General features: G+C 38.3%; 222 protein-coding genes, 2 tRNA genes, 3 pseudogenes and 1 riboswitch (2 of these 228 cut by a window edge). Of the genes and pseudogenes, 137 read left to right on the top strand and 90 right to left on the bottom strand.

The window, feature by feature from the left end; genetic code table 11:
- A protein-coding gene (locus RMB06_RS16920) for an OsmC domain/YcaO domain-containing protein (protein ID WP_311080457.1) crosses the window boundary here: on the top strand, positions 1–272 show its 3' end. Its footprint begins 1,927 nt before the window's first position; the window shows 272 of its 2,199 coding nt (coding positions 1,928–2,199); the start codon falls outside the window, past its left edge; the stop codon is at positions 270–272.
- A gap of 63 nt (positions 273–335) precedes the next feature.
- Here the strand turns inward: RMB06_RS16920 and RMB06_RS16915 are convergent, their stop codons facing one another.
- From RMB06_RS16915 to RMB06_RS16900, 4 genes are all read right to left on the bottom strand, one after another.
- Positions 336–2,006, bottom strand: a complete 1,671-nt coding sequence (locus tag RMB06_RS16915) for a GMC family oxidoreductase (protein WP_311080456.1) — start codon at positions 2,004–2,006, stop codon at positions 336–338.
- A 27-nt stretch (positions 2,007–2,033) separates the two neighbouring features.
- Positions 2,034–2,927 (bottom strand): alpha/beta hydrolase, encoded by an 894-nt coding sequence (locus RMB06_RS16910; protein WP_311080455.1) that lies wholly within the window; start codon positions 2,925–2,927, stop codon positions 2,034–2,036.
- Between the two features lie 72 nt (positions 2,928–2,999).
- The gene (locus RMB06_RS16905; protein WP_057074190.1) at positions 3,000–3,854 is read right to left on the bottom strand and encodes an SDR family oxidoreductase; all 855 of its coding nucleotides are present in this window, start codon (positions 3,852–3,854) and stop codon (positions 3,000–3,002) included.
- 44 nt (positions 3,855–3,898) lie between these two features.
- Positions 3,899–5,386 (bottom strand): NAD(P)/FAD-dependent oxidoreductase, encoded by a 1,488-nt coding sequence (locus RMB06_RS16900; protein ID WP_311080454.1) that lies wholly within the window; start codon positions 5,384–5,386, stop codon positions 3,899–3,901.
- 135 nt (positions 5,387–5,521) lie between these two features.
- Here RMB06_RS16900 and RMB06_RS16895 point away from each other — a divergent pair, with 135 nt between their 5' ends.
- A complete protein-coding gene (locus RMB06_RS16895) occupies positions 5,522–6,535 on the top strand; it encodes an AraC family transcriptional regulator (RefSeq protein ID WP_311080453.1) in 1,014 nt (337 codons plus the stop codon).
- Positions 6,536–6,578: 43 nt separating this feature from the next.
- Here the strand turns inward: RMB06_RS16895 and ttdB are convergent, their stop codons facing one another.
- From ttdB to RMB06_RS16880, 3 genes are read right to left on the bottom strand one after another with little or no spacing between them, the layout of a single operon-like run.
- Positions 6,579–7,187 carry a L(+)-tartrate dehydratase subunit beta gene (gene ttdB, locus RMB06_RS16890; RefSeq protein WP_000722967.1) on the bottom strand — a complete coding sequence of 203 codons (609 nt, stop codon included), beginning with the start codon at positions 7,185–7,187 and terminating at the stop codon, positions 6,579–6,581.
- Positions 7,184–8,083, bottom strand: coding sequence for a L(+)-tartrate dehydratase subunit alpha (ttdA, locus tag RMB06_RS16885; RefSeq protein ID WP_002163154.1), 900 nt, complete (start codon positions 8,081–8,083; stop codon positions 7,184–7,186). The genes ttdB and ttdA overlap by 4 nt, the downstream gene beginning before the upstream one ends.
- 49 nt (positions 8,084–8,132) lie before the next feature.
- Positions 8,133–9,431: an MFS transporter gene (locus tag RMB06_RS16880; protein ID WP_311080451.1), complete on the bottom strand. Its 1,299-nt coding sequence runs from the start codon at positions 9,429–9,431 to the stop codon at positions 8,133–8,135.
- Between the two features lie 237 nt (positions 9,432–9,668).
- Between RMB06_RS16880 and RMB06_RS16875 the strand changes: the two genes are divergently transcribed.
- Positions 9,669–10,589 (top strand): LysR family transcriptional regulator, encoded by a 921-nt coding sequence (locus tag RMB06_RS16875; RefSeq protein WP_000990661.1) that lies wholly within the window; start codon positions 9,669–9,671, stop codon positions 10,587–10,589.
- A gap of 57 nt (positions 10,590–10,646) precedes the next feature.
- On the opposite strand, the gene RMB06_RS16870 is transcribed toward RMB06_RS16875, so the two are convergent.
- The 4 genes from RMB06_RS16870 to RMB06_RS16855 all read right to left on the bottom strand — a co-directional run bounded on the left by RMB06_RS16870 (position 10,647) and on the right by RMB06_RS16855 (position 15,043).
- Entirely contained in the window at positions 10,647–11,525 is an 879-nt protein-coding gene (locus tag RMB06_RS16870; RefSeq protein ID WP_311080449.1) for a class I SAM-dependent methyltransferase, read from the bottom strand.
- A 113-nt stretch (positions 11,526–11,638) separates the two neighbouring features.
- The gene (locus RMB06_RS16865) at positions 11,639–13,162 is read right to left on the bottom strand and encodes an NAD(P)/FAD-dependent oxidoreductase (RefSeq protein WP_017403117.1); all 1,524 of its coding nucleotides are present in this window, start codon (positions 13,160–13,162) and stop codon (positions 11,639–11,641) included.
- A 22-nt stretch (positions 13,163–13,184) separates the two neighbouring features.
- Positions 13,185–14,018: an SDR family NAD(P)-dependent oxidoreductase gene (locus tag RMB06_RS16860; RefSeq protein WP_311080448.1), complete on the bottom strand. Its 834-nt coding sequence runs from the start codon at positions 14,016–14,018 to the stop codon at positions 13,185–13,187.
- A gap of 65 nt (positions 14,019–14,083) precedes the next feature.
- The gene (locus tag RMB06_RS16855) at positions 14,084–15,043 is read right to left on the bottom strand and encodes a metal-dependent hydrolase (RefSeq protein WP_005070390.1); all 960 of its coding nucleotides are present in this window, start codon (positions 15,041–15,043) and stop codon (positions 14,084–14,086) included.
- A 524-nt stretch (positions 15,044–15,567) separates the two neighbouring features.
- On the opposite strand from RMB06_RS16855, the gene RMB06_RS16850 reads away from it, so the two are divergent.
- Positions 15,568–16,188 carry a TetR/AcrR family transcriptional regulator gene (locus RMB06_RS16850; RefSeq protein WP_002163161.1) on the top strand — a complete coding sequence of 207 codons (621 nt, stop codon included), beginning with the start codon at positions 15,568–15,570 and terminating at the stop codon, positions 16,186–16,188.
- Between the two features lie 77 nt (positions 16,189–16,265).
- Here the strand turns inward: RMB06_RS16850 and RMB06_RS16845 are convergent, their stop codons facing one another.
- Positions 16,266–16,988 (bottom strand): pirin family protein, encoded by a 723-nt coding sequence (locus RMB06_RS16845; protein ID WP_311080447.1) that lies wholly within the window; start codon positions 16,986–16,988, stop codon positions 16,266–16,268.
- 606 nt (positions 16,989–17,594) lie between these two features.
- Here RMB06_RS16845 and RMB06_RS16840 point away from each other — a divergent pair.
- From RMB06_RS16840 to RMB06_RS16830, 3 genes are all read left to right on the top strand, one after another.
- A complete protein-coding gene (locus tag RMB06_RS16840) occupies positions 17,595–17,822 on the top strand; it encodes a hypothetical protein (RefSeq protein ID WP_002163179.1) in 228 nt (75 codons plus the stop codon).
- A 322-nt stretch (positions 17,823–18,144) separates the two neighbouring features.
- The gene (locus RMB06_RS16835) at positions 18,145–19,464 is read left to right on the top strand and encodes an NCS2 family permease (RefSeq protein WP_005070381.1); all 1,320 of its coding nucleotides are present in this window, start codon (positions 18,145–18,147) and stop codon (positions 19,462–19,464) included.
- 116 nt (positions 19,465–19,580) lie between these two features.
- Entirely contained in the window at positions 19,581–20,579 is a 999-nt protein-coding gene (locus RMB06_RS16830; RefSeq protein ID WP_311080446.1) for an adenosine deaminase, read from the top strand.
- A 43-nt stretch (positions 20,580–20,622) separates the two neighbouring features.
- On the opposite strand, the gene RMB06_RS16825 is transcribed toward RMB06_RS16830, so the two are convergent.
- Positions 20,623–21,180 (bottom strand): cytochrome b, encoded by a 558-nt coding sequence (locus RMB06_RS16825; RefSeq protein ID WP_005076999.1) that lies wholly within the window; start codon positions 21,178–21,180, stop codon positions 20,623–20,625.
- Between the two features lie 240 nt (positions 21,181–21,420).
- Between RMB06_RS16825 and RMB06_RS16820 the strand changes: the two genes are divergently transcribed.
- Together RMB06_RS16820 and rnhB are read left to right on the top strand one after the other, a co-directional pair.
- Positions 21,421–21,810, top strand: a complete 390-nt coding sequence (locus tag RMB06_RS16820) for a hypothetical protein (RefSeq protein WP_005076998.1) — start codon at positions 21,421–21,423, stop codon at positions 21,808–21,810.
- Positions 21,811–21,880: 70 nt separating this feature from the next.
- Positions 21,881–22,447, top strand: a complete 567-nt coding sequence (gene rnhB, locus RMB06_RS16815) for a ribonuclease HII (protein ID WP_002163155.1) — start codon at positions 21,881–21,883, stop codon at positions 22,445–22,447.
- Between the two features lie 67 nt (positions 22,448–22,514).
- Here the strand turns inward: rnhB and csrA are convergent, their stop codons facing one another.
- The 3 genes from csrA to alaS all read right to left on the bottom strand — a co-directional run bounded on the left by csrA (position 22,515) and on the right by alaS (position 26,998).
- Positions 22,515–22,769: a carbon storage regulator CsrA gene (gene csrA, locus RMB06_RS16810; RefSeq protein ID WP_004793773.1), complete on the bottom strand. Its 255-nt coding sequence runs from the start codon at positions 22,767–22,769 to the stop codon at positions 22,515–22,517.
- Positions 22,770–23,015: 246 nt separating this feature from the next.
- Positions 23,016–24,296, bottom strand: a complete 1,281-nt coding sequence (locus RMB06_RS16805) for an aspartate kinase (RefSeq protein WP_002115333.1) — start codon at positions 24,294–24,296, stop codon at positions 23,016–23,018.
- Positions 24,297–24,361: 65 nt separating this feature from the next.
- Positions 24,362–26,998, bottom strand: coding sequence for an alanine--tRNA ligase (alaS, locus tag RMB06_RS16800; protein ID WP_311080745.1), 2,637 nt, complete (start codon positions 26,996–26,998; stop codon positions 24,362–24,364).
- A gap of 269 nt (positions 26,999–27,267) precedes the next feature.
- Between alaS and RMB06_RS16795 the strand changes: the two genes are divergently transcribed.
- The 6 genes from RMB06_RS16795 (at position 27,268) to RMB06_RS16770 (ending at position 33,612) form a co-directional block, all read left to right on the top strand.
- Positions 27,268–28,287, top strand: a complete 1,020-nt coding sequence (locus RMB06_RS16795) for a type I glyceraldehyde-3-phosphate dehydrogenase (protein ID WP_311080443.1) — start codon at positions 27,268–27,270, stop codon at positions 28,285–28,287.
- A gap of 165 nt (positions 28,288–28,452) precedes the next feature.
- Positions 28,453–29,538, top strand: a complete 1,086-nt coding sequence (locus RMB06_RS16790; protein ID WP_311080441.1) for a hypothetical protein — start codon at positions 28,453–28,455, stop codon at positions 29,536–29,538.
- 189 nt (positions 29,539–29,727) lie between these two features.
- A complete protein-coding gene (locus RMB06_RS16785) occupies positions 29,728–30,894 on the top strand; it encodes an ATP phosphoribosyltransferase regulatory subunit (RefSeq protein WP_014206187.1) in 1,167 nt (388 codons plus the stop codon).
- Positions 30,895–30,957: 63 nt separating this feature from the next.
- Complete coding sequence (locus RMB06_RS16780; RefSeq protein ID WP_002121613.1) at positions 30,958–32,277, top strand: adenylosuccinate synthase; 1,320 nt, start codon at positions 30,958–30,960, stop codon at positions 32,275–32,277.
- 122 nt (positions 32,278–32,399) lie between these two features.
- Positions 32,400–32,717: a hypothetical protein gene (locus tag RMB06_RS16775; protein WP_057068665.1), complete on the top strand. Its 318-nt coding sequence runs from the start codon at positions 32,400–32,402 to the stop codon at positions 32,715–32,717.
- Positions 32,718–32,832: 115 nt separating this feature from the next.
- A complete protein-coding gene (locus RMB06_RS16770; protein ID WP_002121572.1) occupies positions 32,833–33,612 on the top strand; it encodes a M48 family metallopeptidase in 780 nt (259 codons plus the stop codon).
- A 54-nt stretch (positions 33,613–33,666) separates the two neighbouring features.
- Here RMB06_RS16770 and RMB06_RS16765 read toward each other — a convergent pair whose 3' ends face one another.
- Positions 33,667–34,716 carry an NADP(H)-dependent aldo-keto reductase gene (locus tag RMB06_RS16765; RefSeq protein ID WP_063098424.1) on the bottom strand — a complete coding sequence of 350 codons (1,050 nt, stop codon included), beginning with the start codon at positions 34,714–34,716 and terminating at the stop codon, positions 33,667–33,669.
- A gap of 159 nt (positions 34,717–34,875) precedes the next feature.
- The gene (gene crp / locus RMB06_RS16760) at positions 34,876–35,583 is read right to left on the bottom strand and encodes a cAMP-activated global transcriptional regulator CRP (protein ID WP_005070320.1); all 708 of its coding nucleotides are present in this window, start codon (positions 35,581–35,583) and stop codon (positions 34,876–34,878) included.
- Between the two features lie 240 nt (positions 35,584–35,823).
- Here crp and RMB06_RS16755 point away from each other — a divergent pair, with 240 nt between their 5' ends.
- From RMB06_RS16755 to RMB06_RS16745, 3 genes are all read left to right on the top strand, one after another.
- Positions 35,824–35,943 (top strand): hypothetical protein, encoded by a 120-nt coding sequence (locus tag RMB06_RS16755; protein WP_002121587.1) that lies wholly within the window; start codon positions 35,824–35,826, stop codon positions 35,941–35,943.
- Positions 35,944–36,021: 78 nt separating this feature from the next.
- Positions 36,022–36,444: an OsmC family protein gene (locus RMB06_RS16750; RefSeq protein ID WP_002121528.1), complete on the top strand. Its 423-nt coding sequence runs from the start codon at positions 36,022–36,024 to the stop codon at positions 36,442–36,444.
- Positions 36,445–36,541: 97 nt separating this feature from the next.
- The gene (locus RMB06_RS16745; RefSeq protein ID WP_311080432.1) at positions 36,542–36,967 is read left to right on the top strand and encodes a GNAT family N-acetyltransferase; all 426 of its coding nucleotides are present in this window, start codon (positions 36,542–36,544) and stop codon (positions 36,965–36,967) included.
- On the opposite strand, the gene RMB06_RS16740 is transcribed toward RMB06_RS16745, so the two are convergent.
- On the bottom strand, positions 36,964–37,773 hold the full coding sequence (locus RMB06_RS16740; RefSeq protein WP_151302680.1) for a M23 family metallopeptidase: 810 nt from the start codon (positions 37,771–37,773) through the stop codon (positions 36,964–36,966). The genes RMB06_RS16745 and RMB06_RS16740 overlap by 4 nt on opposite strands.
- Positions 37,774–38,072: 299 nt before the next feature.
- Between RMB06_RS16740 and clpB the strand changes: the two genes are divergently transcribed.
- Complete coding sequence (gene clpB / locus RMB06_RS16735; RefSeq protein ID WP_005070314.1) at positions 38,073–40,652, top strand: ATP-dependent chaperone ClpB; 2,580 nt, start codon at positions 38,073–38,075, stop codon at positions 40,650–40,652.
- A 50-nt stretch (positions 40,653–40,702) separates the two neighbouring features.
- Here the strand turns inward: clpB and RMB06_RS16730 are convergent, their stop codons facing one another.
- Positions 40,703–41,197, bottom strand: coding sequence for a CinA family protein (locus tag RMB06_RS16730; RefSeq protein ID WP_032004027.1), 495 nt, complete (start codon positions 41,195–41,197; stop codon positions 40,703–40,705).
- A gap of 268 nt (positions 41,198–41,465) precedes the next feature.
- Here RMB06_RS16730 and RMB06_RS16725 point away from each other — a divergent pair, with 268 nt between their 5' ends.
- Positions 41,466–41,882 carry a hypothetical protein gene (locus RMB06_RS16725; RefSeq protein WP_017386366.1) on the top strand — a complete coding sequence of 139 codons (417 nt, stop codon included), beginning with the start codon at positions 41,466–41,468 and terminating at the stop codon, positions 41,880–41,882.
- An 18-nt stretch (positions 41,883–41,900) separates the two neighbouring features.
- Here RMB06_RS16725 and rlmKL read toward each other — a convergent pair whose 3' ends face one another.
- On the bottom strand, positions 41,901–44,111 hold the full coding sequence (gene rlmKL / locus RMB06_RS16720) for a bifunctional 23S rRNA (guanine(2069)-N(7))-methyltransferase RlmK/23S rRNA (guanine(2445)-N(2))-methyltransferase RlmL (protein WP_017399354.1): 2,211 nt from the start codon (positions 44,109–44,111) through the stop codon (positions 41,901–41,903).
- Positions 44,112–44,351: 240 nt separating this feature from the next.
- On the opposite strand from rlmKL, the gene RMB06_RS16715 reads away from it, so the two are divergent.
- The 5 genes from RMB06_RS16715 (at position 44,352) to RMB06_RS16695 (ending at position 49,599) form a co-directional block, all read left to right on the top strand.
- On the top strand, positions 44,352–44,696 hold the full coding sequence (locus RMB06_RS16715) for a hypothetical protein (RefSeq protein WP_311080425.1): 345 nt from the start codon (positions 44,352–44,354) through the stop codon (positions 44,694–44,696).
- 124 nt (positions 44,697–44,820) lie between these two features.
- Complete coding sequence (locus RMB06_RS16710; protein WP_014206196.1) at positions 44,821–45,837, top strand: aspartate carbamoyltransferase catalytic subunit; 1,017 nt, start codon at positions 44,821–44,823, stop codon at positions 45,835–45,837.
- 12 nt (positions 45,838–45,849) lie between these two features.
- A complete protein-coding gene (locus RMB06_RS16705; protein ID WP_068562887.1) occupies positions 45,850–47,085 on the top strand; it encodes a dihydroorotase in 1,236 nt (411 codons plus the stop codon).
- A gap of 213 nt (positions 47,086–47,298) precedes the next feature.
- Positions 47,299–48,726, top strand: coding sequence for an OmpA family protein (locus tag RMB06_RS16700; protein WP_311080420.1), 1,428 nt, complete (start codon positions 47,299–47,301; stop codon positions 48,724–48,726).
- A 93-nt stretch (positions 48,727–48,819) separates the two neighbouring features.
- Positions 48,820–49,599 carry a F420-dependent NADP oxidoreductase gene (locus RMB06_RS16695; RefSeq protein ID WP_311080418.1) on the top strand — a complete coding sequence of 260 codons (780 nt, stop codon included), beginning with the start codon at positions 48,820–48,822 and terminating at the stop codon, positions 49,597–49,599.
- A gap of 14 nt (positions 49,600–49,613) precedes the next feature.
- Here the strand turns inward: RMB06_RS16695 and RMB06_RS16690 are convergent, their stop codons facing one another.
- Positions 49,614–50,240 (bottom strand): glutathione S-transferase family protein, encoded by a 627-nt coding sequence (locus tag RMB06_RS16690; RefSeq protein ID WP_014206200.1) that lies wholly within the window; start codon positions 50,238–50,240, stop codon positions 49,614–49,616.
- A 383-nt stretch (positions 50,241–50,623) separates the two neighbouring features.
- Between RMB06_RS16690 and RMB06_RS16685 the strand changes: the two genes are divergently transcribed.
- Positions 50,624–51,337: a hypothetical protein gene (locus RMB06_RS16685; protein ID WP_311080415.1), complete on the top strand. Its 714-nt coding sequence runs from the start codon at positions 50,624–50,626 to the stop codon at positions 51,335–51,337.
- A 5-nt stretch (positions 51,338–51,342) separates the two neighbouring features.
- Positions 51,343–52,188, top strand: coding sequence for an ADP-ribosylglycohydrolase family protein (locus RMB06_RS16680; protein ID WP_311080413.1), 846 nt, complete (start codon positions 51,343–51,345; stop codon positions 52,186–52,188).
- A gap of 59 nt (positions 52,189–52,247) precedes the next feature.
- Here the strand turns inward: RMB06_RS16680 and trmB are convergent, their stop codons facing one another.
- Positions 52,248–52,964, bottom strand: a complete 717-nt coding sequence (gene trmB, locus RMB06_RS16675; protein WP_032004018.1) for a tRNA (guanosine(46)-N7)-methyltransferase TrmB — start codon at positions 52,962–52,964, stop codon at positions 52,248–52,250.
- A gap of 145 nt (positions 52,965–53,109) precedes the next feature.
- Here trmB and RMB06_RS16670 point away from each other — a divergent pair, with 145 nt between their 5' ends.
- Together RMB06_RS16670 and RMB06_RS16665 are read left to right on the top strand one after the other, a co-directional pair.
- Positions 53,110–55,548 carry an ExeM/NucH family extracellular endonuclease gene (locus RMB06_RS16670; RefSeq protein ID WP_311080411.1) on the top strand — a complete coding sequence of 813 codons (2,439 nt, stop codon included), beginning with the start codon at positions 53,110–53,112 and terminating at the stop codon, positions 55,546–55,548.
- A 207-nt stretch (positions 55,549–55,755) separates the two neighbouring features.
- On the top strand, positions 55,756–56,367 hold the full coding sequence (locus tag RMB06_RS16665; RefSeq protein WP_311080409.1) for a glutathione binding-like protein: 612 nt from the start codon (positions 55,756–55,758) through the stop codon (positions 56,365–56,367).
- A gap of 60 nt (positions 56,368–56,427) precedes the next feature.
- Here the strand turns inward: RMB06_RS16665 and RMB06_RS16660 are convergent, their stop codons facing one another.
- The gene (locus RMB06_RS16660) at positions 56,428–56,772 is read right to left on the bottom strand and encodes a hypothetical protein (protein ID WP_311080407.1); all 345 of its coding nucleotides are present in this window, start codon (positions 56,770–56,772) and stop codon (positions 56,428–56,430) included.
- A gap of 172 nt (positions 56,773–56,944) precedes the next feature.
- The gene (gene ahpF, locus RMB06_RS16655) at positions 56,945–58,510 is read right to left on the bottom strand and encodes an alkyl hydroperoxide reductase subunit F (protein WP_311080405.1); all 1,566 of its coding nucleotides are present in this window, start codon (positions 58,508–58,510) and stop codon (positions 56,945–56,947) included.
- 256 nt (positions 58,511–58,766) lie between these two features.
- On the opposite strand from ahpF, the gene RMB06_RS16650 reads away from it, so the two are divergent.
- Both RMB06_RS16650 and RMB06_RS16645 read left to right on the top strand, forming a co-directional pair.
- A complete protein-coding gene (locus tag RMB06_RS16650) occupies positions 58,767–58,985 on the top strand; it encodes a DUF1653 domain-containing protein (RefSeq protein ID WP_014206204.1) in 219 nt (72 codons plus the stop codon).
- 45 nt (positions 58,986–59,030) lie between these two features.
- Positions 59,031–59,618: an O-methyltransferase gene (locus tag RMB06_RS16645; protein ID WP_014206205.1), complete on the top strand. Its 588-nt coding sequence runs from the start codon at positions 59,031–59,033 to the stop codon at positions 59,616–59,618.
- Between the two features lie 65 nt (positions 59,619–59,683).
- On the opposite strand, the gene RMB06_RS16640 is transcribed toward RMB06_RS16645, so the two are convergent.
- Both RMB06_RS16640 and ahpC read right to left on the bottom strand, forming a co-directional pair.
- Entirely contained in the window at positions 59,684–59,899 is a 216-nt protein-coding gene (locus tag RMB06_RS16640) for a KTSC domain-containing protein (protein ID WP_005070287.1), read from the bottom strand.
- 194 nt (positions 59,900–60,093) lie between these two features.
- Entirely contained in the window at positions 60,094–60,657 is a 564-nt protein-coding gene (ahpC, locus tag RMB06_RS16635) for an alkyl hydroperoxide reductase subunit C (protein ID WP_003652649.1), read from the bottom strand.
- A 352-nt stretch (positions 60,658–61,009) separates the two neighbouring features.
- On the opposite strand from ahpC, the gene hrpA reads away from it, so the two are divergent.
- Positions 61,010–64,867 carry an ATP-dependent RNA helicase HrpA gene (gene hrpA / locus RMB06_RS16630; protein WP_311080400.1) on the top strand — a complete coding sequence of 1,286 codons (3,858 nt, stop codon included), beginning with the start codon at positions 61,010–61,012 and terminating at the stop codon, positions 64,865–64,867.
- 95 nt (positions 64,868–64,962) lie between these two features.
- Positions 64,963–66,069: a beta-ketoacyl-ACP synthase III gene (locus tag RMB06_RS16625; RefSeq protein ID WP_031947810.1), complete on the top strand. Its 1,107-nt coding sequence runs from the start codon at positions 64,963–64,965 to the stop codon at positions 66,067–66,069.
- A 100-nt stretch (positions 66,070–66,169) separates the two neighbouring features.
- Here RMB06_RS16625 and RMB06_RS16620 read toward each other — a convergent pair whose 3' ends face one another.
- The 7 genes and pseudogenes from RMB06_RS16620 to benA all read right to left on the bottom strand — a co-directional run bounded on the left by RMB06_RS16620 (position 66,170) and on the right by benA (position 74,336).
- The gene (locus RMB06_RS16620; RefSeq protein WP_311080398.1) at positions 66,170–67,432 is read right to left on the bottom strand and encodes an OprD family outer membrane porin; all 1,263 of its coding nucleotides are present in this window, start codon (positions 67,430–67,432) and stop codon (positions 66,170–66,172) included.
- A 44-nt stretch (positions 67,433–67,476) separates the two neighbouring features.
- Positions 67,477–68,835 (bottom strand): aromatic acid/H+ symport family MFS transporter, encoded by a 1,359-nt coding sequence (locus RMB06_RS16615; protein ID WP_311080396.1) that lies wholly within the window; start codon positions 68,833–68,835, stop codon positions 67,477–67,479.
- Between the two features lie 478 nt (positions 68,836–69,313).
- Complete coding sequence (gene benE / locus RMB06_RS16610; protein ID WP_311080394.1) at positions 69,314–70,507, bottom strand: benzoate/H(+) symporter BenE; 1,194 nt, start codon at positions 70,505–70,507, stop codon at positions 69,314–69,316.
- A gap of 57 nt (positions 70,508–70,564) precedes the next feature.
- Entirely contained in the window at positions 70,565–71,350 is a 786-nt protein-coding gene (locus RMB06_RS16605; protein ID WP_311080392.1) for a 1,6-dihydroxycyclohexa-2,4-diene-1-carboxylate dehydrogenase, read from the bottom strand.
- A gap of 18 nt (positions 71,351–71,368) precedes the next feature.
- The gene (gene benC, locus RMB06_RS16600) at positions 71,369–72,385 is read right to left on the bottom strand and encodes a benzoate 1,2-dioxygenase electron transfer component BenC (RefSeq protein ID WP_311080390.1); all 1,017 of its coding nucleotides are present in this window, start codon (positions 72,383–72,385) and stop codon (positions 71,369–71,371) included.
- 52 nt (positions 72,386–72,437) lie between these two features.
- Positions 72,438–72,957: pseudogene (gene benB / locus RMB06_RS16595) on the bottom strand (benzoate 1,2-dioxygenase small subunit).
- Positions 72,954–74,336, bottom strand: a complete 1,383-nt coding sequence (benA, locus tag RMB06_RS16590) for a benzoate 1,2-dioxygenase large subunit (protein WP_068563719.1) — start codon at positions 74,334–74,336, stop codon at positions 72,954–72,956. Before benA ends, benB begins: the two are co-directional and overlap by 4 nt.
- Before the next feature lie 104 nt (positions 74,337–74,440).
- Here benA and RMB06_RS16585 point away from each other — a divergent pair.
- Both RMB06_RS16585 and RMB06_RS16580 read left to right on the top strand, forming a co-directional pair.
- A pseudogene (locus RMB06_RS16585) lies at positions 74,441–74,570 on the top strand (hypothetical protein).
- A gap of 44 nt (positions 74,571–74,614) precedes the next feature.
- The gene (locus RMB06_RS16580) at positions 74,615–75,574 is read left to right on the top strand and encodes a LysR family transcriptional regulator (protein WP_017386346.1); all 960 of its coding nucleotides are present in this window, start codon (positions 74,615–74,617) and stop codon (positions 75,572–75,574) included.
- Between the two features lie 49 nt (positions 75,575–75,623).
- Here RMB06_RS16580 and RMB06_RS16575 read toward each other — a convergent pair whose 3' ends face one another.
- The 7 genes from RMB06_RS16575 to RMB06_RS16545 all read right to left on the bottom strand — a co-directional run bounded on the left by RMB06_RS16575 (position 75,624) and on the right by RMB06_RS16545 (position 81,345).
- Positions 75,624–76,505 carry a transporter gene (locus tag RMB06_RS16575; protein WP_311080388.1) on the bottom strand — a complete coding sequence of 294 codons (882 nt, stop codon included), beginning with the start codon at positions 76,503–76,505 and terminating at the stop codon, positions 75,624–75,626.
- 184 nt (positions 76,506–76,689) lie between these two features.
- Positions 76,690–77,751, bottom strand: coding sequence for a phenol 2-monooxygenase domain-containing protein (locus RMB06_RS16570; protein WP_311080386.1), 1,062 nt, complete (start codon positions 77,749–77,751; stop codon positions 76,690–76,692).
- Between the two features lie 14 nt (positions 77,752–77,765).
- The gene (locus tag RMB06_RS16565; RefSeq protein WP_057062320.1) at positions 77,766–78,128 is read right to left on the bottom strand and encodes a phenol hydroxylase subunit P4; all 363 of its coding nucleotides are present in this window, start codon (positions 78,126–78,128) and stop codon (positions 77,766–77,768) included.
- A 59-nt stretch (positions 78,129–78,187) separates the two neighbouring features.
- Complete coding sequence (locus RMB06_RS16560) at positions 78,188–79,714, bottom strand: aromatic/alkene/methane monooxygenase hydroxylase/oxygenase subunit alpha (protein WP_311080383.1); 1,527 nt, start codon at positions 79,712–79,714, stop codon at positions 78,188–78,190.
- 45 nt (positions 79,715–79,759) lie between these two features.
- The gene (locus RMB06_RS16555) at positions 79,760–80,026 is read right to left on the bottom strand and encodes an MmoB/DmpM family protein (RefSeq protein WP_000049450.1); all 267 of its coding nucleotides are present in this window, start codon (positions 80,024–80,026) and stop codon (positions 79,760–79,762) included.
- An 11-nt stretch (positions 80,027–80,037) separates the two neighbouring features.
- Positions 80,038–81,036 carry an aromatic/alkene monooxygenase hydroxylase subunit beta gene (locus RMB06_RS16550; protein ID WP_311080382.1) on the bottom strand — a complete coding sequence of 333 codons (999 nt, stop codon included), beginning with the start codon at positions 81,034–81,036 and terminating at the stop codon, positions 80,038–80,040.
- A 21-nt stretch (positions 81,037–81,057) separates the two neighbouring features.
- Positions 81,058–81,345, bottom strand: a complete 288-nt coding sequence (locus RMB06_RS16545; protein ID WP_014206219.1) for a phenol 2-monooxygenase — start codon at positions 81,343–81,345, stop codon at positions 81,058–81,060.
- Between the two features lie 369 nt (positions 81,346–81,714).
- Between RMB06_RS16545 and mobR the strand changes: the two genes are divergently transcribed.
- Positions 81,715–83,385: a phenol degradation transcriptional regulator MobR gene (gene mobR, locus RMB06_RS16535; RefSeq protein WP_311080379.1), complete on the top strand. Its 1,671-nt coding sequence runs from the start codon at positions 81,715–81,717 to the stop codon at positions 83,383–83,385.
- A gap of 57 nt (positions 83,386–83,442) precedes the next feature.
- Here mobR and RMB06_RS16530 read toward each other — a convergent pair whose 3' ends face one another.
- Positions 83,443–83,643: a heavy-metal-associated domain-containing protein gene (locus RMB06_RS16530; RefSeq protein WP_079748319.1), complete on the bottom strand. Its 201-nt coding sequence runs from the start codon at positions 83,641–83,643 to the stop codon at positions 83,443–83,445.
- Between the two features lie 166 nt (positions 83,644–83,809).
- On the opposite strand from RMB06_RS16530, the gene RMB06_RS16525 reads away from it, so the two are divergent.
- The 3 genes from RMB06_RS16525 to RMB06_RS16515 all read left to right on the top strand — a co-directional run bounded on the left by RMB06_RS16525 (position 83,810) and on the right by RMB06_RS16515 (position 87,193).
- On the top strand, positions 83,810–86,281 hold the full coding sequence (locus RMB06_RS16525) for a heavy metal translocating P-type ATPase (protein ID WP_311080376.1): 2,472 nt from the start codon (positions 83,810–83,812) through the stop codon (positions 86,279–86,281).
- Positions 86,282–86,356: 75 nt separating this feature from the next.
- Positions 86,357–86,758, top strand: coding sequence for a Cu(I)-responsive transcriptional regulator (gene cueR, locus RMB06_RS16520; protein ID WP_017399425.1), 402 nt, complete (start codon positions 86,357–86,359; stop codon positions 86,756–86,758).
- 27 nt (positions 86,759–86,785) lie between these two features.
- A complete protein-coding gene (locus RMB06_RS16515) occupies positions 86,786–87,193 on the top strand; it encodes a GFA family protein (protein WP_005076906.1) in 408 nt (135 codons plus the stop codon).
- A gap of 644 nt (positions 87,194–87,837) precedes the next feature.
- Here RMB06_RS16515 and RMB06_RS16510 read toward each other — a convergent pair.
- Positions 87,838–88,194: a four-helix bundle copper-binding protein gene (locus RMB06_RS16510; protein WP_063098449.1), complete on the bottom strand. Its 357-nt coding sequence runs from the start codon at positions 88,192–88,194 to the stop codon at positions 87,838–87,840.
- 458 nt (positions 88,195–88,652) lie between these two features.
- Positions 88,653–88,982, bottom strand: coding sequence for a hypothetical protein (locus RMB06_RS16505; protein ID WP_002119931.1), 330 nt, complete (start codon positions 88,980–88,982; stop codon positions 88,653–88,655).
- A gap of 441 nt (positions 88,983–89,423) precedes the next feature.
- Between RMB06_RS16505 and RMB06_RS16500 the strand changes: the two genes are divergently transcribed.
- Positions 89,424–90,017, top strand: coding sequence for a LysE family translocator (locus RMB06_RS16500; RefSeq protein ID WP_005076893.1), 594 nt, complete (start codon positions 89,424–89,426; stop codon positions 90,015–90,017).
- A gap of 48 nt (positions 90,018–90,065) precedes the next feature.
- The gene (locus RMB06_RS16495; RefSeq protein WP_057062327.1) at positions 90,066–90,284 is read left to right on the top strand and encodes a hypothetical protein; all 219 of its coding nucleotides are present in this window, start codon (positions 90,066–90,068) and stop codon (positions 90,282–90,284) included.
- A 253-nt stretch (positions 90,285–90,537) separates the two neighbouring features.
- Here the strand turns inward: RMB06_RS16495 and xseB are convergent, their stop codons facing one another.
- Together xseB and xseA are read right to left on the bottom strand one after the other, a co-directional pair.
- Entirely contained in the window at positions 90,538–90,732 is a 195-nt protein-coding gene (gene xseB / locus RMB06_RS16490) for an exodeoxyribonuclease VII small subunit (protein WP_002119890.1), read from the bottom strand.
- Entirely contained in the window at positions 90,722–91,987 is a 1,266-nt protein-coding gene (xseA, locus tag RMB06_RS16485; RefSeq protein ID WP_311080371.1) for an exodeoxyribonuclease VII large subunit, read from the bottom strand. The genes xseB and xseA overlap by 11 nt, the downstream gene beginning before the upstream one ends.
- A gap of 255 nt (positions 91,988–92,242) precedes the next feature.
- Here xseA and RMB06_RS16480 point away from each other — a divergent pair.
- Positions 92,243–92,319 (top strand) — tRNA-Met (locus RMB06_RS16480).
- A 175-nt stretch (positions 92,320–92,494) separates the two neighbouring features.
- Positions 92,495–92,728, top strand: a complete 234-nt coding sequence (locus RMB06_RS16475) for a hypothetical protein (RefSeq protein ID WP_005070233.1) — start codon at positions 92,495–92,497, stop codon at positions 92,726–92,728.
- A 153-nt stretch (positions 92,729–92,881) separates the two neighbouring features.
- On the opposite strand, the gene RMB06_RS16470 is transcribed toward RMB06_RS16475, so the two are convergent.
- Positions 92,882–93,553, bottom strand: a complete 672-nt coding sequence (locus tag RMB06_RS16470) for a LexA family transcriptional regulator (RefSeq protein WP_002119885.1) — start codon at positions 93,551–93,553, stop codon at positions 92,882–92,884.
- Positions 93,554–94,226: 673 nt separating this feature from the next.
- Between RMB06_RS16470 and RMB06_RS16465 the strand changes: the two genes are divergently transcribed.
- The 3 genes from RMB06_RS16465 to RMB06_RS16455 all read left to right on the top strand — a co-directional run bounded on the left by RMB06_RS16465 (position 94,227) and on the right by RMB06_RS16455 (position 95,657).
- Positions 94,227–94,481 carry a hypothetical protein gene (locus RMB06_RS16465; RefSeq protein ID WP_039757565.1) on the top strand — a complete coding sequence of 85 codons (255 nt, stop codon included), beginning with the start codon at positions 94,227–94,229 and terminating at the stop codon, positions 94,479–94,481.
- 210 nt (positions 94,482–94,691) lie between these two features.
- Positions 94,692–95,081 (top strand): hypothetical protein, encoded by a 390-nt coding sequence (locus tag RMB06_RS16460; protein WP_002119864.1) that lies wholly within the window; start codon positions 94,692–94,694, stop codon positions 95,079–95,081.
- Positions 95,082–95,111: 30 nt separating this feature from the next.
- Positions 95,112–95,657, top strand: a complete 546-nt coding sequence (locus RMB06_RS16455) for a glycoside hydrolase family 108 protein (protein WP_068529566.1) — start codon at positions 95,112–95,114, stop codon at positions 95,655–95,657.
- A gap of 96 nt (positions 95,658–95,753) precedes the next feature.
- On the opposite strand, the gene RMB06_RS16450 is transcribed toward RMB06_RS16455, so the two are convergent.
- Positions 95,754–96,371: a LysE family translocator gene (locus RMB06_RS16450; RefSeq protein ID WP_063098453.1), complete on the bottom strand. Its 618-nt coding sequence runs from the start codon at positions 96,369–96,371 to the stop codon at positions 95,754–95,756.
- Between the two features lie 239 nt (positions 96,372–96,610).
- Between RMB06_RS16450 and RMB06_RS16445 the strand changes: the two genes are divergently transcribed.
- From RMB06_RS16445 to RMB06_RS16430, 4 genes are all read left to right on the top strand, one after another.
- The gene (locus RMB06_RS16445; RefSeq protein ID WP_032056596.1) at positions 96,611–97,543 is read left to right on the top strand and encodes a lauroyl acyltransferase; all 933 of its coding nucleotides are present in this window, start codon (positions 96,611–96,613) and stop codon (positions 97,541–97,543) included.
- Between the two features lie 343 nt (positions 97,544–97,886).
- Positions 97,887–98,102 carry a cold-shock protein gene (locus RMB06_RS16440; RefSeq protein ID WP_005070223.1) on the top strand — a complete coding sequence of 72 codons (216 nt, stop codon included), beginning with the start codon at positions 97,887–97,889 and terminating at the stop codon, positions 98,100–98,102.
- Positions 98,103–98,324: 222 nt separating this feature from the next.
- Positions 98,325–98,549 (top strand): hypothetical protein, encoded by a 225-nt coding sequence (locus RMB06_RS16435; RefSeq protein ID WP_002117453.1) that lies wholly within the window; start codon positions 98,325–98,327, stop codon positions 98,547–98,549.
- Positions 98,550–98,903: 354 nt separating this feature from the next.
- A complete protein-coding gene (locus RMB06_RS16430; protein ID WP_017403101.1) occupies positions 98,904–99,713 on the top strand; it encodes a pyrroline-5-carboxylate reductase in 810 nt (269 codons plus the stop codon).
- 15 nt (positions 99,714–99,728) lie between these two features.
- Here the strand turns inward: RMB06_RS16430 and RMB06_RS16425 are convergent, their stop codons facing one another.
- Together RMB06_RS16425 and RMB06_RS16420 are read right to left on the bottom strand one after the other, a co-directional pair.
- Positions 99,729–99,845 (bottom strand): hypothetical protein, encoded by a 117-nt coding sequence (locus RMB06_RS16425; RefSeq protein ID WP_002117441.1) that lies wholly within the window; start codon positions 99,843–99,845, stop codon positions 99,729–99,731.
- A 178-nt stretch (positions 99,846–100,023) separates the two neighbouring features.
- A complete protein-coding gene (locus RMB06_RS16420; protein WP_031944142.1) occupies positions 100,024–100,509 on the bottom strand; it encodes an Lrp/AsnC family transcriptional regulator in 486 nt (161 codons plus the stop codon).
- Between the two features lie 364 nt (positions 100,510–100,873).
- Between RMB06_RS16420 and RMB06_RS16415 the strand changes: the two genes are divergently transcribed.
- The 4 genes from RMB06_RS16415 (at position 100,874) to RMB06_RS16400 (ending at position 104,263) form a co-directional block, all read left to right on the top strand.
- A complete protein-coding gene (locus RMB06_RS16415) occupies positions 100,874–101,641 on the top strand; it encodes a class I SAM-dependent methyltransferase (RefSeq protein WP_199112134.1) in 768 nt (255 codons plus the stop codon).
- Between the two features lie 283 nt (positions 101,642–101,924).
- Positions 101,925–102,263: a hypothetical protein gene (locus RMB06_RS16410; protein ID WP_017481398.1), complete on the top strand. Its 339-nt coding sequence runs from the start codon at positions 101,925–101,927 to the stop codon at positions 102,261–102,263.
- Positions 102,264–102,458: 195 nt separating this feature from the next.
- Complete coding sequence (locus tag RMB06_RS16405) at positions 102,459–103,088, top strand: class I SAM-dependent methyltransferase (RefSeq protein ID WP_119685685.1); 630 nt, start codon at positions 102,459–102,461, stop codon at positions 103,086–103,088.
- A gap of 620 nt (positions 103,089–103,708) precedes the next feature.
- The gene (locus tag RMB06_RS16400; RefSeq protein WP_311080369.1) at positions 103,709–104,263 is read left to right on the top strand and encodes a helix-turn-helix domain-containing protein; all 555 of its coding nucleotides are present in this window, start codon (positions 103,709–103,711) and stop codon (positions 104,261–104,263) included.
- A gap of 69 nt (positions 104,264–104,332) precedes the next feature.
- Here the strand turns inward: RMB06_RS16400 and RMB06_RS16395 are convergent, their stop codons facing one another.
- Together RMB06_RS16395 and RMB06_RS16385 are read right to left on the bottom strand one after the other, a co-directional pair.
- Positions 104,333–105,277, bottom strand: a complete 945-nt coding sequence (locus RMB06_RS16395) for a metal-dependent hydrolase (protein ID WP_311080368.1) — start codon at positions 105,275–105,277, stop codon at positions 104,333–104,335.
- 300 nt (positions 105,278–105,577) lie between these two features.
- The gene (locus tag RMB06_RS16385; RefSeq protein ID WP_014206240.1) at positions 105,578–105,811 is read right to left on the bottom strand and encodes a DUF2171 domain-containing protein; all 234 of its coding nucleotides are present in this window, start codon (positions 105,809–105,811) and stop codon (positions 105,578–105,580) included.
- A gap of 249 nt (positions 105,812–106,060) precedes the next feature.
- Between RMB06_RS16385 and RMB06_RS16380 the strand changes: the two genes are divergently transcribed.
- The 4 genes from RMB06_RS16380 to RMB06_RS16365 are packed head-to-tail and all read left to right on the top strand — an operon-like array spanning position 106,061 to position 109,071.
- The gene (locus RMB06_RS16380; RefSeq protein ID WP_182917439.1) at positions 106,061–107,074 is read left to right on the top strand and encodes an acyl-CoA dehydrogenase family protein; all 1,014 of its coding nucleotides are present in this window, start codon (positions 106,061–106,063) and stop codon (positions 107,072–107,074) included.
- Positions 107,062–107,856, top strand: a complete 795-nt coding sequence (locus RMB06_RS16375; protein ID WP_311080367.1) for a PIG-L deacetylase family protein — start codon at positions 107,062–107,064, stop codon at positions 107,854–107,856. The genes RMB06_RS16380 and RMB06_RS16375 overlap by 13 nt, the downstream gene beginning before the upstream one ends.
- Positions 107,831–108,430 carry a bifunctional 2-polyprenyl-6-hydroxyphenol methylase/3-demethylubiquinol 3-O-methyltransferase UbiG gene (locus tag RMB06_RS16370; RefSeq protein WP_182917438.1) on the top strand — a complete coding sequence of 200 codons (600 nt, stop codon included), beginning with the start codon at positions 107,831–107,833 and terminating at the stop codon, positions 108,428–108,430. The genes RMB06_RS16375 and RMB06_RS16370 overlap by 26 nt, the downstream gene beginning before the upstream one ends.
- Positions 108,427–109,071 carry a glycosyltransferase family 2 protein gene (locus RMB06_RS16365; protein WP_196257546.1) on the top strand — a complete coding sequence of 215 codons (645 nt, stop codon included), beginning with the start codon at positions 108,427–108,429 and terminating at the stop codon, positions 109,069–109,071. Before RMB06_RS16370 ends, RMB06_RS16365 begins: the two co-directional genes overlap by 4 nt.
- Positions 109,072–109,075: 4 nt before the next feature.
- On the opposite strand, the gene RMB06_RS16360 is transcribed toward RMB06_RS16365, so the two are convergent.
- Entirely contained in the window at positions 109,076–109,438 is a 363-nt protein-coding gene (locus RMB06_RS16360) for a DUF3592 domain-containing protein (protein ID WP_086376902.1), read from the bottom strand.
- Between the two features lie 242 nt (positions 109,439–109,680).
- Between RMB06_RS16360 and RMB06_RS16355 the strand changes: the two genes are divergently transcribed.
- Positions 109,681–110,928: a mechanosensitive ion channel family protein gene (locus RMB06_RS16355; protein WP_005070199.1), complete on the top strand. Its 1,248-nt coding sequence runs from the start codon at positions 109,681–109,683 to the stop codon at positions 110,926–110,928.
- Between the two features lie 71 nt (positions 110,929–110,999).
- On the opposite strand, the gene RMB06_RS16350 is transcribed toward RMB06_RS16355, so the two are convergent.
- Both RMB06_RS16350 and RMB06_RS16345 read right to left on the bottom strand, forming a co-directional pair.
- A complete protein-coding gene (locus RMB06_RS16350; RefSeq protein WP_075382625.1) occupies positions 111,000–111,404 on the bottom strand; it encodes a hypothetical protein in 405 nt (134 codons plus the stop codon).
- Between the two features lie 144 nt (positions 111,405–111,548).
- On the bottom strand, positions 111,549–112,802 hold the full coding sequence (locus RMB06_RS16345) for an MFS transporter (protein WP_238517545.1): 1,254 nt from the start codon (positions 112,800–112,802) through the stop codon (positions 111,549–111,551).
- Between the two features lie 111 nt (positions 112,803–112,913).
- On the opposite strand from RMB06_RS16345, the gene RMB06_RS16340 reads away from it, so the two are divergent.
- Positions 112,914–113,360 (top strand): helix-turn-helix domain-containing protein, encoded by a 447-nt coding sequence (locus RMB06_RS16340; protein ID WP_238517546.1) that lies wholly within the window; start codon positions 112,914–112,916, stop codon positions 113,358–113,360.
- Between the two features lie 85 nt (positions 113,361–113,445).
- On the top strand, positions 113,446–113,775 hold the full coding sequence (locus tag RMB06_RS16335; protein ID WP_002118302.1) for a hypothetical protein: 330 nt from the start codon (positions 113,446–113,448) through the stop codon (positions 113,773–113,775).
- Positions 113,776–113,909: 134 nt separating this feature from the next.
- Here the strand turns inward: RMB06_RS16335 and RMB06_RS16330 are convergent, their stop codons facing one another.
- Complete coding sequence (locus RMB06_RS16330) at positions 113,910–114,425, bottom strand: hypothetical protein (protein WP_086354899.1); 516 nt, start codon at positions 114,423–114,425, stop codon at positions 113,910–113,912.
- 196 nt (positions 114,426–114,621) lie between these two features.
- On the opposite strand from RMB06_RS16330, the gene RMB06_RS16325 reads away from it, so the two are divergent.
- Both RMB06_RS16325 and RMB06_RS16320 read left to right on the top strand, forming a co-directional pair.
- Positions 114,622–115,584, top strand: a complete 963-nt coding sequence (locus RMB06_RS16325; RefSeq protein ID WP_311080364.1) for a DUF4041 domain-containing protein — start codon at positions 114,622–114,624, stop codon at positions 115,582–115,584.
- Positions 115,566–116,303 carry a GIY-YIG nuclease family protein gene (locus RMB06_RS16320; RefSeq protein ID WP_311080363.1) on the top strand — a complete coding sequence of 246 codons (738 nt, stop codon included), beginning with the start codon at positions 115,566–115,568 and terminating at the stop codon, positions 116,301–116,303. Before RMB06_RS16325 ends, RMB06_RS16320 begins: the two co-directional genes overlap by 19 nt.
- A gap of 61 nt (positions 116,304–116,364) precedes the next feature.
- Here RMB06_RS16320 and RMB06_RS16315 read toward each other — a convergent pair whose 3' ends face one another.
- From RMB06_RS16315 to cysS, 4 genes are all read right to left on the bottom strand, one after another.
- Entirely contained in the window at positions 116,365–117,279 is a 915-nt protein-coding gene (locus tag RMB06_RS16315; RefSeq protein ID WP_311080362.1) for a hypothetical protein, read from the bottom strand.
- On the bottom strand, positions 117,260–117,775 hold the full coding sequence (locus RMB06_RS16310) for a DUF6932 family protein (protein ID WP_086354896.1): 516 nt from the start codon (positions 117,773–117,775) through the stop codon (positions 117,260–117,262). The genes RMB06_RS16315 and RMB06_RS16310 overlap by 20 nt, the downstream gene beginning before the upstream one ends.
- Before the next feature lie 566 nt (positions 117,776–118,341).
- Positions 118,342–118,417: transfer RNA gene (locus RMB06_RS16305), tRNA-Gly, on the bottom strand.
- Positions 118,418–118,480: 63 nt separating this feature from the next.
- A complete protein-coding gene (cysS, locus tag RMB06_RS16300; protein WP_060465977.1) occupies positions 118,481–119,902 on the bottom strand; it encodes a cysteine--tRNA ligase in 1,422 nt (473 codons plus the stop codon).
- Positions 119,903–120,115: 213 nt separating this feature from the next.
- On the opposite strand from cysS, the gene RMB06_RS16295 reads away from it, so the two are divergent.
- The 11 genes from RMB06_RS16295 (at position 120,116) to RMB06_RS16240 (ending at position 130,863) form a co-directional block, all read left to right on the top strand.
- Positions 120,116–121,093 carry an SIS domain-containing protein gene (locus RMB06_RS16295; protein ID WP_002122342.1) on the top strand — a complete coding sequence of 326 codons (978 nt, stop codon included), beginning with the start codon at positions 120,116–120,118 and terminating at the stop codon, positions 121,091–121,093.
- A gap of 3 nt (positions 121,094–121,096) precedes the next feature.
- Positions 121,097–121,636, top strand: coding sequence for an HAD family hydrolase (locus RMB06_RS16290; protein ID WP_002122322.1), 540 nt, complete (start codon positions 121,097–121,099; stop codon positions 121,634–121,636).
- Positions 121,637–121,673: 37 nt separating this feature from the next.
- On the top strand, positions 121,674–122,222 hold the full coding sequence (lptC, locus tag RMB06_RS16285; protein ID WP_005070181.1) for an LPS export ABC transporter periplasmic protein LptC: 549 nt from the start codon (positions 121,674–121,676) through the stop codon (positions 122,220–122,222).
- A complete protein-coding gene (gene lptA / locus RMB06_RS16280; RefSeq protein ID WP_002122334.1) occupies positions 122,206–122,754 on the top strand; it encodes a lipopolysaccharide transport periplasmic protein LptA in 549 nt (182 codons plus the stop codon). The genes lptC and lptA overlap by 17 nt, the downstream gene beginning before the upstream one ends.
- Complete coding sequence (lptB, locus tag RMB06_RS16275) at positions 122,754–123,497, top strand: LPS export ABC transporter ATP-binding protein (protein ID WP_002122331.1); 744 nt, start codon at positions 122,754–122,756, stop codon at positions 123,495–123,497. Before lptA ends, lptB begins: the two co-directional genes overlap by 1 nt.
- Positions 123,498–123,771: 274 nt before the next feature.
- Positions 123,772–125,238: a TolC family protein gene (locus RMB06_RS18280; RefSeq protein WP_404976480.1), complete on the top strand. Its 1,467-nt coding sequence runs from the start codon at positions 123,772–123,774 to the stop codon at positions 125,236–125,238.
- Positions 125,235–127,376: a type I secretion system permease/ATPase gene (locus RMB06_RS16260; RefSeq protein ID WP_005802602.1), complete on the top strand. Its 2,142-nt coding sequence runs from the start codon at positions 125,235–125,237 to the stop codon at positions 127,374–127,376. The genes RMB06_RS18280 and RMB06_RS16260 overlap by 4 nt, the downstream gene beginning before the upstream one ends.
- Positions 127,373–128,569 carry an HlyD family efflux transporter periplasmic adaptor subunit gene (locus RMB06_RS16255; RefSeq protein WP_005076849.1) on the top strand — a complete coding sequence of 399 codons (1,197 nt, stop codon included), beginning with the start codon at positions 127,373–127,375 and terminating at the stop codon, positions 128,567–128,569. The genes RMB06_RS16260 and RMB06_RS16255 overlap by 4 nt, the downstream gene beginning before the upstream one ends.
- 92 nt (positions 128,570–128,661) lie before the next feature.
- On the top strand, positions 128,662–129,261 hold the full coding sequence (locus RMB06_RS16250; protein WP_032038417.1) for a YigZ family protein: 600 nt from the start codon (positions 128,662–128,664) through the stop codon (positions 129,259–129,261).
- The gene (locus RMB06_RS16245) at positions 129,254–129,865 is read left to right on the top strand and encodes a chloramphenicol acetyltransferase CAT (RefSeq protein ID WP_002115833.1); all 612 of its coding nucleotides are present in this window, start codon (positions 129,254–129,256) and stop codon (positions 129,863–129,865) included. The genes RMB06_RS16250 and RMB06_RS16245 overlap by 8 nt, the downstream gene beginning before the upstream one ends.
- Before the next feature lie 155 nt (positions 129,866–130,020).
- Positions 130,021–130,863, top strand: a complete 843-nt coding sequence (locus RMB06_RS16240; RefSeq protein WP_002115820.1) for a universal stress protein — start codon at positions 130,021–130,023, stop codon at positions 130,861–130,863.
- Positions 130,864–130,979: 116 nt separating this feature from the next.
- Here the strand turns inward: RMB06_RS16240 and RMB06_RS16235 are convergent, their stop codons facing one another.
- The 5 genes from RMB06_RS16235 to mutS form a co-directional block, all read right to left on the bottom strand.
- Complete coding sequence (locus RMB06_RS16235; RefSeq protein ID WP_262462439.1) at positions 130,980–131,648, bottom strand: O-methyltransferase; 669 nt, start codon at positions 131,646–131,648, stop codon at positions 130,980–130,982.
- A 140-nt stretch (positions 131,649–131,788) separates the two neighbouring features.
- Entirely contained in the window at positions 131,789–132,511 is a 723-nt protein-coding gene (locus tag RMB06_RS16230) for a D-Ala-D-Ala carboxypeptidase family metallohydrolase (protein WP_182924206.1), read from the bottom strand.
- A 131-nt stretch (positions 132,512–132,642) separates the two neighbouring features.
- Positions 132,643–132,966, bottom strand: a complete 324-nt coding sequence (gene fdxA, locus RMB06_RS16225; protein ID WP_002051033.1) for a ferredoxin FdxA — start codon at positions 132,964–132,966, stop codon at positions 132,643–132,645.
- A gap of 344 nt (positions 132,967–133,310) precedes the next feature.
- Positions 133,311–133,841, bottom strand: coding sequence for a GNAT family N-acetyltransferase (locus RMB06_RS16220; RefSeq protein ID WP_311080355.1), 531 nt, complete (start codon positions 133,839–133,841; stop codon positions 133,311–133,313).
- 61 nt (positions 133,842–133,902) lie between these two features.
- Complete coding sequence (mutS, locus tag RMB06_RS16215; protein WP_311080354.1) at positions 133,903–136,542, bottom strand: DNA mismatch repair protein MutS; 2,640 nt, start codon at positions 136,540–136,542, stop codon at positions 133,903–133,905.
- Between the two features lie 403 nt (positions 136,543–136,945).
- Here mutS and RMB06_RS16210 point away from each other — a divergent pair, with 403 nt between their 5' ends.
- Entirely contained in the window at positions 136,946–138,286 is a 1,341-nt protein-coding gene (locus RMB06_RS16210) for an aspartate aminotransferase family protein (RefSeq protein ID WP_311080353.1), read from the top strand.
- A gap of 148 nt (positions 138,287–138,434) precedes the next feature.
- On the opposite strand, the gene RMB06_RS16205 is transcribed toward RMB06_RS16210, so the two are convergent.
- From RMB06_RS16205 to RMB06_RS16195, 3 genes are all read right to left on the bottom strand, one after another.
- Positions 138,435–139,469 (bottom strand): AraC family transcriptional regulator, encoded by a 1,035-nt coding sequence (locus RMB06_RS16205; RefSeq protein ID WP_311080743.1) that lies wholly within the window; start codon positions 139,467–139,469, stop codon positions 138,435–138,437.
- Positions 139,470–139,777: 308 nt separating this feature from the next.
- Positions 139,778–141,103, bottom strand: coding sequence for a haloacid dehalogenase-like hydrolase (locus RMB06_RS16200; RefSeq protein WP_311080352.1), 1,326 nt, complete (start codon positions 141,101–141,103; stop codon positions 139,778–139,780).
- Positions 141,104–141,177: 74 nt separating this feature from the next.
- Positions 141,178–142,179, bottom strand: coding sequence for a phosphotransferase (locus RMB06_RS16195; protein WP_311080351.1), 1,002 nt, complete (start codon positions 142,177–142,179; stop codon positions 141,178–141,180).
- 181 nt (positions 142,180–142,360) lie between these two features.
- Between RMB06_RS16195 and eat the strand changes: the two genes are divergently transcribed.
- Positions 142,361–143,776 (top strand): ethanolamine permease, encoded by a 1,416-nt coding sequence (gene eat / locus RMB06_RS16190; protein ID WP_311080350.1) that lies wholly within the window; start codon positions 142,361–142,363, stop codon positions 143,774–143,776.
- A gap of 88 nt (positions 143,777–143,864) precedes the next feature.
- Here eat and RMB06_RS16185 read toward each other — a convergent pair whose 3' ends face one another.
- Positions 143,865–144,332, bottom strand: a complete 468-nt coding sequence (locus RMB06_RS16185) for an Lrp/AsnC family transcriptional regulator (RefSeq protein ID WP_017399965.1) — start codon at positions 144,330–144,332, stop codon at positions 143,865–143,867.
- Between the two features lie 118 nt (positions 144,333–144,450).
- Between RMB06_RS16185 and RMB06_RS16180 the strand changes: the two genes are divergently transcribed.
- A complete protein-coding gene (locus RMB06_RS16180) occupies positions 144,451–145,326 on the top strand; it encodes an EamA family transporter (RefSeq protein ID WP_311080349.1) in 876 nt (291 codons plus the stop codon).
- Between the two features lie 184 nt (positions 145,327–145,510).
- A complete protein-coding gene (locus RMB06_RS16175) occupies positions 145,511–146,137 on the top strand; it encodes a hypothetical protein (RefSeq protein WP_311080348.1) in 627 nt (208 codons plus the stop codon).
- A 158-nt stretch (positions 146,138–146,295) separates the two neighbouring features.
- Here RMB06_RS16175 and RMB06_RS16170 read toward each other — a convergent pair whose 3' ends face one another.
- From RMB06_RS16170 to RMB06_RS16160, 3 genes are all read right to left on the bottom strand, one after another.
- Complete coding sequence (locus RMB06_RS16170; RefSeq protein ID WP_024436173.1) at positions 146,296–146,529, bottom strand: hypothetical protein; 234 nt, start codon at positions 146,527–146,529, stop codon at positions 146,296–146,298.
- A gap of 340 nt (positions 146,530–146,869) precedes the next feature.
- Positions 146,870–146,986, bottom strand: coding sequence for a hypothetical protein (locus RMB06_RS16165; protein WP_130118600.1), 117 nt, complete (start codon positions 146,984–146,986; stop codon positions 146,870–146,872).
- A 172-nt stretch (positions 146,987–147,158) separates the two neighbouring features.
- Positions 147,159–147,311 carry a hypothetical protein gene (locus RMB06_RS16160; protein ID WP_081404189.1) on the bottom strand — a complete coding sequence of 51 codons (153 nt, stop codon included), beginning with the start codon at positions 147,309–147,311 and terminating at the stop codon, positions 147,159–147,161.
- 385 nt (positions 147,312–147,696) lie between these two features.
- Here RMB06_RS16160 and RMB06_RS16155 point away from each other — a divergent pair, with 385 nt between their 5' ends.
- From RMB06_RS16155 to RMB06_RS16115, 9 genes are all read left to right on the top strand, one after another.
- A complete protein-coding gene (locus RMB06_RS16155; RefSeq protein ID WP_068527031.1) occupies positions 147,697–148,017 on the top strand; it encodes a hypothetical protein in 321 nt (106 codons plus the stop codon).
- A gap of 226 nt (positions 148,018–148,243) precedes the next feature.
- Positions 148,244–148,453: a cold-shock protein gene (locus RMB06_RS16150; RefSeq protein WP_013198382.1), complete on the top strand. Its 210-nt coding sequence runs from the start codon at positions 148,244–148,246 to the stop codon at positions 148,451–148,453.
- A gap of 217 nt (positions 148,454–148,670) precedes the next feature.
- Positions 148,671–148,820: a hypothetical protein gene (locus tag RMB06_RS16145; RefSeq protein WP_013198381.1), complete on the top strand. Its 150-nt coding sequence runs from the start codon at positions 148,671–148,673 to the stop codon at positions 148,818–148,820.
- 96 nt (positions 148,821–148,916) lie between these two features.
- Positions 148,917–149,387 (top strand): hypothetical protein, encoded by a 471-nt coding sequence (locus tag RMB06_RS16140; protein WP_161281926.1) that lies wholly within the window; start codon positions 148,917–148,919, stop codon positions 149,385–149,387.
- A gap of 147 nt (positions 149,388–149,534) precedes the next feature.
- A complete protein-coding gene (locus RMB06_RS16135) occupies positions 149,535–149,723 on the top strand; it encodes a hypothetical protein (protein ID WP_081309099.1) in 189 nt (62 codons plus the stop codon).
- 628 nt (positions 149,724–150,351) lie between these two features.
- Positions 150,352–150,915, top strand: a complete 564-nt coding sequence (locus RMB06_RS16130; RefSeq protein ID WP_161281927.1) for a TetR/AcrR family transcriptional regulator — start codon at positions 150,352–150,354, stop codon at positions 150,913–150,915.
- Between the two features lie 316 nt (positions 150,916–151,231).
- Positions 151,232–152,296, top strand: coding sequence for a catalase family peroxidase (locus RMB06_RS16125; protein ID WP_005070134.1), 1,065 nt, complete (start codon positions 151,232–151,234; stop codon positions 152,294–152,296).
- 12 nt (positions 152,297–152,308) lie between these two features.
- Positions 152,309–152,905 (top strand): cytochrome b, encoded by a 597-nt coding sequence (locus RMB06_RS16120; RefSeq protein ID WP_161281928.1) that lies wholly within the window; start codon positions 152,309–152,311, stop codon positions 152,903–152,905.
- A gap of 339 nt (positions 152,906–153,244) precedes the next feature.
- A complete protein-coding gene (locus RMB06_RS16115; protein ID WP_161281929.1) occupies positions 153,245–154,549 on the top strand; it encodes an MFS transporter in 1,305 nt (434 codons plus the stop codon).
- A gap of 85 nt (positions 154,550–154,634) precedes the next feature.
- Here RMB06_RS16115 and RMB06_RS16110 read toward each other — a convergent pair whose 3' ends face one another.
- Positions 154,635–155,072: a DUF2147 domain-containing protein gene (locus tag RMB06_RS16110; RefSeq protein WP_005076813.1), complete on the bottom strand. Its 438-nt coding sequence runs from the start codon at positions 155,070–155,072 to the stop codon at positions 154,635–154,637.
- Positions 155,073–155,773: 701 nt separating this feature from the next.
- Here RMB06_RS16110 and RMB06_RS16105 point away from each other — a divergent pair.
- From RMB06_RS16105 to RMB06_RS16090, 4 genes are all read left to right on the top strand, one after another.
- Positions 155,774–156,985: a hypothetical protein gene (locus RMB06_RS16105; protein WP_161281930.1), complete on the top strand. Its 1,212-nt coding sequence runs from the start codon at positions 155,774–155,776 to the stop codon at positions 156,983–156,985.
- Positions 156,985–157,437 (top strand): three component ABC system middle component, encoded by a 453-nt coding sequence (locus RMB06_RS16100; protein WP_161281931.1) that lies wholly within the window; start codon positions 156,985–156,987, stop codon positions 157,435–157,437. The genes RMB06_RS16105 and RMB06_RS16100 overlap by 1 nt, the downstream gene beginning before the upstream one ends.
- Positions 157,434–159,287, top strand: coding sequence for a DUF3732 domain-containing protein (locus tag RMB06_RS16095; protein ID WP_161281932.1), 1,854 nt, complete (start codon positions 157,434–157,436; stop codon positions 159,285–159,287). Before RMB06_RS16100 ends, RMB06_RS16095 begins: the two co-directional genes overlap by 4 nt.
- A gap of 376 nt (positions 159,288–159,663) precedes the next feature.
- Positions 159,664–160,134 (top strand): spore coat U domain-containing protein, encoded by a 471-nt coding sequence (locus RMB06_RS16090; protein ID WP_161281933.1) that lies wholly within the window; start codon positions 159,664–159,666, stop codon positions 160,132–160,134.
- Positions 160,135–160,257: 123 nt separating this feature from the next.
- Here the strand turns inward: RMB06_RS16090 and RMB06_RS16085 are convergent, their stop codons facing one another.
- Together RMB06_RS16085 and RMB06_RS16080 are read right to left on the bottom strand one after the other, a co-directional pair.
- Positions 160,258–161,286 (bottom strand): MerR family transcriptional regulator, encoded by a 1,029-nt coding sequence (locus tag RMB06_RS16085; RefSeq protein ID WP_161281934.1) that lies wholly within the window; start codon positions 161,284–161,286, stop codon positions 160,258–160,260.
- A 188-nt stretch (positions 161,287–161,474) separates the two neighbouring features.
- A complete protein-coding gene (locus tag RMB06_RS16080) occupies positions 161,475–162,374 on the bottom strand; it encodes a LysR family transcriptional regulator (RefSeq protein ID WP_125739024.1) in 900 nt (299 codons plus the stop codon).
- A gap of 134 nt (positions 162,375–162,508) precedes the next feature.
- Between RMB06_RS16080 and RMB06_RS16075 the strand changes: the two genes are divergently transcribed.
- Both RMB06_RS16075 and RMB06_RS16070 read left to right on the top strand, forming a co-directional pair.
- The gene (locus RMB06_RS16075; protein WP_161281935.1) at positions 162,509–163,897 is read left to right on the top strand and encodes an amidohydrolase family protein; all 1,389 of its coding nucleotides are present in this window, start codon (positions 162,509–162,511) and stop codon (positions 163,895–163,897) included.
- A gap of 24 nt (positions 163,898–163,921) precedes the next feature.
- A complete protein-coding gene (locus RMB06_RS16070; protein WP_214285154.1) occupies positions 163,922–164,380 on the top strand; it encodes a DMT family transporter in 459 nt (152 codons plus the stop codon).
- A gap of 105 nt (positions 164,381–164,485) precedes the next feature.
- Here RMB06_RS16070 and RMB06_RS16065 read toward each other — a convergent pair whose 3' ends face one another.
- The 4 genes and pseudogenes from RMB06_RS16065 to RMB06_RS16050 form a co-directional block, all read right to left on the bottom strand.
- Positions 164,486–165,184 carry a DUF1826 domain-containing protein gene (locus tag RMB06_RS16065; protein WP_161281936.1) on the bottom strand — a complete coding sequence of 233 codons (699 nt, stop codon included), beginning with the start codon at positions 165,182–165,184 and terminating at the stop codon, positions 164,486–164,488.
- A 150-nt stretch (positions 165,185–165,334) separates the two neighbouring features.
- On the bottom strand, positions 165,335–167,866 hold the full coding sequence (locus RMB06_RS16060) for a TonB-dependent siderophore receptor (RefSeq protein WP_311080333.1): 2,532 nt from the start codon (positions 167,864–167,866) through the stop codon (positions 165,335–165,337).
- A gap of 58 nt (positions 167,867–167,924) precedes the next feature.
- A pseudogene (locus tag RMB06_RS16055) lies at positions 167,925–168,891 on the bottom strand (FecR domain-containing protein).
- A gap of 30 nt (positions 168,892–168,921) precedes the next feature.
- Positions 168,922–169,428 (bottom strand): sigma-70 family RNA polymerase sigma factor, encoded by a 507-nt coding sequence (locus RMB06_RS16050; protein ID WP_311080331.1) that lies wholly within the window; start codon positions 169,426–169,428, stop codon positions 168,922–168,924.
- Positions 169,429–169,791: 363 nt separating this feature from the next.
- Between RMB06_RS16050 and RMB06_RS16045 the strand changes: the two genes are divergently transcribed.
- Entirely contained in the window at positions 169,792–171,165 is a 1,374-nt protein-coding gene (locus RMB06_RS16045) for an EAL domain-containing protein (RefSeq protein WP_311080330.1), read from the top strand.
- Positions 171,166–171,294: 129 nt separating this feature from the next.
- On the opposite strand, the gene RMB06_RS16040 is transcribed toward RMB06_RS16045, so the two are convergent.
- A complete protein-coding gene (locus RMB06_RS16040; RefSeq protein WP_311080329.1) occupies positions 171,295–172,053 on the bottom strand; it encodes an HD domain-containing protein in 759 nt (252 codons plus the stop codon).
- 112 nt (positions 172,054–172,165) lie between these two features.
- On the bottom strand, positions 172,166–172,675 hold the full coding sequence (locus RMB06_RS16035) for a GNAT family N-acetyltransferase (protein WP_032003264.1): 510 nt from the start codon (positions 172,673–172,675) through the stop codon (positions 172,166–172,168).
- 219 nt (positions 172,676–172,894) lie between these two features.
- Here RMB06_RS16035 and RMB06_RS16030 point away from each other — a divergent pair, with 219 nt between their 5' ends.
- Both RMB06_RS16030 and RMB06_RS16025 read left to right on the top strand, forming a co-directional pair.
- On the top strand, positions 172,895–173,137 hold the full coding sequence (locus RMB06_RS16030; RefSeq protein ID WP_311080328.1) for a CPCC family cysteine-rich protein: 243 nt from the start codon (positions 172,895–172,897) through the stop codon (positions 173,135–173,137).
- 712 nt (positions 173,138–173,849) lie between these two features.
- On the top strand, positions 173,850–174,404 hold the full coding sequence (locus RMB06_RS16025) for a TetR/AcrR family transcriptional regulator (RefSeq protein WP_311080327.1): 555 nt from the start codon (positions 173,850–173,852) through the stop codon (positions 174,402–174,404).
- An 87-nt stretch (positions 174,405–174,491) separates the two neighbouring features.
- On the opposite strand, the gene RMB06_RS16020 is transcribed toward RMB06_RS16025, so the two are convergent.
- Positions 174,492–174,845, bottom strand: coding sequence for a helix-turn-helix domain-containing protein (locus tag RMB06_RS16020; RefSeq protein WP_017481458.1), 354 nt, complete (start codon positions 174,843–174,845; stop codon positions 174,492–174,494).
- Positions 174,846–174,972: 127 nt separating this feature from the next.
- Here RMB06_RS16020 and RMB06_RS16015 point away from each other — a divergent pair, with 127 nt between their 5' ends.
- The 9 genes from RMB06_RS16015 (at position 174,973) to RMB06_RS15975 (ending at position 181,541) form a co-directional block, all read left to right on the top strand.
- Positions 174,973–175,830 (top strand): SDR family oxidoreductase, encoded by an 858-nt coding sequence (locus RMB06_RS16015; RefSeq protein ID WP_311080741.1) that lies wholly within the window; start codon positions 174,973–174,975, stop codon positions 175,828–175,830.
- 286 nt (positions 175,831–176,116) lie between these two features.
- Positions 176,117–176,821, top strand: a complete 705-nt coding sequence (locus RMB06_RS16010) for a hypothetical protein (RefSeq protein WP_063098507.1) — start codon at positions 176,117–176,119, stop codon at positions 176,819–176,821.
- Between the two features lie 190 nt (positions 176,822–177,011).
- Positions 177,012–177,569 carry a hypothetical protein gene (locus RMB06_RS16005; RefSeq protein WP_032038331.1) on the top strand — a complete coding sequence of 186 codons (558 nt, stop codon included), beginning with the start codon at positions 177,012–177,014 and terminating at the stop codon, positions 177,567–177,569.
- A 2-nt stretch (positions 177,570–177,571) separates the two neighbouring features.
- Positions 177,572–178,264 (top strand): hypothetical protein, encoded by a 693-nt coding sequence (locus RMB06_RS16000; protein WP_032038330.1) that lies wholly within the window; start codon positions 177,572–177,574, stop codon positions 178,262–178,264.
- A 160-nt stretch (positions 178,265–178,424) separates the two neighbouring features.
- Complete coding sequence (locus RMB06_RS15995) at positions 178,425–178,742, top strand: hypothetical protein (RefSeq protein WP_005070099.1); 318 nt, start codon at positions 178,425–178,427, stop codon at positions 178,740–178,742.
- 174 nt (positions 178,743–178,916) lie between these two features.
- Positions 178,917–179,111, top strand: coding sequence for a hypothetical protein (locus RMB06_RS15990; RefSeq protein ID WP_017387212.1), 195 nt, complete (start codon positions 178,917–178,919; stop codon positions 179,109–179,111).
- A gap of 250 nt (positions 179,112–179,361) precedes the next feature.
- On the top strand, positions 179,362–179,820 hold the full coding sequence (locus tag RMB06_RS15985) for a hypothetical protein (RefSeq protein ID WP_017387211.1): 459 nt from the start codon (positions 179,362–179,364) through the stop codon (positions 179,818–179,820).
- Positions 179,821–180,131: 311 nt separating this feature from the next.
- The gene (locus RMB06_RS15980; protein ID WP_019767862.1) at positions 180,132–180,476 is read left to right on the top strand and encodes a hypothetical protein; all 345 of its coding nucleotides are present in this window, start codon (positions 180,132–180,134) and stop codon (positions 180,474–180,476) included.
- A 120-nt stretch (positions 180,477–180,596) separates the two neighbouring features.
- Positions 180,597–181,541 carry a DUF4424 family protein gene (locus RMB06_RS15975; RefSeq protein WP_311080320.1) on the top strand — a complete coding sequence of 315 codons (945 nt, stop codon included), beginning with the start codon at positions 180,597–180,599 and terminating at the stop codon, positions 181,539–181,541.
- 132 nt (positions 181,542–181,673) lie between these two features.
- Here the strand turns inward: RMB06_RS15975 and RMB06_RS15970 are convergent, their stop codons facing one another.
- Positions 181,674–182,276, bottom strand: a complete 603-nt coding sequence (locus RMB06_RS15970; protein WP_311080318.1) for a DoxX family protein — start codon at positions 182,274–182,276, stop codon at positions 181,674–181,676.
- A 164-nt stretch (positions 182,277–182,440) separates the two neighbouring features.
- Here RMB06_RS15970 and RMB06_RS15965 point away from each other — a divergent pair, with 164 nt between their 5' ends.
- From RMB06_RS15965 to RMB06_RS15890, 16 genes are all read left to right on the top strand, one after another.
- Entirely contained in the window at positions 182,441–182,749 is a 309-nt protein-coding gene (locus RMB06_RS15965) for a hypothetical protein (protein WP_311080316.1), read from the top strand.
- A 69-nt stretch (positions 182,750–182,818) separates the two neighbouring features.
- Positions 182,819–183,682, top strand: coding sequence for a DUF692 domain-containing protein (locus tag RMB06_RS15960; RefSeq protein ID WP_311080314.1), 864 nt, complete (start codon positions 182,819–182,821; stop codon positions 183,680–183,682).
- On the top strand, positions 183,633–184,388 hold the full coding sequence (locus tag RMB06_RS15955; RefSeq protein WP_311080312.1) for a putative DNA-binding domain-containing protein: 756 nt from the start codon (positions 183,633–183,635) through the stop codon (positions 184,386–184,388). Before RMB06_RS15960 ends, RMB06_RS15955 begins: the two co-directional genes overlap by 50 nt.
- Before the next feature lie 2 nt (positions 184,389–184,390).
- The gene (locus RMB06_RS15950) at positions 184,391–185,011 is read left to right on the top strand and encodes an RNA polymerase factor sigma-70 (protein ID WP_311080311.1); all 621 of its coding nucleotides are present in this window, start codon (positions 184,391–184,393) and stop codon (positions 185,009–185,011) included.
- The gene (locus tag RMB06_RS15945) at positions 185,005–185,184 is read left to right on the top strand and encodes a zf-HC2 domain-containing protein (protein WP_002163210.1); all 180 of its coding nucleotides are present in this window, start codon (positions 185,005–185,007) and stop codon (positions 185,182–185,184) included. The genes RMB06_RS15950 and RMB06_RS15945 overlap by 7 nt, the downstream gene beginning before the upstream one ends.
- Before the next feature lie 91 nt (positions 185,185–185,275).
- Positions 185,276–186,187, top strand: a complete 912-nt coding sequence (gene mumR / locus RMB06_RS15940; protein WP_199983865.1) for a LysR family transcriptional regulator — start codon at positions 185,276–185,278, stop codon at positions 186,185–186,187.
- Between the two features lie 344 nt (positions 186,188–186,531).
- Entirely contained in the window at positions 186,532–187,785 is a 1,254-nt protein-coding gene (locus RMB06_RS15935) for an NRAMP family divalent metal transporter (RefSeq protein ID WP_014206320.1), read from the top strand.
- A 34-nt stretch (positions 187,786–187,819) separates the two neighbouring features.
- Positions 187,820–188,584, top strand: a complete 765-nt coding sequence (locus RMB06_RS15930) for a 5-oxoprolinase subunit PxpA (protein ID WP_311080309.1) — start codon at positions 187,820–187,822, stop codon at positions 188,582–188,584.
- A 2-nt stretch (positions 188,585–188,586) separates the two neighbouring features.
- Positions 188,587–189,402 (top strand): putative hydro-lyase, encoded by an 816-nt coding sequence (locus tag RMB06_RS15925; RefSeq protein WP_101663720.1) that lies wholly within the window; start codon positions 188,587–188,589, stop codon positions 189,400–189,402.
- Positions 189,403–189,434: 32 nt separating this feature from the next.
- Positions 189,435–191,018 (top strand): urea amidolyase family protein, encoded by a 1,584-nt coding sequence (locus RMB06_RS15920; protein ID WP_311080305.1) that lies wholly within the window; start codon positions 189,435–189,437, stop codon positions 191,016–191,018.
- The gene (locus RMB06_RS15915) at positions 191,018–192,736 is read left to right on the top strand and encodes a biotin carboxylase N-terminal domain-containing protein (protein ID WP_311080303.1); all 1,719 of its coding nucleotides are present in this window, start codon (positions 191,018–191,020) and stop codon (positions 192,734–192,736) included. The genes RMB06_RS15920 and RMB06_RS15915 overlap by 1 nt, the downstream gene beginning before the upstream one ends.
- A 303-nt stretch (positions 192,737–193,039) precedes the next feature.
- Positions 193,040–194,260, top strand: coding sequence for a chloride channel protein (locus RMB06_RS15910; RefSeq protein WP_017400097.1), 1,221 nt, complete (start codon positions 193,040–193,042; stop codon positions 194,258–194,260).
- Positions 194,261–194,583: 323 nt separating this feature from the next.
- Positions 194,584–194,904 (top strand): hypothetical protein, encoded by a 321-nt coding sequence (locus RMB06_RS15905; protein WP_001226298.1) that lies wholly within the window; start codon positions 194,584–194,586, stop codon positions 194,902–194,904.
- A gap of 36 nt (positions 194,905–194,940) precedes the next feature.
- A complete protein-coding gene (locus RMB06_RS15900; protein WP_311080298.1) occupies positions 194,941–199,674 on the top strand; it encodes an RHS repeat-associated core domain-containing protein in 4,734 nt (1,577 codons plus the stop codon).
- Between the two features lies 1 nt (position 199,675).
- On the top strand, positions 199,676–199,984 hold the full coding sequence (locus RMB06_RS15895; protein ID WP_000889172.1) for a hypothetical protein: 309 nt from the start codon (positions 199,676–199,678) through the stop codon (positions 199,982–199,984).
- Positions 199,985–200,666: 682 nt separating this feature from the next.
- On the top strand, positions 200,667–201,221 hold the full coding sequence (locus RMB06_RS15890; RefSeq protein ID WP_069140227.1) for a TetR/AcrR family transcriptional regulator: 555 nt from the start codon (positions 200,667–200,669) through the stop codon (positions 201,219–201,221).
- A gap of 66 nt (positions 201,222–201,287) precedes the next feature.
- Here the strand turns inward: RMB06_RS15890 and RMB06_RS15885 are convergent, their stop codons facing one another.
- Entirely contained in the window at positions 201,288–201,719 is a 432-nt protein-coding gene (locus RMB06_RS15885) for an SRPBCC family protein (protein ID WP_069140228.1), read from the bottom strand.
- Positions 201,720–201,847: 128 nt separating this feature from the next.
- Positions 201,848–202,780 (bottom strand): aromatic amino acid DMT transporter YddG, encoded by a 933-nt coding sequence (yddG, locus tag RMB06_RS15880; protein ID WP_069140229.1) that lies wholly within the window; start codon positions 202,778–202,780, stop codon positions 201,848–201,850.
- A 203-nt stretch (positions 202,781–202,983) separates the two neighbouring features.
- Between yddG and RMB06_RS15875 the strand changes: the two genes are divergently transcribed.
- The 5 genes from RMB06_RS15875 (at position 202,984) to uca (ending at position 210,664) form a co-directional block, all read left to right on the top strand.
- Positions 202,984–203,934, top strand: a complete 951-nt coding sequence (locus RMB06_RS15875) for a 3-hydroxyacyl-CoA dehydrogenase NAD-binding domain-containing protein (protein WP_282462993.1) — start codon at positions 202,984–202,986, stop codon at positions 203,932–203,934.
- Between the two features lie 238 nt (positions 203,935–204,172).
- Complete coding sequence (locus tag RMB06_RS15870) at positions 204,173–205,336, top strand: zinc-dependent alcohol dehydrogenase (protein WP_017402877.1); 1,164 nt, start codon at positions 204,173–204,175, stop codon at positions 205,334–205,336.
- Between the two features lie 186 nt (positions 205,337–205,522).
- Positions 205,523–205,618, top strand: a riboswitch (guanidine-I (ykkC/yxkD leader).
- A gap of 28 nt (positions 205,619–205,646) precedes the next feature.
- On the top strand, positions 205,647–206,387 hold the full coding sequence (locus RMB06_RS15865) for an urea amidolyase associated protein UAAP1 (protein ID WP_069140231.1): 741 nt from the start codon (positions 205,647–205,649) through the stop codon (positions 206,385–206,387).
- A gap of 15 nt (positions 206,388–206,402) precedes the next feature.
- Positions 206,403–207,056 (top strand): urea amidolyase associated protein UAAP2, encoded by a 654-nt coding sequence (locus RMB06_RS15860; protein WP_000217380.1) that lies wholly within the window; start codon positions 206,403–206,405, stop codon positions 207,054–207,056.
- A 2-nt stretch (positions 207,057–207,058) separates the two neighbouring features.
- Positions 207,059–210,664: an urea carboxylase gene (gene uca / locus RMB06_RS15855; RefSeq protein ID WP_069140232.1), complete on the top strand. Its 3,606-nt coding sequence runs from the start codon at positions 207,059–207,061 to the stop codon at positions 210,662–210,664.
- 39 nt (positions 210,665–210,703) lie between these two features.
- Here the strand turns inward: uca and RMB06_RS15850 are convergent, their stop codons facing one another.
- Positions 210,704–211,240 carry an NAD(P)H-dependent oxidoreductase gene (locus RMB06_RS15850; RefSeq protein ID WP_001196261.1) on the bottom strand — a complete coding sequence of 179 codons (537 nt, stop codon included), beginning with the start codon at positions 211,238–211,240 and terminating at the stop codon, positions 210,704–210,706.
- A gap of 92 nt (positions 211,241–211,332) precedes the next feature.
- Between RMB06_RS15850 and RMB06_RS15845 the strand changes: the two genes are divergently transcribed.
- Positions 211,333–211,704 (top strand): helix-turn-helix domain-containing protein, encoded by a 372-nt coding sequence (locus RMB06_RS15845; protein ID WP_069140233.1) that lies wholly within the window; start codon positions 211,333–211,335, stop codon positions 211,702–211,704.
- An 11-nt stretch (positions 211,705–211,715) separates the two neighbouring features.
- Here RMB06_RS15845 and RMB06_RS15840 read toward each other — a convergent pair whose 3' ends face one another.
- Entirely contained in the window at positions 211,716–213,575 is a 1,860-nt protein-coding gene (locus tag RMB06_RS15840) for an AAA family ATPase (protein ID WP_069140234.1), read from the bottom strand.
- Positions 213,576–213,866: 291 nt separating this feature from the next.
- Between RMB06_RS15840 and RMB06_RS15835 the strand changes: the two genes are divergently transcribed.
- From RMB06_RS15835 to RMB06_RS15820, 4 genes are read left to right on the top strand one after another with little or no spacing between them, the layout of a single operon-like run.
- The gene (locus tag RMB06_RS15835) at positions 213,867–213,992 is read left to right on the top strand and encodes a hypothetical protein (protein WP_001000627.1); all 126 of its coding nucleotides are present in this window, start codon (positions 213,867–213,869) and stop codon (positions 213,990–213,992) included.
- A gap of 4 nt (positions 213,993–213,996) precedes the next feature.
- Entirely contained in the window at positions 213,997–214,431 is a 435-nt protein-coding gene (locus RMB06_RS15830) for a CopG family ribbon-helix-helix protein (protein ID WP_069140235.1), read from the top strand.
- Between the two features lie 10 nt (positions 214,432–214,441).
- The gene (gene atzF / locus RMB06_RS15825; RefSeq protein ID WP_069140908.1) at positions 214,442–216,253 is read left to right on the top strand and encodes an allophanate hydrolase; all 1,812 of its coding nucleotides are present in this window, start codon (positions 214,442–214,444) and stop codon (positions 216,251–216,253) included.
- Positions 216,250–217,272, top strand: a complete 1,023-nt coding sequence (locus RMB06_RS15820) for an ABC transporter substrate-binding protein (RefSeq protein ID WP_069140236.1) — start codon at positions 216,250–216,252, stop codon at positions 217,270–217,272. The genes atzF and RMB06_RS15820 overlap by 4 nt, the downstream gene beginning before the upstream one ends.
- A 50-nt stretch (positions 217,273–217,322) precedes the next feature.
- On the opposite strand, the gene RMB06_RS15815 is transcribed toward RMB06_RS15820, so the two are convergent.
- From RMB06_RS15815 to RMB06_RS15805, 3 genes are all read right to left on the bottom strand, one after another.
- Positions 217,323–218,204: an ABC transporter ATP-binding protein gene (locus tag RMB06_RS15815; protein WP_069140237.1), complete on the bottom strand. Its 882-nt coding sequence runs from the start codon at positions 218,202–218,204 to the stop codon at positions 217,323–217,325.
- Complete coding sequence (locus tag RMB06_RS15810) at positions 218,204–219,148, bottom strand: ABC transporter permease (RefSeq protein ID WP_069140238.1); 945 nt, start codon at positions 219,146–219,148, stop codon at positions 218,204–218,206. The genes RMB06_RS15815 and RMB06_RS15810 overlap by 1 nt, the downstream gene beginning before the upstream one ends.
- Positions 219,149–219,243: 95 nt before the next feature.
- A complete protein-coding gene (locus RMB06_RS15805) occupies positions 219,244–219,642 on the bottom strand; it encodes a hypothetical protein (RefSeq protein WP_069140239.1) in 399 nt (132 codons plus the stop codon).
- Between the two features lie 144 nt (positions 219,643–219,786).
- Here RMB06_RS15805 and RMB06_RS15800 point away from each other — a divergent pair, with 144 nt between their 5' ends.
- The 6 genes from RMB06_RS15800 to RMB06_RS15775 all read left to right on the top strand — a co-directional run.
- Positions 219,787–222,984: a type VI secretion system Vgr family protein gene (locus RMB06_RS15800; RefSeq protein WP_311080287.1), complete on the top strand. Its 3,198-nt coding sequence runs from the start codon at positions 219,787–219,789 to the stop codon at positions 222,982–222,984.
- 9 nt (positions 222,985–222,993) lie between these two features.
- The gene (locus RMB06_RS15795) at positions 222,994–227,784 is read left to right on the top strand and encodes an RHS repeat-associated core domain-containing protein (protein WP_311080285.1); all 4,791 of its coding nucleotides are present in this window, start codon (positions 222,994–222,996) and stop codon (positions 227,782–227,784) included.
- Positions 227,781–228,122, top strand: coding sequence for a hypothetical protein (locus RMB06_RS15790; protein ID WP_068614940.1), 342 nt, complete (start codon positions 227,781–227,783; stop codon positions 228,120–228,122). The genes RMB06_RS15795 and RMB06_RS15790 overlap by 4 nt, the downstream gene beginning before the upstream one ends.
- Before the next feature lie 101 nt (positions 228,123–228,223).
- Complete coding sequence (locus tag RMB06_RS15785) at positions 228,224–228,520, top strand: hypothetical protein (RefSeq protein ID WP_060465879.1); 297 nt, start codon at positions 228,224–228,226, stop codon at positions 228,518–228,520.
- A 169-nt stretch (positions 228,521–228,689) separates the two neighbouring features.
- Complete coding sequence (locus tag RMB06_RS15780) at positions 228,690–229,100, top strand: hypothetical protein (protein WP_214288313.1); 411 nt, start codon at positions 228,690–228,692, stop codon at positions 229,098–229,100.
- Positions 229,101–229,312: 212 nt separating this feature from the next.
- A protein-coding gene (locus RMB06_RS15775; protein WP_311080278.1) for a type VI secretion system Vgr family protein crosses the window boundary here: on the top strand, positions 229,313–230,686 show its 5' portion. The gene runs 1,254 nt beyond the window's last position; the window shows 1,374 of its 2,628 coding nt (coding positions 1–1,374); the start codon lies at positions 229,313–229,315; its stop codon lies beyond the right edge, outside the window.

The raw sequence follows: 230,686 nt of genomic DNA, 5'->3' as shown, positions 1-230,686 counted from the left end.
CCGTTGAGCGTGGCTTGTTCTATCAGTGCATGAACGTGGTGCTTGAAGTGATGTTAGATGAAGAACTAGAGCTTGAAGACTACCTGACTAATTTCTGCCGTATGTTTGGTGACACACGAATGGACGCAGTATTAGGTTCTGTCGATGGTAGCGTTCGTTTCTATGGTTTAACACCAACAAGCATGAAACTAGAAGGACTTGATCGCCATTTACGTCTGATCGAGAGCTATAAAAAATTGCATGCAGCTCGTGCTAAAGCCGTAGCGATGTAATTTAAAAAGCGAAGGAAAAAAGCCTATTTTTAAATAGGCTTTTTTTATAAAACAACTCGCAGTTTAAGCAGAAGCTTTGGTGATCTCTATGGTTTTTGCATCTGCTCTATAACCTTGTTGCTCATCCAAAGTATGTTTAGCGGGAATATACGACATTGCACGTTCCGCAAGAGCTGTAATAGTGAGACTTGGGTTAACCCCCAAATTTGCACCTAACATTGAACCATCCACAACATATAAGTTTTTATAGTTAAAGACACGGTTTTGTCCATCTACCACGCCACGCTCTGGGCTTGAAGCAATTGCGCAACCACCCATACAGTGGGCTGTAAAAGGTACATTAAACAAAATTTCGGTAATAGTCGTCATTGGATGACCATTAAACATTTTGGCGACTTTTTCGGTAAATGCATTGGCCTGTGGAATATACACAGGTAGCTTTTTACCTTCGCTCGATAATACTTTGCCAAAAGGCCAGAACCAATTACGTTTCAAGCGCATATTAATGGAGGCATCAGCTGTTTGCATCACCAAGAAGATTAAAGTTTGACGTGCAAAACTGACAGGATTACTCATGCGAAGGAAAATAAATGGATGGCAAATAAGTGCCCATAACCAAAAGAATATACGTGTCCAACCCGGTTTACCTTTAGCCATGTAAGTACACATGAGGCCCATGGCATCTGAACCAGTTTGGTAACGCGTCGCTTCAATGTGAGTGTCATGGTCAATGTAAATACTTGAACCAATGGCAACACCTTTACTCATGTCGACATCTTTACCAAAAAAGCGAACGCCTAAAATCGACTCGGCATTAGTACGAACCCGATTACCCAAATCATCAGAGATATTTGGCAGTGAACCAGACTGTTTTAAACGGAATAACATCTCTTGCGTACCCAAAGAAGATGCAGAGAAAATCACGTTACGAACACGCCATGTACGGCGTTGTTTGTTAAACCATGAGCTCGAACATTCAGTCGTAACTTCATAGCCATCGCTGCCATCGGCTTTACCATTGAGTGGTTTCACATCAACAACTTTGGTTTCTTCGTAAACCTTGGCGCCATTTTTTTCGGCAAAGTACAAATAGTTTTTATCTAAGGTATTTTTTGCGTTGTGTTTACAACCTGTCATACAACCGCCACATGCGGTACAGGTTCCGCGGTCTGGACCTTCGCCTTTAAAATATGGGTCAGGGTAGGTCTTGCCGCCTTGTTCACCTTCGGGTGGAAAGAAAGTGGCAACACGAGTGGGTTTAAATGTATGACCAACACCGACTGCTTCCCCCATTTTTTTGAGCATGTGGTCGGCAGGACCGAAAATTTTATTATCCGTCACCCCAAGCATACGTTCGGCTTCAGCATAGTGCTGTGGCATTTCATTTTTCCAGTCCGCTGCATCTGCCCACGTGCCTTCATCCCAAATATGTTCAGGTGGAACCAGTAGGGTATTGGCATAGGTAATTGAACCGCCACCTACGGCATTCCCGCAAATAATGGTGACATGGCGAAAAAAACGCATGTTGAAATAACCAAAAAGTTTCATACCTGGGCGCCAAATCCAGCGACGGGTATTCCAGTTATTTTTAGCAAAATCTTTAGCTTCCCAGCGTCGCCCCATTTCCATTACAGCAACAGAGTAGCCTTTTTCGGTTAGACGGCAAGCAGAAACACTACCACCAAAGCCTGAACCAATAATGAGGTAATCATAGTCATAATTGTTTGTTGTCATGCCGAGGACTCCTCTCTGGCGATATTTTTATATTGACTGTGTATGTTTATCAATGAATTGCCCAATGCGCTCAATCGAGTCATTAGATTCATTTAGTATACCCGCATGGAACTGAAAAACATGTCCGACTCGGTCATAAACCCTTAAGTTCGTCGGAATACCATACTTTTCGGTTTGTTTAGCGAGCCGTTTTGCATCATCTAATAAGACTTCTTCGGTACCGACATGAATTAAAACAGATGGTAATCCCGTTAAGTCGGCATAGAGTGGGGAGCAGGTTAGATCGGTTGCCGATTTTTGTCCGCAATAGTTTTTTGCACACCAAGCTAACCAGTCCTCTGATAGCATCGCATCTTGAGCAGCATGAGTTTTCATCGTGCTTCCAGAGAGGCTTAAGTCAACCCAAGGTGAAAGTAAAACTAATGCCGCTGGTAACGGTAACCCTGCATTTCGTATCGCAATTGCAGCACTTAAACTCAGTCCACCGCCCGCAGAATCGCCAGCAATCACGAGTTTTTTCGGGTCTTGTCCTTGAGCAAGTAAAGCTTTATAAACTGCAATGACATCTTCAATCGCAGCAGGGCTTGTGTGCTCTGGGGCTAGGCGATATTCAGGTAACCAGACTTGTGCTTGAGCTGCATGTCCGATTTGAGCAGCAAGCTTAGTGTGACTTTTTGAGCTACCCACCACATAGCCTCCGCCATGTAAATATAAGATGCCGAGTCCTGATTGAGTCGTTTTGGGCTGAATATGAACTGTCGGTACTTGAGCAATTGTTTGCTTTTTTGTTTTATAGCCACGTGGCCCAAGCACAATTGCACTGGCTGCATCGCTACAAAAACGTTGTAGCTTTAGTGGTGTTTTAGGGGATAAGGCTGGACGTAGTGTGGTACGAATAGTCCATGCAAGAAGCTGCTTCATAATAAGGACTCATACTAAGCATTTAATATCAGTCAGCATCTCTTAAAATGAAGAGTATGCTGACCACTGTTTTTATTTTGCTGATTTGTTGAGTAGACGGGTTTGCAAGGCAGTGGCAGTTGCAAAAATCTTTTGGTAGCCTTGTGGCAGAATACGTTGAATTACATCAACGGCTTTCGCATCGGCTCCAATAAGTAAACGGCGGCGGTCCTTACGAACAGCCTCTAAAATTTGTTGAGCTGCATCATCAGCAGGGGTGCGAAGTAATTTATCGAAAGCATCCTGACTTTTTAAAGGATCCATTCCTAAAGACTGGACGCTATTATTCATACGCGCAGCTTTGGCAATATTGGTACGGATACCACCCGGATGCACACAGGTCGCACTCACTCCAGCATTTTGTAGATCGAGTTCTTGGCGCAATGATTCAGTAAAGCCACGAACGGCAAATTTACTGGCGTTATAAGCACTTTGAGTTGGTTGAGCTGTTAAGCCAAACATACTAGAAATATTAATAATATGCCCATCACCACTTTGCTTTAAGTAAGGCAAAAATTCTTTGGTGCCATAAACCACGCCCCAAAAATTAATCCCAATGAGCCATTCAAGATCTTCATAGCTCACACCTTCAGCCGTACTACCAATTGCGACACCAGCGTTATTAAAAATCAGGTTAACTTGGCCATGTTCATCTACTACTGCCTTTGCCCAAGTTGCAACTTCATCACGCTTAGCCACATCGACTTTTTGTGTGGTTACTTTGACTGAATAAGGCGTTAACAGCTCGACTGTTTTAGCTAATCCCGCTTCACTAATATCGGAAAGTGCCAGATGGCAACCTTGTTTTGCCAATGCAATAGCAATTGCTTGTCCAATACCAGAACCCGCACCTGTCACAGCTGCGACTTTATTTTTAAAAGACTTCATAAAATTCTCCGTTTATTTTTCTCATTTCCTATGGTCAAGCTTGTTTAAGAAATAGCCGCAACCTGAGTGTAGTTTTCAACATCGAAGCGACGAGTACGTTGTCGATATTCAAGGGTAAAACCTGGCCAGTTATTGGTATTTTTGCCATCAGCAGTCTGATACCAACTGGTACAACCTTGTGCCCATACGGTTTTTTTCATTTTTTCTTGAATGCTTTGATTAAACTCATGTTGAACTTCTGCACGAACATTGGTGAACAGAAGTTTGTTTTGTAGGGTTGTTTGAATGGCATCTAAAATATAATTTACTTGGCTTTCAATCATATAAACAATTGAGTTGTGCCCAAGATTAGTGTTTGGACCATAGAGCATAAAGAAATTTGGAAAGCCGCTAACAGTTAAACCGAGATAAGCTTCTGCACCATCTTTCCATGTGTCTTTTAAGGTGCGACCATCAAGACCTGTAATCTGCATGGGCGCCATAAATTCCGTTGCGGCAAACCCTGTACCATAAATAATGGTATCGACTTCACGCAGATTTCCTTCAGTATCTAAAATGCCGTTTTCAGTAATTTCTTGAATGCCCGTATTAATCACATCGACATGAGGCTGGGTCAGTGCTTCATACCAATGATTTGAAATTAAAATACGTTTACAACCAATTGGGTAATCTGGCATTAAACGATGGCGTAACTTCCCATCTTTAACGACTTTACGGATGTGACGCTGGAATAAATATTCCACCAACGGCATTTCATTAAGTGAAGTTGTAAAAGCAAGTAGGCGAATTTCATGGTGACCATATTGCAAGGCACGGTCCAGACTTTGCAAAATAGGTAATTTACGGAAAGCCTTTTTCTCTAAAGGTTGGTAAACCCGATCTGGTTTTGGAATCACGTAAGGTGCTGAACGTTGATAAACGTCTAGATGTGCTACCTGTTTAGCAATTTCAGGTACAAATTGAATTGCGCTTGCACCTGTGCCAATGACTGCAACACGTTTGCCAGTTAAGTCATAGTCATGATCCCAACGTGCTGAGTGAAATGCCTTACCTTTGAAGTTTTCAATACCTTTAAGTTTTGGATAGGCTGGGCGGTTAAGTTGGCCTACCGCGCCCACTAAAAATTCAGCTTCAAATTGTTCGCCAGTCGTGCTTTGAATGTGCCATACACCTTGTAGGGCATCAAATTCGGCACTGGCTATTTCAGTGTTAAATTGAACATGTGGACGAATGTCATATTTATCGGCACAGTGGCGTAAATATTGATGAATCTCTTGAGATGTACCGTAGCGATTTTTCCAACCTAGCTCTTGCTCAAAAGAAAAGGAATACAGATGAGAAGGCACATCGCATGCAGCACCCGGATAAGTATTGTCACGCCAGACACCACCAACATCGCTAGCTTTTTCAAAGAGCGTAAATTGTTCAAAACCTGCTTGTTTGAGACGAATGGCAAGTCCTAGACCACCAAAACCAGTGCCAATAATGGCGATGCGTACATTTTTATTTGAATTAGACGACGAATTAAACATAGGCTGCTCTAAATCCTTAAAAACAGTGAGCGAAAAAATCGCAATTTCCTGTATGCAGAATAGACGTTTATTTGCTTGATTTAGAGGATGGATGAGGACAAAATATTGTGATTCGAGGACATTCTGAGCAATACAGTGAAGTATGCATGGGCTTTTGAACGCAGTGTACATAGTGTTCGGTTAATGGCTGATTTCGCAATGGAATCAGGCATCTCTTATCAGACAATTTTGCAAGGGGCAGGGCTTAGCCAGCAACAATTACTCGACCCTAATATGGTGGTGACCGGCCATCAGGAATTACAGCTCATTCATAACTTGGTTGAGCAACTAGGAGGCAGACCGACATTAGGCTTAGAAGTGGGCACACGCTATCATTTCACCACATTTGGGCCATTAGGTATGGCTCTGATGAGTAGTGCTAGCATTCGTGAAGCACTAGATTTGGCATTAACCTATTTTACATTAACCTTTGCTTTTACCCGCTTTGATGTATCTGATACACCGCAAGGAATCCGTATCGAAATTGATGAGCAAGATATTCCATCTTCAGTGCGTCAATTCATTATTGAACGCGATGCCGCTGCGCTTATTACGGTACAGCGAGATTTGGTACAGGATAACTTTTGCCAGTATTTGGCTTTTTCTTTCCAACTCAAAGGTGATGCCAAGCCTTATCAGGACTTATTTGGCGTGATGCCTGAATTTGGTGCTGCGAAAAGCTTTGTAATTCTTGATCCGCAAAAAGTAGACCAAAAGTTGCTTATGGCAAATGAATTGGTTTTACATACAGCTGAAGAACAGTGCCGACAAATATTAGAGAAACGCCAATCACAAAATAAATTTACAACTTTAGTGCAACAGCAATTGATGAACGTGCGAGGGGAAATGCCTTCTATGGAAATCGTGGCTGACCGACTGCATTTAAATGCACGAACCTTACGCCGTCATTTGGCATTAGAGGGGATGACTTTTATTCAGATACGTGAAGAAGTCAGGCAAGTTCTAGCTGAGCAATATTTGGCATTACCAAAAGCTTCGGTTGAGCAAATAGCCGAGTGGTTAGGTTATGCAGAACCTGCCAGCTTTATTCATGCTTATAAAAGATGGCATGGGAAAACACCTCATGCCATGCGTTTAGTACAAAAATAAAAAAATGAATGGTGCTTTTGCTTTCCCTTCATTAAAGAGCAGTTTATTTAATAAAGCTTAGTTGCTTACTGATTTTTTCTAAAATCGGTGCTTTCTTGGCTTGAAATTCAACTTTGTTTTGTTGAATCAGGTTGTTGCCTTTGGTGTCGATAGAAATAATGAGAGGACCAAATTCTCTCACACGGTTAATCCAAAGGGTTTCTGGCATACCTAGGTCTTGCCATTCAGCGCCTTCAATCTCTTCAACTAAGGTTGCTGCGAGAACTGCGCACCCACCTGGGAAAATGGCATGAACGGCAATATTTTCCTGACATCCAGCAGCTGTTTCTGGTCCCATGCCACCTTTACCCACAATAAGCTTTACGCCAGTTTGCTTGATAAATTCCCGTTCGAATTTTTCCATTCTCATACTGGTTGTTGGACCAATCGAAACCATTTCGAAGTCGTTTTCACCTTTCTTACGCACAATAGGGCCAGCGTGAAAAATCGCTCCGCCTTCAAGGTTAACTGGTAGTTCTCGACCTTGTTCGATCAGTCTGCGATGGGCAACATCGCGACAAGTCACTAAACGGCCAGTCAAATAAACCACATCACCGACTTTAAGGTCTAAAAGATCTTCATCTTTGATTGGCGTTGTCAGAATTTTTTTCATAGTACAACTCCTTCATGAGACAAGATTTCATACGACATATCTGGGTTAATCTTAATTTTGCCACGGCGATGTGCCCAGCAACCTGTATTTACGGCAACCCCAATGGTTGATGGGTGGCGCGCAGAAGATTCAATATTGACTCCCATCACACTGTTATTGCCTGTTAGTCCCTGAGGACCAATACCAATTTCATTAAGACCTTGTTCTAACAGTTGCTCCATCAAGGCAGCGCGTGGGTTATCACTTGTTGAGTCAACCGGACGCATAATCGCGAGCTTAGAAAGGCGAGCCGCTGTTTCAACTGAAGTCGATACGCCAACACCAACCAGTAAAGGTGGGCAGGCATTAACACCGCGTTCGGTAATAACATCCATCACAAATTCAGCAACGCCTTCGTAGCCTTGACCTGGCATTAAAACTTTTGCCGCACCCGGTAAGGTACAACCGCCACCAGCCATATAGACATCAATGGTACAAGTGTCGAGTTCAGGTACAATACGCCAATCTAACCATGGAATTTGAGTACCTGTATTTGTGCCCGTATTTTTTTCATCGAAGGTTTCCACAGCGTTGTGACGTAAAGGACCTATGCGAGTTGCCTCAGCAGTTGCTTCGCTCAAAATATCTTGAAGTTCACCAAGCAAAGGGAAGTTGGCACCTGCTTCAACAAAATATTGAATGACACCCGTGTCTTGGCAGCTTGGGCGGTTGAGTTTATCGGCAGCTTGCTGATTTTCTTCCATCGAGTCATAAACTGATTTAGCCAATGGATTGGTTTCTAAAGTACGCAGTTCAATTAACTTGCTTTTCACATCTTTCGGTAGGCGTTTTCCAATATAAGCCGTAAATTTGGCCATGGTGTCCGTAAGGGACTGGACTGCAATATCTTTGTCCATGTTGTGCTCCTTGAAGAAACTTGTTCAGATCTAATTGGTGTAAAAAGGGTTATTGTGTGGCTTTGGCAGTATTTACTTTCACTTTTTGGGAGAAGCTCAGCACTAGTGTTAGTAAGGTCGAGATAATCAGTAAGCCCGCAACAAAATAGAGCCCACCTGTGAAATCTCCAGTTTGATCTTTAATCCAGCCGATCATGGCAGGGCCTGCAAACCCACCTAAATTTCCGATTGAGTTAATCGTGGCAATGCCTGCCGCTGCGGCTGATCCTGACAAGAACATGGTTGGCATGCTCCATAGCGGTGGCTTGGCACAGCTAATACCGACATTCACAATGGTAAGTGCTGCAATTAATCCAATGACGTTGTGTGTGCCTGCTGCAATTACGAGACCAACTGCTGCGGTTAAACATGCAAGAGCAACATGCCATGTACGTTCATTGGTGCGGTCAGAGTGTCGAGACCATAAAACCATGGCAATGACAGAAACAATTGGTGGAATGGCATTTAAAAGCCCCACAGTCATAGACGTTACGCCAAGCTGTTTAATAATTTGTGGTGCCCAGATACCGAGGGTATAAAGCCCAGCCGATGTTCCGAAATAAATCAACGCAAGGGCAAGTACCCGTGGGTTAGCAAGACCGCGAAGAATGCTGTGATGCTGAGGTGCATTTTTCCCGACATCTTCTTCTTTCATCGTTTTTACAAGCCATTCGCGTTCATCCTGTTTTAACCAAGTGGCTTGTTCAGGACGGTCAGTCATATATTTAAAAACCACAACGCCTAAGATGATTGCTGGTATAGCTTCAATAATGAACATCCACTGCCAGCCAGCGAGACCCCAAATTCCATGCATTTCAAGTAACGCGGCAGAGATTGGTGAACCAACTGCTGTGGCAATTGGGGCGGCTGCCATAAATAAAGCAATCACACCAGCACGATGTCGTGCAGGAAACCAGTAAGTTAAGTACAGAATAATGCCGGGAAAGAAACCCGCTTCGGCAACACCGAGTAAAAATCGCATAACGTAAAAGCTGGTTGAGCTTTCTACAAACGCCATGCCCGCTGCAATCAGACCCCAAGTCACCATGACTCGAGCAATCCAGATACGGGCGCCGACTTTATGCAAAATAATGTTGGATGGGACTTCAAATAAGAAATAGCCCAAAAAGAAAATTCCGGCACCAAACCCGAGAACTGAGGCGGTAAAGCCTAGATCTTCTTTCATGGTGAGTGCGGCAAAACCAATATTGACGCGGTCGATATAGGCTATAAGGTATAACAACATAATAAACGGTACGATTCTCCAAGTAATTCGACGCAACGTTCGCTTTTCAATATCCATTTCCATGTCATGACTCCATATTCATGACTACCAATCCTGATTGGTAGTTTTCGCTTTCTTTACCGCTATTGATTCGGCTAGATGGCTTTTCCCGTTCATCCACAGCATTCCTTCTGCGGACATTGTTATGCTCTTAAACAAGAGATGGCTTATGTCGGGAAACATTGAAATGGATATTAAACCCTTTAAAAAACTGATGAATCGATATAAAGTTAAATCACTATTGCAAAAAACTTAATAATCATGAATGCAGATACGGAATTAGCTTTCTTTTGTTTATTGGTCAAACAAGGAAGTCTTGTCGCGACGGCACGAGAGTTAAACTTGACTCCACCTGCGGTTTCTAGACGTTTAACTCAACTTGAAGAGCGTTTAGGAGTAAGGCTTTTAAATAGAACAACACGGCGAATTAGTTTAACCAGTGAAGGTGAGGTCTACTTTGAAAATGCAGTTCGTATTTTAAAAGAGATTGATGAAATGGAGCGTTTGGTTTCAAGTAGTCGGGCAGCACCCAAAGGAGTATTGCGTGTGAATGCCCCTTTAGGCTTTGGTCGTTCTTATATTGCGCCAGCGATTTCTACATTTGCCAAAATTTATCCTGATGTCGATGTCCAACTGCATTTAACTGACCGCCCGATTAATCTGCCAGATGAAGCCATTGATGTCTCAATCCGCTTTGGCGAAATACCTGATTCACGTCTAATTGCAAAAAAATTGGCAGCCAACCGCCGTTTATTATGTGCATCACCTAGCTATTTAAAAAAGGCAGGGCAACCACTCACTCCCCATGATTTAACACAGCATCAGTGTATTGTGATTCGGCAAAATGATTCTGCTTATGGTAATTGGCGGTTAAGTCATGGCAAACAAGTTGAAACAGTTAAAGTTCATGGGCAACTGAGTACCAATGATGGTGCAGTCGCATTAAATTGGGCCTTAGAAGGCTATGGTATTTTGATGCGAGCAGAGTGGGACGTAGCAAAATATTTAAGAAGTGGTAGATTAGTTCAAGTGCTAGCGGACTATGAAACACCACCAGCAGATGTCTATGCGGTGTATTTAGAGAGACTGAATCTGTCGCCTAAAGTTGCGCACTTTTTAGATCATTTACGCCAATTTTTAAATCAGCATGTCGATGGGCCAGAGCCTCGTTCAAGTTGGTAACGATGGTATTAACCTCAATTAAAAAAGCCAACTTAAAGTCTAAGTTGGCTTTTAACATTAGTTTTTATTTAAACGCAAATGCAATAACCGTGTTGCTGAGGTGTGGCGAATTTCATCAATTCGTGCATTAAAATATCGTTCAGTAATGGCTTCACCTGATAAGTCTTCGACCACTTCAAATCCCATCTGCTCCACTGCATGATGTAAATCTATTGGTTTAAATTGACCTAGTAAAGGCTCTTTCAGCAAATGGGTAAATTGTGCAACGCCCATACTTCCAAGTCGCTCAATACCGTTTAATTCCTGAAAATCGGTCGAATAGTCGAGTACCACTTCACTACCGTTTACAGCAAATTCAGCAATGCTTTTTAAAGTTTGCAAGGTCGTTTGCGGGTTTAAATAGTGCGTTGTGCCTAACCATGAAAAAAATGCAGGAGCAGATTGATCATAGAGACTTCTGGTCAAGGCTTCCGAAATAGACTCTTTTTCAAAGTTAATCGAGACAAACTCAACGGTAGTAGGAATATTTCCTAACTTTTTTAGCTTGGCTTGTTTAGCCGCTTGAGTATCAGGATGATCAACTTCAAAAATTTTCAAAGTAGGGTAATGGTGTGATTCACGTAGTGCAAAAGAGTCTAGGCCAGCACCCACTAATACATATTGTTGAGTATTTTGTTGAACTGCCTGAGCAAGTAAATCTTCGGCATAACGAGAGCGTCCGACCACTTGTCCAGTAAGTAAACCTAAAGTGCGGTTTAAAACCGCAGAATTCATCACTTTAACAATCAGTGAATTAGAGAGAAGTTTTTTCCAGCCTTTACTGGTCAGCTCAAAAGCATAAGGATCTGAAAATACAGGGTTCTGTGTATTTTGAAAATGATTGGCTCGTAAGGCAGCAGCAGCTTCAGCAGTACGACTTGATTGTCCTTCTTTCATCTTTATCCTGTTTTTTTATTTCTTGAAGATATTCAACGAAGAAGGCAGTGTATTTCATGAAAACCTAAAATACACTGCCTATTTCTTACAACGGATTTGATCGAAAATACAAATTAGTGAGTTTTTGTCGTTTGATACGTCACTTCATAATCTTTCAAATCTACTTTTTTCAAACGTTGTTTAAGTTTTTTCAATGACCAAGGCCATGCAGCAAAGTTACGACCGTTGGCATCAAGATAATAACTCTTACATCCGCCGCTGTTAAATACCGTTGTTTGTAAGTGCTTTTGTACTAAATCATTATGCTTTTTAATCACATCAGATTTAACATTTAACTTGCTAATTCCTTTGTTTTTAATTTTCAATAAGCCATCTACGATATAGTCGAGCTGTGCCTCTGCTAAACCAATGAAAGAATCATAAACCAGTACGTTAGGTCCTAAAATTAAAAATGCATTTGGTACATTTTCAATGTTGGTTCCTAAGTAAGCCTCTGGTGAACTATCTTTCCATATATCTTGTAAACATTGACCTTTTTCATTGTGGACACGTTTACCAATTGGTGGGTGAGATACTTCAAAACCTGTACCCCAAATAATCACATCAACTTCGTGGCGTTCACCATTGGCAGCAACCACTGTGTTGCCTTCAACTTTCACTAAACCATGAGGAATGAGTGTGGTGTTCGGTGCTTGTAGTGCAGGGTAGTAGTTGTTAGCGAATAAAATACGTTTACAACCAATGTCAAAGTTCGGCGTTACGTTTTTACGTAGCACTGGGTCATTAATTTGTAATTTAAGTAATTGCTTACCTAATACATTTACTGGTTTTAGGGCAAGTGGATTACGTAAACCAAAGTTAATTGCATTCAGTGTTAACGCTACACTTTTACGCCAGCTCGCCTGAATCGCCGGATATTTAGCAATGACTGATTTACTAAACTCGCCCAAGTCTGTATCTGGTTTTGGTAATACCCAAGGTGCTGTACGTTGGAACACAAACAGTTCTTTTGCTTTTGGTTGAATTTGTGGCACAAACTGAATAGCAGATGCACCAGTACCAATCACGGCAATGCGTTTACCTGTCAAATCATAATCATGGTTCCATTTCGCTGAATGGAACATTTCGCCTTTAAATGTTTCTAAGCCTTCAAGACGTGGAATTTGAGCTTCGGTAATTGGACCTGTGGCAAAAATAACGGTTTTAGATAAATATTGACCAGTAGTGGTGTCAAGTACCCACACATGACGTGAGTCATCCCACGCGGCATTCAGCAACTCATTATTAAATTCGATTTTAGAGGTAACATTAAACTCGTTACTCACATCTTCCAGATAACTTAAGATTTCTGGTTGGCGTGCAAATAAATGGCTCCATTTTGCACTTGGTGCAAATGAGTAAGAATAAAGAGCAGAAGGTACATCGCAACCACAACCCGGATAGGTGTTCTCACGCCATGTTCCACCCACGCGGCTAGCTTTTTCAATAATTTTATAATTGGTATAACCAACTTGATCTAGGCGAATGGCAGCAGCGATCCCTGAAATGCCCGCACCCACAATAAAAGTATCGAAAATATGGCTTGGTGATTTGACAGCTTTTTTTGCTGATGCATTTGTTTTCATTTGCGCAGTCATATGTGTACTACCTATAAATTTCTTATTTAAATAATTTGTACGATGTACCAAGGAACTTGGTATACAAGCTTGGGGATGCGCGTTTCATTAGCCAGAATAACTTCGCATCAATTTGAGGAATGGTATACATCTCATCCTGATCAAGGCGATTAAGGGTTAATCTTGCAACATCATCACTTGTGGTCAGCGCATAGTTCATCAGTGCATGGTCTGCCAGCTTTGAATAGCGTCCGGGAATTCGACCATTTTTAATGATATTGGTAGGTACCAGCGTCGGGCAGAGCACGTTCACCTTAATGTTAAACTTACGCAGTTCGGCAGAAAGCGTTTCTGAAAGCGCACGCACACCCGCTTTAGTCACGTTATAAGCAGTCATTTCTGGTGCAGCCGTGTAAGATGCCGCAGATGCCACATTAATAATCGCGCCGTAACCTAACTTTTTAAACTTGGGAACAAATGCATGACAACCGTGAATAACACCCCAAAGGTTAATATTCATGACCCAGTTCCAGTCTTCTAGGCTGAGTTCGTCAAACTTGCCACCTAAACCTACTCCAGCATTATTAATGACAAGAGTCACAGGGTGCCCAAGTAAGATTTCAGCAGTTTCAGCGAGATGGTTAACCTGTTCAGTATTACCCACATCACAGCGCATAGCAAAAGCTTTTGCACCTTCTTGTTCAAGAAGTTTTACTGTTTCTTCAGCAGCTTCGAGATTAATATCTGCACACACTACGCTGCCACCACGTTTCGCAAGTTCAATTGCAAAACTTCGACCAATCCCACTGCCTGCACCCGTCACTACGGCATAAGCTTTTTGGCTTGGTTTAACTTTCTTTTTGCCAAATAAAATCATGATTCATCCATAAATAGCTTGAAGAGATACCAGCTACCTCTTTGATAGCTGGAAATGCAGGACGATTAAGACATGCGTACCGGTGGGGTAAATTCTTTAACAAAGTAAGGAGCAATTGCGCCGCCTTCGGTCAGCAATTTCTTTTTGTAATACTCAAGATATTCAGTTGTATCATGATCATTTGGATGAAAGTCTGGGCGTAAGTAGTCAAGAATTTGACCAATCGTACTGCCGAAAACTCCGTCTTTTGGACCAAAGATTAAGCCGACACCACGACGAGCATCTTTCCAGAATTTCAAAGTCAGCATCTCTTGTGGCTTTCTTAACACAGGCACAAATAATGTAGTTGCAGGAATTAAACCTAAAATGGTAAATAGCGCGAGGAAGAAACCAGACGCGCGTAGTGCATAGCTACCATTTAAAAGTTGATAGACATCGTAGGCAATATCTTTATGCTCAGATTCTTCAAGCATATGCCACATCCACAATGCACGGCTTTTTTCGTCATCTGAATAATAGAAGTTCTTTTCGTGCTTCATCATGTATTCAGCAAGTACCGCAGTAAAATGCTCAATACCTGCCATCATTGATAATTTGAGTGGCTGTGGAAACTTTAAGAAAACATACTTAAAGAAGTTTGAGCCAAGAAAACGATATAGCGCGACAGGATATTCAGCATCTTGAAGGGCATCGTTATATTCATTGTGCAATTTAGAATGAATTGCTTCTTGGCCAATCAACGACGTTACTCGCTGCTTTAATATTGGATCTTTGATAAATTCACGGTGATGGCGAGCGGTTTCAATCACCAGATCTTCGCCGTAAGTTAAAAACACCGAAAGTGTGGCAAAAAACAAAGTAGCAAATTGATTGTCCATATAGAATCTGACATCAATTTCTTTACCATCAAAACCAATATTTAAATGTCTGATTGGAATTGAACTTTTGCTAGCAAAATCTGGTAGCTCAATTTCACGCTGAAATTTAAGTTTGTTGAATGATTTTTTAACTGCGGTCGAGATCATGGCGACACCCTGAGGCAAAGTAGTGGTGCATTTTGATGAAAATCAATAAACTCAATGATCAACAAAGCACTGTAAAATTCCATTTTCAAAAACAGATGATTCTCTGCATTGACTACGGTGTTGTTGCTCCGTTATTTGTTTGATTATTTGGCTGAATAACGGAAGAAGAACCGAGGCAGACAAGAGCTGCTGAATGACTCTTCTTTAATTTTTTCATATTAATCTGACATTATGTTCGGATTCAATTCGGGTAAATTCTTAAATATATAAAAGTATTTTATAGACATTTCTTATAATAATTTTTCTAAATAAATTGATTTTATCTTTTTGAAAAATAATAAATTAAATTTATTTCTAATCTCTGGAAATAATGAATTAAAACATCAATTGATTGATAAATTGAGATCTATTTTTCTCAGTTTTTTCACTTAAGTTTGACAACTATTCGGATTTTGTTTTTTTATTTCTACCGAGTCAGATTACATGCTAATCTGACTTTATGTTCGGATTATTGATTAGATCGTATGACTACGCGTAAACCTCGTCAAACTCGAGCCAAAGTCACTGTCGACACGATTATTGAAGCGGGTTTTATTGCGGTGGCACTTCATGGGCCGAGTGGAACCACGACACGTCATATTGCAGAAATTGCAGGAGTGAGTGTCGGGTCTTTATACGAATATTTTAAAAATAAAGAAGAAATTTATGATGCAATGAATCACTTTTTTGTTCGCGAAATTCTGGACATGATTACAGAGCTTACACCGACAATTTTACAGTTGGAGTTAGAGCCTGTCATCGAAATGATTTTTTATACTTTTAGTGATTTATTAAAGAAAAATAATGACCGTTATTTGACTGTTTTACGTTATGCAGGAGAATTGCAGTACGACAAATACATTCCCAAAATTGAACAGGCTTTAATGGAAGTGATCATGAAATATATGATGCATAATCCAAAATACCTAAAAATCAATAATTTGCCTGTAATTACCTATATCTGTATTAATAGTGGAATTTTTAATGTCGCACGGCATCTTATTTTGCCAAACCCTTATATTAGTTTTGATGAAATGGTGCAGGGGCTAACTACTATGATCATGAGCTATATCAATACAGAGATGGCTCGTTCAGAAGAGCACTGAGCAGAGTTAGAATTTTTATAAGTCCAAGTAACGATAAAAAGCCCTCACATAAAGTTTATGTGAGGGCTTAATTGATCTTATGGCATGGTTGGAACTTCTTCAGGACGCATATCGAAAATCAAAATTTCGGCGTTATCACCATTGGTAAACGATAAGCTTCCACCTTCACGAATACGTGCAGCATCGCCGGTGTTAAAGGTTTTACCATTTACATCAACACGACCTTTAGCAACGTGTAGGTACACATAACGACCATCAGGAATCACAAAGTCAGCAGTTTCTTCACCATCAAAAAGACCTGAGTAAATATTAATGTCTTGTTTGATCGATAAAGTTTTCTCGCCACCTTTTGGTGAGATGATCAAATGCAATTTACCGCGTTTGTCTGCTTCATCAATATGAACTTGTTGATAGCCTGGCTCTGTATTCACTTTATTTGGAACAACCCAAATTTGCAAGAAATGAACGCCTTCTTGAGCTGAATGGTTAAATTCACTATGAGCAACGCCACGACCTGCACTCATCAGCTGAATGTCACCCGGCACAATCACAGAGCCTGTACCCATCGAGTCTTTATGCTCTAATGCACCTTCAAGTACATAGGAAATAATTTCCATATTACGGTGAGGGTGAGTACCAAAGCCTTTAGATGGAGCAACGTTATCATCGTTAATTACAAGCAGATCCGAAAAACCAACTTGTTTAGGATCCCAATAGTTAGCAAATGAAAAGCTATGTTTTGATTGTAACCAACCATGATGTGCTGCACCACGCTCGTGAGATAAACGCATATCAAACATGATGTATTCTCCTGATTTAATTTTTTATCTGAGTACAGTTTATCGTAGCGTTTATTGGAATGAAGCTATGAAAATGGAAAGCTTGGTACGATTTATAGAACGATAAAATTTGGATGTAATTTTGCTAGTCAACCAATAGAGTCAAAGGAGAAAAAATATTTTTTAAATAAGATGAAGATTTCTTTGAGATGAATTTTTACTTTCCATGCTAAACATGCAATATAGAAATTAGTCGCTAAAGAAACAATTTTAAAGAAAAGTACATTAACGAAAATAGCTCCTTTTTATCTCATTTAAAGCTTAGCAAATAAAAACAAATTTCAAGCCATATACACATTTGTCTATGCTCTATCTTTAAAATAACTTAAGAGTTAAAACCGATAAAAAGATAATATTAAAAATAACTAAAATAAGCTCTTATTAAATAAAGTTACTTTTCAATGGAAAAGTTTAGTATTTATTAGGTTTTTTCATGATATTTTTAAAATAACTTTTATTTTCAATAATTTGAATAAGAGTGTGTTATTGTAAATAAATGTGAAAATATTCACAAAGCTATAATTTTTTGTTAAGATCATTAACATTAAAAACATAGAGATAATAATAATGATCAATAAAGTATTAATAGTGTTGTGTGTGGGTATCGTCTTTGTATTAGGGTATTGGGCTTATTTAGATACTCAAAATAAAAGACATCAAGAGCTAATGCAGATCATACAAGAAGCTGAAAAAAACCTGCAAAGTATCGAACGAAATCCGAATCATGCTCATCACAGCAATTTAGCTTCTTTTCATATGCAACAATATATAGGCGAGAAAAAAATTATTTTCTAGCAATAACGAGCTATAAATTTCTAACTTTTTACAGTGTCATTGGTCATATCTTTTCATAAATTTTGATCATGTTTCTGTTGAATCTGTTAAACTTATTGAACGTATAGTAAAAAAGCTGCATAGGGGTTATGCAGCTTTTTTGTGTTTCAAGAGGGGCTGTGGTTGTTTGCTATGTATAAAGCTAGAAATCAAATAAGTGGCATATTTGTTGCTTCTTAAATTTGAGATTCTTGTTTATAGGACTGAACAGAAAAACAATATTGTTCAGCGACCTACATAGACGTAAATATTCCACAGTTCAGATTTTGCATAGAGGCTACTTATGGCGGCGCCCAATTCTTCGGCAGGCTGGTTAGAGCGTTTATTTAAGCTAAGCGACAATAAAACCACTTTCCGAACTGAAGTTCTTGCTGGTGTAACTACATTCTTAACGATGTGTTATATCATTATTGTCAATCCACTCATTTTATCTGAAACCGGCATGGATCATGGTGCCGTATTCGTTGCAACCTGTTTGGCAGCAGCAATCGGATGTTTAGTAATGGGGATCATTGCTAATTATCCGATCGCATTGGCCCCTGGTATGGGTTTAAACGCTTACTTTACCTACTCGGTTTGTATGGGAATGGGCGTGCCATGGCAAACAGCTTTAGCCGCTGTTTTTGTTTCAGGCCTTGTCTTTCTTGCAATTAGCTTCTTTAAAATTCGTGAAGCGATTGTTAATGCGATTCCAATGTCACTTAAGTTTGCAATCGGCGGTGGTATTGGTTTGTTCCTAGCGCTGATTGCATTAAAAAATGCTGGAATCATTGTTGATAACCAAGCGACATTAGTCGGTTTGGGCGATATCAAACAGCCTACAGTATTATTAGCGCTATTCGGATTTTTAATGATTGTGGTTTTACACCAATTAAAAGTTCGTGGCGCAATCATTATTAGTATTTTAGTTGTTACGGCCATCGCTACTGCTTTAGGTTTAAATGAATTTAAGGGTGTAGTGGGTCAAATTCCTTCAATTGCACCAACATTCATGCAAATGGACTTTGAAGGTCTATTTACTGCAAGTATGGTCGGCGTCATTTTCGTATTCTTTATCGTCGACTTGTTTGACAGTACAGGTACTTTGGTTGGTGTTTCACACCGTGCAGGTCTTTTACAAGACGGTAAATTACCTCGTTTGAAGAAAGCATTATTTGCAGACTCTACTGCAATCGTTGCAGGTGCCGCATTAGGTACATCTTCAACTACACCATATATCGAATCAGCTTCAGGTGTAGCAGCAGGCGGACGTACTGGTTTAACTGCTGTTGTGGTTGCAGTCTTATTTATCTGCTGTTTATTTTTAGCACCTCTTGCTCAATCTGTACCAGGTTTTGCAACGGCGCCAGCTTTATTGTTCATTGGTGTGTTGATGATCCAAGGGATCACTCACATTGATTGGGATGATATTACTGAAGCTGTTCCAGCATTTTTAACCATTGTATTTATGCCATTTACCTATTCAATTGCTGATGGTATTGCAATGGGCTTTATTAGCTATGCATTAGTTAAATTATTCACGGGTAAGGCAAAAACTGTACCATACATGGTATGGATTATTGCTGCGCTTTGGGTATTTAAATTTATCGCGTTTGGCGGTTAATATGATTTTTTATAATTTTCTTCTTGAGCTATCTTAGACATAGTTTTCAATAAGAAGAAAATTATAAAAGGGTGTGATTTTGACCACACCCTTTTTTCTTTAGACGTGGAGTTAATATGAATCAAGTCGAGCTGATTCGCGCCTTACCAAAAGCCGAATTGCATGTGCATATTGAAGGGACTTTCGAACCTGAATTAATGTTTGCAATTGCCCAGCGCAATCAGATTCAGATTCCTTACAAATCTGTTGAAGAAGTAAAGCAAGCTTATAACTTTCATAATCTTCAATCATTCTTAGATATTTACTATGCTGGCGCGAATGTTCTTGTACATGAACAAGACTTCTATGATTTAGCATGGGCTTATTTTGAGAAATGTACCGAAGATCATGTCGTTCACACAGAAATGTTCTTTGATCCGCAAACCCATACAGACCGTGGTGTTGCGTTCTCAACTGTGATTAATGGTTTAAAGCGTGCTTGTGCAGATGCCAAAGCTAAGTTTGGTATCAGCTCTCAACTGATTATGTGTTTCTTACGTCATTTAAGTGAAGAAGCTGCATTTGAAACACTTGAACAAGCTTTACCATTTAAACAAGACATTATTGCAGTCGGCCTCGATTCAAGTGAAGTAGGGCATCCGCCAGCTAAATTTGAACGTGTTTTTGCTAAGGCGCGTGAAGAAGGTTTCTTAATCGTTGCTCACGCTGGCGAAGAAGGCCCGCCTGAATATGTATGGGAAGCTTTAGATCTACTTAAAGTGAATCGTATCGATCATGGTGTGCGTTCTGAAGAAGATGAACAATTAATGGCGCGTTTAATTAATGAAAAAATGCCATTAACGGTTTGTCCTTTAAGTAATTTAAAGCTATGTGTTGTTACGGATATGAAAGATCATAATATCCGCCGTCTTTTACAAAAAGGCGTACATGTAACGGTTAACTCAGATGATCCTTCATATTTTGGTGGATATATGAATGATAATTTCTTTGCCATCCAGCAAGCTTTAGACTTAAACAATGATGAGTTGAAGCAACTCGCAATTAATTCTTTTGAAGCCTCTTTCATTTCAGATGAAGAGAAACAAAAGTGGATTGCAGAAATCCAAAAAATCTAAATAAAAAACCGCCTATCTCGGGCGGTTTTTTTATACATCAGCTTTATTTAGGCTGTTTGGTCATACTATTTAAAATATTGTCTTTATCAATAAAGTGATGTTTTAAAGCTGCTAGTACATGTCCAACAATGAGAAAACCAGCAAACCAAGAAATATAAATATGTAATGGTTTAACAACAGCTAAAAGCTCTGGGTTATCTTGCACTAAACGCGGAATTTCAAATAAATATAAAACGGGGGCAGGGTGACCAGCACTCCAACTAAACAAGCAACCAGTGACAGGTAAAGCCACTAAAATTACATAAAGGAATAGATGACCAACGTGTGCCAGAGTTTTCATCATCGGTGACATGGTGTCAGGTAGTTTTGGAGCTGGATGTGTATAGCGCCATAAAATCCGGATAATCACTAAAAAGATAATGGTAGTTGCAATGTTCTTGTGCAACGTAATCACATCACCTTTAAAGCTGCCATCAACGTCATAGCTTAAAAAATTTCCACTATAAAAGCCAATAACCCATGCGACGATGAAAATAATTGCCATCACCCAATGCAGAATTTGTGCGGTACGGGTGTAATACTGAGAGGAAGCAGCAGGCATAAAAGACCCTTTTTTTGTCGTTTTGATTCGTGATTTTAGGGGAAAGCACAGATTTTGAGAAATGTTTTAAATGTGACAGAGCGTGCTAAAAACAGAACGTTTTACTGCATAAAAAAGCATTTGATGAGCTGAATTTCGCTCGGCAAAATAGTTTGCATAAATGCATCAAATTATTTGTTTCTTCTAAAGTTGAGTTTAGGCACAATACGCGCTGCCAACGTTCAATCAAAGGAAAAAATGATGAAAAAATTGATGCTCGCTCTAGCACCAGTTGTTTTAGCTTTAACAGCATGTGCAACAACTACAGGCACTGGTACAGGTGCTGCTTCTGCACAAACCACAACTCAACAATTAGGCGTTGCTGCGTTAAAGGTTGCTGTAAATGCAAAATGTATTACAGAGATTAATAATGTTGCAGCTTGGAAAACAGCAACAAAATATATGACTGCTGAGCAACGTGATAGCATCCAAACGAATGTATGTGGTTGTGTGAGCGAAAAGGCTCCAAACAGTGTGACAGCAGTAGAATTAGCTGCAGCTGCACTTGATGTAAATACACGTGCTACAATCGTAAACCAAGTGGTTTCTAAAACTGTAAACGCTTGTGTGGCAGAAGCTTTACAAAAGTAATTAATAAATTATGTGTTAAAGAAGGCTGATTACTATTGATCAGCCTCTTTTGTTTAAAGGTAGTGAGTCGATGTTTATTGCTGGTGTAGATGAGGCAGGACGGGGGCCTTTAGTAGGTTCGGTTGTGGCAGCAGCTGTGATTTTAGATCCGAATAATCCAATTTTAGGATTAAATGATTCTAAAAAATTAACTGAAAAGAAACGTGAAAAGTTGTTTATTGAAATACAAGAAAAAGCTTTAGCTTGGTCAATTGCTGAAGCAACTCATGCTGAAATTGATGAACTAAATATTTTACAGGCAACTTTTTTGGCTATGCAGCGTGCTGTTGATGGTTTGAAAACCCAACCACAGAAAGTAATTGTAGATGGCAACCAAATTCCTAAAGGAATCATTATTCCTTGTGAAGCCATTGTTGGTGGAGATGCAAGCCATGCTGAAATTAGTGCAGCAAGTATTCTGGCAAAGGTTACACGTGACCGACAAATGGCAGAATTAGATCAGCAATATCCGTTATTTGGTTTTGCCAAACATAAAGGATATCCAACCAAAGCGCATTTTGAAGCGATTGCTGTGCATGGTGTGATTGATCAGCATCGTCGTAGTTACGCACCTGTTAAACGTGCTTTAGGTCTATAAATACAAAAACTTAAAAAATTTAAAGCGACTAGAAAGTCGCTTTAATTAGGGAGAGAATAACTTCATATTAACGATTGAAGTTTTTCTGTGCATAATTATCATCTTCAAAAGAAACTTGATAATCTTGATCAAGATGTTGAAGGTGTTCATGCATTGCACGTTCATGTTGAATACGTTGATAAATTTCTTCGCGATGAACAGAAACCTCTTTTGGTGCATTCACACCAATACGAACCTGGTTTCCTTTGACGCCAAGCACAGTAACACTGACTTGATCCCCAATCATTAATGTTTCCCCGACACGGCGGGTCAGAATCAGCATGTTTATCTCCTTGCTAAACGCTTAAAACTGCAATATTGGTACCCAAATAAAAAGCTCAACCTCAGTTTTCAGTCAGATTCTAACAGAAATATGAGAACAAAGTCATATTTTGATAATCTCTGCCAAAAAACTTTCCGTTTAATATAACAGAGCCGCTATAAAAAAAACTATAGCGGCTCTGTGTTTTCTTTGATTATTGTCGGACAAGTAAACATTTTTTAATGAATTCTTGACCGGTTGGTAAAATTAAGCGCGGGCGCTGCTTTCACCATGTTCACGATCCAAACCAAAAGCGGTATGTAAGCAGCGAACAGCAAGTTCAAGATATTTCTCGTCGATAATCACAGAAACTTTAATTTCAGAAGTTGAAATCATAAGAATGTTGATACCTTCATCAGCAAGGGCAGTGAACATTTTGCTCGCTACACCTGCGTGTGAACGCATACCTACACCAACGATAGACACTTTAACGATGTCATCACGTGTTGAAACTTCACGTGCGCCAATATTTTTAGCAGTTTCGTTTAAGATTTTTTCAGCTTTCGCTAAATCAACACGGTTTACTGTGAATGTGAAATCTGTAGTGCCATCTTCTTCAACATTTTGCACTATCATATCGACTTCGATATTGGCATCACTTACTGGTGATAAGATTTTAGAAGCAATGCCTGGTTCATCAGGTACACCTAAAATCGTTAATTTTGCTTCGTCACGGTTAAAAGCAATACCTGCAATAATTGGCTGTTCCATAGTATCTTCTGCCTCAGTAGTAATGAGTGTACCAACATTTTCTTTAAATTCGTCGTCAAAAACGCCGTCGTCGTCATTATCAAAGCTTGATAATACACGTAAAGGAACTTGATATTTCCCGGCAAACTCTACTGAGCGAATTTGTAAAACTTTAGAACCTAATGATGCCATTTCTAGCATTTCTTCAAAAGAAATACGGTCGATTTTTTTGGCTTTAGGAGCAACGCGAGGGTCAGTGGTGTAAACACCATCTACATCAGTGTAAATCTGGCATTCGTCAGCTTTTAAAGCAGCAGCAAGAGCAACACCAGAAGTATCTGAACCACCTCGACCTAGTGTGGTGGTATTTCCATTGGCATCAAAGCCTTGGAAACCAGCAACCACAATAACACGGCCTGCATCTAGGTCATTGGTCATGACATCTGTATCAATAGACTCGATACGCGCCTTGGTAAATGCACTGTCAGTTTTAATACCGACTTGACGTCCGGTATAGGATTTAGCTTCCACACCAATCGAATTAAGTGCCATAGCTAACATGGAAATCGTCACCTGTTCACCGGTTGAAACCATTTGGTCTAACTCACGTGGGTCAGGTGTTTCGGTAATGGCTTTAGCGAGAGCAAGTAAGCGGTTTGTTTCACCACTCATTGCAGATACGACCACAACAACCTTGTGACCATGATCATGCCAACGCTTCACACGACGAGCAACATTTAAAATGCGCTCGGGGGTACCCATAGAAGTACCGCCATATTTTTGAACGATTAATGCCATAGTTGTTCCATATAAGCCATGACCCTGAGAGGCTTTTCAGGGTCAGTTACACAAAAAGTGAAGTCTTATTTTTGTTCAAGCCATGCAGGCAATGCTGCGATAACTTGTCCAAACTTCTCGTTAAGTGGCGCGCCACCTTGTGCTAAGTCAGGTTTACCACCACCTTTACCACCTAACTCGGTTGCTAGATGTTTGATGATGTCACCTGCTTTTAGAGTTGCAGTGTATTGTGATGCAACTGAAGCAAGTAGGCTGACTTTGTCACCCTCTACACCAGCTAACACAATAATTGCATTCTCTAATTTCGATTTAACACTGTCATGTAAGTTGCGAAGTGATTTTGCATCTACACCTTGAACAGTGGTAATAAGCGTTTGACGACCAGCAATGGTTTGTACCTGGTCAATCAATTCTGACGCTTGGAAGTTTGCCAATTTCTGATTGAGCTGTTCAATCTGCTTTTGTAATGCAGAAACCAATTCAACATTGGCTTGTACACGCTCAACAGTTTGGTCTTTCTGTGCTTTTAATAAGCCATTAATGTGCTGGATATCAGCATCAGTTTTTTGTACTACATCTAGCGCTTTAGTACCTGTAACAGCTTCAATACGACGTACACCAGCAGCTACACCACCTTCAGAAGTGATTTTGAATAAACCAATATCACCTGTACGTTTAACGTGAATACCACCACAAAGTTCAATTGAGAAGTTTTTCTCATCAATAATTGAACCCATAGAAAGTACACGTACTTCATCACCATATTTTTCACCGAACAACATCATGGCACCTTTAGCTTTTGCAGCTTCGATATCAAGAAGTTCGGTTGTTACAGCACTGTTTGCAATAATTTCTGCATTCACTAAACGTTCAACTTGTTGTAACTGTTCAAAAGTTACAGGTTGGTCATTAGCAAAGTCGAAACGTAAGATATCGCTTGCAACTAGAGAACCTTTTTGTTGTACATGTGAACCTAAGATTTGACGAAGGGCAGCATGTAATAGGTGAGTTGCAGAGTGGTTACGTGCAGTTGCTTCACGAATGTCTGCTTTAACAATCGCTTCAACATTTTGATCTGCTTTAAGGCTACCAACGGTCACAATACCTTGATGAACAAAGGCACCACCTGACTTTTTAGTATCTTGAACTTCAAAAATACCAGTTTCATTTTTGAAGATACCAGTGTCGCCAATCTGACCACCACTTTCAGCATAGAAAGGAGTTTGGTTTAAAACGATAAGCGCTTCATCACCTTCAGAAACTTCGTCAACTTGTACGCCATCTTTATAGATCGCTACAATTTGACCTTGACCAGTGGTATTGATGTAACCATCAAACTGAGTTTCGCCTTCAACTTTTACAATGCTGTTGTAGTCAACTGCAAACTTACCAGCATCACGAGCACGTTGACGCTGTGCTGCCATTTCTACTTCAAAACCAGCTTCATCAATAATAAAGTCACGTTCACGTGCAATATCAGCAGTTAAGTCTGTCGGGAAGCCGTAAGTGTCGTAAAGTTTAAATACAGTCGCACCAGGAATTGTCTTATCTTTTAATTGAGCAAGCTCACCTTCGAGTAGTTTCAAGCCTTGCTCAAGTGTTTTTGCAAACTGTTCTTCTTCACGAATTAAAGTTGCTTCAATCACATCTTTACGAGCTGCAAGCTCTGGATATGCATCACCCATAACTTCAATTAAAGGTTGCAACATTTTGTAGAAGAACGTACCAGTTGCACCAAGTTTATTACCGTGACGCACAGCGCGACGGATAATACGGCGAAGTACATAACCACGACCTTCATTACTTGGGTTTACACCATCAGCAATGAGGAAACAGCATGAACGCGCATGGTCTGCAACAACACGTAAAGAAGGCTGACCTTGGTCTTCAATACCGATAATGTTGGCAGCAGCTTTTAATAAGTGTTGGAACAGGTCAATATCATAGTTTGAATTAACATGTTGCAATACAGCAGAGATACGCTCTAAGCCCATACCTGTATCAACAGACGGAGCAGGAAGAGGGTGAAGCACGCCATCAGCAGTACGGTTAAACTGCATGAAAACGTTGTTCCAGATTTCAATGAAACGGTCGCCATCTTCTTCAGGAGAACCAGGTAAGCCACCCCAAATGTGATCACCGTGGTCAAAGAAAATTTCAGAACATGGACCACATGGACCAGTATCACCCATTGCCCAGAAGTTATCAGATGCGTATTTTTCGCCCTTATTATCACCAATACGGATAATACGTTCTGGCGCTAAACCGATTTCTTTGTTCCAGATGTCGTAAGCTTCGTCATCGGTGTGGTAAACCGTGGCATAAAGTTTATCTTTTGGTAAAGCAAGCCATTGTTCGCTGGTTAAAAATTCCCAAGCGAATTTAAGTGCATCACGTTTGAAGTAATCACCGAATGAGAAATTACCTAACATTTCAAAGAATGTATGGTGACGTGCAGTGTAGCCAACGTTGTCTAAGTCATTATGTTTACCGCCAGCGCGTACACATTTTTGAGATGTAGTTGCACGTACATAGTCACGTTTCTCAAGACCTAAAAAGCAGTCTTTAAACTGGTTCATCCCAGCATTTGTAAATAATAAAGTTGGGTCGTTGGCAGGAACAAGAGAACTCGACGCGACACGTGTATGCCCTTGCGTTTCAAAGTAGCGCAAAAATGCTTCACGAATTTCAGCAGATGTCATTAAACGAGTACTCACAACCAAGTCACTCCATATTTTCGAATTTGGCTAAATGTATCAATGCCTGTTTGTTTTATGCCAAACCTTGCATGTGATACGGGGCTTATTTTTTAAAAACGCTAAATTGTAGCGGAAAAACCCCACCGAACCAACGATTTTAAAAGGAATATCTTACAAAACTGTGATTTGGCTAAAAATCTATATTCAATTGGCCTTGACGTGCTTTACTATATGCCTTCTTTAGTTTGTAGTTTTGTTGATAAGGATAGGTCATGCAACGTATCGCCATTAATGGGTTTGGTCGGATTGGACGTAATGTTTTACGCGCCTGGTTCGAAAGCCCAAAACAATTTCATTTTGAAATCGTGGCGATTAACGATATAGCAGATGTTCAGACATTAGTGCATTTATTTAAATATGATTCTACGCATGGCCGCTTCAATGGAAATGTAGATATATTGATTGAAAATGAAAAAGTTTTTTTGAATATTCAGTCAAATCAACGAGCGTTAAAAGTTGAGGTTTTAAAGCAGAAACAACCTGAACTTTTACCATGGTCTAGTTTAGATATTGATGTGGTACTTGAGTGTACAGGACTGTTCCGTTCTCATGCGGATGCGACACGTCATCTACAAGCAGGGGCGAAGCGGGTCATTATTGGGGCGGCACCTTTTGATCATGTTGACGCAGCCATTGTTTATGGTGTGAACCATAATGAAGTCAAAGTGACTGATCAGATCATATCAAGCGTTTCATGTACTACGCAGGCTTTAGTTCCATTAGTCAAAATCATTGATGATGCTTTCGGTATTGAAACTGCGCTTATGACAGAAATTCATGCAGTGACAGCAGATCAATCTGTTCTTGACCACGCACATCGTGATTTACGTCGTGCTAGAGCTTCAGGGCAAAATATTATCCCGACCACATCTAGTGCACTCGGCGCATTAAAGCGTGTTATGCCTAAAATGGAAGACCGTATTGATGGTTATTCAATTCGTGTACCAACTATTAATGTGGCGGCAATTGACTTAACTTTTATCGCGCAATCTCCAATTACTGTGCATCACATTAATGAAATACTAATTAAAGCATCTCAAACAGACTATGCAGAAATTATGGCGGTAACAGATGAGCCATTAGTTTCGAGTGATTTCAATCATTCACCTTATTCACTCATTGTTGATTTAACTCAAACTATGGTTGTAGGGCATCAAGCTAAAGTATTCGCTTGGTACGATAATGAATGGGGCTATGCAAATCGTTTATTGGATCTGTGTGATTCTTTCTAAATATGATTTTAAATCATTTAAGGGTGTTAAATTAACACCCTTTTTATGGTTGTTAATTTCTAATATGAAAAGTTCAAATAATTAAAATTCTAAATATTAGTGTTGTGTAAAATTATATCTATTTGTATGATTCACAAACATTAAAATTTTAATTATAGAGTTCATATGAAATTTAACTCAAAAAGAATAAGCGGTTTTTTAATTTTTACATCTACTATTATTTTAGCTGCTTGCGGTGGTGAAGGCTCAGATCAAAATACTCATGATCAAACCGAAAATAATTTAGAAAAAGAAGACAAAATTTACCAAGTCTATTATCAACCTTCTGATATTTCTTCAAGTATCTATAGTGATTTTTTTGAAATTACTCAATATTCAATTAAGAATAATGAAATCTTTTTTGCAAAGTCACATAACCAACCGCTAGAAACTGAACTTTTAACTGAACAGAAAGTTTTAAATAAAGGGACCTTACAAACACATACTCTGAAAAGGTTAACACCGAGCAGTTGGACGTATGAATTAACGCCTGATTTGAAAGAAAATTTAAAATTTGAAATTTTGAATTTAGAGGGTGAAAATATCTTTGATCGTGTATTACCAGGCTATAAAGAAAATAAAAATTTAGAAACGGGCCTTCACAATCAACTTGATAAAAATTTAATAGACTTCTACCAAAATTATAAGAATATTAGGTTTCCAAAAAATAGTTATTGTTATCGTTTAAAAGAGACTCAATGGAATCAATCTTATATTTCAGATATATCTAGTTTTAATTCAAATCCTTCGTTTAGTGAGAAAAAACAGTCAATTGTCAAAAGATATAATAACTTAGGCCAAGATAAAAAGTATTTTAGGCTTCTAAATTCGCAGTGGTATGGTTATAACTTAACTGTTTTAGAAAACTTAGAAACTGGTGATATTCAAAGCGCATTGGGAAATAATAATAACCAGTCTGCTTTTTTTATTAATTTTATATCAAGTAGTCGGTGGGATGCTGATAGAAATTTAGCGTATGAAAAGTCTCATTTGTATTCTATAGAAGATAACCCGCTTAATAATGTGCATTCATTAATTGCTTTCAGACAAAAGCTAAAAATCGCAAATCTTGAAAAAGGTTGCTTTGCTTTTAATACTCAAGCAGCTCAAGCTATTCAAAGATTAAATCTGATTAACTGGCAACAAGGAGATAGCTCAGATATTGGCCCATTCTTTGGTCGAAGAACTTTTGTCTATGATATGAGTGAATGAGAATAAGATATTGAATATTATTGTTAATTCATAAAATCTTCTTTTTGACTTTAGAGTTTATTAAGAAAGATTTATGCAAATTGTCAGGTGCATGGCACAAAGTATCATGCTACACTAAGAGAAATCGGGTGTGTTCCCGATTTTTTTATGTGGGGTCGTTCCACGTTGATCAGATTTTAGGCTTGAAATATGACCATTTCAGAGACATGGTTGCTGCCTGACGGGGTAGCAGATGTATTGCCGGAACAGGCGCAAGTCATTGAAAAACTTCGCCGTGAAGCTTTAGATTTCCTCGCGGTACGAGGTTATCAATTGGTATATACACCATTTATCGAATACATCGAATCGTTGTCTTCATTATCAGAATCAAATCAAGACTTAGATTTAGTAACTTTTAAGGTCATTGATCAGCTCTCAGGCCGTTTACTCGGTGTTCGTGCTGATATGACACCGCAAGTTGCACGTATCGATGCACATGTAAGACCAGTTGAAGGTGTTGCACGTTACTGTTATTCAGGGACTGTATTACATACTAAACCACAAAATTTCAATGCCACACGTGCACCTCTACAATTAGGTGCAGAGTTATACGGGCATGACAGTATCGAAGCTGATGTCGAAATGGTCGATGTTATGCTGGGGTTGATCGAGAATATCTACACTTTACAAGGCGCACATCTAGATTTGGGCCATGTAGGGTTGTTCCGCAGTTTAGTAAAATGTGCTGGACTGTCAAAAAATGAAGAGCATGAGCTTTCAGATCTTTATCAAAGAAAAGCGTTACCAGAGTTAGCTGAATTTACTCAAAACCTCAATATGGGTTCTGATTTCTATGCACTTGGCCGTTATTCTAGTGATCTAGAAGCATTACAGGCGAATTTAAGTGCAAACATCTTACAAGATGCTGAATTTAAGTCAGCATTAGATGCACTTAAAACTACACTTGCGCAAATTAAAGGCCGTTGGCCAAATCTCAATATCGGTATTGATGTTGTAGAGCTACGTAGTTATCACTATCACACTGGCTTAATGTATGCGGTTTATGCACCGAATCGAGCTGCGCCTTTAGCACAGGGTGGCCGTTATGATGGTATTGGTGAGCACTTTGGCCGCGCACGCCCTGCTACTGGTTTTAGTTGTGATTTATATGCCTTAGGTGCAAATCAGTTCGCGGAAATCGAAACTGTTGTTGCTCCAAAAGGCTCAGAACAGGATTTACTCTCAGCAATTTCGAATGCACGTGCTCAAGGTTTACGTGTGGTTCAATTGTTAGGTAATGATGATTTAAGTTCTATTCCATATGCGACCCATCAACTCGTGTCGCAAAATGGACAATGGAATATTGAAAAGATTTAATCGCCAACGGTAAATTTTTACTGGTGGTTTCCAATTTTAACAGCATGATGTAATGAGGCTATTATGGGCAAAAATGTTGTGGTACTTGGTACCCAATGGGGCGACGAAGGTAAAGGTAAAATCGTCGACCTGCTCACAGATCAGGCGGCTGCGGTAGTACGTTATCAAGGCGGACATAACGCAGGTCATACTCTTGTCGTAGGTGGTAAAAAGACTGTATTGCACCTCATTCCATCAGGCATTTTACGTGAAAACGTATTGTGCTTAATTGGTAATGGTGTAGTACTTTCACCAGCCGCGTTAATTGAAGAAATGGGAATTTTGGAAGCAGAAGGTGTTCCTGTTAAAGAACGTCTACGTATTTCTCCAAACTGTCCACTCATTTTGCCTAACCACATTGCACTTGATCAGGCACGTGAGAAAAAACGTGGTAATGCTAAAATCGGTACTACAGGTCGTGGTATTGGTCCTGCATACGAAGATAAAGTGGCTCGCCGTGCAGTGCGTGTTGCTGACCTTGTTCGTGGTGGTGCAGCGCTTGAAGAAAAACTCCAAGAAATGCTTGAGTTACATAACTTCCAGTTAACTCAGTTCTACGGTGTAGAAGCTGTTAAATTTGAAGATGTATTGGCTCTTTGCAACCAATGGCGTGAAGTGCTTGCTCCATTAGTGATTGATGTGACTAAAGTATTGCATGACTATCGCAAAGAAGGTAAGGCTGTAATGTTTGAAGGAGCTCAAGGCTCACTTCTAGACATCGACCACGGTACTTATCCGTATGTTACAAGTTCAAATACAACTGCTGGTGGCGTAAGCTCTGGTTCAGGTATGGGACCTTTACATCTTGATTATGTATTAGGTATTACTAAAGCTTATACAACACGTGTAGGTGCTGGTCCATTCCCAACTGAATTAGTTTACGACGCAGCGGCTGATTCTGGTGATCCGATTGGTAAACACCTAGGTACAGTTGGTCATGAATTTGGTGCTTCTACTGGCCGTCAACGTCGTTGTGGTTGGTTTGATGCTGAAATTCTTCGCCGTTCTGTAGATGTAAACTCACTTTCAGGTATTTGCTTAACTAAACTTGACGTTTTAGATGGTTTGGAAGAAGTAAAAATCTGTGTAGGTTATGAAAATACAGATTCAGGTTGTGTAGGTTCTTCAGATGCAGTTTCTTTTGAATGCTTGAAGCCAATCTATGAAACTATGCCTGGTTGGAGCGAGTCGACTGTTGGTTTAACTAGTATCGATCAATTACCAGCAAATGCTTTGGCTTATGTTAAGCGTATTGAACAATTAATCGAATGTCCGATTGATATCGTTTCAACTGGTCCAGATCGTGCAGAAACAATTGTTTTACGTCATCCATTCTCTGCTTAATTAGCAAAGATTAAAAAGGCCTCCTGAAAGGGGGCTTTTTTTATACCCGACTAAAGTGCAGTTTTCGTTTTATTAGATTCAGATTAAAACGTTATATATAGATAAGGAAGGATGGGCTCAGGATGAAGCTGCAACCAACTATTTCAAAAACAATTTTTTATTCTTTTTTATTTGCTATTGGTGGTTCACCCACGCTGGCGATGTTGGTTATTTATGGACAGGAATATCGTGAAGATTTCTTTATGACAGCTTTTATGAGCTTGTCGGTTTTGTTCGCATGTGTGTTAATTCCTGTTGTACTCATACAAAATAGTTATTTACTCTGGAAAAGGGAAAGTCCTAATCTTGAAGAGAAAGTTAAAACCTTAAGTCATTTTTATCTGGGTTTAAATGTAATCTGTTTAATTTTCTGGATTTATTTGATGACTTTATCTACTTGATCGTTACATAAATACTATGATCATGGAGAAATGAGACATTCAAAGCATGAGTGGTATTTCTTATAATAAGTGCAAAAGAATAAACAGCTTTTTATCGATTTAGGTGATCCGTGTTATGAATAAAAAACTCTTTTTAAGCTTGTGTGCTGCAAGTGTGATGACCATTTCTGGCTGTGCAACAGTGGCGGACATGGCTGGTGCAGATACTGCAACCTTAAATGCTCAATCTGCTCAAGGTTTTAATAAGATGGTGCAGGAAGCACGTGGTAAGGGTGCTCTCGATACAAGCTCTAGTACATATAACCGTATTAATGCTGTATTCAACCGTTTAAAACCATATGCCAACCAGATGAATCAGACTGGTCAACCATTTAGCTGGCAGTTAGCGGTGTTGAAATCAGATACGATTAATGCTTACGTTGCACCTGGTGGCAAGGTAGTGTTCTATACAGGTATTGTGAATAAATTGAACCTGACAGATGCTGAAATTGCAGCTGTTATGGGACATGAAATGACACATGCTTTAGAAGAGCATGCAAAAAGCAAAATCGGTGCACAAGCTTTAACTGATTTAGCTCTAGGCATCGGTTTAAGCTATGCGGGTAATAATGTAGGCCAGCTTGGTACTGCTGCTGCTCAGTTAGGTACACAAGTGGGTGTGGGCTTACCATATTCTCGTAGCTTGGAAAGTCGTGCTGACCAAGGTGGTTTAATGTTGATGGCGCGTGCAGGCTATAATCCAAATGCAGCGATTACGCTTTGGGAAAAAATGAATAAGCTTGAAGGTGGCGGTGGTTCATCATTCTTGTCTACTCACCCATCTAACTCACAACGTATTGGTGATATGCGTAAAAACTTACCTGCGGCAATGGCAGTTTATAATAGCCGTAAATAAGATGTAAATTTTATATAGATAAAGAAAACGGATGCTTAAGCATCCGTTTTTTATTTAAGGAGCAGGGTTGGGCTGTTGAGTATGGATGGCTTCAATACCTTTTAGAACTTCACTTGGTAATTCAATCTCAAATGCCTGAATATTTTCTTTGAGTTGATCTAAATTAGTGGCACCAATAATTGTGCTGGTCACAAAGAATTGTTGTTTAATAAAAGCTAAGGCCATTTGAGTTAAGCTTAGTCCATGCTTTTCTGCTAGCTGTGCATATTGTTCAGTCGCCCATTCGCTTTGAGGGTTGCTGTAACGGCTAAAGCGAGGGAATAGTGTTACACGAGCATTGGCGGGACGAGCACCGTTTCTAAACTTACCCGTTAAGTAACCAAAAGCCAGAGGAGAGTAGGCGAGCAAGCCGACATCTTCATATTTAGCAATTTCTGACATACCTATTTCATAAGTTCGGTTAAGCAGGCTATATGGGTTTTGAACACTTACAAATTTACTGACACCTAGCTTTTCGGCCAAATGTAAAAATTTCATGGTGCCCCACGGGGTTTCATTTGATAAACCAATATAGCGAATGCGCCCGCGATTAATCTCTTCTTGTAGAGCAAGTAATGTTTCTTCTAGAGGTGTTGTGTCGTAATCATTTTCAGCTTGCTGATTGCCATAAGCGAGCGTACCAAAAAAGTTGGTATGACGTTCAGGCCAATGCAATTGATAAAGATCGATATAGTCTGTTTGGAGGCGTTTAAGTGAACCATCTAGAGCTTTGGCAATATGGTCACTGTTAAAGCGTGTATTGCCTTCTCGAATGTGTGTTCCTCCAAAGCCCGGACCTGCAATTTTAGATGCGAGAAAGACTTTGTCACGTTGTCCATGCTGGGCAAACCAATTACCAATAATCGTTTCAGTTGCACCATAAGTTTCAGGTTTTGGCGGAACGGAATACATCTCTGCCGTATCCCAAAAATATAAACCATGGGCCAAGGCGTAATTGAGTTGTTCAAAAGCTTCTTGTTGGGAGTTTTGCTCACCAAATGTCATGGTGCCTAAACAAATTTCTGGAAGTTTAAGGCCTGTGCGACTAAGTGGGTTAAATTGCATACAGCGGAATCCTTGGAAATTTTGAGTTAGCCTAACGGAGAATATGTATTCAACTTAAATCATAAAATTAGAATAGTTTGTAAGTTTTGTGTATTAACTCATTGTTGCATATAAAAAAAGCAAACCGAAGTTTGCTTTTTATTAAAAATTTAATGAATATTATTCTTCATCGTCGTAGTCATCATCAGAAACAGTGTTTTCTTCTAATGATGCATCAAAAATAAGAATGGCTTTACCATCAGTTTGGATCATACCTTGATCTTCTAAGGTTTTGAGTACACGGCCAACCATCTCACGTGAACATCCAACAATACGGCCAATTTCTTGACGAGTAATACGAATTTGACGACCATTCGGCAAAATCATTGCTTCTGGTTGAGAAGATAGATCGATTAAGCAACGTGCAATACGACCAGACACATCAATGAACGCAAGATCTGTCATTTTACGGGTCGTATTTTTTAGACGGCGAACTAATTGTGCAAAAACAGCATAGCTTAAGTCTGGGTATTGTTTGCTAAGTTCGTGGAAGTTGTCATAAGAGATCTCTGCAATTTCACAGACATCACGAGTTCGAACTTCGGCTGTACGTTGAGGGTTCGGTTCGAAAAGCCCCATTTCCCCAAAGAAATCGCCCGGATTTAAATACGCAACAACAATTTCACGTTCGTCATCTTCACGCAAAATAATTGAAACTGAGCCTTTTAAAATTAAATATAAAGATTTTGACTCTGTTCCGGCATCAACAATTGTGGTTCGTTTTGGATATCTGTTGATGTGAGCACGTTTTAACAATGCTTTAACGGATTCAGGTAGTTGCCCCGGAGATAAAGCATCTGTGCTGAGTTGTGAAAAATTTGAAGTCATGCTTAATATGTTCCGAATAGGGTAAACAATTCACACAAGCTCGAGATGAGCTATTACACAGAAGAGATGAAATTCCTTATCAACTCATTTTATGTTAGTGTACAAAACAAGGGCCTGTTGACATTTCACAGATGGTTGCAACATAAGACAATTCTTTTAGACGTACCAAATAAGAACTATGAAATTTAGCCATTCTAAATAAATAGATCTTAACAATGGAACGTACAAAATAACTTGGTCTTGCGCTATGCCTGCGCTGCTTTAATTGCAACTCAGATTATGGCTGAAATTTCACAAACTTTATTACAAAACTGGACAAAGGATTGCCATTGTCTGGGTTTTGCGTCTTATTTGGATTAATTTTTAGCTATAACGCAATCCATAGATGAAATGTCAACAGACCCTGCTTAAATTTATAATTTTTTTTGGGTAGTTGCAATGCAAACAAGTGTACATTGGCTAGAGAATGTTGCTTTTGAAGCGAAATCGGATAGTGGGCATAGTGTCATCATGGACGGCTCACCTGAGTATGGTGGTGAAAACCGTGGTCCACGTCCTATGGAATTGATATTAATGGGACTTGGTGGGTGTGCTTCGTTTGATATTGTGACCATTTTAAAGAAATCTCGCCAAGATGTGACGAATGTTGTATGTAATTTAAAAGCTGAGCGCGCTGACGCAATTCCGGCTGTGTTTACTAAAATCCACTTACATTTTGTGGTAACTGGTAAAGCTGTGAAAGAAAAGCAGGTTGCAAAAGCAGTTGAATTGTCTGCCGAGAAATATTGTTCAGCAAGTAAAATGCTTTCCGATGGTGGTGTTGAAATTACACATGACTTCGAAATTATTGAAGCGGAATAAGGCATTTTTTTGATAACTAGAAATTAAAAAAAAGCTGACATGAGAGTTGGCTTTTTTTATTGTCAAAAATAACTAAAAAATAAAAGGAAGAATGAAAGTGAATATTCGTTCTGCTAAATCAGAAGATACTCAAGCCATATGTGACCTACTTAAACAGATGGGATACCCACAGCATTTTGCTCTTATTCAAGAAAAATTTGAGATACTCCATAATGACGCTAACTCACAAATTTTGATTGCTGAAGAGAGGGGTAAAATTTATGGTTTTTTATCTCTCTACTTTATTCCGCAAATTGCCTTACAAGGTGACTTTGCCAAAATATGCTATCTGTGTGTTGATGAGAAAATGCGTAGCAAAGGTGTAGGGCATTTACTCGTAAAGGAGGCTGAGCAACAAGCCAGACGCCGAGGGTGTGATCGAATGGAACTGCATTCTGGAGTGCAAAGACCTTTGGCACATCAATTTTACCTCAGGGAAGGTTATGTCGAGGCACCAAAGTATTTTCGTAAAGCTTTAAATTAACGAGCTGTATTTAGGAAAAGCTGAGGATCTACCCGAGCATTATTAAGGCTCATGCCCCAATGCAGATGAGGGCCTGTCACGCGTCCTGTTTTGCCTACTAAACCTAACGTTTCTCCCTGGCGGATATGTTGGCCTTTCTCTACTTTAATTGCGCTTAAATGGCAGAACATGCTGACTAAGCCTTGGCCATGATCAATCAACACGGTTTGTCCATTAAAAAAATAAGATCCAGTTTGGATAACCACACCATCTGCGGGAGCAACAACTTTTTGCCCTACTGGCGCAGGAATATCTAAACCTGAGTGGGGCGCGCGTTCCTCGCCATTGAAAAAGCGTTTTCTTCCAAAAGAGTTGCTAAATTTCCCTGAAGTCGGGCGTATAAATGTGGGTAGGGTTTGCCATGAGCTCTGTGTAAATGAGGTATACACATCATTTTGTTCTTTTGCTTCTTGAGCGTAGCGGTCTAATTGACTTTGGTTAGGGTTCACATAATCTTGGTTCGTGACTTTAATGCGTTGCTCAGCGTAAGGATAAGACTTAACTGCTATTTGAATTGGGGCTTTATTCGTATCGAGTTGAATATTTCCGATTGGAGTAGATAATGGAATACCAAGTACAGCATAGCGCTGCTGACCTTCTTGACTAATTAAAACAGGCTTTTGTTGAAAAGTGACCTGAGTAATATCAGTAGTTAGAGGAATAACTGCAATTCCACCAGGTCGTCTAGAGTCTTGCGGAAGCTGAGCGTTTGCCAGTGCCGAAGTAAAAAGACAAGTTGTTGTTAATATAATGTGTTTAAAGTGCATTTTCATTTCAAAACGAGTAGGAAACTAGCAAGATAAACTAAAGCTTAATTACTAAATTCTCAATGAAGACTTTGTGAAAAGCGTAGTAAGAATAAGCATGAATCTAAATATTCAAGCATTTTAATAAAATGTAGCTGAACTGTACTTGAAATATATACAAAACAATCCCATATTATAATGGAGTTTTACTCATTGTTATTTTTATAAAATTATGAAAAATATATAAAAATTTATTTGAAATCCGAAGAAGTGTTCCCATCTATTAGACAAGTACAAATTTGTTGTGAGGAATAACAAGAATGCGTTTTGAAAAATTTACAAACCGCTTGCAGCAAGCCCTCTCAGATGCTCAATCTTTAGCGATGGGTAAAGACCATACCGCTATCGCAGGTATTCATATTTTGTCTACCTTGTTAGAAGAGCCATCAAATATTAGTTTGTTGCAACAAGCAGGTGCACGGTTACCTGAACTTAAACAAAAACTTGAACAGGCTATAAAAGATGCGCCCACAATTGCCAATCCAACGGGTGATGTCAACTTAAACCCAGAAGCTGTGAAAGCACTTAATCTGGCAGACAGATATGCGCAAAAAGCAGGTGATGAATTTTTATCAACTGACTGGGTTTTATTAGGTTTGGCAGAGACAGGCGAAACTAAAAATATTTTAAGTGCGGTAGGTGTAACTCCAGACAGCTTACGCAAAGTAATTGAACATATTCGAGGTAATGACAAAGTCATGAGTAATAATCACGAAGACCAACGTGACTCACTTAATAAATATACGATTGATTTAACAGAGCGTGCTTTATCTGGAAAACTTGATCCTGTCATTGGGCGTGACGATGAAATTCGCCGTACTATTCAGGTTTTATCGCGTCGTACCAAAAACAACCCTGTTCTTATTGGTGAGCCGGGTGTAGGTAAAACCGCTATTGTTGAAGGTTTGGCACAGCGTATTGTGAATGGTGAAGTGCCAGAGGGATTAAAAAATAAACGTGTTTTATCCCTCGACTTAGGTTCATTACTGGCTGGTGCTAAATATCGTGGTGAGTTTGAAGAACGTTTAAAAGCTGTTTTAAAAGACTTGGCAAAACACGAAGGCGAAATCATCTTATTCATTGACGAGTTACATACACTCGTAGGTGCAGGTAAAGGCGATGGCGCAATGGATGCAGGTAATATGTTAAAACCTGCGTTGGCTCGTGGTGAATTGCGCTGTGTGGGGGCGACGACCTTAGATGAATATCGTCAATATATTGAAAAAGATGCAGCTTTAGAGCGTCGTTTCCAGAAAGTGCTAGTTGATGAGCCAAGTGTTGAAGATACGATTGCAATTTTACGTGGACTTAAAGAAAAATATGCCACTCACCATGGCGTGCAAATTTTAGACTCTGCGATTATTGCTGCGGCGAAAATGTCTCATCGCTATATCACCGACCGTCAATTACCAGACAAGGCAATTGATTTGATTGATGAGGCAGCTTCTCGTATTAAAATGGAGATTGACTCTAAACCTGAAGCACTTGATAAGCTCGATCGCCGTTTAATCCAGTTGAAAATGCAATTGGAAGCTGTGAAAAAAGATGAAGATGTCGGCAGTAAAGCTGAAGTCACTCATCTTGAAAAACAGATTGCTGAAGTCGAGAAAGAATACAACGATCTTGAAGAAATCTGGAAGTCTGAAAAAACTTTGGTAGAAGGTACTAAACAGGCTCAGGTGGAACTTGATAAAGCGCGTATTGCTTTTGAGAAAGCTCAGCGTGAAGGTGATTTGGCTGAGGCAGCACGTTTACAGTATGGCGTAATTCCAGAGTTGCAAAAACAACTGGAGCAAGATGAAGTTGCAGAGGAGAACGAAGAGCCAAAACTCATTCGTACTAAAGTGACTGAAAATGAAATTGCTGAAGTTGTGAGTGCTGCAACAGGTATTCCGGTTGCTAAAATGATGCAAGGCGAACGTGAAAAACTTCTTAATATGGAAGAGTTTTTACATGACCGTGTTGTAGGGCAAGATGAAGCAGTTGTTGCAGTGTCTAATGCCGTACGTCGTTCACGTGCAGGCTTGTCTGACCCGAATCGACCTAGTGGATCATTCTTGTTCTTGGGTCCAACAGGTGTTGGTAAAACTGAGTTGACTAAAGCACTTGCTAACTTCTTGTTTGACAGTGATGATGCCATGATTCGTATCGACATGAGTGAATTCATGGAGAAACATTCTGTTAGCCGTTTGGTTGGTGCACCTCCAGGATATGTGGGTTATGAAGAAGGCGGTGTTTTAACTGAAGCTGTTCGCCGTAAGCCATATAGTGTTGTGTTGTTTGATGAGGTTGAAAAAGCGCATCCTGATGTATTCAATATCTTGCTCCAGGTATTGGACGATGGCCGCTTAACCGATTCACAAGGTCGAGTAGTAGACTTTAAAAATACGGTAATTGTGATGACTTCGAACTTAGGTTCACAAGATGTACGTGAGCTAGGTGAGGGTGCAACAGACGATGAAGTGCGTACCATTGTAATGAATGCGGTAAGTCAGCATTTCCGTCCGGAATTTATTAACCGGATTGATGAGCTTGTGATTTTCCATTCACTCAAAAAAGCACAAATTCGTGGCATTGCCGATATTCAGTTGGATCGATTACGTTCGCGTCTTGTTGATCGTGACATGAGCCTAACTGTAGATGATACCGCTTTTGATTTATTGATTGATGCTGGTTTCGATCCTGTCTATGGCGCGCGTCCATTGAAACGTGCGATTCAACAACAGATTGAAAACACATTAGCACAAAAAATCTTGTCGGGTGATTTTGTCGCAGGTGATACTATTCTAGTTAAAGGCGAAAATGGGCATTTAGTCTTCGATAAAATGAAACTCAGCTAAGCTTTGTCTGCTAAAACCGAAAAGAGAATATGGAAACATATTCTCTTTTTTTATGGGGAATTAGTTTTTATGGTTGATGTGAGTAAAGCAATTATGGCATCGGAAACTTTCTGAGTTAATGTCTTTAACTTTTGTTCTGAGTGACCAGATAAAAAATAACGATAATGATAAATATGCTGTTGGTAAGAAATGCAAATAAAAAAGGTACCTACAGGTTTTTCTGGGGTTTCACTTCCGCCAGATTTTAATAGCCCAGTACAACTGACAATAATATTAGCTTGTTGAAATAAGCTTTGACCCAGCCTACACATTTCCTCTGTGACTTGAGGTGACTCTGCTGTGTAAGTCTCTATTAACTTTGGATCGATATTTAAAATACTAATTTTAATGCTTGGGTCGTAGCTAATTAAGCCACCCAGTAAAATATCTGCACCACTATTTTTGTGAATAGAAAACTGACTTGTTAAATAACCCGAACTCGCACTTTCAATAAAAGCAATTTTGAGCTGGCGATCTTCTAATAGTTGGCAGCACTGCTGAAGCATTATTTCACCTCGAATGGTGTTTATTTATAAATAAAATCAATTTACAGATAAATTTTAAAATTACAGTAAGTGATTTAGCAGTGTCGTACAAGTCTGAGATAAAAATCTATAAAACAACTTGAATATTCACTAAATGCTTGTGAAATATTTCAGGTTTTAAAATGATCAATGTTAATTGTCGGGAAGTCTATTTATAACATTGCGACATGTTTAAAAAATTGTTAATTTTGTTCGATATAACGAACAATAACAATTTAGGATAAATGCAATGAACAATAAACAAGGACCTGCGCTGTGTATTTTAGGTTTTATTTCGCTAATACCCATCAATGTATGGGCTGCGCAGCCTCTAAGTGAAGGGGCTTTGGCGACACAAACAGGGGCAGTAAATGCAGCTTTACCTGTGATTATTGCGAAAGCTCAAGACGATGCTAAGAAACCAATGATAGAACAACAACAAGCACGTCAGGTGTTAGGGGATAATTATTTACAACAAGTTCGATGGGATGCACTTAGAACAAGTGTACTTTCACCTTATCAAGAACAAAAACAAAATCATGTTATCGATAGTAAGGAAAAGAAGAAACTGGAAATGATGGCATTACCAGAAAGAGCAGATCGATTTACCAAATATGATTTTGAATCAAAAAATGTTCATGGCGAGGTTATTATTACCGTGAAGTAATAATAACCCCTAGTCTTATTAATATTGATCTAGGCCAGGATGTTGAATTTTCCATGCACGGTGGATTTTTTGATTACGTTTAAAATCAGGGCCAATGGTTTCAGAGGTGATTTCTTCAACCTGAAAAATAGCTTCGATTTCTTCGTCCATTTCAAAACCACGATAGTTGTTTGAGAAATAGAGCGTTCCTTCACTATTTAAACGGTTCATTGCACGTTTAATGAGTGAAACATGGTCACGTTGGACGTCGAAAGTACCATAGAACTTTTTAGAGTTTGAGAATGTCGGTGGATCGATAAAAATAAGGTCATATTGTTCGTGACCTTCTTTTAACCACTCAAAACAGTCGCTGGCAAAGAACATGTGCTGTTCATCTGCGTGATCTACAGTCAGGCCATTTAAAACGAAGTTTTCTTTTGACCAGCTTAAGTAAGTATTGGATAAGTCTACACTTGTCGTGCTTGCAGCACCGCCTAAAGCAGCATGTAAGCTTGCTGTAGAGGTATAGCTATATAAGTTCAAGAAGTGCTTACCACGAGCTTCTTGTGCGATACGTAAACGCATTTGACGGTGGTCAAGGAATAAACCTGTATCTAGGTAATCTGTCAGGTTAACTAAAATTTTAGCTTTACCTTCCTGAACGATAAAACGTTTTGAAGCTGTGCTTTGTTTTGTATATTGATTTGTACCAGTTTGGCGCGCACGTGTCTTAATAAAGATAGCATCGCGGTTTAAACCAGTAACTGCACGAATTGCAGCGAGTGCTAAATTAAAACGTTTTTTTGCTTTTTCAGGATCGATTGTTTTTGGTGGTGCATATTCCTGAACATGTAAGCGATCGCCATATAAATCTACAGCGACATTAAAGTCAGGTAAGTCTGCATCATACAAACGTAAGCAATAAACATTTTCTTTCGTTGCCCATTTTTTCAAGGCAGTCATATTTTTTTGCAAACGGTTAGCAAAATCTTGAGCTTCTTCCATTTCAATAGGTTGAGCTTGCCATGTTGCTAAGAATGGCTGAGTTACTTTTTCTGGCTTAATTGAACCAAAACGAATGTAAATTGGTAACTTACCATTCATTAAACGTAAGGTTTCAGGTGCTTCAAACGCTAAAACATCGGCTTGTTCAATTTGCGCTGCAATAATTGCTGCATATTGATTTGGGAAATGTTTTTGTAGAAGTGCAGATAAACCTAAGTAAAGAGAGCGGTTAGATGCTTTATCACCTAAACGTTCACCATATGGAGGGTTAGTCACAATAAATGCAGTTTTGCCTTCAGCTGAAAAATCAGGCCAGTCCGCTAAAGTACGTTCTTCAATTTGAATTTGACCTAATACTTTTTCAAAGCCTGCCGCAATAATATTTTCACGGGTGGCTTTTACAGCTTCCCAGTCTGCATCGTAGGCATAAAACTTAGGTAAAGGTAATTCAAGCGCCTTTTCATGACGTTCTGCTGCTTCAGCTTTGAGTGAAAGCCAAAGCTCGCGGTCATGACCATGCCAACCATTAAAACCAAAACGGCGAACAAGGCCTGGTGCACGGTCAGTCAAAATCATTAATGCTTCAATAATAAATGTACCTGAACCGCACATCGGGTCGAGCACAATCTCTGGCTTACGTTGTTGAAGCTGAGCTTTTTGTAAAATTGCCGCAGCAAGGTTTTCTTTAATTGGTGCATCCGTCATATAACGACGGTAACCACGTTTATGTAATGAATCACCTGATAAATCTAGGCAATATGTATGCTCAGTTTTACCTGCTAAAACATACAACGTAATTTCTGGTTGTTTAGTATCAATGCTCGGACGACGACCTACAGCTTCCATAAAGGAATCTACAACACCATCTTTTGCTCTAAGTGTTGCAAATTGAGTGTTAACCTTAATTTCACGTTCAGCATGTAAGCGAATAGCGAAGGTACTTTGTGGTGCAAAAATAAGTGACCAATCAAAGCTAATCGCACCTTCATAAAGCTCTTCTGCTACATCACGTGCATCGTGTGTATGTTCAAGTTCATAAGTATGAATCGGAAGTAAAACACGAGAAGCAAGACGCGACCACATACAGATGCGGTAAGCATGTTCAAGCGTCCCTTCAATGATTAAACGTCCTGCTTTACGTTCTGTCACTTTGGTGCCAAGCTGTTCTATTTCTTCTTGTAAGAGGGCTTCTAAACCATCAGCACAAGTAATCCAATAGTGGTTTAAACGTAAAGAGGTATTCATAAACTCGATTGACCAAAACATATAAATATTAACGATGCAAAGTTTAACTTATTTTGATGTGTAAAGGTTTTTAAATTATTGCAACCTATCATAATCCAACCAATAAACTGATTTTTAAAGATTAATACAGTAAAAGTGGTATGTATTTTGCTAAGTCAATCCTATCAATGGTTATTTATTTAACAAACACAGCTATTTTTTAACCATTTTTATTATTTTAGATTAATGGGGTAATTATAAATGAAAGACATGATGGGGAATGGTTTTATTTCTAATGCAGATGCTTTCTCAGTAGCTACACAAATATATGTACGCATGCGTAGGGTGACAGGGCGGGTAATAGATGCCCTGTATGTGGTTCAAAATAAAGATTATGCAAAATATGTTATTGGGCTTGCACTAGAGTCGGACGACGACGAATTAAAACGATGCGTTGAACGATTAAAATCGTTGGTTGACACAATACCGGAGCTTTCTCAAAAAGAAAAAATTACTGTTGTTAACGATGATGAAGATTCAGAAATCAGTGCCGAAGACATTTATCGAGCACAAGTTCCACACCATTATATTGGTGCCTTGAGATAATCCAGATCAAGGTCCTAAATTTTCTGGTTAATTTAGGGCCTTATTCTGTAAAGTTCTTCTGCGAAAAGAGCGGAATTCAGCTACACTATGCACGTTTTCGCGATTCGACCCATAGGAATCCATTATGCATATTGCAGCGTTGCATCAACCGAGCCAGGTTCAGCTCAATCAAGACGGAAATTTAAAACATTTTTTAACCATTGAGGGGCTTTCAAAAGAAAACCTCACTAAGATTTTAGATACCGCACAAAGCTTTTTAGATGATAATAATAATTTAATTAACCGTCCGCTCTTAGAGGGATTGACGGTTATGAATCTCTTCTTTGAAAACTCCACCCGTACCCGTACTACTTTTGAAGCAGCAGCAAAACGTTTGTCTGCCAATGTACTGAACATTGATATTGCACGTTCAAGCACTTCAAAAGGTGAAACTCTACGCGATACGCTCTGGAACCTTGAAGCAATGGCTGCAGACATTTTTGTTGTTCGCCATTCATCTTCGGGTGCTGCACATTTTATTGCTAAAGATGTATGTCCTAAGGTCGCGATTATTAATGCAGGGGATGGACGTCATGCACATCCAACGCAAGCGATGCTTGATATGCTGACCATTCGCCGTGAAACTAAAAAACCATTTGAAGATTTAAGCGTTGCCATTATCGGGGACATTAAACACTCTCGCGTTGCACGTTCGGATGTGGCTGCATTACAAACTCTAGGTTGTAAAGATATTCGTGTGATTGCACCGAATACATTATTGCCAGTGGGCTTTTCGGAATATGGCGAGCACGTTCGCTTATTCAACAAGATGGATGAAGGCATTACTGGTTGTGATGTGATTATTGCTTTACGTATTCAAAACGAGCGTATTGACTCTCCAGCATTATCTTCACAGTCTGAATTCTACAGAATGTATGGCTTAAACAAAGAACGTCTTGGTTTAGCTAAACCAGACTGCATTGTGATGCATCCGGGACCAATGAATCGTGGTGTAGAAATTGATTCAAGTGTTGCTGATGGAGATCAGTCGGTTATTTTGAAACAAGTAACCAATGGCATTGCAGTTCGTATGGCCGTATTGGCGTTATCTATGCAAGGCCAACTCCAAGAGCAAGGTTTAATTGAAGCGATTACGTTGTAAGGAATGGATCACATGAGTATTGTAAAAATTGAAAATGTACGTGTGTTAGACCCAATCCAAAAAACAGACAGCGTACAAACTGTATATATTGAAAATGGCAAGTTGGTTGCTCCAGTAGAGCAAGTGGAGCAAACCATTGACGGACAGGGCAAATGGTTAATGCCAACCATGGTTGATTTGTGCGCGCGTTTGCGTGAACCGGGTCAACAACAACATGGGACATTGAAATCAGAAGGTAAGGCAGCACGTGCCAATGGTATTTTGCATGTTATTACACCACCTGATTCAAAGCCGATTGTACAAGACAACGGTGCTCTCATTCATGGCTTGATTGAAAAGGCATGGCATGATGGGGGCATTCATATGCATATCATTGGTGCTCAGACCCAAGGTTTAAATGGTAAGCAACCAGCAAACATGGCGGGCCTGAAAAAAGGTGGTTGTACTGCTGTTTCTAATGCGAATGCTGCTTTTGAAAATGACGATGTAGTTATTCGTACCTTGGAATATGCAGCGGGTCTTGGTCTAACGGTTGTGTTTTATGCTGAAGAGCCACAGATTGCTAAAGACGGATGTGCACACGAAGGCTTTATTGCTTCTCGCCAAGGTTTGCCAATGATTCCGGCAATTGCTGAAACTGTGGCGATTGCGAAATATTTGCTTATGATTGAAGCAACTGGCGTAAAAGCCCACTTTGGTTTGTTATCTTGTGGTGCATCGGTTGAATTAATCCGCGCAGCAAAAGCAAAAGGTTTACCTGTGACTGCCGATGTAGCAATGCATCAGTTACATTTAACTGAACACTTAACTGATGGTTTCAATTCGCTAGCACATGTTCGTCCACCATTGCGTTCTGAGCAAGATAAAGAACTTTTACGTCAAGGTTTAAAAGAGGGCGTGATTGATGCAATTTGTACGCATCATGAACCTTTAAGCAGCTCTGCAAAAATGGCACCATTTGCTGAAACTCAACCGGGCATTACTGCTTTTGATACTTATGTATCTTTAGGCATTCAACTCATTAATGAAGGCTTATTTGAACCTTTAGAGTGGGTGGAAAAAGTGACTAGCGTACCTGCGCAGGTTGCCAATATGACTACGCGTTGGAAAGATGAAGCAGGATGGGTGTTAGTCGATCCTGAATTAAGCTGGACAGTAAGCAAAGACACGATTTTATCGCAAGGGAAAAATACTCCATTGTTGGGCCAAAACCTTAGCGGTAAAGTACTTCAAACTTTTGCTAACTGATAAAGCGGTTATTTAAAGTAAATTTAAAATATAAACAGGTAGATCAATAAGATCTGCCTGTTTTGTAAAGACTAGATGCAAATTTGTATATAAATTATTTAAAAAACAATAAAAGATTGAACGCAGATTAGAATAAAAAACTATCAGCAAAGAGAAGTATTTGAATAATCAAAAGTTGCTGGTTACGACGTATAAAATTCGGGAGAATAACCAATGTCGATAAACCCTATAGAACTGCTTAAAGAAAAAGTATCATCAACAATATTAGATAATCAGGATGGATACCTAGGCGAAAAATCGAATGCTTTATCTAAGTTTTATCCAATTTTACTTTCATTATTAGCTGCTAAACCTGATCTTATTGGACAATTAAAAAACAGTTTGGCTCCTTCATTATCAGACCTTTTTTCTCATAATGACCAAATCAAGAATACTGTACTGACTCATTTAAGTGGTACAGCACCAAATAATGAAATCGAAAGCACACTCAACAGCGCAATTAAACCTAGTCTTAATGCAATTTCGGACGTTGCCGGAAATGATCAACAGAGTATTGTAAATTATTTACGTCAGCATGCAGATACTATTCGTTCGCATTTACCGGGATGGGCAGTAGGTCTATTAGCTCCTTTAGGACTTGGTGCAGGTTTATCTTCAGTTCCACATGCAACTTCAGCAGCCCCACCATTAGCTGCAGCCAGTGAAAAAACAGGCAAATCTCGTGGGTTCCTCCCTATTATTGCCTTAATTATTTTGGGCCTTATCATTGCTTGGTTATGGCGTTCTTGCCAGCATAAAGAAGCTGTACCAGCACCTGAACCAACGGCTGCCAGTGGTGTTGAAGCAACTACTGCAGCCGCACCTGCGAGTTTAACTTTAAGCACAGATGATAAAGGTGCTGTGAGCCAGTGTCAGGCAGGTATCGGCGATCAAGGATTCTTAGCGACACTACAAACCCAAGTTAAGCAGGTTTTCTCATCAACTCAAGATTGTAATGTGGATACCAGTCAAACTTATGCGGCTGGATTTACAGACAAAGATGCACTTGCTGGCGTGCTTGGTGCCTTAAAAGGTGTGCCAAATGCATCTTTAGAATGGATAGGTGACAAAATTACTTTGAAAGCAGGTGATGCAGCAGCGTTAGCAGCATTAACCGCAAAAGTAAAAGCTCTTGTTCCTCACACTGAAGTTGTTTCTACTGCACCAGAAACAGCTGAGCAATCTGTAAGCAATAGCTTAACTGCTTCGCAAACTGCTTTAGGTTCAATTGACCCGAACAATGTCGATGTAAATGCATTAGTAAAAGCACTTAACTTGCAAATCATTAATTTTGCGAGTGGCTCAAGCGATATTCCAGCAGACAATAAAGCTATTCTTGATCAAGCTGCAACACTTTTAAATAAAGTCAGTGGTGTGAAATTAAATGTAGGTGGTCATACCGACTCAACAGGCAACGCTGCGGCAAATAAAGCTTTATCACAAAGCCGTGCTCAAGCAGTAGTCGACTATTTAACATCTAAAGGTGTAGACGGGTCTAAATTAGTTGCACAAGGTCATGGCTCTGATCAGCCTGTTGCAGATAACACGACAGAAGAAGGACGCTTTAAAAACCGTCGTATCGAGTTTTCAGTAGCTCAATAATATTCTGATTTATGAAAAATTAGATATTTTAATTTGAAAAAAGCTTCTCATTTTGAGAAGCTTTTTTGTTGGAACAAATAGTGTTGGATTGATATGAAAATCAGTTTGATTGGGAGTGGGCGAGTTGCCTTTCATTTAGCAAAGGTACTGTTGGCTCAAGGTCATCACATCGTACAAGTCTATGCGCGTGATTTTGAGAAAACCCAAAAGTTTGCAGAGCAGTTTCAGGCAAAAGCATGTCAGTCACTTCGAGAATTTCAACCGGCCGATCTTATCATTTTAGCGGTTTCAGACAGTGCAATTGCAGATATTGTAAAACAAGTTCATGAATTGTTTCCTGAAACACTTATGGTTCATACCTCTGGTAGTACTGATATTGAAGTCATCAGTCATGTGCATAAAAAAGCAGGGGTATTTTATCCATTACAGACATTTAGCTTTGAAAGAGACGTCGATTGGCAAGCCACACCATTATTTGTTGAAGCGGTAACAGATGCGGATCAAGCAATACTTGTAGATTTAGCAAATAGCCTAAGTAAGAGGGTATATCAATATACCTCAAAACAGCGTTTAACTTTGCATTTAGCAGCAGTATTTGCCTGTAATTTTAGTAACTATTGTTTTGATATGGCAAAGCAGGTAGTAGATAAAGAGCAGGTCGACTTTAGTTTGCTCTATCCTTTAATTATAGAAACAGCAAAAAAAGCGACTGAAAATGATCCAAAGCAAATGCAAACTGGGCCTGCGGTAAGGGGAGATCAGAATATCTTGGCAATGCATCAAGACTTATTGGCTCAAGCAAATCGAGATGATTTAAAACAGGTCTATCAACTTTTAAGTGATGGCATCGTGAAGCGCCATCACTCGGATTAAAGCTTATTTAAAGGTCAAGGTTCGCCGTTATTTCCCCATTTTAAGAAGCCCGCACGCTGATTTAAACGTTCAAAATATTGGTCGACATTTTTAAGCGTTGGATGGTCAAAAGGTGTAGCTTTCCAGCGCTGTACCGATAGACCAATTGGAATATCCGCTAGAGTGAACTCAGTACCTGCAACATAGGCCTGAGTTTTTGCGAGTTGTTGATCGAGAATCTGCATATGATGATTCCAGTCATCAATACCTTGTTGTAATAAGTTTGGATCTTGATGATCTGGTGAATGTCTCAACAGAGACATAATTGTATAAGTCCAGCTGTTATTCAGCTCGATTGCTTGCCAATCAATCCACTGGTCAACAAAGAATCTTTCTTTCGCTTGAATAGGGTAAAGCTGATGTTCTTTATCATACGCATTTGCCAAATAACGGATAATACTGTTGGACTGCCAAAGGACTAAATCGCCATCTAAAACAACAGGAATTTGACCATTTGGATTTAATTGTAAATATTCAGGTGATTGAGCAGAGCGAAAGCCTCGACCCCAATCTTCTCTTTCATATTCAAGATTTAGTTCTTCACACAGCCATAAGACTTTGCGAACATTGATGGAGTTATCGCGCCCTAAAATTTTTAACATGTGTTGTCCTTAGCAATTTTTAGTATGGCAAGTATCAGTTTCTATAAATAGCTAGATTTGGTTCGATTGGCAATCATTAATTGGGCGGTAGTGTTTGTTTTTTTGAGTGAATGAGAGTTCTTTCTTTTAATGAATAAGCTAGCATATAAAATTTTAGATAACTTAATATTTGGATTAATAAAGGACTAGGAATAAATTCTATAACATAGCCTTTTTATTTAATTTAATACTTAATTATTTGATATTGTTGGTTGTGGATTAAAATTTTTCTCAATATATTAATAAATCTCTATCGAATATGAATTTGTGATAAAAACTAATAATAAGTATAAATTGTTAGATAATGATGAAGTAATAATATTGATTATTAAGGATAAATGTTCATGGCATTTTTAATTGAAGGATCTAATTTGGATGATGAGATATCTTTGGATATGTTTTATCCAGAATCCTTCCGGTCTTTAGATGAACTAATTGTAATTCATGAGGAGAATTTGATTGTTGTGAAGGAGATTTGGAGTGGGAAAATGTGTGATACATTTTTTAATTTGCATACTTTAGAAAGGATTGATCCCTTTAAAAGATATAACCAAGAGAATGGAAAAGCAGTTATAGAGACAATTGATGATTTAACAGTGGTAACTACTGTAAGTATTGAGACAGGAACAATGGCCGAATATTTATTCGGTGCTGTTTTTAGAAATGACCAACAAATATTCAAATCTTTTGATGTGAGATATTTTTCTCTACCAACACAATCTACCTATCAAAAATATTTAAATGTTCAATCCAATTTAAGAGTGATGCAGAAAAGTAGAGAAGATTTTTTTAAAGACTTTGCTCATTCATCTTTTGAAGAAAAAATCTCAAAACTAAGACAAATCTTTAGAACGAACTTTAGAGCGAATTGCGAGATAGGTTACTATCCACCTGAGTATTTTTTACCTCAGGAATTATTTGAATCGCTTGATAATGACAGTGAGTTTAGAACAGCACTTTGGGAAGTTTTAAGGCTTGAAGAAAGTGCAACAAATGAGCCAGCATCCGTGGTTTTTGATAATTTAATAAAACACTATGTTTATAGTAAAGAGACTTAATTCTGATGTTGACTGAAATTGCTATTGCAGATGCTTATGGTGCAGGGTTTGAATTTTGCAGCGAAGATAAGATTATTTCACTTAATAATTTAGAATTATATAGCAAGCATGAGTTATACAATATTCTAGGCAAGTATACAGATGATACTCAAATGTCGATTGCGATAGTGGAGTTTATATTATCAGATAAAGAGTGGAATAAAGAAAATATAGCTTTAAAATTTATAGAATGCTTTAAAAGAGATGTGCGATTAGGGTATTCAGAAGGTTTCTTCAATTTATTAAGTAAAGTGGAGTCTAGCACAGAGTTACTTGAATTAATAATACCAACAAGTGAAAGAAATGGGGCTGCGATGCGTTCAGTTCCTATTGGCTTTCTAAAAAAGAAAGAAGATGTAATTGCTTTAGCAAAGTTACAAGCACAAGTTACGCATGATTCACCTATAGGAATTCAGTCAAGTTGTGCTGTCGCGTTAGCTGCCCATTTTGGAACTCACCAAAAAGGTTCTATTCGGGATTTAGAGAGTTTTCTAGATTCAGAGCAATATGGAAATTGGGATTATAATTGGAAAGATAGAGTATCTTTAAATGCATATGATACGGTCAGTGCTGCATTAACATGTTTATTGAAACATAGTTGTTTAAGTGAGCTCCTAAAGTCATGTATTAATTTAGGAGGAGATACTGATAGCGTTGCAGCGATAGCTGTTGGTTTAGCTACATGTTTTATAGAATACAAAAAAGATTTACCTATTCAACTTTATAATAATTTAAATGAAGATAAATATGGAGTATCTTTTTTATTAGATTTAGAGAGTAAGTTTCTGAAAAAATGCAATTTAGATAATTAATTATGGCACTAAATTATTAAAACTTAATGCCATAATTTTAAATAAAAATAATACTCTCTTTACTTAATCTTTTTAAAGATAAAGTCATTAATCTTATGACCTGACTCAATACCACGGCGTTCAAACTTAGTTACTGGGCGCCACTCTGGACGAGGGTAGCTGTTGCCTTTACCCGCCAAGTTTTCAAGATCTGGACGGTTGTCTAAAATATCAAGCATCCATTCAGCATACGGTTCCCAGTCTGTTGCTGCGTGGAATGTACCACCAAGCTCAAGTTTTTGTTCAACCAATTGCATACGCTCATGAATAACAAAACGGCGTTTGAAATGACGTTTCTTTTGCCAAGGGTCTGGAAAGTAAAGTTGTACACAGTTAATACTGTTGTCTGGCATTTCACGTAAAACCTGAATCGCGTCTGCATCGAGTACACGTAAGTTTTTAACTTCTGCTATACCTGCTTCATAAAGGCATTGAGCAATCCCAGGTACGTGTACTTCAATACCCACATAGTTGCGTTCAGGGTTGGCTTTAGCCATAAGCACTAAAGAACGCCCCATACCAAAACCGATTTCAACAGTTAAAGGACGTTCTGGATGTTCGAAGTGTTGGCGTAAGTCACCAACAGGATATTCCAAAATTAAATCGCGATGTTGTTCTAATGCCGTGCGTTGAGACGTATTAAGTGGTGCTGAACGACGCATAAACGTCACAATTTCACGGTGTTCAGGCAAATTGTCTAAGTCTGCAATTTGCGTTTCTAACTGATCGATCGACATAACCTTGGCAATATTGAAATTCAAATGCGGTATTTTAAGTCTTCATGTGGTCAAGTCAAATGTTTCGGTGTTTTTCTTCATGTAGATGTCATGTTCAATATTTAATCTAAGAATCTATATAAATTTCAAATGAACATATTTACTCATGAAAACTTTTCAATTACGCACACTTTCTGTGCTATTAGGGGCACTTGGTGCTTTTACATATAGTCCTTGGGCACAAGCACAGCTCATGTTTAGTCAATATGTTGACGGCAGTAGTAACCGCAAAGGTTTGGAAATTTATAATCCAGATGGGACTACAGTTAATTTGGCCGACTATGAAATTCAACAATTTAATAATGGCGGTACAGCAAAAACAGTGACTTTCCGTTTACAAGGATCGTTAACCAGTAAGCAGAAGTTTTTGGTAGGCCGTTCTGAGTTGCAGGCTGAACTTGGCAGTAAAGTAAATCAGATCGCTGCATTATCTTTTAATGGAGATGATGCGGTTGTACTTGTTTATAAAGGTACGCCTGTAGACCGTTTTGGGCGTATTGGTGAGCGACCAGAAACAGGATGGGGAACAGCCGTTTCGAGCTTAGGAAATAGTTTTAAGCGTATTGAAACTGAGAACCCAGCTTTAAGTATTGATGCAACTGCAGCATTTGATTTGGACCGTTCATGGTCAGCTTGGACAAACCGAAATGACTTTTCAAATTTATCTGGCTCAACAACACAGCCACCTGTTGAAACGGTGAGTTGTTCAAGCTCCGATACACCAATTGCTGATTTATCAACCGCAGCACAAAACCAGACCTATACAGTGCGTGGTGTGATAACTGCTGACTATCGTTATGCCAATGGTTTTTCTGGCTTCTATGTTCAGACACCAGATACGAAAGCACGTGCGAATGTTAGCAATGCTATTTTTGTTTATATTCCAAATAGCAGCGCTGTAAAAGGTGGGCAAGTTGGCGATGAAGTTATTTTGCGTGGTCGCTTAACAACTTATCAAAACCAATTGCAATTAGATCAATTACAACAAGATATTCAAACTTGTAATAGCAATATGGCAAATCAGGTGCAGCCGATTAGCCTTGAACTTCCATTTGCTAGCTTAACAGGTGGTTCGACCCATTCTCCACAGCGTTATCAAGGTATGTTGGTTAAATTACCTCAGACTTTAACGGTAAGCGAGAACTACAATTATGGCCGTTATGGTGAATTATCTCTAAGCTTAGGTCGCTTATATATTCCAACCAATTTATATCCAGCGTTATCTCCTGAAGCTAAAGCTCTTGCTCAGAAAAATTTATTGTCGAAAATTATTTTTGATGACGGCTATAACAACCAAAACCGTACTCCATGGTTACCGACAAATTTTAGCGCTGCCAATACGCTACGTTCGGGTTATCAACTTAAGAATGCTGAAGGTATTTTGGAATACCGTTTTAATGGTTGGCGTGTGCAACCAGTGCTTGGACGTAATCAACCTGAAGTAATTACTCAAACAAACCCGCGTCAAAGTGTCATTACCAAAAATGCTAATCACATTCGCGTAGCTTCATTTAACGTTTTGAACTATGACAATGGCGCAACGGGTTTCCCAACGGAGCGCGGTGCAACGACACAAGCTGAGTTTGATAAACAGCATCGTAAAATTGTGAGTGCATTAAAAGCGATTGATGCTGATGTGTATGGTTTAATGGAAATTGCGAACAATGGTTATGGTCCGAACAGTGCAATTGCTCATTTAACCAGTGCTTTAGGTAGTGATTGGAAATACGTTGTTCCTGAAAACTTAGACCGTTTAGGTGGTGATGCGATTGCGGTTGCTATTATTTATAACAGCAAGCGTGTTAAGCCTTTGAATAAACCCGTTGTGCTTGATTTGGGTGACAAGAACCGAACAACATTGGCGCAAAGTTTCCAAGCCGTTCGTGGTAATAAAACGTTTACCGTTATTCCAAATCACTTAAAATCGAAAAGCTGTAGTGGGGTGGATGCTAGCTCTATTGATGCAGACCAAAAAGATGGACAAGGCTGTTGGAACCCGACTCGTGTGAAAGCCGTTGATCAAATTGTGCAGTGGTTGGCGAAAAATCCAACTCAAGTCCCTAAGCAAAATGCTTTACTTGTAGGGGATATGAATAGCTACGCAAAAGAAGAACCTATTTTGTCATTTGAAAAAGCAAACTACAAAGTTTTGCTGAATGACGCTAAGGTAGGACAAGGTACTCAGGCATATAGCTATGTGTTTGGTGTTGCGAGTGATGCCAACGGTAATGGTGGAGCAGGTAATTTAGACCATGCAATTGCTGACGCAGCTCTATATCCAAAAGTAGTGAGAACCTTTGCATGGCATATCAATGCAGATGAGCCAACCGTTTTAGACTACAACGAAGAATATAAAACGGATGAGCAAAAGGTGTTGTTCTATGGTGAAGATGCTTATCGCTCTTCGGATCATGATCCAGTAATTGTTGATCTGGATTTAAATGGTAAAGATTCAAGCCAGCCTGATGATGATAAGAAAAATGGTATTTTTGATTTCTTAACTGAATTAATGAATTGGATTAGCCAGCTTTTTAAACGTAATTAATGGAAAAATTGCGTGACGTAAATGTGTTTTATCATATTTTAAACAATCGTCACGCAAGACAACTTGCAAGGAATAAATTTTTCAAGAATATTAGATGGTGTAAGTATTTTATAAGTTTACGCTTTTTTACAATTAAAGAATTGTGCAAACCTTGCAGGTTTTCTAGAAGCAATTTAAAACGTTAATATGAGATAACAAGGATCAGATATGAAATTATATTATTCGCCAGGCGCATGTTCTTTAGCTGCACATATTATTTTAAATGAAATTAATGTTGATTTTGACTTAGAACGAGTAAATTTAAAAACACATAAAACAGAAAAAGGTACAGATTATTACGACATTAATCCAAAAGGATATGTACCAGCTTTAGAAATTAACCCTGGTTTAATTTTAACTGAGAATGTTGCGATTTTACCTTTCCTTGCTCAGCACGATCCTAAGCAGGATTTAATTCCGCCATCGGGTATGGGCCGTGCGAAAGTATTGGAATGGTTGGGTTATTTGAACTCTGAATTGCATGATGCTTATGCAGTTTTCTTTGGGGCATCTCTAACAAATGATGAAAAAACCAAAGCTTATGCTGAAATCGACCGTCTTTTAAAATATATCGATAACTATTTGTCTGAATCTGATTACGATTATTTGGTAAATGATAATTTTGGTCCAGCAGATGCTTATCTATTTGTTTTAACAAATTGGTCAAACTCAATTGAGCACGACTTAACACCGTATAAGCACATTATTGCATTACGTAATAAAGTTGCAGAGCGTCAATCTGTACAAATTGCGATGCGTGATGAAGGCTTAATTTCATAAAAGATTTTAAGAGCTTAAAAAAAGCCCCTAATCAATAGGGGCTTTTTATACTAAAGACGATTAGTGTTGAGCGTCTTTTTTCACTTCAGCAGCGGTATTTTCAACAGCTTGAGCTGTATCAGCAGTCGCTTTACGTGCAGTAGCTTCTGTTTCAGCTGCAGCTTTAGCAGTCGCATCAGCAGCTTGATCGGTTGCAGCATCGATCTTCTCAGCAGCATTATCAGTTGCAGTTGCAATATCATCAGCAGCTTTATCACCAGCAGATTTGATATCAGCACTTGCTTGTTGAGCAGCATTTTCTAAGTGTTCACCTGTAGTCGCACCAGTTTCTGGAGCTTTATCTTTATTACAACCAACAAGGGCAACAGTCGCAGCAAGACCTAAAGCAACAAGTAATTTATTCATTGTGTTTTTCCTTCTAATTCATGGCATCCAAATATGGATGTCTAAAATATAAACATAAAGTAAATGATTAATAAAGATCGAAAATTGTTAAAAAGTTGTAACTCTAGTATTAAAAAAGCCTAGCATTTTGTAATGCTAGGCTTGAAATAAATAATAATGATTTTGACCGATTTTACTGCCCAGAACGGATGATGTAATCAAACGCTGAGAGTGATGCTTTAGCACCTTCACCTGTAGCAATAATGATTTGCTTGTAAGGTACAGTCGTACAGTCACCCGCAGCAAATACACCTTGCACATTGGTTTCGTTGCGGTCATTCACAATGATCTCGCCACGGTTGGTTAACTCAACTTCACTGTCTTTCAAGAAGTCAGTGTTTGGTAGTAAACCAATTTGTACAAAGATCCCTGCAAGCTCGACCACATGCTCTTCATCAGTCGCACGGTCTTTATATTTAAGGCCAGTCACTTGTGAACCATCACCTAACACTTCTGTACTTAAGGCATTCATAATCACCGTTGTGTTTGGCAAGCTATGCAATTTGTTTTGCAACACTTGGTCAGCACGAAGCTTGGTGTCGAACTCAACCAGAGTTACATGCTCAACAATCCCTGCAAGGTCAATTGCAGCTTCTACACCTGAGTTACCACCACCAATCACAGCAACACGTTTACCTTTGAACAATGGACCATCACAGTGTGGGCAGTACGCAACACCACGGGTACGGTATTCTTGCTCACCCGGTACATTCATTTCTCTCCAACGTGCACCTGTAGAAAGGATTACTGTTTTCGATTCAAGTTTTGCACCGTTTTCAAGTTCAACTTCAACCAAGCCATTTGCAGTCTGGTTGGCCCCCGTGATTTTGCTGACACGTTGCAGGTTCATAATATCAACATCATATTCACGAACATGTGCTTCCATCTCGGCAGCAAACTTAGGACCTTGCGTTTTTTGCACAGAAGTGAAGTTTTCAATGTCCATGGTGTCCATGACCTGACCACCGAAGCGTTCCGCCACGATACCTGTGTTAATACCTTTACGTGCAGCATAAATTGCAGCTGTTGCGCCCGCAGGACCACCACCAATCACCAATACATCAAAAGCATCTTTGGCATTCAGTGCTGCTGCATCTTTTTCAGCTGAGTTGGTATCAAGTTTTGCCACAATCTCTTCAAGGGTCATACGACCTTGACCAATGTGCTCGTTGTCTTGGAATACCATTGGTACAGCCATGATTTTGCGTTGTTCCACTTCATCTTGGAAGAATGAACCGTCAATCATGGTTGCCGTGGTGTTCGGGTTATAAATCGCAATCAGGTTAAGCGCCTGTACCACGTCCGGACAGTTATGACAGCTTAATGATACAAACACATCAAAGTTTGCTTTGAGGTTTAAGCCTTTAATCTGGTTAAGCACTTCATCTGACACTTTAGGTGCATAACCAGACACCTGCAACAGTGCCAAGATCAAAGACGTAAACTCATGACCCATTGGTAAGCCTGCGAAGAACACACGAGGCTGTTCACTTGCTTTAGCCACACCAAAGCTTGGACGACGTGTATTGTTACCGTCAAAACGGGCAGTCACTTTGTCAGAAAGCTCAGCGATTTCACTCACCAACTCTTTAATTTGAGCTGCTTTATCTGATTCATCTAAAGCAGCAACTAATTCGATTGGACTTTCTAGACGTTCTAAGTAAGCTTTTAATTGAGTTTTAATGTTTTGATCTAACATCTGTTTTTACTCCAATGCATCCAAATTCTTTCAATAGATGCATAGTACGTGAAAACACAGAATAGGTGAAACAGTATGTTTTTATAGATTTAATCGGTTTTTTGAATTATCAAAAACATTCATAAATAAGATCAATAATCTATCTCTCAAATATGCTTTTTTATGTTTTGTAGTGTTTTAAAGTGAAAGTATTTAAAAATTTATATATGTTATATGGCTGTAAAGATTTTATGTCATAACATTAAAAGGTACTTTCATGTCATTGCAACGCGGCATTTATCAGCATTATAAAGGTAATCTCTATCAAGTTTTTTCTGTGGCAAAACACAGTGAGACTGAAGAAGAGTTAGTCGTTTATCAGTGTCTTTATGGTGACTATTCAACTTGGGTACGTCCGCTAGAGATGTTTACTGAAACGCTGAAAATGGCTGATGGAAGTATCGTGCCGCGTTTTAAGTTAATTCAAAGCACTTAACGCAAACGACTTTTATATAAAATAACGATTTTAAAGGGTGAATATATGCCAAATACTTTTTTCTTACAAAGAGTTGCCGATTTATATGACACCTTTAAACGACATGATGCACAGCAGACAGACCGTTTGCTGCGGTATCGTAATATTGAGGCGGAGTCTGCAAAATTATTATCGCAATTTATTCGGATGCAGCAAGCTAAATCAATTTTAGAAATTGGGACTTCAACAGGTTACTCTACTTTATGGCTTGCTGAGGCTGCTCAAGCTACTCATGGAAAAGTAACCACGCTTGAAATTGATGCCAATCGTAGTAATGAAGCTAAACGCCATGCGACTGAACTGGCATTAGAGGAATTGGTAGATTTTTGGGTGGGAGATGCAGCCGACTATTTAAAAGAAACTCAGGAAACTTTCGATTTTATTTTGTTAGATGCTGAGCGACCTGCTTACGAGAATTATTGGCCAGATTTAAAACGGCTGATGAAGCCAAAAGGTGGCGTACTCATTATTGATAATGTTATTTCACATGCGGCTGAAGTCAGCTCATTCTTAGCTTTAATTAAAAAAGATGAAAATTTTATGAGCAGTATTTTGCCTGTAGGCGCTGGTTTATGCATTGTAGTGGCAAGGTAAGCCATTTAAAAATCTGATTTATTCATTCATAAAGGCCTGTTCTAAGCAGGCCTTATTTCATTATGTTATGAAGCATTCACTAAAGATAGGCGAGTAAAGTGTAAGTCGAATTCTAAATATTTATGTACAAAAGCAGCTTTGTCTGTTGATCGTAATAAGTTGTCATAAATAAATTCTGGTACAGGATGATAAAGTTCGCCTGAACCATCGCTATAAAATATTTTTAGATGACGTGAAGTCGCATTGTATTTCCATGAAGTGACTGCCACAGTATTCGCCATAAATTTTTCCCCTTTTATTTCATATTACTTAAGCTCAAAAAACATCGGTTATTTATTCGACATTACTCAAACTTCATGTAATGGGGAAGGGCATAATTGTAAAAGTATCAGTAGAAAATGTGATGTGCTTATTCAAAACAAAAGAACCATCCGATGAGGGATGGTTCTTTGAGTTTTTAAAATCTAATAAGAGATTAGATTTTACCAACTAGGTCGATAGATGGAGCAAGAGTTGCTTCGCCTTCTTTCCATTTAGCTGGGCAAACTTCACCTGGGTGAGCGTGTACGTATTGAGCAGCTTTTACTTTACGAAGAAGTTCAGATGCGTCACGGCCGATACCACCAGCGTTGAGTTCAACGATTTGGATTTTACCTTCTGGATCGATAACGAAAGTACCACGGTCAGCTAAACCTTCAGATTCGATAAGAACGTCGAAGTTTTTAGAAAGAGTCCAAGTTGGGTCACCAACTAATGGATATTGGATTTTTTTGATTTCTTCAGAAGTGTCGTGCCAAGCTTTGTGAGTGAAGTGTGTATCAGTAGATACAGCATAAATTTCAACACCAAGTTTTTGGAATTCAGCGTAGTTGTCAGCTAAGTCACCAAGTTCAGTTGGGCAAACGAAAGTGAAGTCAGCTGGATAGAAGAATACAACAGACCATTTACCTTTAAGGTTAGTTTCGTTAACTTCAACAAATTGGCCGTTGTGGTAAGCAGTTGCTTGGAATGGTTTAACTTCAGTATTAATCAAGCTCATCATTGTCTCCATGATTGAGGTTTATATTTAAACTTGTTTACGAGATGTAGAATAAATAAAAATTCTTTATTGGGGAAATAGTATTTTTACATGACTAAAATCGGAAAATCGAATAAGTGATAAATTTACGATTTTTAAGTCCCCAAACACTGTATTCGATTTGACTGCAAAAACATGTAAATCAAATGACAGTTATCGTAAAAGAAACTTGCCTAACAACATGAAGTCTACTGAGACAAAATTCAAGGGTAAAATTTTAAAAAATTAAAAATATATAAAAAACCAACTGTTTTACCTTATGGTCATTAGAGCGTAAAATAGAGGATTGTTGTATTTTCAGGAAAATTTGTCTGTGCAGAATGATTTAAATATTGATCAGTGGGTGATGGCAAGAGATCGTTACCGTTTAAATCGTTTGCGTAAAGATAAAAAAGCCAATACAGCAGAGATTGAAAAATTATTTGAACAATCTAATGCCAAAGTAAGGCAGCGATTTGAACGTCTCCCTAAAATTAAACTGAATCAGGATTTACCTGTTTCTCAATATGCAGACCGATTAATTGATGCGATTCAAAAGCATCAGGTGATTATTGTGGCAGGTGAGACGGGTTCAGGTAAAACCACTCAGCTTCCTCAAATTGCAATGCTAGCGGGCCGTGGTTTAACGGGGATGATTGGTCATACCCAACCACGTCGTTTAGCTGCGCGTAGTGTTTCTCAGCGTATTGCAGAAGAAGTCGGCGAAAAGCTTGGCGAATCTATCGGTTTTAAAATCCGTTTTAATGAACAAGGTTCGCAGGACTCTATCGTACGGTTAATGACCGACGGTATTTTGCTTGCCGAGTTAGGCAATGACCGTTATTTGTCTAAATATGACACGATCATTATTGATGAAGCGCATGAACGCTCACTCAATATCGATTTTATTATGGGCTATTTAAAGCAGTTACTGCCAAAACGCCCAGATCTAAAAGTTATCGTGACTTCGGCAACTTTAGATGTAAATCGCTTTAGTAATTACTTTAATGACGCACCTATTTTTGAAGTAGAAGGGCGTAGTTATCCTGTCGAAGTACTTTATCGCCCAATTTCAGAAATGAATATTGGCGGCAGTGATGACGATGAGTTTGATGATTTCGAAGAAAACCTTCCTCGTGCAGTTGTACAAGCCGTAGAAGAATGTTTTGCTGATGCGGAAGCAAAAGGTCACCCAGAACATGCCGATATTCTAATTTTCTCAAGCACAGAGCAAGAAATTCGAGAATTGCAGGAAACCTTGCAAAAGTACGGACCAAGACACACCGAAATTTTACCTTTGTATGCGCGTTTAGCTGTTTCTGAACAACAGAAGATTTTTAGTCCGGCTGGAAAAGGCCGTCGTATTATTATTGCGACCAACGTAGCCGAAACTGCACTTACGGTTCCGAATATTCGCTATGTGATTGATAGCGGTTTTGCTCGTATATCGCGTTATAACTACCGTTCACGGGTACAACGCTTACCAATTGAAGCAATTTCTCAAGCCGCAGCCAATCAGCGTAAAGGGCGTTGTGGCCGTATTGCTCCGGGTGTGTGTATCCGTTTATATAGCGAAGAAGACTTTTTAAGTCGTCCTGAATTTACCGAACCTGAAATTAAAAGAACCAACTTAGCATCTGTTATTTTGCAAATGCAGAGTTTAGGGTTAGGTGAGTTAGAAAACTTCGATTTTATTGAGCCGCCAGATTTCCGCCTTGTAAATGATGGTCGTAAGTTGCTGATTGAGTTAGGCGCACTTAACGAGAAGAAAAATGAGCTGACTAAAGTCGGGCAAATGATGGCACGTATGCCAATTGACCCACGTTTGGCACGTATGATCGTGGGCGGTGCTCATTTTGGCGTACTCAAAGAAATCTTAATTGTGGTAAGTGCTTTAGCGGTTCAAGATCCGCGTGAGCGCCCAGCCGATAAACAAATGCAAGCTGACCAAAAGCATGCATTATTCAAAGAAGCTGATTCAGATTTTCTGTTTTATTTGAAACTTTGGGAGACTTTAAATCCTAAAGGCGAAGCAGGAATGTCTGAAAATAAACGGCGTCAATTTGCCAAGCAGCATTTCTTAAGCTGGTTGCGTTTACGTGAATGGAAACAGACACACCAGCAATTGGTTGAGTTAGCCGAAGGCTTAAAACTCAGTTTTAATGAAAAACCTGCGAATTATGAAAACTTGCATCGCGCCTTGCTGACAGGTTTATTATCGTTCATTGCCAATAAAACTGATGAACGAAATACTTTTATGGCAGTGCGTCAGCAAAAGGCTAAAGTTTTCCCTGCGAGTACTTTGCATAAAACCAATACCTCTTGGGTGATGGCTTTTGAGATGGTCGAAACCTCTCAAGTGTACTTACGTACTTTAGCCAAAATTGACCCTGAATGGATTTTGTTGGCTGCACGTGATTTATTGAAATATCACTATTTCGAGCCACATTGGTCTAAGAAAGCTGGGATCGTCAATGCGTATGCGCAAATTTCCCTGTTTGGTTTAATTATTGAGCCAAAGCGGTTAATTAATTTTGAGAAAGTTGATCAGCCTGCTGCCCATGAGATTTTCTTACGCGATGCATTAACTACTGGTAACTTGGGTACAGTTCCACCATTTTTAAAACACAACTTACTTAAGCTTGAAGAAGTAGAGCGAGTTGAAGATAAATTGCGTCGTCGTGATTTGGTGGTGGATGAAGAAACAATTTATCAGTTTTATGCGTCGAAAATTCCTGAGGAAATCGCGAGTCGCCGTAGCTTTGAAGACTGGCGTGCCACAGTAGAAGCAAATAACCCACGTTATTTATTTATTGACGATGATGCGCTCTGGCTCAATGATCGGCCAACTACGCAGCAATTCCCAGATCATTTACACAATGGGCAGCTGCGTTTAGCAACTACATATCATTTTGACCCGAGCCATGACGAAGATGGTGCTACTGTTCAAATTCCTGTACAGGCGCTGCCTCAAGTCGATGAAAATATCTGGTCATGGGGAATTCCAGGTTGGCGCCAAGATTTAATTGAGGCTTTACTCAAAGCTTTACCTAAAGACAAGCGTCGTAATGTGGTGCCAATTCCTGATACAGCTCGTAAGCTCATGCAAGGGGTTGATGCAGTACATTTACGTGAACATATTTTTAGTTATTTAGCTTTTGCCTTGCGTGGTGAGCAAATTACTGAAAAAGATTTCTCGTTTGAACGTATTGATCCATATTTGGTGCCTTTCATTAAGGTTATTGATGAAAAAGGTAAGCTGATTGCGAAAGGGCGTGATTTACCTGAGTTAAAAGCACGTTGTCGTGTAGAAACGCATCGTCCAGTGAAACAGCAAAAAGGTGAGTTTAAGGACTTTCCTGAAAACTTTACTTTCGAGGCTTCTCATAAAGTTACGGGCGTTGTAGTAAAGCAATATCAGGCTTTAGTTCCGACCAAGGCTTTTGCTGACCTCGAAGCTAAAGATGAGTCAGGCATTGTTATTCAAACGTTTAATGATCAAGCTGAGGCGATTAAACAGCATCGTGAAGGGATTATTCGTCTGGTTCATATGCAACTTGGTGATTTGGTTCGCCAGTTGAAAAAGCAGATTTCAAAACCGCTCGCGTTGGCTTATTCTCCTTTGGGCGATAAAGCTAAGCTTGAGCAGATGTTAGTCTATGCAACCTTGCAAATGGCAATTACGACTTTGCCAATTAACGCTGACGAATTTAATAAGCTGCTAGATCAGGTCAAAAAACAATTTTTGAGTTATGGTCAGCAAGCACTTGAGCAATTAAGTGATATTTATATTCAGTGGCAACAAATTCGTCGTCAGCTTTTAGTACTTGATCCAGACGTATTTGGACGCAGTATTGATGATATTGAAGATCAGTTAGATTTAATGTCACTTGGCAATTTTGTTTACCGCCAACCAGTCGATCTTTGGCAGGAATACCCGCGTTATTTAAAAGCACTGCTATTGCGTTTAGATCGATTGCCAAATAATCTACAGCGAGATCATGCTGCAATTGACGATGTCGATCCATGGATGGACAAGGTATTTAAATTCAAAAACGATCCAAAAATCAAAGAATTGTATTTGATGTTGGAAGAATTCCGCATTTCTTTATTTTCTCAACCGATGAAAACCAAGATGCCTATTTCGCCAACTCGACTGCAAAAGTTATGGGATCGTTTGGGAATCAGTTAAGATAGATCGGGGTCTGTTTATGCTGTTGTTTAGCCTACAACGCAATTTATAAATGAAAGATTAACAGACCCTATTCATTTTTTTAGGAGTTTTACATGGGCATTCGTATCACAGGTACTGGGTTATTTCACCCAACAGAAATCATTTCTAATGAAGAACTGGCCGACAGTTTAAATGCTTATGTGGAACAATATAACCAAGAGAATGCAGAGAAAATTGCAGCAGGTGAACTCGAAGAATTACGCGGTTCTAGTGCTGAATTTATTGAAAAAGCATCTGGTATTAAGCGCCGTTACGTGATTGAGAAGTCAGGTATTCTCGATCCAACACGTTTGCGTCCTCGTTTGTCTGAACGTTCAAATGATGAACTTTCACTTCAAGCAGAGTGGGGTGTGATTGCTGCGAAGCAGGCAATGGAAAATGCAGGCGTAACTGCTGAAGATATCGATGTTGTAATTTTGGCATGTTCAAACATGCAGCGTGCTTATCCAGCAGTTGCGATTGAAATCCAGTCAGCACTTGGTATTCAAGGTTATGCCTACGACATGAATGTTGCATGTTCAGCTGCTACTTTTGGTTTGAAACAAGCGGCAGATGCAATTCGTTCAGGCGCTCGCCGTGTGTTGTTGGTGAACGTTGAGATTACATCGGGTCACCTAGACTACCGTAACCGTGACTGTCACTTCATTTTTGGTGATGTTGCAACGGCTTCTATTATTGAAGAAACCACTACTAAAACTGGTTTTGAAATTTTAGATATTCATTTATTTACTCAATTTTCAAACAACATTCGCAATAACTTCGGTTTCTTAAACCGTAGCGAAGATGCAGTGGTTGACGACAAGTTATTCCGTCAAGATGGTCGCAAAGTCTTTAAAGATGTTTGTCCGCTTGTAGCAAAAATCATTAATGCGCAGTTGGAAAAAATGCAGTTAACTGCAAACGATATTAAGCGTTTCTGGTTACACCAAGCCAATGCCAACATGAATGAACTAATCTTGAAATATGTGGCTGGTAAAGAGGCAGATCTAAGCCGTGCACCAATTATTCTAGATGAGTTTGCCAATACCTCTTCAGCAGGTGTGATTATTGCTTTACACCGTACAGGTCACGAAGTAGATGATGGCGAATATGGTGTGATTTCATCTTTCGGCGCTGGTTATTCAGTAGGTTCGATTGTTGTACAAAAGCATGTTGCTTAAGTTAAATGTTTGATTGAAAACGCTCGTAAGAGCGTTTTTTATAGGTCGAAAATAATAAAGCGAGCTAAATATTAGCCCGCTTAGATTGAATCAAAAGTTATTAAAACTTTTTGGTGTAGTTTACAAACAGGCGATCTTCGCCAAAATCATTGCCATGTTTAACATTGTAATCAATACGAATATATTGCAGGGCAACCCCTTTTAAGAACGGCTGTTGAAACGCATAGTTTAAAATTACATTCGACTCAGTTTCATGATTTTTTTCGCCATTGGCCGTTTTAAAATCATGGCCATAGACATATTTAACCATTGCATTTAAGCCCGGAACATAATCTTTAAAGTCGTAGCCATACATCACATGATAAGACTTTTCATCTTCTTTAAAGAAACCAGTAGCATTCCAGTTAATGAAATAGGTCTCTGGTAAAAAGCCATCTGGTAGAGGGTAAGCCGACTCACCGATAATCTGTTGATAACCCAAACCAAAGGTATGGTTTTTTACTTTAAGAGTCTCTAGCACCCCAATGTTTTGCGCATCAATATCAAAAGTATTGCCGTCATCTTTTGCATTGAAGTATTTAAATTTAGAGGTAAGGGCAAAATTAGGTTGTTTCCAATTATGCTCAAGCCCTACATAGTGTTTGTTGTAGAGATCTTCTAAATTACCAAAATAGTATTCACCCTTGAGTGACGGCGTAAATTGATAGCGCAGATCTATGTAATTTAAACCATCAGATTCTTTGGTAATGCCGTTCGCTGTAAAAGAAAACTTTTTAAAATCTTCTTCATTTCGTGGAGAGACTTTTTCAACCCGACCAATTTCTGCATAGAGCTGATCTGAAAGTTGCGACTTAAGATTGGTTCCCCAATATGAAGCAAGCAATTGTCGGCTTGCATCCACAGCTGTTACGGGTAAATCTAGCCAGAGTTCACCGACACTTAAAAGGGTTTTGTCATATCCCAGTTTTAAAGTGGCGCCGTATTTTAAAAAGTCCGATGCTTGTGACTGAGTTTCTTTATTAAAAGGCAAAACTGTATCAGCGACGTGTTTGTCTGAACTCAAGCGCACGGCGTATTGAACAGAAGCATCGGCACCAATGGTAATAGGCTTGTCTGCAATTTGCAGAGGGGTGTCATGCATTTTCGATTTATAAAATAGCGATGCTGCCTGAGACCAACTGCCAGTATCTTTAAGTGCATCATTATCAAAATTACGGTTGATATAGGCATTCTTTAGCGTGAACTTCCATTCATCTTCGCTTTGTTGAGCCGTATCTGCTGCCCATAAACTTGAGCTAGTCAATAACCCGAGTAATGTGGCTATTGCTAAATTACATGGTTTAAAGTGGTGTAGTAATTCCATAATCCATTTCCAAAAAGATGCGCCAGTCCTCGGCGCATTTATATTTACTGCTGGGTAAGCGTGTTTTGAGGGTTAAAAGTTGATGGCGTTTGTGCGGCAACAGAGGCTTTTAGATTGACCATAAATATTGCAAGTGCAGCAATTACACCCGGGATTGCAATCGCTAAGAAATTCATTTGGTGAGGAAGCTCAAGTGTGAGTAGGGCTCCGGTTAAAACTGGTCCAATAATCGCGCCGATACGGCCAATTCCAGATGCCCAGCCCATGCCAGTTGAACGAAGTGCGGTCGGATAGAACTGCGCAACAAAAGTGTAGAGTAAGATTTGCGAACCAATTGTGGCAGCGCCAGCAATTGCAATCAGGCTATATAAAATAAATTGCGGACTATTAATGCCAAGCAGAATTAAAGCTGCTGATCCCACAATAAACATGATCGTAATAACCGGTTTTAAATGGAATCTGTCTGCTAAAGCACCGCCACCAATTGCACCGACCATGCCGCCAATATTAAGTGCAAACAGGAATAACATGCTTGCACCTAATGAATAGCCAGCTTGAAGCATGAGTTTAGGTAACCAGCTTCCTAAGGCATACACCATGAGTAAGCACATAAAGAAAGCAATCCAGAACATAAATGTGCTGAAGGTACGGCCTTGTTGGAAAAGCGCACGGACAGGTGCATCTGTTGTGGTGCTTTCGTTTAACACCAGTTGTGTACTGGCGTTTACCTGAGTTTGAGGCGCAATTTTACTAACAATACCTTTCGCCTGCTCGCTATGGTTTGATTTCACTAAAAAGGCGAGAGACTCTGGTAAAAACTTCCAGATCAGTGGGAGCAATAACAGGGGAATACCTGCAATTAAAAACATGATTTGCCAGCCCATGTCTTTCACGAGCCATGCACCGAGTAGAGCAGATGTCATGCCGCCAATAGCATAGCCACTAAACATGATTGCGACTAATGTACTGCGGATTTTTTTGGGTGCGTATTCAGTCATAAGCGCGACGACGTTTGGCATAACGCCACCAATCCCAAGACCTGCGATAAAGCGCAAAATAGCAAACTCTGTTGGTCCTTTGGCAAAGGCACCCATAAAGGTAAATCCGCTAAATAAGGTGACACAAATCAGGATGGTTTTTTTTCGCCCTAGTTTGTCTGAAAGTGTGCCGAAAATCATGGCACCAAACATCATCCCGAATAGAGCAGCACTGGCGAGTAAACCAGCTTCTACCGCAGTTAATGACCATTGCTGCATTAACAGAGGAAGAGCAACCCCATAAATAACTAAATCATATCCATCAAAAATAATAATAAGTAAGCACCAGATTAAAACTTTCCAATGAAAAGATGTAAAACTGGCTTTATCAATTAACTCATTAATATTAACCTTGCTCGTATCCATTTTCTTCACCTCCAATTTGTGAAGCATCGCGTTATTTTTTAATAAACTATTTTGTTATTGGATTAGAGTCAAAAACCTAATTGATATATCTTTATGTCTTTAAGGTATTGTGCTTTTATTGATTTAATTATTTGAAAAATATATATTTATTTTTATTGTTTTAGCTAACTTTGTTGTATCTTTAAAATAGGGTTAAATATTGTATTGTGAGAATTTTAAGGATTTTATAGATGTTTTTTTATAGATTTTATTGATAATAATCACTCTTAAAAATATTGCTAAATTTATATTAAAAATTGAGGTGAAAATATAAAAACAAAATACTAAAGTCTATTATTTAATTATTTTAGAGATTCATTTTAAAAATTAAATTTAATCTATATTTAATAAAAATCGCCAAATCAGAATTAGCAAATTATTTGCATCCTGATTTGGCGATTGAGGTTTGATTTTAGTGGGGGCCACTTAGATAAAAAACTTAATGTGTGGTTGGAGTTGAGCGTGGTGTGAGAATGAAATGGGCAATTACACCAATGCAAATACCCCAAAAAACTGAGCTTAATCCTAGAAAATGCATGCCTGATGCTGTGGCTAAAAAGGTAATAAGCGCAGCATCACGTTGATTGTCATTTTTCATGGCAACAGAAATATTGGTCGCAATCGCTCCAAGCAAGGCTAAACCAGCCAGTGCTGCGACCAGTTCTTTAGGAAGTAAGCTAAATAGCATGACAATACTGCCAGCAAATAAGCCTCCTAAAATATAAAAAATTCCGTTGGCAATTCCTGCGATATAGCGTTTTTCTTTCAGTTCATGCGCATCTTTGCCCATACATAAAGCAGCTGTAATTGAGGCAAGCACAATTGTAATACCGCCGACACAGGCAACAGCTAAAGAGGCAATACTAGTGACAGTAATAATGGGTTTGGCTGGGGTGTCGTAACCGCTGAGTTTCATAATTGCCATACCCGGTAAAAACTGACCAGTTAGACTGACTAAAATGAGAGGGACAGCGAGGTTCAGTGTTGAGTTCCATGTCCATTCTGGGCTAATCCACTGCGGGATCGCTAAACTAAAACTCAAATCAACTGGGTTCATTTTGCCTAAAATGAGGCTTAATAAAACTCCGGCAGCTAACACCCAAATCATGGTGTAGCGTGGCATTAAACGCTTGGCAATTAAAAAGACAATGAGCATGCTAAAAACAATAAAAGGCATGCTATCAGACGCAGTAAATAGACCAATACCGAATTGAAAAAGAATACCAGCCATCATGCCCGCAGCGACGTCTTGCGGAATCCACTTGAGTAATTTGTCGAAGTAACCTGTAACGCCAATTAAAAAAATAACGATGGCAGAAGTAATATAGGCGGCTACCGCTTCATTCAACGAGACGTTTGGAAATAAGGTAACTAACAGGGCAGTGCCTGGTGCGGACCACGCGGTTATGACAGGCGTTTTATATTTAATCGAAAGATAAATACCTGAAACGGCAGCACCAATTGAGATTCCCCAAATCCATGACACCATCATGTCGGTGGACACATGAGCACGCTGAGCAGCTTGGAAAAAAATAATCAGTGGGCCTGAGTAAGAAATTAAAACCGCAAGAAAGCCAGCAACTGTTGCTGATATGGACCAGTCATTTTTTAATGTCTTTAACAGGGTTGCCATGTGTGATTGCCTCCATGCAAATCATGTTATTTACCCAATCATGCAAAAAGATCAGGGTTAACCCTGATCTCCACCTCCGACCGAAATAACCGAGCCAGTCATATATGATGCTTCGTCTGATGCAAGAAATAAAATTGCATTGACTTGTTCTTGAATTGTGCCATAACGACCCATAAATGTTCGATCTATGGTTTGATCAACTACTTGCTGCATCCAGTCTTTTTCATTTTGACTTAACGGATTGGCATTTCGTGGCACTTTGCGAGGTGGTGCTTCGGTTCCACCAGTCGCAACGGCATTGACTCGAATTCCGTCTTTGGCATGTTCAAAAGCAAGCGATGCCGTTAAAGCATTTACACCACCTTTAGATGCAGAGTAGGGAATACGGTTAATACCACGGGTTGCAATTGAAGACACATTTACAATCACACCTGCTTGTTTCTTAATCATGGCGGGCAACACAGCGCGGCAACACCATAGAGTTGGAAACAATGAGCGATTTACTTCCTTAATGATCTCTTCTTCAGAAAACTCTTCAAAAGGTTTCATCCAGATCGCGCCGCCTACGTTATTAATCAGGATATCTACCCGGCCATAGTGTTCAATGGCTTTTGCAACTACTGCTTGCGCGCCTGCATAGGTTTCAAGGTCAGCATTAATCGTGACAGCATCCCCACCTGTACGCTGAATTTCTTTGAGAACTTCCTCGACATATTCAGAGCGGTCAGCCATGACGACTTGTCCACCTTCAGCTGCAACTTGTAGTGCTACGCCACGACCAATGCCTTGTGCACTACCCGTAACAATCACGACTTTATTAGTAAATCTTTGACGGTTTGACATAGATAACTTCTCCACCTATTAATTCGCAGAGAATTTTTCAAACAAGAAATTAGCAGGTTTGATATTTTCAGTTTCTAACCAGCCACGTACAGCCTCTACCATTGGTACTGGGCCACATAGATAAACATCGACGTCGCCACCATTTAACCATTCACTTTCAATATGACCAGTCACATAGCCTTTGCGTTCATGGTTACTTTCAGGGTTTGCGACCACAGTGCGGTATTCGAACCATGGGAATTTCGTCTGCAATTCATTAAGTTTATCTAAAGCAACCAAATCAAAGTCATTGGTTACGCCAAAGACTAAACGAACAGGTTGTTCTGAACCTTTTTCTTCAAGCACTTGTAACATCGACATAAATGGGGCAATGCCAGTACCGCCTGCGAGCATAAGCACAGGACGCGCTACATTACGCAAATAGAAGCTACCGAATGGACCGGTAAATGTCATTTTGTCACCAGCTTGAGCATTCTTACTCAAGAATTCACTCATTTTGCCATTCGGTACGTTACGGACCACAAAGCCCGTTAAACGATTGCCCGGTTTTGAGCTAAATGAATATGAACGGGTTTCGCCAGTTTCAGGAATTGCAACGTTAACGTATTGGCCTGCAAGGAAATGAATATCCGGTTGGCCTTCATCAAGTTGAATGTCAAAAGTGATGGTTGAATCTGATAAGTTTTCAACGCGGGCTAAAGTACCTTGGAAACTATGAATTTCTGTTTTACAGACATCTGACGATGCTTGAATCTGGAATACCGCATCGGAAGTTGGGCGACATTGGCAAGCAAGAATATAGCCTTGCTCAGCTTCTTCTGGGGTTAATGCATCTTCAATATAGGTTTCTTCTGGCATGTCATAACTTCCAGACTCGCAAAATGCGCGGCAAGTTCCACATGCACCATCACGGCAATCCAAAGGAATATTAATTTTTTGGCGATAGGCTGCGTCAGATAGGGTTTCGCCTTGAGCTACGTTAATGAAACGTGTAACACCATCTTCAAATTGAAGTGCGATATTGTGGTTTGACATGGCATGTATCCTACAAAATATTTGAAACTTTTACCCTCAGCCAACAGTCCGTTTAACTGAGGGGGTATGTCTTAAAGGTGGTAGATATCAATGACTTGATTGATGTAGTCATTTTTCAAAACGACATACTTGCTCAAGATTTTTGGTTGATCACCTGAAAAATCGATCACATAACGTGACATACCGAAATAGCTATAATTTGTCTTGTAACGGAAACTCAAGGTATTCCAGTTAAAGCGAACAGTAACTTTGTCGCCGTCGCGATCGAGAACTTCAACGTTGGCAATATTGTGGCTTGTGCGTGTGTCTGGCATGGTTGCTGATGAGCGTTCAGTTTTAATACGGAACACACGATCTTCTAAACCTTGACGGTCTGGATAATAAATAAGTGAAATTTCAGATTGAGGGTCTTCAGTTAATCTATCGTCATCATCCCAAGCTGGCATCCAGAATGAAGCTTCTGGCGCATAGCATTCAAGCCAGTCATCCCATTGTTCATCATCTAAAAAACGAGCTTCACGATAGAGAAACTGAGCAATATTTTCTAAAGTTGCTTTGTCTTGAGTACTCATGCTGTTTCTCCCTGATCAGCAATTTCTTTCTCTGATGCAATCGCGTGTTTCATGGTTTGTAACCAATATTGATGTTGGGCCAGATACAGGCCTTCATCTTCAGTTTTGATACCACTTAACATGGGTTTTAAACCAATTTCGTTTGCTGCATCGTCTGGTCCATAAATCCAATGTTTTGAACCACGGCACATATCATTCCATTCAAGTGCAATACCTGCGTAGCCTGCCTGACAAGCGCGGAACTCTTCTAAATCGTCTGGTGTTGCCATGCCTGATGCATTAAAGAAATCTTCATATTGGCGGATACGACGTGCACGAGCTTCAGGTGCTTCGCCTTTAGGTGCGATACAGTAAATGGTGACTTCAGTTCGATTAACCGAAAGTGGGCGAAGTACACGAATTTGCGAACCAAACTGATCCATCAAATAAACATTTGGATAGAGACACAAGTTACGTGAACGCTCAATCATCCATTTCGACATCGCTTCACCGTATTTTTCGGTGTATTCGTCTGCTTTCGGGAAGTTTGGACGGTCTTCTGGGTTTGCCCATTGTGTCCACAGCAACATGTGGCCATTTTCAAAGCCATACGAGCCACCGCCTTGTTTACCCCAAGAACCTGCACTCATCGCACGAATGTTATCAGCAGCTTGAGTTTCTTTACGGTGTTGAGTCGTTGCTGCATAGTTCCAGTGAACAGCAGAAACATGATAACCATCAGCACCATTTTCAGCGGTGAGTTTCCAGTTGCCTTCATACGTATAGGTAGATGAACCACGTAAAACTTCTAAACCATGTTCAGACTGGTCAACAATCATGTCGATGATTTTGGTGGTTTCTCCCAAGAATTCTTCAAGTGAAGGAACATCGGGATTTAAGCTACCAAATAAGAAACCTTTGTAACTCTCGAAGCGAGCCACTTTTTTAAGGTCGTGTGAGCCATCTTGGTTAAAACAGTCAGAATAGCCTGCTTCACTTGGATCTTTAACCTTGAGTAATTTACCTGAGTTGTTAAACGTCCAGCCGTGGAAAGGGCAAGTATACGTTGCTTTATTACCACGCTTGTAACGGCAAAGTTGTGCTCCGCGGTGTGAACACGCATTGATCATGGCATTCAATTCACCGTTACGGTTACGTGCAATAATGACTGGCTGACGACCAATGTAAGTGGTGTAGTAGTCATTATTGTTTGGAATTTGGCTTTCGTGCGCTAAGTAAACCCAATTGCCTTCGAAGATATATTTCATTTCGAGGTCAAAAAGAGCTTCGTCAGTAAACACTGAGCGATGAAGTTTAAATTCACCTGTATCGATATTATCGACAAGTAATTCATCAATACGGTCAAGATGGCTAGTATTGATTACAGGAATACGTGGCATGTCCGTTCTCCGACTTTCCAAAAGTGTGGAAGTCACCAAGGCCTTAGCTACTCTACAAGGTCTTGATATCCTAATATTGTCAATGAAGCGCATGAGTGCGCTGGGTGTTTAACCGTGAATTGATGAAGATGAATCACTGGAAGATTGGCAAGAAGGCTTGTTCACAAAGCAATTCATCACTTCATCGGTTTGTTGCTTGTATATACCTTAAAAGAATGGTTAAACTGTGTCTAAGACTGAATTTGCATTTTTTTATATCTTAAAGGTATGGAAACCTTATGGAACTAAGACATTTACGGTATTTTGTGGCTGTCGTTGAAGAACAGAGCTTTACAAAGGCAGCCGAAAAACTATTTATTGCTCAACCACCTTTGAGTCGACAGATTCAAAATCTGGAAAGCGAGCTTGGCATTCAACTGTTTGAGCGTGGAAGTCGTCCTTTACAAACTACACAAGCAGGGCATTTCTTTTACCAGCACGCCGTTAAACTTTTGTCGAATGCTGAAGAAATAAAAAGTATGACCAAGCGTATTGGTCTCATCGAAAGAAGTATGACCATTGGTTTTGTTGGGTCTTTACTCTATGGTTTGTTACCTCGAATTATTTATTTATTTCGCCAGCAGCAACCCCATCTGAATATTCAGCTCATGGAGTTAAGTACTACTGAACAGCTACAGGCATTAAAAGAAGGACGTATTGATGTCGGTTTTGGACGTTTAAGAATTAGTGATCCTGCTGTAAGACGTATTCTTTTACGTAAAGAGCGTTTAGTAGTGGCTGCACATACCAGCCATCCAATTGCACAGCGCACGGAAGGGGTATATCTAGCTGACTTGATTGATGAAAAGATGTTTATGTATCCCACTTCGCCGAAACCTAATTTTTCGACTCAGCTTTTGAATATTTTTGCTGAGCATAGTTTGGTTCCAAAAAATATGCATGAGATACGAGAGATTCAGTTGGCTTTGGGCTTAGTGGCAGCGGGAGAAGGGATCTGCATTATTCCAGCAAGTGCAGATACCATTCGATTTCCACACTTAAACTATATTCCGATTTTAGATAACGGCGCGGTCAGCCCAATTTTTATTACAGCACGGGCAATGGACCGAAGTGAAGATTTACAGTCACTGTTTGATTGTATTTATCAGGTTTATGACTTAGAAGGGATACCTTATCAACGGACTGTCTTTACACTCGATCAAAACCCGATAGATGATTCAAACGGTATCGATTTTTAAATAAGAGAAGTTCATAGCCTCAAAGGATGAAGCTATGCGTTGATGTGTTTTAGAAAGCCCAAATCAGTTTTAGCCAGCTGGTATGGCCTTCGGGACGATATTCGACTTCGGTTTCTTTTAGAAATTTGGCTTCGATAGACCAGTTTTTATCGGCATATTGAATGCCTGGCCCAATTGCAAAAGCTTGTCCTTTAAACCCAATGTCACTTCCGTTTACTTTGTCATCTGTGGTTTGTTTAAAAGCATAGCCTTCAACTGCAACTTTGAGTTTGGGGTTAATGCGGTAACCTAAGCTATAGTCACCCGCAATGTATTGTCCAGACTTATAGTCGGTCGCGTCGTTACGTGTATTCCAGCTATAAGAAAGTTTAGTTGAAAGATCTAAACCTACTGCGTTGGCATAACTATAGGCAATAATCGGTCGAATGGTGTGATAGTTTTTCCCGAGATTAGCTTCAACTGGATGTGTCGTACTTGGAGTGTCGTATTCTCCTGTCCCGAGCACAGTTTCTAGGGCTGCAATCCAGTGATGATTTCCTTGATGCCAGCCGAGCATACCACCCAAAATCAAGTCTCCGAGACCTTGGTTTGAGTCAGCCATTCCATTTACTTCGAGTCTTAGATCAACCAATGGCTGGGCTGCATAAAACCCGAGTTGTCCATCCATAATTTTTTGATCGGTCATCCAGACCAACCGTGGAACCACGGCGTTGACATCAACATGGAACTGATCGGGATCATTTTGAAACTCTGATGCGTGATAATTTTGATAATAACTGAGTAAGTAGACACCAGCAGGTGGTAGGGCACCCGCCATCATACCTTCGGCACCTAAGGCAAAAGAGTCCGAGCCGTTTTCTGTCGCAAATGCAGAAGGAAGGTAAAGGGTGCTGATTACACCACATATGATTGCAGCAATTTTGTTATTCATAGAATGTCCTATTCTGTGTTGTTTGGCTTGTCACTAAAAAACGTTATTCCTTAACGGTCTTTAAAAACTTAAGTCTGTTTAATCTAAAAATTTGGGATGCAGAACTCCTATGAGCTTTGTATTTTCTTTCTAAATTACAAATACAAAGCTCATTTGAAAAAGCCGAGTGCTTAAAGGTTTATCTTTAAATATGTTTGAATAAAGCTGAACGCGATTGTCCAGCAGCGCCATCTGCTGCACTTAAGAAGCGTTCAGTGTGAATGTCCCTTTCGAATAAGCGACTTTGCATGAGAGTTGAAATTGCCGAGTCGATCATGATGGGTGGGCCGCACAAATAAGCTTTGTGTCCACCACATCGATTTTCAAAGTAATCGGCAACAGCCTCATGCACAAATCCAGTAAATCCAGTCCATTGATCTTCTACTTTTGGTGCATTGAGAGCAGGGATATAACGGAAGTTTGGATAGTCTTTTACGAGTTGTTCAAACAATTCTCGGTTGTACAGCTCTGCCAAGTCTCTTGCTCCTTGGAAGAGGTAAATCGTGCGACTATCTCCAGATTCAAGTAAATCTAAAATCATCGATTGTGGACTTGAAAGACCTGAACCACCTGCAATGAAAATGGCATTTTGATCATCTGACTTGCGTACGAAAAATTGACCATAAGGGCCTGAAATATCAAGCTGATCACCTGTGGCAAGTTGTTCATGTACATAAGTCGTCGCTGCACCGCCTTCAACTTTACGGATATGCAGCTCAACAATGCCGACTTCACTTGGCGAACTGGCAATTGAAAAAGCACGAGTTCCTTCAATATCTGGGAACTGGACATTGATATATTGACCAGCTTGGAATTCGATTGGCCGATCTAGTTGTAGTCGGATTCCTTTAATGGTTGGCGACAGGTCTTTTATTTCAATTACGGTCGCTTGATAGTCTTGAACCAAATGGCCTAAGAAATCTGGGTCTTCATCAACATCGGCTTCAATGACCATATCGGATTGTGGTTTGCAGCAGCAGGCAAGCACCTTATTTTCGTCACGTTCAATATCCATAAGTGCAAATGGCGAGGCTTCACCAACATCATAAAAACCATCGGTGACTTGAACCTTGCAGGTCCCGCAAGTGCCATGACCACAGGCAAAGGGTAACCAAACGCCTTGGCGTAAAGCGGCATCTAAGATGGTTTGATCTTCTTCTACTTCAATCGTTGTCCCGATCGGTTCAATGGTGACTTGATAACTCATGACACACCTCCGAATTAAACGTAGCTGTCGTTATAGCCATTTAATTCTGGCGTAACGAAACGAAGTAATGACTTATGACCAAAACCAAGCTCTGCCAAGCTTTGTGTACTCTCTGGGCTAATTGTTTGGCCATCTAAGGTGTATTGCACTTTTGACCAATCAATTTTGGCAAAATCTGGATGTTGAGCAAAACCACCTGTAATTTGTTGCTCAATCAACTGTCCAAAAGTTTGTTGAGGTGAGGCAAGCATGGCATGTGCCGAGCAAAAAAGGGTGTGATGATCCCAACCCACGTAAAGTAAGAATTGATCGCCATAATTTTTTTGCAGATCGAGCGGTTCAAATTGATAGTTGTTGTGTATCGCGCGAACAGTCATGTTCAATCTCCTTATTTCCGATCAGGCAGCTTGATGACTGCCTGAACAATTCCTTGTGCTTAAGCTGCGTTGCCTTTCCATTTTTTCCAGCGCTGTTGGTCTGGAGAACCTTCAATATCCAGATTGTCGGCACCCACATTCATGCGGTAATAATCACGGAGCATAGTTTCGAGGTCACCGCTACCACAGTTACCTTGTAAAATTTGATTTACAGGTAGCCATGCTTGTATATATTTCTCAGGCTCGCGTTCGAAAATGTCATGACAGCCATCTGAACAGGTGTGGTAGCGTTCGCCTTGGTAGATGCTATGGCGATAACTAAACTGAGTCGGATCATCGCCCATTTCGGTAAAGGTCATTGGAATCTGACAAACCTGACAAAGTTGCGGTAAACCTGCGCTATAGAAGCGTTTACCTTCAGCTTCCATTTTGCGAGCCAACTCCCATTTTGGACGGTAGTATTTATCAAAAGTGTCTGGATATTTAGCCGATAACCAATCCATCTCTTCGTCGGTTGGAATCCATGTATGGAAACCAGCAGCATGACCGAAGTTATAGAAAATCCACCATGCCTGATGTGAGACATGCTCTTTTTCTTTCACAATCACATCGCTATATTTCGGCATGCGAATGCCATAACGGCTTAAATCTTTAAATAGCGCACCGCCTGCTTGTTCAAAATAAACTTCCCACGCTTCTTTCCAAGACATCACTTTGTTTGGCAGCATGTAATCCATCATCATGCCCACAATTGAAAGCAAACGCGTCCCACGCCAGAACCATTTATCAATCCATTCCTGCACAATCGGCACGTTGTCTTCATGTTGTTCGAGCAAGAATTTTACGATTTCCAGACCAAGCGTCATGTGACGCGCTTCATCAGACTGCGCACTAAAACCAAAGGTCACGGTTGCCATATCGCCGTTATAAGCTGCACCCGACATAAACGGAACAAACAGTAAGTTGGTAAGTACATATTCAAAAGCAAAACTAATGGCTAATAAAAATTCGAAAGGGCCAGCAGAACGGGCATCTTCAAAAAATGATTTAGGCACAGACAAATACCAAACGCGGTCATGCATATGCGCCCAGTCCTGAAAACCATCAAAGAACTTGTTGTAATGGCTCATGGCATGAATTTGAGTCTGTACATGACGCAGTTCATCAATCGACTGCATCTGAGAAGCAATACGTGCTCCAATACCACTAAACTGGCGGCCTACATGTGCATAGCCTTGATAAGCTTGATATTCAAGTGGAGTCACCGCCGTTAAAAAAAGTTTGATCGCATTTAAGTAGCGTTCATTGCTGACATTCATCTGACCGTTGTTTTGAGCAAAGGCATCAAAAATGGCATAAAGTTTTTTCTCTTTTTCTGCCTGATATTTCCAGTAAGCATCCATAGTTAAACGGAATGGATCTTCCCATTTAGACCAGTCAGTAATTTTGATGCCTTCAAACTCTTCATAAGGGAAGGCATCTTTACGGTCAGCATAAGAAAAGTCCCAGTCCAGATCACGGGTTAATGCGCAGTAACGATCTTTAGCATTTAGTTTTTTGCTGGTTTCTTTCGTTTGAGTTGTCATGATTGATCATCCTTAAATCTTTGTTAAACAACGTCTATGTTGTGATTAATTCCAATGAAGGCGGAAAGTATCGTCATCTTCTTCGACGTTGCCGCCCAGCGTAATCATGTTGAGTTGTAACGATTGGATGTCCCAATCTTGGCCTAGTTTTTCAGATACGGTTTCGGCTTTAATGACCAAATCAGTTTCACTTTCAATGCGAATCATGGCGGGTAAATACTGAATTGAAGCTTCAGGGTTATCTTCTTCAATCGCTTCGAGGATGTAGCGTGAAGTATCGTTGTCTTGTAACGCGAGATAGACTTTAGACATGTTGCTTCTCCTTAAGCATTTGTAAGTGGTTGTAGGCCGAGTTTTTTTGCGCGATCAATCACAACTTGTTCTGCTTGATCGACTGCATCTGCTGTTAAGGCTGCTGTTGCCCAAGGTGTAAAGGCTGCTTTTACTTGAGCTAAAGACTGGGTGAACCATTCATTTAATAGCTGTTTGTTATGATCGGATTCTGCTGCCGCAGTTTTAATGACGGTGTCTGACCACTTACGTAAATCACCTAAAGTGTCTTTCATAAATTCAGTCAGCATGGCTAAGTCACGAGCATTTTGACTCACTAACCACTCATCAAACTGTTGATAAACAAGCTCGGTCACAAAGCCGTCAATCACAAGATTTTGTAATAAAAAGAGTTTGAAGTAGTCTTGCTCGGTGAGGCTTTCTTCACACAGACGGCGTAAGCCTTGCCATGCAGGATGTTGCATCCAAGCCTGTTTTGCCTGCTGTAGTGAGTCGCCGCTGTTGCCATCTAAAGCTAAGCCAATCCGTGAGATGTACTGCGCAATTCCTAAATGATCCATCGCGGCATAAATACAAGCTTGGGTAAGTACGGTGCCATAACCATAGGCACTGCCAGACATCATGTGTAAGTTTGCAGTTTGTTCAACGTGGCGAAATGGCAATAGGCATTCAATAACCTTGGCTTTGACTTCGTCAGACAAATGCTCTGCAAGCTGACGTTTTTCAAAAAAAGCAAAATTACTTTCGGCTGTGTCCTGTAAACGCGCACGGTGCTGAACATAAGTTCCATAATAGAATTGACGTGGATCTTTAAATGCATACCAGTCTTGCATTTGCAGGGCAGTATGGGTTTTATCATTTAAGGTCTTTTCAGGTTTCCACAAAGGACGATAGTGAAAGTTAGTTTCTGCCTGTACATCAAAACTTACTTCTTGATATCGAGTTGCTGGCTTACTACCAAATCGTCTTTCGATATAGGCGTAGTTCTGGCGAATAGGTTCGACATTTGACGTTTTGATTTCTAAAGTCATGGCTTTATCTCCTTATATTTTTTACATCTGATCATCTTGATCGTTGCTATTACGTTGCGTGCCGACTAAGGTTGCTTCAGTGCCATAGCGCCATTTTTCTTCCTGAGCATCATTAAAAGCTTGCTGTTCTTGGGTCATTTCAACCACTTGATTGGTCTTACAAAAATCCTTAAATGCATGTTTAGGCAAAACCAGTTCCACAAATAGACTTGGGTCGTGAATGGCAAAATCGAACTCAATAAACTCTGCATTTAAGTCGCCAGTGACCCGAATATATTTGGTTAATGCTTCGACTTGAGGTTGCGTCATGCTGTACTCCATCAAGACATGGTCTTGAAATTGATGAATGCTCCTTGCTCTCGCTATAAGCTTTACAAAAGCTATGCCAACTTTATTTTTATAATTAAAAACAATTAATTAAGATTTTTATGGAAAGTAAGGTATTTTAAAAATTCACTATTTCATGAATTTTTTTGAATGGTGAAATAGAGATATTCATGATTTGATGAACAGGGTCGTAAAAATTTCTTTTTAGATTGTTTGAGGCTTTAAATGGAGAGATTTAGAAATACTTTTTTAGTATGAAGTTATGTCTTTAAGGTACTAGGACATTTATCTGGTTCTTCGATAAGATGAGATAAAACCCAAATGTGTTTAATGGATTAAAACAGATCACTCATGGCTCGAGTAAAATACGATACAACGGGACGATACGCAGATCATCCGCAAGAAATTCATGATCTGCTGTCTAAACTGCACTTTGATACTGCCCACGGCCAAATCTGGTTTGATGAATATCGGATGCTGCTTTTACACACCAGCATTATGGGGTATTTGCGTAAAGATTTAGCGCACATGATTGGACTTGAACGAACCAAGCGTTTTTTTATTCGATTGGGGTATCAAGCTGGATTAAAAGATGCAGAAGTTACAACAAAAATGCGTCCCGATTTAAATGAACACGATGCTTTTATGGCGGGTCCACAAATGCATGCGATTCGCGGAATGGTTCAAGTACAGGCCAACCAGCTCAATTTAAGCCACGATAAAAAACAGTTTTATGCCGATTTAAATTGGCTTAACTCTTTTGAAGCCGATGTGCATTTAGAGCATTTTGGTCCAAGTGATGAACCTGCATGCTGGATGCTTCTTGGTTATGCGTGCGGCTACAGTAGTTTTGCGACGGGCATGACCATTATTTATCAAGAAATAGAGTGTAAAGCTTGCGGCCACGAGCATTGCCGTATTATCGGTAAGCCTTTAGAAGAGTGGGAAAATGCTGATGAGCTGATTCAGTTCATGTCTCCCGAACCTATGGAAAAAGAACTGATTGCATTGCAGGCTGAACTGTTTGAATTAAAAAAATCAATTTATAGCGACAGTGAAGCCGATTACCAATTATTTAGTTCTGTGGGTAAGTCAGCATCTTATAAACAGGTCTGTGCATTATTAACAAAAGCAGCAGGTTCGAAAGTTTCTATTTTGCTACAAGGCGAAACAGGGGTTGGTAAAGAAGCTTTTGCACGAGGAGTTCATGAAAATAGCCAAAGAAAAGACCAACCTTTTATTGCGGTAAATTGTGCAGCGATTCCGCCAGAGTTAATTGAGTCTGAGTTATTTGGGGTAGAAAAAGGTGCCTATACGGGGGCACATCAGTCTCGCTTGGGTAAGTTTGAACGAGCCAATGGCGGTACTATTTTTTTAGACGAAGTGATTGAGCTTTCACCTCGTGCACAAGCAGCACTATTACGCATTTTGCAAGAAGGTGAATTTGAGCGAGTAGGAGACTCACAAACTCGTATTTTAGATGTTCGTGTAATTACAGCAACCAATGAAGATCTTGAGCAAGCGGTGAAAACAGGACGATTTCGGGCAGATTTGTATTATCGCTTAAATATTTTTCCAGTTCAGATTCCACCTTTGCGGGAGCGCCGTGAAGATATTCCTTTATTGATTGAACACTTTCTTCATCGCTTTGAAAAAATGTACGGTAAAACCATTCAGGGTGTAAGTGAAAAGACCAAAGTTTTTATGCAGCAATATGAATGGCCGGGCAATATTCGTGAGTTGGAAAATTTATTAGAAAGGGCGGTTTTATTAACGGATGATCAGCAACTGATTAAGTTAAATGCCATTTTCCCACAGATTAAGCATGACCCAGAGCAGGCTGTAGCTGTTGAAACTGACTTTGAAAAATTATTACAACCAGAGTTTAATTTAGAAGAACACGAGAAGCAGTTAATTTTAACGGCTTTAAAAAAGGCAAATCATAATGTGTCAGAAGCGGCACGTTTATTAGGGCTAACTCGGGCAGCACTGGATTATCGAATTAAAAAATTTCAGCTTTGAGTCAATATCAACAAGCTCAAAAATAAAGGCCTAACTTTAAATGTTAGGCCTTATTCATTATTGCACTTGAGCTGGGAAACCATCTTCTTCAAGTGCTTCGGTAATTTTATCGACGCTTTCACTGCTTTCAACAGTCACGATTTTGGTGGCTAAGTCTACATCTACTTTTGCATTTGGATCGACATCTTGAATCGTTGCAGTCACGCCACGAGCGCAGCCACCACAAGTCATATTTTCAATAAGTAGTTTCATATTCATACTCCATCAAGAATGAGATGTTTGTTTGGATAACACTGAGTCTAAACCTTGTCATGATTGTAAGGTCAAGACCAAATTTTTAAAAAAATATGCTTGACCTTCCCATGATGGGAATCTGTATGCTCAATACAGAATATTAAATTTTGCAGATTTGCAGAGGTGTTTGATGGACTCAAAAACCACAAAATTGCCAGCATATAGTGAAACACTTCCAATCGAAGGCATGACCTGTGCCTCGTGTGTAGGTCGTGTCGAAAAAGCTCTTAAAAAAGTTGAAAATATAGAGATTGCCAATGTTAATTTGGCAACAGAAAAAGCGGTTGTTTATTCAAATCAACCAATCCAGCGCGAAGCACTGGTTAAAGCAGTTGAACGAGCAGGTTATGATGTTCCCAAAGCTGCGCCAGTTGAGTTGTCTATTGAGGGCATGACCTGTGCATCTTGTGTTGCACGTGTAGAAAAAGCCCTTAAAAAAGTAGACGGTGTTCAACAAGCTACGGTCAACTTAGCAACAGAGCAGGCTTGGGTACAAGCAGATGCATCAGTTAATGTTGAAGACTTAATTCGCGCTGTTAAAAAAGCAGGTTACGACGCTAAAGCATCTGAAAAAAATCAAGATGAGCAACTCGATAAAAAAGCGTCAGAGTTAGATCAGCTAAAAAAAGATTTGATCATTTCGATTGTGTTGGCCTTACCTGTGTTTATTTTGGAAATGGGTTCACATCTCATTCCAGCTTTTCACATGTGGATCATGGACACGATTGGTCAATACAATAGCTGGCTTTTACAGTTTGCTTTGACCACATTAGTGCTCGTTTTTCCAGGTCGCCGTTTTTACCAAAAAGGGATTCCAGCCCTGTGGCGTTTGGCACCAGATATGAACTCGCTAGTGGCAGTTGGAACCTTGGCTGCCTACAGTTTCTCGGTCGTAGCAACCTTTATGCCGCATGTGTTACCACAAGGCACGGTCAATGTTTACTTTGAAGCGGCTGCCGTTATTGTCAGTTTAATTTTACTCGGACGTTATTTTGAAGCCAAAGCTAAAGGACGTACTTCGCAAGCGATTCAACATTTGGTAGGAATGCAGCCTAAAACAGCTCGTATTCAACGTGACGGTCAAGTGGTTGAAGTTGCTGTTGCTGAAGTGGTCAGTGGAACTATCGTAGAAATTCGTCCGGGTGAACGTGTGCCAGTCGATGGTGAAGTGGTTGAAGGGCACAGCTATATTGATGAATCTATGATTACGGGTGAACCAGTTCCTGTTGAAAAAGTAGTGGGACAGCAGGTGGTTGGAGGCACGCTCAATCAAAACGGAACACTGAACATTCGGGCAACCGCAGTGGGTAGCTCGTCTGTACTTTCACAAATTATTCGTATGGTTGAACAAGCCCAAGGTTCTAAACTTCCGATTCAGGGTTTGGTCGATAAAGTCACTATGTGGTTTGTACCTGTAGTGATGTTAATTGCTGCAATTACTTTCTTGGTTTGGTTTATTTTTGGGCCAGAACCTGCGCTGACTTTTGGTTTAGTGAATGCCGTTGCAGTACTGATTATTGCGTGTCCTTGCGCGATGGGACTTGCAACACCAACTTCTATTATGGTTGGTACTGGACGTGGTGCTGAGTTAGGTGTCTTGTTCCGTAAAGGTGAAGCTTTGCAGCTTTTACAAGAAGCGCAAGTAGTTGCAGTTGATAAAACGGGCACACTCACTGAAGGCAAACCGACACTGACTGATTTTAATGTGCAATCAGGTTTTGAGCGGGAACAAGTGCTGACTTTAGTTGCTTCAGTCGAAGCTAAGTCTGAACATCCAATTGCTCTCGCAATTGTTCAAGCAGCAGAAAGTGAAGGCTTAAACTTATTACCAGTAACAGCATTTAACTCGATTACAGGTTCAGGTATTGAAGCAGAAGTTTCAGGCCAAAAAGTACAAATTGGCGCAGACCGTTATATGCACCAACTTGGTTTAGACACCAACTCTTTCCAAGCGATTGCTGCTCAGTTAGGTGAAGAAGGCAAAACCCCGCTATACGTTGCTATTGATCAAAAACTTGCGGCAATTATTGCTGTGGCAGACCCAATTAAAGAAACAACCTATGCTGCGATTGAGGCCTTGCATCAATTAGGTCTCAAGGTTGCTATGATTACAGGAGACAACCGTCATACGGCGCAAGCAATTGCCAAAAAGCTGAACATTGATGAAGTTGTGGCAGAGGTTTTACCCGAAGGCAAAGTGGACACAGTTCGCCAACTGCAAAAACAATATGGTCGTTTGGCCTTTGTAGGTGATGGCATTAACGATGCACCAGCCTTGGCGCAAGCAGATGTCGGTTTAGCCATTGGTACAGGCACAGATGTTGCCATTGAAGCTGCAGATGTGGTGCTGATGTCAGGTAGTTTAAAAGGCGTGCCGAATGCAATTGCATTAAGTAAAGCCACCATGCGGAACATACGTCAAAACCTGTTCTGGGCATTTGTATATAACGTAGCCCTAATTCCAATTGCAGCAGGTGCGCTATATCCAGCATTTGGCGTTTTACTCTCGCCAATGTTTGCAGCAGGTGCAATGGCACTTTCTTCGATTTTTGTTTTAGGTAATGCATTACGCTTAAAACGCTTTCATGCGACAGTAGAGTAAGCGTGCTGAAAATCAACTTTTGGTTTAAGATCATGACAGCAGATCTTAAACCAAATTTAGTATTTGAGGTGTGAGATGAATATCGGTCAGGCATCCAAACATTCGGGCATTTCGGCGAAAATGATTCGCTACTATGAAGAAATCGGTTTACTTGAAGCAGCTCAGCGTTCTGCTTCAGGCTATCGCATTTATTCAGAAACAGACCTTAAAACTTTAAACTTTTTAAAACATGCCCGAGAGTTAGGTTTTTCATCTGAACAGATGAAAGAACTCATTTCGCTTTGGAAAAATACTGATCGGCATAGTGCAGAGGTGAAAGCCTTAACCGTCAAACACATTGCCGAATTAAAGCAAAAAATTGCACACCTACAAGAAATGGTTAATATTTTACAGGCTTCTGCCGATGATTGCTGTGGCGACCAAAAGGCTTCTTGTGCCATTTTAGATCATATTGAAAAAGGGGTGGGTGTAAGCTAAATCCCATAAAAATAAAAAGGTAAAATCATGATTTATACAGCTTCTTGTCTTTGTAATGGTGTTCAACTCAGCATTAATGCTGAATTAAATCCCATTATGGTTTGTCATTGTAAGCAATGCCAAAAAGCACAAGGGGCTGCTTTTGCTGCCATCACTCAAGTACAAAAAAGCGATTTAGAGATTGTACAGGGTGAAAATCTTTTGCAAGCGTATTTTGCTTCTCCAAACAAAAAGAGAGTGTTCTGTAAAACTTGCGGTTCACCGATCTGGAGTGAACGTCTAGATAAGCCAGAAGTGGTACGCCTGAGGGTCGGACTTATTAATGAAGAAATATCGACGCCAGTCATCTCTCATGCTTTTGTCAATTCACAAGTGAAGTGGTATCCAATTTGTGATGACGCTCGCCAATATCCAAATGGGGTAGAAAACCCTTAAATATTAAGGTTAGATCGTATTTTGTTCATTTGTAAAAAAACGTGAACAAGACTAGTCATGAATAAATAATGTGCTATAACTGTACCTAAGGTAATCGTAATATCTCCTCGATCCACAGGGAAACTTGGGACAGGGCAAAAGATACGATAAGACCTTACATATAGCTAGCAAAGAGCAAACAAGAGTTGGATAGACACAACGCTTACATTGCTCACCGTTGCAGAAAAGCCCGTGAAACGGGCTTTTTTACAGGCATTAAAAAAGCCCGTGAAACGGGCTTTTTTAATGCCTGTAAAAAAGCTATTTCTTATTTGGAAATATCTTATACTTTTAAACTATTTATGAAAAATTAATGTAAAAATAATAAAATATTTCAAATATACAGACTTTTCTGTATTGCAATTTATTTTTATTAAGGGTACATTTGGTTAACGGTTTAAAGTTCAAGTTTAATAATGAACTCATGGTCGTTGTGGGAGATCTAAGAGCCTGCATTTTCCCCAAGATGCGGGTTTTTTTTATGCCTGTAAAAAAGTAAAAATTGTAATCAGCTTAAATAAAAAATATCTAATTTACTGTTATCTAAAATATTTTAATTAGCCTACGATCTAAAGATTGCGTAGGCTTAAAGTTGTGAATACCACTTAGGAACGATATGCCAGACAAGCTTGTGCGCAAGCAAGACATGCTTTAGCACAAACTTGGCAGTGTTCATGGTCATGTTTACTGCATTCTGCTGCACAAAGTTGACAAGCGTTCGCACAAAGTTGCATAGCTGATTCTGCTAGCTCAGAGTTTCTGAGTTCTAAAGACGTACAAAGTTGGCAGGTTTCTACACATGTCATGCAATGCTTAATACATTCACGCATCATACTTACATGTTCTTCTTGCAAACATGCTGCTGCACATGTTTTGCAGGCAATCATACATTCAATACATGCTTGAATTGAGGTAGAAGCATTACAAAATAAAGAAGAGTTGGTTTCTTGTTGAGTTTCCATAAAAGTTCTCCTGTCGAAGACTATTATTAAAAAACAGAATATTGTTATCTCTTTTTATTTTATAAAATCATTTCTTTGGTAGGTGAGTTTGAAATGAAAGGTCTACAAACGCTCAATAGGGTTTAACCTCGTATAAGAATGTTACATCTAGCTACTTCAGTTATAAATTTCAAAACTATTTGCCCAGCATTAGATTTAAAATTTGATTCGATATAATACTTTTGGCTAATTTCTTATTGTGTGAAAATTGTGCAAATTATCAGTGTGAACTTTAAGGGCACACGAAATGGAAAACGTTAATCAATTTGCTCACGGAGCTGAGCATGAAGTCCACATACATTGCAAACGATCATTAAGCACTTTAATACTGAGTATGCTCGTATTAATTACAACTGGTCGTTAAAAGAAAAAGCACCTAAGGGTGCTTTTTCTATATGAGTTTAAAGTGAAACCTTTACTTAAGAGTCTATAAAGCCACGCCGTTTTTTGTAGGCTTTACGGTCATAAGAAGGGATGTTTGATTTCTGGAGATCAATCGCAAGTTGTTTCTTGCGTTGAAACTGAACTTCACTTAGAAGAGCAGCATAAATTTTGGGGCGATCAGTTTTAAACTTTTCTACATCCAACGGAATCGTATCTTCGTTCTTAACAATGTATAGCACAGAGCCATTGCCATTCATTTCATAAACCGTCCAACCAACTCGTACAATGTAGAGTCCGGTTTTCTGATTCTTACCTAAATAAGATTTAAAACCATCTGGATGAGGGCGAACATAAGCATTCATCATGCATCCTCCATCATCTGATTTATTTGATGAAAGCGACAATCAAAGAATTGATGGGGAACGGGACATCATATTCAGTAAAATCACGATTTCTAGTTGTTTATATATTGATCAATTTTCAAATTTCAAGTAAGAAAAAAGCGTTTATTAAATAAGCTGAATAAGAAATAAATATTAAAAATAACGGCTTATTTTTCTGTGAAAAAAAGCTTGATTTAAGTGTTTAGCGAGCAGAAAAAATAGCGCTTATTCTATGTTTCTGTGATCAATTTTGCATATTTAAAATTATTGAAATAGTAAGTGAATTTGTAGTCAGGTGGAGTTAATTGTTTGTTTTAAAATTAAAAAAATAAACTTCAATATTTCTTGTTACAACCATTATGTCGACAATAGATATTCCTTTTTGACATATTTCGCCTAGCATAACTAAAGAGTTCGTTGCCTATGGTGTCATTTATGTTTATTGGACTTGTGGTCACCATTTTGTTGACTCCAGGCCCAACAAATACATTGTTAGCCTCGGCTGGAATACAAGCAGGGGTGAAGCAGTCTCTTAAACTTATTCCTGCTGAAGTGATGGGTTATCTCATTGCAATTACTTCATGGGGTGTTTTGCTTGAGTCAGTTTCACATTTTATCCCTTGGCTTCCTGCCTTATTAAAGTTAATAAGTGCAACTTTTATTCTCTACCTTGCATTTAAACTTTGGATAACATCAACAAATGACATCAAATTAGACAACCCACTGATTACGCCTAAGGCTTTATTTGTTGCAACACTTTTAAATCCTAAAGCTTTACTCTTTGCTTCTGCTATTTTTCCACATGCAGCATGGGAAGTGCTTCACGTTTATTTTGTGCATATTGCTATTTTTTTATCATTAATTACACCCATTGCATTTTTATGGATTGCTTTTGGAACCGTATTAATTTCAAACAAAGTAACTTGGTTAAACCAACGTAATTTACAACGTACGGCTGCATTTATTTTAACTTTTTTTGCGATGCCAATCGGCTATTCTGCGATTAGCTCATTTTAAACTTAACCCTTTATTTATATTAAAAAATTTAATTTTCAGGAGATTTTCATGACAAGATTAAAAGTAATTATCAAGGATCAGTTTGATAAAAAATCAATTGCTTTGGCAAAAGTTAGACCCATGAATGACCATGCGCTTGAGCTTCATAAAAGCGTTGAACATATTGAAATTAATGACGATATTATTTTACCTAATATGGATTTGCTCTATGAAAACCCTAAAGACGGCAAAATTTATCAGTTAATTGGTCCATTCAGTGAGGAATAACTTTTAAATTAAATTTAACAATAACCATGAGCAGAGTTTGTGTTCCGTATGGTCTTACTAGAAGTCATTTAGTTAAGAGATGGTGAAAATTAAGCCAAACTAACGTATAGACACAATTAAAATATTGAACATCTAAAATGGTTATGGGACTATGCCTGTGTAAAAATGTGACCTAATCCACATTTTTGCATTTCAGGATTAAGTGGATTTCACTAAGCCCATTCCTTCAATGAGAAGTAGGAGTGGGCTTTTTTTATTCTTTAAATGTCTCGTCTAAAGCTTGTTGAACGGCTTCAATTCGTGATTTACACGCTTTATAAGCCGTAATAGATTCTTCAACAATCTTCATTAAATTATCGATATCTGGGCTTTCCTGAGATTCAAGTAATTCGGCATTTTTCTTCAAAATGTCATGACCATCTTTAAACGTTAACTCTTCATTCTTCATTTGGAATTACCTGCATAATGTTGGCTTCAACTACACCATCTTGCATCTCAATAGCAATGGCGGGGCTTGAAATTTGATGTATAGAGCGAATCGCTTTTCCTTCTGATCTAACAATTGCATAGCCCTTGGCCTGAACCTGTTTCGGGTTTTGCAAAAGAATTTCTTTCATCAAAGATTCGATTTGGGCTAATGAAAATTTAACTTGTTGCTGTGAGCTAAACTGAATACGTTCTTTCATCTGGTCAAGCAAACGATGTGCCGAGCTAAGTTGACTCTGTGCCGAAGATTTAATGTGATGAAGCAGTTGATCATTTTTGCTTTGATAGGTCGTGATTTGATGCTGAGAAAGTAGCTTAATCGTTTGCAGGCTATCTACAGCTTCTTGGACGCGTTCAACAATGTGGTTTCGGATACCAGCAATGACTTTACTTGGTGTATCAAATGAGCGATGGGCAATTTCATCAAGAATTGTACGGTCTTTTTCATGACCAATACCTACCCAAATCGGTACACTACGTTTGCAAAGTAGGGCGGCAAGTTCATAATCATTTAAATAAGCTAAATCATTTACCGATCCACCACCGCGAATAATCACAATCAAATCAGGTGGAAAGTTAAAGGTGCTGGCCCATTGTCTTAAACCTGAACCTAAGGATTCAATCAAACTGGTTGCAGCCGTGTTTCCTTGAAAAGTAGCGGTGTGATACACAAAATGGCAAACCCCATTTCGCTCAAGTGCATCTGCATCTTTTTTAAAGTCACCAAGGCCCGCAGCATTTTGAGGAGCAATGACTAAAACATTTTGAATATCAAAAGGAGTGGGAAGAAGTTTATTTTTATGGATTAAACCTTCTTGAGTAAGTCGTTCAATAATTTGCTGATAACGTTTAGCAATTTCACCCAACGTAAAGCTTGAGTCAATCTCTTCAATATTGACAGAAAATCCATATTGAGGATCAAAACGTGCTCTAATTTTGATGAGCACATTTAAGTCGCTCGAAATCTCAATACCAGTTTCACGTTCAAACTTTAAAACAATTTTACTCGCTGAAAATTTCCAGATCGTGGCTTTACAGCTAGCAATGACTTTATCAGTCTCGGCATCTTTTTCTGCGAGCTCTAAATAGTAATGGCCGCCCTTAATATTTAAATTTCGAATTTCTGCTTTTACCCAAACTGGCTCATCAAAAGCCACACGTATGACTTCCTGAACTGTGCCGAGATATTCACTAAGGGAAAACTGAGGTTCAGACATACGAACTAAAAATTAAAGGACCAATCTAGATAGTATAAAAGCCATCCAACCAAGGCAATTGTTGTCTATGAATATCGGGTTCTATTTAAAATAAATACAACAATTTAAAGAATTAAAAATTGAAATTGATAGATGAATTTAGACTGAATGGTTAAAATGAAAAAATAATAAAAAGAGAATTGTTAATAATTACAACCGATTAAAAAATAAAGTTTGCTTTATAAAATATATGAGCGTATAAAGCTTACTTCCAATTGCGGGGTGGAGCAGTCTGGTAGCTCGTCGGGCTCATAACCCGAAGGTCGTTGGTTCAAATCCGACTCCCGCATCCAAAAATATTATGCTCTGTGATGTACCACTTTTCATAATACGAAAATTATGAAAAGCAATTAGCTTATAAATAACCCTATATAAAGCTAAATATTAAATTCTAGACGAACTGTCCATACCCTAAATCTAGCGTTCTAATTACATACCGTAAAATCACATGAGCTCAGTGATGAGTGAATGATTGTGAATATAGTAAATGAGTGGCACATTGCCACAGCCGTAAATGGCAACGAAATTAATGTGAGGATTGTTCCTCATGTGCGTAAACAAAACTCTCTCGATGGATATCGTTGGGTCGAAGTCGGTAAAAAAATTCAACTTCAATCTGGTGAAGAAATTGAGTTAAACCAAGATGGTAAAAGCTTCTATACCGGGTTTAATCAACTTTATCGTTTAAATACATATTGTTGATAAAACCATGGTAATAAAGCGAGAAAACCTATCTCTTTTAAAGGAGATAGGTTTTTTTTATGTCTACAGATTATATAAATAATTAAAGTTATAAAAAGGCTGAAAGGATTAAAAAAGCTCGTATTATTATTTTAATTATATTTAATAACTAAATTAGCCTGCTCGCCAGAACTGTCGACCCATAACCTTAAAGTTTTTACCGTTCTCTTCAGTGACACGTCGGTCTCTAAATTTTTCATTTAAACTGTGCAAAATTAAAGAACCATCTGCCTCTTTAAAAATCTGTTTAATCATTCCTTCGCCAGCAAAGTAAACCGCATAAATCTCGCCATCAATGACTTCAGTCTGTGAGATATCAATACCCACCAAATCTCCGTCTTTAATGTAGTCGGTCATGCTGTCGCCTTTAGCTTTAATAATACGCATGCATTCTTGGGCAACGCGTTTTTCTTTAAAGAATGAAGCAGGGAATGGAATTTTTCCATTAATAGCATCAAAGTGAAATTCAATAGATTCGCCGGTCCCGCAAGAAAAGTTAGCTTCTACAACTTCAATCCAAACATATTGATCGGTAGATTCTGCACTTACTACAGTCGGGCTAAATACATCACTTTCTCTAAAAGAGTCTTCAGTATTCCCCGTCGTTAACCAATAACCATCCACTCCTAAAAATTGAGCAATTAAAGGAAGAAATGCGGATTTTAAATTTTTCCCTGACTCTAAAGCCTGATAGGCAGGTTGCGACATCTTTACAGCTTCTGCCACTTCAGCCTGAGTTTTTTTGGCTTTAATTCTAGAGTCTTTTAAACGGTCTTTAAGAGCCATAATGGTTACACCAGTAAACTTATAACAAATATATAACTTAAGTTATATAGAGTAAAACAACTATAGTTATTGACTAATAATAACTATAGTTATAATATCAGTTATATCTCAAGATGAATAGAGAAAATTTAAATGGTACCTAAGTCACTATTTATCGCTTTATCAAAGCTTTGAGATGGAAGCTAAATTTATTTTGTTTCTACAGGTAGCAGAATAAAAGGGAGATAGCTCAATTATTATTTGCAAACAGGCTATCAAAACAAAAATTGGAATAAAAAAAAGCCCGATTCCGTGGATCAGGCTTAATGTTCGTCGATAAAGGGTATCAAGAACATGAAGAATTTAACAAAGATTGTGAGACCTAACAAAAGTTTCCGATATACGGCAAAGCCTTATATGAACTTTTTGGTCAAAAAATTAAGACGTGTAAAAAGCTTAAATCCACAAAATTTAATACTTTTTTACATTTTTAGAAAAGGAAATATTTGTTTATAAATTAGTGGCTTAATTGCATATAGTTTGGTTCTTTATGATTGTTGTACCAGATGAAACGTTTCGAACACACATTTGTAGCCATAGCTTAGCTATATTGCTCAAAGAATGTATCAAAACCTCAAGAATAACAAACGATAAAGACGCCTTACTAACGAGTACATTGAGTTGGAGATAGTGAATGACTACAGCAATGCAGAACAGAGCTAAACAACTTAAAAATGCAAAACGTGGAGGGTATATCCCGACAATTGCCAAAGACGTAAACAAATATAAGGTACAAAAAATAAAAAGGGCACTTGAGGAGGCCAAGCAGATTGTAAATGAGCTTGAAGATGAAGCATTCGAATTCGATGATCAAGTCTCTATGCAAAAAGCGATTGGTGCAATCACAGTGATTGAGTTGATTGAACAAGCCTTAAACGGTGCACACTAACAGGCTTTAGCATACAAACATTCTTTCTCGGACCCTTGAAATAAATGGGGTCAAGGATAAGTTCGTCTTGCAATTTAGCGCTGCTTTAAAGCGTTAGTGTTTTTTATTGACTGTAATAAAGAAAACGAAGGGTATTAATAAACATTGAAAACCACAAACTAGTCAACGTGATGAGTTTTCAAGTTTTACCCTTTAGCGCAGGACAAAGTCATGGAAACAGTTTCTAGCAGTGGGTTAGCCACATTTTTAAATTTTTATAGTATTGCAATTATGGTGGCTCTAGCAGTCAGCTTAGTTGTCGCAGTTGTATTAATGATGCGTTTTCCTCGTTCTCCACAAGAATGGATTGTTGCTCTCATCTGTACCGTAGTTTCAAGCCTAACAGGCGGCTCATTCATTATTATGAAATGGAACCTGCATGAATGGGTATCCGATATTTGGGGAATGATCACCCTATCTGGATTCTTCTTCATTTGTGGTTTACCAGGCTGGGCTATTGTGAGATGGATATTTAACTTCATCAATAAACAAGAAGGTAAAACGATTGTAGAGGTCATCAAAGACCTAAAAAAAGCAAAAGATGATCTGCAAAATAGCTAAAGACAGCTTTAAATATAAAGGTAGAATAAAATGAATATTGATCAATACTTAGAAAAAGTTATCAGCCGTGAAGGCGGGTATGTTAACCATCCATCAGATCATGGCCATGCGACTAAATTTGGCATTACAGAAGCAGTCGCTCGATCGAACGGATATCAAGGCAACATGCAAGACTTGCCCTTAAGCGTCGCTAAATCTATTTATAAGCAAAAATACTGGCTTGAACCCCAGTTTGACCAGATTAATGCGATTAGCCCAGCTATTGCAGAAGAGTTACTGGATACAGCTATAAATTGTGGCGTCAATTTTACAAAGCCTTTATTACAACGTGCTTTAAATCTGCTGAATAAGCAGGGGAAGGAAGGTTGGCCAAATCTTGTGGTAGATGGTCAGTACGGATCTCTTACTTTGCAAGCACTAGCTATGTACTTAAATAGACGTAATAAAGAGGGAGAAAAAGTATTTGTGCGCATTTTAAATATTATGCAAGGGCAGCATTATATTGAAATTACCGAGAACAACCCTAACTACGAAGATTTCTTTTATGGTTGGATATTAAACAGAGTAACACTCTAAAAATGTATTAGAAGAGAACATGTTTAAAGATCAAATGAGTTAAAAAGCCTAACTATGAGTTAAGGCTTTTTAACAAATAATAGGTCGAGCAATGCTTTATTGTGCGATAAGTAAAATGGCAAGTAGAAAGAAAATAGCACCACTAATTTTATTGAGCATCGAGAAATTATTTCCAGCTAACATCTTCTCTTTAAAAATTGAAGAGAAATTTGCATAAACTAAATGAATTAAAAAACCAATAAAACAAAAGGTTAAAGAAAGAATTAAAAATTGATTTAAAATCTCTTTCTTGATATCAATAAATTGAGGGAAGAGTGCGATAAAAAATACGATTGTTTTAGGATTAAGCAAAGATGCGAATAGGCCCTGATAAAACAATTTAGATTTACTTACAGCTTTATCTTTTTGTTGATCGGTCATTAACTCTTGGGTTGCAAGTTTTTTAGTAAAGTTTTTATATCCGAGATACATTAAATAAAATGCACCAATAAATTTTAAAACCGTAAAAATAGTAGGGTTACTAGTAATAATAAGTCCTACACCGCTGGCAGAAATTACAGCAATCACAAACATACCAATAATTAAACCACTTATTCCAAACAAAGCAGTTTTAACACCATAGTTAATTGAATTTGTGACAGTAAATAAAACTCCCGGTCCTGGGCTTAATAGGGTAAGAAATGCTATTGTTATAAATACTAAAAGACCGCTCACGCTGATATATCCTATTTATCAATTGAGGCAAGATTGTGCGGTTACTTTAAATGAGAAAATAATCGTTGTATACAGAAGGTTATGTATATTTAAGTCTTACATAGATTAAATATTTAAAATATAGATTTGTATAAATAAATAGGGCATATAAAACTATAAAAGTGAAAGCAACATAAACACACAACGTTAAAAATTGAGCATGTTAGTATACTAAGTCTATACCTCAAGAAATCTATAGTATGACGAAAAATGAACGGCAGTTTAAATCTGGCGAGTTTCAATTTTCCTTTTTAGCGTTTAAATATTGGGGTATATGGTTTTTAGCTTTTATTCTAATGTTATTTGCGATGTTACCTTGGGCTATTCAATGGCGCCTTGCTGACTTACTATCAAAAATAGCGTGGAAATCTTTAAGTTCTCGAAGAAAAACTACACTACGTAATTTACAAGCATGTTTCCCAGAAAAAACACCTTTGCAAATTGAGGCAAAAGCTAAACAGGTTTTTGTTGATACTTTAACGGGTGTATTTGAAGCTTTAAATGCTTGGTATTGCCCAAATTGGTTTAAAAGTCGTGTTCACATAGATGGTTTAGAAAATTTAACCAATAATCAGGAAAATGGCGTACTTTTATTAGGTACCCACAGTACGCTTTTAGATGCAGGTGGAGCGGCGTGTACTTTATTCTTTAATATGGACGTGGTTTACCGACCTCAAAATAATCCGTTTTTAGATTTTTTGATTCATCGTAGTCGTGCGCGAGTGTATAAAAACCAAATTGCTCGAGACAACATGCGTGGACTCATACAAAACCTTAAACATGGGCATGCGATATGGTATAGCCCAGATCAGGATTTTGGCTTAAAACAAGGCGTAATGGCATCATTTTTTGGTATTCAGGCAGCTACTGTTACAGCGCATCGCAGACTAATGGATATCTCAAAAGCAGCAGCCGTGCCTTTATATTTTTATCGAAGTGGTGATATTCGTAACCCTCAATACCATGTGTTGGTAGAGCCAAAATTAGAAAACTTCCCGAGTGGCTGTGAAGTCAGTGACGCTGAAAGGGTAAACAAGATTATTGAGAATCAAATTCGAATTGCCCCTACACAATACATGTGGTTTCACCGACGCTTTAAAACACGTCCTGCTGGTGAACAGAAATTCTATTAATGGCGTCAGTAATTCAAGAATTAAAAGTACTTCTTTCAATTAAAATATAGAATATTAGATTTTTAATTGAAAGGATCTTTAATCAAATCAAGATGAAAGATGTTGAGTCAACACTATAAAATTTTTCTTGCTTTAATTATTTTGAATATGGATTGCAAATGATTTTGAAGCGTGTATAGTCGAGCATAACTAACAAAATATTCTTGTCATCATAAATTTCTATTTCGCAGTTTTATTTATAAGTCTTCGGTTCATTCAGATATTTAAGTTTTCACGTCTATTTTTTAGTTAAATTGGTTTCCCCAATAATAAGTTATAATATTTTAAAATTTAGGATAAATATATGTCTACTTCTACTGGTACAGTAAAATGGTTCAATGAAACTAAAGGTTTTGGTTTTATTGCGGCTGATGAAGGTAAGGATATTTTCGCTCATTTTACCGATATTCAAACACAAGGTTTTAAGGTTCTCTTAGAAGGCCAACGTGTTGAGTTTACTGTAGTACAGGGTAAAAAAGGCCCACAAGCTTCAAATATTGTGATTCTTCAGAATTCATAATTTCATAGAGCGACTAGAGTTGTTTTAAATATATTATTTAAATAGAATATGTTTAAGGCTAAAGCGCTTTAGAAGAGCTTAAAAACCCACTCTATCTTGTGGGTTTTTTATAAGTTTTAATTAAACTTATCTTTCAAAATAAAAAGCAGAATAAAAATATGCTCTTAAAAGTGCTTCTAAATTTTTTGTTAAAATATAAGTAATTAGGTGTATGGTACTCAAATGGATATTTGTATTGGCGGTATTTTAGACGGTCAAAAGATAGAAAATCATAATGATGTTTTTAAGATAGAAGAGCACTATTCAGACAATAGCTCTCAGTATGTTAAACAGCATTTCCACCTATTTGGAAAAATTTTTACCTTTTGGGTGTGCGAAGATATTGATTTACAACAGGCAATCAGAAAAGCCGAGAGAATTTTAGCGAATAAGAAAGAAACTCTTTAGTTGTTTGAACTAGAACACTTCCGTGCCTTAATTTGGTTTAAAGATTTTCTTATTAAGTAATAGATATTTTTTATATTAGCTTAATAGAATTCGTTACAGAATTTTTTACAATACTCTTGTATATGTTACACAGCTTAACATTTTTTTTGTGGTATTTACTAACAATAGTAATACATTAGGCTTAATCTAAAGTTGTTTTATTTATTGCGCGAATAAAACAAAACCCACTTTAATAATATATCTTATTAAAGTGGGTTCTTTATTCAGACGGTCATCATTAATTCAATATACATAATTAAATTATAGATAATATTTGTTGTTATAAACCTCTCTTAAGAAAGGAAAACATTTTAAATGTTAAGTGCAGTACAACCTAATATTTGTTTTATTGGCAGTAGTAATCTAGCTTTAGCGTTAATAGGAGGGTTGGTTTTAAAAGGATTTAAAAAAGAAAAAATACACCTCATTGAAGAGAAAAAGATTAATGATACAAATGCTTTAAAGCAAAAGGAAAATGGACTAAAAAAAGCTGAAATTGTTGTTTTACTACTAGAGCCTAAACAGTTAAAAGAAACACTTATACCGCTAAAAAAATGGTTAGCTAGTAAAATTATAGTTTCTATGATGGCGGGAGTAGATATTGCAAACTTGACTCGTTTTACGGGTTCGAAAAAAATTGTTCGAGTAATTTCAAATCCGCCTGTGCTGACGCATACGGGGACACATGTGCTTATTGCTTCAGAGCAAATGGACCAGCTTGATAAAGACCTAATCGAAATGCTGTACTCTGCAACGGGTCAGACTTTTTGGGCGCCGTCTGAAACGCAGTCAGACGCAATTATTGCTTTGTCTGGTTCTGGGCCGGCTTACTTTTTCTATATTTTAGACAGCATGATAAAGACAGGGGTTTCTTTAGGACTTGATAAACAATTTGCTCTAGATTTAGCACTCCAAGCGGCTAGTGGCGCAGTTGAAATGGTCCGTAAAAGTAATGTTCCACCTGCGGATCTGTGTGGCAAGGTGACCTTGGCTAACGGGATTACCGAATCAGCACTCAGAATGTTTGAGCTAGGAAATGTATCTGATGATATACGTTTAGCTATGAAGGCCGCATATCATCGTAGTAAAGAAATCACTTCAGAAATTATTACTGAGGTGAGTTAGCGCTTCTTTAGCAAACTAGGCCTTTAAAAAGTATTCCCAAATAACGAAGCCTAAGCCAAACCCAATAAACGAGTAGAGAGTAATAATAAAGAATACAAAACTGGCCTTATTTTTTTTCTTCAAAATGTTCATGGCGATGCCTCCAATTCAGATTAATTACATTTTGAAGAAGTGAAGGCTGTAATCATAGATACAGAATTTTTTAAAAAAAATATAACAGAGCTATCATCTGTTATATTTTCAAGGTTTTTCCTTAATAAAGATTTTAAAATCAATAAATTAAAGATTTAACTGTCAGCGTTTAACCTTTTTATTCAATTAGCATTAAATCGGCTGTATTAGCAGATTTGAGAGGGCGTAGGGCAAAGGTCGAACGGGTGTGGCGTATTCCTTTAATTGAATAAAGTTTTTTTCTTAAAAATCGTTCGTAATGGTCAGCATCTTTGACTGCTACTTTAACCAGATAATCATAGTCACCTGTGACAAGATGCGCTTCCACTACTTCAGGTATATCTGCTAATGCTTCACTGAAATTTTCTAGCATTTCGTCATCATGGCGCTCTAAAGTAATTTCAATAAAAAAGACTTCATGAATGCCAATCGCTTTTTGGTTTACGTTTACCGTATATCCTTCAATAATTTTTAAAGTTTCCAGACGTTTCAGTCGAGTCCAGCACGGAGAAGATGAAAGCCCTACTTCTTCGGCCAGTTGAGCAACGGTTAAACGGCCATTTCCACGTAATGCAGATAAAATTTTCCGATCTATACGATCTAGTGTGTATTCTGTTCTGTTCAAAATATAAACCAAAGAAGAATCTTCTGATAAAAATCAATATACTTCATTTTTATGCTGTGAATGTTTAAAAATTTTAAAAAATACAGGAAACATTTTGAGTCAAAGGTAAATACACTATTTCTATGCATCGAACCTTTCTGGATAGAGGTTGGGATGGAGCAAAGAGCACTGTTTCAGTAAGGGTGACTAAACAGTGCTCTTTGCGGATTTCTTATTAATCTTTAAATCTATTTTTATTAACTGGCATGATATGTCAAAACAAATCAAATAATAACTTTTATTTATCAATTGAAGAAAAACTAATCATTATTTTTTATCTAAATTTTCCTTTAATGTAATTCCATTACAAAGGAGGAGCAAGGTTATGATCACCCAGCATGATATAAATCAAAAACAATATCAAAATAAATCTCTCGACTATTTAAATAGCCAAGCTCATTCTGAAGGTATTGAATTTAATAAATTTATTAATGAAATTCAGAAAATTGAAAAAGCTGTAGTCCTTGATTTAGGCTGTGGTGGTGGGCATGTTTCCTACAATGTTGCTCCGCATGCGGACCTTGTTTTTGCCTACGATTTATCTCATGAAATGTTAGACACCGTGTCTAAGGCTGCCAGCCAACGCAAATTAAAAAATATCTTTGTGCAGCAGGGCATTGCTGAAGATATGCCTTTTAGTGATCAGCAGTTTGATGTAGTCATTAGCCGATATTCTGCGCATCATTGGCAACATGTTCCGACTGCCATGAAAGAAGTAAACCGCGTGCTTAAGCCAGATGGCATTGTTATTTTTGTAGACATTATCAGTTCTAGCTCGCCTATATTGGATACGTTTTTACAGACCATCGAAACGATTCGAGACCCAAGTCATGTACGAAACTATAGTGTGAAAGAGTGGGTCTATTTTATTGAAGATGCAGGCTTTGATTTGGTGGGTTTAGATAAACAAACGCTTTCGTTAGACTTTGATAGTTGGGTAAAGCGAATGAAAACGCCTGAAGATCAAATCAAAACTTTACGTTATTTGCAGGAAGGTTCATCTGACCTTGTGAAGAAATATTTCAAAATTCAAAATGACGGTAGCTTTGAAAGCCATGTGGGCTATTTTATCTTTAAGAAATTAGGATTTTAAAGCGCTGAAATGAGTAAGGGTTTTAGTAGATTAGAAATGGATTAAATATCACTAAAACTCTTTTCCGAATAACTCGAATAATATTAAAGATGGTTATAAAACAAATTTAATATCATTCACTTGATAAAAATTAATCACCCAATTTTATTAAGGTGATTAAGTATTCAAAAGAGAGGAGGGTTATCCCATTTTCTTTATTATTAATAGACACTTATAAATAATTATTATTTAATACGCCCGCAATATTATCACTAATATTTTTAATAACTTTGTCGGGGAAATAATGCGTAATATTTTAGTAACGATTTTCACTTTATTCTTAGCAACATCAATTTATGCTGCTCAAGAGTCTAGAAATCTTCTAGAGCAAACCCAGTGCGAGAAAGCAGTGGAACTGCATGGTTTTTTAAGCCGTGCTCAGCTCGATTGTAATTATCACTATTATTCAGAAGAGTTAAAGGATGCTGCCGCAAAATGTACTAAACATGATCTTGGCGAAAAATATGGTAGAGAAGTCATGAAATTTGGTATGAAGGAGTTTGAAGAGCGCAAGAAAGAAGATACACAGGGCCACTTTTGTCATAAGGTTTTAAAAGAGTTCCCAAAATATATTAAACAATAAAAAATAAGGTTTTAAAAACCGATTCTAGCAAGCCGATAAAATGGATTTAATTATTCATTTTATCGGTGTATCAATTGATCTAGTCTGCAAATTAAAATTCCTCTTAAATAAATAGAACTAATAAATTAATAGAGATATATTTTTAAAAGTATATTCTTATTTTTAACACTAAAAAGAGCTTAGAAGGCGAAAATTATGACTATAAAGGAAGTTGCAAGTCCAATTGACTTAAGAAAAGCTGCTGATGCTCTAGAGTGGGCTGAAGAAGTAAATATGAAGCGTCCTTGGAGATACGAGTTTTTTAGCATGTATGTGGCTGAGATTAAGTCACTCAATATAAAAAAACCTAAAATTCTTGAGATAGGTGCTGGTCCAGGCTATTTAGCAAAAATTTTATTAGAAAATATAGAGTTTGCAGAATATACAGCTTTAGATTTTTCAGAAGCTATGCATGAGTTGTCTAGAAAAAATTTAGGATTACTCTCGAATAAGGCTAACTACTTAACCGCAAATTTTAAAGACAATGGTTGGTATGATGTATGCCAACAAGAAACTTACGATGTCGTTATCATTCATCAAGCTTTACATGAGTTAAGACATAAAGATTTTGCTAAAGGTTTTCACATACAAGTTAGAAATCATCTATTAAATGAAAACTCTTTATATATTGTCACCGATCATATCGTCAAAGATGAGGAAGGGATGAAAAATAAAGACTTATATATGACAATTGATGAGCATATACATACATTTTCTTTAGCTGGTTTTAAGAATATTCAATTATTAAAAGAAAAGAATGCATTATGTTCTTTTAAAGTTTCTTAAGCTGCTTTCAACAATTATTTAATTTTATAAACAAAAGCTTTAGTAATGGATTAGTAAATATTTTACTTATATTTTTAAAGCTTTATTTGTAGCCAATATCACATTGACACCTAAAACCCCTCCGATTATCCTTTGCCTGCTGGCCACATTGCCAGTCGGCTTTGACAGGCCGCATACCCAAAGCACACGAAAAAGTCTCTCTTTTTTGTGGGCATCCCTGCGTGCCCCCTCTGCGGCGGAACGGGAGGGGGACACCTTCGGGTGTGCTGATCTTTTGGGTATCAGTCTGTCAACCTTCTCTCGTTTCGCCACCATTATTTGACAGTAATGTGGTGAAGCTTCTTTATACCCAAAGGAGTCCGCTATGCGTACTATTTCTTCTTTATTGGCTTTTGCCAAAGTCTCTCTATTCATACCACTCGAGCAATCTATAAAGCGGTTCAATCGACTCTAGGTTTTCTACACCTTAAGAATCTAAAACACAGCAACTATAAAACTTGAGATAGGTCAGCACGCCATTTTGTGCGGCTTTTGCATGCCTGTTTTTAGCACTCATTTTAAGAGTGACGGCATTTCTATCTCTTTTAGATACAACAAAAAATTATTTAAACGGTATTCCTATGCCAAATTTAGAATCTTCATTTAGAGCACTCAGAGTGCTTCACACTGCAAAAGACTTATTTAATCAATATGGGTTTCATAAGGTCGGAGTCGACCAAATTATTGCAGAGGCCAAAGTCGCCAAGGCTACTTTTTACAACGACTTTCACTCAAAAGCACGGCTAATCGAGATGTGTCTCACTTTTCAAAAAGACGCGCTCAAAGTAAAAGTGTTTTCCATTATTAATTCTTACCGTGAGCAAATGGTGCTCGATAAACTTAAGCAGATTTACCTTTTACATGCCGACTTAAAAGGCTTTTATCATTTACCCTTTAAAGCAATTTTTGAAATAGAAAAGCTCTACCCGGTTGCCTATAAAGTCGTGATTGATTATAGAAACTGGTTGGTTAGCGAAATCTATAAGGTGCTTTTAACCTTAAAATCTACGGCTTCACTCCAAGATGCTTACATGTTCTTATTTATGATTGATGGGGCAATGGTTCAGCTTTTAGATAAAAATGTGGTAGATGAAAGAGGTCGGTTGTTGGATTATTTCTTTTTAAATTTTGCTTAAGCGACAAAACTCATCTAAGAAAAAGCCTCCAAACAAAGGAGGCTTTTCATTCTATATAAAAATAGCTGCTTAGCTTAATGTCGCCGGTTTTGCAGCCTGTGCCATTCCTTCAAAATATTGAACCGCAGGCGAGCGAGCCATATAAGCTAAAGCTTGCTCAGTGTCTCCCTCATGAATTGGGTTAAATTTTGGAGAAGCCCATCTTAATGTCGCTTTCCACAAAAATTTAATGGTCGGTAAGTTGTCTGAGCGAGTTGCGGTTTTTTCAAATTCACGAATAATTTTGAAGTAGCCACGGCGCATCAATTTTTGAATATCTTCATGCTCTAAATCTTGCTTACCTAGACTACGGGCAAAGTCAGCAAGGAAGTAAATAAACAGAGGGAAAACCGCCGCCATAATCACTTGGCGTGACACATAAAACCCAAACTTGTTTGTTAAAAGGTGCTCAAATAAATCATAAGCAACACAGCGATGTTCAACTTCTTCAGCTAAATGCCAACGGAATAAATCTGCCATAGCAGGGTCAGCTTGGTCCCAAGATTTACTGTCCAGTGTCCACTGACCAATGGTTCCCGTAAAGTGCTCGATTGCAGCAATCACGCCTACTCGGAAAAGTAACCAATATTCATCAAGCTTTTCGCCTTTTAAAAAGGGCATGCCGAGCGGTTTATCACCTAATAAAATGTTAAAAACAAAATGGGCACGGTTGAGTGTTTCTTGAATGTCGTAACCATTTTCACGTAAGAAGTCCTGTGCTTTTTCATGGGCACGTGCATGAGCAGCTTCTTGACGGACAAATCCAATCACTTCTTGTTTTAGTGTTTCATCGGTAATCAAGGGAAGGGTTTTATTAAACACACGGCAAAACCAAAACTCACCAGCGGGCAAGAGCATGTTAATGCCATTGGCGACATGCGAGCATAGCGGATCATTCGGCATCCAACAGACCGATGATTCGGTAAAATCGAAATGGACCTTTCTTGCTTTAAGCTGATGATTCCCTGTGATCATATACGTCACCCTATTCATAATTGTTCATTTAATGCGAATGGACAATTTTTAGCATTAAGTAAAATTGATCACCATGTGCTTAAGGGACAAAATGAGCTTCAAAAAGGTTTATAGAGATAAAAGCAGCTCTGTTAAAGATTTGATATATTTAACACAACACGAGGGTAAGCTTTTTTATTTTAAATATGAGATGAATAAAAAAAGCTCCTTAATAAAAAGGAGCTTTGGTTTTTATAATTTAAATTTTTAATTATAAATTTATTTTATTTTAATCTAGCTAAAACTAGCTAGCTTAGAAGTTTAGATCGCTTGCCACTGATCTTTAACTTCTTCTGAGTTTTTATTCAAAATAACTTGGTCTTCTTTTACCTCCCCAATCCATCCAGTAGGAATGAGGTGATGTTGACCACTTTCGTCTCGGGTGAGTTTTAACTGGTTTTCACCTTCAAGATGATCGACAGTACCTACTTTAGTACCACAAGAAGCAATAACATCTGCGTGTTTTTTAATATCATTAATATTTAAAGTGTTCATTTTAGACCTCTTCTTTGGAAATAGAAAAACGGTAAGAACTAAACTACTTTAAATAATCGATTAAATGTTGAGTTTTTAATAAACCTTACATGATCGGATTATAAGTTCACTTAATCGTGATATTTGAGTAACAATGAAATAATTAGATATAAAACTAATAATATTTTTCTTTTTATTACAATTTATATGTTTATCTAAACAGAAATCTTTAGTTATGGTTGGGTTAAGTCTTATAAATAATTATTTGCAATGAATATTAAAATACCTATAAACATGACGATACTGAGCAGTTTGAGTGAATTTGAAGCTGCCTTAGCTGAAGATAAAAGTAAGCTTCGTATAAATTTACTTTTTCAGCTTGTAAATTTAACTCAAAATTTGCCTCATCCAGCTTCGGGTCAAACCTATCAACGTTGGCAACTTTTTGCTCAGATTGCTGGAGTCGACTTAAGTCTAGCTAAGCTATTTGAGTCTCATTGTGATGCTTTAAGTATTTTAAATGAATTGGGTTATCAGCAAGAAATAGATGACCAGACTTGGGCAGTTTGGGCAGCAGACGGTGGACCAGCCCCATTGCAAATAAAAGACAATCTTTGTAATGGCATAAAACCTTGGTGCTCTGGTGCTGAATTTATTCAAAAAGCTTTAATAAGTTATAAAGACCAACAAGGGCAGGCGCAGCTTTGTATTGTCGACTTAAGTCATCCATCCATTACAACCGATTTAAGCCACTGGCACGCTGTAGGCATGCATGCGACACAGACTGCGCAAGTAACTTTTAAAAATACACCTGTTAAATTGATTGGTCAGCCAAATAGTTATTTAAAACGCCCAGGTTTTTGGCATGGTGCAGCAGGTGTGGCGGCCTGTTGGTATGGTGCCGCCGTGCGTCTAGCCGGTTTTTTACAAGAAAGCTGTCAGGCAAATCCGAATCCTTATAAAAAATTGTATTTAGGCGAAGTCGCTCATCAGTTAGAAATCACCAAACAGTATTTTCAATATGTGGCCAAGCTCATAGACCATAAACCAACGCTAAGTCATGAGCGGGAAATTCGAATATTGCGTGCCCAAACAGAACAATGCTGTTTGAGTGTTATTGAAAGAGTAGGGAAAGCCTTGGGTGCTCGTCCTTTTTGTGAAGATGCGACATTTGCTCAGCTCATGGCTGATCTGCCTGTGTTTATTAGGCAAAGTCATGCTGCTTTTGACTATGAACAAATTGCAGAACTCTGTGTGTCGGAGCAAAGCCTATGGGAACTTTAAAACATCCTTTGGTTGAAGACCGCGTTATTTTTGGTGAGGGTACGGCCAAAGAGCAATGGTTAAAGGCATTTCAAGAACAACCGTTAGCAGCTTTAGATCTTGAGTTATTTCGTTCTAAAAGAGTGGTGATTGTCGCTCCACATCCTGATGATGAAGTGCTTGGCTGTGGCGGATTAATGCAGCAGCTGTTTGCACTGAACTGCAAGATTTTGGTTTTAGCGGTAAGTAACGGCACCCAAAGTCATCCTAACTCTACAAAATATCCTCCAGATCAGCTTAATATTCTTCGCCCGCAAGAAAGCTTGGCAGCCTTAAATTGTCTAGGCGTAGCAAAGTTCACCGAGCATATAGAGCTTAATTTGTTAGATGGTCAGGTTCATTTGCAAACCGATCAACTGTGGCAGAGTTTAGACAAGTTGGTTCAAGCCAACGATATTCTAATTTGTAGCTATGAATTTGATGGTCACCCAGACCATGAAGCAGTAGGTAAAACCGTACAAGCCTATGCAACCGCTAAGCAACTACTCTGTTTACACGTATTAATTTGGGCTTGGCATTGGGCAGAGCCTTTAGACCCACGCATTGATTGGCACCGAGCAAAAGCCTACCGCTTAACCGAAGAACAGCTAACTAAAAAACATCAAGCAATTTTGCAGTTTAAAACCCAACTTGAAGCAGATGAAACTACGGGTAATGCCGCCGTTCTCTCTCCAAATGCGATTAAACGTCTTTTAATGCCTTATGAGGTTTATTTGAGTGATTCATTCTCGCGTGTACTTTGAAGATTTATATCGTCATAACAGTGACCCATGGGGCTATGACTTTCATTGGTATGAAGCTCGTAAAAGACAAATTTGTCTCGCGCTGCTGACAAAACCTCGCTACCCAAAAGTGTTAGAAGTGGGTTGTTCAAATGGACATTTAAGTTTTCATTTGGCGCAAAGAGCTGAGGAGTTAGTGTGTATAGACGTCTCTGATAGTGCTGTTCGCTTGGCGTCCAAGCGTTTAAAAGAATTTGAGCATGTGGTGGTTGAGAACTGGAAAATACCCGAAGACTACTCAATTCAAAAGTTTGATCTGATTTTAATTAGTGAGATGGCCTATTACTTATCCAAGGATGAATTGCATCAGTTTATTGAAAAGTTAAAGCATAGTTTAAATGATGATGGCGAGATTCTGTGTTGTCACTGGCGTCATGAAATTCAAGATTTTGAGTTAAACGCCGAACAAGTGCATCAAGCATTTCAGCAACATTTTCCATTTCATCATTACCTCAGCTTAAACGACCCAGACTTTATGATTGATCTGTGGACGGTGAACACCTCCTCTTTAGCGCAGCAGGAAAAACTAAGATGAAAATAGGTATCGTTATTCCAGCGCATAACGAAGAGCACTATCTATCGGCCTGCCTGCAATCTATTCAGGTCGCCATAGATAACATCGGCGGTTATGAGGTAGAAGTGCTTGTTGTACTTGATAGCTGTACAGATCAGTCGCGGTTGATTGTCCAAAGCCATCAAATCAACTGGATTGAATGTAACTATGCATGTGTCGGCAAGGCGAGGGATTTAGGAATCCGTCATTTAATCGGGCGTGGTGTAACTTGGATTGCATGTACCGATGCAGACACCGTGGTGAGTCCAGATTGGCTGCGCTATCAAATCCAGCACCAACCCACAGATGCAATTTGCGGCACTGTAACGCTAGACGATTTTAGTCATCTCTCTATAACGAAACAGCAAAAATATTTAGCACACTATAAAGATCAGATGGACCACGCGCATATTCACGGGGCAAATTTAAGTTTTAGTGCAGAAGTCTATCTTTTGGTCGGTGGCTTTGAGCCTATTTCATGTCATGAAGACGTGTCTTTAATCAAAAAATTGATCAAGCATTGTTGTAATATTACTTGGAGTAATCTGGTTCGAGTAACTACAAGTAGTCGTTTAAATGGACGCGCACCTCAAGGTTTATCGTACTTTTTAAATAATCTCTAATGATTTAAAGCATGACCTCGCCCAATATCGAAATATTCTTTAAATTTTTAGGGTCATATTTAATTTTGATAATACTACCCACTTTATATTTATGTTGATCTTGTTTAGCAATAAGCACCTTTAGATTTTCAGTAATGACTTGGCCTTGCTCAGTTTGAAATTTCAATTTGATATAACATAAAGGGCGATATTGCACCTTAGCTAATGAGTCTTGAAAATATACGACCTCGGCAGAAGTCATCTTTCCTCGTTTATAAATTAAAAATCTTTGAACCTGACTTTTAAGAAAAAAGGTCCAAGTAATATAGATAAACAATAAGCTGAACCAGACTGTTCCAATAAAAGTCAAAAAATCAGAAAATTTCACTCACTCAAACCAGAATTATTCGTTTAACGCATTATTCTAAATGAACTGATAAGCCCGATCTAGCTTATATAATTGGTCTAAAACATAAGCAAATGAAGCTTTAAAATTAACGGATCATAATTAAACTTGGGCAGGGTATATAACTTAGTTGTTGTATTTATGACTACATATGTAAACAAACCTTATGAGAAACGTTCTTAACCCCTAAAATTCTACAAAAGAAATTTTAAAGGTGTATAGGTTTGGATTTTTTAAATTTTTTCCGTGATATTCGGGGTGAGTTAAGTCAATATCCTTGGCTAGAAATGTTGGTTTCACTCACGATTTTGATTTTATTTGCTGCAATAGCAAATTTTATTGCCAAACGCATTATTGTTCGAGGCGTTCGTCATTTAGTCACAAAACTCAAATCACCAAATCAGTCTATTTTTGCTCAGCATAGCGTTATAAAGAAATTTGCAAATATTGTTCCTGCTGTTGTGATTATGAACGGCATTGCAACAGTGCCTCATCTATCTCCAAAGTTCATTGCTTTTGTAGAGATGGCAGCGCAAGCATTCATTTTTCTTACACTCGCGCTTACGGTCAGCGAGCTGTTAAATATCTTTAATCTTATTTATCAGCGTAATCCAAAATCTAGAAACAAGCCGATTAAAGGTTACTTACAACTGGTTAAACTCATTTTATTTGTTGTGTGTGGCCTCATGATTTTGGGAACATTCCTTAAAAAGGATGTGTTCACTTTACTTGCAGGTTTTGGTGCAATGGCAGCGGTATTAATGTTGGTTTTCCAAAACACCATTTTGTCTTTGGTGGCGAGTGTACAAATTGCCTCTTATGACATGGTACGTATTGGGGACTGGATTGAAATGCCATCACTCAATGCAGATGGTGATGTAATTGATATTTCACTGCATACCGTGACTGTTCAAAACTTTGATAAAACCTATACCACCATTCCAACCAATAAGCTCGTGACTGATACATTTAAAAACTGGCGGGGTATGAGCAACTCGGGTTGCCGTCGAATGAAGCGATCACTTTTCATCGACCAAAGTAGCGTTCATTTCATGAGTGATGAAGAGCAACAAAAGCTCAAAGACTTTTTATTGTTAGATCAATACTTAAATGCAAAGAATTCTGAAATTGAAGAATTCAATAAGCATTTAAGCAATCAATCTCGTTACAACAAGCGCCGTCTAACCAATATTGGTACATTTAGGGCCTATGTCGAATTTTACTTACGTCAGCACAAGGGCATTGCTCAAAATCAAACCATTATTGTTCGTCAGTTACAGCCGACCAGCCAAGGGTTGCCGTTAGAAATTTATGCATTTACCAACACGATTGCATGGGTATCTTATGAAGCAATTCAGTCAGATATTTTTGATCATTTAATTGCGATTCTTCCCGAGTTTGGTTTACGTGTTTACCAAGCACCTTCGGGTCATGACTTGCAAAGATTGACGGCAGAAATTCATCCAAGTTAAGTTTTAGGCTGCTAAACGAATTTTAAAAAGCTCCCAGACGGGGCTTTTTTACTCATACTCTTCACAAAAGATTATCCGGCAAACCAAATATTCTGATGATCACACATGGGACTCAAATGCTTAATACGTAAATTGTCTTGCTCAAAATTACCAATATTTCCAGTAATATCTAATATGCCCCCTAAGCCGATCTGCTGGCCTTTATAACTTAAAGTGTTTTTTTCAGCATCCCACTGAGCGCTATGTTCTGGAAAGACAATGAGTATATCTTTCACATAAAGACATCCTTGCTTTAACTCCAAGTTTCCTTTTAAGCGTGCTGAACCAGAGAAACCATCGTACTGATAGGCTGGGAGTTTCACAGCATTTGTACTGTCGTTTGCTTCTTGCTGGTGGCATCCTGCAACAAGGGCAAATACAACCGTGTAAAGCAATTTATTATTAATACCCAATTTTGTTCCTATAGGGATTTGCATATATTTGATAGTAATTGTCTAAAGTTGCATATCAATCTTTAGATTGTTAAAGAAGATTTCATTCTATTACCGCTCGAACTTAAGATTTAAAGACTAAACTTTCTTATTCATGGGCTTATAAAACTTTGGATTATTATATTTTATTTATTTATATATTGTTATCTTTTCATGAGTGATTTGAGGCACGATATGACGTGTCATCCACCAAAATAATAGAGCCAAGAAACTTACACCTGCACCGAGTGCACACACGCCAAGCCAACCAGCATAAGCATAAGTCGCTGTTGTGCTGATTGCACCCAATCCACTACCTACTGCATAAAAGAGCATGTATAGACCAACAAGACGGCTATGCGCTTCTGGACGAGTACGAAAAATCATACTCTGGTTGGTCACATGCAGAGCTTGCCCGCCTAAGTCTAGTAATACGATGCCAATTACGAGTGCCCAGAGCGAGTGAGCCATGAGTGAAAGTGGACCCCAAGCGAGCAGTAATATTACGAGTGCCAACAAGCTTGTGCGCTGAGCATATCCACGGTCGGCCCAGTAACCCGCACGTGCAGCAGCCAAAGCACCAATCACTCCAACAAGTCCAAAAGACCCAATTACAGTATGCGAGAAGCTATAAGGCGGGGCACTTAACGGCAGTACCAATGCGCTCCAGAAAATATTAAATGCCGCGAACATGAGTAAAGCTAACACACCGCGCACTTGGAGTACTTTTTCTTGGCGAAGCAGATTTAACATCGATGCTAAAAGTTGCGAGTAACGCATGGTAGTGGGCTGAATTTCTAAATGAGGCAGACGTTTCCAAAGCGGCAATGCAATCATGAGCATGATGATGGCTGCGCAAAAGTACACGCCGCGCCAACCTGCTACATCACTAATTCCCCCTGAAAATACGCGGGCAAGCAGTAAACCAATGAACACACCACTTTGTGCAGTACCGACCACATGTCCTTGCTCATGTGGGAGAGCAGCACTCGCAGCATAGGCAATAAGCCCTTGAGTCATGGCTGTGCCGAGTAAACCTACCGCAAGCATTCCTGCCAAAAGAATAATCGTAGAATGAGCAAAGGCAACTGCTAGTAAAGCAAATATCAAGGCAAGTAACTGTAGAGCCATTAACCAACGCCGATTTACCAAATCACCTAACGGCACTAAAAAGATTAAAGCTAGGGCACAACCGATTTGAGTGGCTGTAACCACCCCACCAATGGCAGCATGACTAACATTAAAGTCTCTTGCCAATATGTCGAGCAAAGGCTGTGCGTAGTAGACATTTGCTACGCTTGCACCACTTGCAATAGCAAACAGCAAAATTACACCACGAGGCATGCTTGAAAGCGGTTTATCACTTTTGGCGTGTGAAGTTGAAGATGCAAGAGAAGCTTTCATAACTCTAAACTCACTTAATCTAGTTTTAAAATGCAACTAGTTGAATGTTAGATCGACTAGTTTTAAAATGCAACTAGATAACTTGTTACTGATGATTGGTAAGGAAACTCAATGACGAACTCTACATTGTTAAAAGATGAACCTTGTCCTGTTGCACGTTGCGTCAATCTCATAGGAGACCGATGGTCATTGCTTATTGTGCGTGATGCTTTTGACGGGATGCGCCGTTTTGGAGATTTCCAGCGCAGCTTAGGTGTTGCACGAAATATTCTTTCTGATCGCCTAAAAAAGTTGGTAGATGCTGGTGTTCTTGAACTACAAGATGCTTCAGATGGCACGGCTTATCAAGAATATGTATTGACCGCTAAAGGGGAGAGTTTATTCCCGGTGATTGTGGCTTTACGACAATGGGGAGAGCAAAACCTATTTGAAAATGGTGAGCGACATTCTTTGTTAATTGATAAAACTTCAGGTCAGCAAATTCCATTTATGGCACCAGTTGCGGCGGATGGAACAGTGCTGCGAGCTTCTAATACTGAAGTGCAAAAGGTGAAATAAAAGAAGACAAAACAAAAATAACCTTTTTTAACTTAAATTTGGGCAGATTAGTTGCTAACCTTGCGCGTCAAATTAAGGTGAGATTATGAGATTTATATTCCTCTTTATAAGCGCAGTTTCAATTCAATGTTATGCAGCATCAGAAGCTATGGAACTTCATTACTGTGAAACTGTGAAGAAAGCAGCGAGTGGCGTAATGGATGCTAGACAACATGAAGTGCCCGCAAAAGAGTTACACGACATCGCCAATCATCTTGAAGAGCAACAAGCCAAACAACTTTATCAAGAGCTTATCAAATCTGCATATTCTTCAAAATTATTTGAAGACCCTCTCATTAAGTCCAAAGCTGTCGAGAACTTCCAAACCACGTGGCATGAACAATGTTTAGCAAAAGAATTAGCTAAAAATATATGAGAGTTTAATGATTAAGGGTTAACTTGTAATAGTTTTTGTTTCCTACTTATCTTACTGTACAAAGCACCCAGAAGTTCGAAGCAAAGGGTGCTTTATAGCAAGATTAAATTATTTTTTAAGTATCAAAATGATTCTTAGATTAATTTAACACTTAAGCCAGAATTTGGACCAGCTGGTAAACCTAGTGCTGTATCTACCCCAATATTGGTTCTTAAATCTCTTAATAATTGGTTAGGATCAACAGAGCTGCCGATCTTTTGTTGAGAGGCGCTTCTAGATACTTGAACTGATTTAGCACGATAAATTTGTAGTTTTCTCTGATCTGCTATCGCAATAAGACATAGTGCCCTCACATAAAAACGATTGAATTCACTTTCAGATAATGTTTCATGAGCATTAACAGGGACTTTTTTAGTTCCAGTTCTAGTTTGTTCGGTTGTATTAAAACAATCTGTTTGTCTAAGTTCCTCACCTAAAGATATCTCATTCCCCGCTTTAACATGTTTGATCAAAATTTCTTGATAATGTAAATTACCTTTCGCGTTGAAGCGCTTACTTAAATAAAGTTGATTGTAAGAAATATCGTGTTGAATTTCACTAAGCATTTTTTCGCGAGTATCATTATTTAAGTTTTCAAAATTAAAAGCCATTTTATATTTCCATCCTGAGCTGTGATGAAGGGCTGTGTCAGGATCACAGTGTTTCTAAAGAAAAAGTAATTTTTAAATAAAATTTTAATTTAATAATAATTGAGTATTAAATATAAAACATAAGTATCTTTAGTCTAATATAGAACAAAATATTGAAAAAAAATAAATAATCATTAAGAATGAGAAAATTTAATAAATGGCTAGAGCTATGGATTTTTTTATACTTTTAATAATTGCTTGTGGGATAGTATTCTTTTTTTGGAAAAAAAATAAGGAGTTTCAATTAAAAATTAAGGAATTGAACGATTTGAGTTCAAATTTGTTTACCAAAATATCTAATTTAGAGAAACAGACGACAAATGATTTTAATCGGATAAATGGATTAGTAAGCCAAAAAGAAGCCTTAGAGGAACGAGTTGGACAGTTACAGAAATATCAAGATATTATTGATATTGAAAAATTTATTGATGATGAAAAGTTTAAGTTTGAGATTTATAAAAATCAAGAAATAGAAAATATTAACTCAGAAAGAAATAGTACTAGTGAAGCATTAGATAATTATAAAAATAAAATAATTGATGAAGCAAATCAGTTAAAAGAGAGTATTCAATTGAAAATAAAAACAGTGGAAGTTTTTTTAAAAGAACATGAACTTCAGGAGGTTTTAAAGTCTGAAAAGCAAGCACAGGAACTATTAGGACGTTATTATGAATTGGCAAACCAAACAAAAAAATTAACCGAAACCAATAAAGCTCTAGAAAACAAAATTAATGGCTATAGTGACGAATATCTTTTACCAGTCACAACTATGTTAGATGATCTGATAGAAGGTTATGGCTTTTTAGATGCATCAAATCATTTGAAAGTATTAAAAAATGAAATTAAAGCTGCAATTAAAAATAATCTTGTTGCCGAGTGTGATTATGTAGAAGAATCGCGAAAACAGACAGCAGTAGCCTTCATTACAAACGCCTTTAATAGTAAAGCTGATGTATACATTTCTAGGCTTCGTCATGACAATGTTGGTAAACTAATTCAGTCTTTAAAAGATGATTTTTTGTTATTGAATGAATATGGTCAAGCTTTTAGAAATGCCCGTATTAATGAATCTTACTTAAAGTTAAGATTGGAAGAGTTGAAATGGGGGCACTTATCTTAGATTTTAGAGAAAAAGAGAAAGAAGAACAGCGCGAAATCCGTGAGCAAATTAGGGAAGAGGAACGTGCTCAAAAAGAATATGAAAAAGCTATTAAAGATGCTGAAAAAGAAGAACTGCTTTTAAGAAAGGCTTATGAGAAAGCAAAAAGAGAGTTTGATTCAGCATCTGATGATCAAAAAAATAAATATGATCAAAAAATGTATGAATTAATGGAGAAACTCAAAGAAGCTGAAGAAAAAAATCAGCGAGCGTTATCTATGGCACAGCAGACAAGAGCTGGTCATGTGTATGTCATTTCAAATATTGGATCATTTGGTGAAAATGTATTAAAACTTGGAATGACTAGACGTCTTGAGCCTTTAGATCGTATTAGAGAGCTAGGGGATGCTTCGGTGCCATTCTCATTTGATGTCCATGCGATGATTTATAGTGAGGATGCACCGAAGCTCGAGAAAAAACTTCATCACTACTTTAATCATCACCGCGTAAATAAAGTTAACTATAGGAAGGAGTTTTTTAAAGTAAATTTACGTGATGTCAAAAATTATCTTGATGCTGAAGGTATACACGCACAATTTACTTTAAAAGCAGAGGCTCTTCAGTATAAAGAATCATTAAGCATCGAACTTTTACCTGAAGCGGAGCAAAGAAAACTTGAAGATGTTATTGAAGAGATTGAATCAAAAAATACAGACTATAGTTTGGTAGAAGAAGATTAAATCCAATTGTTTTTTAACTAAAAAGGAAAATCTAATTTCTAGATTTTCCTTTTTATATTTATCAAATTATTTCTAAAAAATCATAATTTTCTATCGTTGTTTCAATTGCAGGATGACTACTGGAGTGCATTAACGTTTTAATTGTTATATTTTGATTAATATGGAGTTTTTCAATTTCATGTAAAAGGCTTCTATCAAAATGTATTCGATAAACTTTCTTTTCTTCATCAATTACTAAAACTTTCCCCCCTCGATCAAGTGCATGTATGACGCCAGTAATATTGCATTCGATTGGCGGCGATATCATTAAATCATCAAGAAAATTTAGAGCATTAGTGATTTTAGTACTCGTACCCATCCAATAGAATTTCTCATCTAAATGTGAATCCCAAGCAAGCTCTAGGTCTAATTGATTGGTCTTTAAAGTAATTAGAAGCTTTTTAATTCCATTAAGCCCTTTATTACCTAGATGTACAGAAACCTCACTGAGTTCATTGGGTGATTCAAGATGATTAAAAAAGTTAAACCATTCTTTTAGTGTACTTTGAGATAGGCTCCAGCCAAATAGGTCAGGATTAATTTCTAAACTAAGAACAAATTTAGTTGATCCAGATACAATATTTGCTAATCTCAGATCTAATTCCGCTTCATTTTTGGTTTGTGCATTTTTCTTCGGTTTTTTCAGTCGAGTTGATAAGGCCGTTAAACTATCAGCTAAGCCTGCGGATAATTTTGCATGCAAAGTTAATGGAAGTGATCCATCAATAGCTTTTTCACCAATAAATCGAACTTCTAGAATCTCTTTCTCTCTTTTATTTTGTAATTCTCTTAAATGTGATCTCAATTCATCTAAATGTTGTTTAAATGAATTATATGACGCTATTTGGAATCTGTTTTGTTTATCAAGAGAAGCTTCTTTAGTTGCAAGACTATCTTCTGCTTTTTTAATTTGTTCTTCAAGAGATTGGATATTCATTCGCTTCTACCTTAATTTGTATAAATCCTTTTGCTTCATTTAATTGGTTAAAGCTGAATAATCCTTTCCAATAGTAATACTGCTTTACGTCATTTAACTTTTCGAAAAACAGATCGCATCTATATCTAGCCTTGATTACATCTCTTTTCTCTAGAAAAACAAAAAGTTTATCTGACTCTGCTTTCTGCATTCCATTGATTTCAGACTCATCTAAAAAAATTACGATATCTATATCATCTGGATGAGGCTTTAATGAACAGAAAGAACCATCAACCCAAATGATCATATTAATTTTAAACTTTCTAAGCTCATCTAAAAGTTCTCTAAACCGATTGCAAAGATAAGCTCTGGTTCTTTTTTCATCGAAGTGATTAAGAAATGTTTCTTCAAATTGATGGAGTTTAATTTTATGTACACCCGCGGGTAAAAGCGAGGGATAAATTATTTTTCCATTAACAGAGCGATCATTTTGCATATCTAATAAGGCGCCCAACATTACATTTAATTCCTTTATAAATATATGGTTTGACTTTTCTAATTAGACCTCTCTGTATAAACCAACAACTTTTCCTATTAATTTACAGTCTTCACTTAGACAACTGATTTTCTTATACTATTTATGGCTAAAGTATTCTAAATACAGACAGTGATTTCTACGTTTAATTTCTTAAAAATTACTTCTATTTTTCATATCAGATACAACGATAACCAAATCACCTGTTTTTAAATCACTTATTTGAAAGTCAGGATTTACATACTTTAACATTTGGTTTGAGATCTGAAAACATCCATTATTAAATAATATTTAATCTATTACTATTTGGGTGCTTTTAAAGTTAGTTTAGTCAGGGGAAATTGTGTCGCAGTCTTATGCTTTTCATCTACTAATAAATTATATGAGACCAATCTCATACTGAGTTTGATATATGAAATTTAGCCAACAAAGAGGGAGGACAGCAGAATATAAAGCCTTTCTTTAATATCAATTTTACTTCGTCAGAACTAACCAATAGACAATAAAAAAACCACCTAATTCTTTTGAATTAAGTGGTTTTTAAATTTTGGAGCGGGAAACGAGACTCGAACTCGCGACCCCAACCTTGGCAAGGTTATGCTCTACCAACTGAGCTATTCCCGCAATGTGAGCACATTATAGAGTGTTTCATTAAAGTGTCAACACTCTTGTGATCTAATTGAACGTTTAATCAGCACGACGCCAAACTGTACCTTGGCGAGTGTCTTCAAGTACTACACCTTGGTCGAGTAGAGACTGGCGAATACCATCTGCTTTAGCAAAGTCTTTTGCTTTTTTCGCATCTACACGTTGTTGAATGAAATCTTCAATTTCCGCATCAGACAGAGCAAGCGCTTCTTGTCCAATATCCGATTTTAAGAAATCATCTACATTGTGTTGTACCAAACCTAAAATGTTAGTGAGGTGACGTAATGTCGAATAAAGCACAGTTGCTTGGTCAGCTTGCTCTTCTTTTACGGCACGGTTTAACTCTTTGTTCAGTTCAAACAATACAGCCATTGCTTCGGCAGTGTTGAAATCATCACACATTGCATTGTTAAAACGCTCAATAAAGCTTTGATCAAGCGTTTCAATTGTCGTTTGGCCGTACACTTGTTGATAAGCTTTAAATGAATGGTAGAAACGAGTTAAAGAAGTTTTTGCTTCTTTGAGTGCCACATCAGAGAAGTTCACAGGACTACGATAGTGTGAAGATACAATAAAATAGCGGATCACTTCAGGGTGGAATTTCTCCATCACGTCACGAATCGTAAAGAAGTTGCCTAAAGATTTAGACATCTTTTCACCATCAACGTTAATGAAGCCAACATGCATCCAATAGTTTACATATTGCTCACCAGTCGAAGCTTCACTTTGCGCAATTTCATTTTCATGGTGCGGGAACATTAAATCTGAACCACCACCATGAATATCAAAGTGATTGCCTAAGCAGCACGTCGACATTGCAGAACATTCAATGTGCCAACCCGGACGGCCATTACCCCAAGGTGATGCCCAAGATGGTTCATTTTCTTTTGCATGTTTCCAAAGTACAAAGTCAAAAGGATGTTTCTTTTCAACTTCTACATCAACACGCTCACTTGCGCCTGCTTGCATATCATCAAGCTTACGGCCAGAGAGGCGACCATATTTTTCAAATTTGGTGACTTCAAAATAAACATCGCCGTTTGAAGCAGGGTACGCAGCGCCTTTATTCACCAGATTGCCAATCATATTTTGCATCTGGTCGATATATTCAGTTGCTTTAGGTGCTTCATCAGGAGCTAAACAGCCTAGATTCGCTGCATCTTCATTCATTGCATCGATGAAACGAGTAGTGAGTTGTTGGATTGTTTCACCATTCTCATTCGCACGTTTGATGATTTTGTCGTCAATGTCGGTAATGTTGCGAATGTAGCGAACATTCCAGCCCTGACTACGCAAGAAACGAATAATGTAGTCAAATGCAACCATAACTCGAGCATGCCCGATATGACAGTAGTCGTAAACGGTCATACCGCAGACGTACATATCGATGTGACCTTCTTTGCGAGGTACAAATTCAACTTTTTTTCGTTGCTCAGAGTTATATAAAACAAACGGTTGCATAAGGGTTTTCAAACACTCAACAAAAACAGTGTTACATCATAACTGATGCATCATTTTTCACAAAGGTTTATGCAAGAATTTTATAAGCTTGTGAAATCTTATACATTTAAAAACGTGTAGATGATTGAGTTATGTTAGAATGCCCCCAAATCTTTTGATTAAAATCACCGATCTTCACAAGAGATCAGATCAATTATTTTGAGTCAAACTCGTATGCCCAATCCTACAGATTTCCAAAGCAGCGCATTAGCAACATTGCGTATTGAGCAACAAGCCTTAGACGTGTTAGCAACACAAATTGGTGACAGTTTTAACCGAGCTTGTGAAATATTGTTACAGTGTAAAGGTCGTGTTGTGATCACTGGCATGGGTAAGTCAGGGCATATTGGCCGTAAAATGGCTGCAACTTTCGCCTCAACTGGTACTCCATCGTTTTTTATGCATCCGGGCGAAGCTGGGCATGGCGATTTGGGAATGCTGGTTCGTGGTGATGTTTTAATTGCGATTTCCAACTCTGGAAAAAGCGATGAAATCATGATGTTGATGCCTTTAATCAAACATCTTGGCGTTCCTCTTATTACCATTAGCCGTGATGATAAAGGCCCAATGCCGCAAAACGCAGACATCGCTTTAACTTTAGGCGAATCTGACGAGGCATGCCCATTAGGTTTAGCGCCTACGTCGAGTACGACAGCAACTTTAGTATTGGGTGATGCACTGGCTGTCGCTTTACTTGAAGCGCGTGGTTTTACCGCAGATGATTTTGCTCGTTCGCATCCAGCAGGTGCGTTGGGTAAACGCTTACTTTTACATGTAAAACATTTGATGCATACAGGCGATGAACTGCCAAAAGTTTCACCAGATACACCAATGAATCAAGTGCTTTATGAAATTTCTAATAAACGTTTAGGCTTGACGACAATTGTAGATGAACAAGAACATTTACTTGGTATTTTCACCGATGGTGACTTGCGCCGTTTAATTGATAAACAGCAAGGTTTCGATGTGAATTTGCCTGTTTCAGAAGTGATGACAAAAAAACCATCAACGATTTCTCAAGAAGCACGTGCGGTAGAAGCTCTACAACAGCTGAACCTGAAAAAAATTAGTCAGTTTGTGGTGGTAGATGACCAAAACAAAGTGATTGGTGTAATTAGTATGCATGACCTTATTCAGGCAGGGGTAAATTAATCAATGGCATCTTATGCATTGTTAGAACAAGCACGTCATTTACAGGCATTGGTTCTGGATGTTGATGGTATTTTGAGTGATGGCTTCGTAACCTTAACCAATAGTGGCGATGAAATTAAATCATTCGATATTCGTGATGGTTTAGGAATGAAGCTTGCACAGCAAGCCGGCATGAAAGTCATCATTATTACAGGCCGAAAAAGTAATATTGTTGAAAAACGTATGTCTGATTTAGGCGTAGACCTCGTTTTTCAAGGCCGTGAAGACAAAGGCTCAGCACTTCGTGAAGCTTGTGCGCAGTTTAATATTTTGCCGTCTGATTGCTTATATATGGGTGATGATTGGCCTGATTTATCTGCTTTTGCAATCGCAGGTATGAGTGTTACTGTGCCAAATGGTCATGAAGAAGTACGTCGCCGTGCGCATTTGGTTACGCAGTCGATGGGTGGGCGTGGTGCTGTGCGTGAAGTCTGTGATATGTTGCTGATCGCAAAAGGCATTTACCAAGAACTTCTTGAAAAATATCTTGCAGTACCGCATTAATAATAAGATTACTTAAAAAGGTAGGCTATTCCTGCTCATGGATACCAGAGTTTTATCAATTGTTGCTGTAGTGGTTGCTGCTATAAGTGGTGGTTACTACTACTATAGTGGCAAGGCAAAAAAACTAGACATTGGTTCTGCGAAGAATATGACATATTCAGCGCAGGGCGTCCATTTGACTCAAACTGATGATCAAGGCAATTTGTATATCCGTGCTGAAGTTCGTCAGCTTGAACAGGATATGCAACAAAAAACATCAAAGTTGGATCAACTTAATGCCTCGATGTATAAAGATGGCAAAGTTGATGCGACATTCTTTGCAAAACAGGCAAATGGTTACGATGATAACCGCAAAGTTATTTTATCGGGTGATGTGGTCGCAACTAAACTGGCGCCACAAGGGAAGATTGAATTCCAAACTGATGAGTTAACTGGATATCCAAAAACCAGAGAAATTGAAACCGATCACCAAGTGGTTGTTCAATCTCCGCAAGCCGAGTTTGTCAGCAAAGGGTTAAAAGCTAATTTGAATAATGGTCAGTACGAATTTTTTAATATTCGAGGAAAGTATGCACCAAAGTCTTAATTTAAAACGTTCTTCAGCTTTCCTAAAACAAGCTGCGGTAATTACATTCGTTGCTTTATCATCTGCTTCGACTTTTGCGTTACCGTCTGACCGTAATCAACAAATTTCGTTAGTGGCAGACCGTGCAACTTATAATGAGAAAACGGGTTTAACGACTTATACGGGTAATGTCGTGATTGAGCAAGGTACGATGAAGCTTCAGGCTGACTCAATTGTTGCTACGCTAAACTCTAAACGTGAAATTCAAACGATTACTGCCAAAGGTAGACCATCTAAATTCCAACAGCAAATCAGTGCTGACAAGGGCGTTGCACGAGGCGAGGGTCAAACCATTGTTTATAATGCAGATACAGGCATTATTACTTTGACTGGTGGTGCATATCTATATCAAGATGGTTCAAGCATCCGTGGTAACTCATTGAAATATAGTATGAACAAAGGCGATGTTGAAGCTCAAGGTTCATCGTCAAATCGTGTTCAAATTATTATTCCGCCATCAACTTCAAAAAGTTTCCCAGGAGCGCGTGACTAATGCAACAAGCTCTTCAACCCCAAACTTTGTGTATTAAGCACTTAGCAAAAAACTATAGTAAACGTTGGGTCGTCAAAGACGTATCTTTTAGTATGCAAAGTGGACAGATTGTTGGTTTGCTTGGCCCTAACGGTGCAGGAAAAACAACAAGCTTCTATATGGTTGTTGGGCTAGTGCGTATGGACAAAGGTGAAATTCACCTTGATGATCTTGATATGTCCGATTTGGCAATGCATGAACGGGCACGTAAGGGAATCGGATATCTTCCGCAAGAAGCTTCTATCTTTAGAAAGCTGACAATTGCTGAAAATATTATGTCTATTTTAGAAACACGCAAAGACTTAAATAAACAGCAGCGCCAGCAACGTCTTACTGAATTGTTGAATGACTTTAAAATCAGTCATATTAAAGATTCATTGGGAATGAGTGTGTCTGGTGGTGAGCGTCGCCGTGCTGAAATTGCACGTGCATTGGCTGCTGATCCTAAGTTTATGTTACTTGATGAACCGTTTGCCGGTGTCGATCCAATTTCGGTAGGTGATATTAAAGATATTATCCAAACCTTAAAAGATCGCGGTATTGGTGTGCTTATCACAGACCATAACGTACGTGAAACTTTGGCGATCTGTGAACGTGCATATATTGTGAGCGAAGGTGCGGTAATTGCGGAAGGTACTCCACAAGAAATTCTGGATAACGAACAGGTACGTAAAGTCTACTTAGGTGACGATTTTACAGTTTAAATAAAAAAGTTAATCTATTTGGCTAAAAAGAGGTCAATGCTTCTTTTTAGCTTTTTTATATTTAATTATTAAAAAACAATAAATTACACGGTTCACTTGATGAAAAAATAATGTGTGAATTATTCCTGCATTTATGCTTCTTTATGCAAAAAAATATGTAGAATGTAAAAGCTTTTAAACGATAACAAACAAGATCAACAAGACAAGCATGATTGGATATAACCAGAGAAGAGTAAAAAGGACATGTAAAAAGCCAGCTTTCCTGAAAGGGTTGATGCTTTTAACTTCACTGCATGTACCTATGGTGATATATGCCGCTAAACCAAGTGAGCAATATCACACATTAAAAGACAACTTATCACAACTTTTTGCCCCTAAAAGTAGTGATGAATTTAAAGTCGCTAAGATGCAAGAGTTGAGTAATTTTAGGCTAGATCGCTCTAGAGTGCAGGAGTTTCCGACTGTTCAACTCAATGATAGAGCAGCTTCATCTTATTCAAATTTGCCATTAAGGAAAATGACTCTGCAGGAAGCGGTGAAAATCGCCATCCAGCGTAACCCTGATATTTCCCAAGCCATTTCAACTTTAGCTGGCCAAAATGCTGGTATTGATGTTGCGAAGGCAGGTTATTATCCTCAAATTTCAGGTGGTATTACCACAGGTGACTTGAGTAGTGGCGAGCGTGGTCGGCAGTTATTGACTTTAAACGCAACTCAAATGCTTTATGATTTTGGTAAAGTCAAATCAGGTGTATCGGTTGAGAAGGCCAAACTCCAAGTCGAACAGGCGAATGTGTTGGTCAGTATTGATGATATTGCACTTGATGTGGCTCAGTCGATTATCAATATTCAGCGCTATCTCCAGTTAAATAAAATTGCCGAGCAGCAAATTGCGGGTATTCAGCGAATTCAGGAAATCGCTAATTTACGTGCAAATGCTGGTATTAGTAGCCAAGCTGACCCGATCCAAGCCCAGTCTTATTTACAAGCTGCACAGTCCGGTTTGATTGCACAGCAATCTTTATTACGTCAATACCAACAACATTTAAGAACATTGTTGGGTGCTGATGTTTCACGTACAGGTTGGATTATTTCAGATGATTTGGTGAAAGTGTCTGATTTATATGGTGAACCTGAGTTCAATACCATTCCAAAAATGATCGCTGCACAAGCGGGCATTGAAGTGGCTAAAGCTCAAAAGGAACAGACCCGTTTAACACGTTACCCAACTTTGGCAGTGAAAGGCTCGGTGAGTCAGGCCATTAATGGAAAAAACCCAAACAATGATGAAGACGACGGTTTATATAGTTCCATCATGCTTGAGGCCACCAGTCAGTTTTATCAAGGTGGGGCAGTTTCTTCTCAGGTAAAAATGGCAAGTTATGCAGAGGAAGCCGCTAAATCTAAAGTGAATTCTGTGTATCTGGATGTGCTCGATCAGATCAGAACCAGCCGTGAGCAAATTGAAAATAAACAACGTCAAATGCAGGTTTTAGCCAACCGCCAAGCGACAACAGTTCGTACACGCGAACTCTATCAAGAGCAGTACAAACTCGGTACCCGTTCATTGGTTGACTTATTGAATGCTGAACAGGCGATTCATAGCGCCAATTCAGAACTTGAAACTGCACGTTATGACATCTACAGCAGTATTGTTCAGTACATTGCAGCAACAGGACGTTCCCGCCAAGCTTATGACTTAAATAATATTTCAATTCAGGGGTTCGAAGTACAACCATGATGACAAAAATAAATTACCAGCCCTGGTTACAGGCGGTCTTAACGATTGCTAAACATTATAGAATTGAGCCTTCAGAAGAAAGAATTCGTTTACAACTTGACTGGAACCAAAATCAAAACCTTGATGATGTTTTGCAGTTAATGACACGTCAGGTTGGACTCAATTTACGTAAAGTACCTTTTTCATTAGATTTACTTAATCCGTGGCGTTTACCTGTCATGGTCGAGTTTAACGACGGACAGGTCGGTGTAATTGATAAGGCCGATACTCAAGGAAATGTCAGTATCCAGTTTAGTGGAGATCACGGCCTTTCCCAAAATTTAAGCTTAGATGTCTTAAAAACAACAATTAAGAATGTCTACATCCTACGTCCTGAAACGTCTATTCCCGATGCACGTATTGACGAATATATCAAACCATACGAAGCAAGCTGGTTCTGGTCGATTGTTTTAAGAGACTGGAAGCGCTACGTTGATATTATGTTTGCCTCACTGATAGCCAATGTTTTGGCACTGGCAACCATTATTTTCTCAATGCAAGTGTATGACCGTGTTGTACCATCTCAGTCTATCCCGACTCTATGGGTGCTAGCAGGCGGTGTACTCATTGCAGCACTTTTTGAGTTTACCTTACGTATATCACGGGTCTATTTATCCGATATTATCGGTAAACGTGCTGACTTACGGGTGTCTGACCGTGTATTTGGTCATGCCCTACGTATCAAGAATAAAGACCGTTCAAAGTCTACCGGTAGTTTTATTTCCCAAATTCGTGAGCTCGAAGGTGTTCGTGAACTGGTGACTTCAACCACTATTAGTGCAATTGCCGATTTCCCATTCTTTTTCCTGTTCCTGATCATTTTTGCGATTATCGGTGGAAAACTGTTTTGGGTGATGCTGCTGGTTGTGCCACTTATGCTTTTGCCGGGTATTCTGGCACAGAAGAAGCTAGCGCAACTCGCGCAAGAGGGCATGAGAGAATCTTCAATCCGTAACGCTATTCTTGTTGAAGCGGTGCAGGGTATTGAAGACATTAAGCTATTACGTGCTGAGTCTCGCTTCCAAAACCAGTGGAACCACATGAACGAGGTTTCAGCCGATATCGGGATGAGACAGCGTAAAATCGTCGGTACCTTAATGGCATGGACTCAAATGCTTCAGGGGTTAACCTATGCAATTGTGGTGTTGGTAGGATGTTTTGCCGTGATGGAAGGTGAAATGACTACAGGTGCGTTAGTGGCTTGTTCAATTTTATCTTCACGTATGTTGGCACCGATTGCACAAATTACAGGTGTGTTAGGTCGTTTACAGCAAGCAAAAGTCGCAAAACAAAGCCTTGATGAGCTTATGCAACGTCCGATCGATCAGGCAGACCGTTCGCATCTGGTACACAAAGCAGTTTTAAATGGCGATTACGAATTAAAAAATGTCTTATTCCAATATGGCGAAGAAGACCCAAAACCAAGTTTGGCAATCCGCCATTTAAAAATTCGTGCTGGTGAAAAAATTGCCATATTGGGGCGTAATGGTGCAGGTAAATCGACACTGCTCCAGCTTCTATCTGGTATGCAAGTTCCAACTCAAGGCGCAGTACATTTAGATGGTCTGGATCTTTCGTTAATTGATCCGTCTGATGTACGTCGTGATATGGGTTTACTTAACCAGAATGCGCATCTTTTCTACGGTACGATTCGTGAAAACCTCACTTTAGGTGCGCCGCTTGCAACGGATGAAGAGATTCTTCGTGCGCTAGTAGTGACTGGTGCATTACCTTTTGTTCAAGAGAAAAAAGAAGGGCTAGATCACCTGATTTTAGAAGGTGGTGTTGGTTTCTCTGGTGGTCAGAAACAAGCGTTGTTACTGGCTCGTCTATTGATTCGTCAACCTAACATTTTATTGTTAGATGAACCGACAGCAGCTATTGATGACGTGGCAGAGAAACAACTGATTGATCATTTAAAAGGTTGGCTGGCACATCGTACTTTAGTCGTTGCGACCCACCGCCGCGCTGTATTAGAACTGGTGGACCGTATTATTGTCGTGAATGAAGGCAAAATTGTGATGGACGGTCCAAGAGATCAGGTACTCAATCAATCAACAGCCCAACAAAAACAAGTGAGCCAAGGGGGTAATTCATGAGCGAACCACAACAAGAACAACAACTCACCCGTTCAATGAATGTCTCTTATAGTGAGCCACCCTTACCACGTGCCAGTTTAGTGATCTGGATTGTGGGCATTGGCTTGGTTATTTTCTTTATCTGGGCGTGGGTATTTAAACTTGAAGAAGTTTCTACTGGTACAGGTAAAGTCATTCCATCATCTAAAGAGCAGGTCATCCAGTCTTTAGAAGGCGGTATCTTAACCAAGCTGAATGTACAAGAAGGTGACATCGTTCAAAAAGGCGAAATTCTTGCACAGCTCGATCCAACCCGTTTTGCGTCAAATGTTGGAGAATCAAGATCTTTACTGATCTCTGCTCAAGCGACAGCAGCGCGGTTGCGTGCGGAAGTAAACGGTACACCTTTGGTTTTTCCTGAAATTGTGATGAAAGAACCAAAGTTAGTACAAGAAGAAACTGCATTATATCGCTCGCGTCGTGCTGATCTTGAACAAACCCTTGCAGGTTTAAGACAGGCGTTACAACTTGTGCAACAAGAACTGGCGATGACAGAACCGCTGGTGGCTAAAGGTGCAGCAAGTGAGGTCGAGGTTTTACGTTTACGTCGTGAAGCAAATGATCTGCAAAACAAAATGAATGATGCGCAGAACCAGTACTATGTGAAAGCGCGTGAAGAGTTATCTAAAGCGAATACGGATAGCGAAACGCAGCAACAAATTGTACTGGGCCGTAGTGATAGTTTAGATCGCGCAGTGTTCAGAGCACCAGTGCGTGGTGTCGTCAAAGAAATTGCAGTCACTACTCGTGGTGGTGTTGTTCCACAAAACGGTAAACTGATGACGATTGTACCGATTGATGAGCAATTGTTGATTGAAGCGCGAATTTTACCGCGCGACATTGCCTTTATTCGTCCGGGACAAGAAGCACTGGTTAAAATCACTGCCTATGACTACTCAATTTATGGTGGTTTAAAAGGTAAGGTTACCGTTATTTCACCAGACACGATTCGTGATGAAGTAAAACAGGACCAATTCTATTATCGTGTTTATATCCGCACTGATTCCGACAAACTTTACAATAAAGAAGGTAAAGCGTTTGGTATTACACCGGGTATGGTGGCAACAGTAGATATTCGTACTGGTCAAAAAACAGTACTCGATTACTTACTTAAACCATTTAATAAAGCCAAAGAAGCGCTACGAGAAAGATAATAAAAAAAGCCCCGAGATTCGGGGCTTTTTTATAGGTTTGATTCTATTAAATTCACGTTATAATTTGATTTTTATTGTGCTTTATCTTATTTATGGCTTTTACGATTGCATCACAGATTACATTTGAAGAAGAAATTAAAAAAAGTAGATTTCAGGCGATCGCTGCGCCAGTGGAAAATGAACAGCAGGTTAAAGAATTTTTAGAATACAACAAGGATATCTCGACCACTCACCAATGTTGGGCTTGGAAAATTGGGCATAATGTACGCTTTAACGATGATGGTGAACCGTCAGGAACAGCAGGGCGTCCAATCTTAGCGACCATTGAAGGGAATGACCTGACGAATATTATTGTGATGGTTAACCGCTGGTATGGCGGTATAAAACTGGGAACGGGTGGCCTTGTTAGAGCATACGGTGGCTGTGCTGGACAATGTTTATTATTGGCTGAACGTATTGAATTGATTGCAAAGAAGACGATTCACTTTTCTTGTCATTTTAATGAGTGGGCGATATTTCAATATGAATTGACTCAACAACAGATTGAATATCAGGAAACCTACACGGCAACAGGTGTAGATATCGAAGCGAGACTACAGATACATCAAATTGAACCGCTCGCCTTAAAACTCAGAGACGTAACACGTGGTCGTGAAGAATTAAAAATTGAAGAGGAATTAACTGATGACTGATTCCTTACTGAAATATCGTGAGCAACATAAGCATCGCTTAAACTATATGCCATGGTTATATTGGACTTTAAAACCTAAAAACCGTGCTTGGGCTGAAGAGTGGCAAAAAGAATATCAAGCTTATTTAATGGATATGGAAACTGTCGAGATTGGTGAAAATTGTTTTATTTCACCGCTAGCACATATTTTTGCTGAACCAGGCCGCAAAATTATTATTGGGGATAATAGTTTTATTGCGGCTGATTGCACATTGCATGGACCGCTGGAAATCGGCAATGAAGTCGCGATTAACCATCATTGTATTTTAGATGGGGGGCGAACGGGCATAAAGTTGCATGACCAAGTCCGTATTGCCGCGTATTGCCATTTGTATGCATTTGACCATGGGATGCAACTCGACCGTCCACTTTACCAGCAGCCAGTTACTTCTAAAGGAATTGAAATTGAGCAAGACGTTTGGTTGGGTGCACATGTGGGGATCAAAGACGGTATAAAAATCGGTAAACATGCTGTGGTCGGGATGAATAGTATGGTGACCAAAGATGTTGAGCCGTACCATATTGTCGGTGGGAATCCTGCAAAATTTATTCGCTTAAGAGAATAATGCAGTCTCAAGAATGTAATAAAATGTTTGATCTTTAAACAAAAAAGTTGATTTTTATACATAAACCTTAACATACCAATTTTTATCTATGTTAAGTTAAAGCTAAGTTTTAATAATAATCTCCAAGGCAAAAGACCTGAAGAAGAGAGGCTAACATGAATCGTGTTATTGCGTGTATTGACTCATCACCGTGTATTAATGCTATTGCTGATGCAGCAGCATGGGTTGCTAAAGCAACCGGACGGGAACTTGTATTATTACAAATTCTGGACTATTACCCAGCCAGTTATCATCTTGGTGAAATTAGTGGGGTAATCGGCTTTGAAAGCAATGCAATGCTGCTAAAAGAGTTAGCTGAGTTAGAGCAAAAACAAAGTGAACTCGCGTTAGATTATAGTAATAATTTACTCCGCCATATTTCTGATCTTATTCAAGAAAAACACGGAATTACCAGTTCAAAAATTCAAGAAAAAGGTGATTTTTTAGAACAAAGTTTTAATCTCTTACATGAAAATGACATCGTTATTTTAGGTCGAGTCGGGGAAAGAGCAGCCGAGAAACATAAACCAATCGGTAGCAATGTTGAAAACTTCATTCGTGGTGCGAATTGTACTGTTTTGACTATTGGTGAAAACTTTAAAGTGCCAACACGATTTATCTTTGCTTATGAATATTCGCCAACTTGTCAAAAAATGATGCGCCGTATTGCCCAAAGTGACTTATTGCGAACACTGCAATGTCATTTGGTGTATGTAGGTGATCATCCAGAAATATTAAATGAACCAGAACATTATCTTAAACAAGCGGGTCTAGATGTAGTTACCGTTTACCGTTATGGTGATGTTGCACAAAATATTTTAGAGTACCAACAAGAGCACGGTATTCAGATCATTGTGCTAGGGGCATTTAGCCATAGCAAAATTCACCAATTCTTCTTGGGAAGTATTGCGACAACTATATTCCGAAACGCGACTGTACCATTACTTGTGGCTAAATGATGAGATTTGCATATAGTTATCCGCAAATCTTGTGGATAACTATATGGAAAAGCAACAGTAATAAAAGTAATTATTTGATTATAAATAATAAAATAAAAAAGATGATTTTTTAACCATTATTTCACAATTGCAATTGCGAAGCCATCATGACCTTTTGAGCCAACTGTTTGTAAGGCTGTACAAGACAAGATTTGCGGATGATTTTCTAAAGCTTTAAACATTTCACGGATGCCTTCAATACTCGGTTTTTTATTGTCAGGATTTAAAATATCACCTGCACGAATTACATTGTCGAGTACGATAATCGTACCTGATCTTGAGAATTTCAGACTCAATTCTAAATATTCAGGATAACCCTGTTTATCTGCATCAATGAAAATAAAATCAAAAGGCGCGATAGATTGAGGATCAATCGCAGAAAGGATATCTGCAGCACGGCCAGCTCGAAGATCAACTTTTACAGGAAGATTGGCATGATCGATATTTTTCTGCGCCATTTCGGCATGAGTAGCACGGCCTTCTATGGTGAGTAAATAACCATCTTCAGGTAAGGCACGGCCTAACCAGATGGTACTGTATGCAGCAAAGGTTCCGATTTCTAAAACTCGTTTGCATTTATTCATTTGAATAAGCATCTGCAAGAACATACCTTGGTTAGGTGCTACTGCAAGATGATTTGAAAAGCCGTGTTCATCGGTATTCTTTAATGCATATTCGAGTCGCGGGTCTTCGGGAATTAAATGTGAATCGATATATTGGTCAATGTCTGTCCACATCTGCTGCATAATCAAATTTACCTATATGTTGATCGGGCTATTTTAAACGTTTATGCATAGAGTGCAAAAATCTTCGTTTCAAGAAATTTTGGTTGATTGGGAAATGAACAATAAAAAAAACTCCTTTCAGTTGAAAGGAGTTTTTTTTATTAGAAATTACACATCGAACTGTTGCGGGTGAGGTCAGGGCCCCAAGTACGATAGCCTTGAGTATCAATATGAATTTGCCCCGAACTATATAGACCAATACCCATATTTAAGCTTTGACCATGCTGAGCCCAGAACTGACAAAGTTTAAACTTGGTATTTTCGATAAATGCATAATCTTGAGCTTGTGGGAACTCAGGACCAATACGGAAATCGATTGCCGAGTTAAATAAATGTTTAGATGAGCTTGCACCGCCTGCACATTCATTTAAAGGTAAATCTCGGTAAACCGAAGTCACTTCAAAGTCGGTAAGAACTTTTGCTGCAACTAAATATTTAAATACGCGTAGGGTAGATAAAGAATTTCCCCAAAGTTCACGATTAGGAACGGCATATTCTGAGCGTCCACATTTTTGCCAATCACGTGCTGAACGTAATAACTCAAAGCTTGGCACAATGCCTGCAACGTTATTTCGGGTTAAGAATTTTTCGTATTCACGAACACGTTGGTAATTTTCACCAGAACTTAACCAACTTCGATAAGATACAGGCTCAACTTTAGGGGGAATTGGGCGCTCGATAATAACGCGCTCTTGTGGAATAAAGATTCGTTTACCACTTGGAGAGGTTTTGCCTGTTGTTGTGTGTTGGGGAGAGCTGACACAACCTACCATAACCGCTGGGATTATGCATAAGGGCACCATACTCTGCAAAAACTTCCGCATAAGAAAAATTAAGCACTTATAAATATTGCGGGTATTTTAATGCAAAACAGTGCACAAATTACGAGGAATTTGCAATGAAATGTTTGAATAGGGTATAAAAAAAGATCAGCAATTGCTGATCTTTTTTGAAATTACTTTTCAAGATATTGTAATTTATCAGGTTTGCCGTTCCATTCTTCACGGTCAGCTGGTTGATCACCAATTTGAGTAATGTTAGGCCATTTTTGAGAAAGTTCAGCATTTAATTCAATAAATACTTCTTGACCTTCAGGTAACTCATCTTCAGAGAAAATTGCATTTGCCGGGCACTCTGGTTCACATAATGCACAGTCAATACATTCATCCGGATTAATCACTAGGAAATTCGGACCTTCGTAAAAACAGTCTACAGGACAAACTTCTACGCAATCTTGGTATTTACATTTAATACAATTTTCAGTGACAACAAAGGTCATGGCGACAGCTACCTAAAAAATATGGTTTCATTTCGAATAGCTTATTTTAGGCAAAAAAGGGGTAAACAAACAATTGCTTTTATTGATATTCTTTATTCATGCATATGAAGATAAGTTAATACGTTGATAATCAAACATATCTTGTAAACCCAGCAGAGCGTAGTCTATAAAATTAAAATAATAATATATTTTATAAAACAATAACTTAAAAAATATTTAATTTAATTATTTAGATGTCATTTAAGTCAAGGCATCTATTTTATTAAACGCCTTAACTTTTTATTTTTTGTTTTACAAATTTTGATTTACGACTTTTTTGCTTAGAAAACCTTAAATTTTTAAAGCTAAAGCTTACATAGTAAATGAATATCTTCAGGTTCGAGCTGCCAAAGTTGTTGATCTGGCGTACTTAACAGTCGCGCACCATGCTTCATATAGAAGTCTACAGTGCGTCGACTTGGGGTTGCTGAAATATACAGTTGATTTGCACCGAGTTGCTTGGCGGACTCTTTTGCGGCTTGCATTAGCTTGGAACCAATGCCTTGACCTTGTTGGTCAGCATCCACATAGAAATAATGGAGTAATTTCGCTTGTGGGTAATCCGCTATAAGTTGATTTGAGACTACGCTCACGCCAACGAGCTTTTCAGAGGCGTCAAAAGCACCGATAAATATTGAACCTTGTGCAAAGAGTTGTTTGAGTTTAGGTGGGTCATTTTCTAGATGATATGAGTCCCAATTTTGTACATCAAAAAAACAATCAACCAATTCTAGTTGTTGCTGTTTTTGTATGTAGTTTTGAGTGATTAATTCACGGCGGCTAATCTGCTGCCAAATAAGATCAATTTCTGAACTTTGCAAAGATCTTAAGATCATATAAATATTATTCTCCGATATGAATAAGCAGACCTAAGCCTGCTTATTCGGAAGTGCTTTATTAAGATTTGAGTGCAGCTTTTAACTCGTAGAGTTGTTCAAGCGCCTGACGAGGCGATAAATTATCAACTTCAATTTGCTTAAGTAAATCTAGAGCAGGGGATGAAACTTCGATCTCGACCACTTTCTCTATGATTTGTGAACCAGAGTTTGCATCTGGTGGAGCAAACAAATCATTTTGAAAACTGGTTTGTAGATGTTGCTGCTGCTGTTTTTCTAAAATGCGTAAACGCTTCTGCGCTTCTTTAATAACATTGGCAGGAATCCCCGCTAATTTTGCAACTTGTAAACCATGACTTTGACTTGCAGGGCCTTGTTGAACTTTATGCAATAAAATCAGATTGCCATTCAGTTCTTGCGCCGTGACATGATAGTTATCGATTCCTGCCTCACTACCAAGTTCGGTCAACTCAAAATAATGAGTCGCGAATAAACATAAACATTTTACGCGCTTGGTTAAATCGACCACACATGCCCATGCTAAAGATAAACCGTCATAAGTACTGGTTCCACGGCCAACCTCATCCATTAACACCAACGACTGATTTGTAGCATGGTGCAGAATTTGCGAAGTTTCTGTCATCTCAACCATAAAGGTAGATTTGCCTGTAGATAAATCGTCGGCTGAACCAATACGGGTAAAAATTCGGTCAATTGGACCAAGCTTGACGGCTTTAGCCGGAACATAGCTACCGCAATAAGCAAGTAAACTGATTAATGCCGTTTGGCGCATGAAGGTTGATTTACCGCCCATGTTTGGACCAGTAATAATTGCCATGCGGTGCTGAGCATCAAGGAAAGTATCATTTGGGGTAAATGGAGCTTTATTTAATGCTTCAACCACAGGATGTCGACCAGCCTGAATTTTAATACCCGTTTCTGGAGTAAATTCAGGGCGTGCCCAATTATTTAAACGTGCTTGATGAGCAAAGTTTGCAATGACATCAATTTGAGCAATTGCTGAACTCATCATTTGTAGATGAGCGATATTTTCGCGAAGGTTTTCAAGCAAAGTTTCGAATAATGCTTTTTCACGAGAGAGTGCACGTGACTCACTCGACAGGACTTTATCTTCAAAACTCTTTAGCTCAGGGGTAATGTAGCGTTCAGCATTCTTTAAAGTCTGACGACGAATATAGTCGGCTGGTGCTTGTTCTGCTTGAGCACGAGTCAGTTCAATGTAGTAACCGCTTACACGGTTATAACCGATTTTAAGGGTATTAATCCCTGTACGTTCACGCTCTTTAATTTCTAGATCAATTAAGAATTGACCTGCATGATCACGAATTTGGCGTAATTCATCAAGCTCAGCATCATATCCTTCTGCAATTACATTGCCATCACGAAGTAATACGGGAGGGTTTTCAACGATTGCTGCCATTAAATGTTGATGAAGCGCTTTGAAGTCTCCAAGTTCTTCATCTAGTTGAACTAATAACTTAGATTTCTTCGCTTGAATGACTGGAGTTAACGCCGTTCTTAAAGCTGGAATTTGTGCGCATGCATGACGAAGTTGCACCAAATCACGTGGTCGCGCACTGCCTAGCGCAACGCGGCTAAGCACACGTTCAATATCACCAATTTCTTTAAGCACTAAACGAACTGGGTTTTCATGATACCCCTGAATGAGTTGCTCAATCGCATCTAAACGAGCATCAAGCAATGCAGTATCACGCACAGGTTGCATGAGTGTGCGGCTTAATAGACGGCCACCCATTGCAGTTTGGCAATCATTTACCAGTTGAAATAATGATGTTCCATGTTCAAATAATGGCTCGATAATTTCTAAGTTGCGACGCGTAATTGGGTCGAGCGCAATAAAGTCTGTACTTTGTTCAAGTTGGATTGAACGAATATGCGGTAATGCAGTTTTTTGGGTTTCTTTTGCATAGTGAATAAGTGCAGCGGCAGCAGCTTTGGCTAAAGGTAATGGGTCTAAACCAAAACCTGAAAGTGTTGATACCGTAAACTGATCACATAAGGTTTTTTGTGCATTATTTAGATTGAAGTCTACATTTGGACGTTTAGTAACAGGGCAATCTAAGTGCTTTTTAATTTGTTCGATAATATTGGTGTCGACCAAGTCTTCATCAATCAAGATTTCACTTGGCATTAAACGCGCAAGTTCAATAGGCAATTGTTCTGGCTTGTAATCTTGTTGTTGAACTTTAAAAATGCCCGCACTCAAGTCGAGTAAAGCAAAACCGATCTGGTTTTGATGAATGCACAATGAAACGAGATTAGATGATTGATAACTGCTGAGTAATGCATCATCAGTTAATGTACCAGGGGTCAGAATACGAACAACTTTACGTTCAACAGGGCCTTTGCCTGTTACTTCTCCAACTTGTTCGCAAATGGCTACCGTGCGCCCAGCTTTAACAAGTCGCGCCAAATAACCTTCGGCTGAATGATAGGGAACACCCGCCATTGGAATAGGTCGGCCACTGGCTTTACCACGATGGGTTAAGGTAATGCCTAAAAGTTTGGCTGCTAAATGAGCATCTTCAAAGAAGAGTTCATAAAAGTCACCCATACGGTAGAACAGCAACGCATGTTGATAGTCCGTTTTAACTTTGAGATATTGCTGCATCATAGGTGTGTGAGAAGATAAGTCAGCCATGATTTCAGCGCTATTCATGCGTATTAAACCCTTAAAAAATCAGTAATATTTTACGTTTGGTCATCTAACCAATTTCAAGTCTTTTAAAAATGAATGTCATTCAAGAAAAGAACACAACTGGATGAACTTTGAAAATTGGCATCCATAGTATAAAGCGAATTGGAGTCACTCCAGATGTGTAATGGTAACAAATTTGAGTTATTGAAAAAAAGAGTAGTGAAGCTCTGAAGTATAAGACCAATAAGTTGACTTCAAATTGTGGCTTAAGTGGTCTGAGGTCAAGTTTTTTTAAAGATACTTAAGCAATATGGTTTGCGTAACTTCAAACAAATACTGAAATATGTCGAATCAGAGTATGAATTGCCTACGTCAGTCATTGTCTCGCGCAAAAGTATGCTGAATATAAATAGAGGAGTCATTCATGGGTACGCGTTCAACCATTATGGATACCAATAGCTTTCGTCCAGAACATGCTGCTGAGCTGGATCATGCTACCCGAAAACTGACAGATAAAAGAAATAAAATTTTAGGTGAATCCTATCGCTTGTTTTATCGTAATCCCGTGCATCTGGTGAAAGGTCAGGGGCAATATTTATGGGATGCAGCAGGTCATCAATATCTTGATGTTTACAACAATGTTGCTAGCATTGGTCATTGTCATCCTGCGGTCATTGAAGCGGTAAATGAGCAAATGAAAATGCTCAATACCCATACCCGTTATTTACATGAAAATATTTTGGATTATACCGAAGAACTCTTACAAACCACTCCCGATGAAATTGACCGTGCCATGTATATGTGTACAGGTTCGGAAGCGAATGATTTAGCGATTCGTATTGCCCGTGAATATAGTGGCGGTACAGGAATTATTGTGTCTCAAGAGTCGTATCATGGAACCAGTAGCTTAACCTCAGGATGCTCTCCAGCACTGGGAACTGAGCAACCTTTAGATGCTACAACTCGTCTAGTTCCAGCACCTGATTATTATCGAATTCAAACTGATGATTTGGGCACATGGTTCGCGCAGCAAATTCAACAGCAAATTGACGATATGAACGCAAAAGGTATTAAGTTTGCAGGTTTTTTAGCGGACTCAATATTTTCTTCTGACGGTGTAATGCCTAATCCTGTTGGGTTTTTACAAAAAGCGGTTGATGTCGTGCATGCCAATGGTGGGATCTTTATTGCTGATGAAGTACAACCGGGTTTCGCACGCACTGGCGATTCTTTCTGGGGCTTTGGTCGCCACAATGTTGTGCCTGATATCATTACCACAGGTAAGCCAATGGGTAACGGAGTTCCAGTGTCAGGGCTTTTAGCCAAGAGTGAAGTTCTTGCTGCTTTTAGCGATAAAATTCCATATTTTAATACTTTTGGTGGTAATCCTGTTTCTATGGCAGCGGCACAGGCTGTACTTAAAGTCATTCAGGAAGAAGAATTGCAAACCCATAGTAAATATGTGGGAGGGCTACTTCTAAAAGAACTCACTAAGCTTATGGAAAAACATGAAGTGGTTGGCGACGTACGTGGCGCTGGTTTATTTATAGGGTTTGAACTGGTTAAAGACAGAACCACAAAAGAACCGAATAAAGCATTGGCTTTGAATCTTATTGAAGAGCTCAGAAATACTCATCGAGTTTTAACCTCAGTTGCAGGTCCTTATGGCAACGTATTGAAACTGCGCCCACCTTTGGCTTTCCAAACAATAGATATTGATTGGTTAGTCGGTGCTTTAGATCAAGCCTTAACAAAATTAAAGTAAGACCTTCTATAAAAAATACCCTTCAAGTTGGATGTTAAATCTAATTTGAAGGGTATTTTATTGTTCATATCTTATGCGTCGTTAGAAGTTATCTCGATTTGCTTAAATAATAAAAAGGCCTTTATTCAAGGCCTGTATTTGCGATGTTTTAGTGTCTTAATTGACGTGGCGTAACACCAAACCAACGTTTAAATGCACGAGATAAAGCACTTACTTCTGAGTAACCTAATAAGAATGCCATTTCTGAAATTGGAATATTTTTCTGTTTAATATAATGCTCGGCCAACTCACAACGGACCTGATCGACTAAATGGGTAAAGGTCAGTCCTTCATTTTTTAAACGGCGGGTAAGGGTGCAACTAGTTAAACCAATATCATGAGCGATTTTTTCAAGGTTTGGTTCACCTTCACTCAGTTCAAGTTGGATGTGAGAGCGTACTTGATCAGCAAGACATTGACTTGGTGAAGCGCGATTGAGTAGGTGCAACGTATCTAGAATCACTGTTAACAAAATAGAATCACGGCCCGGCATATTATGCTGGACGTCTTTTTTTGAAATGATGATGGAGTTAAATGGTTGATCAAAATAAACAGGCGCGTTAAATAATTTGCTATGTTCTTGCCAGAATTCAGGTCGAGTATGCTCAAAGTGAATTGCGCGTGGTGAATAATGAGGGCCCATCACTTCACGGATCACATTCATAAACATGCCCATAGTCAGTTCTGCATCTTGGCGACGAGTTAAAATCGCGCCGTGTTGAACTTGATAATCTATGCGCCAGTTATCTCCTAAATCGACCATTCGATTAAGCGTATCTTTCTGATGCAAATAAAAGTTATTGGTCATGTTCATTAGTGCAGATTCTAAGGTGTTTGAACAAAGACCAATGTACCCAATAAGTCCTAAGGATTTCGGTTGAAACTGTTGACCATAATGCAAACCAAAATTATCACAACCAGAAACCAATGCTGCCTGTTCTAGCACCTTGCAATAATTGGGTAGTTGTAAGCTCAAAGTTGGGCTAATTAAGAGTTCAGGATTAATACCACTAATTCCCAAAACACGATCAACATCTGCACCTTTTTGATGAATAAACTCGCTTAATCCAGAGGCGGCTGCAGACAATACACCTTGATTACACATATTTGAATCGACAAGATGAGCTGGGTTGAGATGTAACATGTCAAGTCTCATGATATTTATTCCTAACTATTCTTATATTAAGCAAAAGCCATACCAGTTTTTGCTTGCGTCCATGATTTTGTTTTGTTAAAAACTTTTATAAAATAATGACTTATGTTTTGCTGTTTTAAGTTTCAGATTTGACTCTCTAGCAAGACATCAATCATTGTATTTAAGGTTGGGTAGCGAACTAAAAGAAGGCAGAAAATGCATTAGAGATAGGCAAAAAGGGCAGAACTAAAACAAGAAATTAAGCAGCTTCTCATGCATACAACATGTATTGTAGGCATGAGAAAATAAGTGAAATACTAATTTTTTGTAGTTTTCGCCGTTTGTGCACCATAACTTAAACTAGCCATTGAAGGTCTAAATTGACCTATATTGGCATCGCGGCCCTGTAATAAAAACTTAGGATTGGCTTGACCATAGCCCTGCATAGCCTGCTGAGAAAACTTTCCAATATCAGAACTCGGGCTGCGCAATCGATTAATAATTAGAACCTTCTGAGTCGTCGCAAAATCTTGCATCATATTTTGATCGCCCTCACTGTCACCCGCGATAAAAATTGGCCCATAACCATATTTAGAGACTAAAAAACGCTGGATGGTTGCGGTTTTGCCTTTACCTTGTGTTTGAGCATAACCATGACGAAACTCAGGTAAAACTCGATTTTGTGCATCTCGTTCTAACTCCATCGCGTAGGCATTTTTTTCATTAATGTTATAGCCGATCTTTGGATTAGAAATAATTTCCTTAATCACATCAATAAAAGATGCCGAACAGACATAGACATCAATGCCATTATCCTGAAAGGCCTTAAATAGATTTTGCATTTCACGGTATGGTCTTAAACCATTTTCCCAAGTGGTTTTCACAACACCTGCTTGGCCCGAAAGTGCTGCGGGAGAGGTCCATGTTACAGGTCCAATCGGTTGTTGTATTTGCCAAGCAACTGTTGCTTTTACCAAATTACGAACTTGTTGTTCGGTAAATCCAGTAAATAAATAAGTAACCCAAGGATACGCAACTTCATGATCAAACGTGTCTCCAATCGCCGCATATAGATATCTCATTTTAGTAATGAAATCGAGATAGTGTGGATCTTGTTTAATTTGATCCAGAGTTTGCTTACCTTGTAGACCGCTATAGTGGTGATAAAGCCATGTGTAGCTGGCAATAATATCTGGGGCAATTTTATCAATATTGACGGCTTGGCCTTGCTGGTTGTTGTAGGCGGCTTCAAAATTTTGCGAGCTAATTCCTTTGCGAATAATCTGATTAAGCTGCTCTGGCGTGACATTAAACGCTAAGTGTTCAAGCTGATAAATTAATGTTGCTTCTTCGATGTCTAAAAACACAGAGGTATTGTCAAAGTCAGTGACAATATACGGGCGTTTGTCAGGATTGTAGTTTGGGCTATCTTTTCCATAGCTAGCAATTAATTGATTAAGCTGGTCAAAGTTAAAAGCGTCCCATTGACCTTTTTGGATATATTCCTTTTTGGGAATAGCGACTGCGGGAGGTGTACTTTGTATAGGGTTGTAATTACATGCGCTTAGAGCAAGCATACTTGCCAGACTACTGGTGAGTAATAGTGCTTTGGCAACTTTGCTCAGTTGATGGGTAGCTTGCATAAACCCTTCCTTTAAATTCTATAAAATTTAAAAACTAAAAATTGAAAATGAAGAAAAGCGATCTAAATCACTTTTCAAATTCCTACAGGCATTTGACCGTTTAGATATTTTTTACAAAGACGCACAGTTTCATTGGACCATTGGTCTCCAAGACTTTGAGCCATTTCTGTTTGTGCGTGAGAACCATTCCAAGCCATCATTTGAATGCGGCGTTGCATGATAAAAGTCGGGATCATTTCATATTCTTCAGACTGAATATGACCTACGCGCTCGTAGCCTTTTAACCAGTAATCAACCCAATGAGGTGCATTTGCATAATGTTCATTGAAGCTAATTGCAGCAGCGAGGTCATGCATAAACCAACTCATGCCGCAGTCATCAAAATCGATCACACCGATACGTTCTTGTTGTAGTAATAAATTAGTTAAACGCAAATCGGCATGAATCAGGCCATAACGTTCTTGGGTTTTACCAAAGAAATTTAAATCTTTCGAAATCTGTGCAATCGCTTCTTCAATTACGCCGTGATCTTGAGGTCTTAAATGAGGTGCATTTTTCCAGTTTCCCCAGTGTCCATCTGCACCGATCATGGTTTCATGATTCCACACAATACGTTGAAAGTTTTCAGGCGCTTGCCATGTCTTACTATGGACATGCAACTTTGCGGTAATTTGTCCTAGTTGCTCAAATGCAGTGGGGTCAACTTCAACAGTCGGCATATCGCCCTCAACCCAGTTGAAAAGGACTGCATAACGATAAATATCATTGAATAGTTTTAAAGTGATGACACGCTCACCTGATTGATCTGCAATCGCAACAGGAACTTGAATACCACTTGCATTTAAGGCATCTAACCATTCAAGCTCACTTTGTATATCCAATTTGCTGTGGTAGTTGGGACGGTGAATTCGAAGTGCATATCGGGTAGATCCTGTTGAAATCTGAAAGGTTGCATTTTCAGACTGACATAATAGTTTGACCTGTCCTTGATAGTCTGATGGATACTGTTTAATTGCTTGTTCTGCCAGTATTTGTAATTGAACTTGGCTTAAAAATTCATTTTGTTCTACAGACATAACCCAACTCCTCAATTTAATTTTTAAACACGTTCTGTGTTGAGATGCCGTCGATCTTATAAAAGAAAAAATGAATCAACTTGACTTCAAGTGGTCGGGGAGATGTTTTGCTGTCAAGTTTTATGAATATCTTTTGCGCAACTATTGGTGGTGTAAATTTAGTCGATAAGGCAATACGACAATGAAAGAGTCTGAATTAAGCGTAGATGTTGGTGCTCTACAACAGGACGCAGAGTATTTTGCAAAACGTCAGTTAAAAAAGGGGGCAGTAGGTTGGTTACTTTTAGTGGGGCTAGGTGTTTCTTACGTCATTTCGGGTGACTTTGCGGGTTGGAATTTTGGACTGGCACAAGGTGGCTGGGGTGGGCTCTTTATTGCAACAGTCATCGTCGCGTTTATGTATCTCTGCATGAGCTTTGTAATGTCTGAGATGTCGACGATGTTGCCCACTGCTGGCGGTGGCTATAGTTTTGCCCGCGTTGCATTTGGTCCTTTTGGAGGCTACCTCACAGGGACTGCGATTTTAATTGAATATGCAATTGCACCTGCTGCGATTGCCGTATTTATCGGTTCATATTGCGAATCACTCTTTGGATTGGGCGGTTGGGCTGTTTATTTAATTTGCTATTTAGTTTTTATGGGCATTCATCTTAAAGGTGCAGGTGAAGCGCTTAAAATCATGTTTGGAATTACCGCCGTTGCTTGTATTGCACTGGTCGTATTCATTGTTGCGATGCTTCCACATTTTGACAGTGCACGATTGTTTGATATTCCAGTCAGCGCTCATGCAGGTGCAAGTCAATTTTTACCGTTTGGCTATATGGGAATATGGGCAGCAGTACCTTATGCCATCTGGTTTTTTCTTGCGGTTGAAGGGGTACCACTGGCAGCCGAAGAAGCAAAAGATCCAGTACGTTCGTTACCACGCGGTTTGATTGGTTCAATGTTGATATTGGCATCGTTTGCACTTTTAATCTTATTTTTGGGTGCAGGCGCAGCGGGTTCAAATGCATTAAAAAATTCGGGAGCACCTTTAGTTGATGCACTCATTGCGGTATATGGTCAGCACACATGGTTGGCAAGCTTTGTTAACTTTGTAGGTCTTGCTGGTCTGGTCGCAAGTTTTTTCTCAATTATTTATGCATATTCACGTCAGATTTTTGCATTGTCACGTGCGGGATATTTGCCAAAAAACTTATCACTTACCAATGAAAATAAAGCGCCATATTGGGCCATTATCATTCCGGGCATTATTGGCTTTTTACTCTCTTTAACAGGTGAGGGTGATTTACTCATTTTAATGGCAGTATTCGGTGCAACAATTTCTTATGTGTTGATGATGCTTTCACATATCAAGTTGCGTTTATCTCGTCCTGAATTACCACGCCCGTATAAAACGCCTGGTGGAATGTGGACGTCTTGTATTGCCTTGATTCTTGCTGCTGGTGCTGTCGTTGCAGGGTTAATGGTCAATCCAAAAGTTTGGTTATTGGCTGCGCTGATTTATGTCGGATTTATACTCTATTACTTGTTATATAGCCGTCACCATTTAGTGAAAGGCACGCCTGAGCAAGAGTTCGCCATGATTGATGACTGATTTTGAATGAGATAAAAATAAAGAGGCTTCGGCCTCTTTTTAAATTTTATAAAATGATTGAAACGTTTAAAAGCCAAAATTAAAAAGTTTAAATATTTAACTCAAAGTTTACTTTCACGCGGTCTAAAACAATTAAGGTTCGATATGTTTTTACATCTTCATTATCAGCAAAATGTTTTCTAACCAAACTTTCAAAATGAGATAAGTTATTGCTCAGCATAATAATGATAAAAGAGACGCCTCCATTCACAAAGTAACACTGTTGAATTTCTTCAACAGAAGCAAAGTATTGCTTCGCTCTATCCATCACTACTGAGCGGTCTTCGCTAAGTCGGACTTCAATAATAGAAGTAATTTTTTCTCCAAATTTCAGCGGATTTAAAATAGCGCAATTTTTTAAAATAATTTCCTTTTCTTCCATACGAGATATACGTCTTTGAACGGAAGCAGCCGATAGGCCAATTTTTTCAGAAATTTCTCGATGCGAAGTTTTATTGTCTTTTTGCAGTATTCTTAAGATTGCATAATCAAAATTATCTAAAGAAATATCTGACATGAGTAAATCTCTCATTAAGCTTTAAATATAGAGTTATTTAATCGTTTTATTGAGGGAAATAGAAGAAATATATTGATTACATAGAATTAAAATTTCAATCATTCCCAGAGCGGTAAATATGATGATTGAGACAAACTCCAAGCAAGGCATGGCATTTGCAGCCGCATTTCTATCTTTAGTTTCTGTACAAATAGGAGCATCAATAGGAAAAGCCCTTTTTCCAATTCTGAGTGCAGAAGGAGTGACCTTAACTCGACTTGCTTTAGCAGCATGTTTCTTATGGATTGTTTATAAACCTTGGAGAGACTGGAACAGACAGACCAATTGGAAAAATCTCATTATTTATGGGGCCATCCTCACTTTAATGAATACTTTAATTTATAAAGCATTTTCTTATATGTCTGTTGGGATCGCGATTTCCATTGAAGTGTTAGGACCGCTTACGGTTGCTATTTTAATGTCTAAAAATAAATTAGATTATTTTTGGGGAGCATTATCTCTTATTGGTTTGCTTTTTTTACCTATGGGCAATTCAAATAATAACTTTAGCTTTATTGGTATGGCGTATGCGCTTGTGGCTGCCGTGGGTTGGGGGCTATATGTTATTTATGGCTCTAAAGTTGCACAAGGTGGCGGAAGCTCTGTTGCAACAGGAATGTTTCTAGCGGCTTTGTTTGCAACGCCTTTAGGTGCATCTCACATTATCCATATTTTTGATAGTTATAAGATTCTTCTTACCTGTTTACTCATGGCGATGCTAGCGAGTGCGATTCCATTTATATTAGATATGGTTGCTATGAAAAAGTTGCATCCGCGAGTTTTTGGAATTTTATTGAGTGCATCACCCGCGGTGAGTGCTTTGGCTGGATGGCTGATTTTAGATGAACGATTAAACAGTTTTCAGATCCTAGGTATAATGATTATTATGGCATCGTGTGCGGGATGTTCTTATTTTTCTTATAAACGTAATACTGCAAAGCCTGCTCATCTATGATGCCGCATCTCTAAAAGCTGGATAAGTCGTTTTGAAGGGGGGATAAATAATAAATAGAGCCCCCTTAAAAAGGCTGCCTCTGTACAAAAGAATATAAAAACAGTAAGTAACACTTACTCAAGTATCATTTTAATCTGATTGATATTTATACAATATAGTTACCAGATCACACGGATATGAACTCATGAAATTTCTAAAATTTCTAACTTTTAGCACCATTCTTACTTTATCCGCACATAGTTATGCGACAGTGGGCGGTGGACAAAAAATTGAAGTATTGGGCTATCAGCAAAAAGAGAAGAAACTTTATGTATTAAGACACTATGAAGATGGTCGAGGACGTCTACCACAACTCTATTATTATCTATTAAATAGTAAATCACCTGATAAACTGATTGAAGTTAAATCTCTCTATATCAATCCAAAAACACATAAGATTGATTATGATCAAGATAGTAGAGCTTTTGATAAAGCTCTAAATAAAATTAAAAAGAATTTAACCCCATTAGTCGTAAGTAATAGTAAGACCTTAAAAATTCAAACATTAAAAACTCATCAGAATCAAGTATCGTCTTGGTTTGATCCTTCAGGAAAGATCACGCAATATAAAACAGAATATGTTGTAAAATCGCCGTCTTTACAAAGTAAGCCTCATGTTGCGGTTCATTACACCAAAGCTATAAAAATTTCCCAAAATTATAGCGTGCCTAAACACAATAAGAGGTTGGTTGTCGTTAAATATCTGGGGGTTCCAGAAGAAACAGGTTACGATATTGAAGACCCTGTTTTACTACTTCCTGTGAAAAAATAAGTTTAAGAGCAAATTATTTTCTTGGTTCAAAGCGGCAGCAGTAGGGCATCACTATCTAGATGTTCACAATAATATTGCCGGCATTGGTCATTGTCATTTTGCGGCCATTGAAGCGCTAAATAAGCACAAGGAAATATTCACTTGTTACTTAGATTGATTCATTCAAGGTCGAGTTGGTCGTCATCTTTGGTGACTTTAATTTTTAACTTCTTATATTTCCGTTTATTGGGGTCAATTGCAGAATTTATAACTTCATCTGAAAAAGCTGAACATAACATCAATTTTGCATATGCTCGGTAACCTATCAAAATTCTTCGTAGTGGATAGTCTGTTCTTGTAGAGTAATAGTCGATTCTGGAGTTCAATTCTTGTAGCAGAGTCTGCTGTGACATTAGAAAAATTTCTGTAAGAGGTGTATGCAGCATATAGTGATTTATCTACTGTAAGAAGAATTATTTTGAAAATGTTATAAATTTTAGATAAATCAATATTCATATTACATATCAAAGCATTTTAGATATGCAAAATATATATTTATTCTCTTTAAATTTAAGGAGATATGCTGCAAACATAAATTTTTGATGATGCTGTAAAGATAATAGTAACAACTCTTTTTAAAGCCACAGTGCACTATGTGTTATAGTCAATTTCGATTAATTATTGGCATTAAAATGGATATCTGTATTGGCGGTATACTTGATGGGAAAAAAAGAAAAGACGATCAAAATCATTTCAGAGTAGATAGTCATTATTCTGATCATGGCTCCGAATATAATAAAGAGCATTTTCATCTACATGGGCAGCTTCATACATTTTGGATAAGTGAAGAGATTGATTTTTGTGATGCACAAAGAAGAGTTGAATTAATATTAAATAAAAGATTAGAACTTGTTTAAATTAAAAATAAATATATGTATTAGCGTTTTTTAGGTTCACTGTGGGAAATGAATAAAACGTTTTAATTAATATGATGTTAAACAAAAGCTCTATTTAATATAGAGCTTTTGAGCTATCAATTATTTTATTCCTTTTTTTCTTCATTATTATTTTCTTTAGGATTATTTTCTTCTTCAGGCGATTGTACAGGTTTTTCAGTTTTATCCTCATTAGGTTGCACATTGGAATCATTTTGGTTTTGTGTGGTTTTTTTTGAAAATTCTTTGAAATCAGACATTTTAAACTTCTTAATAATAGTAAGGAAGCTTTATGGTAGGCCTTTAATTCGCTTACATTGCGGTGATTATGAGAACTCTATGTAGAGATATGTGCCTGAAAGTGCTTAATTCTCGACATAATGTTTCTTTGAATCAAATAGACTGTTGATATATAAGTGGAAGAAAATTTTAATCAAATACAAGAGTTAACATATAGCTAGAGAGCTATTGTTTTCAATGGTTTTTTGATAATTATAATTTATTTAAATATATTATTTTAATTTCTTAATTGGAGGAAATATTTTTAATTAAAGTGGGGGATTCGATCTGTAAATATATTTATACAACATAAAGATACAGTTTTACATGCATACTCAATCAAATTAATTAAAAAATGAGGGAAATATGGATGATGAAATGAAAAAATATTTTGATGTGGCTGAAAGTGTTTACAATAATATTCACTTTAAAAATCAGTCCTCTAAGGATTTAATTGACTGCCTGAATAGACTGTTAATTGAAATTAAAAAAGAAGCAGCTATAAACAATTTACAATTAAAATATCCTGTTATTGATTTTGAAAGTTGTTTAAATAGGCCAATGAAAGAGCGTATTGTTAAAATTGATTTAAGCCTTCTCCCTAATTTTGATAATGAACATGAATTTATTCTTTGGTTGGCGGGTTTTGTAAAAAGTATTTCTGTATCTAGGAGTTATTGTTTTTAAATAACGGTCGAAAATAAATATTTTTTAAATGTGTTGTATAAATATTTATTTGGCGTATACTCAATTTAACTAGAAAAATAGACTTATTAGTAAATCCTCTTTTAGTATCGTAGTTTTATTCATAATCCTTCGTTTTTTAAGATCTTAAACTCAATTTGTTATTATTTTCAAAGTTCAATGAGTCATAAAATATGGCTTTATATTATTAAAAATCAAAGGATATATTATGTCTAATACAGCAATCGGTACAGTGAAATGGTTTAATGAAACTAAAGGTTTTGGTTTTATTCAACAAGATGCAGGTCCAGATGTTTTTGCACATTTTAAAGAAATTAGTAGTTCAGGTTTTAAAACCTTATATGAAGGTCAACGTGTTAGTTTTAATATAGCTCAAGGACAAAAAGGTCCTTCTGCTATTAATATTGTTGTTCAATAATATAATTAGAAAAAAAGCACCTCAGGTGCTTTTTTTTGTTTTTTAAGTATATTAATTTCTAGATAATTTATAAATTAATTAAAGTGTTAATAATTATGATGTTAAACAAGGGTATCACATTCAGATACACTTGCGTTGTATCTATATAAAGGTAAAAGGACTATGTTAACTAAGTGCTAGATAATCATCTACACAACATTAAATAGGAGAGACTCTAATGTCTCAACAAAACCAAGTTAAAAACGATCAAGACAAATCAAAAGAGCAACAACAGCAACAGCAAGACGGTAAAGAGTTTGAGCCTAAAAGTCCTGATCAGAATGCTGTAGAAAAAGTTGATCAAAATGATAAAATTGAGAAAAAATAATAATATAATAAATTTGTTTTTTCTTAAATGATGGGTTGGTAGAAAGAATAATGATTCTTTTTGCCAATTTATAAAATTAAGAGGAATGTTTTTAATATGTCTTTTATTATAATAACTTTAATTTTGTTTGTTTTTGCTTATATTTTATTTAAGGTTTTTTCTACAGTTAAACTGGAGCTCCCCGAAAGTACTCTAAAAATAGCTGGAAAAATATTTACAGAGAATAAGAACTTTTTCGAACATGAAATAATTGTAACTTTATACCAAGAAGAATTGATAACTTTAGTCGGCAATCAAAATAGTGATAGAACTAAGGTTTTTAAAAATGCTGTAATATGCCTTGAAAAAGAAACAAATAAAATTGCAGTGTATATAGATACTTTAAGAGTTGGATATCTTAATAAAATAAATTCTTCCAGTTTTGTTAATTTTTTAAAAACAAAAGGTTTTAGTGAGCGAGATGCTTTTGAAGTTGATGCCGTTATAATGAGTGAAAAAATAAACCAATGGAGTGTGAAATTAGACATACCATACGATATGGAAAAGTTTAGGTTTGATAAATATTAAATTTACGATAACTATTTAATTGATATTTCTATAAGATATATTTTGGTACATTTTTTTTAGTATTGAAAATAAAAAGAGATCATAATAATTATATTGATAATAAAAAGGAGAAAAGATATGGAACTTAGAGCTGTAAAAATGCATAAAATGTTTAGAGATTTTCATGAAGAAAAGGAACTTGGCTATGTAGGGGAATATGATGAAAAACATAACCTTATAGCGATATATGATATTTTTAAAGAAAAGATGCAGAAAATAGAAGGAACTTATCAATGGGTTTTACCCTCATCGGGTGAGGTGTTTTTTGTTGAGGAAGATCCGCTATATAGTCGTTAGTGAATTTTGCCTCCTATTTTAAGCAGGGAAAGGCCTGTTTATAAACCCCAATTTAACAATAACTTATTCATTATTTAGCCTTACTTTTTCAGTGATCTATTTTAAAACAAATGGCATTTTGTGTGCTTGACTGCAAAAGGGTTGGACACTATCCTTTGCCTGCTGGCCTACATCGCCAGTCGGTTTTGACGGACCGTATCATAGAAGCATTAAAGGTTTTATATCTTTAGTGTCTAGCCCCTCGTGCCCCCTCTACGGTGGAACGGGAGGGGGACACCTTCGGGTGTGCTGGCTCTATGACCAGTCCGTCAACCCTCTTTCGTTCTGCCACCATAAATTTAATGTCTGGCAGAGCTCCCAATAAAAAGGAGTTGGCTTTGCACATCCATTATTTCTTGGCAGCCCTTGCCATAAGCTATTACGACACAGCTTAAACGTTTAAAGCAGTTTGATTGCCCTAAGGTTTTCAGGCTTTAAATCGTCACGACCAAAAACTTACTCAACAATAAAACTTGAGATGTGCCAAGCACAGTCTTTATAGGCTTTGCTGTGCCTTTTTTTCTCCCAAAAAGGGCACAGGTTTTTTATCTCATTTATATACAACAAGAATTTTTATAACGGTAAAACTATGCCAAAGTTAGTTCTCTCAACACGTGCTATTCAAGTTATTAATACGTCGATTGACTTACTTCACCATCACGGCTTTCATACGGTTGGGGTCGACAGAATTGTGAAAGAGTCAAAAATTACTAAAGCGACTTTTTATAACTTCTTTCATTCAAAAGAGCGGTTTATTGAAATCTGTTTAATCGTACAAAAAGAACGTTTAAAAGAAAAAGTGGTTTCAATTGTTGAATACGACCAAGGTTCAAGCGTGAAGGAAAAACTTAAGAAACTTTATTTCTTACATACCGATTTAGAGGGACTGTACTATTTATTGTTTAAAGCCATGTTTGAAACAAAACTGACCCATCCAAAAGCCTATCAAACCGCGGTGAGATATAGAACATGGCTCATTAATGAAATCTATAGCCAGCTTAGAGCACTCAAAAGGGATGCGACTTTTCAGGACGCCAAGCTATTTCTATATATGATTGAGGGTGCAATTATTCAGCTTTTAAGTTCAGAACAGAAAGATGAGAGAGAAAGGGTGTTAGATTGTTTTCTCATCTCTATGATCAATCATCACTAGTTAACGAGCTCGCTTTTAAAAAGATCACCTCTTCGGACTCTTTCGGTCAATGTGGGAGCTTCTAGATTCTTCGTTCCCATGCTTTATTTATCTCCATTCAAATGTTAATAAGATTAATACTAACCCCGAGGTGCGTACCTTATATGATCGGGAAATAAATATTATATTAAGGCTTATCTCTATTGGATCCAGAACTTTCGGGATTTTATTTACTCAGCTAATTTTGAACGTGATTCCATCAATGTAAGTAAGTCTCTTTTGACATGATCAAACTCTTTTTTAGGGATGCAGCCATACAATTTACACAGGATAAAGAATGAATAATTTGAATTTTAAAACTCTAAAGAAGTATTGGCTGCGATTCGTGGGTATTGCTGTAATCGCGGGCTCTTTAGTATTGGCATTTGCTTGGGTCGCTGGTCTATTTGGACATCGCACCACAAGCAAAACTTTTTTGGGAGACTCATTAAATAACTTTGATCCCGGATATCGACGTGCACACGGTAAGGGTATTTGTTTTGATGGCACTTACCACAGTAATGGTGCGGCGGCGGCACTCTCTAAAGCCACTGTATTTGCCAAGTCTGATATACCAGCGATTGGCCGTTTTTCTATTGGAAGTGGTAACCCGCATGCAGCAGATAATTCGACAGCAACCGTAAGTATGGCTTTATTACTTTCCGCAGCTGATCATTCACAATGGCGCATGAAATTAAACAACTTTCCCTATTTCCCTACACGAAATGCTGAAGGTTTTTTGGCGCAGCAAAAAGCATTTAAACCAGTTCCAGCTACTGGCAAACCTGATCCAGCCCTAGTTGAGGCTTTCTTAAAAGAATATCCAGAAGCACGTAAGTCTATTGAGCAAAAGGCGAAGATGCCATTAACCGGTAGTTTCAGTGGCGCAGAATTTTATGTCGTAAATGCTTTTATATTGCGGGCTGCCAATGGACAAGAACAGCCAGTCCGTTGGTCTATGCGTCCTCATTCAAAATTTATTAGTCTGACGAAAGAACAACGTGATCAAGCTGGCCATGATTTTTTATTTAAAGACATCAAAAAACGTTTAGCTGAAGGGCCGCTATATTGGGATTTAGTTTTGCAACTTGCCGAGCCGGGAGACCCAGTGAATGACCCGTCTCAACCTTGGCCAAAAGAACGCAAAGAAGTGATAGCAGGAACATTGGAAGTCAAAAATGTAACTGAACAGGTAAATGGCGTTTGCCGTGACATTAATTTTGATCCAACACTAGTTCCACCGGGAATTGAGTTATCAGATGATCCGGTACTCGCCGCACGAGCAGGCATCTATTCACAATCTTACAATGCTCGCTTACGTGAAATTGGATTTGGCAAAGCAACGGATGCCGTGGGCAAATAGGAGAGATCAGCCATGCAAAACAAATCTAAAAATAATGCTCCACGTCATTTTAATTTGACTGCTCGAATTCTACATTGGCTTATGGCGGTAGCGATTTTGGCCATGCTATTTATTGGTGTTGGAATGACAACCTCAATCACTTGGCGTCCGTGGTTAATCGATATCCATCGTCCTTTAGGAATCGCAATCTTATTATTGGTCATCATTAGATTAATAAATCGACTCTATTTTCCAATTCCACCTTTGCCGCCGACTGTACCGCGCTGGCAGGCATTTATGGCCCATGCATCACATTGGCTGCTTTATCTTTTGATGTTTAGTTTGCCATTGCTCGGATGGGCTACGCTATCGGCAGGTAATTGGCCTGTAACTTTATTTCCGGGTTGGGACCTTCCACCTATAGCACCCACCAACTCTACGCTTTATGCTTGGTTCCGTACTCTACACGGAATTTTGGCTTGGCTACTATTTGCTGTGGTTATTGGTCATTTGTCTGCTGCGTTATTACATGCATGGATTTATCGCGATGGCGTATTCTCAAGTATGGCTTTGGGTTCTTCTGAACCATCAAGTAAAGGGTCTTCTGCTGAAAAGGAGAATGTTGATTGAGGGGAATTATTTAACTCAGATCAGGCGGATGAGAGGGAAAAGCTTTGGAGTGCTTTTTAAATCATCTGTTTGAATCTAAAAATAATTTAAATAATAGGATGTATGGTTTGCTTGTTTTTTGTTAGATGAGCAGACCATAGCCCCTGTGCAATAAGATGAAATCATTACTCAGCTAGAATCAAATCATCCGATCTAACTTTTTGTTTATATTATAAAAAAATAATATTTTGACTTTGTTGGCATATTATTGCTATTTTATTTTACGTTAATCGTAAATTGATTACGTATTGCATAATTAAAATGAATTAATTTAAAGCATGTCATGGAGAAGGGAATACCATGAAAGAAGTTGCATTAAGTGATCTGATCAATCAGCAGAAAGTTGGACGCTATCAAAAATTTATTCTGATCACCTGTTTATTACTGATGATTATGGATGGCTATGACATCCAGTCTATGGCTTACGCAGCCCCAATGATTATAGAAGAATGGGGCGTTCAAAAATCCATGCTAGGAATTGTGTTTAGCGCCAGCTTATTTGGTTTGTTTGTTGGATCATTTTTATTAAGTTCACTCTCTGATCGTTTTGGCCGCCGTCCCATCTTACTGATCTCGACTTTTATGTTCTCGGTGTTGATGCTGGTGACGCCACATGTGGGCAATATTGAGCAATTGACTGCAATCCGCTTTGTTACAGGAATTTTTTTAGGAGGTATCATGCCAAATGTTATGGCTTATAGCTCCGAAATTGTTCCATTCAAATCTCGTATTTTTACCATGATGGTCATTTCTTGTGGCTATACGGTAGGGGCAATGTTAGGGGGCGGTATATCCGCCTTACTAGTTCCTTGGGGAGGCTGGCAGGCAATTTTCTATTTTGGCGGTATTGTTCCTTTAATTATTTTCTTTATCACATACTTTAAGATGCCAGAATCTTTATATTTTTTGAGTGAAGATAATAAAAATACTCCTAAAATTTTATTTTGGTTAAAGAAGTTTTATCCCGCATTAACATTCAATTCAGAAATAAAAATTATTAATAACACTGAGGTTGAGGTTAAAAAATCACCGCTTGAGTTGTTTAAAAATCAGCGCGCGTTTTTTACCTATTCCATCTGGATCATTAGTATTTTAAATATGATCAGTCTATATTTTCTGGCAAACTGGCTTCCGACTTTGGCCAAAGAGTCAGGACTTTCATTAAATCAGGCATTGTTGATCGGTTCCACTCTACAATTAGGCGGTACGGTTGGTAGTGTTGTGATGGGCCTTAAAATCGATAAGACAGGATTTTATAAAGTATTAATTCCTGTTTTTTTGGTTGCAGTGATTAGTGTTGCTTTAATTGGCTATGTTGTTAGCCATATTGTTTTATTATTTATTATCATTTTTATTGCTGGCTTTGCCATTGTTGGTGGGCAACCTGCCATTAATGCACTGTCTGCCAGTTATTACCCAGTTTCACTTCGTACTACAGGCGTGGGCTGGAGTATCGGAATTGCCCGTTTGGGTTCGGTTATTGGGCCGCTATTTGGTGGCTACCTTTCCCAATTTCTGGTCATTACCCATTTATTCGTGATTGCTGCAATACCTTCGCTACTCGTCATTATTATGCTGATGATTCAAGCTAAGTACCGATCATAAAAACTATTACATCCATCATGCACATACTGACTGTAATTATGATCGGTAAGTAGTTACAAAGAGTTGGTTACTGTTACTTCATGAGCTATTTAACTCGATACCACGTTTGATTTCGACCAATTGCAGAGATACCAATATATCCACGCGCAGTAAGTTTTTCACCATCTGGTGATACTGTTAGGCTAAAGCGATAGGTTTTATCAGACTGTGGGTCGAGGATAGATCCCTTGTCATATTTATTTTGACCGACACTTTTTAAATTTTTGACGATGGTTAAGCCAATCAAAGATTTGTTTTTGTAGGTACCTTCACACATCGTACATTTGTTAGCCTCACTTGGAACAAGTATTTTTTCGATGTTTGCAGAGAGGTTGCCATTTTTATCTTGGTTAAATCTTACCAGCGCCCTAGGCTGATTGGTTGCATCATCAATGGTTTTCCAAACACTGCCATGTAATTTGTCCGATGCAAATGAATGAACCGAATAAAAGCTAAGTAAAAGTAAGAGTAAATATTTTTTCATATCAATGTTTTCTCGAATTAAAAATAAATGGTTTTAAAGGCCAGAATTATTCATTTTAAATTTAACTTCACAATTTTCTTAGTATTGAATCTATAAGCTAAATAATATGCAAAGTTATAATCTATTTGTTTGGATATTATTTTGATCGGTTTTTTTATGCAATTGCGAGAATGGACAGAATTGTTAAACTTTTAAAAATTACTATTGAGTGGGGAGAAGAGAAGGAAAAATACTAATTAGGAAAGTTATATAGAATATAGAATTTTATGAATAATTTTTATTTCTTAAAGTATTATATTTTAAATTTATCTATATTTTTATTTAAATTATTAAATGATTCTAGTTGGCTTTGTTAAATAATTAAATATGATTCTATTTAATATTTTAATATGGCTAGGCTATTATATTTATGAGGTGAAATTAATTATAATAAAATTTTTTAAATCTAAACTATCTTTGATTATCCTACTCAAAAAATAAACTAAGTAGAGTTTCATATAGAATACAGCAAAAGTTAAGTTTCTATGCTTGAATTGAAGTGAAAATTGTACTAATTAGCGTAGAGTGGAAGAGTTGGGGGTTTTGATTATTTTATTAGCTTGTTTTATTATTTGTAGGATGATAGAAATGCATAAAATATATTGCATTAGCAAAACAATAGAGTAGAAGCAGTATAGATCCTTAAAATCGAGCAAATTTATATGAGTCATTTACAAAAGGTAGCGGCAGATAAGCAATCGCTTGGTTTTGAATTTCAGGATTTTGTTTTTATTGAAAAACTTATTGAGCTTAGACCAGAACAGTCTTTAGGATTAGAGGTCTATGATGACATCCATGTAACGACCAATGATGATAATGGAGTAGCTAAAGAGCTTCTCCTTATTCAAGTAAAGCATTCAATTGATGCTAGTAATATTAGTGACAGAGATATCGATATATGGAAGACTTTTTATAATTGGCTAAAGCTAGTTCCCGAGTTACCATCCCATTTACAACTTAAGTTTCAGTTGTACACTAATAAGAAACTAAATAATCAAGAATTTGTTAGTTTACTGAAATATCCCTCCAAGAATCTTAAAGAGATACTTAATTTTATCAATAAAACTCATCAAGATATTTCTGAAGCAGAATTAAAAAAGAAGCCTAGTGATTCAAGTAATCCAATTGCAAAATATGTAAAAGCCATCGCCGAGGCTAGTGATGAACATGTTGAATTTATCTTTACAAGATTTGAATTTCATTCAGACAATTCTGCAATAATTAATAGAATTTCTTTAGCATTAAGACAGTTAGCTATTCCAGTTTCACGTATTGATGAAACCAGAAAATATATAGTAGGTTCATTCAAAGAATCTAAATTTTCAAGAATTATAAAGGGTGAGAAGGTAGAAATTACTTTTGATATTTTTCGAAATGAGATGGGCTTTGACAGAATTATTAGATCTGCCCGTGCTTTACCTGCGGATTTTGATGAATTCCTTGATATGTATTACGACTACCAACGCCCAGATACTCTTTCATTTAGAAGTAGTAAATTTCATGACCAGCTCAAAGATATCGGTATTGATGATGAGGAAATTGTGGATAGGGGAATTGAAATGATGCTTGCCGAAGAGTTTATGAAGTCCTTGGAAGATGCAGGTTCATTTAGCGCAAGTGAAAATAAAAGATTAGAGTATAAGGCCATATCTGATTGGAAGTTAATTCATAATCAAATACATAGAACAAGTACTAGCGATAATGAAGATAAAAATTTTCAAGCGGCATTAGATTGTTACTATCAAACGATGAGAAGTTCTTTGAAAGCAGGCAATGTTGAGCTTCCCCTTAATTTGAGTTGTGGGAAATATATCAAGCTTTCCAATCTACCTCGGATTGGTTGGCGCAAGGACTGGAAAGGAAAATTCGAATAATGAATCGTTTATTTCACAATGAATTAATGGGTGTAGTTGCAATACAAAGTGCTTTAGAAAACTCAGATGAACATCGATTATCACTAGCAAAAGTGATGCTAGTTTTACCTTTACTTTTTGATAAAAATATTCGTTCAATCCTTAAAAGAAAAAATAGTGTTGTATTAAGTAGTAAAGATCTACTGCTTTCTAATCCCGAAGCTTTCATTAATGTTCGGGCAAGATATGAAGACTTAGTCATAACTTCATTAAATAGCATAATTCTTATACAGGAATTAGGTATTGCAACACTCAAGGGTGAATATTTGACGCTCAAAAAGCAAATATTTTTTCAAAATAAAAATGAGATTGGAAAAATTGCCACAGATATTTTAGCTGCAGGCCCTAAACTTGGGTTCCTTTTAAATGAAACTAATATAAATCTTTATCAAACATTTAGGATCGATTTGTGAGTAATATTCAAATTTCAAATATTGTACTTTGGCAAAAGAATGGTATTAAACGAACTCTTGATTTTCTACCTAATCGTGTGAATGTTATTACTGGAGATTCTGGTAAAGGAAAATCTTCAATTTTATTTATTATAGACTATTGTTTGCTAGCAAGTGAAACCAAAGGGATATCAAAAACAAATATTGATTCAAAAGTTGAATGGTATGGAATTAAGCTTTCTATAGATGGTAAGGAAATAGTTATAGCACGTCCTTCGGAGAGCAAAGGTGCAAATGATCAAGCGTATTTTAGTGAAAATGGTGTTATTCCACCCTTGCCATTTTTAAATATCAGAATTGATAATTTAAAAAGAGTCTTAAGTGGTGCATTTGGTATTGATACTGATTTACGAGTGCCTTATGGAGGAAAATATATTCAAGCAGGATCGAAAGTCTCTTTCCGCAACTTTCTGGCGTATAGCTATCAAGATCAAAATACTATTGTTGCACCTGATCATCTTTACATTCGTCCGACTGATGGCCGATATCAGGAAGCAATTGAACGAACATTTAGAATGGCTATTGGTGCTGAGAATGTGGATACTGCGTTATCCCGTAGTCGTCTTGCAGAGCTGGAGCGGAAAAGATCTATTCAAATAAGGAAAAATGAATCTTATGAAAGATCTGCAAAAGTATTTTCTGAAGAGGTAGGAACGTTATCTAAAGAGGCTTATTTGCTTGGAGTAATTGAAAATATTCCTGAAACTTATGACGAGAGTATTACTGCATTACAAGATTTGGTTCAGACGCCTATCATTCCCAGTAACCAAAATCATGAAATTGAGAGGATTGAGCGTGAAATATTCCGTTTAACTGCTAAAAATCGCCAATTAAAAGCATTTCTTGATAATAAATCTATTTATATTGATGAGCTTAAAGCAGTTGAGGATTCACTAAAACCAGTTAGTATTTTTAATAAACAAGCCGATAATTTATTTCCATCAGAATTTGCTAATAAAATTATTGCTCGATTAGGGCAAGAACTTTCAGATATAAAATCTTCACTGAATAACCGTAAGAGTTTTCCTTTTATGGATGAGGTAAAAAATATTATCCATCAGAATGAGGAAGAAATTCGAGCTCTTAAGAATGAATTGTATGCAATAAAGGAAAACCAAGTAATTGCATATAATCCTAGTGATTATTATAGATATTTAGGGCGTCTTGAAGCTAAACTTGAAGTGTATAGCCGTATTGAAAATTATGGATATCAGGTAGAGGACGACTTTGATAGTGCAATAGCGGCTTTAAAACGAATAGTTGATGAGAATGAAGAAAAAAGTAATTTAGCTAAACAGGAACTAAATTATTTAATTAATAAACGACTCGCTAATCTACCTTTGAAAGGTTATGAAGGTTTCTCAGCTTCATATTATGAAAAAGAAAAGTTGATCCATTTACGCTCTCCAGACTTTAATATTCTAGAGAATATGCCTGATGTAGGAAGTGCGTCAAATTATCTTTACCTTCATGTTTCATATTTTCTTGCAATACATGAAATAGCTAAAAAAATGCGAATTCCTTGGGTTCCTTCTTTCTTGGTTCTTGACCAAGTTAGTACTCCTTACTTTTCAAGTAATGGCGAGCCAAATGACGATATACGTAGCTTAGATAAAGTATTAATAGAATTGAATCAATTTGTGACCGATATGGATAAATATGATGGATTCCAAATTATTTTATTAGAACATATTGGGATGGAACATTGGACTTTACTGAATTTGGATAGATTTCATCTTGTGGATAAAGAACTCCGTGATGATTATGGGCTTATTCTTGATATTCCTGAAAATAAAGATTCAGGTGAGTAGGTTCCAACTTAAAATTATGTGCAGCTCAGAAAATTGCCGCAATAAATTTTTGTTGAGCTGCATAAATAATAAGATTTATTCCTTGGTTGATCATTGAATTGATGTATCCAATAGTTGCAATCTATCATTCGATAAATAGGTGTACACACTTAAAAGAAATAAAAAACATCCACTACTTTTTAAATTAGTTAGATTGCGTGTAACTCATCACAAATTATAAAAATAATATGCAAATCATGTGATTAGTATAGATTGACACTGTGCAATATTAAGTCTTATAACTAAACAATCCTGAAAGCTGTTTCTTTAATAGGAACAGAAAAAACACAATATAAAGATGAATAGACATTAGAACAAAAAGTTAAGGAGAGAAGAAATGAAAGTCATTAGACATGCCTTATTTTCTCTGATGGGAATGCTGATAATAAATAATGCAGATGCTGGAAATGCATCTACATCGTTAAGGGTCAGTTTAACCATTCTAGAAACTTGTGAAGTTTCCACACAAGGAAACTTAGATTTTGGTTCGGTTGAACGTGCTCAGCCAGTTCCTACTGCTAGAACGGATGTAACTGTGCAATGCAGCAAAAATACACCGTATCAATTGGCTGTAACCTCAGACAATAACTTTGAACTTAAATCTACTGCCAGCCCAGCATCTGTTGCATATGTACTGTATCAAGATGCGGGCCATACTCAAATTTGGGGAGGGGCGGCAGATAAAGTTCGTTCACGAATTGCGACAGGGATGAAAGAAAATATTCCTATTCATGGGGCAATCATATCAAGTACGAATGTTCAGGCAACCAAGTATGAAGATTGGGTTCGTGTGAATGTTATATATTAATCGTAAAAACCAAAATACTCATAAATATCAAAACTAATTTATAAAAAAAACTGTTTTTAGGGGTGAATAGAGTATTTTAAAAAGCTACACCAGATTATGGTGTAGCCTGCTGCTTTAATAGAACTAAGCACCACGCATTAGTGCTGCTACTGCTTTTTCAAGAAATTGTAGAGTCACTGGTTTGAGCCAAGTACCGTCAGCAAGGCTTGTTTCATTTTGCATTGCTGTACGGATTTTTTCTTGAGTACTTGGGTTTTTGCCAGCATAGCCTTGTAGCATAGAGAGCCATTGTTGTGCCAAATGCTTTGCTCCATCACTATCTGGTGTGACCTCGGCATCAATCAATTTTTCAATATCGACCAATAATTGAGGCCATTTTTTCATCTCACGAATGTAATTTTCTTTTAAAAAAGTAAACTCATCGTCAGATAAATAACGGGCAAAAATACTCAGCTTACTCTCAGAAAAAGCTTTAAGTAAAAACTCAACAACTTCTGGCGTTACGCCTAATTTTTCCTGAAATTCAGGCTCGGCTGAGTTTAAAGCATTTAGTTTAACTAACCATTTTGGGTTAGCTCGCGTATTGTGCTCAAGAGTTTTCATCCACTTACGAGCCAAGTCTTGAGCGGCTTCGCTATTAGATGGTTCGCCAGCATTAAATAGTGCATTTGCTGCTTGAGTTAACTCTTGCCATTCTTGGTGGCTTTTAGTGCCTGCTTGTAAGAAAGTCAGTTTTTCAAGCTCTTCTTTTGTAAAGTATTTTTCAAACATCGCTATAAGCTCCAGTGTTTTTAGCCAATCCTCCAAACCAAGCTCTTCACCACTTATGATCTGAGATTTAAGTTTGCTGAGCTGATTTCGCAATTTCTTTTGCTCTGTCAGCCTTTGATCAATTGCTTGAATCTGCTGATCAATAATCGGTAAAAGTGCAAGATTGGGGTCTTCAAGAACCGTATGGATTTCGGATAACGACATTCCCAGTCCTCGTAATGCTTGAATCTGATGCAAACGAGTAATGTCTTTACGGGTGTATAGTCGATAACCTGCATCGGAACGGACCGAAGGCTGAAGTAAACCGATATCGTCATAGTGATGAAGAGCACGGACAGTAAGTCCTGTTTGCTTAGCCAATTCACCAACTTTTAACAGCATCTTTTTAGCTCCTTCTTCCTTAGGCGTGTTTTATGCTAGGGGCTTACGTTACGTGAGGGTCAACTACTTTAAATCATATTTTTTCATTATTTTCGCTTTAGTAAATATTCGAATTTATCTCTTTATTTCAATAATTACCTGAGTTTCATTGCGAGATCTTAAAAAAAGGTCTTTTAAAGTGAGTTGGTTTAATAATTCCTAATGAGCTCGTCTATCCAGTCAGAAAACACCCGTACTGCTGGTGAAAGAAAACGCTGATGTGGATAAAGTAAAGTCACGGCAACAGGTGGTGGACACCAGTCTTGTAAAACTGCGATTAGTCGTTTTTCTTTTAAGTGATCTATCACAAGTCTTTCTGCAAGTTGAGCGAGGCCATATCCTTCAAGGCACATTTTGATATAAAGCTCAGTTTCATTAACGGCAACAGTACCATTCATTTGTACGGTTTTTTTTTCTTCATTTCGTACAAAGCGCATTTCACCAGCGTGTCTGTTGCTCCCTGAAAAATAATGAATAGCTCGGTGATGTTCCAAATCATTGGGAGTTTGTGGAAATCCATTTTCTTTTAAATATGCAGCTGATGCGCATGTGACCCAGTGAAACTCACCAAGAGGGCGGGCTACCAGCGTGGAGTTCTCTAAATTTCCCATGCGGATTACACAGTCCACGCCTTCCTTAATCAGGTCTACTTGTCTATCGCTGACACCTATCATGAGATAAATATCAGGGTAACGCTGTTGAAACTCTTGCAGATTGGGCATGATGACCGAATGAGCAATGCCCGCAGGCATATCAACTCGTAATCGGCCCTGTGGCTGTTTGATGGCGTTAGTCAGGTTGGATTCGGTGTGTTCAATGAGGTCGATTATTTCTCGGCACTGGATGAGATATTCTGCTCCCTCTGGAGTCAGGCTAACCCGTCTCGTTGTCCTATTTAACAGGCGTACCTGTAAATACTTTTCAAGATTTTTAACTGTGCTGGTGACTGTTGAAGCGGGTAGTGAAAGTGCTTCTGCCGCGTGGATAAAGCTCCCAGCTTCTGCCACCCGAACAAAAATCTGCATTGCCTGAATACGATCCAATCTCATACCTTTGTCCCAATACTATACTCACACTCTTAGATTATTCGTTTTTACTGAATAATAAAAACAGTTTAACCAGCTTTTTCAGCATTATCACTTCAGATAGATTTTCAGCATACATTTGAGAAGTTGGAATAATGATGACTGATTACAACAGAAACATAGTGCAGCTGACTGAGCCTTCGCCAAATAGAACACTGATTCGCGGGGCGACGATCCTAAGCATGGATAGCGTAATTGGGAACATGGTTCGCGGAGATATTCTTATCGAGAACGGTACGATTATCGCCGTTGGTGAAAATTTAGAAGCCGAAGGTGCAGCTATTATTGATGCATCCAATATGATCGCGATGCCGGGTATGGTTGATACTCATCGACATTCATGGGAAGGACAATTACGACGGATTAATCCGAATGCCGAAAGCTTAGAAGACTATTGCAACGCGACGCATTATTCTTTTGCCAAGTATTATCGCCCAGCAGATATGTACATCGGTAATTTGCTTACAGCTCTAGGTTGTATAGATGCGGGTATCACAACATTGATTGATAACTCACACAATAGTCGCAGTGCGGCCCACTCTGATGCGGCTGTTGAAGCTTTACTAGATGCTGGTATTCGGGCTGTACACGCTTCTGGTGCACCAGTAACAGGAGATTGGGATAGAGCGAACTGGCCTAGTAATCTCGAACGTCTTCAAGAAAAATATTTTAAAAATAGTAAAAACGGTTTGGTATCATTAGCTGCCATGGCTCAGTTAGAACCCGAATTATGGGCTGAGGCACGCAGATTAGGGCTACCAATCATTACTGAATTTTTTGGTGGGGAAATGGCTGCTGCACTAGAGGGTCTGCATCAACAAGGTCTGTTAGGGCCAGATAATATCTTTAACCACTGTACCTCGCTGCCAGATGCTGGATGGAAAATTTTGCGCGAAGCTGGAGTGCGAGTAAACGTATGCCCACGATCAGATGCTCACTATGGTATCGAAGACGGTATGTTTGCCATGCAATCGGCTCTACGTCATGGCATTAGACCTGGTTTGAGTGTAGATAATGAAACGTCTTATAGTGGCGATATGTTTATGGAAATGCGCGTAGCATTTTACTTACAGCGTGTAATGGGCATGCACCAAAACAAATGTTGTGGTTCGGCACATTCGCCAGTGACCTTTCAGGCGCAAAACCTTCTCAAAGCTGCAACGGCTGATGGTGCTACTTGTGCAGGTCTGCAAGAAAAAATCGGCAGCCTGACACCCGGTAAACAAGCTGACCTGATATTAATTCGAACGGATGACATTAACCTTTATCCGTCTGGTAATGCATTTGGCACGGTTGTTCATGCAACTGAACGCAGCAATATCGATACGGTGATGATTGGTGGAAGAATCGTTAAACGTGACGGTAAAGTGTTGGGTGTGGACAGTGAGCAACTTCGTGCAGCGATTGATGAATCTCGCCAGCATCTTTTCGTTGCGGCTGGTTATGCTCCAGATATTTTTGCCGAGACGTTTCTACCTCTTGAATAAGTTGTCTAAGAGGGAGCAAACACTATGTCTATAAATGTTATCTATTACCTTATGGCCTTTGCTGCAGGGCTGGGGATTACTCTACAGACCACATTGAATGGCCAACTGGCAAAAGGTATAGGCGGAGATTCTGTTGTAGCGGCATTATTCTCGTTTACTGCTGGTGCCATATGCCTTGGAATTTATTCTCTAATGCGGGGAGGAATAGCTCCTTCGCTGATCGCTATTCCAACCCAGCCGTGGTGGACCCTTTTAGGAGGGGTTCTAGGTTCATGTGCACTGCTGAGCTATGTCGTCCTTGCACCTAGAATCGGGTTATCGGCTTTGCTGGGGCTGGCAATTGCTGGACAAATTATCTCGTCATTGTTGATTGATCATTTTGGATTACTAGGGGCGGCCGAACGACCAGTTTCCATGTTTAAACTATGTGGAACACTGGTCATGCTGATAGGTCTAGGGATTGCTCTTTTCGGTGACAGATAAGAGGCTTTAAAACCAATATTGTTGATATAAAGTGACTTCAAGCCATTCCAGTCATGGGGTGGCAATATATTTCAGTCATTAAAGACCAGTGAGCCACCTAAACATTTAACAAATCAACAGCAATCGATATTCACCATCTTTTTCAACAGGTGCTCGATGAACACAAGGTAAAACCTTTTGAGTTGGATGATCTACTGCTAAACGCCAAATATGTCCCGTACCTAAATTTACAGGTTGGGCATCGGGTTTAGGCTGATAATGTAAATCAAAAAAATACTCTGCCAAAAAAGCTTCAAATTCAGCATCAGAGCCGTCATGTAATTCTTTGAGCTTTTCTCTAATTTCGGGAATTAAAACTTTTTGTTCAACCTGATTATTGGGCACAATATCACTGGCAGCGCCGTGATAGGTACATAAGAATGTATCGGTTTCAATGGGGGAGCGATCAACGTGAAATGAATATACATCTGTTGAAATGAAATCTAGCTCTTCATCGCGTTCATAGTTTTTAAGCAAATTAAGTACAGGTGATGCGCCAAATTCAGTTAATAGCTCGATATCTTCTAAAATAGTTGCCCTTGCAAGATTACCTTTTTCTGAAAGTTGTAGGGCTAACAAGTCTTCAACAGAAACTTCTGTAATATTTTCTTTTAACTGAAGTTTATTCACAATTTCTTTAAAGTCGCCCACTAAATTTCTGTGCCAACAAATCGCATTTGTCTCTCCTTGAAAATGTGTATTTACAAGTTCAGAGAAACTAGACACTTGTCTAATTTGATTGCTGTCAGAAAATGCGTTCTTCATAGGGGAAATAAAATAATAGAGCTTCTCTAATATTATAGCCTGAGCTTAGCCAAAAAATATTCCATTCCAATTGATTAAGCCAGTTTAGTCTTACTTCAGAAGAACACTGTTTGTCTCTGAAGTAAGATCTTTAAAAGTCGATTAATTTATTTACCACTCATATTTCACACCCACTCGAAAATTAGTCGGAGCGCCGTAATAGCTATTTGTGGTGGCTAAATGGTATTTCTCATTAAATAAATTATTAACATTAAAATTGAGCATAAGATTATTGTTGACCTTATAACGTGCCATTAAGTCGACCAAAGCGTAACTTTCTTGAGTAAATCTACCCGTTGTAGAGACCGCATTTTTTTCATAAATTTCACTTTGCCAACGAACACCACCACCAATGGTGAGGGCTTCATCAAGATAAGGTAGGGTGTAGGTGGTAAACAGTTTGGCTGTATTATTTGGCACGCCGGTATTTAATCGGTTGTCTTGGCTATCTTTTGATAGGTTACGGCTAAAGCTTGTGGAAACTTGCCATAAATCAGTCAACTTACCTGTCGCTTCAATTTCAAAGCCGCGACTTTTGGTACCAGATTCTGTGCGATAGGCTTGGGAACCATCTGGAGCAAATACATCTGCTAATGCAATCGCTGTATTGTCCTCTTTAGTTTGATAAATAGCAGCACCAACATTTAACTGATTATCAAAAAACTCACCCTTAATACCCAGCTCGGTACTATTACCTATTAATGGGTCTATGTATTCGCCTGTAACAGCTTTCTTATCTTGTGGTGAAAAAATATTGGTGTAGCTTGCGTAAGCAGTCCAATTGTCAGTGAAATCATAGGTAATGCCCACATAAGGAATCACCTTGCCACTTTCTTCTTGTGTTGTGTAAGTAGTCGTATTCTTAGCATCTGAATGATCGCCCGTTACGCGTTCCCAGTCTTCAATTCGAGTGCCTAAAATGACTGCAAGATTGTCGGTGGCTTTAAGACGAACAGCACCAAAAATAGATTGGCTACGATCAACTCCACTGTACCAACCATCTATTTTTGTTTCAGGGCGGTTAGGTGTACTGCCATCCCAAGCAAAAATATTTTTTAGAGTTCCATCCCATGTCATCCCATTATTCCAGCCAGAATAGGTAGGGCGTTTATTTTTACTTTTTGTGTAAGTCGTGCCCAACACTACGTCATGAGTTTGATTAAATAAATCAAATGAACCGTTTAAGGTTAAATTGAATAAGTCTTGAGTTGGACGATAATCCCAACGGGTTGCGTATAACATCGCCCCGCTGCCAGTGACTTTATCAATTCCTTCACTTGAGTAGGTATAACCTACAATTTCATCAGAATCGGTAATGGTTCTAGATACTACACCTTTTAATTTCCAGCGGTCATTAAACTGGTGTTCAATGTCGGCAAAGTAAGATGTCGTTGAGCGATCTGAACCCGTCCAACTTGCTGCCGCTGAATCTGAACGGGACCAATTAATGAGTGTGCCATCTGTATAAAAGCTTGGTAAACCACCTCTAGCCACACCAGTCAAATCAATTTGCTGGTAACTTGCACCTAAACTTGCTTTGGTTTGTTCAGTTAAATCAGCTTCTACTACGGCATAAGCCACTTTACGTTCTTCATTGTAGCGGTCGATATAAGAGTCTGACTTTTGGTAGGCAAAAAGAGTACGACCACGGATACTTCCAGACTCATTAAGGGGGGTAGAAACATCAATATCGGTACGGTAGGAATCCCAAGAACCAATGTCAGCACTCACCGAAGCCTTAAAGTCTTGTAATGGTTTTTTTCGGACCAGATTAATACTTGCGCTTGCACTGCCAGCACCTGTCATTAAGCCATTTGCACCGCGCACGACTTCGACTCGGTCAAATAAAGCCATGTCCTGACTTTGGAAAATACTTGCATATGAACTCATGAGCTTCACGCCATCGAGTAAATAACTATCTACTTCTTTGCCGCGAGCGTAAATAGGTGAATTATCACTACCAATATTGCCGCCTTGTTTAATAGAGAGTCCTGCTGCTTGACTGACAACATCGGTTAATTGGGTGAGGTTCTGATCTTTCATTTGTTGGTTGGTGATTACACTGACCAGCTGAGGTGTTTCTCGCAAACTTAAAGCTAAGCCATTAGAAGCGGTGGTCGCCTTCGCCGTATATAAACCTGAACCTTCGGTTGTTAAATTTTCACCATGATCAGCATTAACATGAATTGTTGCTAAATGCGCCGTACCTGTTTCACTGCCTGCCGTATCAAATTCATTATTGTTATTCGCTTTTGTTTTAATGGCTTCTAACTGAAAAACTTTGGGTTCAATTGGAGCGGGTGGAGCCTTCACTCGGATGCTATAACCACTATTGTTGACTTTAACGGCTTCAAATGGATGGTTTTGTAATAACAGACTTAAAGCATCTTCAACAGCGTAATTCCCTTGAAGCCCTTTGCTTTTTGTTTTTGAAAGACTGGCATTATCGTAGCTAATAGTGGTACCTGTTTGAATAGCCAGTTGTTTAATGGCCTGATCAAGCGTGCTCTGGCGAATTGAAATACTATAAGTTTGCGCAGCGTAAATAGAAGTTGAGGTAAGCGCCGTGACCACCAATGGCGTACTCCATAGCACTGCACGTATAGCCAAAGCCAATTTACTTTTTGCTTGATAATCCTTCATGTGGTCTTCTCGACAGGGAGTGTATTTCTCTATAAGTCGAACCAGATCAAAAAAAGGGTCACATTTTTTTATCTTTTTTTAATATTTAACAAATAGGGACTGTAATAGTTCAGTTCAAGTTGATGGCTATAGGCTAAAGTTTCTAAGCTTTGCTCAGGATTTTTTAGAGAAAATACGCCCGAAATTTTTATATTTTTTAATTCCGCATCGAGATGGTAGCTTCCTTTTTTATAACGAAATAGCTCATCTAGCACTTTTTGAAGTGGCCATTGATCTACAACCAAAAGTTGTTGGGTCCAATACGGTTGATCATTATCGAGAGGAAGAGATCTTGAAATATATTTTTCGTCAAAAAAAGCACGCTGGCCTTGTTTTAATATTTGCCGTTTAGGGGAGTTCTCGGGTTCAATTGCTACAGCATGTTTATAGACTTTGACTTTTGTTTGTTCGCTATTTTCTTGGCGAACCGTAAATTGAGTCCCTAAGGCTTCTACGGAACCATTCTTGGTTTCGACAATAAATGGTCGATGTTGAGCATCCTTTGCTGTTTCAACATAAATTTCCCCATCAATCAGCTTTATCTGACGTTTCTCTTGCGTGAAATTTACATCGACATAGCAATCACTTGCCATAATCAGTTGAGAACCATCCTTTAACGATACTTTTCTAATTTCACCCACTTTGGTGTGGTAGTCCGACTGCCATTTTTCCCAAGGTATGAAATAGGCAGACAAACCAACGATCATTAAACCTGAAAGGCTTAACAGCATATTGCGTTTTGCAGCAAGATTAAATTTTTGATTAGACTGAACTAAAGCTTCGGAAGGGAAGTTACCTGCAAGGTTTGATAAACCATGGCTGAATTTTTCCATTTGCTGGAGTGCTAGCTGGTGTTCTTGTTTTTCGGTTTTCCACTGCTCAAATTGTTGTTGCTGTAACGCGGTCATTTCACCCGAATGTAAGATTACCAACCAGTCTGCGGCTGCATCTAAAACATGAGGAGGGATTTTAGTAATATCAGACATAAGGTAACAAATTAAGCGCAGCTAACAGGGTTAATTATAAAGGTCTATACAAGCTAAAAAAGCTTGTTTCATATCTCTTTTCACAGTGGCTTCAGAAATATTCATTTTTTCACTAATTTCTCGATAAGTCATGCCATCTAGTTGAGACATTAAAAAGACCTGAGCTGTGCGGGTAGGCAGTTTTTCTAATATTAAATGAACCTGATATAAGGTTTCTTGAATATAGACTTCATGTTCAGCAGAGGGATAATATTCTTCTGGAAGTTGCTTTAGGGCATCTAGATAAAGGTTTTCAATATGCTGACGACGCCAATAGTCAATCATGACATGCTTGGCGATCCCCATAAGCCATGCCTGTGGTTCCTTAATTTTTTGAAAACAATATTGGCTTTTTAAAGCACGATAAAACACTTCCTGGCTTAGGTCTTCAGACTGATGATGGTGCTGAAGTTTGTGTTTAAACCATGATAAAAGCATAGTTTGTTGAGAACGATAAATTTGGCTAAACCATACCTGTTTCTCTACATTAAGGTTCATAGCGGCGAAGTCCACAAATTGGCACTGAGTAGCGCAATTAAAAACACATTTAAATTATTCTTAAATAGTAATGATAATTATTATTAATATCAATAAATAGAGTTCTATATTCTAAAAATTCTTATGCTCTAATTTTTCGCTACTTAGGGCCTGTACCTTAGTCTCAGACGCATGTATCGTTAGAGGATAATACTTTAAAATAATAAGGTGACTGAAAAGCAAAATTATTCAATTAAGCAACCGGACTGTGCCACCACAATTAAAACAACACCCACCTCAAGATGAGGCATATAAAAATAAATAAAACATTAGGTTTTATTGGTGAAAATTGACAGGGTATATCACTGTTCAAGCTTGGGGTTTATGAAGAAATATTTTACGGTTGATTTATTTATGATAGCTTCGTCTTACTTTAAAAAACGCAAAAAAAATTACCGTACCGTAAAGGATCAGCAGCTTACAATCGCCGCAAAAGCAAATATCTTTATTTGTATTATTTTTTGTTTGTTTTGGACCACATATTTTATATTTGCAAAAATGTGGTTAATTGTGGGTATGGATATCATTTTTACACTGATCTCCATATTTAGCCTTTTTCTTATTTATATAAACCGCATTTCAGCGGGTATTCTTTTATCTCAAGTCGTTCTGCTTGTTTTTCCAGTCATTTTTTGCTTATTTTTTGATGTCGCTACAAGTGACCGTCCGCAAGTGGCTCAATTGTTTTTACCCGCTGGGGCGATATTGGGATATTTGAATTACCGTAGAAATCCAAGCTTTTTACAAGCTGCTTTAATTCTTTTGTCGATTGGATGCTTTATATTTTTTAGTGGCAGCTCTTTTAATCTTGATAGCGCCATACCTTTACCGGAAGATATTCGTGACCATGGGGGATGGATTGCAACTTGTGTCGCTACGCTCATGATCTGTATTTCAATTTACACCATGCAATTAGAGATACAAACCGAAAGCACTATGGTGCAAGACTTACGCTTAGCGCTTATTAAAGAACAGTTTGAGCTTTTTTATCAACCGCAAATTAATGCTTCTGAAACGCTAATTGGCGCAGAAGCTTTATTAAGATGGCATCATCCTGTTTTAGGATATATTCCCACAAAAGATTTTATTCCAGCAGCCGAAACTTTTGGGTTAATGCCAGAGATTGGAGAATGGGTATTGGCTCAAGCCTGCAAAGTTCTACAAGAGTGGAGTAAAAAAGCCGAGACCAAAGATCTTACACTTTCAATTAATATTAGTGCTGATCACTTCATGCAACCAAACTTTGAGCAAACTGTGATTAGGCTGATTCAGAAATATGAGGTCAATCCATCTAGGCTCATATTAGAAATTACTGAAAATATTGCTTTAACGAATTGTGTAAGCATGATCGAAAAAATGCAGTTCTTATCTAAACAAGGAGTTCAGCTTTCTCTTGATGATTTTGGTACAGGTTATTCATCTTTAAGCTATCTACAAAAAATGCCCATCAGTCAAATCAAAATTGATCGTAGCTTTGTACAGGCAGCTTTGGATGATAAACGCAGTAATAAATTAGTCACTGGTATTATTAAAATTGGACTGGATTTAAACCTTCGCGTGTTAGTAGAAGGCATCGAAACTCATGAACAATTTAGTACTTTTAAAAGTAATGGATGTACTGAGTTTCAAGGCTATTTGTGGGGCTGTCCGATGCCTTTAAATGATTTCTTAGAACAGATAGCCCATTTCAAAAAATAGGCAAAAGGATAATTAAAAATCTTAATTTAACAGCAGAATTCTAAATATAAGAGATTTACGCTTTTTCTCCAAAATCTAACTCCGAGTGTTTTAATCCTTGGTATAAGTACTTTATAAATATTAATATTTCTACTCTTTAAATAAATTTGACTTAATCATGAGTGGTAAACCAAGACTATTTAATAAGCTAGTTCGAGAATTTGGTACATTCTTACTTTCTAAATCAAGAAGCTCAATAAATTCTTTATTAAACTGTTTTCTAGGATACTTTTCTAAAATTTCCTTTTGAAAAGATAGGGGGAGTTTATATAGACCATCGCTAATCACATCACAGGATGCGCCTTGCTGTAATAGCGTAATTTCTGCAGGGTCAGAATGATCTATATAGCCGTTCATATGTAAGCAGATAGCATCTTTAATGACTTCACTTTTCTTATCATCAAAGCTATGTTCTTTGGCCTTTAGTTCAAATTGTTTAGCACTCTCATAGGTAAAACAGTTACAACCTTTACTATGAATATGTTGCTCAGTTAAGCCAATATCATGAAAAAGTGAGGCTATTAAAAGTGATTCATCATCAAATTGCTGTTTTTGTATATGGCCTAGGGCAGCGCCCCAGAAATAGGTTCGCCATGAATGATTGTAGATAGATATACTTGCTTTAGTTTCGAGCTCATCAAGCGCGACTTTAACCATTTGAGTATCGGGTATTACGATCTGATCAAAATCAAAATCATGAGAAGTTTTGAATCGAAAGTAATTTATTTTTATAGAGGCCATAACACTTGGCAGCATAATTTTTTGAATTAACTTAATTTTCTCTTTGAAGCTGAGCTGACCATTGGTAGCTTGCATCCAGTGATACGAACCAATTCTTTTAGTTTTCATTATTAGATCTCATTTTAGAGCAATTACTCTAAAATATTATCATAGATGATTTTTTGCAAGTTTTCTCTTTTAAGACATCATTAGTCTTTTGATTGTTATGTTTTTTTAAGTATTAACAACTAACAGGAATCTCATAAGTTACAAATTCGTATTTTGGGCCTGTAGATTTTGAAACTACTTTCCCTCCTAGAGATTCTGCAATTTTTCGACTTGGAGCGTTAGCTTCAGCAACTGGATAAATAAAATAGTCTGGTTTAACAAAGTCTATTGCCCACTTAGCGACTGCTGATACAGCTTCTCTTCCATAACCATGATAATGATAATCTTCGCTTATCCATATGCCTAACTCTGGATGAGGAGTTTGCATACGATGGAGGCCAACAAGGCCTATAAATATTTGAGTATGTACATCTCTTATAACAAATATAATTTCAGATCCAGTTTCGAAGTTTTTTAACCAAGCATTCCAAGTTTGATCAAACTCATGTCTTGGTTGAGGGTCCCACGCCATATAGCGTGTCAGAGTAGGCGTAATACAGTTATATGTCTCATCGGCATCTTCTGCCGTAAAAGGAGTTAGATTGAGTCTTTCAGTAGAGATACTCACTTCATGTAAATCCATAATCTTTCTTATATAAATTACTTAAGTTTAATTGTTATTAAAAATATATTATTCATAGTAGGGTTAAAATAAATAATAAACTATCACTAATAATAGCTATAAAAAAATTTTATTTTTGGATGTTAAAAATAGAGGAACACATTCATGAACTATCCATAAAATGTGTTTAAACATTCTGATGGTATACTTTATTGGAATAGACAAAGATGGGAGAAAATAGTGTCTTACGCATGTCTATGTTGTGGTTATCTTACATTTGATGACTTAGCCTATGATTCGTTTGAAATCTGTCCAATTTGTTTTTGGGAAGATGATAATGTTCAAAATGAAGATCCTGATTATATGGGTGGGGCAAATGGCATTAGCTTAAATATGGCTAAACAAAATTTTCAATTATTTGGAGAAATAAAAAAAGAATTGATACCGTATGTCCGTAAACCTCTTGAAAAGGAAATACCTTGATAAATAAATATACTTGTATGAATGGGATGGAATAAAATTACATATTTACATCCTATGTAATAAGGTTTTATCAATTTATTGGAATTCTTAAAGCAGAAAAAATAGCCATTTGTCTTTATTTTAGTCTTTTATAAACCCCAATTTAACAATAAATTTTAATTATTTAGCCTTACTTTTTTAATGGTCTAATTTAAATCAAATGTCATTTTGTTTGCTTGACTGCAAAGGGGTTGGGCACTATTCTTTGCCTGCTGGCCACATTGCCAGTCGGTCGTCGCGGACCGCTTTTTTCGACCACATCAGGATTATTTCTTCTGAGGAATAGTCTTGTGTGCATCTCGTTCCCTCCCGTAGCGGTAGGACGGGAGAGGGACACCCTCGGGTGTGCTGGAGTCGAAACCAGTCCGCGAACCCTCTTCCGTTCTGCCACCATAATTCTAATGTCTGGCAGAACTCCCAATAAAAAGGAGTTGGCTTTGCACATCCATTATTTCTTGGCGGCCCTTGCCAAAAGCTATAACGACACAACATAAACATTTAAAGCCGTTTGATCGCCGTAAGGTTTTCAGGCTTTAAATTATTTCGTCTTAAAACTTAATCAACAATAAAACTTGAGATGTGCCAAGCACAGTCTTACGGGCTTTGCTGTGCCTTTTTTCTCCCAAAAAAAGTATCTCATTTAGAAACAACAATAATTTTTAGTGGTAAAAATATGCCAAATTTAGTTCTCTCAACGCGTGCAATACAAGTCATTAATAAGTCGATTGATTTATTTCACCATCACGGCTTTCATACGGTTGGAGTCGACCGAATGGTGAAAGAGTGTGCAATTACCAAAGCAACTTTTTATAACTTTTTTCATTCAAAAGAGCGGTTTATTGAAATCTGCCTAATTGTGCAAAAAGAACGTTTAAAAGAAAAAGTAGTTTCAATTGCTCAGTACGACCAAGGCACAAGCGTGAAGGAAAAACTCAAACAGCTTTATTTCTTACATACCGATGTAGAGGGAATGTACTACCTTTTATTTAAAGCCATTTCTGAAACGAAACTGACCTATCCAAAAGCCTATATAACCGCGGTGAGATATCGCACATGGCTACTTAATGAAATCTATAGCCAGCTTATAAAACAAAAAACCGATGCTACCTTTCAGGATGCCAAGCTATTTTTATATATGATTGAAGGTGCAATTATCCAGCTTTTAAGTTCGGATGTGGCAATTGAGCGGGAGAGAGTGCTTGAGTGTTTTTTGCTGGGGTTCGGGTAAAGGAGTACGGAATCTAAGTTTGTTGATCAAAGTTAGATGAAGATATATCAATCGTGAAGCAAATTTAAATATACAAAGATTTGCTTATTAAACTAAGTCTGAACGAGGCTGCTGTTCTAATAACTGAGATATATTATTTTCAAGCCAATCCGTTAAATCAAAAAGTCTATCGGAAGCTTCTCGACCAAAGTCGGTTAGTTGATAATCTACTCGAGGGGGTACTTCAGCATAATCCTGACGGAAGATAAAGCCATCTTGCTCGAGTAACTTTAAGGTTTGTGCCAGCATTTTTTCACTAATGCCATCAATTAATTTTTTTAATTCATTAAAGCGCAAACGCTGATCACGTAATGCAACTAAAATTAAAACGCTCCAACGGCTTGTTAGTGTTAACAAAATTTTTCTAGATGGACAATTTGCTGCAAAAACTAGACCTTTCATTGCTCATTACCTGCATTACAAAAGTTTACATTTAATGCTGAACTTACTTTTAGGTAAGTACTTACTTTTAGTAAGTGAAGATACTACGATGATTGAAATATTTCAATTACATCAGATGGAGATCACCATGCGTATTGCAGTTACTGGTGCAACAGGTCAACTTGGTCAATTCGTTATTTCTCAATTACTTGAACGGACCGAAGCAAAAAATATTGTGGCATTAGTCCGTAATCCAGAAAAAGCTTTAGATTTAAGTTCAAAAGGGGTAGAAGTTCGTCCTTTTGATTATGTTAATGATGTAGAAAAACTTTCAGAGCAACTGCAAGGTATTGATAAGCTTTTATTAATTTCATCAAATGAAATTGGTCAACGCACAGTACAACACCAAAATATTATTAATGCAGCAAAACTCGCGCATGTAAAATTTATTGCTTACACAAGTTTATTAAAAGCAGATGTAACACCGCTTTTACTTGCACAAGAACATGTTGAAACTGAACAATATTTAAAAGCGTCGAATATTCCCTACACGTTATTACGCAATAACTGGTACAACGAAAATTATGCAATGGGTCTTAAACAAGCAGTTGAGCATGGCAAAATTTTTGGGGCAACTCATCACGGTAAAGTTTCTTCTGCTTCACGTCTAGACTATGCAACAGCGGCTGCTGTGGTATTAACGCAAGATGGGCATGAAAATAAGATTTATGAGCTGGCAGGTGATACAAGTTACACCCTTGATGATGTAGCAAAATGGACAAGTGAAATCACTCAAAAAGATGTAACTTATCAAGATTTACCCGAAGAAGAATATAAAGCATTCTTAGTGCAGGTTGGTGTACCAGAAGGGTTTGCTCATATATTGGCTGATTCGGATGAAGGCGTGTCTAAAGACGGTTTATATAGTGATAGCAAAGATCTGCATGAGCTCATTGGCCGTGCAACGACAAGTATGCAAGAAACTGTGAAAGAGTTTTTAAAATAAGCTGATTTTCTTTCGCTTAGACTGACACGAAATTTTAACTTGATATTTAACAACGGTAATTTTAGAATCCGCCCAACTAATTTTTAGGAGCTTCAATGTGAGTACTTGCTCGAGTGACAGTAGTCGATCGGTAATAGTCTAAGTATCCACTGAAGTCCTGACAGACCTCTTTTTGTGGATGCAAGAAGAGGTTTTTTTATTTCCATCTTTTCATTTCTATTATGAACCCATGATTTATTCATGACGGGTTGCAGTACTTGCATGTGCTCCATGACTTATGGAAGTGATGCCAGTGTTATTTACTTTAAAGAAACGCTCACTTATTTCTAGTTTCTGTTTATTCGCATTATCTAATGCAAGCTATAGTGGACGACCTATGGTTGTTGACGATGCCGCTCTTGTTTCTCCAAAAACTTGTCAGCTAGAAACATGGGCACAGCATAACTCTGACAGCAAAGAATATTGGGCAACACCAGCCTGTAATTTTGGTGGCAATTTTGAATTTGCTGTAGGGATGGGGAGAGTAAATGATGATACTGAGCATGTCAGTTATGCAACTCTACAAGGTAAGACCTTATTAAAGCCTTTAGAAACGAATGATTGGGGAATCGGCTTTTCTTTTGGCACTCAAATCAATACTAAGGATTCTTCAAAGAAAGATTGGACGTTTAATGTTCCTTTAAGTCTTTCTACTTTGGATGATAAATTTTTAATCCATGCCAATATGGGATGGTTACGTGAAAATACCACACATAAAAATCAAACCACGTGGGGAATTGGAACCGAAACACAACTTGCTAACCCATTAACGTTCACTGCCGAAATATATGGTAATGACCGAAATGATGCCTTTTATCAAACAGGTTTTCGATACATTGTCTATAAAGATTTTGTTCAATTAAACGCAAGTTATGGCAACCAAATTTCTCATCATGATAATGCTTTTTTCTCTGTCGGATTTGTGCTTCTAACAAAGCCATTTTTACCTTAATGACTTAGAAATATCTTAATAAAGTATTTAAAAAAAGTGCTCTTTTAAACAGGAAAGGGCACAAACAAAGAAATTTAAAAAGGTGAGCATATATTTCATTCAAAGAAATTTTCTCTCTCTTCTTTTGATTTCATCTAAAACATAAAGTAAAGTGCGTTCACAAGATATTAAATAAAATGAATGGCTTGTTATGAATATTATAAAAGGTACTAATTTTTGGAGATTACTTTCTATTATATTAGGTTTTATTATTTTTCTAGGATTGTATTATTTTTTTATTGTATATCCTAAGGATACAGAGCAAGCCAGAATAAGATTTTCAGAAGAAGTCATGGCTTCTTTTTTTTGGATGGACTTATCTGATGAAGTGGAAATAAATAGTATTATTTTAAAAGAAGGGCTAGAGTTAAACTCCATTAATGATGAGATATACATTAACGATTTGAATGGATTAAGCTCATTTTATGTTTGGAATGGTGAACATAAAGAAATGAAAGATGTCTTAAATAAATATTCTGAGTATTCATATTTTGGTAATAAGGGCATTCGAGGATTATGCTTAAAGCTTATGTTTGTACAACAATATAATCAAAAAATTCAGCAGAAAAATTATTCTTCACCAAGGCTATTAGCATCAAAAAATATTAATAAACGTAATCTGGAAACTATCTCTCCATGGTTAAATGATATGAAGGCTTTTGATGAGTTTTATAAAGCTAAGCACATGATTCCAAATTGTAAAATATAGATATGGCTTCTAAAAGTTTTCTTTCTACGCTTGCACGGAAAAGTAAAGAAAATAGAGGAAATATAGCCTTATGCTCTATTCTTTTTATTATTCCTTTATTTGTATTTCCTGCTTATCCAAAAAATGAATGGCAGTACGAGCTATATCAATACATCACACAAACTATGCATGTGACTGTTGGTACGAAAGGGCCATTACCGTTTTTTACGATTCTTTATAGCATTTACATAACCATAGTCATGTTCTTTGTGGGTTGTGTTATCTCATATTTTTTTATTAAAAAATATGGAATTAATAAAGCATATCAAGAAGAAATTTATAAATTCTTTTTTAAAGCCGAGTTTGAATCTTCAAAAAAATACCCTTGGTTAGAAAAGCCTCTAATTAAAAAGACTTTAGTCTCAAGTACATTTGCTGGTTGTTTTGTTATGGGAATTTTTCACTTTATTGAGGATGATATTACTCAGCAAAGGCCTAGACGTAGAGGTGGACTCATATCATTCTGTTATAACTATAGAGTCGGGGTTATGTTTTGGGAAATCATAAGTACTGCCTTTAGTATTTTTCCTATTTTTTATTTTGGCTTGTTATTCTTATACATCTTTAATTATTTTTTTCGCGGGTTAGGTACAGGTAAGGTGATTATTCCTTTAGAAGTGCCAAGCAAAAAACGAAAGAGAACTAGGAAGGTCTGATATTTCCCCTTTTAATTGATTAAACACATTTCACGTAATCTATCAATAAATGTGACAGAATCTAACTTTTTAAAACCTGTAAATACGACTATCCTAACTGGACTTGAGCACATCCTTTTGAAGTGTTCGTCTTTTGGTTAGATTTTTAGGTATTTAAAAAATGAATAAGATGCACGTAACTTTAGCGGTCATTATTGGTTTAATTGTTGGTGGTGTAATAGGTGCTCTTGGTTACTCTAAAACTGCTGCACGTTATGACGCGATGACGACAGCATGTGTCATGGTAAACCAAGCAGTTGAACATGGCATCTTGAAACCAGAACAAGTGAAAGAGCTTGGTGAGCTAACAGGACAAAGCCTTAAAAAAGATTATGAATCAGTTGCTTCCAAATTTAAATTCTCTGAAAAGCAATTAGGTAATGCATCTGAAGGTTCTAATTGTAGTCAGTTTATTGTTGGGGTAAATGCCGCACAATAACCATTTAGAAGCCCACAGTAAGTGGGCTTTTTTATGATGTTTAGTTAGGGCAACTACAATATTAACTGAACATACCATTTATAGACTGCTATAATAATGATCAATTCAAAATCTGAAATATAAGCTTGCCTAAAGGCAGGCTTTTTATATGTGTAAATAAGTCTGCTAGGAAATATGAAACGCTATTTAAAACAAACTGAATCGGCTACGGCTAATTGGACAACAGAGCAAGACTGCTTCTTGATCGAAAATAATTCTCTCTCAATTTACGAGCTCATCGAACATTTACCTTTTTCTGAAGAAGAAATACGAGTGCGTCGAGCTGTTTTAGGGCTGGTAAGACGAGATAAGCAAATGAAAACATATTAATTTTACCAAATGGTAAAAATAATATGAAAATAAATGTTTCTAATTATCTCTATTCAACCATGCATTTTTGCGGATGAGTTATCAAAACCTTAATTTTTTTAAGAGTTTTTATGGTGCAATTTACATAAAGCACTAACTACTTACAAACCACTCTAATAAGGCTACCTTTAATTACACTACTTTAAGCATAATCAAAGACAGAAAACATTCATAGATCAGAACTTTATAACAATAGTACGGAGAGAGGTTAATGCCAAAGTATCTAGCTGTAGCCGAAAAGGTTTATAAAAATATAAAAAAAGATAGCTTATTCACTGATGACATTACTCAGAACCTTAACTGTTTAATTAGTCAGATTCGAAAAGCCATCAAAGGAACTGAGTTTAAGCTCAAGTTCAACTATATCGACTTTGAAGAAAACTTAACGAAACCGTTAAGTGAATGCAAAGTTCAAATTGATCTGAGTGTTATGCCAAAGTTCGTAAATGAAGGTGAATATCTTCTTTGGTTAGCTGGATTTATTGAGCGAATCACAGAAGGTGGAAAACCAAAGTTACCGCCAATTTCGCACTTTTTACCACCAGGTTTTAAGATGTCGAAAGATGCGTTTCCGGTCACTGTTGCTCCTCCAAAAGAAGAGCATGCAGACATGATTATCAATTATTTTAAATCTGAGGATTTTATTAAAACTAATAAAACTCCTTCATAAAAGAATATAGAAGTAAACGTCCACCTTACTTCTATATCTGCTGGTTTAAATTCAGCGACCGTCTTCTGGGGCGGTTTTTTTTGACTTAAAATTGATCATTACTTAATTGTGATAACTAGAAAAATTTAACTTCAACAAAAGTCTTAAATGTATATAAATATGAAAATAAAAAATGTTTTTAATAAATATCAATTGCTTAATTATATTTGTCGGTAAAGTAAAAAATACATTTTTCACATTACTAATGTACCAAGTAACGCAATTAAACATTTAGCAGTTCATAATCTTTAAAAAAAGAGAAAGTGAATGATATGAATGAAAATGCAGAGCTTATAAAATACATTGACGTTGCTGAAAACGTCTATGAACGTGTCTATGAGAATAATCAAGTTTCAAATAATTTGATTGTTAACCTTAACCGCATCATGGCGGAAATCAAAAAACAGGCCCAAGAAAAAGACCTAAAGTTAAAATATAAGTCGATTGACTTTGAATATTGCTTGAGTTTGCCTTTGGCCGATAGAGATATAAAAATTGACCTGAGTTTGATGCCTCACTTTGAACATCGTGATGAATGCATTTTATGGCTAACCAACTTTATTGGAAAAATTAGTGTGCCTAAAAAGATGACGAGACAAAAGCTAAGTTTTCATTAAAGTTTTTAGATTTAAAGCGATATAAGTCATTACTAAAAAACTAACCGCATCTGTGCTTAAACAGTTATGCTTTATTACAGATCGATATTTCATAATTAGAAAATGACAGAGCGCTTTAAAATGAAAACGTTTGCATTAACCTTTGCTGTTTTAGCTTCGTTATCCACCTATGGTCTAGCCAATGACTCTACGGGTTATGTGGGTACAGGTGGGATTCAATATCTCAAAAACTCACAGATTGCCATGCAAAGCGAAGATCTATTCATCAGTAAAAAACTGATTAAGGTCGACTATCTTTATAAAAACTTAAGCAATAAAGACGTAACGGAAACGATCTTATTTCCGTTACCACGCATTGATAATTTTTTTGAGTCTGATTTTGCTCACACCGAACAGCTTTTAAAAAGTTTTAAAATTGTGGTGGATGGTAAAAATATAAAACCGGAGATGCATGTCAGAACCTTTATTCAAAAAGATGAAAAATCACCACTGATTGATGCAACAGATGAGTTTAAGCAATGTGGTTTTAGTGAACAAGACATGCTAAATCCATGGACTCGTACTAACTATGATTATGAATATTATGTAGATAAGCTAAAACAATGTAATAAGCCGCAAATACAGAAAATTTTAGCCGATTTTAAAAAAGATGATGTGATTCCGTGGTCATCTCAAGTGATCTATAGTTGGAAGCAGACTTTTAAAGCCAATAGTTTGACTAAGATTCATCATGAATACAAACCTTTGGTCGGTGGCTCTGTAGCTCTCTATCCAGATGAATATAACCAGCAATTTTGTATGGATAAACAATTTAAGCAGGGCTTAAAAAAAGCCAGTGCAGAAAATTCGCCGTTTAGTGCTTTGGGTTATATTTTGACGACGGGCGCAAATTGGGCAAAGCCAATTGAAAACTTTAAGTTAACCATTGAGCGCGATAAAGACGAACTGGTTTCATTTTGTTGGGATGGGCCAGTTAAAAAAATTAGTCCAACTCAATTCCAAATGACCAAGACTAAGTTTGTACCCAAAAAAGACCTAGATATTATTTTTGTGAGAATTCGATAATTTGATACCAGCTTCTGGTTTGACCAACAAATTGCCTCAATATTGATTGTGTGTCATGAGCTAAACATGGCACACAATAAGCAAAAAGATGCTCTATGTTGCTGCATGTAGGATTGTTGAGGTAATGATTAATTAGAGCAGTTTCTTTTTAATCCAATAATCTAAACTGAAATAACGGCCGCCCCCAAGAACAAGCAGTGCGAGTAGCATGACTAAATACGTAACGGCAAACTCAACTCCATTATTTAAAATTACAAACGAGCCACTGGAAGTAAGCCAGTCATAATTGCCGTAGGTTTGTAATATTTCGCGAGCCTTCTCTAACTTTTCAGCCGAGGCCAAGACCTGCATGTTTGCAAAGGGTGCATTCGGATCAGCAATCGCTTGCCATCCATTTGGTAGATGGACCGTAAATATAGCAACTAACATCGTAATCATGAGCGGGATGCTAATTAAGCGAGTAAAGAGACCAAATGTTAATAATATTGCACCTGCTAGCTCAGCCGTTGTTGCAAGTAATGCCATTACATACGGAAAGGGAAGTCCTAAACCTCCATCTGAGTTGCCAAACCATTCTACAATATCATTGAAGTGCATTAATTTATTTGTGCCTGCCATCCAAAATATAGGAACTAAATATAATCGAAGAGCCAGAGCTGCGATGCCGTCCGCATGTTGTAGAGTTTTACCCAGTTTTTGATAATATTGAGATAAGCCATAAATAAAATTCTTCATGATAATTTCACATCCGATGCGATTGAATATTAATTAGTCGGATAAAGACTGTATTTCTTACATAAAAAAAATTTTTATTTACGGTGTAATAAAAAAGGATTTGGTCCGTCTAACTATACGTACAAATGTACAAACCGAGAATTTATCTTTAAAGGAATACTAACATGAACAAACTCAACTCAATGACTTCAGTGGCGGCATTATTAGCACTTTCAGTTGCTGGTGCTACACAAGTGGCGGTAGCAGCAACCCATACAACAACCGAAGCACATGCAACCAAAGCAGCAGATGGAAAATGCGGTGAAGCAAAATGCGGTGCTAACAAAATGAAAAACCACGAAAAGTCTGTCGAAGCAAAATGTGGTGCAGATAAAAAAGCAGCTGATGGTAAATGTGGAGCAACCAAAAAAGCAGCGGACGGCAAGTGCGGTGCAGATAAAAAAGTCGCTGACGGTAAGTGCGGCGCTAAGTAAACAATCTGATCATGGATGATGTCGACCTTCTGGTAAGTGTCGGCATCGTTTCTAAAAGGAGAAATCACCATGATGGATTTGTCAGGCGTAGGGCTGGGTTTAAGGCGTGATTTTATAGATTCGTTTTTAGATGCAAAAACATGTCCCGATTTTATCGAAGTTGCTCCTGAAAACTGGCTAGGTTTTGGTGGTCGACATGCGAAATTACTCGCACAGTGTGTTGAAAAAGCCCCATTAATTTGTCACGGCCTGTCATTGTCTATTGGCGGTCCTCATCCACTCAATCTTGAATTTATCGGAAAAATAAAAAGCTTTTTAGAACAATATGATGTCTCTATTTATTCTGAACATTTAAGTTATACAAATGATGGGGGCTATCTATATGATTTGTTGCCAATCCCCATGACTGAAGCGGCTGTTAAATATGTCGCTGAACGTATTTTACGTGTTCAAGATATTTTAGGAAGAAGATTAGTCATAGAGAATGTTTCTACTTATTTAATGCCCAATGCCCAAATGAGTGAAGCGGAATTTATTCGTGAAGTTCTTCAATATGCAGACTGTGATTTGCTTCTGGATGTAAATAATGTCTATGTCAACAGTATTAACCATGGCAGTGATGCATTTGCATTTATTCGAGACATGCCAAAAGAAAGAATCCGTTATTTACATATTGCTGGACATGAACAAGTTCAGAAAAATTTATTAATTGATACGCATGGCGCAGAAGTTTGTGATCGCGTATGGGAACTATTGAGATATACCTATCAAGTGTGTGGTGTGAAAGCAACTTTACTTGAACGCGACTTTAATATTCCCTCATGGCGAGAGCTAGAAGAGGAGCTAGCCAAAATTAAAATAATTCAACAACAGGAGAGTGGCTATGAAGGAAAATCAAATATCCTTCCAAACCATGCAACAACAGTTTTGTGACTGGATTAGAGATCCTGATTTGGAATTACCTCAAGCTCTTCCTGCCGAACGAATGCATATTTATCGAGACTTGCTTTTTAATAATGTCTGTTCATTTATTGATTTAGTTTATCCCGTGGCTCGTGCGATGTTGCCAGAGTTAAAGTGGCAACAATTACTCTCGGAGTTTTTTCAAAAAGCCCAGTGTCGCTCGCCTTTGTATAATGATATTTCTCTTGAGTTTAGAGAATATTTGACAGATCAGCAGCACCCGATATTGCAAGAATATCCTTGGTTAACTGAGTTGTTGCAGTTTGAATGGCTTGAGTTGTATTTAGACACTGTTGAAATTGAAAAAATAGTTTTGCAGGAAAACTGTGATTGGCAGTTAACCACGAAGGTATGGGTATTGGTTTATCAATATCCCGTTTATACGTGGACAACTTTAATGACTCCAGAACAGGCCGAGCCTATGCCTGGAGCAATTATGGTCTGGCGAGATGAACAAGACAAAGTATGTATTGAACAGCTTTCGCCTTTGTTTGCTATGGTAATTGAACAGTTGACTCAAAATATAGAGTTAACTGACCAAGATATTCATACACTCATTCAATCTGTACTCACTGATTTGTCTGAACATGATATTTATCTGCAAATTCAAGAACTAAAAGCAATGTTAACTCGAATGCGATTGATTCAAGTTCCGCATGATTTTAAAGAGGTATAAGGATGACTTCAGCCGTGGCATCAGATCATGAAGAAATAGAAGATCAGTTGCATAATCCAGCCTTTTTACAAGACTTAAGACAGCAAATGATAAAATTTGCTTTTTTACAGCTTTCCTCGCTTCCGCAAGCTGAAGATGTGGTGCAAGAAGCATTAACAAGTGCTTTCCAACATTTAGGTTCATTTAAAGGACGTGCTGCGTTTAAAACATGGGTATTCGCGATTTTAAAAAATAAAATTATTGATGTGATTCGGCAAAAGTCACGCTTGGTCGCAATGACTGAATTATTTAAAGATGAGGAAAGTGAACTGAGTATTGATGCACTGTTTGATGCTTCTGGACATTGGCATAAATATGAAGCGCCTCAAGCATGGCAAAGCCCTGAAGAAATGATGGTTCAGGCAGATTTCTGGATAATTTTTGAAGCTTGTTTAAATCATTTACCTGCCAAATATGCTCAAGTTTTTATGATGAGAGAGGTGATAGAGCTGAGTTCTAATGAGATTTGTAGCAAGTTGGAATTATCTATCTCAAACTTTAATGTGTTGATGTATCGGAGTCGTACCCGACTACGTGAATGTTTAGAAAATAAATGGTTATTGAAGGAGGATTGTTCATGCTGACATGTCGACAAGCCACTCAACTGTTGTCTGAAAAGCAAGACAGACCATTGTTATTACGTGAGCAAAGTGGTTTACAACTGCATTTATTGGCGTGCCGCTCATGCCGCCGTTATTCAAAACAGATCAAAACAATTAGTCAGCTTTCTAAGGCATTTAAAAGTTTTGATGGCTAATTTTATTTAAAAATTTATTTATTGCTAGCCTAATTACGCTAACAACTCCCATACTATAAAAGTAAAGGAGTTTTTTAAGACAGGATGAAACGTGAATTTAAAGAATCTTGAAGCATTTTATTGGGTTGTGACTTTAAAGAGCTTCAATAAGGCCGCGACTAAATTACAAACCACCCAGCCTGCGATTTCTCAAAAAATCACATCTCTTGAAAATGAATTAGGCTTTAAAGTCTTAGATCGAAGTTATCGGCAGCTTAAACCAACACACAAAGGCTTAACTTTATTTAAGTATGCCGAAAAATTTATGCGCCTAGAGACCGATCTGGTGGCTGAACTGACTGAAAATCAACACCTGACTGGCACCATTCGTTTAGGCGTTTCCGAAACTATTGTCTATACGTGGTTAGTCGAATATATCGAAAAGGTTCAGCAAGAGTTCCCAAAAATTTCAGTAGAAATTGTGGTAGACCTTACGCCTAATTTACAAGAAGGTGTTCGGACAGGTGACTTAGACATGGCTTTTTTACTTGGGCCAACTTTAGCTTTTGAGTGTATTGAACAAGCCTTGTGTGACTTTGAACTCAGTTTCTTGGCTTCACCTTCATTTAAAGGTGGAGTTGCTCAAATGTCTTTTAAAACTCTCATGTCACATACCATTTTAACGTATCCAAAAATTACCTATCCCTATAAAGAATTGAAAGCACGAATGAAAGAGCAAGGGATTGATGAACCACTTTCAATTACCAGTTATTCATTGGCAACGCTGTTGCGTTTAGCCGAGCAGGGCTTGGGTATTGCTGTGGTGCCGACCTTAACAGCGCTAAAAGAAATTACTGATGGCCGACTAGAAATATTAAATACGCCTATTCAGTTAAAGACGTTTCATTTCACCTCGATCTACATTCAAGGAAACGATGTTGCATTAAAAGAGAAATTGACCGAAGTTGCGGTTAAGGTCTCTGAATGCGCTATGAAAAGACTCAATGAGCAAATTAAAAAATAAGCTATTTTTGAGTGTCTTTTATCCCTATTGTTTCTCATTTAAAAAAGCTGTTTTGTATGTAAAACCATAAAAGCAGCTTATTAACTTCAATAAGTAAAGCTTATCCTGATTTTCTAATGAATAATAAATCATTAAAAATCAAGAATTTAATTTTTTAATTTTATGTAAAAAGTCTTATTGTCCGTAGGGATTAGCTATGTTTTTATTTTAGACACAAGATTTGATCACCGATTGTGTTAATTGGGGAACAGGGAATCTTTGTCATTTTAAAGGATTAAAGAATATCGTTTGGGACGAAAAATGGTGTTCTTGGTTCAACTTGAAAATAGCGTTGTTAAGCTCAAATGGATGAGGAACGCATTAATATGTCTTTACTGAAATCTTCTTTTTTATCAGATCGCCAATGGGCCATTGTAGCCTCGATCTTTATGATGGCGACCTCTGCAATGGGGCCCGGATTTTTAACCCAAACTGCTGTATTTACAGTCAAGCTAGGCGCGGCATTTGGCTTTGCCATTTTAGTTTCCATTCTGATTGATTATGTGGTTCAACAAAACATTTGGCGAGTAGTCACACTTACCCAAATGCGTGCATCAGACATTGCCAATAAAGCATTGCCGGGTAGTGGTTATTTACTGGCGTTTCTAGTGATTTTGGGCGGGTTTTTCTTTAGTGTCGGTAACATTGCCGGTGCAGCTTTAGGTTTAAATGCGCTTTTTGGCCTCGACACAAAGTGGGGCGGTATTTTAAGTGGTGCTTTAGCTATTTTGATTTTTGCATCAAGAAAAGCAACGCTTGCCATGGATAAAAGCATGATCGTGTTGGGATTGCTTAAAATCCTCCTGATTATTATCGTTGCTGTCATTGTAATGCCTCCGGTTGGGCAAGCTGTACATCAAACCTTTGCTCCAGATCAGATCGACTTTGCCATTATTACCACCATTGTTGGCGGTACGGTTGGTGGCTATATCTGCTATGCGGGTGCACACCGTTTACTCGATAAAGGTGCTGTTGGCCCTGAAAATATTGATGAAGTTGCTAAAGCTGCGACCAAGGGCATTGTTGTGGTCGGCATCATGCGCTATGTGTTGTTCTTGGCTTTTTTAGGTGTGGTGGTGAGCGGTGCAACCATTGATTTAGCCAGCCATGACGCCAATCCGGCAGCTCAAGCATTCCAATATGCAGCGGGTACATTTGGTTTTAAATTATTCGGCTTAATTTTCTGGGCAGCAGGGATTAGTAGCACCATTGGCGCAGCATATACTTCAGTGTCATTCTTTACTGCGTTTAAAAAGAACTTAACACCAAAACAAACCAACTATACGACCATTACCTTTATTGCATTGGCTTTATTGCTCTATGTGTTATTGGGTGCAACTCCGGCAGGTCTACTCATTTTCGTAGGTGGTTTTAACGGATTGGTGTTGCCAATTGGCCTTACAATTTTTGTGTATGTTGCCGCGTGCCGTAAAGATTTGATGGGTAATTATAACTATCCAAAATGGTTGCTTATTTTGGGTGGGTTAACATGTCTGTTAACGTGGTGGATGGGCTACATGTCGTTTACGACTGTGTTTAACTATTTGACCAAGCTTTAAGCCAGACTGCGTGAAGTGATAAAGGAATAATGCCATGTTTGTAGATTTAAATAGTGATTTGGGTGAGAGCTTTGGCTCATGGAAAATGGGCAATGATGACCAGATTTTACCTGTCGTGACCAGTGCCAATATTGCTTGTGGCTTCCATGCTGGCGACCCACTCGGCATTTTAAAAACGGTTCGTAAAGCTGTTGAGCTTGGTGTGACCATTGGCGCTCACGTGTCTTACCCAGACCTTGTTGGTTTTGGCCGCCGTAATATGGATTTGTCACGTGACGAACTGATTGCCGATGTGCTTTACCAAATTTCTGCACTTGATGGTTTGGTGAAAGTAGCTGGCTCAAAAGTGCAATACGTTAAACCACATGGCGCGCTCTATAACACCATTGCACATGACCAAGCTCAGGCAGCAGCAGTAATTGATGCCATTAAAATGTATAACCCTGAACTGGTCTTAGTGGCTTTGGCAGGCTCGAATTTAGTGGAACAAGCACGAGCGGCTGGTTTAAAAGTCGTGTCAGAAGCATTTGCAGACCGAGCTTATAACCGCGATGGTTCATTGGTTTCCCGCCGTCTAGAAGGTGCAGTTTTACACGACTCGGCATTTGTTGCGAGCCGTGTGGTGTCTATGCTTAAAAATGGTGGAGTTGAGTCAATTGACGGTGTATTTACCCCAATTCAAGCCGACACCATTTGCTTACACGGCGACACCGATGGTGCGCTAGAGATGTCGGCTGCCATTAAAGCCGAGCTTGTAAAAAACAATATTGAAATCCGCCCATTTGTAAATAAAGCATAAGGATGAGCACAATGTATAAGGATATTAAAGTCGACCCAGCTCAGCTTGAAGCCGCGTTAGAAGCGCGTTTAAAAATCCGTGCAGGTTTTGATAAACCGACAGCAGGCATGGCTGCGGGCATGACGCAAGTCAACATGATTTCGGTGCCAAAAGAGTGGGCATACGACTTTTTGCTCTATGCACACCGTAATCCGCAAAGCTGCCCAGTGCTTGATGTGCTCGAAGAAGGCATCTATGCAACTAAGCTTGCAGCAGACTCAGACATTCGAACCGACTTTCCGCGTTATCGTATTTGGAAAGATGGCGAAATGGTTGATGAAGTAACCGATGCAAGAGAGATTTATAACGCTCATCCTGATTTAGTGACTTTCTTAATTGGCTGTAGTTTTTCGTTTGAAACAGCTTTGCAAGAAGCGGGGATTGAAGTTCGCCATATTCATGACGATACCAATGTGCCGATGTATTTGAGCAATATAAAGTGCCAACCAGCAGGGCGTATTTCAGGAAACATGGTGGTTTCCATGCGACCAATTCCATCGCATCAAATTAGTGAAGCGGTAAAAATTACTGCACGTATGCCGAGTGTACATGGCGCGCCTGTACATATAGGTCATCCTGAAAGCTTAGGAATTTTGGATGTAAATAAGCCAGACTTTGGCGATGCTTCTCGTATTGAAGCGGGTGAAATTCCAGTGTTTTGGGCGTGTGGAGTAACGCCGCAAGCTGCCGTCATGAACTCGAAAATTCCTTTTGCGATTAGTCATGCCCCGGGTTACATGTTTATTACCGACATTCCTGACCGTGCTTGGATTGGCTAACTGGACTAAAGAAGAATTAAAAGGATAAGCAAATGCGTTTTTTATCGGTAAACGCCGATTGTTTTCTAATTGAGCTTGCGAGCTTAGAGGAAACTTTGGCGTTGTACAATAAATTGCAAAATACGCAATTGAATGGAATTAAAGACTTAGTCCCCGCTGCAAAAACAATTTTGGTTTTCTTTAATGAGATCGAAACCAACTTTAAAACGCTGGTTGCTTCAATTCAGAGCCTAAAAGTTGATTCTGGATTTGAGCGTAGCAGCCAAGAAGTGATTGTACCGATTCGTTACGATGGCGAAGACCTTGCGCAGGTTGCAGAGCTACAAGGGCTGACTGTTGCAGATGTGATTAGAAAACATCACCAAAGCGTGTGGAATGTGGCTTTTATTGGTTTTGCACCGGGCTTTGCGTATATGAGCAGTCCCGAGAAGCCTTTTACTGATATTCCTCGCTTAACGGTTCCGCGTAAAAAAATACAGTCAGGTTCTTTGGGCTTGGCTGGAAAATACTCTGGTATTTACCCAAAAGACAGTCCGGGTGGCTGGCAGCTGATAGGTACAACATCAGAAAAAATGTGGGATTTAGAGCGTAAAAATCCTGCATTGCTGTTACCGGGCATGACCGTTCATTTTGAGGATGTCACGCATCGTCCAACTAGTGTGAATGTACCGCAGCAAATCACGCGTACAGTTGAGCCGAAAAAATCTCTGCCACTATTTACGATCACTGCGCCAAGTTTACAAATGCTGATTCAAGATGAAGGGCGCTTAAACCAGACCAATATTGGTGTTGGGGTTGCAGGTGCAATGGATTTGTCTGCCATGCATAGTGCTAACCGTATTGTCGGGAACCCAACCGATACACCAGTCATTGAAGTTTTAAATGGTGGTTTAAAAGCCAAAATGCAGCATGCGGGCATTATTGCAGTGGCTGGAGCGATCTCAAATATTCGTGTGAAATTTGCCGATGGACAAACCGCAGACTTTGCAAGCTATCAACCGATTGATTTGGATGAAGGCGATGAATTTCAAATTCAGCCACCGACCGCAGGCTTAAGAAACTATCTAGCAGTTCGTGGTGGTATAGACGTTGAACCTGTACTCAATAGTGCTTCGTTTGACAGCTTGGCAGTGTTAGGGCCAGAGCCTTTAAAACTTGGAGATACCATTTACCAAGGGCAGGTAAAGGCAGCCAATATTAGCGTAAATGAAGTGGGCAAAAATGACTTACCGCGAGCTGGTGAAGTTGTTGAGCTAGATATTGTGATGGGCCCACGTACAGACTGGTTTGAACAAGACAGTATTGAGCTGCTCTGTCAGCAAGAATGGCTAGTGACCAATGAAAGCAACCGCGTCGGGCTAAGACTTTCAGGTGAACAGCCTTTAACTCGCAAAATTACCCATGAACTGGAAAGTGAAGGCACGTGCATTGGCGCTTTGCAGATTCCACCGAGTGGCCAACCCGTTTTGTTTATGAATGATCACCCTTTAACGGGCGGATATCCGGTCATTGCCTCTGTTGCTAAACACCATTGGGATTTGGTGGCACAGATTCCGGCAGGTTGCCGCATCAAATTTAAAAAAATTGCCGAATTTACAGATTTTGAGAATGAATGATGAATACAGAAAAATTATTGATTGCTAACCGCGGTGAAATTGCCGTACGTATTATTCATGCTTGCCGTGACATGGGAATTGCATCGGTCGCGTTATATGCAGATGACGACATTGGTAGCATGCATGTCGAACTTGCAGATGAAGCATGGGGCTTGACTGGTGCGACTGCCAGTGAAACCTATTTAAATATTCCAGCCATTATTGAAGTTGCAAAAAAATCAAAAGCGACCATGGTGCATCCGGGTTATGGCTTTTTATCTGAACGTGCTGAATTTGCCCAAGCCGTGATTGATGCGGGCTTAAAATGGGTAGGGCCATCACCAAGTGCCATTGAAAAACTAGGCGATAAAATCGAAGCACGTAAAATTGCTGCTTCAGTCGGTGCGCCTTTGGTTCAGGGTACGCAAGATCCACTCAATAATGCAGATGAAGCTTTAGAGTTTGCCAAACAATATGGTTTACCAATTGCCATTAAAGCGGCGTTTGGTGGCGGTGGCCGTGGCTTAAAAGTCGCGTGGAAACTTGAAGAAGTCAAAGAGCTTTATGAGTCGGCAGTACGTGAAGCAAAAGCTGCCTTTGGCCGTGGTGAATGTTTTGTCGAGCAATATCTTGATAAACCGCGCCATGTAGAAGCGCAAGTGATTGCTGATCAGCATGGCAATATTGTGGTGCTTGGCACACGTGATTGTTCATTGCAACGCCGTAACCAGAAGTTAGTCGAAGAAGCGCCCGCGCCATTTATTAGCGATGAGATTTACCAACAAATTTTAAGCTCGGCAAAAAACATTTGTCAGGCTGCAAACTATGTGGGTGCGGGAACAGTTGAATATTTACTGAGTCGTGACGGTAAGCTTTCATTCTTAGAAGTAAATACGCGTTTGCAAGTTGAACACCCAGTGACCGAAGAAACGTCGAAAGTCGATTTGGTAGTGGAACAAATTCGTGTTGCACAAGGTGAAGCGCTTTCTATTAAAGAAACACCAAAAGCACAAGGCCATGCCATTGAGTTTCGTATTAATGCCGAAGACCCAGCGCGTGGTTTTATTCCGGCCTTTGGTGTATTGAGTTTATTTGAAGCACCGTTTGGTAACGGTGTACGAGTCGACACAGGCGTTCGCACGGGTTCATTAGTATCTAGCCACTTTGACTCACTCATGGCAAAACTGATTGTGACTGGTCCAACCCGAGAAGTTGCAATTGCCCGCGCTAAACGTGCTTTAAAGCAATTTAAAATTGAAGGTATGGCATCAGTTTTAGATTTTCACCGCGCGGTACTTAATGAACCTGACTTTACAGATGAATTTAATGTACACACGCGCTGGATTGAAAATGACTTTAAACAAGAATTAAAGCCAACCAAACGTGGCATTCCAAACCATCAACAACCAATGCTACTCAGCTACATTGAAATTGATGGCAAGTTACACCGTCTAGGTTTACCAGCAGGCATGTTTGCACAAGGCCCAGCAACCGCAGTTCAAGCGCAGACTGCCGAGCCAGAAGTAAGTGCCGAGCATTTACTGGCACCCATCAATGGTGTGATTAGCGCTTGGAAAGTCGAAAATGGGGAGCAAGTGACAGAAGGTCAAGTGGTTGCCATTATGGAAGCCATGAAAATGGAAGTGCAGGTACTGGCACATCGCTGTGGTGTGATTCAGATTGGCGCAGAGAAGGGCGCAACTTGCCATGCAGAAACCGTGATTGCGAGTATTAATTAAGTTTTGAATAAATGATTTGGCTCACTTAAACATCAGTTTAATTGGGTCAAATCGAATGCTTATTTATTCACCTAGTTCGTTATTTTTCGCAGTATTCGTTAACCATTTTCAGCTTGAAAATTAGCACTAATTATGAGATATTCCTCACAGTTTAGTGATATGAAAATTAATCACTGTATTGAAAGCTCGCTTATGCGGGCTTTAATTTTTAGCCCAGTTTAAGCATTTCTCACTTAATGAGCTGGCAGCATAAAAATAATTTGAGAATTTGGCACTCACTCAAAGGCGAATTGAAGAAAGCGAATGAAAATTCTACCTTCATCTGAATATGATCAAATTCTAAAATACAGTGTCTATTGGCTCGTCATCTCGATTGTGATTGGAGTCGTCGCGGGGTTGGCCTCGACTTTAATTTTTGTGGCTTTTGATATTTCAAACAAAGTTAGAAGCCTGCATCACTGGCTCATCTACTTTTTGCCTTTTGTGGGGTTTGGTATTGGTTATCTCATTAAAAAATATGGATCACCGATTGAACGGGGAACCCATTTACTGATTGATGAAATTCACCAGCCTAAGTCGTTTATTCCAAAACGAATGAGCCCCATCATTTTTATTACTTCAATTTTAACGCAACTGTTTGGTGGTTCGGCAGGGCGTGAGGCCCCAGCAGTTCAGCTTTCGGGTGCCTTAATTGACCACTTGAGCCATATATTAAAAGTCTCGGAAGATAACCGAAAAATCTGTTTAATCGCCAGTATTGGTGCAGGCTTTGCAGGGGTATTTGGCTTGCCTCTGGCAGGTGCAATCTATGGGTTAGAAATCACTGCTTTAGGTAATTTAAGATACTCAGCTATTTTTCCATGTTTTGTATCGGCTCTGATTGCATCGGCTATCCCTGAGCTATTTGATATTGTTCATCCGCATATTTTTTATGTGATTAGTGAGTTTCCAGCCATTCATTTTGGCACGCTCATGAACTTAATTGTGGCAGGTCTAATCTTCGGTCTAGTCGCACGTTTCTTTATTGCAGCCATTCATTTTGCGAGTGACGTTTTTTATAAATACGTTCGGTATTTGCCATTAAGAACGATGGCGGGTGGTATTGTCATTATGCTACTTACGTTGTTCACTGCGCATCAGCAATACAACGGTTTGGGTACAGATAAAATCATTTCATCTTTTTATGTACCGATTGAGTTTTACGACTTTTTTAACAAGACTATTTTTACTGCTATCACTTTAGGTTCAGGCTTTAAAGGTGGTGAAATTACGCCATTGTTTTATGTAGGTGCGACATTAGGTAATGCTTTAGGCGCGGTTTTAAATCTGCCAATTTCATTGCTTGCAGGATTAGGGTTAGTCAGTTTGTTTTCAGGGGCAAGTAAGGCACCATTAACGTCTATTATTTTAGCTGTTGAGCTATTTGGGATGAATGTTGCGACTTATGCCATTATTACTTGTTTGTTGGCAGCGCTATTTTCTGGGAATTGTGGGTTGTATCGCCGTAAAAAGTTGATGGATTAGTGAGTTGAGAGTTATAGAGGGAAGTTTTGTTTAGTGAGGGGATAGAAGAGGTATAAGAAATTTTCATATAAATAGATAGCTAATAGAAGATTTTAACATTTAATTTTTCTTAAAGTTAAAGGTCACTCAATAGCTTCTATAAGGAATGTAATAATTACTTATTTGATTCATTTTGTAGCGCTTAAGAAGTATTTTAGTGCATATAGCACATCTAATGAGCTTAAAAATAAATAATTAAAATAAATATATTAAAATTTATTATTTGTGAAATTGGCATATTAAATGCTTTAAATAGGTGATTTTAAAAAATGAGAAAATGAAAAATGAGAAAAATTATCTTAATTATTGGAGGTATTATTTCCTTAGTAGCATGTAGTCATGATCCTATTAATGAAGTATTAGATAATAAAAAAGATATACCAAAGGAAGAAAATAGAACAGTTGGCTGGTATAAGTCACAGCCTCAGCTTAGTGAGGAAATAAAAAAAGCTTGTGATATCGATACCTCAGAATATTTTCAAAGAAATGATTGTATTAATGCAAAGAGTGCTTTGAACCTGATCTTGATTGAATCTCGTTCAGATTTGAGTAATAACTTGCGTTTGAATGAAGATCGAAAATATTTAAATAGAAAAGTTCAATAAAGTCTCATTAGATCCCATCCATAGGGGAGTTTAAAAATGAAAAGATATAAAAAAATAATACAATATTTAGTAAATATATTATTTCTGATTTTTATGATTGAGGGGGAACAGATTTATGCCGAAATGTATACGGTAGATAAGGAATCATTTGTATCATATGATCCAAATATTAAATCTTGTACAGCTGGGTATAATCTTCTCTCGGGGCAGATTACTTATAATAAAAACCTGATTTCAGGAGCACTTCCATACAGTCTTTCATATCGAAAAGCAACGAGACATCAAATTTTAGATCAAGAAACAGCTATTGGTGCGGATTCATGGTCGGATAATTATGATGGCTACGTAAATGTATATTATGGAACATATACGACTGCAAATAGAAATATGATTTCAATTATTAACTATGCAATTAAATTACCAAATAATAACCATCGCTATTATTTTAAGAATGGTCCTACTAATTTTACAGATTATGGTTACCCTGAACCTTGGGTTCAAGAGAAAAATCGTGCTTTATATCGAATATATACATCATCAGAACCACCTGCTTCAAGTTTGCCAGGTGATGGAGAGTCCGGCGGTTATGCATCGACTGATTTTGGCCAAATCAAGTTTACTGTAGGTTCAAACTCCATGACAGTGGTTCGAGCGGGGGTTACATATAGCGCTACGGTTTCAAAGTCTGTCAATAATGAGGTTTTATTTAGATTTAATAAGATTACTTATCCAGATGGACGAGTTATTAATCTAAGTTATGATAGTGCATTAAATTTAACTACAGTGACTGATAATAAAAATAATAAACTTGCATTGACTCGAAATGGTGCACAAGTTTCATCTGTAATGTTTACTGGGGGATCACAAGGGGATAGTCAGCAGTATGATTTGACGTATGCTTCTGTAATAGCAGGATCAACCAGTTATACACAATTAACTCAAATTAAAAATGCTAAAAATAATCGAAAGGAAAGTTATACTTATAGTTCGGCTTTGTCACTGCCATATTATGAAGCAGCTAAAATCAATAATATTGCTAATCCGGAAGTAGCTGCTCAAAGACCTGTTCTACAGTCGGTAAAAGATAACTTAGATCAAATTAAACAGACATGGACAATTGAATATCCAAGTTACTTTTATGATGCATCGGTTCTTCGGGTGACTACAGCAAAGATTATATTGCGCTCATTTATAGGTGATGCAGGTGGTAGTGTATCGGGTGATACCACTACAACCTATGACGATAAAGAGACTAGTAGTAAAATCACAATGTCCTTTTCTCCAGATGGAGGTCAGGCGGTGAATACAATTATAAATACAACTCATCCAGATTATTCAAAAACTAATGTTGATGTGTCAGGCTTTCCATGTCTGACTACAGGTGATAGTAGACCAATTAAGTCAATTATTTATGCCCCTGCTGATATCCGGCCAATGCAAATTACTGATCAAAATAGTAATGTTACAACTTATGCATACGATAATTTAAATCGTATCTTGGAAATTATAGAAGCATCAGGATCAACTTTAAGCAGAAAAACAACCTATACATATGGTGCATTATCTAATGGTGCAACAAATTCATTTAATATTCCAACTCAAACACAGACTGGAAATGTAACAATAACCAATCAAGTGAATGCGAAAGGACAAATTACTCAACGAAGTGAGTCATCAAGTCAGTCAGGAAGTACGACGAAGACCACTACTTATACTTATTATACGGATACAACAAAACCGAATAATGGGTTGTTAAGTAGTGAAGATGGTCCGCGTACTGGTACGGTTGATAAAATAAGTTATGTTTATGATAATTATGGAAATCTGTCGGAAGTTTCTAGTAGTGTAAATGGCGCGACTAGAACCACTCAATATGTTGGCTATAATTCGTTTGGAAAACCTGAAAGGATTGTCCACCCAAATGGGATGGTTCAAAAATACGTTTATAATATAGATGGAACGCTGAGTAGTGTTGTTTTGGGTAATGGTTCGACCACTGGTGTTATTACTGGTCAAAATACTTCATATACATATGATACTTTGGGGCAGTTGATTAAAACGGTTAATCCTGATGGAGAGGTAACTAGCTATAGTTATGATAATTTAGGACGTATAGTTAAAGTGACCTATGCTGATGGGAGTGTGAATACCAAAACCTATTTTAATAACAATGCAGTCAGTAGTGATGAACTAAAAGATAGCTCTGCAACTGTGGTTTATAAAGGGTTGTATCAGACGCTTGATGCGAATGGTAGAGTTGCCAAAATTCAGGTGGGTTCGGATAGTACTTCTTACTGGAAGACGTTTAGCTATGACGCCAATGGTAATGTATTGCTGACGAAAACAGCTCTAGGTACTACAGAAAGTTGGACTTATGATGCCTTCAATAGAGTAATAAGCCATACGGACAGTACAAATAATACAAATACCAAAACTTATGATGCTTTAGATAATACCATTTCTGCTTTAGATGCACTTGCATCGGGTACGAATCCATATGCTTATCGTAATGGCAGTATTCTGACTCAAGAAACAAATAAAGACTACGGTACAAAAAGCTATACCTATAATGAGGCAGATCAACTCATTCAAAGTTTGTATGGTAGCAGAAAGTGTAGTTATGCAGATATTGATGAAATTGGGCGTAATCGTAGTATTAGCTGCCAACATGCAACAGCTACTACTGTTGATATGTTGGGATATGACGATGCTTATACTTATGATTCAAGCCGTTTTGGTCGTTTAGATAAAATAACGTCAAATAAAAGTTATGGTGTAGACAGTAACTATGGATATGACCTTTATGACCGTGTAACCAGTAAATCTCAATCAAATAAAGCTTTGACTGCATGGGGTGCAAGTGCAAATACACTTTCTACAGGTTATACGTGGAGCAATGGAGATAAACTAACGAGTTTGTCGTTACCTTCAGGTCGCAAATTAACTTATAACTATGATTCAACTTTAAAGGGACAAATTACAGGGCTTACGCTTGATGGATCAGCTGTTATTAGCAATGTGAGTTATGATGCCGCAGGACAAATGACAGGTTGGACTTGGGGGAGCAATGCAGGTAGCTATACATGGACATATAGCACATCGAAAAATGGTTTGATCAAGCAAATTGTAAATAAGACAAGTGGTGGAGCAACGACCTATAGCTTGAGTTATGGATTTGACCGAGATGGTCGAATTACAAGTGTTAGTCGAAATAATAGTTTGAATGATACGTATAGCTATGACAATGCTAATCGATTGCTTACTGAGAGTCGTGTAAATGGTTCAACAACCGTATATAGCATTGCTTATACATATGACAAAAATGGTAACCGCTTAACATTAAGAGCATCTGGTAGTCATTTACAACCCGCAGCAACTGTGAATTATGGCTATACAGGTAATAAGCTGACATCACTTACTAAAAATGGTGCAGCTCAATCTGTCAATTATACGGCAAATGCTGAACTGTATATTGGTTCAACAGTACCAAGTTATGACTATGCAGGACGCCGTCGCGGAGAAGGAACATCTACAACGATTAACCGTTATATGAGTTATAACGCCAACAATGAAAGGACTTTGACCAGTCTTGCAAGTGGTTGGGTGAACAGTACAACGCAGTTTGTGTATGACGAACAAAATCATCTTGTTGGTGAATACACTGCATCTGGTGTACCAATTGTGGAATATGTTTGGTTAGGCGACAAACCTATAGCAGCCATTTATGGGAGTGGTTCAGCGACAACTATTTATTATATTGTTACCGATGTACAAAATACTCCGCGTCGTTTAGTTAACACTAGCGGTAATGTTGTTTGGAGTTGGGACAGTACTGCTTTTGGTTTAGGTAGCCCAACAGGAAGTGTTACGTTTAATTTACGTTTCCCTGGGCAGTACTATGATGCAACAACGGGTCAATTTTATAACCACCACCGTTTTTATAGCCCTGAGTTAGGGCGTTATATGGAGCCTGATCCGATTGGATTAAAAGGTGGTTTAAATCCGTATATATATGCCCTCAATAATCCTGTGATGTATATTGATCAAGTAGGTAAAATTCCTTTACCTATTGTGACGGGTATTATTGGAGGGATTGTCGGTGGAGGAGCTTCAGTTATCGTACAATTGTCAAGCCATCAAAGTATTAATTGGGAAAAAGTTGGAATTGCTATGGGGGTTGGTGCTATTGCGGGGGCAGTCTCTCCTTGGACAGCGACCAGTGCAATTGGCTCTATTATGACTGGTTCTATTTCTAATACAATTCAGTATAGTGCAGGTCAATTTGCTGAAGGTAATAGTGTTTCTGCAATGGGGTTGGTGAGTAATGCTGTTATTGGTGCTGTTGGAGGGGGAATCGGCGGAACTACTATTAGAAATGTAGGGATTCCACTTAGTACGACTTCCATCTTTATATCTAAAGCTTTGGCAAAAAATGTAAACACGAATAGAGCTATATTAGCAAATACTACTGATAGTGCAATGGCACGTGGTTTTACGGGGGCAGTATCTTCAGAGGGGCTTGGAGATATTTTAGATAGATTTTCAGGAGGAAGAGGGAGTGAAGTAGGATTTCAAAGTAGTGGTGGTAATGGATATATTGGTAACAATGGATATTATATTAGTAATAATGGGTTAGGAAGTATAAGAAGCGTCGGATATGCGGATGGTTATCTTAATGGAGTATCTTTAGGGACTAACATTACTATATTTTTCGATTCAGGTGCAATTGTCACTTATGGTTGTTCTAGTTTATGCCGTTTGGAGATCTAAGATGCTTGAATTTATTCCAATAATTGTTTTGTTAGGAGCTTTTTCAGGAGCTATTTTTGGGCGCTACTATAGAGCAGTCTTTGTCTTTTTATATGATAAAGTTTATATACTCCTTAAAGGCCTTCTAACTAATCCTTTCCTTTCAATTGTTTCGATGCTTTGTGCAATAGTTTCTGTTTTCTTATTCGCGCTATGGGGCAATGTCTTTTCTTTGGTTATCTCTGAAGAAAATTGGGTGTATTTCTATAGGCCATATTTTGTTGGAATATTGGTAGGTCTTTTTTTGCTTAGGTTAAGTAGTGAAAAATAAGTTTTAAGTAGTTGAATTTAAATTATTCTATCTGTATTTGATGATTGAAATAAGAATACTAAAAATTTAAATAGCTTATTACCTTAGAATGAAGATATATAAGATTCTTAAAAATTATTTTCATCGTTCTAATTTAATACAAACTATATTTTCTGCGCTTGACGCCAACAATAGCGAATACTATCCTTTGCGTGCTGGCCACATTGCCAGTTGGTTTTAGCAGACCATCAGCCAAAGTACACGAAAAAGTCTAACTTTTTTGTGGAAATCCCTGCGTGCCCCCTCTGCGGCGGAACGGGAGGGGGACACCTTCGGGTGTGCTGGATTCTTTGGCTCCAGTCTGCTAACCCTCTTTCGTTTCGCCACCATTATTTAGCAGTAATGCGGTGAGACTTCTTTTATAGCCAAAGGAGTTCGCTCATGCGTACTAATTCTTCTCAATTTTTGGTCTTTGCCATACTCTCTCTAGCCATACCGCTTAAACAGTCTATAAATCGGTTTAATCGACTCTAGGTTTTTACGCCTAAACATCGTTACGACTAAAACATAGCAACAATAAACCCGAGATAGGCGAGCACACCTTTAGTGCCGCTTTTGCATGCCTGTTTTTAGCACTCGTTTTAAGAGTGACGGCATGTCTATCTCTTTTAGATACAACAAAAAATTATTTTAAGCGGTATATATGAAAAATTTACAAACTTCCTTTCGAGCGTTGCGAACGCTTCACACGGCAACAGATTTATTTAAACAATATGGGTTTAACAAGGTCGGGGTCGACCGAATTATTGCTGAAGCTCAAACCTCCAAAGCCACTTTTTATAATATTTTTCACTCAAAAGAAAGACTCATTGAGAGGTGCCTCATTTTTCAAAAAGATGCCCTCAAAGACAAGGTAATTTCGATTCTCTATTCTTACAATGAACTTATGGTGCTCGATAAACTTAAGCAGATTTATCTTCTACATACCAATTTAAATGGCCTTTATTATTTGCTCTTTAAGGCAATATTTGAAATTAAAACGCTCTATCCAATAGCTTATCGCATTGCGATTGAATATAGAACTTGGCTTGTAAATGAAATTTATAAACTGCTTTTAACAGTCAAAACTGAGGCTTCAGTTGACGATGCACGGATGTTTTTGTTTGTAGTGGATGGGGGAATGATTCAGCTTTTAAGTAAAAGCCAGACAGGTGAGCAAGACAAGTTAGTAGAGTATTTTTTAGTAATGGTGTCTTAGAGATAGCCCCAATAATCATCAAAATAAAAAAGCCCGTGATTGGGCTTTTTTTTTGAGGTGTGGTGATTAAAACTTAAGTTTTTTAAGTCCGCGACTCACACCATTTTGTAGAGCGGCTTTAATAATCGGGCCAATAAAAGGAACGCGGCCTTTAAAGCTAATGGTGTAATCCAAACGAGTTCGATTATTTCCCAAGTCAGTAAATTTCATGACACCACGGTGAGCTTTAATTGGGCTAATCCCGCTCGTAATTGCATACTCGATCAGTTCATTTTCTTTATAGACTAAATTGGTTTCTACAAATGAAGGGGTCAATGGAATAGACATTTTGCGCGCAGAGCCAACACCATTACGAGTGTCTTTTCCGTTGCTAATGCGAGTCACTTTAGCAGGAGCGAAAAGTTTACTTAGGTTTTCATGCTCACTTAAAGTAGCAAAGACCTTGTCTACGGGGGCATCAAATTCTTGTATGATGTTGATTTTTTGAGTTTTTAACATCTTATTCCCTCTAGAAATTATTTTGACATTGGTAATTGTCAGAATTTGGATGTTAGCACGCTTTGGGTAATGGGGGAATTCTTCTTCGTCGGAGTTATCGCATACTTAAAAAATTCACTTTGGTAAATCTACAATGCTTTTTGGCCTTTTCTTAATTTTTTAAAGAAGGGCTGAATCACAGACCAGTTGGTTGAAACCCAGCAAATAAAGGAACCAGCCGTCACCATTGCTGTTCCTTGCCAAAAGCTCATCGATAATTGAGTTTGTAAAACAAACATCGCCAAAATAGACGAGATAATCGGGGTGAAATAAGAGGCCACCACAAGCACGGTAATGTTTCCATGAATGATGCCAATGTTCCAAGCAGCATAGCCAAAACCCATGGCAGCAGAAGCAACTAAAAGGGTCATGACTGTTGGAATATCCATTGAAGGAATAGCAAAGTGCCCCGACACAAGCAGCTTGAACCATAGCGTGAGCGCGACACCAACAAAGAAAATGGAAATTGGATTTTGCCCATTACTTAATTTTTTGGTGAGTACACAGTAAAAAGCCCAAATGATGGCACCTGCAAATGCCAAAATATAGCTGAGTGGGTTGCTATGAAAATTATCGACAAGACTATTTAGACTAAAGTCACCGCTTCCAGTTTGAATAAAAACAATGCCGAAAATTGAAAGCATTAGACCTAAAATAATAAGGAAATTAAACTTTAATTCCTTAAAAATAACAAAAGCTAAAACCGTTAAACTCGGCCACAGATAGTTAACAATACTAATTTCAATTGCTTGTCTTGCTGTCTGAGAATAAGCAATTGCAAATGAGAAGCACATTTCATAAGCCACGAACAGAATTGTGCCAAATATTAAGTATTTTTTAGAGATCTGTTTAAAATCTGGAACTTTGAAAATGGCAAGCAACAGTAGTGCACTTAAAGAATAAATAAAGGTAACACCTAGCTCAGGTCCAATGGCGGCACTGACTTGCTTCATCAGACCGACCAGAGATGCCCACATGAGAATGGCGCTTAAACCAATCAATGTTGCTAGATTTTTTGACATAAAATTCAATAAATAACGGTTAAAAAATGGTAAAAGATGAGGTTGTACAAATGAAAGGAATCAATTTTCAAGCTAAGGAATATAGGACAAATTATATAAAATATAAACAATTAAATTTATTGATTGGTTGAATCTGCTATGTTTATTTAGCATTCAATTGAGTAAAGAAATTTCGGATAAAACAACATTTCTACGAGGAAAATATGGAAGTCATTAAAACGGTTGGTGTTGTTGGAGCAGGTGTAATAGGTGCAAGTTGGACGGCCTTATTTTTATATAAAGGATTTAAAGTTAATGTTTACGACCCGTATCCTATAGATGAAGCGGTCTTTAAAAAAAGAATATCTGCAAATTTAAATGATTTATTGGCTTTGGATCAAAACGCTGAACACACATATTCTCTAGCAGATGTACTGCTTCATCTGGAAATTTTTAATAATTTAAAAGATGCAGTTTCAGACGTAGATTTTATTCAGGAAAATGCCCCAGAACGTCTCGATGTGAAACAACAGCTATATCAAGAAATCACAGCATATTGTCCTGAACATACCATTATTGCTTCAAGCTCATCGGGCTTAAAAGTGTCTGATTTTCAAAAAGAGGCGCAGCACCCTGAACGTATTTTATTAGGACATCCTTTTAATCCACCTCATCTTTTACCTTTGGTCGAGATCGTTGGCGGTAATTTGACAGATCCTCAAATTTTAAAACAGGCTTCTGAGTTCTATAAACAACTGGGTAAGAATCCAATTATTTTAAATAAAGAAGTAAAAGGGCATGTCGCAAACCGTTTGCAGGCTGCGCTATGGCGAGAAGCTTTTTCATTGGTTGAACAAGGCGTGTGCTCTGCCGAAGATGTCGATGTCGCGATTACCAGCGGGCCGGGTTTAAGATGGGCGCTCTTTGGCCCCTACATTAATATGCAGCTTGCCAACCAAAAGGGCTTTAAAGAAGCAATTCATCATTTAGGCCCACCAATGACAGAATGGTGGAATGATATGCACGCATTTCAACATTCAGACGAGACAACAGAGTTATTGGAAGCACAAACCAATCAGCTATTAACACAATATAAAGATATCGATTTATATGAAACCAGAGATAAAGGTCTGGTCGATATCTTAAAGCTCAGACAACAACTTAAGTTAGATTAATTCAAAATCTTAGAATAGAGCCAATCATTTTATTGCAGAGATGATTGGCTTTTTTTGTTGGGGTAAATAACAAAAACATTCCTAGCTGAAACAATCCTAGATTCATTAAATGTTACTGAAATTCCTATCGCGTTGCATTTGAACTATATGCCTTACGTGAAAAGTAAGAATCGTTGCAAACCGTAAAGAAAGCCTCCTCATAATCAAAGGACATGATAGAAAATAGAGGAATAACAATATGCGCGCTCTAACTTACCACGGTGCAGAAGATGTTCGAGTAGAAACAGTAGCAGACCCTATTATTCAAGAACCAGATGACATTATTTTACGCGTGACTGCCACAGCGATATGTGGCTCTGATTTACATTTATATCGAGGCAAAATCCCTAGAACCGAACAGGGTGATATCTTTGGGCACGAATTTATGGGTGTGGTTGAAGAGGTCGGCCCAGCTGTCACCGCAGTCAAAAAGGGTGATCGTGTCATTGTTCCTTTTGTGATTGCCTGTGGCGAATGTTTCTTTTGCCAACTTGACCTAACTGCTGCCTGCGAAACCACGAATACAGGGCGCGGCGCAATTATTAATAAAAAGCAGATTCCACCAGGCGCAGCTTTGTTTGGTTATAGCCATCTTTACGGCGGTGTACCGGGCGGGCAAGCAGAATATGTGCGTGTGCCAAAAGCCAATAAAGGCCCTTTTAAAGTGCCAACTTCACTGTCAGATGAAAAAGTACTTTTCTTGACTGATATTTTACCGACTGCTTGGCAAGCCGTGACCAATGCCCAAGTGAAACGTGGCTCGACCGTTGCAATTTATGGTGCTGGTCCAGTCGGACTGTTAAGCGCTGCTTGTGCCAAGATGCTTGGTGCTGAAAAGATATTTATGGTCGATCACAATGACTATCGATTGAACTATGCAGCGGCAACATACGGTGCCATTCCAGTTAATTTTGATGAAGTCGATGCGGCCGAATTTATTATTCAACATACCGACAATTACCGCGGTGTCGATGCGGTGATTGATGCAATTGGTTTCGAGGCAAAAGGCAGTGTGATTGAAACAGTCCTAACCAATTTAAAACTTGAAGGTTCAAGTGGTGCAGCACTGCGTCAATGCATTGCGGCGGTTCGCCGTGGTGGTGTGGTCAGCGTACCAGGTGTATACGCAGGCCCGATTCATGGTTTCTTATTTGGTGATGCTTTTGATAAAGGCTTAACTTTTAAAATGGGACAAACCCATGTGCATCAATATTTGCCGCAACTCTTGGAATTGATTGAGCGTGGCGAATTAACACCTGAAACGATTATTACCCATCGAATGAAATTAGAAGATGCCGCAGAGGGTTATCGTATTTTTAATGAAAGAGAAGAGGACTGCCGTAAGGTGATTCTGCTTCCTTAATAAGCTCTCTTATAATTTAGTCTTAAGCCTCTTCGTAAAAGGGGCTTTTTTATTTTGAAGTGCACAATTTTGAATGCAGTTTTTTATTTTTGAACTTAAATCGCACCTAAACGGCTCAAGTTTGGTATTACTTTTAACCAAAAACGTAATACTAAGCTGGCATGTCCTTTGCATAGTCTTAAACAATCAAAAGTGATCTAGGGTTCCGATACTTCACGTATGACTGGACCGAGAGTTCACGGTTCCTAGCGAACTACACGGAGGGATAAAAGCCCGGGAGGAAGTCTAAAACTATCCGACAGGAGTAGCTATGAACACTGCAAGTTATCATAACAATCAAGCGATTTGGACCGAACTTTTACCCGGCGGACATCACTGGTCGGGTCGTATTCAAAAAGGAACTATTCTTAGATTTACATCGCTTGGCGCTCAGGCAAATGTTTCTTTGTTTTGTGTAAATGCTGCCGATGTGCTTGAGCGTTTTAACATGCCCGACAGTTTAAAAGGGCAACACACCGCCTATTTAAAAGCTTCCAATGTGCTCTATTCAGACCTTGGCCGTGTGATGGCTTCCATTGTTCATGACGATCATGGTTGGAATGATGCGCTTTGTGGCCCAAGCCGACCTGAGCAAATTGAAAAGCAATTCGGCCATCGCACATTTCAAGATGCCCGCAATGATATGTACCAAAACGGCTTAGACAGTTTACTCATTGAAATGTGTAAATACGGACTTGCCAGCCAAGACCTGAGTGCCGCCGTTAACCTATTTTCTAAAGTTGTATCAGATGAAAACGGCGCTTTGTCATATGTCAGTTCTGACAATACCGATCAAATCATTGAACTGCGTTTTGAAATGGACTGCCTACTATTTTTATCTGCCGCGCCGCATGGTTTAGACACCAGCCCAATCTATCAACCTGCTGATATTCAACTCAGTTTATTTAAAGCCAATTCACTAACAGACAACGATATTTGTCGTGATGCGTGTTCACAAAATCAGCGTGCGTTTCAAAACACAGCCCGCTACTACGCGCTTAGCAATATTTAAATCAGGAGAAGCATCATGACAGTTTTACAATCATTTGAAAAAGCAGTTTTAAATGAAGTTTGTCCTGCGGGTGAAGCGTGGATGTGCGAGGTTAAAAAGGGCCAATATTTTCGAATTATTGACCTTGAGGGAAACCAAGCGGTCGATACTTTGTTTATGAGTGCCGAAAACCCGACTGAGCGTTATAGCGCAATGGACACTTTGGCTATCAACCAACAGATTTATTTAGAAAAGGGCACCAAGCTCTATAGTAACTTTGGTCGTCCAATTGCCGTTATTCATGATGATAACTGCGGTCGCCATGACACCATTGGTGGTGCCTGTTCATGTGAAAGTAATACGGTTCGTTATGCACATGAAACGTATCCTATGCATAGTTGCCGTAACAATTTTATGTATGCCTTGGCAAAACATCCGATTGCAAAAAAGCATGGCTTAAATGTCCGTCATATTGGCCCAAACATTAACTTTTTTATGAATGTGCCTGTTACGCCAGACGGCCAGCTTAAATTTGATGACGGAATTTCAGGCCCGGGTAAATATGTCGAAGTTCGGGCGGAAATGGATTTAATTGTTTTAATTTCCAATTGTCCTCAGCTCAATAACCCATGTAATGCCTATAACCCAACCAAAATTCAATTGGTTGTCCGTGAAGCGGAAGGGGTGTAAGCATGTTTAAAAAAGTTCTGATTGCTAACCGCGGTGCAATTGCCTGTCGCGTCATTCGCACCCTTAAGAAACTCGGGATCGCTTCGGTTGCAGTTTACTCCGAAGCCGACCGTGATTCGTTACACGTGACTTTGGCCGATGAAGCTTTTCTGATTGGCCCTGCGCCTGCGCATCAAAGTTATTTAAATATTGAAAAGATTCTTGAAGTAGCAAAACAGTCGGGAGCAGAAGCTATTCACCCCGGTTATGGTTTTTTGTCTGAAAATGCCGAGTTTTGTGATTTGTGCGAAAGCCAAGGTATTGCCTTTATTGGGCCAACTTCAAGCCAAATGCTCGATTTTGGTTTAAAACATACCGCGCGTGAGCTGGCTATTAAAAGCAATGTACCTTTACTTCCGGGCAGTTCACTACTTGCCGATGAAGCCGAGGCTTTGTTTGAGGCAGCTCGTATTGGCTATCCGGTCATGCTGAAAAGTACCGCGGGTGGCGGTGGTATTGGTATGCGTCTGGTCTGGAATGAAACTGAATTAAAAGATGCCTACCAAACCGTATCTTATTTAGCGCAGGTCAATTTTAAAGATGCAGGTTTGTATTTAGAAAAATTTGTACAACATGCACGCCATATCGAAGTGCAAATTTTTGGTGATGGAAAAGGGCAAGTTTTAGCGTTGGGTGAGCGTGATTGTTCGGTACAACGCCGTAATCAAAAGGTGATTGAAGAAACACCCGCACCACACTTGAATGAACAGCAACGTGAGTATTTGCAAAAAGTTGCGATTCAACTCATGCAGTCAGTGAACTACCGCTCGGCAGGCACAGTTGAGTTCGTCATGGACACCGAAACCCAGGAATTTTATTTCTTAGAGGTCAACACCCGTTTACAAGTTGAGCACGGCGTGACCGAGCAAGTATTTGGTGTCGACTTAGTCGAGTGGATGGTTACCTTGGCAAGCGGTGACTGGTCAGCACCGACTGAAAAGTTAGAGCCAACAGGACATTCCATTCAGGTTCGTCTTTATGCCGAAGACCCGATTAAACAGTTCCAGCCGAGTGCGGGCTTACTTACACATGTTAAATTTGACCCGCAAGCACGAGTCGAAACATGGGTAGAAACAGGGTCAACGGTGTCGTCTTTTTATGATCCAATGATTGCCAAAATCATTGTAACTGCTGCAACACGTGACCAAGCCATACAGGCAATGAGTGCTAGTCTTGCCAACACGCAAGTCGCAGGCATTGAAACCAATTTGGAATATTTACAGAATATTATTGCTTGCGATGTGTTTGCTTTAGGTACTCAAACCACTCGATTTTTAAATACCTTTGAATGGAAAACTCAAAAAATTGAGGTGTTGCAGGCTGGCATTCAAACTGCCATTCAAGACGTAACAGGTCGATTAGGTTATTGGGATGTTGGTGTGCCGCCATCAGGTGCCATCGACCCACTCAGTTTAACTGTAGCAAACCAGCTTTTAGCCAATGAACCAAATACCGCAGGTCTTGAATGCACCTTGCAAGGGCCGACCTTAAAGTTTCACTGCGACAGCCAAATTGTCATTACGGGCGGTGATATGCCTTCAAAACTTGATGGCGAACTTGTGCCGATGTGGCAAACCGTCAATGTAAAAAAAGGCCAAGTTTTAAAATGTGGACTTATCCGTTCAGGTTGCCGTAGCTATATAGGTGTGAAAGGTGGATTTGATGTTCCTGACTATTTAGGGTCACAGGCGACTTTCACTTTAGGGCAGTTTGGTGGGCATGCAGGCCGTAATTTATTAATTGGCGATATGCTGCCGATTACTGAATATTCCGCTCAATCGACCACAGCTCTAGCTCAAGCACAAATTCCTAGCTTTACCCAAAACTGGGAAATTGCCGTCATGTATGGCCCACATGGCGCACCAGATTTTTTCACCAAACAAGATATTGATACGTTCTTTACCAATGAGTTTGAGATTCACTATAACTCAAGCCGTACAGGCATTCGTTTAATTGGCCCAAAACCTGAGTGGGCACGTGAAGACGGCGGTGAGGCAGGCTTACATCCATCCAATATTCACGATAATGCTTATGCGATTGGGGCAATTGATTTTACGGGTGATATGCCAATTATTTTGGGTCCAGATGGTCCGAGCTTAGGTGGCTTTGTCTGTCCTGCGGTAGTCATTCATTCCGAGCTTTGGAAAATCGGGCAACTTAAAGCAGGCGATAAAGCCAAATTTGTACCAGTCAGTTATGCGCAAGCAAAAGCGCTCGATCAAAAATATCATCAAAGCGTAACCGCGACTGATACAACTCAGATCAATTTTAATCCAGCCATTCAAGCAGAACCAGACACTTTAAAAGATGCAGTTTTAGCAATTTTAGAAGGTGAATCTGATTTACCAAGCGTGACCTATCGACCAGCAGGAAATAGCTATTTATTGGTGGAATATGGCGAGTTAGTACTTGATCTGAATTTACGTTTCCGTATTCATGCACTCATGCAATGGGTCAAAGATCAAAACATTCAGGGCATTATCGACTTAACACCGGGCATCCGTTCACTGCAAATTCATTTTGATTCAATTCTGCTCGATCAACTGGAGCTTTTACAGAAACTTCAACAGGCAGAAGCTGAATTACCTGACATTCAAAATATGCAGGTGCCTTCACGAACTGTCTATTTGCCTTTGGCTTGGGAAGATTCACAAACTCAACTTGCCACCGAGCGCTACACACAAATTGTTCGTCCAGATGCACCGTGGTGCCCAGATAACGTCGAGTTTATTCGTCGTATTAATGGCTTAGCTTCTAAGCAAGCAGTTAAAGATGTGGTCTATAGTGCGAACTATTTAGTAATGGGTTTAGGCGATGTGTATTTAGGGGCACCCGTTGCAACGCCACTCGATCCACGCCAACGTTTAGTCACCACAAAATATAACCCTGCACGAACTTGGACACCTGAAAATGCTGTGGGCATTGGTGGTGCTTATATGTGTGTGTACGGTATGGAAGGGCCGGGTGGCTACCAGTTTGTTGGTCGTACCACTCAAATGTGGAGCCGTTACCGTAAAAATGCTAACTTTGAACAAGGCAAACCGTGGTTATTACGCTTTTTTGACCAAGTGAAGTTTTATGAAGTTTCTGAGACTGAACTTCTGCAAATGCGTGAAGACTTCAAGGCGGGTCGTTTAAAACTTCGCATTGAAGAGGGCGTACTCAACCTAAAAGAATACAACGAATTTTTAAAAACACATCAAGACAGCATTCAAGCCTTTAAAGATATGCAACAAGCCAATTTCGAGGCTGAACGCCGCCGTTGGCATGAAGCAGGCTTGCAAGAATATATTTCTGAAAGCCTAGATGCTGTAGATGATGGCGAAACCGTGGTGATCCCTGAAGGAGGCTGTACAGTCGAATCACACATGCCGGGGTCAATCTGGAAAATCGAATGCGCATCGGGGGATATTGTTGAAGAAGGTGCAACCCTTGCAGTCATTGAGGCAATGAAAATTGAAATTCCAATTATTGCGCCGGAACGTATGAAGGTAGAAACCATTACCATTGAAAAAGGGCAAACCGTAAAAACAGGACAAGTGTTATTTACCTTGGCACCTGTCGCTTAAACCAAAAGAGAGCATCAATATTGATGCTCTCTTTTTTTATTATGCTTCGGTCAAATGCTTTAATACTTTATGACCATGTTCAACTGCCTCTAATTTAATTTTCGACTCTGGATTACCTGATAAAGGCGAAACGTCATAAAGCAAGTAAGTGGCGCTTAACTGCATTTGTGTATATTGAATTGAATATTGAACCGCTTTTAAAAAACTATCCGCTAAGTTTTCTCGGTCATTCACCATATCGGCTTCTTTTTGCCCGACCGTCATACTAATAATGACTTTTTTATCTTTTAATTTGTCGCCTTGAGAGCCATAAGCAAACTGATAAGTAAAAACTTCATCAAACCATAACTTCAAAATTGCCGGCATATTAAACCAGAACATTGGATATTGCAGAATGATGGTGTCATGGCGTAACAAGGCTTCTTGTTCAGCACTTACATCAATTTTATAGTCTGGATAAAGCTGAAAAATATCTCGGACTTCAAGGTCCGGATAGGTTTTTATAAGTTCATTCACTATCGTTTTATTTGCAATTGATTGAGCGTAGTAGGGATGAGCCAAAATAAGTAAAGCCATAATAATGCCTTGTAGCTATAAAAATCATAGTCACTATAATTTTTATAGTATGGGTGTACAATAACTATCAAAGTTGATAGGTGGCGTTAAAAATGGCGAATACTGAAAATAAATGTGAAATCACCATGAATGGAAAAACCTATCCATGTCATATCAGTATGGCTATGGATTTGGTGGGTGGAAAATGGAAAGGTGTTATTTTGTATTATTTAAAAGATGGGCCAAAACGCTTTAATGAAATCAATCAATTAATGCCAACCATCACAGAAATGACTTTAAGCCTCCAACTTAAACAGCTAGAGCAAAGCGGCTTAATATCTCGAACCGTTTATGGTGAAAAAGCACCGATTAAGGTGGTGTATGAAATGACTGAATTAGGTCAGTCTTTTAGGCCTGTTTTAGAGTCTTTATCGGTATGGGCACATACGATGATTGGTTCTACTTATAGTGTAGAGAACAAATAAAAAAAGACCGCTTAAGCGGTCTTTTTAGAATCTTCATGCAAACTAAAATGTGTTTCTATACGGTTAATAAACTCTAGAAATTCATTGTTTCCATCTACATCTGTACAACTTTCAATAATTTCCTCACAAGTGGTGGTGTGCCATAATTTCTCAATTAAATTAGTTTTTTTAACTGCAATATATTTTATTAATTCGGTATGTAATAAGACCTTCTGATCAGCATAATCATTAGGTGAAAAAACAACTTCTCCATTTGTTATGCGCGAAATAACATTTTTATGAAGATAATTTTCACATTCTCTTTTTTTCGTTAGATGGAAGACAACATGTGAATATCTTTTTTGAGTCTCTATATTCTTCTGATATTTATCACAGTTCTGCCCATCATTGTCTGAGTCAAAGAATACAGCCCATGGTTTTTGAAGCGTTTCAATTAATTTGTAATTTACCCAATGTTTTAAATTATCGCTGCCACCGCTTATTAATAACTGTATATCCCTCGCTGTAATATAATCTCTTTGAATAAGAGAATTTTCTGCGAATTTTGAAAAGATATGTTTTAGGAATACAACATCGGATACTCCCTCCACAAATATGTAGCCTTTGCATTGTGTATCATTTATCGAGCCAAAAGGGTGTATTCCTAGATCATGACTAATCTTATCTAATATTTGATTTGTATCTGCATGTTCTATAATGTGATTTTTATCAACTTTATTGATATAACGTAAGCTTGCCAGCGGTAATAAACCTGCTAATGCTGGTGTATGCGTTGTAACTAAAATTTGTGTTTTGGGAGATAGAGATAATTCTAATAATGCCTTGATAAGCATTTCTTGATAATTAGGATGTTGTGATGTTTCTGGTTCTTCAATTGCATATATTATTGACCTATTTCTAGCTTCTTTGAATTTTTTTTCAGCCTCAGCTCTGAAGAAATTTAATAAAATTAGTCTACGGACACCACTACCTCTTTTATTAACTGGTATTCCTAACTCTGATGTTAAAGTCATAGAAAAAATTGAATCCCATTTGGGGTCTTTAGAAAAACTAGGTATCAAATCCTTGGCTAGGTTTGAATCCATCTCCCCAAGTTTATTTAACGTTCTCTTTGCTACATCTTCTACATTTGTTCGTATATATTCTTGTATTTCAGTTAACTTGGGCTGAATTTCAGAAAGAGCTGCTTTTATTGCTAATTTCATTGGATCTTGAACTTCGCTATCTTGATCGCTACTGTTTCTATCAGACTTAAATAATGCAAATATAGGTAAAAAACTTTTTATATTTTCCCATAAGTTTTTTGCATCTTCTTTGTTCAGTGAAATTTCTTTAGTTTGGAAAGTTAGAGTCTCGGAAGAAAAAAGAAACTTTCTTAAGCAGGTATTAGAGCGCTGGTCATCTACTTGAGTAATATCTAAACCTTTAGTTTTTATTAAGCTTTTTAACTCAGCATTTTTAAGTGTAATTAAACTATTTAGATCAGGATTTGATGGATAATTAGCGATAATTGAAACTTCGGTTGTGATTTTTTGATTTACACGGAAAGTTTTTTTGATCTCTAGAAATGAATCATTATTTAAAAGATATTCACTTTCTAAAGTAGTCTGAGAAGTGGCATCTAAACTTAAACTTTCAGGGAAGTTCTTAAATACACATGTGATAGAAGTATTTTGTTCTTCTGTAGCAAAGATGCACCGATCATTTTTCTCAAAACTTGAATTTTCAAAAAAAATATCTAAGGCTTCAAATATTGTGGACTTACCAGCATCATTTTTTCCTATAATTCCTGTTAAGCATTCATCAATTAAAATTGTATGTTTTAAATGATAGCCCCTAAAGTTTTCCAAAACTATTGAAATTAATTCCATATGATTTTGACTTCATTATTTATTGTTAGATTAATCTAGCCTAAAATTTATACTATTTCTATCTAGTTAAATTATTTTATAAAAATTTTATACTTCTAAAATTAAATATGCTGTTTAGCTTGATTTATTAATTTAGCCCCATGCCTGTGCATGGGGCTTTTTTCTGCCCAAAAATTACTCATAAATATCCATCAAACCCATCAAAATGACGCTTAAAAACTGGCACATTTTCTGCATCTCATATTAGTAATACAAAAATTGAATTTGGTAATACCAAGCTAGAGGTGTGATATGAACGATGTAAAACCCGTGGTTCAACCAAAGCAATCCTTAAAAGCCTTTTTAGTCGAATTGCTTAGCGTACGTGCAGGTGTATATATCAAGCAAAACAATCAGCCGCCTAAAACAAAAGGATAAGACTGTGGCAAAACAAAAGTTGGCTCGAATCAGTATTACTGTACCTGAAACGACCCTCAACGCACTCGACCAAAAAATTGTCGAGCAGAACTATGAAAGTCGCTCGCAAGCGATTGTCGACATGATTAATAAACACTTGATTGCAGAGCAGGCGCAGGCCAATGAAGTCATGGTGGGCACCTTGACGCTGCTTTATGACGCAAGCCAAATGACCTTGCGTAATCAATTGGTCGATTTACAGCAACAGTTTTTAGCACAAGTGATTAGCTCACTTCATATCCAGCTCGACCAAGAAAAGATATTGCAAGTCATGTTAATGCAGGGCGCGAGTTCTGAGCTCAGACAAATTAGCCAGCAATTTATTGTGCTGAAAGGGGTAATTAAAGGGCATTTAGAACTAATGGATGCCGTGATGCCGCCGATACAGCAAAATGACTAAATGGAGTAGCGTGTTGAAAAATTTATGGACTATTCAAGACTGGAAAACAGCATATCAAAATGGGCAAATCCATCTTGAAGATTTGATTGGCTATGTTGCAGAAATTAAAAATGATGATCATGCGTGGATTGAAATTGCATCGAACGAGCAGATTCAATCGCAAATTGATATTTTACAAGACCAGAATGTTGCTGACTTACCTCTATATGGTGTGCCGTTTGCCGTTAAAGACAATATTGATGTTGCTGGTTTTCACACTACCGCTGCCTGTAAAGAGGTTCAATATTTAGCGAACCAAGATGCTGCCGTAGTTGCCAAGCTGAAAAAAGCAGGGGCAATTGTGGTTGGTAAAACCAATCTCGATCAGTTTGCGACTGGGCTGGTTGGCGTTCGCTCTCCCTATGGCGCAGTAAAAAATAGTTTTAACCCTGAATATATTAGTGGTGGTTCAAGCTCTGGTTCGTCAGTGGTGGTTGCCAATGGTATTGTGCCTTTTAGTTTGGGGACAGACACGGCGGGGTCAGGGCGTGTTCCTGCGGGCCATAACAATATTGTGGGTCTTAAGCCGACAAAGGGCTGGTTTTCTACCACAGGTTTAATTCCTGCATGTCGAACCATTGATGTCATTTCTATTTTTGCGCTACATATTGATGATGCTTGGACAGTTGCCAGTTTAATGCAGGGCTACGATGAAACAGATGAATATTCACGAGTGCATCCAGCCAATGTACCGACTCAGTTTTCTAAACGAAAAATAGCTATTCCAGCTCAGCTTGAGTTTTATGGTGATCTTGAATCTGAAAAAGCTTTTTTAGTTGCAATTGAGCGCGTTAAAAAACTGGGCTATGAAGTTGAGAGTATTGATTTCAGTGCGTTTAATGAGCTTGCTGCCGCACTGTATAACGATGCATGGGTAGCTGAAAGAACAGCCGCCGTTGAACGTATGACAACACGTGAAAAGGCTCATCCAGTCATTGCTCAAATTATTGCGCAGGCAGATAAATTCAAGGCAACAGATGCACTTCAAGCCGAATATAACCGTGCCGTTCTGGCTCGAAAAATTAATTTGGCATTACAACCTTTTGATGCATTGATGGTTCCGACAGCACCAACCATTTATACCATTGCCGAAGTTGAAGCCGACCCGTTGACTAAAAATGCACACATGGGGGCATATACCAACTTTGTCAATTTTGCTGATCTTTCGGCTTTAGCTTTACCTAACGTACTCCGTGAAGACGGCCTACCAAGCGGCGTAACCTTTATTGCACCAGCTTGGCACGATCAGGCACTCGTCAATTTTGCGCAGCTTTGGCAAGCCGAAACATCGCTGAGTTTAGGTAAATCAACTCAGCATTATCAAAAAAGTCTAGAAATCCAATCGAATCATTCAGTGCAGCTTGCTGTAGTCGGAGCACACTTAACAGGGATGCCGCTTAATTTTCAGCTCACTAGCCGTAATGCCACTTTGCTTAAGAAAACTCAGACCGCAGACACTTATAAACTTTTTGCCTTAAAAAATACCACGCCACCAAAGCCGGGGCTGCAATGCGATGCAGCAGGTACTTCAATTGAAGTTGAAGTGTGGGATGTTCCCTTAGCAAATTTTGGAGCCATTGTGGCTGAAGTACCTGCACCACTTGGTATTGGGAACCTGAAATTAAAAGATGGTACATGGGTCAAAGGCTTTATTTGCGAAGCGTATGCCATTCAAGATGCAACCGATATTAGCCATTTTGGAGGCTGGCGAGCCTATATACAGTCACTCAATCAAACCGCTCAAAGTGTTGTCAGTAAAAATGTTGGGGAAGTTTCTATATGATTAAAAAAGCGTTGTTATCCGTATCTATTTTATCGGCAGTTGTATTGGGTGGGTGTGACAATACCGCTAAAGTGCCCGAGGCTAAACAAGATGCTCAGGCAGCCACAAATACAAAACCAATTACCATTGGATATAGTGATTGGCCGGGCTGGGTGGCTTGGCAAGTGGCTATTGAAAAAGGCTGGCTAAAAGAAGCAGGGTTAAATGTAGAGTTTAAGTGGTTTGATTATTCGGCTTCTCTTTCAGCTTTTTCGGCAAATCAACTCGATGCTGTGTTGGTCACCAATGGCGATAACTTGGTAACCGCTTCTGGCGGTACGCAAGGCATGATGATCATGGCAACAGATTATTCGGCGGGTAATGATGTCATCATTGCAAAAGAGGGCATTAACACCATTCAAGACTTAAAAGGAAAATCAATTGGTGTTGAAAAAGGCTTGGTTGATCATCTTTTACTAGCGACAGCTTTAACCGACCATAACATTAAAGCGAATGAGGTAAAGCTGGTAAATTCAGCGACGAATCAATTACCTCAAGTATTTAATAGCCCCGATATTTCCGCGATTGCTGTTTGGCAACCTGTTGCAGGTCAGGCATTAAAAGCAGTGGCAGGCTCTAAAATTATTTATACTTCTAAAGACAAGCCGGGTTTAATTTATGACACCTTGACCGTCAACATGAGCCATTTAACTGCTCATCAAGAAGAATGGAAAAAAGTCATTCAGGTGTGGGACAAAACAGTTAAATATATTAATGACCCTGCAACCCATGCCGATGCAGTTAAAATTATGGCAAACCGTTCAGGGGTTGATCCAAAGCAATATGAGTTGATGGTCAGCGGTACGCATTTATTAGATATCAACGCCAATAAGAAAGTATTTGCTAAATCTCAAGGCTTTGACTCGATTTATGGCTCGACCTATCACGTCAATAAATTTAATGTCGAAAATGGTATTTATAAAACTGAACAAAATGTAGATGGGCTGATTTATCCAACACTCATAGAACAGCTCAAATAAGCCAAATAAATAAAAAGCCCAAGTTCAACTTGGGCTTTTTAATGTCTTTCTTATTTTTCTGTACTGACCTGAGTCATACGCGGTATTTTTGGTAAATCTTGTAAAGCTGGGTCAAGCTCATCTTCTTCAGCGTGAACTAAATAATCTACCCGTGAACGGAGCTGTTTAAACTCAGGTGTGCTCATTAAGTCGAGTGAGCGTGGACGCGGCAAATTAACTTCAATAATTTCCTTAATTTCACCAGGGTTGGCTTTGAGTGCCACAATTCGGTCTGCCAGTAAAATGGCTTCATCCATGTCATGGGTCACAAAAATAATGGTGATATCAATGTTTTGCCATAAATCCATCAAGTGCTTTTGCATTTTTTGACGGGTATGCGGGTCGAGTGCACCAAAAGGTTCGTCCATGAGTAAAATTTTAGGTTGATTAACCAAAGCTCTAGCAATCGCAACGCGCTGTTTCATACCGCCAGAAAGTTGGTGCGGATACTGATTTTCATATTTTTCCAAACCAATAATATTAATCCATTCACGTGCTTGAGCTTCGGCTGTCATTTGACTAGCGCCGCGCATTTGCGGACCAAACATCACGTTTTCTTTTACAGTTTTCCACGGGAAAAGGGTATAGCCCTGAAATACCATGCCGCGTTCAGGACAAGGTCCCGTAATGCATTCGCCGTCTACTAAAATTTCTCCACTATGGTATGGGTCTAAACCTGCAATAACACGGCTCAGTGTTGACTTACCGCAGCCAGAAGGGCCAATCACACAAATAAATTCTCTTTTGTGAATTTTTAAATCGAGCTTATTTAAAACAGTGCGTTCGCTGTGACCATGCTTAAAGACTTGGCTCAGTTGTTTAGCTTCTAAAATCACAGGACGTTCATAAATTTTTTGAAAGTATTCATGCGCGTTAAATGTTGAATCGTTCATTATTTTGCTCCTACTTTCCAAGTGAACATCCGCTCACCTAACTTCATTAATAACCAATCACAGACCAGACCAATCACCCCAATAATCAAAATAGCTGCATAGACGTTGTCAAAGTTTTGATAGCGAGCCTGTTGGGTAATAAACCACGTAATACCTGAAGTCGTGCCAATCAACTCCGAAACAATTAAATAGGTCCAAGCCCAGCCCAATAGCACACGTAAGTCGCGGTAAATATCAGGTAAGGCCGCAGGAATCACCACGTGAAATAAACTTTTGAGCTTATTGGTACCAAGCGTATAGCCAGCTTCAATTAAGCTTCGATCTACCATTCGTGTGGTATTGGCAATAATGAGAATTTGCTGAAATAGCGTCCCAATCACAATAATGGCAATTTTAGGCGCATCATTAATCCCTAAAATTGCTACTGCAAGTGCACCAAAGGCGGGAGCGGGTAAGTAACGGAAAAATTCGACAAACGGTTCTGTTAACAGGGATATTCGCTTAGAAAAACCACACAAAATACCCAGTGGAATCCCAATCAATGAAGAGATAAAAAAAGCTGAAAATACCAGTTTAATACTGTGCCATAAACTTTGATGAAACCATGGTGAATCAGGTTGTTCAGGTGGCGTAGTAAATGCAGTCACCAAAGCCTTAGCGACTTCATGGGGAGCGGGTAAATAAATTGGATTGACTAAAATACCTTGTGGTGGTGCAGAATCTCGATTGACTGCATTTTGTGCTTCGAGATAGAACACATTTTTATCAATGCGACTTCCTACTTGTAGGTAAGCAACACTTCCCGAACTCGTGATTTGTACTTGAGGATGCCAAACAAAAGGTAAGTAACTGATTGCGCACCAAAGACATATTGGAATAACGAAAGAACAAATACTGAGAATCAGCTTGTTCTTTCGCGTAAATTCCTTTGCAACATAACCCATATCGAGAGCTCCCCATTTTGATCAGTATTACGATTTTCATAAAACGTAATATTGTTAAGCAAAATGGGTGCCATCTTTATGGTGCTCTAGATGACTTAAGACGAGGGAACTAAAGTTTCATGTAAATACACCCAAGAACATTTTTTATCTTCTACTCTAATGCAGGCCGTAGAGGTACGTACTGTCTCGGTTTCATCAGTTTGCTGATGTTCCTGATATTGCACCCAACAATAATTTTCAAATTCGTATAAAGCTGCACTTTTAATAATGTCGATTTTTAAAGAAGGCTTCTTTCCAATATTTTGACTAAATAAGTTTTTAACTTCGGCTAAGCCAATACTCCGACCTTGAACCGTAACCATCTTAAAATTTTGATCAAAGCTATCTAAAAGCGGACTCAGACTTTGCTCTGCATTTTTTCCTGTAAATACATTTTCTATTAAAACATGTAGGTCAATGACACTTTGAATGGCTTGATCCATTTGTTTAGACATGGGTTTTCTCCTTTAAAACCTTACCTTTGTTTTAGATAAACTAAAAAGTATGTAAGTTAAGGGAAGATAAGCTATTTTATATAAATAGACAATTCTGTCTGTTTTTTATAAAATATCGATGAATATGACTCAGTTTTTATAATAATGATGTCCCATAAAATATTTCAAATTTTAGATAGTTTAGGGTTGGTCGCACAGAACCGCGTTCTTCATGTGCAATTTTCCAACGCATCATTAAACAATCAAGTCTTCTTGCAACGCATCGAGGGCGAACATACCCTCAACCAAGGTAGCGTTGCTGAGTTACTGTGTCTATCGACCAACGCACATATTGCATTAAAACAATTTATTGGCTGTCAGGTTGCCGTCGATCAAGTCACTGACATGGGGCAGTTTTTTAGAACCACGGGCATTATTACTGAAGCAAGCCAAGGGCAAAGTGACGGCTCACTCACCATTTATAACCTTACTTTAAAAGACCCAACTGCACTCTGGCATAAACGCCGTAATAGCCGCGTGTTTATGAACAAAAGCGTGCGAGATATTAGCGAAATTCTATTTAAAGAATGGCAGGGTAAAAGCCCGTTATTTGCCGCAAGCTTAACACTCGACACATCTGGGTTAACCAAAGACTACGATGTGCGTCCATTTGTGATGCAGTCAAACGAAAGCGATTATGACTTTTTAACCCGTTTGTGGCGTAGTGAAGGTATTAATTGGTTAGTCGATGAATCACAGCTTTTAGTAGTGGATCCGAATGCGTCCATTCAGCCACAAGTACTGCGTTTAATTGATGATAACCAAAACTATCAGGCACTTGAACGTCGTAGCCTGCGCTACCAACGCAGCAGTGCGACAGAACAGTTTGATACCATTACTCAAGTCAAGGCAGAGCGCCGCTTACAATCGACTTCGGTTCATGTGCAACGCTGGCAAGCCGATGCCCTACAACAAGAAGAAGGTAGCGGCAGCGTACAAGGCACGCAAAAGCACAGCGAACACTATGACAATGCCAGCCTAAACCTTGAAGATGCATGGCATGTTAGCCCTGCTTGGATGCAGGACCTAAAAGGCGAAGACCAAGCTACAGCTTCAGGCAATAGCCAGATTGAACAGCTTAACCAACATATTAATGCTTACCATCACCTGAGTTCGAAACAGTTTACCGTTTCGGGTAATGTCCGTGATGCACAGGTGGGTTACTGGTTTGAACTCAATGACCATCCTGAACTCGACCAACATGATAGTGCCGATAAAGAATTCTTAATCTTAAGCAAGCATTACTATAACCAGAATAATTTACCGAAAGAATTACAACAGCAACTTGAGCACTTATTACCAAAAGACAAGCTCAAGGCAGCCCAACTCGACAGCCAAAACCCTGAGCAGCGCCACTATGCTGAGCTGAACGTGGTTCGTCGCAATATTAAAGCGGTGCCTGAATATCACCCGCTAGAGCACCGACCAGCAGCTTACCCGCAGCGCGCTAGAGTGGTGGGACTGGAAGGCGAAAGCATTCATGTCGATCAGTGGGGACGCATTAAAGTCCGCTTCCTGTTTACCCGAACTGATGACCATAGCCATGACGGTGGGGCAGGCAGTAACGACAATGACACTGACTCGGCTTGGGTAGATGTGCTGACTCCTTGGGCGGGCGCCGGTTATGGCGCACGCTTCTTGCCTCGCGTGGGTGAGATCGTTGTCATCGATTTCTTTGACGGCAACATTGACCGCCCGTTTGTGGTGGGGCGTATTCATGAAGCTGAACGTCACCCAACTCAGTTCGATCAGAAAGGCCAGTTACCTGACACTAAAAAGCTCAGTGGTATTCGTTCCGAAGAAGTTGACGGCAAAGGCTTTAACCAACTCCGTTTTGATGACACCACAGGCCAGATCAGTGCCCAGCTACAAAGTAGCCATGCAGCCAGCCAACTCAACTTGGGTAACTTAAGCCATCCAAAAGATAAGGCGGAAAGTGATGGTCGTGGTGAAGGTTTTGAGCTACGAACAGACCAATGGGGCGCAGTTCGAGCTGGCAGTGGTTTACTCGTGAGTACTCACAAACAAGACCAAGCTCAAGGTGTACACCTCGATGCAAATGAGGCCAAACAACAAATAGAAGGCGGTCTTAACAATGCCAAGGCACTCAGTGAAGTTGCTAAAAAGCAGCAAACTGATCCATTGGAAGTTCTTGAGAACTTAAAAACGTTCATAGAGCAAATTGAAGAAAAAGATCAAGACAAAGCTGCCGCTTTTAAGCAAGCCTTGATGATACTAACTGCACCTAAAAGTATTGCTCTAGCCAGTAATGAAGACATTCACCTCAGCGCCGATGCTCAGTTAAGCCAAACTGCTGGAGACAGTATTAACCTATCTACCCAAAAGAACCTGATTGCACACGCTCAAAACAAGATTAGCCTTTTTGCTGCTCAAGAAGGGGCAAGACTGTATGCAGGTAAAGGTAAAGTTGAGATACAGGCTCAAGGTGATGGAGCCGATTTAATTGCCCGTAAAGCGGTTCAGATTATTTCAAGTGAAGACAAAATTGAAATTAGTGCTTCTAAAGAAATCGTTATCACGGCGGGTGGATCTCAAATCAAGATTAATGGCTCGGGAATTTTCCCTGTCACTGGTGGCAAGTTTGAGGTGAAGGCTGGGCAGCATTTGTTTATGGGGGGAGGAAGTGCGAATTTTAGTTCTTCACTACCGCCTCCGCCAAAACGGAGCCCCGGAAATTTAGAACTCATCCACGATTATGCGCATGGTGAGTTTGTTAAAGGTGGAAGCTATACGGTTGTCGATAACTTAGGAAAAGAAGTCACTGGCAAGCTGGATGATAAGGGATTTGCAAGAGTTTCTGGCTTAGCAACAGGTGCAGTAAAAGTCTTCTTTGAACCAGATCACCGTGATCCTTGGGATGCAGCAAGTGACTTTAAACGTCCAGTTGAGTGGCCAAATAAGAATGATGCGGATAATGAGCAATCAGATTCCTTAATTGCACAAATGAGTAAAACAGCCCAGTCCAAACTTGGTGAATTATCTAAACAATTAACCAATCCTGCGAATATTATGAAAAATATTCAAACTGCACAAAGCATAAAATCTGAAGGAGCAAAGGCTTTAATGCCAATATTAAAAACAGAGGCGCAGGGATTAGTGACTGATCAAGTGAAAAGCTTTTTACCTATTTCAGAAGTAGGTAAAAAAATAGGGAACAATATTGATCTTGCCTCAATTCAGAAAATAAATGACTTCAGCAAATTAAGTTCTGTTGATAGCGGTAGTTTGCTGACTAACGCGCTTCCTCAATATTTGCAAAGTCCTTTTAAAAAGAATTCATAGAGAAAGAAAATGTCTGGAAAAACAGAAGTTGTTAAGCCATTAACAGAAGTTGCTATTAAGGATGTTAGTCATTCAAAACAAAAGATAGATAATTGGTTAAAGAGTCATACACATCAAATTGTGACATTAGACTTGCTAACCAGTGTAATGGGGACAGTTCCAATTATTGGAAATGTGATGGCTGCTATCGATGTGGTCTCCGACATTTGTTATATCTACGATAAAGGTTTTCAAAATGCCGATATTATGGATTGGTCCACAATGGGTATTGACCTTATTGGGATTGCACCTGTACCAGGAACAACAGCAATTCGTATGTCTGCTCGTCCAGCCCTGTTTCTAGTCCGTCAAGAAGTTAAACGTGTGGGTAAAGCTGCTTTGGGAGAAGCAGTTATCGTAGTGATCTCCAATCATTTAAATGATCAGGTTGCGGGACAAATTGATAAATTCTGTAAAACAGGCCTTCAACAGTTAAATTCAATTTTAGCCACTTGTGGTGGAACCGTTCAAAATGCCACAACACAAATTAATGGTGGTATTGTTCGAGTTGTAACAAAAGGCCAAGTATTTACAAATGCGGGGTCAAATACAAATCGAGCTCAACAGCAAGCTGCTGGTGTTATTAAAGGAATAAAAAGTGGTGACTTAACACGAGCTGGAAAAAACTTGGTTTACATGACCGAAAACTTGGGAAAAGCTCTTATTAAAACAGGAGCAAACTCGAATGCTAAAGTTGTTACCTCTTTAGTTCCTGCACATCTAAAGCAGCCGATATTAAATGTAGGTGCAACGATTAATAAAATTGGTATCACTGCCAATACTAAAATTAAGGGCTTGGGAAATACAGCGCAGCCGCAAACAATTGGCTGGTTATTTGAAATATTACGTTTAAGTAATGCCAGATTTAGAAAAAAAGCCTCCGGCCAAGTTAAGCCAACCCAAACCACACAAGTTAGACATGACAAGAAGAATGATAAGTTAGAAAAGGCAAATACTGAACATGCTGCGACTCATAATGCGAATGCATGTAAAAACTGTAAAGGGGGGGCGACTAAACGATCGATTACCTTTGCCATGGGTACTGAATTTTTAAATCATACCGATGCACAAATTCATCCATTATTGATAGAGCAATTTTCGAGAACGTATGTATCAAACTTATATCAGTATGATCAATCGATTTTCGGAGCGCGGTGGATTACACCTTTTACAACCAAGATTGCTCGTTGTTCTCGTTACAACATTAATGAACCTAAAGAACCGATTGAGCAAGAGGGCTGGGAGTATATTGGCAGCGATGGCCGTCCTGTTCGCTTACCAGAGCTAAAAGTTGGGCAGAGTTACTATGATGAAGTAGAAACTTTTACTTATACAGTTGTCTCACCTGAAATTAGAGCAATTTCATATGGTGTTTCAGAAACTCGCTTCTATCAAAAATATAAAAATGAGTTTCGTTTAGTCTCCATTGAACGTCAAAATGGATTTAGTATTGGGCTGCGTTATGACCATGAATTAGAAAATGGTGATAGCTATTTATCCGACATTATATTTAAACAGCAACAACAAACACTGGCGCATGTTGCATTACAAATTAATGATGTGCAAAAAGTTGTTGCAGCTTGGTTGGTTGAAGATGGTCAACTCATTAGACAACTATCAGCATATCAATATAACGAGCAAGGCGATTTAATTAAGGCAACCAATGAGTTTGCTGCTTCTTATGAATATCAATACCAAGCCCACTTATTGACTCGTTATACTGATCTTACTCAAAGAGGAATGAACTTAAAGTGGGATGGAAATTTACCAAGCTCTAAGGCTATAGAGGAATGGGCTGATGATTATAGCTCTGCGACTAAATTAGATTGGGATGAAAACATTCGCGTAACTTCAGTCATGGATATCGATGGTAACGTGACTGAATACTATTATGGTATTACGGGTTATACCTATCGAATTATTTATCCAGACAATTTGCAAGAATGGTTCTTTAGAGACCAAGCAAAAAATATAACATCGCATATTGCTACAGATGGAACAGAAACATCGTATACCTACGACGAACGCGGTAATGTCTTAAGTATGGTTCAGGCTGATGGCTCAACCTTTTATTATGAATATGACGAAAAAGATAATCTGACTGGTTTTGTTGATGCTGAACAGGGGCGTTGGTTTAAAGAATACGATGCTTCAGGGAATATAATTAAAGAAACTGATCCGCTGAAGCATGAAACAGCCTATACCTATAATGCGATGGGATTGGTAACCTCCATTAAAGATGCTAAAGGCGGTAAGAAGACACTTAAATATGATGATCAAGGGAACTTGGTTACTTATACGGATTGTTCTGGTAAAGAAACGCGCTGGCATTATGATGATCGCGGGCGTGTCAAATTTATTGAAAATGCTTTAAAGCAAAAAGTTGAATATTTCTATACGGAATTAACTGCTGAACCAAGACAGCCTCTAGCAAAAGGCTTACCGCTGAATGCTTTTGGACAACTCGAGAAAATTAAACACGCTGATGGAGCTGAAGAGCATTTTATTCATGATGAAGAAGGCCGATTATTAGTTCATATTGACCCTAAAGGCCAGCAGACACGTTATGAATATGATGCGGCTGGTTTAATTACTAAGCGTATTGACCCATTAAATCAAACCTTAAAATATCAATGGGACCGCTTGAGTCGCTTAAAACGTTTAACTAATGAAAATGGCGCAAGTTACGAGTTTGTCTATGATGCGGCGGGTAGATTAGTAAAAGAAATTGATTTTGATGGCAAAGAAACTGTTTATACGTACGATGAATATAATGGTCGTTTAACTAGTAGCATTGAGGTCGCTTCTGCCTATGGTCAAGATTTCAAAGATCGTGCTGCACCTAAAGACCGTATTCAGCAATTTATTTTTGACAGCATGGGACGTTTAGAACAACGTACAGCAGGGTATGGTTATCAAGGGCAAGAGCTTGAAGAAAAGCAAACAGAAGAATTTTCTTATGATGGCCTAGGTCATTTAGTTCAAGCTAAAAATGCAGAAACTAACTTGCAATGGTTTTATGATGCAGCAGGCAATTTAGTTAAAGAACATCATCAAGACGTTGTGACTCAGAAAACTGCTGTGTGGAAACATGTCTATGATGAATTAAATAATCGAACTACAACCATCCGCCCAGATGGGCAGAAAGTAGATTGGCTCACTTATGGAAGTGGGCATGTCTATGGCGTAGCTTTAAATGGTGAAGATGTTGTTAGCTTTGAACGTGACGATTTACATAGAGAGACATTACGCCACTATGCAAATGGTCTTAGCCAACAACAACGTTATGATGAAGTAGGCCGCTTAACTCAGCAATTAATGTTGAATGGGCATGACAAAGGTTATCAGGCCCAAACTAAAAATAATGCTATCCAGCATACCAACCAATTGATTGAACGCTTATATCACTACGATAAAACAGGTGAGTTAACGCTCATTAAGGATACTCGTCGTGGAACCATTCACTATAAATATGATCCTGTTGGGCGTTTATTAGAGGCAACCAGTAAGCTTGGCAAAGAGACTTTTAATTTTGACCCGGCAAGTAATATTCTAGATCGATATAACAGTACCAAAGAGCAATCCTCACAGCACACTGCCACTGAAAAAGGTCTTGGTTATAACCGCTTAGTTAATAACATCGTGCAGGAATATATTGACCAGCAATATCAATATGATGCTTTTGGGCAGCTGATTCGACAAAAGTCATCACAAGGTGATTTAAATCTTGAGTGGGATGTATTGGGGCGTCTTGTTCGTAGTCGAAACAATCAATATACGGCAGAATATCGCTATGATGCTTTAGGCCGACGTATTCAAAAAAGAAGTAAGCATCATCATAATGGACAAGAACAGAACATTATTTATGGTTGGGATGGTGATACTTTAGCGTATGAATCTAGTGCTGATTTAACAAAACACTATTTCTACGAAAAAGATAGTTTCGTGCCTTTGTTGCAGGCGGCGTATCATCACTCAATTGAACTACATCAAACCCAAGACTGGACAGAAAAAACATATAGTATTTATAAAGACCCATTGTGGAATACGGTAAAACAAAGCCAAGGTTTTGATGATGTATGGTTCTATCACTGTGATCATTTAGGCACACCGCAAGAAATGAGTAACCAGACAGGCGCCATTGTCTGGAAAGCTCAATATAAAGCTTGGGGTGAGTGTAAGGTAGAACAGGCTAAATCAGATTTCTTTGAAAATTCAGAAATTATTAGCAATAATATCCGTTTCCAAGGTCAATATTTTGATGAGGAAACAGGACTTCATTACAACCGTTATCGTTATTATTCGCCTTATGTTGGACGTTTTATTTCCAAAGATCCGATTGGTTTATTCGGTGGATTAAATGCTTATGCGTATGCACCGAATCCTAATAATTGGGTTGATCTGTTAGGTTTAACTTGTAGTAAATATAGAAGAGCAAGTTTAAGAGATATTAGGAAAAAACTAGGTATTCCAATGAGCCAGCAACCTATTAGGCAAAAAATGGTTCCTTTAACAGACAAAAATGGTAAAAGAATTCTTAATCAGAATAATATGCCAATAATGACTCGAGAGTTGACATATAATGTTAAAGGAAAAGAAATTGTAATTCAGGATCATTCAGCTGGACATGATTTTGGTGAAGCAGATGGAAAAGGTAATCAACCGTCCCATCATAATGTTAGACCCGCTGAAAATACACGTACGGGTACGGTTGACGGAATGGATGATCATTTTTATTTTGATTGCAGGAATAGTAAATGATAGAAAGAATTAATTTGTTAAATCCAATGGCTTTAAGAAGTCATAATTTAGATTGTCAAAATATAGAAATTACTAAAGTTATAATTTCTAATAATGATCCGACTCTTGAAATTAGATTTGTATTTAAGAAGGAAGATTTTTCATTATATATAGATATTAGTTTTATTGGAGTGGATGAGTTGTTAATTAAAAATATAAGTTTTTCAAATATTATTGAAAGTTATTTTATAGAAAAAAATATATTTTCTATAAAAACTAAATTGGATGGGCTTATTGAGTTTAAGTATGAATGGGGAAATATTGAGTCCATGAAAAATATTAAGGAAGGTGAATTTTAGGTTAATGATTGATATTGTATTACTTGGTGATTTTTTGAATTTAATTTAAAAAAGCAGAGAATTTTTTGAACTCAGTAATAGATGTACAAAAGTGTAATTGTATGAAATTTAATTCTAAGTTTGTTCAACCTTCAAAGAATGAAATGGTTGCTGTAGCTTTGGATTCATTAGGAAAAATACCAATTACAGGTATACGTAATGTACTAGAGGAAGGGGAAAATATTTCATGGTTTTTTTATTGTGGAGAATTTTCTGAAGATGATGATTTCTTTAAACCAATACATATATCTCATTTAGAAAACTATCTTCCCGAAGTTATTCCTTATTTGGCGTTAGAAGAAGGGTTTAGATTTGTAATAGATAAACAGGGTTACGAAGATGTATGGAAGGAAGAATAGAGACTAAATTTATATTTTTTAACTCATAAAAATCTTTATTAGTTTTTTATGAAAATTCTATAAGATGAAATTGTAAGTAATCAAGTAATTTCAATATTTTATTTATATGCACAATTGAAAGTTCAGATATGGTAAATAGCTTTTATAGTAAATATGAAAGGACTTGAGGATGTCGATCAGTCTATTAGAGATAATTAAAAACAGCGATAATTCAAAGTTATTGGATTTGAGTTGTGATCAACATGAAATTATGTTGACTATAGCTCATGATTATTTTGATAAAATTATCCGTATCACTTTTCCTTTTCAAAACTTTTTTAGTAGTTTCTCGAGTAAAAGTGATGGTATATGTTTTTTATCTATTGAAAATATAAAAGATACACTAAATGTAAAAAATGGAGTTTATATTCCTTCTACAGATTTTGGTGATTTTATGTATGAAGTGAGAGAAGGTAATAGCAGTGGATATGGTTTGAGAGAAAGTAAATTTAAAACTTTTTTTAAAGTTATAGGAAGTTTTAAAGTAGTCATTCCTATTGAAAATTTTGAAAAAATCAAAATTGAATTTTTAAATAATTAGTAGAGGTGTTAATAGATTTATTGGAATACTAAAAAATTAATAATCGTTAAAAGTGAGTTAATAGAGTAAGTTGTTAATTCACTTTGTATCTTTATTACGTTTATTATCTTCATCGTCTCTTGTATTCATATGGTTAAGTTTTTCTTTACAAAATAGACAGATGTTTCTGTATTTTATAAAATAATGCCAATCCTGACAAATTTTCATAAAAGATGTTATCTCATATGCATAGAATTCTAGAAGATTTGGGTATCAGCTCGCAAAAGCGCGTGCTTCTTGTTCAGTTTTCTAATCCATCGTTGAATACTCAAGTCTTTTTACAAAGTATTGAAGGGCAGCATCAGCTAAATGAAGGACTGACTGCTGATTTATTTTGTCTTTCTACCAATGCCCATATTTCATTAAAACAATTTATTGGTTGTCAGGTTGCAGTCGATCAAGTCACTGATCAGGGGCAATTATTTAGAACTACAGGAATTATTACCGAAGCCAGTCAGGGGCAGAGTGATGGTTCATTAACTTTGTATAAACTGAGATTACAAGACCCAACTGCGCTATGGCATAAACGCCGAAATAGCCGTGTGTTTATGAATAAGAGTGTACGGGACATCACCGAAATTCTATTTACAGAATGGCAGAACAAAAGCCCGTTGTTTGCTTCTGGTTTAACTTTGGATTTAAAAGGTCTAGCCGAAGACTACGATGTTCGACCTTTTGTTATGCAAACTAATGAAACTGATTATGAATTTTTAACCAGACTTTGGCGTAGTGAAGGCATTAACTGGTTAATTGATGAAGCTCAGTTGTTTGCCACTGATAGCTCAGTTGAGATTCAACCACAAAAATTACGTTTAATTGATAATAATGAATCATATTTAGCATTAGACCGAAGAAATATCCGTTATCACCGCAGTAGTGCAGTTGAACAACAAGATAGTATGACAAGCCTTGTGCCAACTCGAAGTTTGCAATCTACAGCCGTGCATGTACAACGCTGGCAGGCTGATGCTTTAAGTCAAGAAGAAGGCATGGGGAGTGTTCAGTCAAAGCATAGTCATAGTGCTAATCAGGATAATGCGAGTTTAAGTCTAGAACATGCATGGCATGTCAGTCCTGCTTGGATGCAAGACTTAAATGGGGAAGACCAAGCCACTGCATCGGGTCACCAGCAGCTAGAAAAACTCAATCAAAATCTATCTGATTATTATGCGTCTCAATCAAAATATTTCCGTGCACAAACTACAGTACGTGATACGCAAGTTGGCTATTGGTTTGAATTGAATGAACATCCTGAAATAGATACGCATAGCGGATCGGACAAAGAATTTCTGATTATTGGTAAAAGCTTCTATTTACAAAATAATTTGCCTAAAGATTTGCAACAGCAAATCAATCAACTTTTTAGTCAAAGCCAATGGCAAAACAATCAATCAGGGCCAAATGACCAAATTGAGCGTCAGGGTAATGAGCTCATCTTATCGCGTAGAAATATAAAAACTGTTCCTGAGTATAACCCGCTTGAACATCGACCAGCCGCTCATCCGCAGCGTGCTAGAGTGGTTGGATTAGAGGGTGAAAGTATTCAT

It is taken from the genome of Acinetobacter sp. V104_13, assembly GCF_031798995.1.
GTDB lineage: Bacteria > Pseudomonadota > Gammaproteobacteria > Pseudomonadales > Moraxellaceae > Acinetobacter > Acinetobacter pittii.
Note: the sequence above shows the minus strand (reverse complement) of the source record. Positions and strands in the feature narration are given on the sequence as shown.

Bases quoted from the DNA above. Each gene is read 5' to 3' on its own strand.
- RMB06_RS16680 (WP_311080413.1), top strand. From the start codon at position 51,343: ATGTTGACTGAAATTGCTATTGCAGATGCTTATGGTGCAGGGTTTGAA.
- RMB06_RS15800 (WP_311080287.1), top strand. From the start codon at position 219,787: ATGATGTCCCATAAAATATTTCAAATTTTAGATAGTTTAGGGTTGGTC.
- RMB06_RS16475 (WP_005070233.1), top strand. From the start codon at position 92,495: ATGATTGTGAATATAGTAAATGAGTGGCACATTGCCACAGCCGTAAAT.
- RMB06_RS16570 (WP_311080386.1), bottom strand. From the start codon at position 77,751: ATGAGTTATCAAGTCACCATTGAACCGATCGGGACAACGATTGAAGTA.
- RMB06_RS16410 (WP_017481398.1), top strand. From the start codon at position 101,925: ATGCGTAATATTTTAGTAACGATTTTCACTTTATTCTTAGCAACATCA.
- RMB06_RS16170 (WP_024436173.1), bottom strand. From the start codon at position 146,529: ATGTCACAGCAGACTCTGCTACAAGAATTGAACTCCAGAATCGACTAT.
- RMB06_RS15925 (WP_101663720.1), top strand. From the start codon at position 188,587: ATGAGCACAATGTATAAGGATATTAAAGTCGACCCAGCTCAGCTTGAA.
- RMB06_RS15920 (WP_311080305.1), top strand. From the start codon at position 189,435: ATGCGTTTTTTATCGGTAAACGCCGATTGTTTTCTAATTGAGCTTGCG.
- RMB06_RS15820 (WP_069140236.1), top strand. From the start codon at position 216,250: ATGATTAAAAAAGCGTTGTTATCCGTATCTATTTTATCGGCAGTTGTA.
- RMB06_RS16555 (WP_000049450.1), bottom strand. From the start codon at position 80,026: ATGTCTAAAGTCTATCTCGCGTTACAAGACAACGATACTTCACGCTAC.
- RMB06_RS16005 (WP_032038331.1), top strand. From the start codon at position 177,012: ATGAATATTATAAAAGGTACTAATTTTTGGAGATTACTTTCTATTATA.
- RMB06_RS15780 (WP_214288313.1), top strand. From the start codon at position 228,690: ATGTCGATCAGTCTATTAGAGATAATTAAAAACAGCGATAATTCAAAG.
- RMB06_RS16695 (WP_311080418.1), top strand. From the start codon at position 48,820: ATGAAAATCAGTTTGATTGGGAGTGGGCGAGTTGCCTTTCATTTAGCA.
- xseB (WP_002119890.1), bottom strand. From the start codon at position 90,732: ATGAAGAATGAAGAGTTAACGTTTAAAGATGGTCATGACATTTTGAAG.
- RMB06_RS16840 (WP_002163179.1), top strand. From the start codon at position 17,595: ATGATCAATAAAGTATTAATAGTGTTGTGTGTGGGTATCGTCTTTGTA.
- RMB06_RS16375 (WP_311080367.1), top strand. From the start codon at position 107,062: ATGGGAACTTTAAAACATCCTTTGGTTGAAGACCGCGTTATTTTTGGT.
- RMB06_RS16310 (WP_086354896.1), bottom strand. From the start codon at position 117,775: ATGTTGGGCGCCTTATTAGATATGCAAAATGATCGCTCTGTTAATGGA.
- RMB06_RS16040 (WP_311080329.1), bottom strand. From the start codon at position 172,053: ATGAAAACTAAAAGAATTGGTTCGTATCACTGGATGCAAGCTACCAAT.
- RMB06_RS16880 (WP_311080451.1), bottom strand. From the start codon at position 9,431: ATGGAAATGGATATTGAAAAGCGAACGTTGCGTCGAATTACTTGGAGA.
- RMB06_RS15960 (WP_311080314.1), top strand. From the start codon at position 182,819: ATGATGGATTTGTCAGGCGTAGGGCTGGGTTTAAGGCGTGATTTTATA.
- ahpF (WP_311080405.1), bottom strand. From the start codon at position 58,510: ATGTTAGATCAAAACATTAAAACTCAATTAAAAGCTTACTTAGAACGT.
- RMB06_RS16000 (WP_032038330.1), top strand. From the start codon at position 177,572: ATGGCTTCTAAAAGTTTTCTTTCTACGCTTGCACGGAAAAGTAAAGAA.
- RMB06_RS16255 (WP_005076849.1), top strand. From the start codon at position 127,373: ATGAGCGAACCACAACAAGAACAACAACTCACCCGTTCAATGAATGTC.
- RMB06_RS15850 (WP_001196261.1), bottom strand. From the start codon at position 211,240: ATGGCTTTACTTATTTTGGCTCATCCCTACTACGCTCAATCAATTGCA.
- RMB06_RS16185 (WP_017399965.1), bottom strand. From the start codon at position 144,332: ATGTCAGATATTTCTTTAGATAATTTTGATTATGCAATCTTAAGAATA.
- RMB06_RS16665 (WP_311080409.1), top strand. From the start codon at position 55,756: ATGAAATTATATTATTCGCCAGGCGCATGTTCTTTAGCTGCACATATT.
- RMB06_RS16660 (WP_311080407.1), bottom strand. From the start codon at position 56,772: ATGAATAAATTACTTGTTGCTTTAGGTCTTGCTGCGACTGTTGCCCTT.
- RMB06_RS16385 (WP_014206240.1), bottom strand. From the start codon at position 105,811: ATGAACACTTTAAATATTAATGATATTAAAAAACACGCAGATGTTATT.
- RMB06_RS16900 (WP_311080454.1), bottom strand. From the start codon at position 5,386: ATGTTTAATTCGTCGTCTAATTCAAATAAAAATGTACGCATCGCCATT.
- RMB06_RS15905 (WP_001226298.1), top strand. From the start codon at position 194,584: ATGAGAAAAATTATCTTAATTATTGGAGGTATTATTTCCTTAGTAGCA.
- RMB06_RS16090 (WP_161281933.1), top strand. From the start codon at position 159,664: ATGAAAGTCATTAGACATGCCTTATTTTCTCTGATGGGAATGCTGATA.
- RMB06_RS16140 (WP_161281926.1), top strand. From the start codon at position 148,917: ATGTCTTTTATTATAATAACTTTAATTTTGTTTGTTTTTGCTTATATT.
- RMB06_RS16135 (WP_081309099.1), top strand. From the start codon at position 149,535: ATGTTTAGAGATTTTCATGAAGAAAAGGAACTTGGCTATGTAGGGGAA.
- RMB06_RS16705 (WP_068562887.1), top strand. From the start codon at position 45,850: ATGAGTATTGTAAAAATTGAAAATGTACGTGTGTTAGACCCAATCCAA.
- RMB06_RS16365 (WP_196257546.1), top strand. From the start codon at position 108,427: ATGAAAATAGGTATCGTTATTCCAGCGCATAACGAAGAGCACTATCTA.
- RMB06_RS16750 (WP_002121528.1), top strand. From the start codon at position 36,022: ATGCAAACAAGTGTACATTGGCTAGAGAATGTTGCTTTTGAAGCGAAA.
- RMB06_RS16715 (WP_311080425.1), top strand. From the start codon at position 44,352: ATGAAAGACATGATGGGGAATGGTTTTATTTCTAATGCAGATGCTTTC.
- RMB06_RS16525 (WP_311080376.1), top strand. From the start codon at position 83,810: ATGGACTCAAAAACCACAAAATTGCCAGCATATAGTGAAACACTTCCA.
- RMB06_RS16855 (WP_005070390.1), bottom strand. From the start codon at position 15,043: ATGATCTCGACCGCAGTTAAAAAATCATTCAACAAACTTAAATTTCAG.
- RMB06_RS15995 (WP_005070099.1), top strand. From the start codon at position 178,425: ATGAATAAGATGCACGTAACTTTAGCGGTCATTATTGGTTTAATTGTT.
- RMB06_RS16915 (WP_311080456.1), bottom strand. From the start codon at position 2,006: ATGACAACAAACAATTATGACTATGATTACCTCATTATTGGTTCAGGC.
- RMB06_RS16045 (WP_311080330.1), top strand. From the start codon at position 169,792: ATGAAGAAATATTTTACGGTTGATTTATTTATGATAGCTTCGTCTTAC.
- RMB06_RS16175 (WP_311080348.1), top strand. From the start codon at position 145,511: ATGAAATTTCTAAAATTTCTAACTTTTAGCACCATTCTTACTTTATCC.
- RMB06_RS15805 (WP_069140239.1), bottom strand. From the start codon at position 219,642: ATGTCTAAACAAATGGATCAAGCCATTCAAAGTGTCATTGACCTACAT.
- RMB06_RS16070 (WP_214285154.1), top strand. From the start codon at position 163,922: ATGTCTATAAATGTTATCTATTACCTTATGGCCTTTGCTGCAGGGCTG.
- clpB (WP_005070314.1), top strand. From the start codon at position 38,073: ATGCGTTTTGAAAAATTTACAAACCGCTTGCAGCAAGCCCTCTCAGAT.
- benA (WP_068563719.1), bottom strand. From the start codon at position 74,336: ATGCCACGTATTCCTGTAATCAATACTAGCCATCTTGACCGTATTGAT.
- RMB06_RS16875 (WP_000990661.1), top strand. From the start codon at position 9,669: ATGAATGCAGATACGGAATTAGCTTTCTTTTGTTTATTGGTCAAACAA.
- RMB06_RS16345 (WP_238517545.1), bottom strand. From the start codon at position 112,802: ATGAAAGCTTCTCTTGCATCTTCAACTTCACACGCCAAAAGTGATAAA.
- RMB06_RS16210 (WP_311080353.1), top strand. From the start codon at position 136,946: ATGGGTACGCGTTCAACCATTATGGATACCAATAGCTTTCGTCCAGAA.
- RMB06_RS16145 (WP_013198381.1), top strand. From the start codon at position 148,671: ATGTCTCAACAAAACCAAGTTAAAAACGATCAAGACAAATCAAAAGAG.
- cysS (WP_060465977.1), bottom strand. From the start codon at position 119,902: ATGCAACCGTTTGTTTTATATAACTCTGAGCAACGAAAAAAAGTTGAA.
- RMB06_RS16560 (WP_311080383.1), bottom strand. From the start codon at position 79,714: ATGACAACTCAAACGAAAGAAACCAGCAAAAAACTAAATGCTAAAGAT.
- RMB06_RS16565 (WP_057062320.1), bottom strand. From the start codon at position 78,128: ATGACTGTTCGCGCGATACACAACAACTATCAATTTGAACCGCTCGAT.
- RMB06_RS16650 (WP_014206204.1), top strand. From the start codon at position 58,767: ATGTCATTGCAACGCGGCATTTATCAGCATTATAAAGGTAATCTCTAT.
- ttdB (WP_000722967.1), bottom strand. From the start codon at position 7,187: ATGAAAAAAATTCTGACAACGCCAATCAAAGATGAAGATCTTTTAGAC.
- RMB06_RS16290 (WP_002122322.1), top strand. From the start codon at position 121,097: ATGGCATCTTATGCATTGTTAGAACAAGCACGTCATTTACAGGCATTG.
- RMB06_RS16150 (WP_013198382.1), top strand. From the start codon at position 148,244: ATGTCTAATACAGCAATCGGTACAGTGAAATGGTTTAATGAAACTAAA.
- RMB06_RS16205 (WP_311080743.1), bottom strand. From the start codon at position 139,469: ATGTTACATCTCAACCCAGCTCATCTTGTCGATTCAAATATGTGTAAT.
- RMB06_RS16220 (WP_311080355.1), bottom strand. From the start codon at position 133,841: ATGATCTTAAGATCTTTGCAAAGTTCAGAAATTGATCTTATTTGGCAG.
- RMB06_RS16515 (WP_005076906.1), top strand. From the start codon at position 86,786: ATGATTTATACAGCTTCTTGTCTTTGTAATGGTGTTCAACTCAGCATT.
- RMB06_RS15835 (WP_001000627.1), top strand. From the start codon at position 213,867: ATGAACGATGTAAAACCCGTGGTTCAACCAAAGCAATCCTTAAAAGCC.
- RMB06_RS16260 (WP_005802602.1), top strand. From the start codon at position 125,235: ATGATGACAAAAATAAATTACCAGCCCTGGTTACAGGCGGTCTTAACG.
- lptA (WP_002122334.1), top strand. From the start codon at position 122,206: ATGCACCAAAGTCTTAATTTAAAACGTTCTTCAGCTTTCCTAAAACAA.
- crp (WP_005070320.1), bottom strand. From the start codon at position 35,583: ATGACTTCAAATTTTTCACAACTCAGCACAGATGCTTTATCTCCGGGG.
- RMB06_RS16805 (WP_002115333.1), bottom strand. From the start codon at position 24,296: ATGGCATTAATCGTTCAAAAATATGGCGGTACTTCTATGGGTACCCCC.
- mutS (WP_311080354.1), bottom strand. From the start codon at position 136,542: ATGAATAGCGCTGAAATCATGGCTGACTTATCTTCTCACACACCTATG.
- RMB06_RS16035 (WP_032003264.1), bottom strand. From the start codon at position 172,675: ATGGATTTACATGAAGTGAGTATCTCTACTGAAAGACTCAATCTAACT.
- RMB06_RS16770 (WP_002121572.1), top strand. From the start codon at position 32,833: ATGAATAAAAAACTCTTTTTAAGCTTGTGTGCTGCAAGTGTGATGACC.
- RMB06_RS16835 (WP_005070381.1), top strand. From the start codon at position 18,145: ATGGCGGCGCCCAATTCTTCGGCAGGCTGGTTAGAGCGTTTATTTAAG.
- RMB06_RS16505 (WP_002119931.1), bottom strand. From the start codon at position 88,982: ATGATGAATGCTTATGTTCGCCCTCATCCAGATGGTTTTAAATCTTAT.
- RMB06_RS16015 (WP_311080741.1), top strand. From the start codon at position 174,973: ATGCGTATTGCAGTTACTGGTGCAACAGGTCAACTTGGTCAATTCGTT.
- RMB06_RS16125 (WP_005070134.1), top strand. From the start codon at position 151,232: ATGAATAATTTGAATTTTAAAACTCTAAAGAAGTATTGGCTGCGATTC.
- RMB06_RS16025 (WP_311080327.1), top strand. From the start codon at position 173,850: ATGCCAAATTTAGTTCTCTCAACGCGTGCAATACAAGTCATTAATAAG.
- benE (WP_311080394.1), bottom strand. From the start codon at position 70,507: ATGGCAACCCTGTTAAAGACATTAAAAAATGACTGGTCCATATCAGCA.
- RMB06_RS15795 (WP_311080285.1), top strand. From the start codon at position 222,994: ATGTCTGGAAAAACAGAAGTTGTTAAGCCATTAACAGAAGTTGCTATT.
- RMB06_RS16155 (WP_068527031.1), top strand. From the start codon at position 147,697: ATGGATGATGAAATGAAAAAATATTTTGATGTGGCTGAAAGTGTTTAC.
- RMB06_RS15790 (WP_068614940.1), top strand. From the start codon at position 227,781: ATGATAGAAAGAATTAATTTGTTAAATCCAATGGCTTTAAGAAGTCAT.
- ttdA (WP_002163154.1), bottom strand. From the start codon at position 8,083: ATGGACAAAGATATTGCAGTCCAGTCCCTTACGGACACCATGGCCAAA.
- RMB06_RS16325 (WP_311080364.1), top strand. From the start codon at position 114,622: ATGGCTAGAGCTATGGATTTTTTTATACTTTTAATAATTGCTTGTGGG.
- RMB06_RS16620 (WP_311080398.1), bottom strand. From the start codon at position 67,432: ATGGAATTACTACACCACTTTAAACCATGTAATTTAGCAATAGCCACA.
- RMB06_RS15810 (WP_069140238.1), bottom strand. From the start codon at position 219,148: ATGGGTTATGTTGCAAAGGAATTTACGCGAAAGAACAAGCTGATTCTC.
- RMB06_RS16455 (WP_068529566.1), top strand. From the start codon at position 95,112: ATGAATATTGATCAATACTTAGAAAAAGTTATCAGCCGTGAAGGCGGG.
- RMB06_RS16700 (WP_311080420.1), top strand. From the start codon at position 47,299: ATGTCGATAAACCCTATAGAACTGCTTAAAGAAAAAGTATCATCAACA.
- RMB06_RS16850 (WP_002163161.1), top strand. From the start codon at position 15,568: ATGACTACGCGTAAACCTCGTCAAACTCGAGCCAAAGTCACTGTCGAC.
- RMB06_RS15930 (WP_311080309.1), top strand. From the start codon at position 187,820: ATGTTTGTAGATTTAAATAGTGATTTGGGTGAGAGCTTTGGCTCATGG.
- RMB06_RS16435 (WP_002117453.1), top strand. From the start codon at position 98,325: ATGGATATTTGTATTGGCGGTATTTTAGACGGTCAAAAGATAGAAAAT.
- RMB06_RS16500 (WP_005076893.1), top strand. From the start codon at position 89,424: ATGGTGTCATTTATGTTTATTGGACTTGTGGTCACCATTTTGTTGACT.
- rlmKL (WP_017399354.1), bottom strand. From the start codon at position 44,111: ATGAATACCTCTTTACGTTTAAACCACTATTGGATTACTTGTGCTGAT.
- RMB06_RS16235 (WP_262462439.1), bottom strand. From the start codon at position 131,648: ATGCAGCAGATGTGGACAGACATTGACCAATATATCGATTCACATTTA.
- RMB06_RS16105 (WP_161281930.1), top strand. From the start codon at position 155,774: ATGAGTCATTTACAAAAGGTAGCGGCAGATAAGCAATCGCTTGGTTTT.
- RMB06_RS15900 (WP_311080298.1), top strand. From the start codon at position 194,941: ATGAAAAGATATAAAAAAATAATACAATATTTAGTAAATATATTATTT.
- RMB06_RS15935 (WP_014206320.1), top strand. From the start codon at position 186,532: ATGGATGAGGAACGCATTAATATGTCTTTACTGAAATCTTCTTTTTTA.
- RMB06_RS16250 (WP_032038417.1), top strand. From the start codon at position 128,662: ATGGCTTTTACGATTGCATCACAGATTACATTTGAAGAAGAAATTAAA.
- RMB06_RS16010 (WP_063098507.1), top strand. From the start codon at position 176,117: ATGCCAGTGTTATTTACTTTAAAGAAACGCTCACTTATTTCTAGTTTC.
- RMB06_RS16430 (WP_017403101.1), top strand. From the start codon at position 98,904: ATGTTAAGTGCAGTACAACCTAATATTTGTTTTATTGGCAGTAGTAAT.
- RMB06_RS16495 (WP_057062327.1), top strand. From the start codon at position 90,066: ATGACAAGATTAAAAGTAATTATCAAGGATCAGTTTGATAAAAAATCA.
- RMB06_RS16120 (WP_161281928.1), top strand. From the start codon at position 152,309: ATGCAAAACAAATCTAAAAATAATGCTCCACGTCATTTTAATTTGACT.
- RMB06_RS16580 (WP_017386346.1), top strand. From the start codon at position 74,615: ATGGAACTAAGACATTTACGGTATTTTGTGGCTGTCGTTGAAGAACAG.
- RMB06_RS16115 (WP_161281929.1), top strand. From the start codon at position 153,245: ATGAAAGAAGTTGCATTAAGTGATCTGATCAATCAGCAGAAAGTTGGA.
- RMB06_RS16320 (WP_311080363.1), top strand. From the start codon at position 115,566: ATGGGGGCACTTATCTTAGATTTTAGAGAAAAAGAGAAAGAAGAACAG.
- RMB06_RS16245 (WP_002115833.1), top strand. From the start codon at position 129,254: ATGACTGATTCCTTACTGAAATATCGTGAGCAACATAAGCATCGCTTA.
- RMB06_RS16860 (WP_311080448.1), bottom strand. From the start codon at position 14,018: ATGATTTTATTTGGCAAAAAGAAAGTTAAACCAAGCCAAAAAGCTTAT.
- RMB06_RS16775 (WP_057068665.1), top strand. From the start codon at position 32,400: ATGAAGCTGCAACCAACTATTTCAAAAACAATTTTTTATTCTTTTTTA.
- RMB06_RS15885 (WP_069140228.1), bottom strand. From the start codon at position 201,719: ATGTTAAAAACTCAAAAAATCAACATCATACAAGAATTTGATGCCCCC.
- RMB06_RS16605 (WP_311080392.1), bottom strand. From the start codon at position 71,350: ATGTCAAACCGTCAAAGATTTACTAATAAAGTCGTGATTGTTACGGGT.
- RMB06_RS16865 (WP_017403117.1), bottom strand. From the start codon at position 13,162: ATGACTGCGCAAATGAAAACAAATGCATCAGCAAAAAAAGCTGTCAAA.
- alaS (WP_311080745.1), bottom strand. From the start codon at position 26,998: ATGACATCTGCTGAAATTCGTGAAGCATTTTTGCGCTACTTTGAAACG.
- RMB06_RS15875 (WP_282462993.1), top strand. From the start codon at position 202,984: ATGGAAGTCATTAAAACGGTTGGTGTTGTTGGAGCAGGTGTAATAGGT.
- RMB06_RS15845 (WP_069140233.1), top strand. From the start codon at position 211,333: ATGGCGAATACTGAAAATAAATGTGAAATCACCATGAATGGAAAAACC.
- RMB06_RS16065 (WP_161281936.1), bottom strand. From the start codon at position 165,184: ATGAAGAACGCATTTTCTGACAGCAATCAAATTAGACAAGTGTCTAGT.
- RMB06_RS16330 (WP_086354899.1), bottom strand. From the start codon at position 114,425: ATGGCTTTTAATTTTGAAAACTTAAATAATGATACTCGCGAAAAAATG.
- RMB06_RS16820 (WP_005076998.1), top strand. From the start codon at position 21,421: ATGAAAAAATTGATGCTCGCTCTAGCACCAGTTGTTTTAGCTTTAACA.
- RMB06_RS16295 (WP_002122342.1), top strand. From the start codon at position 120,116: ATGCCCAATCCTACAGATTTCCAAAGCAGCGCATTAGCAACATTGCGT.
- RMB06_RS16180 (WP_311080349.1), top strand. From the start codon at position 144,451: ATGATGATTGAGACAAACTCCAAGCAAGGCATGGCATTTGCAGCCGCA.
- RMB06_RS16085 (WP_161281934.1), bottom strand. From the start codon at position 161,286: ATGCTGTTAAAAGTTGGTGAATTGGCTAAGCAAACAGGACTTACTGTC.
- RMB06_RS15945 (WP_002163210.1), top strand. From the start codon at position 185,005: ATGCTGACATGTCGACAAGCCACTCAACTGTTGTCTGAAAAGCAAGAC.
- RMB06_RS16725 (WP_017386366.1), top strand. From the start codon at position 41,466: ATGAACAATAAACAAGGACCTGCGCTGTGTATTTTAGGTTTTATTTCG.
- RMB06_RS16550 (WP_311080382.1), bottom strand. From the start codon at position 81,036: ATGACTTTAGAAATCAAAACGTCAAATGTCGAACCTATTCGCCAGAAC.
- RMB06_RS16075 (WP_161281935.1), top strand. From the start codon at position 162,509: ATGACTGATTACAACAGAAACATAGTGCAGCTGACTGAGCCTTCGCCA.
- RMB06_RS16795 (WP_311080443.1), top strand. From the start codon at position 27,268: ATGCAACGTATCGCCATTAATGGGTTTGGTCGGATTGGACGTAATGTT.
- RMB06_RS16160 (WP_081404189.1), bottom strand. From the start codon at position 147,311: ATGTCTGATTTCAAAGAATTTTCAAAAAAAACCACACAAAACCAAAAT.
- RMB06_RS16460 (WP_002119864.1), top strand. From the start codon at position 94,692: ATGGAAACAGTTTCTAGCAGTGGGTTAGCCACATTTTTAAATTTTTAT.
- RMB06_RS16315 (WP_311080362.1), bottom strand. From the start codon at position 117,279: ATGAATATCCAATCTCTTGAAGAACAAATTAAAAAAGCAGAAGATAGT.
- RMB06_RS16050 (WP_311080331.1), bottom strand. From the start codon at position 169,428: ATGAACCTTAATGTAGAGAAACAGGTATGGTTTAGCCAAATTTATCGT.
- RMB06_RS16060 (WP_311080333.1), bottom strand. From the start codon at position 167,866: ATGAAGGATTATCAAGCAAAAAGTAAATTGGCTTTGGCTATACGTGCA.
- RMB06_RS15965 (WP_311080316.1), top strand. From the start codon at position 182,441: ATGAACAAACTCAACTCAATGACTTCAGTGGCGGCATTATTAGCACTT.
- RMB06_RS16910 (WP_311080455.1), bottom strand. From the start codon at position 2,927: ATGAAGCAGCTTCTTGCATGGACTATTCGTACCACACTACGTCCAGCC.
- RMB06_RS16425 (WP_002117441.1), bottom strand. From the start codon at position 99,845: ATGAACATTTTGAAGAAAAAAAATAAGGCCAGTTTTGTATTCTTTATT.
- RMB06_RS15990 (WP_017387212.1), top strand. From the start codon at position 178,917: ATGAAACGCTATTTAAAACAAACTGAATCGGCTACGGCTAATTGGACA.
- RMB06_RS15860 (WP_000217380.1), top strand. From the start codon at position 206,403: ATGACAGTTTTACAATCATTTGAAAAAGCAGTTTTAAATGAAGTTTGT.
- RMB06_RS16530 (WP_079748319.1), bottom strand. From the start codon at position 83,643: ATGAATATGAAACTACTTATTGAAAATATGACTTGTGGTGGCTGCGCT.
- RMB06_RS16415 (WP_199112134.1), top strand. From the start codon at position 100,874: ATGATCACCCAGCATGATATAAATCAAAAACAATATCAAAATAAATCT.
- csrA (WP_004793773.1), bottom strand. From the start codon at position 22,769: ATGCTGATTCTGACCCGCCGTGTCGGGGAAACATTAATGATTGGGGAT.
- RMB06_RS15970 (WP_311080318.1), bottom strand. From the start codon at position 182,276: ATGAAGAATTTTATTTATGGCTTATCTCAATATTATCAAAAACTGGGT.
- fdxA (WP_002051033.1), bottom strand. From the start codon at position 132,966: ATGACCTTTGTTGTCACTGAAAATTGTATTAAATGTAAATACCAAGAT.
- lptB (WP_002122331.1), top strand. From the start codon at position 122,754: ATGCAACAAGCTCTTCAACCCCAAACTTTGTGTATTAAGCACTTAGCA.
- RMB06_RS15870 (WP_017402877.1), top strand. From the start codon at position 204,173: ATGCGCGCTCTAACTTACCACGGTGCAGAAGATGTTCGAGTAGAAACA.
- RMB06_RS15865 (WP_069140231.1), top strand. From the start codon at position 205,647: ATGAACACTGCAAGTTATCATAACAATCAAGCGATTTGGACCGAACTT.
- RMB06_RS15910 (WP_017400097.1), top strand. From the start codon at position 193,040: ATGAAAATTCTACCTTCATCTGAATATGATCAAATTCTAAAATACAGT.
- RMB06_RS16645 (WP_014206205.1), top strand. From the start codon at position 59,031: ATGCCAAATACTTTTTTCTTACAAAGAGTTGCCGATTTATATGACACC.
- ahpC (WP_003652649.1), bottom strand. From the start codon at position 60,657: ATGAGCTTGATTAATACTGAAGTTAAACCATTCCAAGCAACTGCTTAC.
- RMB06_RS16690 (WP_014206200.1), bottom strand. From the start codon at position 50,240: ATGTTAAAAATTTTAGGGCGCGATAACTCCATCAATGTTCGCAAAGTC.
- yddG (WP_069140229.1), bottom strand. From the start codon at position 202,780: ATGTCAAAAAATCTAGCAACATTGATTGGTTTAAGCGCCATTCTCATG.
- RMB06_RS16400 (WP_311080369.1), top strand. From the start codon at position 103,709: ATGCCAAATTTAGAATCTTCATTTAGAGCACTCAGAGTGCTTCACACT.
- RMB06_RS15890 (WP_069140227.1), top strand. From the start codon at position 200,667: ATGAAAAATTTACAAACTTCCTTTCGAGCGTTGCGAACGCTTCACACG.
- RMB06_RS16625 (WP_031947810.1), top strand. From the start codon at position 64,963: ATGGGCATTCGTATCACAGGTACTGGGTTATTTCACCCAACAGAAATC.
- RMB06_RS16395 (WP_311080368.1), bottom strand. From the start codon at position 105,277: ATGATCACAGGGAATCATCAGCTTAAAGCAAGAAAGGTCCATTTCGAT.
- RMB06_RS16825 (WP_005076999.1), bottom strand. From the start codon at position 21,180: ATGCCTGCTGCTTCCTCTCAGTATTACACCCGTACCGCACAAATTCTG.
- RMB06_RS16615 (WP_311080396.1), bottom strand. From the start codon at position 68,835: ATGGATACGAGCAAGGTTAATATTAATGAGTTAATTGATAAAGCCAGT.
- RMB06_RS16740 (WP_151302680.1), bottom strand. From the start codon at position 37,773: ATGCACTTTAAACACATTATATTAACAACAACTTGTCTTTTTACTTCG.
- RMB06_RS16340 (WP_238517546.1), top strand. From the start codon at position 112,914: ATGACGAACTCTACATTGTTAAAAGATGAACCTTGTCCTGTTGCACGT.
- RMB06_RS16790 (WP_311080441.1), top strand. From the start codon at position 28,453: ATGAAATTTAACTCAAAAAGAATAAGCGGTTTTTTAATTTTTACATCT.
- uca (WP_069140232.1), top strand. From the start codon at position 207,059: ATGTTTAAAAAAGTTCTGATTGCTAACCGCGGTGCAATTGCCTGTCGC.
- RMB06_RS16020 (WP_017481458.1), bottom strand. From the start codon at position 174,845: ATGAAAGGTCTAGTTTTTGCAGCAAATTGTCCATCTAGAAAAATTTTG.
- RMB06_RS16130 (WP_161281927.1), top strand. From the start codon at position 150,352: ATGCCAAAGTTAGTTCTCTCAACACGTGCTATTCAAGTTATTAATACG.
- RMB06_RS15915 (WP_311080303.1), top strand. From the start codon at position 191,018: ATGAATACAGAAAAATTATTGATTGCTAACCGCGGTGAAATTGCCGTA.
- RMB06_RS16470 (WP_002119885.1), bottom strand. From the start codon at position 93,553: ATGGCTCTTAAAGACCGTTTAAAAGACTCTAGAATTAAAGCCAAAAAA.
- cueR (WP_017399425.1), top strand. From the start codon at position 86,357: ATGAATATCGGTCAGGCATCCAAACATTCGGGCATTTCGGCGAAAATG.
- benC (WP_311080390.1), bottom strand. From the start codon at position 72,385: ATGTCAAACCACAATATCGCACTTCAATTTGAAGATGGTGTTACACGT.
- mobR (WP_311080379.1), top strand. From the start codon at position 81,715: ATGGCTCGAGTAAAATACGATACAACGGGACGATACGCAGATCATCCG.
- RMB06_RS16710 (WP_014206196.1), top strand. From the start codon at position 44,821: ATGCATATTGCAGCGTTGCATCAACCGAGCCAGGTTCAGCTCAATCAA.
- RMB06_RS16200 (WP_311080352.1), bottom strand. From the start codon at position 141,103: ATGCAAGCTACCCATCAACTGAGCAAAGTTGCCAAAGCACTATTACTC.
- RMB06_RS16670 (WP_311080411.1), top strand. From the start codon at position 53,110: ATGAAAACTTTTCAATTACGCACACTTTCTGTGCTATTAGGGGCACTT.
- RMB06_RS16465 (WP_039757565.1), top strand. From the start codon at position 94,227: ATGACTACAGCAATGCAGAACAGAGCTAAACAACTTAAAAATGCAAAA.
- RMB06_RS16730 (WP_032004027.1), bottom strand. From the start codon at position 41,197: ATGCTTCAGCAGTGCTGCCAACTATTAGAAGATCGCCAGCTCAAAATT.
- RMB06_RS16100 (WP_161281931.1), top strand. From the start codon at position 156,985: ATGAATCGTTTATTTCACAATGAATTAATGGGTGTAGTTGCAATACAA.
- RMB06_RS16870 (WP_311080449.1), bottom strand. From the start codon at position 11,525: ATGAAAGAAGGACAATCAAGTCGTACTGCTGAAGCTGCTGCTGCCTTA.
- RMB06_RS16445 (WP_032056596.1), top strand. From the start codon at position 96,611: ATGACGAAAAATGAACGGCAGTTTAAATCTGGCGAGTTTCAATTTTCC.
- lptC (WP_005070181.1), top strand. From the start codon at position 121,674: ATGGATACCAGAGTTTTATCAATTGTTGCTGTAGTGGTTGCTGCTATA.
- RMB06_RS16195 (WP_311080351.1), bottom strand. From the start codon at position 142,179: ATGTCTGTAGAACAAAATGAATTTTTAAGCCAAGTTCAATTACAAATA.
- RMB06_RS15985 (WP_017387211.1), top strand. From the start codon at position 179,362: ATGCCAAAGTATCTAGCTGTAGCCGAAAAGGTTTATAAAAATATAAAA.
- RMB06_RS16575 (WP_311080388.1), bottom strand. From the start codon at position 76,505: ATGAATAACAAAATTGCTGCAATCATATGTGGTGTAATCAGCACCCTT.
- RMB06_RS16080 (WP_125739024.1), bottom strand. From the start codon at position 162,374: ATGAGATTGGATCGTATTCAGGCAATGCAGATTTTTGTTCGGGTGGCA.
- RMB06_RS15815 (WP_069140237.1), bottom strand. From the start codon at position 218,204: ATGAACGATTCAACATTTAACGCGCATGAATACTTTCAAAAAATTTAT.
- RMB06_RS16510 (WP_063098449.1), bottom strand. From the start codon at position 88,194: ATGGAAACTCAACAAGAAACCAACTCTTCTTTATTTTGTAATGCTTCT.
- RMB06_RS18280 (WP_404976480.1), top strand. From the start codon at position 123,772: ATGCTTTTAACTTCACTGCATGTACCTATGGTGATATATGCCGCTAAA.
- RMB06_RS15955 (WP_311080312.1), top strand. From the start codon at position 183,633: ATGAAGGAAAATCAAATATCCTTCCAAACCATGCAACAACAGTTTTGT.
- RMB06_RS16240 (WP_002115820.1), top strand. From the start codon at position 130,021: ATGAATCGTGTTATTGCGTGTATTGACTCATCACCGTGTATTAATGCT.
- RMB06_RS15785 (WP_060465879.1), top strand. From the start codon at position 228,224: ATGAAATTTAATTCTAAGTTTGTTCAACCTTCAAAGAATGAAATGGTT.
- RMB06_RS15840 (WP_069140234.1), bottom strand. From the start codon at position 213,575: ATGGAATTAATTTCAATAGTTTTGGAAAACTTTAGGGGCTATCATTTA.
- RMB06_RS16545 (WP_014206219.1), bottom strand. From the start codon at position 81,345: ATGACGCAACCTCAAGTCGAAGCATTAACCAAATATATTCGGGTCACT.
- RMB06_RS16785 (WP_014206187.1), top strand. From the start codon at position 29,728: ATGACCATTTCAGAGACATGGTTGCTGCCTGACGGGGTAGCAGATGTA.
- RMB06_RS16640 (WP_005070287.1), bottom strand. From the start codon at position 59,899: ATGGCGAATACTGTGGCAGTCACTTCATGGAAATACAATGCGACTTCA.
- RMB06_RS16405 (WP_119685685.1), top strand. From the start codon at position 102,459: ATGACTATAAAGGAAGTTGCAAGTCCAATTGACTTAAGAAAAGCTGCT.
- RMB06_RS16780 (WP_002121613.1), top strand. From the start codon at position 30,958: ATGGGCAAAAATGTTGTGGTACTTGGTACCCAATGGGGCGACGAAGGT.
- xseA (WP_311080371.1), bottom strand. From the start codon at position 91,987: ATGTCTGAACCTCAGTTTTCCCTTAGTGAATATCTCGGCACAGTTCAG.
- RMB06_RS15950 (WP_311080311.1), top strand. From the start codon at position 184,391: ATGACTTCAGCCGTGGCATCAGATCATGAAGAAATAGAAGATCAGTTG.
- RMB06_RS16380 (WP_182917439.1), top strand. From the start codon at position 106,061: ATGAATATTAAAATACCTATAAACATGACGATACTGAGCAGTTTGAGT.
- RMB06_RS16830 (WP_311080446.1), top strand. From the start codon at position 19,581: ATGAATCAAGTCGAGCTGATTCGCGCCTTACCAAAAGCCGAATTGCAT.
- rnhB (WP_002163155.1), top strand. From the start codon at position 21,881: ATGTTTATTGCTGGTGTAGATGAGGCAGGACGGGGGCCTTTAGTAGGT.
- eat (WP_311080350.1), top strand. From the start codon at position 142,361: ATGAAAGAGTCTGAATTAAGCGTAGATGTTGGTGCTCTACAACAGGAC.
- RMB06_RS16765 (WP_063098424.1), bottom strand. From the start codon at position 34,716: ATGCAATTTAACCCACTTAGTCGCACAGGCCTTAAACTTCCAGAAATT.
- RMB06_RS15895 (WP_000889172.1), top strand. From the start codon at position 199,676: ATGCTTGAATTTATTCCAATAATTGTTTTGTTAGGAGCTTTTTCAGGA.
- RMB06_RS16350 (WP_075382625.1), bottom strand. From the start codon at position 111,404: ATGCAAATCCCTATAGGAACAAAATTGGGTATTAATAATAAATTGCTT.
- RMB06_RS16905 (WP_057074190.1), bottom strand. From the start codon at position 3,854: ATGAAGTCTTTTAAAAATAAAGTCGCAGCTGTGACAGGTGCGGGTTCT.
- RMB06_RS16335 (WP_002118302.1), top strand. From the start codon at position 113,446: ATGAGATTTATATTCCTCTTTATAAGCGCAGTTTCAATTCAATGTTAT.
- trmB (WP_032004018.1), bottom strand. From the start codon at position 52,964: ATGTCGATCGATCAGTTAGAAACGCAAATTGCAGACTTAGACAATTTG.
- RMB06_RS16440 (WP_005070223.1), top strand. From the start codon at position 97,887: ATGTCTACTTCTACTGGTACAGTAAAATGGTTCAATGAAACTAAAGGT.
- RMB06_RS16230 (WP_182924206.1), bottom strand. From the start codon at position 132,511: ATGCGGAAGTTTTTGCAGAGTATGGTGCCCTTATGCATAATCCCAGCG.
- RMB06_RS15975 (WP_311080320.1), top strand. From the start codon at position 180,597: ATGAAAACGTTTGCATTAACCTTTGCTGTTTTAGCTTCGTTATCCACC.
- RMB06_RS16685 (WP_311080415.1), top strand. From the start codon at position 50,624: ATGGCATTTTTAATTGAAGGATCTAATTTGGATGATGAGATATCTTTG.
- RMB06_RS16845 (WP_311080447.1), bottom strand. From the start codon at position 16,988: ATGTTTGATATGCGTTTATCTCACGAGCGTGGTGCAGCACATCATGGT.
- RMB06_RS15980 (WP_019767862.1), top strand. From the start codon at position 180,132: ATGAATGAAAATGCAGAGCTTATAAAATACATTGACGTTGCTGAAAAC.
- RMB06_RS16110 (WP_005076813.1), bottom strand. From the start codon at position 155,072: ATGAAAAAATATTTACTCTTACTTTTACTTAGCTTTTATTCGGTTCAT.